The organism is Streptomyces sp. NPDC096311, from assembly GCF_044763085.1.
Classification (GTDB): domain Bacteria; phylum Actinomycetota; class Actinomycetes; order Streptomycetales; family Streptomycetaceae; genus Streptomyces.
The window spans coordinates 1-230,686 of sequence record NZ_JBIWFN010000015.1 but is presented as its reverse complement, the minus strand read 5'-3'; the positions used below and the strand labels follow the sequence as shown (position 1 = coordinate 230,686).

At 70.5% G+C, this 230,686-nt stretch carries 191 protein-coding genes and 6 pseudogenes (1 of these 197 cut by a window edge); 98 read left to right on the top strand and 99 right to left on the bottom strand.

Annotation, left to right across the window (positions count from 1 at the left end; genetic code table 11):
- The 3 genes from ACIRA5_RS34480 to ACIRA5_RS34470 form a co-directional block, all read right to left on the bottom strand.
- Window positions 1-531, bottom strand: the 5' portion of a protein-coding gene (locus ACIRA5_RS34480; protein WP_403697671.1) for an SDR family oxidoreductase. It extends 135 nt beyond the left edge of the window; the window shows 531 of its 666 coding nt (coding positions 1-531); the start codon lies at window positions 529-531; the stop codon falls past the left edge of the window.
- Window positions 532-894: 363 nt separating this feature from the next.
- Window positions 895-1,836, bottom strand: a complete 942-nt coding sequence (locus ACIRA5_RS34475) for an SDR family NAD(P)-dependent oxidoreductase (RefSeq protein ID WP_403697669.1) — start codon at window positions 1,834-1,836, stop codon at window positions 895-897.
- Window positions 1,837-2,178: 342 nt separating this feature from the next.
- The gene (locus ACIRA5_RS34470) at window positions 2,179-2,601 is read right to left on the bottom strand and encodes a DUF6069 family protein (RefSeq protein WP_403697667.1); all 423 of its coding nucleotides are present in this window, start codon (window positions 2,599-2,601) and stop codon (window positions 2,179-2,181) included.
- A 192-nt stretch (window positions 2,602-2,793) separates the two neighbouring features.
- Here ACIRA5_RS34470 and ACIRA5_RS34465 point away from each other — a divergent pair, with 192 nt between their 5' ends.
- Window positions 2,794-3,309 carry a MarR family winged helix-turn-helix transcriptional regulator gene (locus ACIRA5_RS34465; protein WP_403697665.1) on the top strand — a complete coding sequence of 172 codons (516 nt, stop codon included), beginning with the start codon at window positions 2,794-2,796 and terminating at the stop codon, window positions 3,307-3,309.
- 38 nt (window positions 3,310-3,347) lie between these two features.
- On the opposite strand, the gene ACIRA5_RS34460 is transcribed toward ACIRA5_RS34465, so the two are convergent.
- The 7 genes from ACIRA5_RS34460 to ACIRA5_RS34430 form a co-directional block, all read right to left on the bottom strand.
- Complete coding sequence (locus ACIRA5_RS34460) at window positions 3,348-4,016, bottom strand: response regulator (protein WP_403697664.1); 669 nt, start codon at window positions 4,014-4,016, stop codon at window positions 3,348-3,350.
- On the bottom strand, window positions 4,013-5,203 hold the full coding sequence (locus tag ACIRA5_RS34455) for a sensor histidine kinase (RefSeq protein ID WP_403697661.1): 1,191 nt from the start codon (window positions 5,201-5,203) through the stop codon (window positions 4,013-4,015). The genes ACIRA5_RS34460 and ACIRA5_RS34455 overlap by 4 nt, the downstream gene beginning before the upstream one ends.
- On the bottom strand, window positions 5,203-6,003 hold the full coding sequence (locus tag ACIRA5_RS34450; RefSeq protein ID WP_403697660.1) for an ABC transporter permease subunit: 801 nt from the start codon (window positions 6,001-6,003) through the stop codon (window positions 5,203-5,205). Before ACIRA5_RS34450 ends, ACIRA5_RS34455 begins: the two co-directional genes overlap by 1 nt.
- Entirely contained in the window at window positions 6,000-6,941 is a 942-nt protein-coding gene (locus ACIRA5_RS34445; protein WP_403697657.1) for an ABC transporter ATP-binding protein, read from the bottom strand. The genes ACIRA5_RS34450 and ACIRA5_RS34445 overlap by 4 nt, the downstream gene beginning before the upstream one ends.
- A gap of 383 nt (window positions 6,942-7,324) precedes the next feature.
- Window positions 7,325-8,755 carry an MFS transporter gene (locus ACIRA5_RS34440; RefSeq protein ID WP_403697654.1) on the bottom strand — a complete coding sequence of 477 codons (1,431 nt, stop codon included), beginning with the start codon at window positions 8,753-8,755 and terminating at the stop codon, window positions 7,325-7,327.
- A 188-nt stretch (window positions 8,756-8,943) separates the two neighbouring features.
- A complete protein-coding gene (locus ACIRA5_RS34435; RefSeq protein WP_403697651.1) occupies window positions 8,944-9,831 on the bottom strand; it encodes a catechol 1,2-dioxygenase in 888 nt (295 codons plus the stop codon).
- 92 nt (window positions 9,832-9,923) lie between these two features.
- Window positions 9,924-11,132 carry a cytochrome P450 gene (locus ACIRA5_RS34430; RefSeq protein ID WP_403697649.1) on the bottom strand — a complete coding sequence of 403 codons (1,209 nt, stop codon included), beginning with the start codon at window positions 11,130-11,132 and terminating at the stop codon, window positions 9,924-9,926.
- A 443-nt stretch (window positions 11,133-11,575) separates the two neighbouring features.
- Between ACIRA5_RS34430 and ACIRA5_RS34425 the strand changes: the two genes are divergently transcribed.
- Window positions 11,576-12,211: a TetR/AcrR family transcriptional regulator gene (locus ACIRA5_RS34425; protein WP_403697645.1), complete on the top strand. Its 636-nt coding sequence runs from the start codon at window positions 11,576-11,578 to the stop codon at window positions 12,209-12,211.
- Between the two features lie 453 nt (window positions 12,212-12,664).
- Here the strand turns inward: ACIRA5_RS34425 and ACIRA5_RS34420 are convergent, their stop codons facing one another.
- Together ACIRA5_RS34420 and ACIRA5_RS34415 are read right to left on the bottom strand one after the other, a co-directional pair.
- Complete coding sequence (locus tag ACIRA5_RS34420; protein WP_403697642.1) at window positions 12,665-13,378, bottom strand: SDR family NAD(P)-dependent oxidoreductase; 714 nt, start codon at window positions 13,376-13,378, stop codon at window positions 12,665-12,667.
- Between the two features lie 64 nt (window positions 13,379-13,442).
- Entirely contained in the window at window positions 13,443-14,273 is an 831-nt protein-coding gene (locus tag ACIRA5_RS34415) for an alpha/beta fold hydrolase (RefSeq protein WP_403697639.1), read from the bottom strand.
- Window positions 14,274-14,620: 347 nt separating this feature from the next.
- On the opposite strand from ACIRA5_RS34415, the gene ACIRA5_RS34410 reads away from it, so the two are divergent.
- The 4 genes from ACIRA5_RS34410 to ACIRA5_RS34395 all read left to right on the top strand — a co-directional run bounded on the left by ACIRA5_RS34410 (window position 14,621) and on the right by ACIRA5_RS34395 (window position 21,572).
- Window positions 14,621-17,458: a SpoIIE family protein phosphatase gene (locus tag ACIRA5_RS34410; protein WP_403697637.1), complete on the top strand. Its 2,838-nt coding sequence runs from the start codon at window positions 14,621-14,623 to the stop codon at window positions 17,456-17,458.
- Window positions 17,459-17,657: 199 nt separating this feature from the next.
- Entirely contained in the window at window positions 17,658-19,205 is a 1,548-nt protein-coding gene (locus ACIRA5_RS34405) for a sugar ABC transporter ATP-binding protein (RefSeq protein WP_403697635.1), read from the top strand.
- A complete protein-coding gene (locus ACIRA5_RS34400) occupies window positions 19,202-20,338 on the top strand; it encodes an ABC transporter permease (protein WP_403697633.1) in 1,137 nt (378 codons plus the stop codon). The genes ACIRA5_RS34405 and ACIRA5_RS34400 overlap by 4 nt, the downstream gene beginning before the upstream one ends.
- Before the next feature lie 103 nt (window positions 20,339-20,441).
- Window positions 20,442-21,572 carry a substrate-binding domain-containing protein gene (locus tag ACIRA5_RS34395; protein WP_403697771.1) on the top strand — a complete coding sequence of 377 codons (1,131 nt, stop codon included), beginning with the start codon at window positions 20,442-20,444 and terminating at the stop codon, window positions 21,570-21,572.
- A gap of 13 nt (window positions 21,573-21,585) precedes the next feature.
- Here ACIRA5_RS34395 and ACIRA5_RS34390 read toward each other — a convergent pair whose 3' ends face one another.
- Together ACIRA5_RS34390 and ACIRA5_RS34385 are read right to left on the bottom strand one after the other, a co-directional pair.
- Window positions 21,586-23,676, bottom strand: coding sequence for a SpoIIE family protein phosphatase (locus ACIRA5_RS34390; RefSeq protein ID WP_403697630.1), 2,091 nt, complete (start codon window positions 23,674-23,676; stop codon window positions 21,586-21,588).
- 177 nt (window positions 23,677-23,853) lie between these two features.
- Entirely contained in the window at window positions 23,854-24,900 is a 1,047-nt protein-coding gene (locus ACIRA5_RS34385; protein ID WP_403697627.1) for an NAD(P)-dependent alcohol dehydrogenase, read from the bottom strand.
- A gap of 96 nt (window positions 24,901-24,996) precedes the next feature.
- Between ACIRA5_RS34385 and ACIRA5_RS34380 the strand changes: the two genes are divergently transcribed.
- Together ACIRA5_RS34380 and ACIRA5_RS34375 are read left to right on the top strand one after the other, a co-directional pair.
- On the top strand, window positions 24,997-25,596 hold the full coding sequence (locus tag ACIRA5_RS34380; protein ID WP_403697624.1) for a TetR family transcriptional regulator: 600 nt from the start codon (window positions 24,997-24,999) through the stop codon (window positions 25,594-25,596).
- Between the two features lie 201 nt (window positions 25,597-25,797).
- Window positions 25,798-27,008, top strand: a pseudogene (locus tag ACIRA5_RS34375) (FAD-dependent oxidoreductase).
- Between the two features lie 109 nt (window positions 27,009-27,117).
- Here ACIRA5_RS34375 and pgm read toward each other — a convergent pair.
- Window positions 27,118-28,758: a phosphoglucomutase (alpha-D-glucose-1,6-bisphosphate-dependent) gene (pgm, locus tag ACIRA5_RS34370; RefSeq protein ID WP_403697621.1), complete on the bottom strand. Its 1,641-nt coding sequence runs from the start codon at window positions 28,756-28,758 to the stop codon at window positions 27,118-27,120.
- A gap of 232 nt (window positions 28,759-28,990) precedes the next feature.
- Between pgm and ACIRA5_RS34365 the strand changes: the two genes are divergently transcribed.
- Window positions 28,991-29,809: an SAM-dependent methyltransferase gene (locus tag ACIRA5_RS34365; RefSeq protein WP_403697619.1), complete on the top strand. Its 819-nt coding sequence runs from the start codon at window positions 28,991-28,993 to the stop codon at window positions 29,807-29,809.
- Window positions 29,810-29,875: 66 nt separating this feature from the next.
- Here the strand turns inward: ACIRA5_RS34365 and ACIRA5_RS34360 are convergent, their stop codons facing one another.
- Window positions 29,876-30,796 carry a helix-turn-helix domain-containing protein gene (locus ACIRA5_RS34360; RefSeq protein WP_403697616.1) on the bottom strand — a complete coding sequence of 307 codons (921 nt, stop codon included), beginning with the start codon at window positions 30,794-30,796 and terminating at the stop codon, window positions 29,876-29,878.
- A 98-nt stretch (window positions 30,797-30,894) separates the two neighbouring features.
- Entirely contained in the window at window positions 30,895-31,104 is a 210-nt protein-coding gene (locus ACIRA5_RS34355) for a DUF397 domain-containing protein (protein WP_054233872.1), read from the bottom strand.
- Window positions 31,105-31,470: 366 nt separating this feature from the next.
- Here ACIRA5_RS34355 and ACIRA5_RS34350 point away from each other — a divergent pair, with 366 nt between their 5' ends.
- The 5 genes from ACIRA5_RS34350 to ACIRA5_RS34330 all read left to right on the top strand — a co-directional run bounded on the left by ACIRA5_RS34350 (window position 31,471) and on the right by ACIRA5_RS34330 (window position 33,963).
- On the top strand, window positions 31,471-31,917 hold the full coding sequence (locus ACIRA5_RS34350) for an ATP-binding protein (protein ID WP_403697613.1): 447 nt from the start codon (window positions 31,471-31,473) through the stop codon (window positions 31,915-31,917).
- Window positions 31,914-32,456, top strand: a complete 543-nt coding sequence (locus ACIRA5_RS34345) for a hypothetical protein (RefSeq protein ID WP_403697610.1) — start codon at window positions 31,914-31,916, stop codon at window positions 32,454-32,456. Before ACIRA5_RS34350 ends, ACIRA5_RS34345 begins: the two co-directional genes overlap by 4 nt.
- A 121-nt stretch (window positions 32,457-32,577) precedes the next feature.
- Window positions 32,578-33,213 (top strand): ParA family protein, encoded by a 636-nt coding sequence (locus ACIRA5_RS34340; protein ID WP_352048860.1) that lies wholly within the window; start codon window positions 32,578-32,580, stop codon window positions 33,211-33,213.
- On the top strand, window positions 33,210-33,434 hold the full coding sequence (locus ACIRA5_RS34335) for a hypothetical protein (RefSeq protein ID WP_403697607.1): 225 nt from the start codon (window positions 33,210-33,212) through the stop codon (window positions 33,432-33,434). The genes ACIRA5_RS34340 and ACIRA5_RS34335 overlap by 4 nt, the downstream gene beginning before the upstream one ends.
- 88 nt (window positions 33,435-33,522) lie before the next feature.
- A complete protein-coding gene (locus tag ACIRA5_RS34330) occupies window positions 33,523-33,963 on the top strand; it encodes an OsmC family protein (RefSeq protein WP_352048858.1) in 441 nt (146 codons plus the stop codon).
- Here ACIRA5_RS34330 and ACIRA5_RS34325 read toward each other — a convergent pair.
- The 6 genes from ACIRA5_RS34325 to ACIRA5_RS34300 all read right to left on the bottom strand — a co-directional run bounded on the left by ACIRA5_RS34325 (window position 33,938) and on the right by ACIRA5_RS34300 (window position 40,032).
- Window positions 33,938-34,411, bottom strand: a complete 474-nt coding sequence (locus ACIRA5_RS34325; RefSeq protein ID WP_403697604.1) for a (2Fe-2S)-binding protein — start codon at window positions 34,409-34,411, stop codon at window positions 33,938-33,940. The two genes, ACIRA5_RS34330 and ACIRA5_RS34325, sit on opposite strands and share 26 nt — an antisense overlap.
- Before the next feature lie 21 nt (window positions 34,412-34,432).
- Window positions 34,433-36,538 carry a molybdopterin cofactor-binding domain-containing protein gene (locus tag ACIRA5_RS34320; RefSeq protein ID WP_403697769.1) on the bottom strand — a complete coding sequence of 702 codons (2,106 nt, stop codon included), beginning with the start codon at window positions 36,536-36,538 and terminating at the stop codon, window positions 34,433-34,435.
- 115 nt (window positions 36,539-36,653) lie between these two features.
- Window positions 36,654-37,634, bottom strand: coding sequence for a LysR family transcriptional regulator (locus tag ACIRA5_RS34315; protein WP_403697601.1), 981 nt, complete (start codon window positions 37,632-37,634; stop codon window positions 36,654-36,656).
- Window positions 37,627-38,556 (bottom strand): DMT family transporter, encoded by a 930-nt coding sequence (locus tag ACIRA5_RS34310; RefSeq protein ID WP_403697599.1) that lies wholly within the window; start codon window positions 38,554-38,556, stop codon window positions 37,627-37,629. Before ACIRA5_RS34310 ends, ACIRA5_RS34315 begins: the two co-directional genes overlap by 8 nt.
- A gap of 118 nt (window positions 38,557-38,674) precedes the next feature.
- On the bottom strand, window positions 38,675-39,160 hold the full coding sequence (locus tag ACIRA5_RS34305) for a hypothetical protein (RefSeq protein ID WP_403697597.1): 486 nt from the start codon (window positions 39,158-39,160) through the stop codon (window positions 38,675-38,677).
- Window positions 39,161-39,243: 83 nt separating this feature from the next.
- On the bottom strand, window positions 39,244-40,032 hold the full coding sequence (locus ACIRA5_RS34300) for an ArsR/SmtB family transcription factor (RefSeq protein WP_403697767.1): 789 nt from the start codon (window positions 40,030-40,032) through the stop codon (window positions 39,244-39,246).
- Window positions 40,033-40,293: 261 nt separating this feature from the next.
- Here ACIRA5_RS34300 and ACIRA5_RS34295 point away from each other — a divergent pair, with 261 nt between their 5' ends.
- The gene (locus tag ACIRA5_RS34295) at window positions 40,294-40,779 is read left to right on the top strand and encodes a VOC family protein (RefSeq protein WP_403697595.1); all 486 of its coding nucleotides are present in this window, start codon (window positions 40,294-40,296) and stop codon (window positions 40,777-40,779) included.
- Between the two features lie 60 nt (window positions 40,780-40,839).
- Window positions 40,840-41,187 (top strand): VOC family protein, encoded by a 348-nt coding sequence (locus tag ACIRA5_RS34290; RefSeq protein ID WP_403697592.1) that lies wholly within the window; start codon window positions 40,840-40,842, stop codon window positions 41,185-41,187.
- A 47-nt stretch (window positions 41,188-41,234) separates the two neighbouring features.
- On the opposite strand, the gene ACIRA5_RS34285 is transcribed toward ACIRA5_RS34290, so the two are convergent.
- The 3 genes from ACIRA5_RS34285 to ACIRA5_RS34275 are packed head-to-tail and all read right to left on the bottom strand — an operon-like array spanning window position 41,235 to window position 44,007.
- Complete coding sequence (locus tag ACIRA5_RS34285; protein ID WP_403697589.1) at window positions 41,235-41,759, bottom strand: hypothetical protein; 525 nt, start codon at window positions 41,757-41,759, stop codon at window positions 41,235-41,237.
- Entirely contained in the window at window positions 41,756-43,312 is a 1,557-nt protein-coding gene (locus tag ACIRA5_RS34280; protein WP_403697586.1) for a sensor histidine kinase, read from the bottom strand. Before ACIRA5_RS34280 ends, ACIRA5_RS34285 begins: the two co-directional genes overlap by 4 nt.
- Entirely contained in the window at window positions 43,309-44,007 is a 699-nt protein-coding gene (locus ACIRA5_RS34275) for a response regulator (protein WP_403697584.1), read from the bottom strand. Before ACIRA5_RS34275 ends, ACIRA5_RS34280 begins: the two co-directional genes overlap by 4 nt.
- Window positions 44,008-44,167: 160 nt before the next feature.
- Between ACIRA5_RS34275 and ACIRA5_RS34270 the strand changes: the two genes are divergently transcribed.
- From ACIRA5_RS34270 to ACIRA5_RS34255, 4 genes are all read left to right on the top strand, one after another.
- A complete protein-coding gene (locus tag ACIRA5_RS34270; protein ID WP_403697582.1) occupies window positions 44,168-45,121 on the top strand; it encodes a DUF3152 domain-containing protein in 954 nt (317 codons plus the stop codon).
- 195 nt (window positions 45,122-45,316) lie between these two features.
- Window positions 45,317-45,838, top strand: coding sequence for an SMI1/KNR4 family protein (locus ACIRA5_RS34265; protein ID WP_403697580.1), 522 nt, complete (start codon window positions 45,317-45,319; stop codon window positions 45,836-45,838).
- Window positions 45,839-46,050: 212 nt separating this feature from the next.
- Window positions 46,051-47,034 carry a Dyp-type peroxidase gene (locus ACIRA5_RS34260; RefSeq protein ID WP_403697578.1) on the top strand — a complete coding sequence of 328 codons (984 nt, stop codon included), beginning with the start codon at window positions 46,051-46,053 and terminating at the stop codon, window positions 47,032-47,034.
- A gap of 22 nt (window positions 47,035-47,056) precedes the next feature.
- Window positions 47,057-47,854, top strand: coding sequence for a family 1 encapsulin nanocompartment shell protein (locus tag ACIRA5_RS34255; protein WP_403697765.1), 798 nt, complete (start codon window positions 47,057-47,059; stop codon window positions 47,852-47,854).
- Window positions 47,855-47,907: 53 nt separating this feature from the next.
- On the opposite strand, the gene ACIRA5_RS34250 is transcribed toward ACIRA5_RS34255, so the two are convergent.
- On the bottom strand, window positions 47,908-48,372 hold the full coding sequence (locus ACIRA5_RS34250; protein ID WP_403697575.1) for a GreA/GreB family elongation factor: 465 nt from the start codon (window positions 48,370-48,372) through the stop codon (window positions 47,908-47,910).
- Between the two features lie 173 nt (window positions 48,373-48,545).
- On the opposite strand from ACIRA5_RS34250, the gene ACIRA5_RS34245 reads away from it, so the two are divergent.
- The 6 genes from ACIRA5_RS34245 (at window position 48,546) to ACIRA5_RS34220 (ending at window position 54,792) form a co-directional block, all read left to right on the top strand.
- A complete protein-coding gene (locus ACIRA5_RS34245) occupies window positions 48,546-48,926 on the top strand; it encodes an NUDIX domain-containing protein (RefSeq protein ID WP_403697572.1) in 381 nt (126 codons plus the stop codon).
- A gap of 123 nt (window positions 48,927-49,049) precedes the next feature.
- Window positions 49,050-49,355: a hypothetical protein gene (locus tag ACIRA5_RS34240; RefSeq protein WP_403697569.1), complete on the top strand. Its 306-nt coding sequence runs from the start codon at window positions 49,050-49,052 to the stop codon at window positions 49,353-49,355.
- A gap of 30 nt (window positions 49,356-49,385) precedes the next feature.
- On the top strand, window positions 49,386-49,859 hold the full coding sequence (locus tag ACIRA5_RS34235; protein WP_403697567.1) for a hypothetical protein: 474 nt from the start codon (window positions 49,386-49,388) through the stop codon (window positions 49,857-49,859).
- A 127-nt stretch (window positions 49,860-49,986) separates the two neighbouring features.
- Complete coding sequence (locus tag ACIRA5_RS34230) at window positions 49,987-50,613, top strand: DUF1345 domain-containing protein (protein ID WP_403697565.1); 627 nt, start codon at window positions 49,987-49,989, stop codon at window positions 50,611-50,613.
- 16 nt (window positions 50,614-50,629) lie between these two features.
- Entirely contained in the window at window positions 50,630-52,363 is a 1,734-nt protein-coding gene (locus tag ACIRA5_RS34225; protein ID WP_403697562.1) for an FUSC family protein, read from the top strand.
- A gap of 80 nt (window positions 52,364-52,443) precedes the next feature.
- Window positions 52,444-54,792, top strand: coding sequence for an FdhF/YdeP family oxidoreductase (locus tag ACIRA5_RS34220; protein WP_403697559.1), 2,349 nt, complete (start codon window positions 52,444-52,446; stop codon window positions 54,790-54,792).
- A gap of 19 nt (window positions 54,793-54,811) precedes the next feature.
- Here the strand turns inward: ACIRA5_RS34220 and ACIRA5_RS34215 are convergent, their stop codons facing one another.
- Window positions 54,812-55,744: a LysR family transcriptional regulator gene (locus ACIRA5_RS34215; protein WP_403697556.1), complete on the bottom strand. Its 933-nt coding sequence runs from the start codon at window positions 55,742-55,744 to the stop codon at window positions 54,812-54,814.
- Between the two features lie 109 nt (window positions 55,745-55,853).
- Here ACIRA5_RS34215 and ACIRA5_RS34210 point away from each other — a divergent pair, with 109 nt between their 5' ends.
- The 3 genes and pseudogenes from ACIRA5_RS34210 (at window position 55,854) to ACIRA5_RS34200 (ending at window position 58,570) form a co-directional block, all read left to right on the top strand.
- Window positions 55,854-56,741 (top strand): SDR family NAD(P)-dependent oxidoreductase, encoded by an 888-nt coding sequence (locus ACIRA5_RS34210; RefSeq protein ID WP_403697553.1) that lies wholly within the window; start codon window positions 55,854-55,856, stop codon window positions 56,739-56,741.
- 126 nt (window positions 56,742-56,867) lie between these two features.
- Window positions 56,868-57,379, top strand: a pseudogene (locus ACIRA5_RS34205) (aldo/keto reductase); the annotation flags it as partial.
- Between the two features lie 78 nt (window positions 57,380-57,457).
- The gene (locus ACIRA5_RS34200; RefSeq protein ID WP_403697551.1) at window positions 57,458-58,570 is read left to right on the top strand and encodes a serine hydrolase domain-containing protein; all 1,113 of its coding nucleotides are present in this window, start codon (window positions 57,458-57,460) and stop codon (window positions 58,568-58,570) included.
- Here ACIRA5_RS34200 and ACIRA5_RS34195 read toward each other — a convergent pair.
- The gene (locus ACIRA5_RS34195; RefSeq protein ID WP_403697548.1) at window positions 58,551-58,781 is read right to left on the bottom strand and encodes a hypothetical protein; all 231 of its coding nucleotides are present in this window, start codon (window positions 58,779-58,781) and stop codon (window positions 58,551-58,553) included. The genes ACIRA5_RS34200 and ACIRA5_RS34195 overlap by 20 nt on opposite strands.
- Before the next feature lie 338 nt (window positions 58,782-59,119).
- Between ACIRA5_RS34195 and ACIRA5_RS34190 the strand changes: the two are divergent.
- Together ACIRA5_RS34190 and ACIRA5_RS34185 are read left to right on the top strand one after the other, a co-directional pair.
- Window positions 59,120-59,400, top strand: a pseudogene (locus ACIRA5_RS34190) (tetratricopeptide repeat protein); the annotation flags it as partial.
- Between the two features lie 261 nt (window positions 59,401-59,661).
- Window positions 59,662-61,662, top strand: a complete 2,001-nt coding sequence (locus tag ACIRA5_RS34185) for a protein kinase (protein ID WP_403697763.1) — start codon at window positions 59,662-59,664, stop codon at window positions 61,660-61,662.
- Window positions 61,663-61,689: 27 nt separating this feature from the next.
- Here the strand turns inward: ACIRA5_RS34185 and ACIRA5_RS34180 are convergent, their stop codons facing one another.
- Both ACIRA5_RS34180 and ACIRA5_RS34175 read right to left on the bottom strand, forming a co-directional pair.
- On the bottom strand, window positions 61,690-66,381 hold the full coding sequence (locus ACIRA5_RS34180; protein ID WP_403697545.1) for an NB-ARC domain-containing protein: 4,692 nt from the start codon (window positions 66,379-66,381) through the stop codon (window positions 61,690-61,692).
- Complete coding sequence (locus ACIRA5_RS34175) at window positions 66,371-72,190, bottom strand: hypothetical protein (protein WP_403697542.1); 5,820 nt, start codon at window positions 72,188-72,190, stop codon at window positions 66,371-66,373. The genes ACIRA5_RS34180 and ACIRA5_RS34175 overlap by 11 nt, the downstream gene beginning before the upstream one ends.
- A 178-nt stretch (window positions 72,191-72,368) precedes the next feature.
- Here ACIRA5_RS34175 and ACIRA5_RS34170 point away from each other — a divergent pair, with 178 nt between their 5' ends.
- On the top strand, window positions 72,369-73,298 hold the full coding sequence (locus ACIRA5_RS34170) for an S-4TM family putative pore-forming effector (RefSeq protein WP_403697539.1): 930 nt from the start codon (window positions 72,369-72,371) through the stop codon (window positions 73,296-73,298).
- A 42-nt stretch (window positions 73,299-73,340) separates the two neighbouring features.
- On the opposite strand, the gene ACIRA5_RS34165 is transcribed toward ACIRA5_RS34170, so the two are convergent.
- Together ACIRA5_RS34165 and ACIRA5_RS34160 are read right to left on the bottom strand one after the other, a co-directional pair.
- Window positions 73,341-74,768: an alkaline phosphatase family protein gene (locus ACIRA5_RS34165; protein WP_403697536.1), complete on the bottom strand. Its 1,428-nt coding sequence runs from the start codon at window positions 74,766-74,768 to the stop codon at window positions 73,341-73,343.
- A gap of 215 nt (window positions 74,769-74,983) precedes the next feature.
- Window positions 74,984-75,721, bottom strand: a complete 738-nt coding sequence (locus ACIRA5_RS34160) for an SAM-dependent methyltransferase (RefSeq protein WP_403697533.1) — start codon at window positions 75,719-75,721, stop codon at window positions 74,984-74,986.
- A gap of 271 nt (window positions 75,722-75,992) precedes the next feature.
- Between ACIRA5_RS34160 and ACIRA5_RS34155 the strand changes: the two genes are divergently transcribed.
- The 3 genes from ACIRA5_RS34155 (at window position 75,993) to ACIRA5_RS34145 (ending at window position 79,686) form a co-directional block, all read left to right on the top strand.
- Window positions 75,993-77,918: a glycoside hydrolase family 5 protein gene (locus ACIRA5_RS34155; RefSeq protein WP_403697530.1), complete on the top strand. Its 1,926-nt coding sequence runs from the start codon at window positions 75,993-75,995 to the stop codon at window positions 77,916-77,918.
- 107 nt (window positions 77,919-78,025) lie between these two features.
- Complete coding sequence (locus ACIRA5_RS34150) at window positions 78,026-79,216, top strand: MFS transporter (RefSeq protein WP_403697527.1); 1,191 nt, start codon at window positions 78,026-78,028, stop codon at window positions 79,214-79,216.
- A 161-nt stretch (window positions 79,217-79,377) separates the two neighbouring features.
- Window positions 79,378-79,686: an aldehyde dehydrogenase family protein gene (locus ACIRA5_RS34145; RefSeq protein ID WP_403697524.1), complete on the top strand. Its 309-nt coding sequence runs from the start codon at window positions 79,378-79,380 to the stop codon at window positions 79,684-79,686.
- A 112-nt stretch (window positions 79,687-79,798) separates the two neighbouring features.
- Here the strand turns inward: ACIRA5_RS34145 and ACIRA5_RS34140 are convergent, their stop codons facing one another.
- Window positions 79,799-80,971, bottom strand: a complete 1,173-nt coding sequence (locus ACIRA5_RS34140; protein WP_403697522.1) for an acyltransferase family protein — start codon at window positions 80,969-80,971, stop codon at window positions 79,799-79,801.
- 170 nt (window positions 80,972-81,141) lie between these two features.
- On the opposite strand from ACIRA5_RS34140, the gene ACIRA5_RS34135 reads away from it, so the two are divergent.
- Window positions 81,142-82,167 (top strand): phosphotransferase enzyme family protein, encoded by a 1,026-nt coding sequence (locus ACIRA5_RS34135; protein ID WP_403697519.1) that lies wholly within the window; start codon window positions 81,142-81,144, stop codon window positions 82,165-82,167.
- A 13-nt stretch (window positions 82,168-82,180) separates the two neighbouring features.
- Here ACIRA5_RS34135 and ACIRA5_RS34130 read toward each other — a convergent pair whose 3' ends face one another.
- Window positions 82,181-83,281, bottom strand: a complete 1,101-nt coding sequence (locus ACIRA5_RS34130; protein ID WP_403697517.1) for a winged helix DNA-binding domain-containing protein — start codon at window positions 83,279-83,281, stop codon at window positions 82,181-82,183.
- Window positions 83,282-83,442: 161 nt separating this feature from the next.
- Complete coding sequence (locus tag ACIRA5_RS34125; RefSeq protein ID WP_403697761.1) at window positions 83,443-84,027, bottom strand: DinB family protein; 585 nt, start codon at window positions 84,025-84,027, stop codon at window positions 83,443-83,445.
- A gap of 122 nt (window positions 84,028-84,149) precedes the next feature.
- Here ACIRA5_RS34125 and ACIRA5_RS34120 point away from each other — a divergent pair, with 122 nt between their 5' ends.
- From ACIRA5_RS34120 to ACIRA5_RS34105, 4 genes are all read left to right on the top strand, one after another.
- A complete protein-coding gene (locus ACIRA5_RS34120) occupies window positions 84,150-85,181 on the top strand; it encodes a helix-turn-helix transcriptional regulator (RefSeq protein WP_403697514.1) in 1,032 nt (343 codons plus the stop codon).
- 89 nt (window positions 85,182-85,270) lie between these two features.
- Window positions 85,271-85,444, top strand: a complete 174-nt coding sequence (locus tag ACIRA5_RS34115) for a hypothetical protein (protein WP_403697511.1) — start codon at window positions 85,271-85,273, stop codon at window positions 85,442-85,444.
- Window positions 85,445-85,566: 122 nt separating this feature from the next.
- Complete coding sequence (locus ACIRA5_RS34110; protein ID WP_403697508.1) at window positions 85,567-87,429, top strand: ABC transporter ATP-binding protein; 1,863 nt, start codon at window positions 85,567-85,569, stop codon at window positions 87,427-87,429.
- A complete protein-coding gene (locus ACIRA5_RS34105; RefSeq protein WP_403697505.1) occupies window positions 87,426-88,373 on the top strand; it encodes a protein kinase in 948 nt (315 codons plus the stop codon). Before ACIRA5_RS34110 ends, ACIRA5_RS34105 begins: the two co-directional genes overlap by 4 nt.
- Here ACIRA5_RS34105 and ACIRA5_RS34100 read toward each other — a convergent pair.
- Together ACIRA5_RS34100 and ACIRA5_RS34095 are read right to left on the bottom strand one after the other, a co-directional pair.
- A complete protein-coding gene (locus tag ACIRA5_RS34100; protein WP_403697503.1) occupies window positions 88,351-89,106 on the bottom strand; it encodes a hypothetical protein in 756 nt (251 codons plus the stop codon). The genes ACIRA5_RS34105 and ACIRA5_RS34100 overlap by 23 nt on opposite strands.
- A complete protein-coding gene (locus ACIRA5_RS34095; RefSeq protein ID WP_403697500.1) occupies window positions 89,096-89,683 on the bottom strand; it encodes an RNA polymerase sigma factor in 588 nt (195 codons plus the stop codon). The genes ACIRA5_RS34100 and ACIRA5_RS34095 overlap by 11 nt, the downstream gene beginning before the upstream one ends.
- Window positions 89,684-90,053: 370 nt before the next feature.
- Between ACIRA5_RS34095 and ACIRA5_RS34090 the strand changes: the two genes are divergently transcribed.
- Window positions 90,054-90,851 (top strand): SAM-dependent methyltransferase, encoded by a 798-nt coding sequence (locus ACIRA5_RS34090; protein WP_403697497.1) that lies wholly within the window; start codon window positions 90,054-90,056, stop codon window positions 90,849-90,851.
- 58 nt (window positions 90,852-90,909) lie between these two features.
- Window positions 90,910-91,440, top strand: coding sequence for a GNAT family N-acetyltransferase (locus ACIRA5_RS34085; protein ID WP_403697759.1), 531 nt, complete (start codon window positions 90,910-90,912; stop codon window positions 91,438-91,440).
- Window positions 91,441-91,707: 267 nt separating this feature from the next.
- Here the strand turns inward: ACIRA5_RS34085 and ACIRA5_RS34080 are convergent, their stop codons facing one another.
- From ACIRA5_RS34080 to ACIRA5_RS34070, 3 genes are all read right to left on the bottom strand, one after another.
- Entirely contained in the window at window positions 91,708-92,688 is a 981-nt protein-coding gene (locus tag ACIRA5_RS34080) for a CU044_5270 family protein (protein ID WP_403697495.1), read from the bottom strand.
- Window positions 92,685-93,437: an RNA polymerase sigma factor gene (locus ACIRA5_RS34075; protein WP_403697493.1), complete on the bottom strand. Its 753-nt coding sequence runs from the start codon at window positions 93,435-93,437 to the stop codon at window positions 92,685-92,687. Before ACIRA5_RS34075 ends, ACIRA5_RS34080 begins: the two co-directional genes overlap by 4 nt.
- Before the next feature lie 127 nt (window positions 93,438-93,564).
- Window positions 93,565-94,875 carry an MFS transporter gene (locus ACIRA5_RS34070; protein WP_403697757.1) on the bottom strand — a complete coding sequence of 437 codons (1,311 nt, stop codon included), beginning with the start codon at window positions 94,873-94,875 and terminating at the stop codon, window positions 93,565-93,567.
- Between the two features lie 211 nt (window positions 94,876-95,086).
- Here ACIRA5_RS34070 and ACIRA5_RS34065 point away from each other — a divergent pair, with 211 nt between their 5' ends.
- Window positions 95,087-95,758: a beta-glucanase gene (locus ACIRA5_RS34065; RefSeq protein WP_403697491.1), complete on the top strand. Its 672-nt coding sequence runs from the start codon at window positions 95,087-95,089 to the stop codon at window positions 95,756-95,758.
- A 174-nt stretch (window positions 95,759-95,932) separates the two neighbouring features.
- On the opposite strand, the gene ACIRA5_RS34060 is transcribed toward ACIRA5_RS34065, so the two are convergent.
- Window positions 95,933-99,307, bottom strand: coding sequence for a pyruvate carboxylase (locus ACIRA5_RS34060; RefSeq protein ID WP_403697489.1), 3,375 nt, complete (start codon window positions 99,305-99,307; stop codon window positions 95,933-95,935).
- A gap of 378 nt (window positions 99,308-99,685) precedes the next feature.
- On the opposite strand from ACIRA5_RS34060, the gene ACIRA5_RS34055 reads away from it, so the two are divergent.
- The 4 genes from ACIRA5_RS34055 (at window position 99,686) to ACIRA5_RS34040 (ending at window position 104,182) form a co-directional block, all read left to right on the top strand.
- Complete coding sequence (locus tag ACIRA5_RS34055; protein WP_403697487.1) at window positions 99,686-100,159, top strand: hypothetical protein; 474 nt, start codon at window positions 99,686-99,688, stop codon at window positions 100,157-100,159.
- Between the two features lie 224 nt (window positions 100,160-100,383).
- Window positions 100,384-101,067 (top strand): carbonic anhydrase, encoded by a 684-nt coding sequence (locus tag ACIRA5_RS34050; RefSeq protein ID WP_403697484.1) that lies wholly within the window; start codon window positions 100,384-100,386, stop codon window positions 101,065-101,067.
- 83 nt (window positions 101,068-101,150) lie between these two features.
- Window positions 101,151-101,723: a hypothetical protein gene (locus ACIRA5_RS34045; RefSeq protein WP_403697481.1), complete on the top strand. Its 573-nt coding sequence runs from the start codon at window positions 101,151-101,153 to the stop codon at window positions 101,721-101,723.
- A 161-nt stretch (window positions 101,724-101,884) separates the two neighbouring features.
- On the top strand, window positions 101,885-104,182 hold the full coding sequence (locus tag ACIRA5_RS34040) for an FUSC family protein (RefSeq protein WP_403697478.1): 2,298 nt from the start codon (window positions 101,885-101,887) through the stop codon (window positions 104,180-104,182).
- A 19-nt stretch (window positions 104,183-104,201) separates the two neighbouring features.
- Here the strand turns inward: ACIRA5_RS34040 and ACIRA5_RS34035 are convergent, their stop codons facing one another.
- Together ACIRA5_RS34035 and ACIRA5_RS34030 are read right to left on the bottom strand one after the other, a co-directional pair.
- Entirely contained in the window at window positions 104,202-104,741 is a 540-nt protein-coding gene (locus ACIRA5_RS34035) for a hypothetical protein (protein ID WP_403697476.1), read from the bottom strand.
- 215 nt (window positions 104,742-104,956) lie between these two features.
- On the bottom strand, window positions 104,957-105,517 hold the full coding sequence (locus ACIRA5_RS34030; protein WP_403697473.1) for a MauE/DoxX family redox-associated membrane protein: 561 nt from the start codon (window positions 105,515-105,517) through the stop codon (window positions 104,957-104,959).
- 217 nt (window positions 105,518-105,734) lie between these two features.
- On the opposite strand from ACIRA5_RS34030, the gene ACIRA5_RS34025 reads away from it, so the two are divergent.
- The 5 genes and pseudogenes from ACIRA5_RS34025 to ACIRA5_RS34005 form a co-directional block, all read left to right on the top strand.
- Entirely contained in the window at window positions 105,735-105,902 is a 168-nt protein-coding gene (locus tag ACIRA5_RS34025) for a hypothetical protein (protein ID WP_165853921.1), read from the top strand.
- A 51-nt stretch (window positions 105,903-105,953) separates the two neighbouring features.
- Entirely contained in the window at window positions 105,954-106,124 is a 171-nt protein-coding gene (locus ACIRA5_RS34020) for a hypothetical protein (protein ID WP_403697471.1), read from the top strand.
- Window positions 106,124-108,010, top strand: coding sequence for an ABC transporter ATP-binding protein (locus ACIRA5_RS34015; protein WP_403697468.1), 1,887 nt, complete (start codon window positions 106,124-106,126; stop codon window positions 108,008-108,010). Before ACIRA5_RS34020 ends, ACIRA5_RS34015 begins: the two co-directional genes overlap by 1 nt.
- A gap of 25 nt (window positions 108,011-108,035) precedes the next feature.
- Window positions 108,036-108,491, top strand: coding sequence for a S26 family signal peptidase (locus ACIRA5_RS34010; protein ID WP_403697466.1), 456 nt, complete (start codon window positions 108,036-108,038; stop codon window positions 108,489-108,491).
- A 36-nt stretch (window positions 108,492-108,527) separates the two neighbouring features.
- Window positions 108,528-108,809 (top strand): annotated as a pseudogene (locus ACIRA5_RS34005) (FAD-dependent monooxygenase); the annotation flags it as partial.
- Window positions 108,810-108,967: 158 nt separating this feature from the next.
- Here the strand turns inward: ACIRA5_RS34005 and ACIRA5_RS34000 are convergent.
- Entirely contained in the window at window positions 108,968-109,312 is a 345-nt protein-coding gene (locus ACIRA5_RS34000; RefSeq protein WP_054235794.1) for a MerR family transcriptional regulator, read from the bottom strand.
- Between the two features lie 542 nt (window positions 109,313-109,854).
- Between ACIRA5_RS34000 and ACIRA5_RS33995 the strand changes: the two genes are divergently transcribed.
- Window positions 109,855-110,229, top strand: a complete 375-nt coding sequence (locus ACIRA5_RS33995) for a hypothetical protein (RefSeq protein ID WP_054235795.1) — start codon at window positions 109,855-109,857, stop codon at window positions 110,227-110,229.
- A 125-nt stretch (window positions 110,230-110,354) separates the two neighbouring features.
- Here ACIRA5_RS33995 and ACIRA5_RS33990 read toward each other — a convergent pair whose 3' ends face one another.
- From ACIRA5_RS33990 to ACIRA5_RS33970, 5 genes are all read right to left on the bottom strand, one after another.
- A complete protein-coding gene (locus ACIRA5_RS33990; protein ID WP_403697462.1) occupies window positions 110,355-110,684 on the bottom strand; it encodes an SCO5918 family protein in 330 nt (109 codons plus the stop codon).
- A gap of 65 nt (window positions 110,685-110,749) precedes the next feature.
- Window positions 110,750-111,070, bottom strand: coding sequence for a CBS domain-containing protein (locus ACIRA5_RS33985; protein WP_403697461.1), 321 nt, complete (start codon window positions 111,068-111,070; stop codon window positions 110,750-110,752).
- 45 nt (window positions 111,071-111,115) lie between these two features.
- Window positions 111,116-112,660 (bottom strand): DEAD/DEAH box helicase, encoded by a 1,545-nt coding sequence (locus ACIRA5_RS33980; RefSeq protein WP_403697458.1) that lies wholly within the window; start codon window positions 112,658-112,660, stop codon window positions 111,116-111,118.
- Between the two features lie 434 nt (window positions 112,661-113,094).
- Window positions 113,095-113,298, bottom strand: a complete 204-nt coding sequence (locus ACIRA5_RS33975) for a cold-shock protein (RefSeq protein WP_030872951.1) — start codon at window positions 113,296-113,298, stop codon at window positions 113,095-113,097.
- A 303-nt stretch (window positions 113,299-113,601) separates the two neighbouring features.
- On the bottom strand, window positions 113,602-115,038 hold the full coding sequence (locus tag ACIRA5_RS33970; RefSeq protein WP_403697455.1) for an MFS transporter: 1,437 nt from the start codon (window positions 115,036-115,038) through the stop codon (window positions 113,602-113,604).
- A gap of 97 nt (window positions 115,039-115,135) precedes the next feature.
- Here ACIRA5_RS33970 and ACIRA5_RS33965 point away from each other — a divergent pair, with 97 nt between their 5' ends.
- A complete protein-coding gene (locus tag ACIRA5_RS33965; protein WP_403697452.1) occupies window positions 115,136-115,756 on the top strand; it encodes a helix-turn-helix domain-containing protein in 621 nt (206 codons plus the stop codon).
- A gap of 61 nt (window positions 115,757-115,817) precedes the next feature.
- Here ACIRA5_RS33965 and ACIRA5_RS33960 read toward each other — a convergent pair whose 3' ends face one another.
- From ACIRA5_RS33960 to ACIRA5_RS33940, 5 genes are all read right to left on the bottom strand, one after another.
- A complete protein-coding gene (locus tag ACIRA5_RS33960; RefSeq protein WP_403697450.1) occupies window positions 115,818-116,744 on the bottom strand; it encodes a GlxA family transcriptional regulator in 927 nt (308 codons plus the stop codon).
- Complete coding sequence (locus ACIRA5_RS33955; protein WP_403697448.1) at window positions 116,741-117,292, bottom strand: cysteine hydrolase family protein; 552 nt, start codon at window positions 117,290-117,292, stop codon at window positions 116,741-116,743. Before ACIRA5_RS33955 ends, ACIRA5_RS33960 begins: the two co-directional genes overlap by 4 nt.
- Window positions 117,293-117,551: 259 nt before the next feature.
- Complete coding sequence (locus ACIRA5_RS33950) at window positions 117,552-117,974, bottom strand: pyridoxamine 5'-phosphate oxidase family protein (protein WP_403697445.1); 423 nt, start codon at window positions 117,972-117,974, stop codon at window positions 117,552-117,554.
- 121 nt (window positions 117,975-118,095) lie between these two features.
- Complete coding sequence (locus ACIRA5_RS33945) at window positions 118,096-118,791, bottom strand: helix-turn-helix domain-containing protein (RefSeq protein ID WP_403697442.1); 696 nt, start codon at window positions 118,789-118,791, stop codon at window positions 118,096-118,098.
- A gap of 18 nt (window positions 118,792-118,809) precedes the next feature.
- Window positions 118,810-119,880, bottom strand: coding sequence for a zinc-dependent alcohol dehydrogenase family protein (locus tag ACIRA5_RS33940; protein ID WP_403697440.1), 1,071 nt, complete (start codon window positions 119,878-119,880; stop codon window positions 118,810-118,812).
- A gap of 309 nt (window positions 119,881-120,189) precedes the next feature.
- Between ACIRA5_RS33940 and ACIRA5_RS33935 the strand changes: the two genes are divergently transcribed.
- The gene (locus ACIRA5_RS33935; protein WP_403697437.1) at window positions 120,190-120,774 is read left to right on the top strand and encodes a hypothetical protein; all 585 of its coding nucleotides are present in this window, start codon (window positions 120,190-120,192) and stop codon (window positions 120,772-120,774) included.
- 44 nt (window positions 120,775-120,818) lie between these two features.
- On the opposite strand, the gene ACIRA5_RS33930 is transcribed toward ACIRA5_RS33935, so the two are convergent.
- Entirely contained in the window at window positions 120,819-121,727 is a 909-nt protein-coding gene (locus ACIRA5_RS33930; protein WP_403697435.1) for a universal stress protein, read from the bottom strand.
- Window positions 121,728-121,925: 198 nt separating this feature from the next.
- On the opposite strand from ACIRA5_RS33930, the gene ACIRA5_RS33925 reads away from it, so the two are divergent.
- From ACIRA5_RS33925 to ACIRA5_RS33915, 3 genes are all read left to right on the top strand, one after another.
- The gene (locus ACIRA5_RS33925; protein ID WP_403697432.1) at window positions 121,926-122,390 is read left to right on the top strand and encodes a Crp/Fnr family transcriptional regulator; all 465 of its coding nucleotides are present in this window, start codon (window positions 121,926-121,928) and stop codon (window positions 122,388-122,390) included.
- Window positions 122,391-122,418: 28 nt separating this feature from the next.
- The gene (locus ACIRA5_RS33920) at window positions 122,419-123,081 is read left to right on the top strand and encodes a CBS domain-containing protein (RefSeq protein WP_403697755.1); all 663 of its coding nucleotides are present in this window, start codon (window positions 122,419-122,421) and stop codon (window positions 123,079-123,081) included.
- A 134-nt stretch (window positions 123,082-123,215) separates the two neighbouring features.
- Window positions 123,216-123,917, top strand: a complete 702-nt coding sequence (locus tag ACIRA5_RS33915; RefSeq protein WP_403697429.1) for a response regulator — start codon at window positions 123,216-123,218, stop codon at window positions 123,915-123,917.
- A 114-nt stretch (window positions 123,918-124,031) separates the two neighbouring features.
- Here the strand turns inward: ACIRA5_RS33915 and ACIRA5_RS33910 are convergent, their stop codons facing one another.
- The 4 genes from ACIRA5_RS33910 to ACIRA5_RS33895 all read right to left on the bottom strand — a co-directional run bounded on the left by ACIRA5_RS33910 (window position 124,032) and on the right by ACIRA5_RS33895 (window position 131,530).
- A complete protein-coding gene (locus tag ACIRA5_RS33910; protein ID WP_403697427.1) occupies window positions 124,032-125,792 on the bottom strand; it encodes a GAF domain-containing protein in 1,761 nt (586 codons plus the stop codon).
- Between the two features lie 90 nt (window positions 125,793-125,882).
- Window positions 125,883-128,270 (bottom strand): glycoside hydrolase family 65 protein, encoded by a 2,388-nt coding sequence (locus tag ACIRA5_RS33905; protein ID WP_403697425.1) that lies wholly within the window; start codon window positions 128,268-128,270, stop codon window positions 125,883-125,885.
- Window positions 128,271-128,272: 2 nt separating this feature from the next.
- Window positions 128,273-128,995, bottom strand: coding sequence for an HAD family hydrolase (locus tag ACIRA5_RS33900; protein ID WP_403697422.1), 723 nt, complete (start codon window positions 128,993-128,995; stop codon window positions 128,273-128,275).
- Window positions 128,996-129,130: 135 nt separating this feature from the next.
- Entirely contained in the window at window positions 129,131-131,530 is a 2,400-nt protein-coding gene (locus tag ACIRA5_RS33895) for a phosphoketolase (RefSeq protein ID WP_403697419.1), read from the bottom strand.
- Between the two features lie 97 nt (window positions 131,531-131,627).
- On the opposite strand from ACIRA5_RS33895, the gene ppk2 reads away from it, so the two are divergent.
- Window positions 131,628-132,431 (top strand): polyphosphate kinase 2, encoded by an 804-nt coding sequence (ppk2, locus tag ACIRA5_RS33890; RefSeq protein ID WP_403697416.1) that lies wholly within the window; start codon window positions 131,628-131,630, stop codon window positions 132,429-132,431.
- Window positions 132,432-132,436: 5 nt separating this feature from the next.
- Here the strand turns inward: ppk2 and ACIRA5_RS33885 are convergent, their stop codons facing one another.
- The 3 genes from ACIRA5_RS33885 to ACIRA5_RS33875 form a co-directional block, all read right to left on the bottom strand.
- Window positions 132,437-133,318 (bottom strand): universal stress protein, encoded by an 882-nt coding sequence (locus tag ACIRA5_RS33885; RefSeq protein WP_403697413.1) that lies wholly within the window; start codon window positions 133,316-133,318, stop codon window positions 132,437-132,439.
- 213 nt (window positions 133,319-133,531) lie between these two features.
- On the bottom strand, window positions 133,532-134,413 hold the full coding sequence (locus ACIRA5_RS33880; RefSeq protein ID WP_403697410.1) for a universal stress protein: 882 nt from the start codon (window positions 134,411-134,413) through the stop codon (window positions 133,532-133,534).
- 223 nt (window positions 134,414-134,636) lie between these two features.
- Window positions 134,637-136,376: a SulP family inorganic anion transporter gene (locus ACIRA5_RS33875; protein ID WP_403697407.1), complete on the bottom strand. Its 1,740-nt coding sequence runs from the start codon at window positions 136,374-136,376 to the stop codon at window positions 134,637-134,639.
- 349 nt (window positions 136,377-136,725) lie between these two features.
- Here ACIRA5_RS33875 and ACIRA5_RS33870 point away from each other — a divergent pair, with 349 nt between their 5' ends.
- Window positions 136,726-138,978 (top strand): PAS domain S-box protein, encoded by a 2,253-nt coding sequence (locus tag ACIRA5_RS33870; protein ID WP_403697753.1) that lies wholly within the window; start codon window positions 136,726-136,728, stop codon window positions 138,976-138,978.
- A gap of 64 nt (window positions 138,979-139,042) precedes the next feature.
- On the opposite strand, the gene ACIRA5_RS33865 is transcribed toward ACIRA5_RS33870, so the two are convergent.
- From ACIRA5_RS33865 to ACIRA5_RS33845, 5 genes are all read right to left on the bottom strand, one after another.
- Window positions 139,043-139,498, bottom strand: coding sequence for an SHOCT domain-containing protein (locus ACIRA5_RS33865; protein ID WP_403697405.1), 456 nt, complete (start codon window positions 139,496-139,498; stop codon window positions 139,043-139,045).
- 111 nt (window positions 139,499-139,609) lie between these two features.
- Window positions 139,610-140,272, bottom strand: coding sequence for an HdeD family acid-resistance protein (locus tag ACIRA5_RS33860; protein ID WP_403697402.1), 663 nt, complete (start codon window positions 140,270-140,272; stop codon window positions 139,610-139,612).
- A gap of 167 nt (window positions 140,273-140,439) precedes the next feature.
- The gene (locus tag ACIRA5_RS33855) at window positions 140,440-140,637 is read right to left on the bottom strand and encodes a hypothetical protein (RefSeq protein ID WP_403697399.1); all 198 of its coding nucleotides are present in this window, start codon (window positions 140,635-140,637) and stop codon (window positions 140,440-140,442) included.
- A gap of 17 nt (window positions 140,638-140,654) precedes the next feature.
- Window positions 140,655-141,173, bottom strand: a complete 519-nt coding sequence (locus ACIRA5_RS33850; RefSeq protein ID WP_403697397.1) for a hypothetical protein — start codon at window positions 141,171-141,173, stop codon at window positions 140,655-140,657.
- Window positions 141,174-141,352: 179 nt separating this feature from the next.
- The gene (locus ACIRA5_RS33845; RefSeq protein WP_403697394.1) at window positions 141,353-144,025 is read right to left on the bottom strand and encodes a LuxR C-terminal-related transcriptional regulator; all 2,673 of its coding nucleotides are present in this window, start codon (window positions 144,023-144,025) and stop codon (window positions 141,353-141,355) included.
- A 297-nt stretch (window positions 144,026-144,322) separates the two neighbouring features.
- On the opposite strand from ACIRA5_RS33845, the gene ACIRA5_RS33840 reads away from it, so the two are divergent.
- Both ACIRA5_RS33840 and ACIRA5_RS33835 read left to right on the top strand, forming a co-directional pair.
- Window positions 144,323-144,670, top strand: a complete 348-nt coding sequence (locus tag ACIRA5_RS33840; protein WP_403697391.1) for a hypothetical protein — start codon at window positions 144,323-144,325, stop codon at window positions 144,668-144,670.
- 96 nt (window positions 144,671-144,766) lie between these two features.
- A complete protein-coding gene (locus tag ACIRA5_RS33835) occupies window positions 144,767-145,165 on the top strand; it encodes a molybdopterin-binding protein (protein WP_403697388.1) in 399 nt (132 codons plus the stop codon).
- Here the strand turns inward: ACIRA5_RS33835 and ACIRA5_RS33830 are convergent.
- Entirely contained in the window at window positions 145,119-146,678 is a 1,560-nt protein-coding gene (locus ACIRA5_RS33830) for a PucR family transcriptional regulator (protein WP_403697385.1), read from the bottom strand. The genes ACIRA5_RS33835 and ACIRA5_RS33830 overlap by 47 nt on opposite strands.
- A 213-nt stretch (window positions 146,679-146,891) precedes the next feature.
- Here ACIRA5_RS33830 and ACIRA5_RS33825 point away from each other — a divergent pair, with 213 nt between their 5' ends.
- The 3 genes from ACIRA5_RS33825 to ACIRA5_RS33815 all read left to right on the top strand — a co-directional run bounded on the left by ACIRA5_RS33825 (window position 146,892) and on the right by ACIRA5_RS33815 (window position 150,945).
- Window positions 146,892-147,719: an FAD binding domain-containing protein gene (locus ACIRA5_RS33825; protein ID WP_403697383.1), complete on the top strand. Its 828-nt coding sequence runs from the start codon at window positions 146,892-146,894 to the stop codon at window positions 147,717-147,719.
- A complete protein-coding gene (locus ACIRA5_RS33820) occupies window positions 147,716-150,436 on the top strand; it encodes a molybdopterin-dependent oxidoreductase (RefSeq protein WP_403697381.1) in 2,721 nt (906 codons plus the stop codon). The genes ACIRA5_RS33825 and ACIRA5_RS33820 overlap by 4 nt, the downstream gene beginning before the upstream one ends.
- 257 nt (window positions 150,437-150,693) lie before the next feature.
- On the top strand, window positions 150,694-150,945 hold the full coding sequence (locus ACIRA5_RS33815; protein ID WP_403697379.1) for a hypothetical protein: 252 nt from the start codon (window positions 150,694-150,696) through the stop codon (window positions 150,943-150,945).
- A gap of 59 nt (window positions 150,946-151,004) precedes the next feature.
- Here ACIRA5_RS33815 and ACIRA5_RS33810 read toward each other — a convergent pair whose 3' ends face one another.
- Window positions 151,005-152,261, bottom strand: coding sequence for a serine hydrolase domain-containing protein (locus ACIRA5_RS33810; RefSeq protein ID WP_403697377.1), 1,257 nt, complete (start codon window positions 152,259-152,261; stop codon window positions 151,005-151,007).
- 231 nt (window positions 152,262-152,492) lie between these two features.
- Between ACIRA5_RS33810 and ACIRA5_RS33805 the strand changes: the two genes are divergently transcribed.
- From ACIRA5_RS33805 to ACIRA5_RS33790, 4 genes are all read left to right on the top strand, one after another.
- The gene (locus ACIRA5_RS33805; protein WP_403697375.1) at window positions 152,493-153,071 is read left to right on the top strand and encodes a carboxymuconolactone decarboxylase family protein; all 579 of its coding nucleotides are present in this window, start codon (window positions 152,493-152,495) and stop codon (window positions 153,069-153,071) included.
- The gene (sigJ, locus tag ACIRA5_RS33800) at window positions 153,068-153,919 is read left to right on the top strand and encodes an RNA polymerase sigma factor SigJ (protein WP_403697373.1); all 852 of its coding nucleotides are present in this window, start codon (window positions 153,068-153,070) and stop codon (window positions 153,917-153,919) included. Before ACIRA5_RS33805 ends, sigJ begins: the two co-directional genes overlap by 4 nt.
- Window positions 153,920-154,179: 260 nt before the next feature.
- Window positions 154,180-155,157 (top strand): cytochrome c oxidase assembly protein, encoded by a 978-nt coding sequence (locus tag ACIRA5_RS33795; RefSeq protein ID WP_352050087.1) that lies wholly within the window; start codon window positions 154,180-154,182, stop codon window positions 155,155-155,157.
- A 51-nt stretch (window positions 155,158-155,208) separates the two neighbouring features.
- Complete coding sequence (locus ACIRA5_RS33790; RefSeq protein WP_060895250.1) at window positions 155,209-155,538, top strand: antibiotic biosynthesis monooxygenase; 330 nt, start codon at window positions 155,209-155,211, stop codon at window positions 155,536-155,538.
- Between the two features lie 226 nt (window positions 155,539-155,764).
- Here the strand turns inward: ACIRA5_RS33790 and ACIRA5_RS33785 are convergent.
- Window positions 155,765-155,902: pseudogene (locus ACIRA5_RS33785) on the bottom strand (CGNR zinc finger domain-containing protein); the annotation flags it as partial.
- Between the two features lie 77 nt (window positions 155,903-155,979).
- Window positions 155,980-156,156: a hypothetical protein gene (locus ACIRA5_RS33780; protein ID WP_159064543.1), complete on the bottom strand. Its 177-nt coding sequence runs from the start codon at window positions 156,154-156,156 to the stop codon at window positions 155,980-155,982.
- A gap of 156 nt (window positions 156,157-156,312) precedes the next feature.
- On the opposite strand from ACIRA5_RS33780, the gene ACIRA5_RS33775 reads away from it, so the two are divergent.
- The 3 genes from ACIRA5_RS33775 to ACIRA5_RS33765 all read left to right on the top strand — a co-directional run bounded on the left by ACIRA5_RS33775 (window position 156,313) and on the right by ACIRA5_RS33765 (window position 160,562).
- The gene (locus ACIRA5_RS33775) at window positions 156,313-158,037 is read left to right on the top strand and encodes an MOSC domain-containing protein (RefSeq protein WP_403697370.1); all 1,725 of its coding nucleotides are present in this window, start codon (window positions 156,313-156,315) and stop codon (window positions 158,035-158,037) included.
- Between the two features lie 130 nt (window positions 158,038-158,167).
- On the top strand, window positions 158,168-159,037 hold the full coding sequence (locus ACIRA5_RS33770; RefSeq protein ID WP_403697367.1) for an alpha/beta fold hydrolase: 870 nt from the start codon (window positions 158,168-158,170) through the stop codon (window positions 159,035-159,037).
- A 343-nt stretch (window positions 159,038-159,380) separates the two neighbouring features.
- Window positions 159,381-160,562, top strand: a complete 1,182-nt coding sequence (locus tag ACIRA5_RS33765) for an amidase domain-containing protein (RefSeq protein WP_352050082.1) — start codon at window positions 159,381-159,383, stop codon at window positions 160,560-160,562.
- Between the two features lie 96 nt (window positions 160,563-160,658).
- Here the strand turns inward: ACIRA5_RS33765 and ACIRA5_RS33760 are convergent, their stop codons facing one another.
- From ACIRA5_RS33760 to ACIRA5_RS33740, 5 genes are all read right to left on the bottom strand, one after another.
- Complete coding sequence (locus ACIRA5_RS33760) at window positions 160,659-160,892, bottom strand: hypothetical protein (protein ID WP_403697365.1); 234 nt, start codon at window positions 160,890-160,892, stop codon at window positions 160,659-160,661.
- 392 nt (window positions 160,893-161,284) lie between these two features.
- Window positions 161,285-161,596, bottom strand: coding sequence for a hypothetical protein (locus tag ACIRA5_RS33755; RefSeq protein ID WP_351697709.1), 312 nt, complete (start codon window positions 161,594-161,596; stop codon window positions 161,285-161,287).
- Entirely contained in the window at window positions 161,593-161,778 is a 186-nt protein-coding gene (locus ACIRA5_RS33750; RefSeq protein ID WP_060896809.1) for a hypothetical protein, read from the bottom strand. Before ACIRA5_RS33750 ends, ACIRA5_RS33755 begins: the two co-directional genes overlap by 4 nt.
- Before the next feature lie 411 nt (window positions 161,779-162,189).
- Window positions 162,190-162,579: a VOC family protein gene (locus tag ACIRA5_RS33745; protein WP_403697360.1), complete on the bottom strand. Its 390-nt coding sequence runs from the start codon at window positions 162,577-162,579 to the stop codon at window positions 162,190-162,192.
- A gap of 303 nt (window positions 162,580-162,882) precedes the next feature.
- Window positions 162,883-163,941, bottom strand: a complete 1,059-nt coding sequence (locus ACIRA5_RS33740) for a hypothetical protein (protein WP_403697751.1) — start codon at window positions 163,939-163,941, stop codon at window positions 162,883-162,885.
- 205 nt (window positions 163,942-164,146) lie between these two features.
- Here ACIRA5_RS33740 and ACIRA5_RS33735 point away from each other — a divergent pair, with 205 nt between their 5' ends.
- The gene (locus tag ACIRA5_RS33735) at window positions 164,147-165,004 is read left to right on the top strand and encodes an endonuclease/exonuclease/phosphatase family protein (RefSeq protein ID WP_403697357.1); all 858 of its coding nucleotides are present in this window, start codon (window positions 164,147-164,149) and stop codon (window positions 165,002-165,004) included.
- A 286-nt stretch (window positions 165,005-165,290) separates the two neighbouring features.
- Here ACIRA5_RS33735 and ACIRA5_RS33730 read toward each other — a convergent pair whose 3' ends face one another.
- Entirely contained in the window at window positions 165,291-165,842 is a 552-nt protein-coding gene (locus tag ACIRA5_RS33730; RefSeq protein WP_403697749.1) for an NUDIX hydrolase, read from the bottom strand.
- Window positions 165,843-165,933: 91 nt separating this feature from the next.
- A complete protein-coding gene (locus tag ACIRA5_RS33725; protein ID WP_403697354.1) occupies window positions 165,934-166,491 on the bottom strand; it encodes a DinB family protein in 558 nt (185 codons plus the stop codon).
- A 213-nt stretch (window positions 166,492-166,704) separates the two neighbouring features.
- Between ACIRA5_RS33725 and ACIRA5_RS33720 the strand changes: the two genes are divergently transcribed.
- A complete protein-coding gene (locus tag ACIRA5_RS33720; RefSeq protein ID WP_403697352.1) occupies window positions 166,705-167,127 on the top strand; it encodes a hypothetical protein in 423 nt (140 codons plus the stop codon).
- A 40-nt stretch (window positions 167,128-167,167) separates the two neighbouring features.
- On the opposite strand, the gene ACIRA5_RS33715 is transcribed toward ACIRA5_RS33720, so the two are convergent.
- From ACIRA5_RS33715 to kstD, 4 genes are all read right to left on the bottom strand, one after another.
- Window positions 167,168-167,761: a DinB family protein gene (locus ACIRA5_RS33715; RefSeq protein WP_403697351.1), complete on the bottom strand. Its 594-nt coding sequence runs from the start codon at window positions 167,759-167,761 to the stop codon at window positions 167,168-167,170.
- Between the two features lie 104 nt (window positions 167,762-167,865).
- On the bottom strand, window positions 167,866-169,536 hold the full coding sequence (locus tag ACIRA5_RS33710) for an alkaline phosphatase family protein (RefSeq protein WP_403697349.1): 1,671 nt from the start codon (window positions 169,534-169,536) through the stop codon (window positions 167,866-167,868).
- A 181-nt stretch (window positions 169,537-169,717) separates the two neighbouring features.
- Window positions 169,718-170,236, bottom strand: coding sequence for a GNAT family N-acetyltransferase (locus ACIRA5_RS33705; RefSeq protein WP_403697346.1), 519 nt, complete (start codon window positions 170,234-170,236; stop codon window positions 169,718-169,720).
- A gap of 62 nt (window positions 170,237-170,298) precedes the next feature.
- Window positions 170,299-172,122: a 3-oxosteroid 1-dehydrogenase gene (kstD, locus tag ACIRA5_RS33700; protein ID WP_403697747.1), complete on the bottom strand. Its 1,824-nt coding sequence runs from the start codon at window positions 172,120-172,122 to the stop codon at window positions 170,299-170,301.
- A gap of 1,144 nt (window positions 172,123-173,266) precedes the next feature.
- Here kstD and ACIRA5_RS33695 point away from each other — a divergent pair.
- The 5 genes from ACIRA5_RS33695 (at window position 173,267) to ACIRA5_RS33675 (ending at window position 179,284) form a co-directional block, all read left to right on the top strand.
- Window positions 173,267-174,976 carry a choice-of-anchor P family protein gene (locus ACIRA5_RS33695; RefSeq protein WP_403697344.1) on the top strand — a complete coding sequence of 570 codons (1,710 nt, stop codon included), beginning with the start codon at window positions 173,267-173,269 and terminating at the stop codon, window positions 174,974-174,976.
- The gene (locus ACIRA5_RS33690) at window positions 174,969-175,304 is read left to right on the top strand and encodes a hypothetical protein (RefSeq protein ID WP_403697342.1); all 336 of its coding nucleotides are present in this window, start codon (window positions 174,969-174,971) and stop codon (window positions 175,302-175,304) included. The genes ACIRA5_RS33695 and ACIRA5_RS33690 overlap by 8 nt, the downstream gene beginning before the upstream one ends.
- A gap of 462 nt (window positions 175,305-175,766) precedes the next feature.
- Complete coding sequence (locus tag ACIRA5_RS33685) at window positions 175,767-176,642, top strand: carbohydrate kinase family protein (protein WP_403697746.1); 876 nt, start codon at window positions 175,767-175,769, stop codon at window positions 176,640-176,642.
- 450 nt (window positions 176,643-177,092) lie between these two features.
- Complete coding sequence (locus ACIRA5_RS33680) at window positions 177,093-178,994, top strand: AMP-dependent synthetase/ligase (RefSeq protein ID WP_403697339.1); 1,902 nt, start codon at window positions 177,093-177,095, stop codon at window positions 178,992-178,994.
- A gap of 113 nt (window positions 178,995-179,107) precedes the next feature.
- Window positions 179,108-179,284: a hypothetical protein gene (locus ACIRA5_RS33675; protein ID WP_403697336.1), complete on the top strand. Its 177-nt coding sequence runs from the start codon at window positions 179,108-179,110 to the stop codon at window positions 179,282-179,284.
- 204 nt (window positions 179,285-179,488) lie between these two features.
- Here the strand turns inward: ACIRA5_RS33675 and ACIRA5_RS33670 are convergent, their stop codons facing one another.
- Window positions 179,489-181,357 (bottom strand): sensor histidine kinase, encoded by a 1,869-nt coding sequence (locus ACIRA5_RS33670; RefSeq protein ID WP_403697334.1) that lies wholly within the window; start codon window positions 181,355-181,357, stop codon window positions 179,489-179,491.
- A complete protein-coding gene (locus ACIRA5_RS33665; RefSeq protein ID WP_403697331.1) occupies window positions 181,354-182,046 on the bottom strand; it encodes a response regulator transcription factor in 693 nt (230 codons plus the stop codon). The genes ACIRA5_RS33670 and ACIRA5_RS33665 overlap by 4 nt, the downstream gene beginning before the upstream one ends.
- Before the next feature lie 250 nt (window positions 182,047-182,296).
- Between ACIRA5_RS33665 and ACIRA5_RS33660 the strand changes: the two genes are divergently transcribed.
- A complete protein-coding gene (locus tag ACIRA5_RS33660; protein WP_403697328.1) occupies window positions 182,297-185,290 on the top strand; it encodes a glycosyl hydrolase in 2,994 nt (997 codons plus the stop codon).
- Window positions 185,291-185,306: 16 nt separating this feature from the next.
- Here ACIRA5_RS33660 and ACIRA5_RS33655 read toward each other — a convergent pair whose 3' ends face one another.
- A complete protein-coding gene (locus ACIRA5_RS33655; protein ID WP_403697326.1) occupies window positions 185,307-186,110 on the bottom strand; it encodes a leucine-rich repeat domain-containing protein in 804 nt (267 codons plus the stop codon).
- A gap of 158 nt (window positions 186,111-186,268) precedes the next feature.
- Between ACIRA5_RS33655 and ACIRA5_RS33650 the strand changes: the two genes are divergently transcribed.
- The 5 genes from ACIRA5_RS33650 to ACIRA5_RS33630 all read left to right on the top strand — a co-directional run bounded on the left by ACIRA5_RS33650 (window position 186,269) and on the right by ACIRA5_RS33630 (window position 190,628).
- A complete protein-coding gene (locus ACIRA5_RS33650; protein ID WP_403697324.1) occupies window positions 186,269-186,805 on the top strand; it encodes a CbrC family protein in 537 nt (178 codons plus the stop codon).
- A gap of 163 nt (window positions 186,806-186,968) precedes the next feature.
- Window positions 186,969-187,625, top strand: coding sequence for an RNA polymerase sigma factor (locus tag ACIRA5_RS33645; RefSeq protein ID WP_403697321.1), 657 nt, complete (start codon window positions 186,969-186,971; stop codon window positions 187,623-187,625).
- Window positions 187,618-188,559 (top strand): CU044_5270 family protein, encoded by a 942-nt coding sequence (locus tag ACIRA5_RS33640; RefSeq protein WP_403697318.1) that lies wholly within the window; start codon window positions 187,618-187,620, stop codon window positions 188,557-188,559. The genes ACIRA5_RS33645 and ACIRA5_RS33640 overlap by 8 nt, the downstream gene beginning before the upstream one ends.
- 263 nt (window positions 188,560-188,822) lie before the next feature.
- A complete protein-coding gene (locus ACIRA5_RS33635; protein WP_403697744.1) occupies window positions 188,823-189,671 on the top strand; it encodes a class I SAM-dependent methyltransferase in 849 nt (282 codons plus the stop codon).
- Window positions 189,672-190,064: 393 nt separating this feature from the next.
- On the top strand, window positions 190,065-190,628 hold the full coding sequence (locus ACIRA5_RS33630; RefSeq protein ID WP_403697315.1) for a cysteine hydrolase family protein: 564 nt from the start codon (window positions 190,065-190,067) through the stop codon (window positions 190,626-190,628).
- Between the two features lie 75 nt (window positions 190,629-190,703).
- Here ACIRA5_RS33630 and ACIRA5_RS33625 read toward each other — a convergent pair whose 3' ends face one another.
- Window positions 190,704-191,696 carry a LacI family DNA-binding transcriptional regulator gene (locus tag ACIRA5_RS33625; protein ID WP_403697742.1) on the bottom strand — a complete coding sequence of 331 codons (993 nt, stop codon included), beginning with the start codon at window positions 191,694-191,696 and terminating at the stop codon, window positions 190,704-190,706.
- Between the two features lie 283 nt (window positions 191,697-191,979).
- On the opposite strand from ACIRA5_RS33625, the gene ACIRA5_RS33620 reads away from it, so the two are divergent.
- The 5 genes from ACIRA5_RS33620 (at window position 191,980) to ACIRA5_RS33600 (ending at window position 199,646) form a co-directional block, all read left to right on the top strand.
- Complete coding sequence (locus ACIRA5_RS33620; RefSeq protein ID WP_067381317.1) at window positions 191,980-192,903, top strand: carbohydrate ABC transporter permease; 924 nt, start codon at window positions 191,980-191,982, stop codon at window positions 192,901-192,903.
- A gap of 4 nt (window positions 192,904-192,907) precedes the next feature.
- The gene (locus ACIRA5_RS33615) at window positions 192,908-193,861 is read left to right on the top strand and encodes a carbohydrate ABC transporter permease (protein WP_403697312.1); all 954 of its coding nucleotides are present in this window, start codon (window positions 192,908-192,910) and stop codon (window positions 193,859-193,861) included.
- A gap of 100 nt (window positions 193,862-193,961) precedes the next feature.
- On the top strand, window positions 193,962-195,302 hold the full coding sequence (locus tag ACIRA5_RS33610; RefSeq protein WP_403697310.1) for an ABC transporter substrate-binding protein: 1,341 nt from the start codon (window positions 193,962-193,964) through the stop codon (window positions 195,300-195,302).
- Between the two features lie 108 nt (window positions 195,303-195,410).
- Window positions 195,411-197,471, top strand: a complete 2,061-nt coding sequence (locus ACIRA5_RS33605; protein ID WP_403697307.1) for a beta-galactosidase — start codon at window positions 195,411-195,413, stop codon at window positions 197,469-197,471.
- Window positions 197,472-197,579: 108 nt separating this feature from the next.
- On the top strand, window positions 197,580-199,646 hold the full coding sequence (locus ACIRA5_RS33600) for an RICIN domain-containing protein (protein ID WP_403697304.1): 2,067 nt from the start codon (window positions 197,580-197,582) through the stop codon (window positions 199,644-199,646).
- Between the two features lie 89 nt (window positions 199,647-199,735).
- Here ACIRA5_RS33600 and ACIRA5_RS33595 read toward each other — a convergent pair whose 3' ends face one another.
- The 6 genes from ACIRA5_RS33595 to ACIRA5_RS33570 form a co-directional block, all read right to left on the bottom strand.
- Window positions 199,736-200,383: a response regulator gene (locus ACIRA5_RS33595; protein WP_403697302.1), complete on the bottom strand. Its 648-nt coding sequence runs from the start codon at window positions 200,381-200,383 to the stop codon at window positions 199,736-199,738.
- Window positions 200,380-201,645, bottom strand: a complete 1,266-nt coding sequence (locus tag ACIRA5_RS33590) for a sensor histidine kinase (RefSeq protein WP_403697300.1) — start codon at window positions 201,643-201,645, stop codon at window positions 200,380-200,382. Before ACIRA5_RS33590 ends, ACIRA5_RS33595 begins: the two co-directional genes overlap by 4 nt.
- Window positions 201,646-201,783: 138 nt before the next feature.
- Window positions 201,784-202,935 (bottom strand): ABC transporter substrate-binding protein, encoded by a 1,152-nt coding sequence (locus ACIRA5_RS33585; protein ID WP_403697297.1) that lies wholly within the window; start codon window positions 202,933-202,935, stop codon window positions 201,784-201,786.
- 196 nt (window positions 202,936-203,131) lie between these two features.
- A complete protein-coding gene (locus ACIRA5_RS33580) occupies window positions 203,132-203,761 on the bottom strand; it encodes a DUF6629 family protein (protein ID WP_403697294.1) in 630 nt (209 codons plus the stop codon).
- 352 nt (window positions 203,762-204,113) lie between these two features.
- The gene (locus tag ACIRA5_RS33575; RefSeq protein WP_403697740.1) at window positions 204,114-206,504 is read right to left on the bottom strand and encodes an ATP-binding cassette domain-containing protein; all 2,391 of its coding nucleotides are present in this window, start codon (window positions 206,502-206,504) and stop codon (window positions 204,114-204,116) included.
- 207 nt (window positions 206,505-206,711) lie between these two features.
- On the bottom strand, window positions 206,712-207,632 hold the full coding sequence (locus ACIRA5_RS33570) for a LysR family transcriptional regulator (protein WP_403697291.1): 921 nt from the start codon (window positions 207,630-207,632) through the stop codon (window positions 206,712-206,714).
- 80 nt (window positions 207,633-207,712) lie between these two features.
- On the opposite strand from ACIRA5_RS33570, the gene ACIRA5_RS33565 reads away from it, so the two are divergent.
- The 4 genes from ACIRA5_RS33565 to ACIRA5_RS33550 all read left to right on the top strand — a co-directional run bounded on the left by ACIRA5_RS33565 (window position 207,713) and on the right by ACIRA5_RS33550 (window position 218,457).
- Window positions 207,713-208,639, top strand: coding sequence for a DMT family transporter (locus ACIRA5_RS33565; RefSeq protein WP_403697288.1), 927 nt, complete (start codon window positions 207,713-207,715; stop codon window positions 208,637-208,639).
- Window positions 208,609-209,106, top strand: coding sequence for a YbaK/EbsC family protein (locus tag ACIRA5_RS33560; RefSeq protein WP_403697285.1), 498 nt, complete (start codon window positions 208,609-208,611; stop codon window positions 209,104-209,106). Before ACIRA5_RS33565 ends, ACIRA5_RS33560 begins: the two co-directional genes overlap by 31 nt.
- A gap of 148 nt (window positions 209,107-209,254) precedes the next feature.
- On the top strand, window positions 209,255-217,246 hold the full coding sequence (locus ACIRA5_RS33555) for an SDR family NAD(P)-dependent oxidoreductase (RefSeq protein WP_403697282.1): 7,992 nt from the start codon (window positions 209,255-209,257) through the stop codon (window positions 217,244-217,246).
- A 110-nt stretch (window positions 217,247-217,356) separates the two neighbouring features.
- On the top strand, window positions 217,357-218,457 hold the full coding sequence (locus ACIRA5_RS33550; protein WP_403697738.1) for a M23 family metallopeptidase: 1,101 nt from the start codon (window positions 217,357-217,359) through the stop codon (window positions 218,455-218,457).
- Between the two features lie 60 nt (window positions 218,458-218,517).
- Here the strand turns inward: ACIRA5_RS33550 and ACIRA5_RS33545 are convergent, their stop codons facing one another.
- The 5 genes from ACIRA5_RS33545 to ACIRA5_RS33525 form a co-directional block, all read right to left on the bottom strand.
- Window positions 218,518-219,915 carry an FAD-dependent oxidoreductase gene (locus ACIRA5_RS33545; protein WP_403697279.1) on the bottom strand — a complete coding sequence of 466 codons (1,398 nt, stop codon included), beginning with the start codon at window positions 219,913-219,915 and terminating at the stop codon, window positions 218,518-218,520.
- A 36-nt stretch (window positions 219,916-219,951) separates the two neighbouring features.
- Window positions 219,952-221,157, bottom strand: coding sequence for a DUF6545 domain-containing protein (locus ACIRA5_RS33540; protein ID WP_403697276.1), 1,206 nt, complete (start codon window positions 221,155-221,157; stop codon window positions 219,952-219,954).
- Window positions 221,158-221,281: 124 nt separating this feature from the next.
- Complete coding sequence (locus tag ACIRA5_RS33535; RefSeq protein ID WP_403697275.1) at window positions 221,282-222,466, bottom strand: MAB_1171c family putative transporter; 1,185 nt, start codon at window positions 222,464-222,466, stop codon at window positions 221,282-221,284.
- A 3-nt stretch (window positions 222,467-222,469) separates the two neighbouring features.
- Window positions 222,470-223,024 (bottom strand): toxin-antitoxin system, toxin component, encoded by a 555-nt coding sequence (locus ACIRA5_RS33530; protein WP_352050045.1) that lies wholly within the window; start codon window positions 223,022-223,024, stop codon window positions 222,470-222,472.
- A gap of 349 nt (window positions 223,025-223,373) precedes the next feature.
- Window positions 223,374-224,117, bottom strand: coding sequence for a hypothetical protein (locus ACIRA5_RS33525; RefSeq protein ID WP_403697273.1), 744 nt, complete (start codon window positions 224,115-224,117; stop codon window positions 223,374-223,376).
- A gap of 438 nt (window positions 224,118-224,555) precedes the next feature.
- Here ACIRA5_RS33525 and ACIRA5_RS33520 point away from each other — a divergent pair, with 438 nt between their 5' ends.
- Both ACIRA5_RS33520 and ACIRA5_RS33515 read left to right on the top strand, forming a co-directional pair.
- On the top strand, window positions 224,556-226,334 hold the full coding sequence (locus ACIRA5_RS33520; protein WP_403697271.1) for an acyltransferase: 1,779 nt from the start codon (window positions 224,556-224,558) through the stop codon (window positions 226,332-226,334).
- A gap of 81 nt (window positions 226,335-226,415) precedes the next feature.
- A complete protein-coding gene (locus tag ACIRA5_RS33515) occupies window positions 226,416-228,122 on the top strand; it encodes an ATP-binding cassette domain-containing protein (RefSeq protein ID WP_403697268.1) in 1,707 nt (568 codons plus the stop codon).
- A gap of 98 nt (window positions 228,123-228,220) precedes the next feature.
- Here the strand turns inward: ACIRA5_RS33515 and ACIRA5_RS33510 are convergent, their stop codons facing one another.
- The gene (locus ACIRA5_RS33510) at window positions 228,221-229,744 is read right to left on the bottom strand and encodes an aminotransferase class V-fold PLP-dependent enzyme (protein ID WP_403697265.1); all 1,524 of its coding nucleotides are present in this window, start codon (window positions 229,742-229,744) and stop codon (window positions 228,221-228,223) included.
- Window positions 229,745-229,908: 164 nt separating this feature from the next.
- Here ACIRA5_RS33510 and ACIRA5_RS33505 point away from each other — a divergent pair, with 164 nt between their 5' ends.
- Both ACIRA5_RS33505 and ACIRA5_RS33500 read left to right on the top strand, forming a co-directional pair.
- On the top strand, window positions 229,909-230,124 hold the full coding sequence (locus tag ACIRA5_RS33505) for a DUF4177 domain-containing protein (protein ID WP_060898994.1): 216 nt from the start codon (window positions 229,909-229,911) through the stop codon (window positions 230,122-230,124).
- A gap of 229 nt (window positions 230,125-230,353) precedes the next feature.
- Window positions 230,354-230,686: pseudogene (locus ACIRA5_RS33500) on the top strand (VOC family protein); the annotation flags it as partial.

Here is a 230,686-nt window from a genome sequence, read left to right as displayed (position 1 = left end):
GGCGGCGTGGACGCCCTTCTCGCTGAGTGTGTTGTGGAGGTTGTGGACCCAGTTGCGCAGGCCGGCCTGGGCGGTGTTCATGGTGGCCAGCTGGGGATACGGGGTGATCGCGCCGCCGCCCGTGGTGAACAGCAGGGTGCCCGCACCGGCTTCCAGCATCGCCGGAAGCACCGCACGTACGGCCGTGACGGCGCCGTAGAGGACGCCTTCGACCTGCGGCGCGAGGTTCTCGACCGTGACCTCCTCCGGGGCCACCATGGCGAGGCCTCCGTGGGGAGAGAACTCCAGCACGTCGATGCGTCCGAAGCGCGCGGATGCGGCTTCCAGCGCCTCGGTGAGCTGGGCGTGGTCGCTGGTGTCGGCCGCGAAGCCGGCTGCGTCGACACCGGCCGCGGACAGCTCCTTCGCGAGGCCGTCGAGCTTGTGCTGGTTGCGCGAGATCAAGGCGACGTCGAAGCCATGGCCGCCGAAGACCTTGGCGATCGACAGACCCAGGCCGGGTCCCGCTCCGACGATGGCGATGGTAGGCACGTTCTCTGCTCCTTGTTGTTTCTGTTCGGTACCCGGCGTGCGGCCAGGCGGGTGTGGGGGCGAGTGGTCACTTCCGACAGGACGGGAAGGAGCCGTCGGGGAGCGTCCAGCCGGAGGGACAGGGCACTCCAAGCTTGAAGTCTCTAGCGAAAGCGACCGAACACCGATGAACGTCTTCCTGTAAATCCTGGCGGGACTGCTGCTGGCCGCGTCCGGACTGGAACGGGCCAAGGACGTCCAGTCCGACCCGGTCAAGATGATCGGCACACTGGAGGTGCTCGCCGCGACGAGGCCTCGTCGATCGGGGCCGTGGCCGGCGATGCCGCCACGCACACCGGTGTCCCGCCCCTGCTGACCGGCTCCCTATCGTCCTGCCACGGCCTCGACGGAGACGTCCCACAGACGGGCGGCGGTGTCCGGGTCGAGTGCGTAGTCGGCGACACCGCCGTGGGGGTTGTCCGGGCTCAGCGGCTCAGCCTCGTTGCAGTCCTCGAAGTAGCGGCCGCCGACGCCGTCGAGCAGGGGGGAGGCCGCGACCAGGACCGAAGTGGCCGCCCCCTGCTCCGTCGTCTTCCACGGCAGCTCCGGGGCACCGCTCTCCGCATAGCGGGCCAGCAGCTCGGGGTCGACGTGCCGCATCAGGTTGGTGCGGACCACCCCGGGCATGACGGCGTTGACGGTGATGCCGTTCTCGGCCCACCGCCGGGTGGCCTCGACCGCGAACAGCGCGTTGGCCGTCTTCGACTGGCCGTAGGCGGACTGCGGGTCGTAGGGGCGGCTCTCGTGGTGAATGTCCTCGAAGACGACCGGTGAGAGCCGGTGCTGTGACGAGCTCACCGAGACGACGCGGGCTGCACCCGCCGCGGCGAGCGCCGGGTGCAGCCCGGTGGCCAGCGCGAAGTGACCGTAGTGGTTGGTGGCGAAGTGCAGTTCCCAGCCCTGCGGAGTGCGCGTGAGCGGGGGTCCCATGATGCCCGCGTTGTTGATGAGCACGTGCAGGGGGCCGCGCCAGCCGGTGACGAACGCGGCGACCGAGTCCTGATCGGCGAGGTCCAGCGATGCGACGAGGACGTCCTTGTTGCCGGTGGCGGCGGTGATCTCCTGTGCCGCGCTCTCACCGGCGGCAGGGTCGCGAACCGCGAGGGTCACCTCGGCGCCTGCGCCGGCCAGCGCGCGGGCGGTCTCCAGGCCGATGCCCGACGTCGCGCCCGTGACAACGACTCGGCGGCCGGACAGGTCGACGCCGGACACCACTTCGGCGGCGGTGGACTGGTCCGTGAAGGGGGTGGTGATGCGGGTGGTCACTGTCGTGATCCTTTCCGTGGGTTGCGCGGTGGGACCGCGCCGGAGTGTGCGCCTGAGGCCCCGGCGCGCGACGCCAAGCACCGACACACCGGGGCACGGTCGTCTACTGCGAGGAGAAGGAGCCCGGCACGGGGCGAATCAATGTTTTCGGCGACGAACGACGCCACGAGTCGGCCGTCCGCGGCGAACGGCGTCGGCGTATCCGTAGCTGCGGCCGCGGCCGGCACAGGGGCTGCGGTGCGCCATCAGCAGGCGGTCGTCCACGGAGAACGGCTCGTGCCGGGCGCCGGCCGTGGGGGCAGTGCGGCCCCGGAAGGCCGAACCGATGCCGGGAGCCCGCGCCTACGGGCTGGTCAGCGGCATGACCCGGCGGTACACGGGCACGGCGACCACCGCGACGGCCACGTGTATGACCAACAGGGCCAGCACGCCGACCACTCCGCCGTCCTCGAAGAGGAAGAAGTCGGGGATGAAGGACAGCACGACCACGGCCGGGACGAGCCACCGGAACAACGCGGCGGGATCCTTCGCCCTCTTGCGCACCACGGCCCAGCCGACGGCGCCGACGATCACGCCCACAGCGGTCAGGAATATGTACGAGCCCGGGTCGAGGGGCCCGAAGTCGTCGGGCTTGTCCGCCACCGCCCGGGCGAGGAGGGCCAGGAGGGAGTCGACCGCGCTGGCGGCCACGATGGCGGCGAGGACACCGACCACGGCGGTCAGCGGGCCGCGTCGTGCGGGGGAGGTACGGGCGAGAGAAGACATGAGCTCCTCGGCTCCTGTTCAGGGGGATGCAGGGATCGCTTGAGGACGGGGTGGCCGACTCGGCCGCACAGGGCCCGCAAGGTGGGCAACCACTCGCCCAGCGACTTCAACCTTGTAGTAACCGTAACATCGGATCACTTCACCAAACAAGTGATCGCAGTGTGTCGATCACTTCATCGATATACTTGCCGGATGGATGAAGCAGCGGAGCCGCAGTGGCTTGACGCCGAGGAACAATGGAATTGGTTCCAGTTCGCCTACGCGCTGGTCCGGGTGCCGGCCGCTCTCGAAGCGCAGGCGCAGCGCGACGCGGGCATCGGTCACTTCGAGTACCTCGTGCTCTCCGCGCTGTCCATGGCACCCGAACACACCCTGCGCATGAGTGACCTGGCGGAGTTCACCGCCAGCGCGCTCTCCCGGCTGTCCAACGCCGTCAGCCGACTGGAGAAGCGTGACTGGGTGCACCGCGAGCCGGATCCGGCCGACGGCCGCTACACACTCGCCACCCTGACCGAGGACGGCCTGGCCAAGGTGGAGATCAGCGCGCCCGGCCACGTGGCGGAGGTCCGCCGCATCGTCTTCGACCCGCTGACCAAGGCGCAGCAGCGCCAGCTCGGGGTCATCGCGCAGCGCATGCTGCGGGCCATCGAACCGGACCACACGTCGGTCGAGGAGCGTGCCCGACGCGCCTTCGGCGTGAACGGCTGAGGGAACACGGCGGCCCGCGCGGTCTGAACGGCATCGCCTCACCCGTCGCTTGCCCTGACGAGCCCCGCCTCGTAGGCGAAGACGACGGCCTGTGCCCGGTCCCGTAGGTCCAGTTTGTCGAGGATCCGGCCCAGATGTTTCTTCGCGGTCGCCTCGGCGAGGTCGAGGGTGGCGGCGATCTCCGTGTTGGACAGCCCCTTGGCCACTTCGACGAGCACCTCTCGTTCCCGCGCCGTCAGCCGCTCCAGTCGGCGGTCCGCCGTCCGCGGGCCGCCGGGCAGCTGGCGGGCGAAGGTGTCCAGCAGCCTGCGGGTGATCCGGGGCGAGACGACCGCGTCGCCGGCCGCGACGCTACGGATCGCCGCCAACAGCTCTTCCGGCAGGGCGTTCTTCAGCAGAAAGCCCGACGCTCCCGCCCTGAGCCCGGAGAAGGCGTACTCGTCCAGGTCGAAGGTGGTCAGGATGAGCACCCGGGTCTCCGGGCGGTGCGACACGATGGACGCCGTCGCCTCGATGCCGTCCGTGCCGGGCATCCGTACGTCCATCAGCACCACGTCCGGCTTCAGCTCACGCGCCAGCCGGGCCGCGGTGGCACCGTCGCCCGCCTCGCCGACCGCCACCATGTCGGCCTGTGCGTCGAGCACCATCCGGAAGGCCATGCGCAGCAGCGGTTCGTCGTCCACCAGCAGCACGTTGATCGGCGTCATCCCCGCGCCCCCGTCAGATCGAGGCGGGCCACGACCCGCCAGCCGCCGTGCGGGCCCGCCGGGCCGGCCTCCAGCTCACCGCCGTACGCCGCCGCGCGCTCCCGCATGCCGTGGATGCCGTGCCCGAAGGACGCCCCGGGTTGCGAACCCGGCGCCGACGGCCCGTCGTCCGTGACCGTGACTCCCACTTCCTGCGCCGCGCACCGCACGCGTACCTCGGCCGACGTACCGTCCGGCGTGTGCTTGAGAGTGTTGGTCAGCGCCTCCTGGACGAGGCGGTAGACCGTGAGCTGGGCGGCGGCGGGCAGCGGTGTCGCATCCCCGGCCACCTCCAGTCGGACCGGAAGCCCCGCCGCGCGGACCTGCTCGGCCAGTGACTCCAGTTCGGCGATGTCCGGCACGGGGTGACGCAGGGCGTCCGTCTCGTCGTCGCGCAGAACGCCGAGGAATCGCCGCATGTCCGTCAGGGCCTGCCGGCCCGTGCCGGAAATCTGCCGCATCGCGACGGTGGCCTGGCCCGGGTCATGACGCTGGGCGAAGACGGCACCGTCGGCCAGGGCCACCATGACCGAGAGATTGTGCGTGACGATGTCGTGCATCTCGCGCGCGATCCGCGCCCGCTCGCCCGCGACGGCGAGCCGGGCCTGCTGATCGCGCTCATGCTCCAGCCGTACGGCCCGGTCCTCCAGGGAAGCCAGGTGGGCGCGCCGGATGCGGATGTTGGCACCCAGCACGGCGGCTGCCAGCGTCATCGCGCTCAGCGAGACGAAGCTCCACAGCTGCGGCTGTCGTGACGCCCAACGCAGGCAGGTGAGCAGGTTGCCCAGCTCCAGGACGGAGAGGGCCACCAGGGCCGGCCTCCAAGGGCGGTGAGCGGCGACCGTGTACAGGGCGACCAGCAGCGCGGCGTCCTCGGGCATCGGGCGGACACCGAACCCCCACTGCACGAAGGCGGCCGCCGCCATCACGCCGAACACCGCCAGCGGGGCCCGCCGTCGCCACACCAGGGGTACGACGAGGGCGAGTTGGAGCGGGAGCAGCACGGGTCGCTCGCCGAGTACGTCCGACAGCGAACGCACGGCGGGCGTCAGCATCAGTGCAGTCAGGGCGCTGTCCACCAGCAGCGTGCGGCAGGCGGTGAACGTCCTCACCGACGCCCGCACGTCGTGCCGTTCCCGCGGACTCATCAGGCGTCCCGGCGCTTCAGGACCACCGCTGCCGCCACGAGCGCGGCGACCGCGTACAGGCCGAACACGGCGAATCCGGTCCACGGCTGAAGCTGGTGCGCCTCGGGCGTCGTCTCCAGCAGGGACATGGCCGCGTTGCTCGGCAGGTACTGGTTGACATGGTCCGCCACGGACGACGGCAGCAGTTCGGCCAGCGACGGCAGTACCAGCATCAGCCCGAAGAAGGACGCGAGGCCGCCCGCCGTGCTGCGCACGATGGTGCCGATGCCCACGCTCAGGACGGCCAGCACGGTGAGGTTGAGGCCGACGCCCATGACGACCCGCAACACCCCCGGGTCGCCGATCGACACGCCGTGGTCACCGAGGATCGCCTGCCCGGAGAAGAACGCCACCACCGCGGCGGCCGTCATCAGCACCCATGTCATCGCGCCGAACATCGCGGCCTTCGCCCAGAGCACGGGCAGCCGTTTGGGTACCGCGGCCAGCGACGCACGGATCATGCCCGTGGAGTACTCGCCGCTGATCACGAGCACGCCCAGGACCCCGATGACGAACAGGGCCAGGTAGTAGCCGCCGATGCTGAGCTGGGTCGGGTTGAGCCTCGCCTGGTCGGCCGTCGACATGTGCGGCCAGCGGTTCGCCGTCACGGCCGTCAGGATCAGCCCCAGCCCGATCACCGACACGACGGCGGCGACCAGGGTGAAGCCGGTGGAGCGCAAGGTGCGCAGTTTGACCCACTCGGAGTGGAGGACCCGGGCCGGTGTGACCTGGCCTGCTGCGTCGATGGTCATGGTGCTCATGCCGCGCTCCCCACGGTTCCCGTCACGTGCGATACGCCGTATTCCACGGCGTCCTTGGTCAGCTCCATGAACGCGTCCTCCAGCGAGGCCTGGACCGGCCGCAGTTCGGCCAGGGCGATCGAGTGGTCGGCGGCGATCCGGCCGATGCGCTCGCTCGCCAGCCCCGCCACCTCCAGGGACCCGCCCTCGTCGGACGCCAGCGACACCTCCGGCCCGGACAGCAGGGTGCGCAGTCGCATGGCGTCCTGCTCGTCCGCGGTCCGGACGAACACCCGGTCCAGGCCCGCCTGCCGGGTGAACTCCTCGACCGACGTGTCCGCGATCATCCGGCCCTTGCCGATCACGATCAGGTGTTCGGCGGTCAGCGCCATCTCGCTCATCAGATGCGAGGAGACCAGCACCGTACGGCCCTCGGCGGCAAGGGACTTGAGGAGGTTGCGGATCCAGAGAATGCCCTCCGGGTCCAGGCCGTTGACCGGCTCGTCCAGGATGAGGGTGGCCGGATCACCGAGCAGGGCGCTGGCGATGCCGAGCCGCTGTCCCATGCCGAGCGAGAAGGCGCCCGCTCGCTTGCGGGCCACGGACCGCAGACCGACGATGTCGATCACCTCGTCGATACGGCGGCGCGGTATCCCCGTGGTGACGGCCAGTGCGAGCAGGTGGTTGTAGGCCGAGCGCCCGGTGTGGACGGCCCGGGCCTCCAGCATCGCGCCCACCTCGCGCAGGGGTGCCGGGTGGTCGGCGTAGGGCTTTCCGTTGACGGTCACCGAGCCGGACGTCGGCGCGTCCAGGCCGAGGATCATCCGCATCGTGGTGGACTTCCCGGCGCCGTTCGGGCCCAGGAATCCGGTCACGATGCCGGGGCGGACGGTGAAGCTGAGATCGTCCACGGCGGTCTTCTCGCCGTAACGCTTGGTGAGGGATTTCGCTGCGATCATGGTGTTTCCAGGGTGCTGGTCGGGATGTGTGGTGGGGCGTCCCTCACGCTAGAAAGCCTCGGTGCCCACCACGAGGGACCACGGGGCGAATCCCCCGGCGCCGGGCTACCACCGAGGAGGCATCGCCGTACCACTGGGGAGGTACGTATCGTCACGGCGCCGGTCACCGCGCCCGTCGCGCGGGAGCGCACTACCGCTCCACCGTCAGGCGGTGTGCGCTGCCCGGCCACGGTCGCGCCGTCCGGCCCGGAGGCTCCTCCCGTCACGAGCGCGGCGGTGTCTTCGAGGTACATCGCCGCTCCTTTCCTTCGAACGTTCAACCTGCGCCCGAGCAGTGCAGAACCCGCCTCTTCGGGCCCCGTGAGCGGGCGGTCCGTGGCTGGTCATGGGGTGCGCTGCCGCATGCTCTCGGCAGCTCCGAGGACCGAGGCCAACAAGGCCGCGCCCGCGGCGAAGAACAGGCAGATCACGTAGCCGTCCACGCTGGGGACACCGGTGTCCTTGATGACCTGCCCCGCGAGCACGGCGGCGGTGGCCGCACTGGCGATGCTGCCGCCGCCGGTGCGGACCAGGGCGTTGACGCCGCTGGCGATGCCGCTCTGGTCCATCGGGACGTGCTGCACGGCCATGGTCCCCAGGGCGGCGTACGCCACGCCGACGCCGATACCCTGCACTCCACTGAAGATCAGCAGGTCGGCACCGCTGTCGTGGTTGACCGCCAGCCAGACAAAGGCGAGCGCGGCGACGAAGGAGCCGAGGGCCATGGTCCGGGCCGCGCCCAGCCGGGCCTCCAACGGTCCGGCCAGCGCGGAGAAGACCAGCATGGTGATCGTGCTGGGCAGCATGTACAGGCCGACGTCGAGCACCGAGCCCGACAGCCCGTAGCCGACCTCTTCGGGGGTCTGGATGAACTGGGAGACGAGGCTGAAGGATCCGAACAACGCGAAGCCGAGCATCAGTGAGGCGATGTTGGCCGACAGTGATTGCGGCCCCGCCAGCAGGCGCAGCTGCACCAGTGGTTCGGCGACGCGCCGCTCCACCATGATCCACACGACGGCCAGTACCGCCGCGACGCCGAACAGGGTGACGGTCCGTCCGTCGCTCCATCCCCAGTCGTTCCCCTGGCTGATGCCCAGCAACAGCGCCACGAGGAAACCGGCCAGGAGGAGGGCGCCCACGATGTCGGGACGGCCACCGGCCCGTACTCCGGCTTCCTGGGTGAAGAGGATCACGAGAATCAGTCCGACCAGCGCCATCGCGGCGGAGATCCAGAACACCGGACGGTGCGTGTCGGTGTGCTCCGCCACCACACCGGTGACGAGCATGCCCAGCGCGCCACCCACACCCAGGGTGGCGCTGACCACGCCGATGGCGGCGGTGACCCTCTCCCTCGGGAAGGTGTCGCGGATGGTGCCGATGGCCAGCGGGATCACCGCCGACGACGCACCCTGCAACGCCCGTCCCGCGACCAGCAGTCCGAGCGAGGTGGACAGGGCGCAGATCACGGAGCCGACGAGGAGCACCACCATCGTCAGCATGATCATCTTCTTCTTGCCGTACATGTCACCGAAGCGGGACAGCAGCGGCGTGGCCACCGCTCCGGCCAGCAGGGTGGCCGTGAACACCCAGGCGACCGAGGAGACCGAGGTGTGGAACTCCCTCTGCATCCGCGGGAGCAGCGGAAGGACCAGGGTCTGCTGGAGGGAGACGACCAGGCCGGCCGAGCCGAGCGCGGCCAGGGTGAGGCCGGGCCTGCCGCCCGTCGGCCGTCCGATTCGGTCATCGACGGCCGCGGTGCTGGCGATGTCAGACACGGGATGTGTTCCTCCGATGGGGGAAGCGGGGTCCGGCGCCTCCCGTACACGACGGACAGCGCGGTGTTTCGGCGGCGGGAGGGTGTGAGTCCGGGAAGGTGCGGACCACCTGTTCCCCGGGTGGTTCGCAGTCCGAGGGCGGAGAACCTGCGACAGACCTCCGCGCTCTGCTGTGTCGGCGGTGCGTGTCAGACCGACGCGGGGACCGGGGCGGGCGCCGGCCGCAGGACGTGGTCGTAGGTGATGGCGCGGTAGGGCACACTCAGGCCGCGAGCCTCGTAGTCGGCCGGATCGTCGTGAAGTTCGCTCGTCTTGATCGCCGACAGCGGCATCGGGCCTTCGATGGTCGCGTTGACCAGGGGGTCACCGTCGAAGTACAGCTGGGTGATGAGCGTCTGCTGCCCCTCGGCCGAGATGATGTAGTGGATGTGCAGAGGGCGTACGCCCTCCAACCCCAGCGCATGGGCCAGATCGGTCACCGGGTTGCCCTCCTCGAGGCCGAGAGGCTCGATCCCCGGAGCGACGGTACGGAACTCGTAGTGCCCCTCTTCGTCCGCGATGACGCGCCCGCGCAGGTTGAACTTGGGGATGGCGGTGGAGTCGTTGGGGATGTTCAGGGGCAGGAAGTCCGCCGCCGACATTCCCGAGTAGACACAGTTGGCGTCCGGCTGCCAGACGTCCAGGATCGCGCCCGGAACGGGCTCGCCGGACGTGGACCGGACCGTGCCGGATACGACCACGGGGTCGCCCGGCTCGTCCGGCCGCATGGGCAGCACGCAGGGGCTCTGCAGCAACGGGGCGCCCGGGACGTGGGCCGGACCCTGCATCTCCCACTCGCTGGCACCGTCCTTCTCGGGGTGCGCGTAGGAGGCCCCCTCCGTGCCCTCCAGCACGGGCTTGATGAAGAGTGTGAGACCTGCTGTCATCAACTCCCCCGCATCGGCCGTCCTCTGGACCCAGCCCACCGTCTGCATGAGCTCCTCGGGGGTCACCTGGTGCTTGATGATCACGTCGCTGATGGCACGGCGGAGGTCACCGACAACGACCTGCAGCCTGGTCTGCTTGAGATGACTCATATTTATCCCGCTTTCCCCCAGCCGGGGGTATGGGTGGTTCGTGCGCGGTTGCGCCGAAAGGACTCTCGGTGGTGCGTCCACTCGGACTCCGGTCACCAGGTGACGGGCAGTTCGTGGACGCCGTACGCGGCCATCTCGTGCCGGAACCTCACCTCCTCCAGAGGAACGGCAAGAGCCAGGTCGGGCAGCCTGCGCAGCAATATGGGCAGGGCCACCTCGAGTTCGACGCGGGCGAGGTGCTGCCCGAGGCACAGATGGACGCCGTGTCCGAACGCGAGGTGCCCGCGCGTGTCGCGCTGGACGTCGAACGTGTCGGCGTCGACGCGGAAGGCCGTGTCACGGTTGGCGGCAGGCAGGTTGAGGGTCAGGATGTCCCCGGCCCGTACCTGCTGGCCACCGATGGTGAGGTCCTCGGTCGCCACCCGCGAGATCATGTCCTGGGCGATCGACAGGTAACGCAGCAGTTCCTCAACGGCGTTCGCGACGACTTCGGGATCGTCGGCGTCCCGGATCCGGGCGGCCTGATCGGGGTGCTCCAGCAAGGTCAGCGTGCCCAGACCGATCATGTTGGCCGTGGTCTCGTGCCCGGCGAACAGAATCGTGTGGCCGTTGATCGCCGCCTCTTCGCGGGTGAGTTCCCCGGTGGCGACATGCTCGGTCATCATGCGGCTGAGCAGATCGTCCGCCGGCTCGCGCCGCTTGCGGTCCAGCAGGTCGAGGAGATAGGCCATGAGCGCCCCTTGGGCTTTCTGCCTGTCCTCGACCGAGGCCTGCGTCAGGTTCAGCGTGCGCGCGTGCTTCTGGAAGAACTCGTGGTCCTCGTACGGCACTCCGAGCAGCAGCGAGATCACCAGGGAGGGGATGGGCAGGGCGAACTCCTGCACCAGATCCGCGGGTTGACCATTGCTGATCATCCGCTCGAGGAAATCAGCCGCGATCTCCTGGATCCGCGGGCGCATGGCCTCCGCCCGCCTGACCGTGAAGTCCCGGGTGAGCATGCGGCGACGCCGAGCATGCTCGGGGTTGTCCGTGCGCGGGAAGGATGCAGGCTGGTTCTCGGAGTGGGGGATGAGGTGGTCGAACCGCTTGGAGTCCGCGCTGATCCGCGGATCCGCCAAGACCGCCTTGACGTCCTCGTACCGGCTCACCACCCAGGCGGTGTTGCCGTTTCCCAGCATCACCCGCCGGAGCCCCTCGGCCGCACGCCAGTCGGCGTACTCGGCGGGCGGGTCGAAGGGGCAACGCTGGGAGCGTACGCCCGGGTAGTGGGGAAGATCCGTCCTGTCGGTCGTGATGCTCATGATGCTCCAGTGGGGGGATGTTGGAGGTTGTGCATCGGTCGGTTCCGTTGTCCGGGCCGGTCGGCGGCGTCAGGCCGCGGCCGTCCCGGTGAGTACCTCGGGCCAGGAGACGCCGGTCACCATCGGGGATCGATCATCACGGTGACCGGGAAACCCGCCAGCGGCTCGGACACCGAGCCGACTCCCAGGTCTCGCCTGCCACCTGCCCGATTCACTGGGCTCTCTCCTCTCGGACTGCGCCGACGTCGCCCTGAGGTGTCTTCCGCGTCGGCAGACATGACCGAGCCATTGATCGCCACCGTTCTCGCTCCAGTGCGTCGACACCTACAGCTTCGCACAACCAGTAGTCGACTTCCATTTGTACCGGGAGTCAACCCCCGCTTATCGGGTAGGCGGGGGTCTGCATGAATCGGGGGTTAACTACCGCTTGCTAGGCTTTCGCCATGTCCACCGAAGTTCCCGGGGCCACCCGACCTCTCCGTGCCGACGCCGTACGCAACTCGGAGAAGCTCCTGCGAGCCGCGCGGGAGATCTTCGCCGAGCAGGGGCCCGACGCACCCCTGGAGGACATCGCCCGCCGGGCCGCGGTGGGTATTTCCACGCTCTACCGGCACTTTCCCGACAAGGCGGTCCTGGTCCGGGCCGCTCTCACCCAGCACTACGCCGAAGAGGTGGCGCCGGTCATCGAGCAGTCCCTCAGCGACGAGGACCCCCGGCGTGGCCTGACCACAGCGGTGGAGGCCGCGGTGTCATCGGCGGCCCACCAGTACAACCTGCTGGCCGCGGCCAGGGTCTCGGGCGCCTTGAGCATGGAGACGACGACGCTCTTCTTCGACTCCCTGGCACCGCTCATCGAGCGGGGGCAGCGCGCGGGAGCCATCCGAGGCGACCTGACACTCGACGACGTACGACGCATCATGGTGATGCTCGTCGGCATCCTGTGGACCGTGGACCCCGTGACCGAGGACTGGCGACGTTACGTCCTCCTCGTCCTCGACGCCCTGTCGCCCGAGGGGGCCAGTCCCCTGCCACCTGCGAGTCCCATGGCGCTGGAACTGTTCGGCGAGCAACGCGTCTGACGCCTTCCGGTTTCCTGGAAGCAGCACCAGGCTGTTCGTGTCGGCCGGCGAGCGCCTGCCTTCCGCCGACCGGTGTTCTCGGCCCCGTCAACAGCCAAGAGCCGGACGGGACTTGTGAGCCGTCACGGCTCAGACGCGCCCACTGGCCACGTCATGGGCCACCCGGCCCAAGTCCGTCAGGGAGTAGTCGACGTGAGGCGGGATGCGCCCACCAGCCGGATCACAACGGGGCGCACATGGCGCACGGCGCCGAGCCTCTACCGGGGCATCGGAAACTTCACAGTCCGTACGCGTCCGACGATCACGATCCATGCTCCGCATACGCACGGTGAGCGGCCCGCGTACCCGGTCCGCGCCGCCCGTGGGGCGGGGACGGGGACGGCAAACGACCCAGCCCTCGTCCGGCTCGACTGAGGGATTCCGGTTGACCGCAGAGGCCCGGCACATCGCCGCTCAGCGCCCCGCGCTCTGGCCCCCGTCGACGTGCAGGATCTCTCCGGTGACGAACGAGGCGCTCTCGAGGTACAGGATCGCGTCGACCACGTCGTGGATCTCGCCCACCCGGCCGATCGGCTGCAACCCGTCGAGAGCCTCGTACTCCGCGGCCAGGTGCATCGGGGTGCGGACGGTGCCGAGCGCGACGGTGTTGACCCGGATGCCGCGTGTCGCGTACTCGATCGCCAGCGCCTTGGTGACCGCGTTCAGCCCACCTTTGGTCAGCGAAGCGAGCGCTGCGGACACCCGCGAGTCGGCGCGGTCGACCAGGGTGGTCGAGATGTTCACCAGGTGGCCTCCGCCGGCCCGCGAGAGCATGGCGGCGACGGCACTGCGGGAGACCTCGAAGAAGCCGCGCAGGTTCACCCCGGCCACGGCGTCGTAGTCCTCGTCGGTGTATTCGGTGAACGGCTTGGCGATGAAGATTCCGGCGTTGTTGATCAGCGTGTCGATCCGGCCGAACCGCCCGAGAGCCGCGTCGACGATGCGGGCGCCGACGCCCGGCTCGGTCACATCGGCCCGCACGGCCAGTGTCTCGGGGTCGCTGAAGTCGCCGATGGACCGGGAGATCGCCACGACCCCGTAGCCGAGCTCGCGGTAGGCGGTGACAAGGGCGGCGCCGATGCCCTGCGAAGCGCCGGTGACGAGGGCGACCTTCTGCACGGTGTTCACGATGCGAGGAGCACCTCCTTCTGTCTCGGCGGCGAGTCCTGCCGCTGCCAGGCCGGCCGGTGCATCAGTACGCGCGGTTCGGCCGTTTGCGGCCGAGGGTGACGAGTCCCGCACCCGCGATGAGCATCGCACCGGCGGCACCGGCGAGGCCGAGCGTGGGGAAGCCCGTTCTGGCCATGGACGGCCTGGTGTGGGATGACGTGGGAAGCGGCTCGGCGGCTTCGAAGCGCTCCGTATCGGGCGCTGTCGCCTTGTCGTGGGTGGCGGCGGCCGCCCAGGACGGGATGGTCCTCCACGCGGCGGAAGTCGCCTTGTCGTTGAAGGCCGAGGCGGCGATCGGACGTGGGGTCGCGGCCATCACCGAGGTCGTCGTCCGGGGGACGTCCGCGGCGAAGACCGCGTGGAACTTGTCAGGAGCGAGAAAGAGATCCGTGCCGGTGGTGCCGTCCATGTTCCGGAAGGGCACCTGCTTGAGAGCGGGGTTGAGCGCGCCGCCGGGGAACCTGGCGGCCAGTTGGCCGAGGGCTTCTCCCTTGCCGGGCATGAAGGCGCAGACGTGGACGAGCGCTTTGACGCCGGGGTTGCCCATCGTGGCCTGGCTGATCACCGCGCCGCCGTAGGAATGGCCGACGAGGACGAGGAGGCCCCGGACCCTCCGCAGGACCGCAGGCGCTCGACGACCGTGTTCCAACGGGAGGCGTCGGCGAACGCCCCGTGCGCCGGCACCACGGTCGGTCTGCCGTCGGCAGAGCGGACGTCGCTGCCGGGGGCCTGCAGGCCGGCCGGCCGCGACAGTGGGCGGTGAGGCGGCCAACGCCGCCGCGCTCAGCAGCACGGCGACGGTTCCGCGTATGCGACGTCGTGGAGGCCGGGACGCAGAGATGCACGACGTCATAGCTGCTCTCCTTCCGAGGACGGCGGGATGTACGTCAGCCTGCCCTGGCTGCGCCGCACGCGCGCTCAAGGAGAAGCAGACGAGTGATGGCCTGGCCCGGTCGGGTGCCGTCGGCGTGTAGGACGCGGCGTCCAGGTCCCCGGTGTCCTGGTCCACGACGGACAGCATCCCGTCCACGCCTCCGATACAACCCCTGCGGTCACAGCGCGGACGAGCTGTCATAAATCATGGCAAATATCCCCAATAACAGCATTCTCGGTATTCTTGTGTATAGCAGGTGATTTTCGGCGAATGGACTGTCGAAGGCGCGAGTGAGGCGAAGCGTGGTTCTGGCCGGCAGGGAACCCATGCCGACGGGGCGCGCGACAGGCGGCACAGGGCCTGCCCGTTCCCGTGAGCGGTTTCTTCAGGGTGAGCCCGTCGAGGCGGGCGTGCGCACATCGATCCTGAGTTCGTGGCAGCGCAGCCGCTCCCTCGGCCTCTCGCCGGACCAGGCCGACCTGCCCTTCCACGATGATTTCGACCGGGACGCCCGGATCGTCCGCGCGGCCGTCCCCGTGCTCGACCGGCTGCAGGCCAGGTTCGCCGGCAGCAAGATGAACATCTCCGTGGCCGATGCGAGCGGCACGGTCCTTCTGCGCCGTTTCGGAGAGGTGTCGCTGGCCAGGAGCCTTCCGGCGTTTCAGCGCGTTCCGGGATTCGTGTTCGCCGAGCGGGTCGCGGGTACCAACGGCATCGGTCTCGCACTGGCGGAGCGGCAACTCATCCGGGTTCACGGTGCCGAGCACTTCGCCGAGCGCTCCCAGCGAAGCGCCTGCCGCGCGCTTCCCGTCCGCGATCCGCTCAGCGGCCGTATCGAGGGCGTCCTGTGCTTCGGCTATCCGAGCAGCTCCGAAGACCCCACGCTGGCGATCACGATACGCAGGGCGGCCCAGGCCATCGAACGGCGACTGCTGGGGCAGAGTTCCGCGCGTGAGCGCGCTCTGTTGCGGGCGTACCTGGACACCGGAGCCGCGGCCTCCGCCGGCCTTCACCACACCATCGGCGTGGACGAACTGGCCCTCGAACTGCATCCCCGCGACCGGGCGGTCCTCACGGAGAAGGCCGCCGAGCTGATCTCTCGCGGGCAGCGAGCCGCCGCCGTCGTGTCCCTGTCCGACGGTCGGCGGGTCACTCTCGTGAGCCGTCCGATGAGAAGCGGCTCAGGGGTGGAAGGCGTTGCCATCGAGGCCGTCCTGCCCGGCCTCGCACTGCGCGAGCCCCTCGCCGTCCCGGCCCAGGTCGCCGTACCGCCGGACTTCTCCGGCGGGCTCGCCGTGGTCACCGCCGTCCGGCCGCCCCGGCTCGTTCCGGCCGCGGCGGCCCCGGGGCGTCTGCCCGTCGCCGCGCTGTCCAGGCACCTTCCCGACATCGCCTACGGCCCGTTCGGCACCGTCGGCATGGGTGACACGGCGGACGATCACCTTGGCGCCCCGCCGCGGACACGAGGGCTCGTGATGGTGGGGGAACCGCGCGTCGGGACGTACGCCCTGGCCGCGCGCCGCCGTCTGGAGCTGCTGTCCGAGGCCAGCGCCCGCATAGGTACCACCCTGGACGTGCGTCGCACCGCGCAGGAACTCGCCGAGACGGCGGTGCCACGACTGGCCGACTTCGTCACCATCGACCTGCCCGAGGCCGTACTGCGTGGCGAGGAGTCCGCCGACCCCCGCACCGACCTGCACCGCACGGTGGTGCACGGGATCCGCGACGACCTTCCCTTCAGCCCGGTCGGCAAGCAGGTCGACTTCGGCCCGACCACACCGCAGATACGCTGTCTGACCAGCGGGGAGGCAGTGCTGGAACCGGACCTGAAGGCCGCTGCGGGCTGGCTCGCCCAGGACCCCGAGCACACCGAACGGCTGCTCACCGAGGTCCACTCCCTCATCGCGGTCCCCCTGGTGGCCCGCGGCGTGATCCTGGGCATCGCCAGCTTCTACCGTGCGCGGGACCCCGCCCCCTTCGGTGACGACGACCGCTCGCTGGGCCTGGAACTCGCCAGCCGTGCCGCCCTGTCCATCGACAACGCCCGGCGCTACACGCGCGAACGCACCATGGTCCTGACCCTCCAGCGCAGCCTGCTGCCGCACGATCTGCCCGACCAGGACGCCGTGGAGATCGCTCATCGCTATCTGCCCGCCGAATCCGACGTGGGCGGAGACTGGTACGACGTCATCCCTCTCTCCGGCACCCGTATCGGCCTCTTCGTCGGGGACGTCGTCGGACACGGCATGCTCTCCGCCGCCACCATGGGCCAGCTGCGCACCGCCGCGCGCAGCTTCGCCGAACTCGACTTCCCCCCGGACGAAGTCCTCACCCACCTCGACAACCTCGTGGGACGCCTGGACCGTGAGGAACCCGCGGCCGGTGCCGGTGTCATCGGCGCGACCTGCCTGTACGCCATCTACGACCCGACCTCGCAGCAGTGCACCATGGCCCGGGCCGGCCACCCCCCGCCCGCGCTGGTGCGGCCCGACGGCACGGTGTCGTTCCCCGACCTGCCCGCCGGGCCCCCTCTCGGCCTGGGCGGCCTGCCCTTCGAATCCGCCGAGATCCACCTCCCCGTGGGCAGTCGGCTGCTCCTCTACACGGACGGACTCATCGAGGACCGGCACCGCGACGTCGACGTGATCCTCGATCAGCTGCGCGGCGCCCTGGCCCACCCCGGGCACACTCCGGAGCAGACCTGCCAGGCGGTCCTGGAAACCGTCGCGCCCGCCCACCCCTGCGACGACATCGCCCTGCTCGTCGCCCGTACCCACGCGCTGGACCCGGGCCGGATCGCCGCCTGGGACCTGCCCGCCGATCCGGCCCGGGTCAGTGACGTCCGCGCCGCCGCCCTGCGGCAACTGGCCGCCTGGGGACTCGACGAGGCCGCGTTCGCCGCCGAGCTGATGCTCAGCGAGCTGGTGACCAACGCCATCCGCCACGGTGCCGGGCCCATTCGGGTACGGCTGCTCCACGGCCGCACCCTGATCTGCGAGGTTTCCGACGCCAGCAACACCGCCCCGCACCTGCGCCGGGCGGCCAGCACCGACGAGGGCGGCCGCGGCCTGTTCCTCGTGGCGCAGCTGTCACAGAGCTGGGGAACGCGCTATCTGCCCGAGGGCAAGGTCATCTGGGCCGAATGCGGGCTCGACGGCGCCTGAAGAACCGCGTGCGCGGTCCAGCGGACGCGACCGTCGGACAGAGGAGAGGCGAGCGCGGGACACGCGGATCGCCCGGGCGGCCCACTGACCCGCTGGAGTCACAGCAGCGCGCAGGATGTCTGAAATACTCAGATTCGCCCCACTGATGACGACGATGAAGGTCGGGAAGAACTCGCCAGACGACCCCTCGGAGATGTCCGTGCATGACGCTCCCGACACTTCCCCGAAGGACGTCCCGCCCTTGGGGGCGACGCCTCTGGTCCGCATCCGCGGGCTCGGCAAGCGGTTCGGCGGGACCCTCGCACTGGCCGGGGTCGACCTCGATGTCCACGCCGGTAGCGTCCTCGCCCTTCTGGGGCCCAACGGTGCGGGAAAGTCCACGCTCATCAAGGTGCTCGCCGGCGTCCACCAGGCCGATGCGGGACAGATCACGGTGGACGGGCACCCCCTCGGAAGTCATGGCGCCTCCCGCAGCATGTCCTTCATCCACCAGGACCTCGGACTCGTGGAGTGGATGACGGTCGCCGAGAGCATCGCTCTGGGCATCGGGTATCCCCGACGCGGCGGCCTGATTTCCTGGCGGCGGACCCGGGAGCGCTGCGCCGACGCCCTGAAAATCGTCGCCGGACATCTCGACCCCGACGCGCCGATCGCCCGGCTCTCCCCCGCCGAGCGCTCGCTGGTCGCCATCGCCCGTGCCCTGGCGGCACACGCGAAGCTCATCGTCCTGGACGAGCCCACCGCCCGACTCCCCGCCACGGACTGCGCCCGGCTCTTCCGCCTGCTCCACGCCCTGCGCGATCAGGGGCACGGCATTCTCTACGTCAGCCACCGGCTGGACGAGGTGTACAAGGTCGCGGACACCTTCGCCGTGCTGCGCGACGGCCGCCTCGTCAGCCACGGCCCGCTGGCGGGCCGGGGCCCCGCCCGTCTGGTGCACGACATCGTCGGCGAGGAACCGGCCGGCTACCGGCCCGCCACGGTTCCGGCCGACGGCCCGGCCGTCCTGACCCTCGACGGCGTACGGACCGCCGGCGCGGGACCCGTCAGCCTGGGCCTCGGGCCCGGAGAAGTCCTGGGCCTGGTCGGACTCTCGGGCGCGGGGCACATGGACCTGGGCCGAGCCCTCGCCGGTTCCCGGGCCGTCCTCGACGGGCGCGTCCTGCTCGGCGGTCAGCCGTACAGCCCGCGCACGATCGCCGACGCCGTCCGCCTCGGGGTGGGCTTCGTGAGCGGCGACAGACAGCGGGAGGGCTGCGCCGCCGAGCTGACGGTACGCGAGAACCTCCTGGCCAACCCCGCCGCGGGCGGCCTGTCGGCGCTGAGCTGGATCAGCCCCCGCCGCGAACGTGCCGAGGCAGCCGACCTGGTCGAACGGCTCTCGGTGCGACCCCAGGACAGCGAGGCCCCCCTCGCCACCCTGTCCGGCGGAAACCAGCAAAAGGTCGTGATCGGCCGGTGGCTCCGGGTCGGCCTGCGCCTGCTGATCCTCGAGGAGCCGACCGCGAGCGTGGACATCGGCGCCAAGGCCGCGGTCTACCGCCTGCTCGGCGACGGGCTGACCGCCGGCCTCGCGGTCCTGCTGATCTCCACCGACTTCGAGGAGGTCGCGGGCGTGTGCCGACGCGCCCTGGTCTTCGTCCGCGGGTCCGTGACGGCCGAGCTGAGCGGTCCGGACCTCACCGTCGCCGGGCTCACCCGGGCGGCGTCGGCCATGCCCCTCTCCGGAACCGCGACCCACCCATGACGGACTCCTCCCCATCCCGACCCCGGCCGCAGCGACCGAGGCCGCCGCGCCACCTCGGCCGACCGGGCGGGCCCCGGCGACCGCGCGGACCGGGCGGGCACCTCATCGGCAGGTACGGGCTCCTGGCGCTCACCGCCTTGCTCTTCCTGGTCTTCTCCCTCGCCCTGCCGCGTACGTTCCCCACGCTGGGCACCGTCGACTCGATCCTGTCCACCCAGTCGATCCCGGCCGTCCTCGCCCTCGCCGCCATGGTCCCCATCGTGACGGGCAGCTTCGACCTCTCCCTCGGCTACGGCCTCGGCCTGGCGCACGTCATGGTGATGCAGCTCGTCGTCAACAACGGCTGGCCCTGGCCACTCGCCTGCCTCGCGGTGATCTTGGGTGGAGCGGTCGTGGGCGTCCTCAACGGTGTCATCGTCGAGTTCGGCCGGATCAGCTCCTTCATCGCCACGCTCGGGACCGGCAGCATGCTGTACGCCGTGACCGGCTGGGTCACCGACGGTGGTCGGATCGTCCCAGGCCCGCAGGGCCTCCCCCTCGCCTTCACCGACCTCTACGACTCGATGTTCCTCGGCCTTCCCGTCCCCGCCTTCTACGTGCTCGCTCTCGCCGTCGCGCTCTGGCTGGTGCTGGAACGGCTGCCGCTCGGCCGCTACCTGTACGTCATCGGTGCGAACCGGCGCGCCGCGGACCTCATCGGCATCCCGACGCGCAGGTACTCCGTCTACGCGTTCACTGCGTCGGGACTGATCGTCGGCCTCGCCGGCGTCCTGCTCGCGGCCCAGCAGCAGATCGGCAACCCCAGCGTCGGCCTCGACTACCTGCTGCCCGCCTTCGCCGCCGCCCTCCTCGGCTCCACCGCGATCAGACCCGGCCGTCCCAACGCCATGGGCACCGTCGTCGCTGTCGCCGTCCTGGCCGTCGGCCTCACGGGCATCGGTCAGATGGGCGCGGGCTTCTGGACGATTCCGCTGTTCTACGGCGGCACCCTGCTCGTGGCTGTCGGTCTGTCCGGCTACTCCGCCCGCCGCCTTCGCACCGGCGCGGCGGCGGCCCGCGACTCGCCCGACGCGCCGCCTCCCCCACCCTCCTCCCCGACGCGCAACGGTGGTGCGGCGGGCACCGCTCCATGACCAGCGCCACGGGGACCACCTGTGTGTTCTCGGCCGCATCGTCCCGCCCCATCCTCCGCGAGGAGCTCCCGTGCACGGCACCCGCAAGGCCACTCCCGCCGTCATGAGGGTGCGGTCCGTCGCCACCACAGTGGTCGTCGCGGCCATGGCCCTCGCGGGCTGCGAACGCGGCTCGTCGCACGACCGGGGAGCCTCCCCCACGGGCCCTGGCGGCTGCCCCGCGATCCAGGACCGTGCCGAGACCGCCGTCAGACAGGCGGAAAAGACCGACATCCCCTGGAGCGGGCCGACCAGCGGCCCCACGGCAGTCCCCGGCAAGACCATCGTCTACGTCGCCCAGAGCATGACCAATCCCGGCGTCGCGGGCGCCGCGAACGGGGTGCGGGACGCCGCACGGATCATCGGCTGGAACGTCAGGGTGATCGACGGCGGGGGCACACCCGTAGGCGTCCAGGCGGCGATGAGCGCGGCCTTGGCACTCAGACCCTCGGGCATCGTCATCGGCGGCTTCGACCCCAACTCGACGTCACGGCAGGTCTCCCAGGCCGACAAGGCAGGCATCCCGCTCATCGGCTGGCACGCGGTCGCCGCCCCCGGACCCAGCCGAAGGCCCCGGCTCTTCACCAACGTCACCACCCGGGTCGAGGACGTGGCCGCAATCAGCGCCCAGTGGATCATCGCGCACTCCGACGGCCACGCCGGGGTCGTGCTCATCACCGATGCCTCGATCCCCTTCGCCAGGAACAAGTCCGAGCTGATCAGGAGAGACCTCTCCACCTGCTCGGGCGTGCGGCTCCTGTCGTACGAGAACATCCCGATCTCGGACGCGAGCAGCCGCATCCCCCGGGAGATCTCCTCTCTCCTCTCCCGCTTCGGGAGCACGTGGACCCACTCCGTCGCCATCAACGATCTGTACTTCGCCGACGCCGCCCCGGCCTTCCGTGCCGCCGGCAAGAACGGCGCCGGCCCGCCCTTCAACATCGGCGCAGGTGACGGCGACCCCTCCGCCTTCCAGCGCATCAACAGCGAGCAGTACCAGGCCGCCACCGTCCCCGAGCCGCTGTCCCTGCAGGGCTGGCAGATCGTCGACGAGTTCAACCGCGCCTTCTCCGGTCGGCCCGCCGGCGGATACGTGGCCCCCGTCCACATCACCACGGCCGACAACAGCCACGGAGCCACGACCTGGGATCCGTCGGGCTATCGGGAGGCGTTCCGGAAGATCTGGGGCAAGTAACCCCGCGTCCTCGTCACGGGGAACGTACTGCGCGGGCGATCAGCAGAGCGACGTCGTCGCGGTCGCGCGGATGTCGAAGCCCCTCGAGAAGGCGGTCGCACGTCTCCTCCAACGGGCAGTCGGCCACCTCCAGAGCGTGGACCAGGACGGCGAGGCGTTCGTCGATGGAGTCGTGGCGGGTCTCGACCAGACCGTCCGTGTACAGGACCAGCTTGTCGCCCGGACCGAATTCGACGGCGGTCGCTTCGAACGGGACACCGCCGACTCCGAGCGGGATACCTGCGGGCAGGTCGAGCAGCCGGGGGCGCTCGCCACTGCGCACGAGGACAGGAGGCAGGTGGCCGGCGTTGGCGATGCGGCACTCGCCGCGGTGCGGATCGTAGGCCGCGTAGAGGCAGGTGGCGATGTACTGCTCCAGCCCGGATGTGATCGAGTCGAGCTGCTCGAGAACCCGGGCCGGCTCCAGGTCGAGGCTGGCGAAGGCGGCCGTGGCGGTGCGCAGGCGCCCCATGGCCGCGGCGGCGTCGATGCCGCTGCCCATGACGTCGCCCACGACGAGGGCCGTCTTGTCGCCGCCGAGCGGGAGCACGTCGTACCAGTCGCCGCCGATCTCGTAGGCAGCCTGTGCCGGGACATAGCGGGAAGAGACCTCAAGGCCGGGAAGGCGGGACGGGTGGTCGGGGAGCAGGCTGCGCTGGAGGGTCTCGGCGGCGGTGCGCACGCTTTGGTGCGTGCGGGCGTTGTCGATGCACACCGCGGCGCGGAATGCGAGCTCCGTGGCGATGGCGAGGTCGTCCTCGTCGAAGGGCCGCGGATCCCGGGCGCGGGAAAGCCCCAGGAAGCCGAGGATGGCACCCCGTGCGGTCAACGGGATGGCCATGTAGGAGTGCACCCCGGCCCGGGCCAGCAACGTGGCGGCGCGGTCGTCGCGGGCGATGCAACTCAGGTCGTTCCCGTCGGCGTGTGCGATCAGGATGGGCCGGCCGGTGCGCACACATCGAGTGGCCACACGATCGGCCTCGTAGGTGGTGAGGTGGCCCGGCGGATCGGCGGCCAGGACGGCTTCGGTGGGGTAGGCGGCCTTCACGGCGAGGGCGCGGAACAGCGCGGGGCCGTTGTCGGAGGCGGAACGATGCTCGTCGAGGACGGAGTCGAGCACGTCGACGGCGACCATGTCGGCGAAATCGGGAACGGTCACCTCGGCCAGCTCCCGCGCTGTCTCCTCGACCTCCAGAGTGGTGCCGATGCGAGCGGAGCCATCCGCGATCAGGGCCAGGCGCCGCCGGGTCTCGGTGGCCTCCATGGCCGACCGGTACCGCTCGCTGACGTCCACCACGAGTTCGGCCACCCCGAGAACACGGCCCTGGGTGTCCTCCAGCCGGTACACCGAGATCGACCACGCGTGCCGTTGTTCCGGGTCCGCCGGGGTGAAGCCGACGACAGTGGACTCGTCGACCAGGGGGACTCCGCTCTCGAGCACCCTCCTCATCGCGACCTCGATCACCTCGAACTTGTCGGGGCTCATGATCTCGCGGTAGCGACGGCCGAGGTGCTCTTGCGCGGGGAGGCCGTGCATCCGCTCCAGCGCGGGGTTGACGGCCAGGTATCTGAGGTCGGTGTCGAGGATCGCCAGCCCGAAGGGGGACTGGGAGATCAACCGGGTGGACAGGGCGACATCCCGCTCCACCTCGCGAAGCGTGGGTGAGTCGGTGCCGAGCCCGAGGGCGTAGAAGTCGCCGTGGTCGTCCAGAAGCCGGGTGTTGCGCAGCTCCACCAGCCGGGTGCTCCCGTCCTTGCACCGGATGGGAAACGTGCCGCCCCAGCCCTGCCCGGTCTCCATGACCTCGGCGAACTTCTTGATCACCCAGTCCCAGTCCTCTTCACGGACGAGCAGCAGCGCGGCGTACTGCCCGAGCGCCTCCTCCGCGGTGTACCCGTACAGCTCCTCTGCCTGGGGACTCCACAGGACGATCCTTCCTTCCGCGTCCAGCAGGGTCGCCGCGACGCCGAGGAGGTCCATCAGCCCGCTCGGCTGCGCCGGCTCGCTGTCCCGGCGGGGGCGAGCCCAGTCGATGCCCGACGGACGCCATTCGGCTTCGCTCATCACAGGCACTCCTTCCGCGGTCGGCGGCACGCGAGGCCATCCGCCGGCCTGGAGCGCGGCCTGCCTGTCTCCACAGGCGCGTCGCCTTCCATGGTCCCCCACGACCCCCGAACTACACACCCCGACGGCACGACACGGCCCGCCAGGGATGACCGGGACAGCGGGTCGGCACCTGCTTCAGGCTGCCAGGTCGGACATGTCGAGGACGAAGCGGTAGCGCACGTCGTTGCGGCCGAGGCGTTCGAGAGCCTCGTTCACGCGCGCCGAGGGGAGGAGCTCGATGTCGGCGGCAATGCCGTGCTCGGCGCAGAAATCGAGCATGGCGGTGGTCGCGGGCCTCCCACCGCTGCCTGCGGAGCTGAGCTTCTTGCGTCCCACGAGGAGGTCGATGGTCTCCACGGTGACGGGTCCGAGGTGCCCGAGGTGGCTGAGCGTCCCGTCCATGGCGACCAGGCGCAGGTAGGGGCCCAGGTCGTGCGGGGCGGAGATGGTGTCGATGACGACGTCGAACCGGTCACGGGCGTCGGCCATCTGTTCCTGGTCCGTCGAGACGATGAGAGCGTGGGCGCCGAGACGACGAGCGTCGTCGGCCTTGTCGGGTGAGCGGCTGATGACCGAGGTGTCGGCCCCGAGCGCCACGGCGATCTTGACCGCGAGATGGCCCAGGCCACCCAATCCCGCCACGGCGACGCGACTGTGCGGCCCCCCGCCCAAGGTGTGCAGCGGTTCCCAGACGGTGATCCCGGCGCAGAGCAGAGGAGCGGCAGCGGCCGGATCCAGACCGGCGGGAAGAGGGTGGGCGAACCGGTCGCGGACGATGTACTCGCGGGAGTAGCCCCCCAGGGTGGTCGATCCGTCGTGACGGTCGACGCCCCCGTAGGTCAGGGTCGGGAACGCGTGGCAGAAGTTCTCCTGGCCGGCCCGGCACATCGCGCACTCCCCGCAGGAATCGACGATATTGCCGACCGCGACAGGGTCGCCGACGGAGAAGCGGGTGACGGCGGGTCCGGTTTCGGCCACCACGCCCGTGAACTCGTGTCCCGGTACCAGGGGGCGGCCCCCTGCGCCGTCGTGGCTGCGGACGGCGTGCAGATCGGTGTGGCAGACACCGCAGTAGTCCACTCGGATCGCGAGGTCGTCCGGGCGCAGGTCGCGCCGCTTCAGCGACGTCCGTCGCAGCGTCGCCGTCGGCCCGTCCGCCTGCCAGTCAGTTGTTGTGCGCATCGCGCATCTCCTTAAACAGACTGTTCGGTCTATCTCAACGTACACGCGCCTGCCGCCCCAGGCAAACCAACTGTTCTGTTTGGTACCCTGACGGGCATGACGGACCGGCCCCTGACCTCGCGCGGAGCGGCGACTTACCAGCGCATCCTCGATGTGGCGACCCAGGAGTTCGCCGAGCACGGGATCGCCGGCGCACGCATCGAGCGGATCGTGGCCGCCGCGCACACGAACAAGGCACAGCTCTATGCCTACTTCGGCAACAAGGAGGGGCTCTTCGACGCCATCTTCTTCGGCTCGCTGGAGCGGATCGTGAATGTCGTCCCGATCGACGCCACCGACCTCGCGGACTGGGCCGTACGGCTCTACGACGAGTACCTCCGCCGTCCCGACCTGATCCGGCTGGCCACCTGGGCTCGCCTGGAGCGCCGCCCGACCGGGCACCTGGTGGACGACCCCGACCGCCTCGACGACCGCAAGGTGCGGGCCATCGCCGAAGCCCAGGCCGCCGGATCGGTGCGCCAGGGAGACCCGTTCGACGTGATGGCGATGGTCATCGCGATGTCCATGGCCTGGTCACCGGTCAGCAACGTCTACGCGGCAACCGCCCAGGAGCCCCCCGAAGTTCACGAGCAGCGTCGCTCCCTGCTCCGCGAGAGCGTCCACCGCGCCGTGGCAGCCGACCACAAGGAGGGCTAGAACACCGGCGCGGCCATGCGACCGCAGCCCGTCGACAACTGCTCGGCCAGGAACGGCAGCAGCACCGCATCGGCCACCTGTCCAGCTTCTTCTGATACCGGAAGTTCGAGCGACCGGTCGGGAACCCCTCGCGCTCACCCGCGCGTTGGGCACTGCGCAGGTACATCGCGCGAGAGCCCTACGGGTGCCAGGGGATACGACATGACGGAGATCATTGTCATCGGAGGCGGTATCGCCGGTACGGCGACGGCCCTGGCCCTGCACAAGGCAGGGTTCGACGTCACCGTGTACGAGGCGCACCCCGAGTCGGCCGAGGACATCGGTACCTTCCTCACCCTCGCGAGCAACGGCATGCGTGCCCTCGCCCAGATCGACGCCTCCGCCGCGGTCACCGAGGTCGGCTTCCCGCTCCGCGCCATGAGCGTGCTCGACGCAGCGGGCACCGAGGTGGCACAGATGCCGCTCGGAGAGGCCCACGACCCGCTTCTCGCTTACCGCTGCCTCCGCCGTGGCGAGTTCAACGCCGCCTTGCAGGCGGAGACGGCACGCCGGGGCATCGGCCTGCGGCGCGGCACCCGGCTCACCTCCGTCGAGAACGGTCGGGACGGCGTCACCGCACGTTTCGCCGACGGCTCCACCGCGACCGGTGACCTGCTGATCGGCGCCGACGGGCTGAGCTCGACCGTCCGGGAGTCGATCGCCCCTCGGACGCGGCCCTGCTTCGCGGGTGAGAGCGTCTTCTACGGCTATGCCGGTGAGGCGCCCCTGGTCGCGGAGACCGGGCGTATCACCATGGTGAGGGGCGGCGCGGCCGCCTTCGGCTGTGCGGTCTCGCCCGGCGAAGAGACGTACTGGTTCGCGCGTGTGGCCGGTGAGCCGCTGTCCGCCGACGACATCGCGCACGGCACGCCCGGCCACTGGCGTGAGCTGCTCCTGCCGTTGCTGCGCGGGGACGCCACTCCCGCCGCGGACGTGGTCGCGGCCACCACCGACCGCATCATGGTCACCAACGCGACCGAGATCCCGACCGGCACACCATGGCGCCACGGACGGACCCTGATCATTGGCGACGCCGCCCACGCTCCTCCCCCGCGACCGGGCAAGGAGCGTCGATGGCGCTCGAGGACGCTGTCGTCCTCGCGAAGTCACTGCGGGACGCGCCCGATACCGAGTCCGCGCTCATCCTTTACGAGGCCCTCCGCCGCCCGCGCGTGGAGCACAACATCACGACCAGCGGCAAGATCTCCCGCGGCCTCCACACACCGTCACGCACCGGTCGAGGAGCGCCCGCTCCCCGCCCCGGAGACAGCGACCTCCTCCAGCACCTGGAGTGGGACATCGACCTCTCGACCGTGACTGAAAGCAGCAGTTCGGGGGCAGCGGCAGGTGATGGCGGCAGGGACGCCGGCTGACGGGCTGAAGGACCCTCGCGAACAAGAGTCCTCGCAGGCAAGAGGGTGCGGGCAAGGGCCGTTGCGGCAACAGCCCTTGTCCGGATCCGCTCGGATCACACGCGTGGCGTCAGGCGCTCAATGCCGCCGAGACCACGCCCTTCGCCTCCTCCTGCACCTGGCGCAGGTGATCGGCTCCGAGGAACGACTCGGCGTAGATCTTGTAGACGTCCTCGGTGCCCGAGGGACGGGCCGCGAACCAGGCGTTGGCGGTGGTCACCTTGATGCCGCCGATGGGCGCGTCGTTGCCCGGAGCATGGGTGAGCACCGCGGTGACCGCTTCCCCGGCGAGGGTGTCCGTGCTGACCTGTGCGGGCGAGAGCTTCGCGAGGAGGGCCTTCTCCTCACGGGAAGCCGGGGCGTCGATGCGCTCGTACGCGGGGGCGCCGAAGCGTGCGGTCAGCGCGGTGTAGTGCTCCGAGGGGGTCTTCCCGGTCACCGCCGTGATCTCGGAGGCGAGAAGGGCCAGGATGATGCCGTCCTTGTCGGTGGTCCACACCGAACCGTCGCGGCGCAGGAAGGACGCGCCGGCCGACTCCTCCCCGCCGAAGCCGAGCGAGCCGCCGACCAGCCCGTCCACGAACCACTTGAATCCCACGGGCACTTCGACGAGTTGACGGCCCAGGTCGGCGGCGACCCGGTCGATCATGCCGGACGACACCAGCGTCTTGCCGATCCCCGTGTCCGCGGGCCACTGGTCCCGGTGGGAGTACAGGTAGGAGATGGCGGCGCTGAGGTAGTGGTTGGGGTTCATGAGCCCGGCGTCCGGTGTGACGATCCCGTGGCGGTCGGCGTCGGCGTCGTTGCCCGTGGCGATCCGGAAACGGTCGCGCTGCTCGATGAGCGAGGCCATGGCGTACGGCGACGAACAGTCCATCCGAATCTTGCCGTCCCAGTCCAGCGTCATGAATCGCCAGGTCGGATCGGTGAGCGGGTTGACCACCGTCAGGTCGAGCGCGTGCTGTTCGGCGATGCGTCCCCAGTAGGCGACCGATGCCCCGCCCAGAGGGTCCGCGCCGATGTGCACGCCGGCGGTGCGGATCGCGTCCAGGTCCAGCACGTGCGGCAGGTCGGCCACGTAGGTGCCGAGGAAGTCGTAGCGGCCCGTGCCGGGGGCGGCCAGCGCCCTCGTGCAGGGGATGCGCCGTACGCCCTTGAGCCCGCCCTCGATGAGTTCGTTGGCCCGGTCCTGGATCCAGGATGTCGCCTCGGAGCCGGCCGGGCCGCCGTTCGGCGGGTTGTACTTGAAGCCACCGTCTGCGGGCGGGTTGTGGGAGGGGGTGACGACGACCCCGTCCGCGAGACCCGAGGACCGTCCGCGGTTGTGGGTCACAATGGCGTGCGAGACCGCCGGAGTGGGCGTGTAGCCGTCCGCACTGTCAAGGAGCACCGACACTCCGTTGGCCGCGAACACCTCCAGCGCGGTGACCTTCGCGGGCTCCGACAGGGCGTGCGTGTCGGCGCCCAGGAAGAGTGGACCGTCGATGCCCTGGCCCTCGCGGTACTCGCAGATGGCCTGGCTCGTCGCGGCGATGTGGTCCTCGTTGAACGCGGTCGCCAGTGACGACCCGCGGTGGCCGGACGTACCGAAGGCCACGCGCTGGCCGGGTTCCGCCGGGTCGGGGTGCAGCGCGAAATACGCCGTGACCAGCCGGGCTACGTCGACGAGGTCCTCGGGACCGGCCGGATTGCCCGCTCGTTCGTGCTGCATGTACCCGCACCTCCACCTCGGTTTTTCATCGCTTGCGGTCCCATGTTTCCTCACCGGGCGGCACGGCCGCACGATGCCACGGCGAGGACTGGACACGCGCCGGGCCGGAGGGTCTCACGGGTGGTGTCCCGGAGATCCTCGGTCAACGGGCTGGTGTCCCCAATTGCCCACTGCCTAGGATGTATTGTCTGTCAAGCCAAGCCACTAGAAGCAGCTTGGAGCTGGGGGAACGATGCAGGCTGGAAAGCAGTTGTCCACGAAGATCGACGCCACCGTACCCACGGCCGCTCGCATGTACGACCACTACCTGGGCGGCAAGGACAACTACGCAGCCGATCGGGCAGCCTGCGCCGAGCTGGACAAGGTCGTACCCAGCACGCGCGCCTTGGCGCTGAACAACCGGCGCTTCCTGCAGCGGGTCGTCGGGACGCTCGCAGCCGAGTACGGCATCAGGCAGTTCCTGGACCACGGGTCAGGCCTGCCCACCCAGGAGAACGTCCACCAGGTCGCGCAACGCGTCGACCCCTCGTCGCGCGTGGTGTACGTCGACAACGATCCGATGGTGCTGGTGCACGGACGGGCGCTGTTGGACCAGAATGACCGCACCACGGTCATCCACGCCGATCTGCGTGACACGGAGAAGATCTTCTCCCACCCGGACACCCAGCGCCTGCTCGACTTCTCGCAGCCGGTGGCCGTGCTGTTCAACTCGGTCTTCCACTGCATTCCGGACGGGGAGACCGACGGTCCGCTCGCCGTGGCCCACCGGGTGGCCGAGCGGCTCGTGCCCGGCAGCTTCATGGTGATGTGCCAGCTGGTCAGCGAGGACGAGAAGGTCCGGGAGTTCGTCACCGACTTCATGGATCAGGCGACCCAGGGGCATTGGGGCAGGGTCCGCCAGGAGAAGGACGTGGCGGAGTGGTTCGAGGGCCTCGACGTCCTGGAGCCCGGTCTGGTGGAGGTGTCCACCTGGCGGCCCGACAGCGAGGTCGCACCCCGTCAGCTCACCCAGGAATGGGTCGAGTTCGGCGGCGTAGGCCGAATCCGGTAAGGCCGTAAGACCACGGGACTGCTCCCGTCGGCTCCACCGGGATACGGCCGGTGGAGCCGGAGGCAGTCACGACGCCGGATAGCGCCCCGCATTCGTGTCCCGCAACAGCGTCAGGGAATCGCGCGGGGTGAGGGCTTCGTCTCCCAGACGGTCCAGGGCCAGTCGGTACTCTTCGGTCTCGTCCCGGTCCTCCAGGAAGTTCGCGCTCCTGATGTGCTCCAGGTAGACGATGTCGGGTAGATCGAGGCCGCCGAAGCGCAGGTAGGTGATGGGGATGGCGGGCGCGGACGCGTGCGTCACGTCCAGAGGCACGATCTGCAACGTCACCTGGGGACGCTGGGCCATTTCCACGAGGTACTCGAGCTGCTCGCGCATCACCTCGCGGCTGCCGAGTACGCGCAACAGGACCGACTCGTCGATGATCGCCCACAGTTGAGGGCCGTCCTCACGGCGCAGCAGTTCCCGTCGGCGCGTGCGCAGTTCGACACGGCGCTGCACCTCACCGGCCGGTGCCGTGGGCAAGCCGCGCTCCACGACCGCCCTGGTGTAGGCCGGAGTCTGCAGCAGACCGGGGACGTACTGGATCTCGAAGGTGCGGATGGCGGCAGCGGCCTCCTGGAGCCCTACCAGCCGATCGAACCACTCGGGCATCAGCCGCTTGTCGTAGCGCTGCCACCATCCCGGCTCACCGGCACGCCCCAGCAACTGGAGCAGAACCGACGACTCATGGTCATCGGTTTTGTAGAGCTCCAACAGCGCGCGGACGTCGCCTTCCGTGGGCGGCCGACGACCCTTGCCGGCTTCGATGCGCGACAGCTTCGCCGGACTGAACCCGATGGCGCGAGCGGCCTGTTCCTGCGCGAGGCCGGCGTCTTCGCGGATGCCCGCGAGCTGGACACCGACCAGCATCTTCAGCAAGGTCGGAGCGGGCTCGGTCCGCGTCAGATACGGTTCGAGACGGGAGACACGAGGTGACTCGGCGGACATCCTGACTCCCTGGAGAACGGCAGACGACGGACTCCATCCTCGCATCCCGCGGCCTTCTGTCGCACGCGTCGGCAGAAGTGGAATCGCGCGACTCCGCTTCACACCAGGTGGTCGAACTCCCCATCCTTCGCTCCGGCCAGGAAAGCGGCCACTTCAGCCGCTGTGTAGATGAGGGCCGGCCCGTCGGGGTCGCGCGAGTTGCGCAGCGCCACGCCCCCCTCGGCCAGGGAGGCCACCTCGACGCAGTTGCCCTCGGCGTTGCTGTGCCGACTCTTCACCCAGCGAACACCCAGTGAACTGGCCCGCATTCCGTTTCGCACTGACGGCACCGCACTCTCCTTGTTCACGTTCCACCACGGTGTACAGGTCGGCCGCCCACTGGAGCGGACCGAACCCGTGCGGCCTGCCCAGCCACCCACTCGTGCAATTTCCCGTGAAATTGCACGACGGGCGCTGACAGGATGGATAATAGCCCGGGAGTCAACCGCACCGTTGCCGCACCGCACCTGACGTCGCATCAGGGAGATGTCGTGTCCTTACCTGCACGCGAAGCACCGAGCCTTGCAAGCGGCAGGGCTGCGCCATCGTCGGGTCGAGCCGCTCCGGCCGGCTCACTCATGGAAGAAGCGCGCTTCTCCGTCGCGGGGCGAGAACGGCCCGGGGGAAGCGATCCCGTGTGCACCTCACCCAGATTCGCCAGCCTGTGCATCACCGACACCCGCCAGGGGCTCGCCCAGGCACGCGCCTTCACCCGCCGCACCCTTGGCCACTGGGAGTTGGACCACCGCAGTGACGACGCCGTCCTCATCGTCAACGAACTGGCCACGAACGCGGTACTTCACGCGGCACCGCACTCCGCCGGCGGGCACAGCGGCGTGCGACTGAATCTGACGCTTCGACGCACCCATCTCGTGTGCGCCGTCACCGATCAGTTCGAGAGCCCGCCCGTCTACCCAGGCACGGACGCCCCGCTGGAAGTCCACGGCCGCGGCCTGCGCATCGTCGAAGAGCTGTCCGAGCACTGGGGCTGGACTCGCTCGCGTGCAGGCAAGACCGTCTGGGCGATGCTGCCCACTCCTCCGTCTCAGCCGGCATCACCGCCCTGGCAGGGTCCGACATGACAGCCGCCGCATCGGCAGAGCCGCCCGGCGCACGGCATCACTCAACGCCTCTCGTGGGAGCGGACATGGAGACAACCCTGAAGAACCTGAGAGACGTCCCGTGGCGCGAGCTCCAGGATTCCACCGGGTCCGCCACGGGCATCCCCCTCCTGCTCGCGGCCATCACCACGGGTGACGAAGCCACCGCCGTTGCCGCGCTCGCGCGTCTACGGCAACGCATCTGCCAGTACGGCTTCGTCGTGGACCAGGCCACCGCCGCCACGGTCCCCTTCCTGTGGGAACTCGCCCAGCTCCCTCAAGTCCCCTGCCGTGTGCAGGTCCTTCAGCTGCTGAAGAGCATCGCCGACGCCCGGCAGTGGGAGAGTACGGCCGTCGCCTACCCCAAGCTGCTCCATCGCCGTGAGAACTACGTGGGCTGGGAACGCGAGGCACGCCGAGCCGTGCGCGCCCACCGCGAGACGATCCAGCGCCTGCTCGACGAACCGGACAAGGAACTCGTGCAAGCCGCGCGGGAACTGGCCTCCGCGCTGGCCGACTGATCCACCGTCGGTCCTTCCGCGTTAGCCCCTACGAATGATTCACGGCGCCGCAGGGTGAAAAGGGAGAGCGTGTGCCGCGCCAACGACAGTCGGCCGCTCGCGACCGTTAGCGTTGCGTCTCGTGCCGCTGAGCTATGCCTTTGTGAATCTGAAACCCGGAGTGGGAAAGACGACCAGTGCAGTGTGGTTGGCCCACGCCCTGCACGAGTCGGGCCTCTCCCCCCTGCTGGTGGACAGTGACCCCGCCTCCTCCGCCTTGCGCTGGAGCGAATTGGCAGGAGGCTTCCCGTTTCCTGTGATCGCCTTTCCGGTGGGTGACGTGCACCGGCGTGTGAACGACTTTCTCGGCAGCCGACAGGCCGTGGTGTTCGACGCCCCGCAGCTGGAGGACCATGCCCACATCGCCCGGAGCATCATGAGATACGCGAGCGAGTGGATCGTGCCGCTGACCCCGGCCCCCATCGAGCTGGATCGCATGGCACCCATCGGCAGCGAGATGAGCGACGTGCAGTCGCTGCGGGCGCAGCCGGCCCGTGCCGCTGTCCTGCTGAACCGCACCAATCGTCCCGATGCCACGCGCACCGGCCCCGATGCCGACGCTCGCGAAGCCCTCACCGAGCGGGGCTTCGACGTGTTGGCCACCCACATTCCCCGACTCGACCTGTACGCCCAGTCGTTCGGCAGCCCGGTCGAGGCCAAGGGCTCGGCGTACATGGACCTCGCAGACGAACTCATCAAACGTCAGGACAAGGCGTGAACCAGCGCAAGGACACCTACCGAGCGGCATTGCAGCGCGAACCGGACGTCGCCGCACCCCGTCCCGTCAAGGTCACTCACCTGCACACCCGATACATCCGGGTGACCATCGAGCTCGACCCCGCCCTGCAGCGCGAACTGACCCGATGGGTCGAGCCACCCCTGTCCGCGCTCCTGCGGGTCGGCGCCGCTGTACTGCACCCCCTGAGAAGCACCGCGTAGGCCGGGACGGGGACGCGCGGGCGCAGTTTCTTCGCGTCGCACCGTCGACAGGACCAGGTCTCGCGACCTGCGGGTTAGTGTCGTCGACATGACCGAAAACATCCTGCGTTCCGTCACCGTCGAGCGGACCGGCACCGGCCACTTCACCGCTACGAACCCTCGCGGCGGCACGATCAGCTTCGGCACCAGCTCCGATCCCCACGGCGGCACCGACTTCACCCCGGTCGAGCTGTTGCTCGCCGCGATCGGGGGCTGCACCGCGGCCGACGTCGATGTCGCCACCGCCCGCCACGCAGAGCCCACCGGGTTCGCCGTCTCCGTCACGGGCGACAAGATCAATGACGAGTTCGGAAACCGGATGACCGACCTCGTGGTCACCTTCTCCGTCACCTTCCCGGACGGCGAACTCGGCGACCGCGCCCGCGCGATCCTCCCCCGGGCGGTCAAGACCTCCCACGACCGGCTCTGCACGGTCAGCCGCACGGTCGAGATCGGCACGCCCATCACGGCGACGGTCGCGGACGCCTGACCTCGGAGGCTTTCTTGATCGCCTCGCGGATCCGGGAGTACGTGCCGCAGCGGCAGACGTTCTCGATACGGTCGATGTCGTCGTCGGTGGGTGGGGACGTCTTCTGGAGCAGGGCCGCGACGGCCATGATCTGGCCCGGCTGACAGAAGCCGCACTGAGCGACATCGCAGTCGAGCCACGCCTGTTGTACGGGGTGCAGGGTGTCACCGTCGGCCAGGCCCTCGATCGTGGTGACCCCGCGGTCCGCGCAGTCGGCGACCGGGACGACGCAGGGCTGGATCTCCGCCCCGTCCAGGTGGCTGGTGCAGGCACGGCAAACCCCCACGCCACAGCCGTACTTGGGCCCGGTGACGTGCAGCAGGTCGCGCAGTACCCACAGGAGCGGCATGTCGGCGGGGGCCTCGACGGTGACCGGCTTTCCGTTGAGAACGAAGGAATAGGAGGGCATCAGCACCTTCTCGGACAGCGATCAGAAGTTGATCGGGAAGCGGCGGGGCTTGGTACGGGTCGCACGGGCGTAGGCGTTCGCCACAGCACCGGCCGCCGCCGGCACGCCGAGTTCGCCGGCCCCGCCGGGCTCGCGCCGTGACGGCATGATGTGCGCCTCGAAGCGCAACGGGGAATGCTGCTGGCGAGCGTAGCGGAAGTCGGCGAAGCTGCCCTCGCGCACCGCACCCTGGTCGATGTGCAGTCCGGCCCGCAGCACGGTGGAGATGCCGTCGATGGCGGTGCCCATGAGCTGGGCCTGGAGTCCACGCGGGTTGACGGCCGTTCCGACATCGGCCGCCATCACCATCTTGGTCACCCGGGGGTTCTTCGGGTCGGTGGCGTCGATCTCGACCAGGCAGGCCACGCAGGAGCCGTATTCCTCGTGGACGGCCACACCCTGCGCCTGGCCGGACGGCAGGGGCCGACCCCAGTTTCCGGCCGCAGCGACCTTGTCGAGTACGGCTTTGACGGCCTTGTTCCTGAGCGTGCCGCGCCGGAAGGCCAACGGGTCCTTCCCCAGCTCGGCGGCGACCTCGTCGACGACGATCTCCTCCGCGGTGCGCATGGTCCCGGAGTCCACCGACCGCCAGGCTCCGAGCGGCATCGCCAGCTCGACCGAGCCCGAACTCCCCGAGACGCGCCCGAAGTTGTAGAGGCCGCTGTCACTGGGCAGCGGGCCCGCGGCCACCGTGCTCACACCGCCCCGAACGGCCAAGCCGCCCTGAGCGGCCAGGCCCTGCCGCTCGTACGACTCGCTCACCGAGGCCATCGCATGGCTGAAGGCCACCACCCTGCCCCGCGCATGGCTGGCCCGGATCCGGTGATGCGAGGCCCCGCGCATCCGGCCGTGCCGGATGTCGTCCCCGCGGCTCCACATCAGCTTGACCGGTCGCCGTGCCGCCTTCGAGATCAGGGCGGCCTCGATCGCGGCGTCGTAGTTCAGCCGCCGTCCGAAGGAGCCGCCGCCACGCACGACATGGACGCGGACCTTCGACTTCGGCAGTCCGATCGCCGAGGCGATGCTCTCGCGCGCGTCCATCGGTGTCTGGGAGGAGAACCAGATCTCGGCCCGGTCGGCGCGTACGTCCGCCACCGCGGTCAGCACTTCCATCGGGGCATGGCTGACGAAGGCGAACTCGAACTCGCCCTCGACCTGCGCCGATCCGCGCGGCGGCGCCCCGACCGAGGGAACGGCGGCCCGTAGCCGGGACCGGATGCCGGCGTCGGACAACGACGCCAGTGGCCCCGGCCTCCAGGTGATGCGCAAGGCGTCGCGGGCTTGGAAAGCGTGGTGGAAGGACTCCGCCACCACGGCGACACCGCCGGCGACCTTGACCACCGCGTGGACGCCGGGCATCGCGCGGGCCGCGCGGTCGTCGACCGAGACGAGTCGCCCACCGAGTGTCGGCGGCCGGGCCACCACGGTCGGCTTCGCCCCGGCCACCTCCAGGTCCCCGGTGTACTTCGCCTTGCCCGTGACGATGTCCCGCGCGTCGATCCGGCCCGTCGGCCGTCCGATCACCTTGTGCTCGGACGCGGGCTTGGGATTGTCCGACACGTCGGGCCGGTGGATCCGGGCGGCGGCCGCCGTCAGCGATCCGAAGGTGGCCGTACGGCCGTCGGGGGCGACCACCATCGTGTCCCGCGTACGCAGGCTTCGGGCGGGCAGGTGCCAGCGCCGGGCGGCCGCGGTCACCAGCCGGGCCCGGGCGATGGCGGCGAGCGCGCGGGCGGGACCGTACAGGGAACGGACGGAACTCGAGCCGCCGGTGTACTGGTTCCCCTTGGTGCGGGCCTCGGCGAGCGGGATGTCGACGTCGACGAGCCGGGCGTCGAGTTCCTCGGCGATCATCATGGCGACCGCGGTCGTGATGCCCTGCCCGACCTCGACGCGCGGCAGTCGTACGACCACCTTGTTGGCCGCGGTGACCTCCAGCACCAGCATCTCCTCGTCCGAGCCGGTCACCAGGACACGAGAGGGCCCGTGTGCCTCCGCCGCGGTGGGCTCGACACCCTCCGCCGACGACGTGTCGCAGCCGATGGGCGCCGCGAGGGTCAGTGTGGATGCCGCGAGCGAGTAGACCATGAACTTCCGGCGGGACAACTGACGGGCCAACAGGTGCTCCTCTCCGAGTACCCGGGTGGGTTCCCCTGGTAGGAGGGGACAGCGCTCTTCGAGGTTGCGTGGGCGGTCGTCGCGGTCACCGGGGCCGGTCGGCGACCCTGTCGTCGAGCGCCGTGGCCGTCTCGTGCAGGAGGTCGCGTACGGCCCTCAGGTCGGGGTGTGTGCCGGTGCCCGCGCGGCTGACCGTGAAGACGGTCCGGGATACGGGACGGACCAGGGGGTGGAGGCTGAGGGGCGCGGTGTGGTCCGGCAGAGCCATGCGGGGCACCAGGACGGCACCGGCGCCGGCGGCGGCCAGAGCCGTCAGCACGGAGAAGTCACTGCTGGAGGCCCGGATGTCCGGGACGAAGCCGGCCGCGCCGCAGGCACGCTGGATCATCTCGTAGCAGGAGGTCTCCGGGCCGGGGGTCAGCCACGCCAGATGCGCCAGGCGGGACAGGTCCGCGGGCTGTCCGGCGGTGAGGCCCTCCCGACCGGCCCGGTCGGGGTGCAGGGCGAGGAGGACTGGCTCTTCCATCAGGACTGTCTGCTCCCACGCCGCGGGGACACTGCGCGGCAGCACGGTGTAGCTGTGCACCAGGGCGAGGTCGGTCGAGCGTTTGTGGAGTGCGTCGAGGGCTTCGTCGGGCTCCTGGACGGAGAGTCGCAGCGAGAGATCCCGATTGGCACCGGTGCCGTTGTCGGGATCGGTGCCGGTGCCGGTGCCGGTGCCGGTGAGACGTTCGAACAAGGGCGGAACGAGGGTGCGGGCGGCGGAGGCGAAGGCGCTGATCCGTACCGTGCCGTGGCGACCGCCTTTCATCGCGGCCAGGCCGGACTCGGCTGCCGCGAGCTCTGCCAGGATGACCTCGGTGTGGGCCACCAGCAGTTCCCCGGCGGCGGTCAGACGCAGCGTGCGGCCGTGTTTCTCGACGACGGGCGTGCCGGCCTCCTTCTGCAGGGCGGCGAGGTGCTGGGAGACGGCCGGTGCGGTCAGGTGCAGCGCGTCCGCCGTGGCCGCGACGGTTCCGTAGGCGGCCAGGTGCTGGAGGATGCGCAGGCGGCGTACGTCAAGCACAAGTGGCTCCTTGCGGCTCGGACGCGTCCACGGCGGGGACGGTGGTGGGGTGGTGGTTCCGCTTGTGCCGGCTGATCAGGATCACTCCCGCGACGCTGATCGCTCCACCGGCCGGCGCGACGGGGCGGGGCACCTCCGCCAGCCAGACGAAGGAGACGATCAGGGCCACCGGCGGCACCAGGTACAGGGCCGCGGTGGAGACGGCGAGCGGCAGCCGGGCAACGGCGTAGGCCCAGATGACGAAGCCGAGGGCGGAGGGCAGGAGGCCCAGGTAGGCGGCGGAGGCGAGTGCGGCGGCCGGGGCGTGGACGGTCGCGTGCCAGGTGGCGGGGATCAGGGGCAGCGCGAAGACCGTACCCGCGACCATCGCGTAGGTGGCGACCTCCAGACCGGTGTAGTGGCGCAGCAGGGGCTTGCTCGCGAAGTGGTAGACCCCTTGGACCACGGCCGCCGCCAGGATGACGAGGGCCGAGACGGAGAACCCGCTGGTGCCCTGGGCCAGGCTGACGACGGCCGCGCCCGCGAGCGCGACGACGCTGCCGACGACGATGTCGCGGGTGAGCCGCTCTCCGAGGAACAGGCTTCCCAGCAGCACACTGAAGACGGGGGCGATCGCGATGAGCAGGCTCGCGGTCCCGGCCTCCACGTGCACTTCACCCCAGTTGAGCAGGACCTGGTACGCGGTCATGCCGGTGGCCCCGCACAGGGTGATCAGCGGCAGGTCGCCGCGTCGCGGCAGCCGTACCTTCGCGAAGGGCGCCACGGCCAGCAGCGCGACGGCGGCGATCAGGAGCCGCAGGAACGACAGCGCCGCCACTCCCAGGCCGTCGATGCCGACCCTGATGGCGGGAAAGGCCGATGCCCACAGCACAACGGTGCCGACCAGGGCGAGGAAGCGGGGAGAGGCGATGCGTGCGGACATGACTCCACCATCGCCGACCAGAATAAGAAGTTCCAGTTAGCTTTTGTTTCAGAAAGCTTCAGTTCTACTTACTGGTCACCACCGGGCGGAACACGGCTGCGGGAGAACTCGGGGGCGCTCAGCCCAGGAGGGCCAGGAGCTGTTTGGCGTGGCCGGGCAGCTCCACTTCCGCGAGGCCGGTGATGAGGTCTCTCAGCGGCATGGGCTGATCGACCAGGACGATGTCCTTGGACAGGAGACGGGTCGGCACCGGTGTGTCGAGTTCGGCGTCGCTCAGCATCGGTCCGCCGAGTGCGCAGAGGGCGTCCCCTTGAAGGCGGATGCGGTCCCGGAGCCCCGTGTTGCCGCCGGCGACCGCGATGAGGCGTTCGATGGTCCAGGTGTCGAGCGCCATGCGGTTGTCGTACGTCGTGTTCGATCCCGCGGCGACACAGGAGACCGCGGCGAGGGTGGCGGCGCTGACGAGGGCGACGTGCGCCAGAATCTGCTCGGCGTTCCATTCGCCGGGCGGCGGGGCGGGGCGCGTGTCGCCGGAGTCAGCCACGGCGGCAGCGGCGTCCAGCAGCGCGCGGTAGGCGTCCCGCAGCGGGGTGGTGTCCAACATGTCGACTTCTTCCTGCGGTCGTGCGTGGGTTTCTGCGGACGTGCGCGAGGGCGAGTACGGAAAGGGTGGTGGCGGGCACCGTCTCAGGCGTGCCCGGGAGACATCTCCCATGGCGCCTGCGGGAGAACATCGCCGGTCTCGAGCAGCGACTTGAGGTTCGCCAACACGGCCGGCCATCCGCGCGAGATGCCGTTGAGCATCTCCTGGTTGGGGAGATTCTCGTGGGTCACGGTGAGGCGGACGATGTCCTCGTGTGGTTCGACGAGGAAGGTGACGACCGACGGTTCCCTCGGCGTTTCGGAGTCGGGAGTGTCCTCGAAGGTGATGACCAAGCACGTCGGGGGCTCGGTCTTGATCACTTGACCGACGACATCGACGGCACCTGAGCCGTCGACGCGTCGATGCTCCCAGGGCGAACCGGGTTGCCAGTCCGAGATGTTGGCGTGCCCCCAGTAGCGCGCTGTCAGGTCCGCGTCCGTCAGGGCTTGCCACACCTGCTCCGCGCTCGCACGGATGTAGGTGACATAGACGTAGGTCGGCACGGACGTGGGTCCGTCGGTCATGGCGTACTCCTCTGCCTGGTTCTTGATGGCACTGATCGCTTGCAGACGGGGCTTGTCGAACCCCGATATCCAGCGCTCCTCCATCTCATGGATCGGTGTCGGGTTGAGGTAGTGAAGCCGCTCCCGTCCCCGTCGCACGACGGTCACGAGGTTGGCCTGCCCAAGGATGTCGAGATGCTGTGTCGCCGACTGGCGCGTCATGTCCAACCGCTCGCACAGCTCGCTCAGCGTCTGGCCGTTGTGCTCGCGCAGACGGTCGAGCAGGAGTCGCCGGGTGGGGTCGGCCAGCGCTTTGAAGACCAGGTCCATCGCTCTACCTTCGAGGCTCACACCGACATTATGCAGGTACTTACCTGCATAATGTCAATGGCGGATCTTCGCCGGCCCTGATTCACCCGGGGGAACCATGAGCTCGGCGCGCCGTCGGACGTGATCGCCAATATCATCGGTCGTACGACAACTACCGCGTAGTCGGTCCATGGGTGACCCGGAGCCGGTGCTCGGGTTCCCGCCGGTGGGGGGCCCATCAGGGGCCAGAGCCGAACCGGGCGGCCGTCATGGGAGATCGCCATGAGCACCCAGCAGAGAGAGCAGGACGGCGCAACGGACGTCGTCAAGGAGCCGACCATGAGCATGAGGCTCGAGGTCGCCGTCATCGCGGTCACCGACGTCAGTCGCGCCCTGGACTTCTATCAAAGCCTCGGGTGGCGGCTCGACGCGGACTTCGAGGCCAGTCCGAGATTCCGGCTCGTACAGCTCACGCCACCAGGGTCGGAATGCTCGATTCACTTCGGCCGCGGGATCACGCCCGCGGCGCCGGGCTCCGCCCACAACTACCTTGTGGTCGCCGACTTGGAGCAGGCCTGTGCCGACCTGGTCAGCAGAGGCGTCGAGGTGAGCGAGATCTACCACAACGTCTACGACGCGGGCGTGCAGGATCAGGCGGACGGCCCCGATCCAGAGGGCCGCAGCTACGCCTCATTTGCCTCGTTCAGCGATCCGGACGGCAACGGGTGGGTGCTGCAAGAGGTCCAGGTGCGACTACCGGGGCGGTGACAAGCGACGTCATCGTACGGTGAGGCGTAGGGACAGATTCGCTCTTACTCGGAGTCGTCGATGGCCGTTCGCCGTGTCGTGCCCAATGTCCAGTCGGAAGTCGTGCGGGAGAGCCGGGAGTTCTACGGCCTGCTGGGCTTTGAGGAGGTCATGAACCACGGCTGGATCGTCACCCTCGCCTCGCCGTCCCACCCGGCGGCACAGGTCAGCCTGATGACCAGTGACAAGACAGCACCGGTCACGCCCGACATGAGCGTGGAAGTGGATGACGTGGACGCGGCTTACGAGATCATGCGCGTGAGCGGCGCGGAGATCGTGCACCCCTTGCAGGACGAGGAGTGGGGAGTGCGCCGGTTCTTCGTTCGTGATCCCAACGGGCAGGTGGTCAACGTACTGGGCCACCGATAACCCGCTCCGGCAGCCGCGTCGGCTGCGTGCCCGCGGGCCTCGCGGAATCAGCCGGCCCCCGTCGTGGAGGGGCACGTCGCGCTGGAGCCTTCGGCGCGCCAACCGCCGGGGCCCGTCACGGTCACGGTCACGTGCGTCGATGCGGCGCCGACGTCCTGTGTCTCGACGAGGCGGGCGTCGGCGGCTGTGCAGATCAGCTGGGCGAGTGCCGTCCCGGTCAGTGGCGCGGTCCGGTCCGGCAGTTCGATCGACAGCCGTCCGCCGTCCGTCCGGACCGCCCGGGCGCCCCTCATCGGTGGAAGCTCGGTGGTCATGCCCTCACGGCGTTCCTGGACTTCGGGGCCCTGGAAAAGCATCGCCACGGCCGTCTCGATGCCGCCCGGGCCGAAGACATGGCGGCGGACGCCCAGCAGGGTGCCCTCACCGACGAAGTAGAGGACGTAGCCCGGCCGGATGCCAGTGGCGGGCTCTCCGACCTCCACGACGCCGGTCTCGGGGATGCCGCACGAGGAGAGCAGGAAGGCGGTCGTGAAGAGCAGCGCGGTCCGCGACGGCCGGCGCGTGCGGCTCATGAACCCTCCCGTTCCAGAGGCCGTCCAAGAGGCCTCGGGAACGGAGACCGTTCCGAAGTCCCTTCCGCAGGCTGTTCCAGAAGCTGGTTCCCGGGCCCTTGCGGGGGTCGTGTCAGGGGGATCCCGACCGTGAACACGGCGCCGCCCTCCGCGCGGTTCGCCGCCCGGACCGTGCCACCGTGCAGATGGACGTTCTCGGCCGTGATCGAGAGCCCGAGTCCACTGCCCTCCGTTCTGGTCCGGGCGGTGTCCGACTTGTAGAAGCGGTCGAAGACGTGCGGCAGGACGTCGGCGGGGATGCCGGGCCCGCTGTCCCGCACCTCGATGACCGCCCACCCCGTGTCGTCCGCATCCGGCGACTCCCGTGCGTACAGGAGCAGTTGTACGGGGCGTGCGCCGTGGCGGAGCGCGTTGCCGACCAGGTTCGCGACGATCACGTCGAGGCGGCGCGGGTCGACCCGGCCGCGCAGTTCGCCGGGCTCGGGGAGCAGGGTGTCCACCGTGTCCAGCCAGGCGCGGGCGGCGAGGGTACGGCGGAGGGACTCGGCGAGGTCGATGTCGTCCAGTTGCAGGGCCGCCGCGCCCGCGTCGAAGCGGGAGATCTCCATCAGGTCGTCCACCAGGCGGGCCAGCTTCACGGTTTCCTCGCTGATGAGCCGTACGGCCGTGGCGGTGTCCGGGGTCAGCCCGGCCGCGTCCTCGTCGAGGACGTCGGTGACCGCCGACATCGCGGCCAGCGGGGTGCGCAGCTCGTGCGACACATCCGCGACGAAACGGCGGGCTCGGGCTTCCATGCGGCGCAGTTCGGCCACGGACCCCTCCAACGCGGCCGCGGTCTCGTTGAAGGTGTGGGAAAGGTCGGCGAGTTCGTCGGAGCCGTTGATGGCGAGCCGGGTGTCCAGGTGCCCCTCGGCGATCCTGCGCGTGGCGCGGCGCAATTCCCGTACCGGACGCAGCACACCCCGGGCGGCCAGCAGGGCGAGCAGGACGGCCAGGCCCAGGGCGGGCAGGACGGCGCGACCGATGGCGGCGACCAGGGCGTCGACGTATCCCTGTTCACCGGTCTGCGGCACTGTCAGGAAGACCGCTACCCCGGAGGCCGGGTGTTCGCTGGGGGTTTCGAAGGTGACCGGCAGGCCGACAACGAGCGAGGAGCCGCCGTGCGTCGACACCCGCTGGAAGACGGCGGCCCGGCGGGAGCTCACGGCCGACCGCATGGCAGGTGTCAGCTCGGTGAACCTGTCCTGTGGTGTGGAAGTGGCCCGCAGTTCGCGGTAGGTGGCCAGTACGCGCCAGTTCTGCGCGGGTTCCGCACGGGCCACCTCGGCGGCGATCCACTCCAGGTCGGGCCGGGTCGGAGGGTAACTGACGCCTGCCGCCAGGGCGTTGACGTGATACCGCAGGCGTTTGATCACGTTGTCCTGGCTCTGCTGGAGCACCCCGGTGCGGGCCTCCCGGAAGGTCAGGGTGCCTGCGGTCAGGGTGGCGACGGCGGCGACGAGCACGAACGCCACGAGCAGTCGGCCGCGCAGGCCACGCAGCGGTGGTTTCACCGGGACTGGAACCGGTAGCCGAAACCGCGCACGGTCTGGATGTAGCGCGGTTGCCCCGCCGGCTCGCCCATCTTGGTGCGCAGCCGCTTGACGCAGGCGTCCACCAGCCGCGAGTCGCCGTGGTAGCTGTGCTCCCAGACCGCCTCAAGCAACTGCTGCCGGGAGAACACCTGGCCGGGCGAGGCCGAGAGCGTGAGCAGGAGCCGCAGTTCGGACGGGGCGAGGGAGACCGGCACACCCTGCCGGGTGACGGCCAACCCGGAGCGGTCGATGGCCAGTTCGCCGTTCTCCCCGTGGGTCTCGATCTTCGGTATGCCACCGTCGGTGGGCGCTGGGCCGACCCGGCGCAGGACGGCACGTATACGGGCCTCCAGGACGCGTGCCTGCACCGGCTTCACGACGTAGTCGTCCGCTCCGGCTTCGAGACCGACCACGATGTCCGTGTCGTCGCCCCGCGCGGTCGCCATGATGATCGGCACCTGGTCCTCGGTACGGATCCGGCGGCACACCTCGAGACCGCTCAGGCCGGGCAGCATGAGATCGAGCACGACGACGTCCGGTCGGAAGGACCGCAGTCGGGCCAGCCCGTCCTCGCCGGTCCCCACGGCGGCGACGTCGTGCCCTTGGCGGTTCAGCGCGAGCAGGACGCCCTCCCGTACGGCGCGGTCGTCTTCGATGAGCAGGACACGTGGCATGCACTCAGTATCCGTACAGATCAAGGGACTTGGCGCGGAGACCGCGTCCGCCCAGGGAACTGTTACGGGACGATCACATAGCCCCACCCACGATCGGGCGTTGCGGTCTCGTTATCTTCCGGTCCAGGTCCCATCACATCGTGTGCACAGCCTGACGGCCATGAACACGACCGCCCACCGTGCGACGCCCCCGGCCCCGCGATCCCATCGTCGTCGCGGCGGCCCCGCGCACGCCGACGGGCGCGGCCGGACGGGGAAGGGGCCTCTGCTGGGGGGCGTCGCCGCGCTCGCCGTCCTCGTCTCCGTCGCCGCCCTCGCCATCAACCGGACGACGCCCACGACCTCCGGAAGCGACGACCGGCCCGCTGCCGCCGCACGGCCCTCCCGGTCGGCGCCGGACGAGCCCTCGAAGACACCGGACCGGTCGACGAGGCCGAGCGGTCCGGCGACCGGCGCCGAGCACAGCAGGGAACCGGGCTCCAGGACCAGCGGGATGGGCGCCCCGTCCGCGGGCTCCTCCTCCCCGTCCGCCTCCTCGGGCTCCGTCCCGTCCTCGGGCCCCGGTACGTTCACCACCGCGGGCGGCGGCAGCGGGACCGCGGGGCGGGGCAGTCGGCTGCTGCGCTACGAGGTCGTCGTCGAGGACGGCCTCAAGCAGTCGGCCGCCGATGTCGCCAAGCAGGTGGAGGGCATACTCGCCGACCCGCGGGGCTGGACGGCCGACGGCGAGAGCGCGTTCCGTCGTGTCACCGGCGGCACGCCCGACTTCGTCGTACGGCTCGCCACGCCGGGAACGGTGGACAAGATCTGTGGCCGGTACGGGCTCGACACCGGCGGTGAGGTCAACTGCAACGGGGGCAAGGACGTCGTGGTCAACCTCAGGCGATGGCTGCTGGCCACTCCGGTGTACGCGCACGACGTGGCGGCCTACCGGGCGCTGATCATCAACCACGAGGTCGGCCACTTCCTCGGCCACCCTCACGTGACCTGCCCCGGCGTGGGCGGGCCGGCCCCCGTGATGATGCAGCAGATCAAGGGCATGCACGGCTGCGTCCCCAATGTCTGGCCGTACGACAGGGAGGGCCGACTCATCACGGGACCTGTCGTGTCCTGACCGGCCACTCTCACCGTCGGCGGGGTCACCAACTGGGCTTGCTGGAGGGGGCGAAGAGACTTCGCGTGCCGCGACTGCATCGGCAGAATCCTCGGCAACCCGCCACCGCATTCCCCACCTGTGCGACGACGAGGACCTGCTGCAGGCCAGAACCTGCGACACCGGGCCCACGCGGACAACGCGGGACAGATCATCATGCTCGACCATGAGCAGGACGTCGGCGGAGACCTGCTCGCCGACTCCCTCACCGACCTGGTGTCGAACGGACTCGGCGAAGGGCGCCGGGGCCCTCGCGGGGACCAGACACCGGCCGTTGCCTGGGTCAGCATCGGGAGCCTGAGCAGTGTCGAGGCCACCGTCCATCCCGAGCTGGAGGTCCTGTCCATCGGCGTCTGGGAGGGTGAGCCACTCAGCCTCGCCCCCGTCACCGGGCTCCCCCGCCTGCGGACTCTCACGGCCTACCCCGGTACGCTCGCCGACCCGCTGGAGATCGCCGAGCTGACCGGGCTCGAGTTCCTGGGACCCGGGCCGGAGGATTGGCGTGTCCTGCTCTCTGCCGGGGCCGTACCGCGAAGCCTATCGGCCGCCTCCATCGAGATCCGCGACACCTGCCACCCGCTCCCGATCGTGGCCCTCGCCAACGAACTCCTCGCCCTCTGGGACCGCCCGCTGATCACTCGGACGACCCTCGAAGGCAACCTCGGCCCCCTGGCGTAGACCGGGTCGCTCCGGCGGGCCTTCGCCTCGAAATCCTGTCCGCCACAACCCTTTCACGACTCTTTTTGCGAATCGCCAGGATTCCCTCGTGAAGCGCCTGCGGACCCACACCGGTCGACATCGCCGTGACGCAATCCTAGTATTTATTCTGTTTCCTCACGTTATCCTGCCGTGCGTAGCGCCATAGCCACGACAAGTTGGAGGCAGGCTCCGTGGTTGAGTCGCAGTTCGTGATCGCCCCGCCCGCCAAAGCCGCCCTGTTCCTCGTGTGCACCATGGCACCTGGCGGCGAGCCCGCTGTTCGCGACCTGCTCCAGGATGTGGCCGGGTTGCGACGATCGGTCAGTTTCCGTGCTCCGGACGCGGAGCTGAGTTGCGTCGTCGGCATCGGCTCCGCCGCCTGGGACCGGCTCTTCGCAGGACCCCGCCCACGCGATCTGCATCCGTTCGTCGCGTTGACAGGCTCCCGGCACCGAGCCCCGTCCACCCCTGGTGACCTGCTCTTCCATCTGCGAGCCCACCACATGGACCTCTGTTTCGAACTGGCCCAGTTGATCGGCGAACGCCTCTACGGAGCGGTCGCCGTGGTGGACGAGGTGCACGGTTTCAAGTACTTCGACGAGCGCGACCTCCTCGGCTTCGTCGACGGCAGCGAGAACCCCGAGGGCCGGGTCGCCGTCGACGCGGTGTTCATCGGTGACGAGGACCCCGATTTCGCGGGCGGCAGCTATGTGATCGTGCAGAAATACGTGCACGACCTTGCCGCCTGGAACGCGTTGCCCACGCAGGAACAGGAAAAGGTCATCGGCCGCACAAAACTGGCGAACGTCGAAATGCCGGACGACATCAAGCCCGCGGACTCGCATGTCGCACTGAACACCATCACCGACGCGGACGGAAACGAACGGAAGATCGTCCGTGACAACATGCCGTTCGGCAGCATCGGGCAAAGGGAGTTCGGTACCTACTTCATCGGCTATGCGCGCACTCCCGAGGTGACCGAACAGATGCTGAGGAACATGTTCCTCGGTGACCGCCCCCAGACCCACGACCGGATCCTCGACTTCTCCACGGCGGTCACCGGCTGTCTGTTCCACGTACCGAGCGCCGATTTCCTCGACGACCCACCCGCCGCGCCCACCGGTGCGTCGGCGACCGAGGGTTCCCTGGGCATCGGCAGTCTCAAAGGAGCCTGATCACGTGTCCACGCCCAACGGTATGAACAACCTGCACCGCGAACTCGCGCCGATCACGCCCGCGGCATGGGCACAGATCGAGGAGGAGGCCCGCCGTACCTTCCGGCGCAACGTGGGGGGCCGCCGTGTCGTGGATGTCACCGGACCCGACGGTCCCGCGCTTGCCTCGGTCGGCACCGGCCATCTCACCCGCATCGAAGGGCCTGGACCGGGCGTCACCGCTCTCCTGCGCCAAGTACGGCCCCTGGTCGAACTGCGCGTCCCCTTCAAGGTCGGTCGCGATGCGGTGGACGACGTAGAGCGCGGCTCGAACGACTCCGACTGGCAACCGGTGAAGGACGCGGCGCGCGCCATGGCGTTCACCGAAGACCGGGCCGTCTTCGAGGGGTACGAGGCAGCGGGCATCGACGGGCTGCGCAGGCGTACCTCCCATCCGGTGCACGGCCTGCCGGCGGAGACACGTGAGTATCCGGATGCCGTCAGCCGCGCGCTGACGACCCTGCGCCTGGCCGGAGTCGCCGGCCCGTATGCGCTGCTGCTGGGCGCCGACGCGTACACCCTGGTGAGCGAGACGTCCGACCACGGCTATCCGATCACGGAGCATCTCAGCCGGATGCTGGACGCCCCGCCCATCTGGGCGCCCGCGGTCGACGGCGCTTTTCTGCTGTCCACCCGCGGTGGGGACTTCGAACTGCGGCTCGGTGAGGACCTCGCGATCGGCTACACCGCACATGACACGAACGAGATCGAGTTGTACTTCCGCCAGAGCCTGACCTTCCTGGTGAACACCGACGAGGCCGTGGTGGCACTCGGCTCGTGACCGCACGGCGCCCGAGCACACGTGGATGGCCCTGGGAGACGGCGCTACGGGTCCTACGCGGCGCCCAGCGACTGCACTGTCACGGTCGTCCGTCCGTCGGGCGCCTCGTAGCTGACGGAGTCACCGGCACGGCGGCCGAGCAGTGCGCGGCCGAGAGGACTGTCGGTGGTGACCAACATCTGGTCCAACGGCTCGGCGACATCGCCGATCTGGACCGTCTCTTCGCCGCCGTCCGGGAACCGTACGGTGACGGTGCTTCCCAGGCCGACCACGTCGGTACGCGGCGGACCGGCCTCTGCCGCCCCGTCCAGCCGCACGGTGATCTGGGTGATACGGGCGTCGAGGCGGTCCAACTGAGTGGCACGCTGCAACTCGTCGGCCTGGTCTGCCGTGTCTCCCGCTGAATCCGTGTCGCCCAGGGTTGCCGCCACCGCGTTGCGTGCGGCGTGCAGATCCGCAAGCTCCCGTTCGAGCGCCCGACGGGCTTCGGCGCTGATCGGCCCGGCTTCACTGGTCATTCCTGCTCCCGTTGTGCAGGTGGAACAGCTGGGTGACGATGGGCGATTCCGCTGTTCGCCATCATAGTCGCGAGCTCGCCGCGCCGCGTGAACCGATGTGCCCCGGGTAGGAAACGGGGGTTCGGACGGGGCCGGTCGGCCGGTCGCGCGAGGAGGAAAGGGACGGTTGGGCCATGACGCTGGAGCAGGCTGCCTGGGGCGCGGTGGACGCGGTCGTCGTGTACGACGGGCGTCTGCTGATGGTGGCCGCGCAGGACGGCTGGGGGTTGCCGTCGGGCGCCCCGCAGGCCGCCGAGTCGGCGGAGGCCAGTGCGGCGCGAGTGGTGTACGAGCTCACCGGGTACCTGGTCGACGGCACATCGGTGCTGCGGCCGCCGGGAACGGCTGGAGAGGACGCACGGCCCGCTGTGGTGTGCCAGCTGTTGAGCCAGGCCCCCTCGGCGGAAGCGCGACTCGGCCCGGAGCAGATCCGCTGGGTTCCGTTCGCCGAAGCCATCGACGCGGCGCTGCCCGAAGCCGTGCGGGACTACCTGGTGGGCCATACACCCGTGTAGGGATGCGGGCGCGGCATTTATCAAGATCGGTTCCTGATTTCAAGTCACGCTGTTCCGTGGCATGACGCGAAGCCTCTCGGTGAAGTTTTCTGGATGCAGAATTTCTCAGATTAGGAGATTCTCATGCAGGTCATCGCCATCACTGCCGCCGTCATCGTCGGGGCATTGTCCAGCATCACTTATGTGCAGTACACCGCGTCACGCAGCCCAGGGCGGCCGATCCCGCTGTTCTCGACCCGGCTCGCGCTTTTTCCCCTATGGGCCGACGTGACGTTCACTACGGGCTGGATCGTCAGCTCATTCATGCTCATTTTCGTGCTGCCGATCTGGGCGGGAATGGCCGTCTACTGCGGGGCGACGCTGCTCCCCTTCGAGGCGATGCGCCGCCGTCACAACCGCCAGGTCAGAGGTCACGTGCTCACTCCGTGAGCGCGCGACGGACACCCAGTGGGAGGATCCATGTTCAACAGGCTCAGCAAGTTCGGCGTCGCCGTCACCGTCGCTTCCAGCGCGCTGGTGCTGGTCACCGGGACCGAATCGAGCGCGATGCCGGATACCGCCGACACCGCGGTCGTGGCCCCGCCACCGGTGACGGTCCCCAGCCCGCCCCCTTACAAACAGCTCGCTCTCAAAACCCTCGACCAGGTCGTGAAGGGAAACTTCGTCGCCGTCTCAGCGCGCTTCGACGAGTCGATTCGGCAAGAAGGAAATCCCGTGGTTCTCGCGAACGCCTGGAAGGAATACCAGGATCAGCTCGGTTTCGGCCGCTACCAGTCGCACGGAGCGCCCCGGCAGGTCGTATCCGGCGATCGGACGGTGGTCGACATACCACTGCGCATGGCCAAGCAGCCCGGATATTTCCGCGTCGCCTTCGACGGAAAAGGGAACATCGAAGGTCTGTGGTTTCTCAAGAAAGGAGTTCCCGTCCCGTAGGAGCTCGTGACACGATCACGACGCGTGGACGTCCCGTACGCCCGGCCGTGGGCGGGACTCCGTCACCCCTGGTCCCGCTCTCGCCGTGCCGAGCAGCCACGAAGCACTACCGTGGTGGCTTGTGAGCGTGAACATCCGTTTGTCGCTTTCCGCAGTCCCACGGCTTGCCATCTCGGTCGTCGTCGGAGCGGCGGTCGGCGTGGCCGTCGCATTGGCCGGCGACACACCGCTGGCCATTCTCGCGGGTATCGCCGCGACCCAGACATTCTTCGTGGTGGTCGGCTGGATCGTGCTGTGGCCCATGGACGCCGCCTCGACCCGCGGCAACGCCCGACGCGAGGACCTGCGCCCCGTCCTCGAGGAAATCGTCGTCGTCACCGTCGCTCTGTGCGGTCTGGTCGGCATCGTGGTGTTCCTGCTCGGCAACTCCGACACCGGCCATGCCGCGACGGCGCTGCTGGGTGTGTTCATGGCCTGGGCGGCACTGCATCTGATGTACGCCACCCGCTACGCGTACCTCTACTACGTGGATTCCGGGGGCGGAATCGATTTCAACTCCGACCAGCCCCCGGCGTACCGGGACTTCTTCTACTTCAGCTACAACCTCGGCATGACCTACCAGGTCTCCGACACCGACGTCTCCAGTGGGACGATCCGCTCGATGGTGCTCCGGCACACATTGCTGTCGTACGTCTTCGGCACCAGCATTCTGGCTACCGCCATCAACCTCTTCGCAGGAATCCTCGTTCACTGATCTCGAAGAAGTGGGCATGTCCCACCCTCACCGCATCGAATTGACGCGCGTACTCTCGCCGCGCGGCGTGCTCACTCTGCACGCAGTGGACGGAGCGCTTCTCTTCGCTCTGCGCGCGGCGCTGGCCATGGCACTGCCCGCGGTGCCGTTGGTGCTCTCCGGACGAACCGCGCTCGCCGTCTTTCCCATGCTGGGCGCGTTCACCACCACGTTCGGGCGCAACCTGCCCTACCGCCGTCGTGCCCGCGTCCTCGCCGTCGCCGCGGTGGCCATGACGATGTGCGTCGGCCTTGGTGCGACGCTCGCCGCACTGACCGATCCGCGGGCGGGAGGTCTCGGCGCTGCCGTGGTGATTGCCGCGATGGCGGTCACGGCCGGCCTGGCGAAGTTCCTCTGCGACGTGACACGGCTCAGTGGCCTCGGTGCCGTGCTGATGCTCTTCTCGTTCGCCGTGGCGGCCAACGGCCCTGCCGACCGGTTCACCGACGTACTCACCCAGACAGGGCTCGCCGCGACAGGCGCGGCCACCGCCTGGGCACTGGCACTGGTGGGCTGGGTCGTGCACCCGGACCGCCCGCAGCGGCTGGCGGTGGCCGTGGCCCTCCGTGAACTCGCCGACCTGCTGGAACAAGGCGGAGGAGCCGATGGCGCCGGGCGCACACGGCACCGGGCAACCGCCGCCGTCCTACGGGCGTATCAGTCGCTCGGCCTGAGCCCCCTGACCATCGTTCAGCGGCACGGCGAGCGGAGCGGGACATGTGTGTTCCTGACCGACCTCGCCTGGTCGCTCCTGATCACCTCCGCGCGCCGACAGACTCCCGACGCCCCGACAGCGCGGTACCTGCGGGTGCAGGCTCGGTACCTGATCGTCAGGTACCGCCGACCCCCATCCCCACTGCCACACCCGATGTTCCAGTCCGGCTCGTCCGCCCGAGACGCCCCGTCCGGAGATACGGCACCCGGCCATCCTGACGAGGCCGGTCCCGCGGCCCGGCGCGCCGCCGAACTGACCGTGGGCATCGGTGCCGGCAGCCCGGGCCATGTCGCGGTACTTGTCGTCCCCGCGTTCCGGATGGCTCTCGGCACCGGCCTGGCAGGTGGCCTGGCCGCGTTCCTGAGCTTTGGACACGGTTACTGGGCCGCACTCTCCGCGGCCGCCGTCCTGCATTCCGTCAACGTCCGCTCCACCCTGGAGCGTGCCCTGCAACGCACCCTGGGCACGGCGGCCGGACTCCTGATCGCGTTCGGCGTGCTGGCCACCCACCCGGCGCCGACAGCTCTCGTCGCCCTGATCGTGGTCTTCGAATTCCTGCTGGAATACACCGTGGCACGGAACTACGGCCTCGGCGTCGTCTTCCTCACGCCGCTCGCACTGCTGATGAGCGACCTGGCATCCCCGGCCCCGGTGGGAACGCTCGTCCACGACCGGACGCTGGGCAGTGTCCTCGGCATCCTCATCGGTCTGGCATGTGCCCTGCTGGTCGTCCACGGGCGTCCGGCAGCACGTGTGGAACGAGCGCTGACCGCGTGCGGCGAGGCATCCACACGCGCCGAACAGGCACTGGGCGACTGGACCGCCGTACCGCACCCTGCCGTTCAGACACAGCTGGCCGTGGCCGTGGTGGAACTGCGTGAGGCGGACGACGCCGCCGCCGGGGAGCTGTACGCGGCGGATGTCGACCCCGCCCAGCCGGCGGCCGCGGAGCAGCGCGCCTATGTGCTGCTCGAGCACCTTCATCGGACCACCTGAATCCCCGATTGAGAGAGCCACAGGATGGTTGTAGCGTTTCCACATACTCCTTCGGCGGCAGACACGAAGGGTCGATGAGCATGACAACCTACGATGCCGACAAGGCTGTCGCGGAAAACGGATCGCCGCACGGCGCGCAGACACCGGCCGGGGGCGAGGGGCCCACCACCGAGAAGCAGCCGTCGCAGCGGGCCTACCATCATCCGGCCGCCGGCTGGGGTGCCGCCAAGAGCGTCACGCACGTCCTCCTGCGGGAACACACGCTGATCGACGGGCCACGCGCCATCTTCAAGATGAACCACGAAAGCGGGGGGTTCGACTGCCCGGGCTGCGCGTGGCCCGACGACACCAAGGGTCTCAAGCTCGACATCTGTGAGAACGGCATCAAGCACGTCACCTGGGAGATGACGCCCAAGCGTGCGGGACGTGAGCTGTTCGCCGCGCACTCCGTCTCGGAGCTTGCGACATGGACCGACTTCGCGCTGGAGGACACGGGCAGGCTGACGGAGCCGATGGTCTACAACGAGGAGACGGACCACTACGAGCCCATCACCTGGAAGGCCGCGTTCGAGCTCGTCGGAAGCGAGCTGCGGGCCCTCGACGACCCGAACGAAGCCGCCTTCTACACCTCGGGACGCCTCAGCAACGAGGCGACGTTCCTGTATCAGTTGATGGCCCGTGAGTACGGCACCAACAATCTGCCCGACTGCTCCAACATGTGTCACGAGGCGTCCGGACGCGCCCTGCAGGCGTCGCTCGGCACCGGAAAGGGCACGGCCGACCTCGCCGACTGGGAGAGTGCCGACGCCCTGTTCATCATGGGCGTCAACGCGGCCTCCAACGCTCCGCGCATGCTGACCGCGCTCGCCGAGGCATATCGGCGGGGTGCGCAGATCGTGCATGTCAATCCACTCATCGAGGCGGCCGCCACCCGGACCATCGTCCCGCACGAGTTCGTCGACATGGCCCTGTTCAAGTCGACGCGCACGAGCACGCTCAACCTGCAGGTCCGTTCGGGCGGCGACATGGCGCTCCTGCGCGGCATGGCCAAGGCGGTGATCGAGGAGTCGGCCTCGAACCCGAGGGCACTCGACCGCGAGTTCATCGACCGCCACACCCAGGGATTCGAGGAGTACCGGGCCCTGTGCGAGGCGACACCGTGGCAGGAGCTGGAGCGCCAGTCCGGGCTGACGCGCGCGGACATCCTGAAGGCCGCCGACGTGTATTCGCGGTCCGACCGGACCCTGATCAGCTGGTGTCTGGGGGTGTCCCAGCACGAACACGGTGTGGACACCGTTCGGGAGATCGTCAATCTCCTGCTGCTGCGCGGGAACCTGGGGCGCGAGGGCGCCGGGCCGTCACCCGTGCGCGGGCACAGCAACGTGCAGGGGAACCGTACCTGTGGCATCGACCACCGGCCCACACCCGAGTTCCTCGACCGGCTCGCCGACGTCTGCGGGATCGACCCGGCCCGTGCGCACGGGCTGGACACAGTCGGCGTCGTCGAGGGAATGCACCGGGGCACGGTCAAGGTGTTCGTCGGAATGGGCGGCAACTTCGCGATGGCCGCACCCGACACCACGTACACCGCCGAAGGACTTCAACGCTGCGGACTGACGGTCCACGTCAGCACGAAGCTCAACCGCAGCCACGTGATCCACGGCAAGAAGGCACTCATCCTGCCGTGTCTCGGCCGGACGGAGAAGGACCACCAGCGCCGTGGGCCGCAGGCCACGTCCGTCGAGGACTCCATGAGCATGGTGCACCTGTCGCTCGGCATGAAGCGCCCGGCGTCGCCACATCTGCTGTCCGAACCCGCCATCATCGCCTGCATGGCGCGGGCGACTCTTCCCGACAGCGCCGTCCCATGGGAGCAGTACATCGAGGACTACGACCGTATCCGAGACACCATGGCCCAAGTCCTGGACGGCTTCGAGGACTTCAACCGCCGCGTCCGGCTGCCGCTGGGGTTCCGGATCAGGCAGCCGGCCCGCGAACTCGTCTTCCTCACCCCGTCCGGCCGCGCCGAGTTCTCGGCCGCCGTACTGCCGGATGTCGTGCCCAAGGACGACATGTTGGTGCTGCAGACGATGCGCTCCCACGACCAGTGGAACACGACCATCTACTCCGACGACGACCGCTACCGGGGTATCAAGAACCTGCGCACACTCGTCCTCATGAACCGCGCCGACATGCGCTCCCGTGGCATCACCCCCGGCAGCCTGGTAGACATCACGGCCACCTCCAAGGACGGCACCAAGCGCTCCCTCACCGGGTACCGGGCGTTGAGCTACGACATGCCCCGAGGCTGCGCGGCGGGGTACATGCCCGAGATGAACGCCCTCATCGGCGCTGCCGACTACAGCACGCAAAGCGATCAGCCACTGATGAAGAACGTCAATGTCCGTGTCGCGCCGAGCCGGCTGTGACATGGGGGAAGCGAGATCGTCACGGGTCTGAGCCCGGTGGGTCGCCGTCGAGAGCCGCGGCACGGAGGGCGGCTGCCACACGTGTGACCGGTTCGCTCGGCGGGTGGGGAAGACGGGCCAGGAACAGACGCCGCTGCTCCTGGGGCCCACCGCGCACGGGAAGGACGCGAACCCCCGGTGGTGCCGCCTGGATGAGTGCGGGCGGCACGGTGGTCAGCCCGCACCCGGCGGCGACGAGGTGAAGCTTGGCCAGCCAGTCGCGGGCGGTGTGGGCGATCTCGGGGCGTTCGTCCAGACCGGGCCACACCCCCATCAGCCGGTCCTCACCGGAGGAGGAGCCGGCGATCCAGCGCTGACCGCGCAGATCGGCCACGTCGACGAAGTCGCCGCGGGCGAGCGGGTGGCTGGCGGGCAGCGCCAGACACAGCGCACGTTCGGTGAGCGTGTGCAGAGCCAGTGGAGGCGACTCGGCGTCCGGCGGCCGGAAGGGCGGCGCCGACGCCAGAAGGGCGAGGTCCAGGCTGCCGGCCCGCAGGGCGCGCACGAGCGCCGGAGTGCTGCCTTCGCGGCTGACGATGCGCAGGCCGGGGTCCGTGCGGCGCAGCGCGACCAGGGCCCGGGGCAGCAGGACGGCCCCCGCACTGGGGAACCATCCCAGCCGGACCGTCCCGGTCTGCCCGGGCAGGCCGGACAGTTCGCGCGCGGTCGCGTCGATCTCGTCGAGCACGGTCGTCGCACGGCGCATGACGACGAGGCCGGCCGCGGTCAGCCGTACTCCGTCGCGCCGCCGCTCCAACAGCTCCGCGCCCGCCACGCGTTCGATCGCGGCGATCTGCCGGGACACCGCCGACTGGGTGTAGCCCAGCGACGCCGCGGCCGCGGTGAAGGTCCCCTGTTCGACCACCGCGCGGAAGACGCGCAGCGCGGTCAGCGACACATCCGTGAAGTCCATGACGCTTCCACATCCATGATCATTGATCACGTACCCATGCCGATTGCGCATACTAGCTGTGCCTGAATCTCGTTGGACTCATGGGCGCGGCGTTTCTAGCGTGGCATGCATGAACGCTTCGCGAATCGCCCTCGTCACGGGCGCCAACCAGGGACTCGGTCGTGCGCTCGCCGAAGGGCTGGCGGCCCGTATGGACTCCGACGACCTCGTACTACTCACCGGCCGCAGCCACCAGCGCGTCTCGGACGCCGCTCGCGATGTGGCACAACTGCCGGGCACACGCAGCCAGGTCCAGGCCCAGGTCCTGGACGTCACCGACACCGACGACATCGCCCGACTCGCCGACGAACTCCGGGCACGGCACGGCGGCGTCGATGTCGTGCTCTCCAACGCCGTCACCCGGCTGCTGCCCGAGGAGTCCCAGGCCGAGCGCGCCGACGAGTTCATCGACGTCTCCAACACCGCCACCCACGCGATCCTGCGCTCCTTCGGCCCCGTCCTGCGTCCGGGCGGCCGACTGATCGTGGTGGCCAGCAGCCTGGGCACCCTCGGTCACCTCGATCCACGACTGCACCACCTGTTCGACGGGGCGAGCCTCGACCAGGTCGAGTACGCCGTCGAGTCCTGGCGCAGCGCCATCCACAACAGGACCGCCGAGGAGGCGGGCTGGCCCCGCTGGCTGAACGTGCCCTCGAAGGTGGCCCAGGTCGCCGCCGTCCGCGCGGTCGCGACCGAACGCCACGAGCGCGACCTCGCCGACGGCACCCTGATCGCCTCCGTGTGCCCCGGCATGGTCGACACCGCCACCTCCCGGCCCTGGTTCAGCGACTTCAGCCAGGCCCAGTCGCCTTCCGAGGCCGCCCGTGCGGTGCTCGACCTGGTCTTCACCGAGCACGTCGACCCCGCCCTCTACGGCGAGCTGATCCGCTTCGGCAAGGCCCTGCCCTGGCACGGCGGCACCCCGCCGGTGGAGCAGGACCGACTGCTCAGGCCCTGACCGCGGACGATCGCGCGCGGATCAGCACCCGGCAACGGCGCCTCCTGCGGCCTCGGGGCAGCAACGGCCCACGCTCTCGCCGGCACCGGTGCGGAAGTGACCCTCGCCGTCCGGGACATGACGGCGGGCGAACGTGCCGCCATGGAGAACCTGCACCGCGAAGGCCGCATCAGGGCGATCGGCGTCGCCGACTTCCACCCCGACCGGCTCGTCGACCTCATCGTCAACAGCGACGTCACGCCCGCGGTCAACCAGATCGAGATCCACCCGTTCTTCCAGCGTGCCATCGACCACGAGGTCATGCGCGAGCACGGGGTCCAGTTCCAGAGTCGTGGGGCGGGTTCGCCGAAGGCCGCAACTACCTCGTCACTCACCCGGTCCTGAGCGAGATCGCCGAGAAGCACGGCAAGTCCGTGGCACAGGTCGTGCTCCGCCGGCTTTCCCAGCACGGCATCGTCGCGATCCCCAGGTCGGTACGCGCCGACCGTATGGCGGAGAACATCGGCGTCTTCGACTTCGAGCTCACGGACGACCAGATGGCGTCCATGGCCGGTCTGGACACCGGCAGGTCTCTGTTCTTCGACCACCGTGACCCGGCCATGGTCAGCCGCCTCACCGGCCTCCGCATCCACGCCTGACCCGGCGGACGGCCCGGCCACCTCACCCAGCGGATATTCGGTTGACCGCGGGGGTGCGGTGCGGGCTAAGTTCCGCGCATGGCCGAGATTCAGGGTTCGTACGACGATCTCTTCTCCGCGGTAACCCGCGCACTCGCCGAGTTGCTCGACTCCGGAGACGTGGGCGCCTCGGTGGCGGTCTTCGTGGACGGTGAGCCGGTGGTGGACGTCTGGGGTGGATGCACCGACACGGACCGCACGGTCCCGTGGCAGCGCGACACGATCGCGGGCGTCTGGTCGGTCACCAAGACGATGACGGCGCTGTGTGCCCTCGTCCTCGCCGACCGCGGCGAGCTCGACCTGACCGCGCCGGTCGCCAGGTACTGGCCGGAGTTCGCCGCGGCGGGCAAGGACGGGGTGCTGGTGCGGCACCTGCTCGCGCACACCGCGGGCCTGCCCGACTGGGACGGACCGACGACGGCCGAGGATCTCTACGACTGGCCGTCCGCCACGGCGCGGCTCGCCGCGCAGGCTCCGCGGTGGGAGCCGGGCACCGCGGCCGGATACCACTCGCTCACCCAGGGGTTCCTCGTCGGCGAGGTCGTACGCCGGATCACCGGCCGCACCCTGGGCGAGTTCTTCGCCGACGAGGTGGCCGGGCCGCTGGGCGCGGACTTCCACATCGGGCTGTCCGCCGAGCACGACCACCGGGTCGCGCTCACGATCCCGCCGCTGTCGCGCGACGAGGACTACGTCTCGAGCGCGCCCGGCAAGACCGCAACCCCTACCGCCGGAGGTGGGATACGGGTCCGTGACGGGAACAGCGTCGCCTGGCGGCGCGCGGAGATCCCCGCGGCGAGCGGATTCGGCAACGCTCGCTCGGTCGCTCTCGTGCAGTCGGTGATGGCGTGCGGCGGAACAGTGCGCGGGGTGCGGCTGCTGTCGCGGGCCGGCTGTGCTCGAGCGTGGGAGGAACAGTTCCGCGGCGAGGACCGCCTCCTGGGCATGCCGATGCGCTACGGCATGGGATACGGCCTGTTCGGCAATACGTACGGCTGGAGCGGTTGGGGCGGCGCGACGGTCATGATCGAACCCGACGCGCGCATGGCGGTGTCGTACGTGCCGAACCAGATGCGCGAGCCCGGGGACGACTACCGGGGACTCGAGGTCGTGATGGCGGCCTACGACGGGCTCAAGGGGCTGCGCGCCTGACGTGCCGTCGGGCGCACAGCAGGATCCGGCGGGGCCGAACTGTTCGCAGGAGGACCTGGATGCCAGTGTCCGCGGCGTCGCACGCCACGAGGGTGAGGACGCGCGCCGGGCTGCCCACGAGTTCGATCGAGTCCGGGATCTCACCGCGGCCGGAAGCGTCGAGGGCGGCGTCGACGCCCTGGGGAGCGATGGTCCGTACGCGGTCGTACAACCACGCAGGATCTTCCCATCGATCGGAGTGACACCCGCGGCCCGCACCGCGAGCCGTACCTGGCCGGGGCCCGGGGTGGGCGGCGGCGCATCCACAACCCTCAGCGCGTCGGTGCTGCCGTATGCGCAGAACCGCACTGTAAGAGACATGCGCTTCGGCTCCAAGGGACGGCATCACACACCGCACCGCCCCGAGTGATCGCAGCACGGCTGCCGGCCGCTTCGCCCGCTGGTGCACAGGATCGCCCTGGTCTCGGCGCGCGGGCCTTCTACGGTGTCCGTGATGGTGTCGGTGTCCCCCACGAGGGGACCACCGTCGAGCGTTGGGAGCGGGCCCAAGTGCGCTTCGAGGCCAAGGACTACGCCGGGGCCGCCAAGCTGCTCGCCGCCGTCGTCGATGAAGTCCCCGAGCAGACCGGCCCCCGACTGCTGCTGGCCCGCGCGTACTACCACTCCGCGCAACTACGGTGAGCGAGGAGCAGTTGCGCGCGATCATCGACCGTGACCCGGTCGAGCACTACGCCCACCTGATGCTCGGACGCACTCTGGAACGCTGGCCACGCCACGACGAGGCCACCCCCTGGCTCCGCATGGCCGCCGCCTTCACGGGCAAACTCCCGACCGACACCATCGGACCGAAGTACGTGTCCAACGCTGGGCGGTCGGCGCCGGCCCATCCACACATGCCCTCGGCGCCGACCGGGCCGGGCGGCGGCCCGCGACCACGGAGACTGCGAGCACGTGAGTCAACCGTCACCTGGAACAAGGACGTCCAGTGGCCAGCCTCGGACGCCGGGCCGAATCCGGCCAACTCGCCTGTCGTACAAGTGTGCTGCGCTAATCTCGCGCTCACACGCGTCACGCGAGAGACCAGGAACCCCATGCCAGTGCAGCACCGCAGCCGGTCCGAATTGTTGGCCTACGCGGCGGTCGGTATGGAACCGCCGCCCGTGATCCCGCTGCGGAAGAGCGATCCGAGGCAGGCGGGTCCGTACCGGTTGGAGGCGGTGCTCGGCAGCGGTGGCATGGGCCGGGTCTATCTCGGCCGGGACACCACCGGCGGGGCAGGTCTGGCCGCGGTCAAGGTGATCCGGCCCGAATACGCGGAAGACCCGCTGTTCCGGAAGCGTTTCGAGCGGGAGGTCGGCGCGCTGGACCGCGTCAAGGGGGCGCACATCGTGCGGCTGATGGGCAGTGGCTGCGATGAGGACCTGGTCTGGGTCGCCACCGAGTACATACCGGGGCCCACGCTCTCGGACGTCGTCACCGAGCGCGGCCCGATCGACGCGGCGGCGGCCTGGCGGCTGCTGGCGGACGTGGGGCGTGCGATCGAGGCCATATGGCGTGCGGGGCTCGTTCACCGGGACCTCAAGCCGTCCAATGTGATCCTGGGAGCCGACGGTGCCCGCGTCATCGACTTCGGTGTCGTCCAAGGCGGCGACGGCACCTCCCTCACCGCCACGGGCCAGAACGTGGGGACTCCCGCCTACATGTCCCCGGAACAGACCAGAGGCCTGGAGGTGACCGCCGCCTCCGACGTCTTCTCCCTGGCCTCCACCCTCACCTACGCCGTCGCGGGGCAGGCGCCGTTCGGCGAGGGCACGGGTGTCGACGTCCTGCACCGGGTGGCCTTCGACTCGCCACGGGAAGAAGTCCTCGACAAGGTGGCGGACGTCGATGCGGAACTGGCCGCGTTCATCCGCACCTGCCTGGACAAAGATCCCGAGCAACGGCCATTACCTGAGACGGTGTTCAGGACCGCCATCGGACACCAGTTGTCGGCGCCGACCGGCGGCCCCTCGCAAGCCGCAAGCAAACGTCCATCCAAGCGTGCGCCCCTCCACGGCGAGCGGTCCGAGGCACTTCCCGCCGCCGCGGCTTCCGTCCCGCCCGCCGAATCCCCCGCACCCAGCGCGACAGCCGCCCCTGCCGCATCCAGGAAGCGCGGACGGTTGATCGTGGGGGCCGCGACAGCGGCCGTCCTGGTCGCCGCGGGCGTCACCGTGGCGCTGCTGCAACAAGGTGACAGCCGGACGCCGACGGCCCTCCGGCCGGAGACATCCCCGGCCGTGCCCGGAAACCCGAACCCGACGGCCAGCATCTCCAAGAGCGCGCCCACCTCCACACCGCCGACGACGGACCGGGCGGCGGGCAAGCCGTCGACTCCGGCCGACACACGGAATCCCACGTCCCTGGACCTTCGGTCCGCCGCGTGCGCCGCCGAGATCGCCTCGGGAGCCCACGGCGACTGCGTCAAGGCCCTGCAACTGCTGCTCGCCGGCTACGGACTGCACGTCACGGTCGACGGGCAGTTCGGGGAGGCGACGGTCACCGCGCTCAAGGCCTTCCAGACCGAGGCCGGGATCGCCGTGAACGGGAAGGCCGACGCGGAGACCAAGAAGCTGCTGTACGGCATGGCGCGCGGGCCGGTGCAGGTCGGTTCGCTGACCGTGACCGAGAGCGTCGACGGCGCCTCGGTCGCGAGGTGTCTCGACGCCCACACCGGGGCCACGGGCGGGGACGGTCGGGACGTCCAGGTGTGGACGTGCAACGGCACAGCTGTCCAGAAGTGGGCTCTGCATCGCGTGCCCGGTCGGAGCTCCCAGTACATCGTCGTCGATCAGGGCAACCACCTCTGCCTGGACGCCGACCTCGGCACCGTCGGCCAGAACGGCCAGAAGATCCGCGCAAGGATCTGCAACGGGCTGAGCGCCCAGCGGTGGCGCCTCGGCGCCTCCGGTCCGTCCGGCGGCCGGACACTGGTCAGCGTCCCGGACAGCTTCTGCCTGGACGCGGAGGCCACCTCGTCCGGGAAGGACGGTCAGCCGGTCCAGGGCTTCGGATGCGCGGGCAGCACCAACCAGGTGTGGAGCTGGTCCTGATACTCCGTCAGGAAGGGTGGCCGGTGCTCACCGGTCGTCCACCGCGTCGGAGGAGACCTCACACGCGTACAGGCCCGCGGAGCCTCCGAGGACGACGCGATGCTCGTACGGGTGGAAGGAACAGGAGGACAGATGGCCGTCCACCCTCAGTCGGCACACCTCGACCGCCGTCCCGATGTCCCACAGGAGCGCCGTTCCGTCCATGGTGACGGCCGCGAGACTGGTTCCGTCCTGTGACACGGCCACGGACCACATCGCGGCTCCGTCGCCCTCCAGGACATGGCGTGGCCGTCCTGTGGCGGGATCCCACAGGAGCACCTGGCCGTCGTAACCGGCGGTGGCCAGGTGCCGTCCGTCGTGCGACCAGCACACCGCACTGACCGAACTCCTGTGCCCCGGCCAGAGGTCGATCCTGCCCGTGGGACGTCCTGCGGGGTCCAGGTGGATGACACGCACCTCCATCGACGAGGTGGCCGCGATCAGCCGAGAGCCGTCGGGGGCGAACGACAGCGCGTTGACACTGGTCCCGAGCGGGGTGGTGTGGACTCGTTCCCAGGTCTCGGTCTCCCACAGCACCACGTCGGTGTCGGCGGCCGCGGCCCTTCGCCCGTCAGGGCTCCAGGCGACCGCCGCCGCGTACGTCAGCTTCCTCGCGAGGGTACGGATCACCTCGCGCCGGCCTGCGTCCCACAGCAGGACCCTGCCGTCGTCACCGACGCTGAGCAGCCGCCTCCCGTCCGGCTCCCAGGCCATGGCCCTGAGGTCGCCGTCATGGGCCCGCACGGCGTACCGCGACCATGCCGGAAGTTCCCCGATCCCCCTGTCGGTCACCATCAGTTGGCCTCCGGCGTTCCCCGCGGCCAGCGCGCCGGTGGGTGACCAGAGCACGGTGTTCACCCGCTCGGCCAGTCCGGCGTCCGGGGCGGAGTGCCGGTCGAGGATCCAGAGCCGTACCGCCGGTTGACGGCTGCCCACGGCGATCCGGTCTTCGTTCGGTTGCGGAGCGATCGCCCGTACCTGGACGCCCCGGGCGGAGAAGGTGTCCTCGAGTTCCAGACACGGTCCGTCCGGCTGCCGGGTGAACTTCCAGACGAAGACAGTCCCGTCGTTGTCGCCCGCGAGCAGCGCCTCCCCCGACGACGTCCAGCACAGCGACTGGAACCACGCCGCTCCGGGACGCGCCTGTCCGGAGATCCGGGCCACGACCGTGGCGCTGCGGCGGTCGATGACGGTCACGGTCGCCGAGTGGCCGATCACGGCCAACAGGTCGCCGTCGGGATGCCAGTCCAGTGCCTGTACCGAGGGTCCGCCCGTGTCGACCGTGGTGGGATCGGCCTCCGTCGCCGCCCGCTCCCACAGGTGGACCCGGCCGTCGGCGAGACCGACGGCGAGCCCTCCGCGCTCGTGCCACCGCACAGCCGTGCAGGAGGTGTCGCGCGGGCCGGGGAGCGGCGGTCCCAGGCCGGTCTCGTCGTAGGGCTCGGGCCACAGCCGTACCTCTTTGCCGAAGGCGACGGTGACGGCCCGGGAGTCGGGAGTAAAGGCGACCATCACGCGCTGCTGATCCTCGTCGGAGAGGACGAGCCGCCGTGTGATCCGGTGCTCGGAGGGATCCACCAGGACCACCTCGCCGCGGTCCGTGCCCACGGCCAGGGTCGAGACGTCGGGACTCCAGGACAGGCTGACCACGGAGCCGTCGCCTTCGCCGGCCACGTCCACCACCGCGTCCGGTCGTTCGTCGTCGACGCGCCGGATCCTCAGCGTGCCGTCCCCGCTGCCGCTGACCAGCACCCGGCCGTCCGCCCGCCAGCACAGCGCGTGCACGGGCCCCGTATGACCGGTCAGTACCCGCCACAGCCGGCCGTCCGGATCGTCGGGGAAAGGCTCCGTCGCGACGAGCCCGCCGCGCAGGACCTCGCGCGTGTGGTGCAGTCGTCGCCGGACCTCCTTCCATGCCAGACAACGGCTGTACAGGGTGACGGCGAGATCGAGGCGCCGCACATGACCGGCCAGGAGATGAGCCTCTCCGTAGACCAGCGCGCCGAGTTCCATGGCGAAGCGGTCCATTCCCAGGACCGGGAACATCGAGTGGTAGCGCGCCGCTTCCGCCTCCAGGGCGGCCGGACCGCTGCGCCAGACCCGTTCGACGAGAAACCGGAAGTCGGTGGTGGTGTGGTGGAGGTCGGTGGAGGCGAGGGCTCCCGCGAGGTGGTAGGTGACGTTGTCCAGGAACGCGGGATCGGCGCCGGGTGCGGCCAGGGCGTGCCAGCCCGCCCCGCCGCACAGCGCGGCATGCCCCTCCAGCAAGGTCTGATGTGCCTGCCGGACCGCTTCCGGGTCGCGGCGGCGCAGGACGTCACGGATGACGTCGTGCAGCCGTACGCCGTCTCGGTCGTGCTGGGCCAGCAGGGAGTGCTCGTCCAGCCGCACGCACTCGCGGCGCGCGGTCAGTTCGGTCACTCCCCAGAGCCTGGCGAGCCAGCGGTAGGGGATGTGCTGGTCCTCCGGGAAGCAGGCCATGGCCGCCAGCCGTCCCAGTGAACCGCGGCCGGTGTGCGGGATCCGGGCCAGTTCGTGGAGGCTGAGGTCGACCGTGGCTTCCACGGTGCGGGTGCCGGGGGCCGGATAGGCGTCGAGGGGGCCGGCCAGACCGTACTGGTCCAGTTCCTCGGCCATCTCGGCCACGACGTCCGGCAGGGCCATCCCGCTGCGGTGAACCATGCTGCGCAGTACGCCGTTCAGGAGTCTCAACGCCAGCGGCCAGTTGCCGGAGCGCTCGAACAGCGGGAGCAGCGTGGTGTTGTCCGCTCCCTCGACTCCCGCTGCCAGCAGATTCAGGGACTGCGCGGAGGACATGCGGTCGATGCGGATCAGCGGCGCCGCGGCGTCCAGCACTCCCGGTCTGCGGGTGGTCACCAGCCGGACGCAGCCGCTGCCGCCCCGGAGGAAGGGTTCCACGTCCTCCCGACGCCACACGTCATCGACCACGAGCAGTACGCGGCGGCCCTCCAGCGTCGCGCCCAGATGTTCGCCGGCCGCCTCCACCGTGGCGTAGACCGGGGGTTCGGTGCCCGTGAGGAGCGTGACGAGGTCGCGCGCCCAGGCGATGATCTGCTGGCGCGGCGGGTCCTGGCCGAGCTGCGCCCACAGCACACCGTCCGGGAAGGCGGCTCGTACCTCCGGGTGGTGACAGACCCAGGCGGCGAGCGTGGTCTTGCCGAAGCCTCCGGTGCCGTGGACACCGGTGACGGAGGAGGTCAGGCCGACGGCACTGTGTCCTTCCGCGGGTACCCGCTCACCCGCCGGGGCGGCCGTCAGGAGGGAACGCAGCAGGTCGGTGCCTTCCGCGGGCCGGTCGACGAAGTCGGTCGGCACGGCGGGGGCCATGTGCGGGACGGGGAGCCGGTTCACCGGTGGCGCGGCGACGGTCGTGGCAGGGGTGGTCGTGGACACGTGCCCTGCCGTACCTGACTGCGACGGGGGCGCGACCGCGGGCGCGGACGAGGGCGGGGTCACCCCGTGCCGCGACAGCAACTCGCCGCCCGCGTGGGCCGCCAGACGGAAGAACCTCCACCTGCGGGCGTCGCCCAGGTCCTCGTAGGTCGTGAAGCGCAACGCCGTCGCAAGGACGGACAGCAGCAGCTGGTCCGACCACAGAGCCTGCCAGCCGCCCGGTGCCACGTCGGTACAGGCGGCGTGCAAGTCATCGACGAGGAGCGCCAGTTCGGGCACGATGCGCGCCACGTACGCATCCATCGGATCGACCACGTGGCGCAGCAGTGCCAGCTCGTGCTCGTCGATCAGGCCGGTCGGCGCTCTCTCGGCCAGGACCGAGAGCATCAGTGTCGCCACGTCCCGGGTGAGCGGGGCGTCTTCGGCGAAGGTGGACAGGTCGATGAGCCGAAAGGCTTCCGGACACAACGTGCCCCTACGCAGGGGCACCAGGGCGTTGTGCAGATGCAGATCACCGTGGGCCAGCCCGTGCACGACCGGGAGCCGGGGGTCGGGCAGCTCGTCATCGCCGACGGTCATGGCCAGCGGATTCGGCAGGACGATGCCGCCGACCTCGATCCAAGCCGTGCCGGGGCGCAGGTGCGCGATCCCGGCGCCGTAAGCCCGTGCCGAACCGGCCTCGGCGACCGACGTGTCGAGTTCGCGCCGCAGGAACTCGGAGATGCTCACGAGTTCGGTGTCCTTGGACTCAAGTCCCTGGTTCCAGTCGGCGACGAGGCCGGTGACGACGGTGCGAAAGGTCGATCGCAGGTCCTCGTCGTTCAGCTGCGCCATCGTGACGACGTTGCGCAGGTCGTCACCGGCGGGGCTCTGGAACGTCAGCAGCCGTCCGTCGCCCACCGGGTGCGGCGGGTAGAGCTGCTGGGTGAGGTGCCGACGGGCGAAGTCGCCCCGGAGTTCGGAGGCACGTCGCGCCCGCGTGTGGGCGGCGTGTTCCGCGCGCTGATCGGCGGGACACAGTTTGACCACGACGATTCCGGGGCCCGGTGTGACCGTCACGGCTGCCAGCACCGCTCCGGTGTACCCCTTGCCGGACGGGGCCCACCTGGGGTGCGTGGGCCGCACGGTCACCGGCATGGTCTCGGCCCATTCGACCAGTGCCCGCGCCGAGCGCTCGTCGCCCAGGCACTCGCTGAGCTCCTCCACACCGCTCGGCGCGTCATCTGCCGAAGTGCGTGCCCGCCCCGGGGCCGGTTCAGGAATCATGGTCACCCCGAGAAGACACCGGCAGGTCCGCCTCGGCCGGCGGACGAACGACGGTGAGCATCAGATAGCCTCCCCCGCCCGCGAGGTACACCCTGTCGCCCTGGACGGTGACGTCGTTGACGGTGAAGGGCAGCAACAGGCGTACCGGTGCGGTGTCGTGGCTCGGTCGGTCCAGCCGGAGCAGCTCCACGCCGTCCTCGACCGCGTAGACCACGAACGGCCGGCCGTCCGCCGTCCGGCCGGCCCTGGGCGGACCGACAAAGGCGTCGTGTGTCCGCGACCGGTGGACCACGGCGCCCGACTGGCCGCCGGTCTCCGGGTTCCAGATCTTCAGCCCGCGGGCGTCGTCGGCGCTGTGGCCGGTGACCACGACCGGAGGCGACGCCGCCACGACGGTGGCTCCGATGACGCGTGCCTCGTCCCTCGTCAGGTCGTGCACGAGCGAGCCGTCGACGGCGTCGTACACCGCCAGGCCACCCTGGCTGTCACCCGCCAGTACCCGCATGCCGTCGCCGCCGGGCACGGGCATGACGACCGTGACCATGCCCAACTCCTCGGCGAAAGGCGGCAGTTCACGGGCGGGCCCGTCGTCGCTCCATGACCAGCGGACCAGCAGGCCGCCCTGGGTGCCCGCGACCAGGACCGGGTCGGAGTCGGGCGTGGACACCCACGCGAGGCTGATCACGTTGCGGGCGGCCTCCGACAACGGCCGGCCCGAGGGCGTCGCCGCGGGCACGTCGAGGTCACGCATGTCGCCGGTGACCGGATCCAGGACACGGACCTGCCGACGGTCGGCCGCGGCCAGCAGTACCCGCCCGGGACGTTCGAGCACCGCGAGCCGGCCGGGTGCCGTCAGCTCGCGTTCCAGCAGCACGCCCGTGCCGGGTTCGAGAGCGAAGACCTGCAGCAGCGTGGACGAGGTCACGGCGATCCGGCCGCCGTCGGGCCCGCTCCACCCGACGACCGCGAAGGGGTGGCCCGTGGGAATGGGCAGGGCGCCCACGGAACGTCCGCTGCGCGCCGACCAGAGGTGGATGCGGCCGTCGTCGCCGAGCGTGGCGAAGTCGGCCGACACCGCGTCGACGGCGATCAGATGGGCGTCGGCGTCGTGCAGGTCGTACGCCTCCGGGTCCTGACTGACCTCGTCGAGCCGCCACAGGTCCGCACCGCTGTTGTGCCCGACCGCCACATAACGTCCGCCTTGACGCAGCGCGCCCATGGCGAGGGCGTGGGCGGTCGAGCCGACCAGCGTGGTCGAGTCCCGGCCCGGGCCCCATTCCCACACCCGGATACGTCCGACGGTGTCCACGGCCACGATCGCCGGCCGCGGCACACCGGTGGGGCCGATGTGCACGGCGTGGACGGACATGCCCGCGTCCTGCAAGCGGCGCGGCGGGGTGTGCTCGTCGCCGTTCCACAGGTCGACCGCGCCGCTGACGTAACCGAGCGCGATGCCGGATCCGCCCTCGCCCTCCCAGCTCGCGGTGCAGACCGGGATCTCCGGGAAGGGCCATGGGCGCGTGCCGGTCGACGACCGCCACAACAGTGCCTCCTTCGAGTGCAGGCCTGTCGTGATCAGCAACATGCCGTCGGCGCGGTCCGGTTGCAGTGCCGCAAGCTGGATGTTGAAGGCCACGTCGAGGTCGATCGTGTGGCGCAGGCGACCGGTGTCGGGCTCCCAGACGGTGACTCTGCCACCTGCGGCCACCGCCAGCAGGTCGGTGCCGTCGCGGTCCCGCACCACTGTCGCCGTGGTGATGGGTTGACGTCCCGGCTCCCATTCCAGGGGCAGCACGAGCACCTCGTCGGTCCGGCCCGGGCGCCAGATGCCGACGTGTTCGTCCGTCCACCCGGCGAGGAACGCCTCGCCGTCGGCACCGACGCCGTGGACGAGGCCGCGGCGGAAGTCCACCGGGTGTTCGGCCCGCAGGGCGCGCGTCGTCGCGTCCCAGACCCGGACACCGCCGTCCCGGCCGGCCGTCGCGACGACGGGGAAGCCGTCGTCGTCGAGGTAGGCGGTCATGGCCCACACCTCGTCCGCCCCGGACAGTATCGTCTCGACGAGCGCGCCCGAGTCCGGGTCGCGCACGTCGAGGAAGCGGCCGCCCGCGATGAAGAGCAACGGGTCGCCGTGGCGGCTGTCCGCACATGCCAGGGCCGACACCGGCGCGCCCTCGGCCACCGACTGCCGCAGCGCCTCGTGACGGACCCGGACATGGGTGACGGACACCGGCATGCCGGCCGCCGCGGCGAGCGCGTCGGAGAGTCCAGGCCGGTTCATCACGGTCGCGGCGACCGACAGCAGAAAGCCCCGTCCCGGCGGAGAGGCTGTCCGCAGCCGGTGCAGGTAGGGGCGCAGCAGGCGGCTCAGGGAGACGAGTCGTTGTGTTCCCGAGGAGACCAGCGCCTCGTGCAGCCGGTCCGGGTCGCAGTGCGTCAGCAGCCCCGGGTCGTCGGCCAGGGACGTGAGCTCGCCGCCCTGGCGCGCGTGTTCGGGCAGCGCACGCCGCAGATAGGCCGACGCGCGCTGCCACTCCCGTGTGCCACCCGCGACCAGTGTGTCGAGCAGCGCCCCGGTGATGGCCCGGTGGGCCGCCGTGCGGTCGCCGCGTCCGGTCAGGAACGACTCGGCGAGCGCCTCGTGGTGGAAGCGGTAGGCGCTGGGGCCGCCCGCGTCGACCTCCATGACCAGGTGGGTCGCCACGCGCTGCTCCAGCAGCGCGGTCACGTCCGCGTCGCCGAACGTGCGCCCGTCCGGATCCAGTCGGGTGGCCAGCAGCGCCCACAGGTCTGTCGCACGGGCCGTTTCGCGGGTGAGTCCGATGCCTTCGGCGAACGCGAGCGGGCGCAGCAGAGCCAGTTGTCGGTCGGCCTCCTCCACACCGTAGAAGGCCTCGATCTCCTGGCGCATCGCGTCCCCGATGCGCTGCGGGAACTGCCGACGCCACGCGGGGCTCTGCGCATCGGCCGGTGCGCTGTCCAGCGTGTGCCGGCGGGCGACATGCGCGGCCAGCAGGAAGGAGTGGCGGGCCTGGGTCTCGATGGAGCGGGCGAGCACGCGGCGCGCCCGCGGGCTTGCGACGTAGATGTTGGGGTTTCCTCGGTCGTTGGCCTCGACCGAGAGCAACCGCTCGCAGTACTCGGCGATGTCACCGGTCTCCAACCACGGTGCTTCGCCCACGTCCACGACCGTGCCACCGTCCCCGGCGAGGGGCCCGATCAGGTCTCCACGGGGTGCCATTACGTCCGTGGGGTCGTGCCCGACCGGCCGGCTCCTGGTGGCGATCAGCAGGCGGGGGCCGCCGGACCGGGCCTGTTGGACCAGGGGACGCAGCACCTCGGCGACGATCCGGTGCGGGTCGTACGCCTCGTCCAGGCCGTCGAGGGCGATGACCGGTGGCGACGCGCCCGCACCGGAGCTCTCCGTCACCTGTTCCAGGCGGGCCTTCACCTCCTCCAGGGTGAGTTTCGTCAGTCGCATGGTGAGGGCGAAACGGAAGGCCTCCGGCGCGGTCTCCGTGGGCCGGAAGGCGCCTGGATGCCCACGTAGCCGTTCCCGCAGGTCCGGTACGGTGGCCACCACCGTGCGCGCCATGACGGTGCTCTTGCCCGACCCCGGGGCTCCGGTGAGGACGAGCACCGGTTCGGCCGGGTCGGCGAGCCACTCGGTCACCCGCTTGTTCAGCTTGCGGCGTCCGCTGAAGAACCAGGCCGACTCGCCGGCCCCCGTCGAGGCCCGTGCCGTGGGCTCCCACCAGGACGACATCTCGCCCGGGTCGACGCCTGCGAGATGGTGCCGGGGGTTGGGCAGGCAGCGGGTGGGACCGGCCGGGGTCGGCGAGGCGACCCGGATCGCGTACCCGGGCGGGGCGGTCGCGCGCAGCCGGTCGGCGAGCTCGTCCAACGCGAGGTAGGGCTGATCGCGGGGCGTGTCGTCGCCGACGGTCAGGGCGTGCGCCCACGCGGTGGCGAATCCCGCGCCGGGCTCGCCCGCCGAGCGGACCGCGACCACCAGCTGCAGGCCTCCGGTACGGCCCTCGCTCGTGCCGAGGTCCGCCATCATCGCGGCGGCCTCCCGCGTCACGTCGTCCGGGTCGGCGCCACAGACGTCGAGCACGAGCAGCAGGGATCCGGCCCCGTCCCCCGGGGGCCGTTCCCGCAGGCCTTCCAGCAGCGAGGTCAGCGGCAGGGTGCCGCGGTCGTGCCCGGACCGGGAGCGCGGAGTGTGCAGGACCAACTGGCGCGGCCTGCTCGTCGTCGCCTCAAGACGCTCGACCACTCCGGTGACGTAGACCGCGACGGCGTCCTGCGGTCCGGTCCGCGCCAGCCGTTGCGCGATCAGGTCCCTCGGGACCTGCGGGCCGGTGAGGGGCACGACGACGTCGCCCGCGCTCCCGTATCCGATCGCGCGGAACGAGCGGACCGCCGTCGCGACCGTTTCCCGCACCGCTTCGGATTCTTCGTCCTGGCCGTCGCCGGGTACGACGACCAGCAGGGATCGGTGGAACCCGTCCTCGACACGCAGCGGTTCGGCGGCCCCCTCCGACGGGCGGCTCGCGCTCGTCCTCGTTCGAGGTACCGCCATGACGGCCACGCGGTCGAACAGCCGCCGGACCTCGGGTGCGTGTACACCCCGGGACTCCAGGAACGCGGTGCCGGCGTGGGCGGCGAGGCGCAGCAGCCACCAGCGGGCCTCGGCGTCGACGTTCTCGAAGGACAGGTGGAGGAGGGCGGTGGCGACCAAGGAGAGCAGGAGTTGCTCGGACCAGTTCTCCTCGAACTCGGCCTGGAGGAAGGAGGGCCTGGCCGCGTAGCGCACGGCGTCGACGAGTGCGGTCGCGTCGGAGGGCGGGTTGTCTGCCGCCGCCGCGGTGCGGTCGACGAGGTAGTGCAGCAGTGCCTCGTTCTGCGCGGGCGTCTGGGCGGACAGCAGGCGGACGACGGCGGAGACCGCCAGCATGGCGAGGTCGGCGCTGAGCGGGGCGGCCTCGTCGAACGTCGACAGGTCGACCAGACGGAAGGACTCGTGCTCCACTCTCCCGTCGACACGCGGCACGAGCACGTTGTCCTCGTGCAGGTCCCGATGGGTCAGCCCGGCGATGAACTGCACACGGTCGTCACGGCCGACCACCGAGCCGTCGAGGAGGGCCAGCGGATTGACCAGTGGTCTGTGCGGGCCGTCCTCGGCCGTCTCGATCCAGCAGGCGCCGGGGTCGAGCAGCGTGGCGTCGACACCGAGAGCGTCCGCCAGGTCGGTTCCCGCCGCGGCGGACGTCACGTCGAGTCCGTCCCGCAGGAAGCCCGACACCGTCAGCTCGTCCAGGTGCCAGGTGGTCTCCTCGGTCCAGTCCTGCGTCAGCGCCCGGGCGACCGCCGCGGCCGTCAGGGCCCGGTCGGCCGGGGCGAACTCCGACATCGGACGGCAGCGGGCCAGGCTCGCGCCTGCGATGTTCTGCAGCAACAGCTCGCCCCCGCCCGGCAGTGCGATCGGGTCGCCTTCCATGGAGACCAGATGGCGGGCTGCGAAGTCGGCCGGAGACATCTCCAGGGCGGCGTGGTGGCGTGCGCCTTCGCGGCGTCGGCCGTCCGCGGGGCAGACCTTGACGACGTATTTGCGCGGCCGCTGCGGTGCCGGCGGCCGCGAACGCTCCACCACCGCGGCGAGCCGCGCCCCGGTGTAGCCCGCCGCCGTCCAGCGGGGTTCGGCCAGGTCGACCTCCCGGTTCCGGGAGCTCGCCGCGGCGCGCAGCGCCTCGGACGCCTCGGTTCCGAGCACCGCCGTCAGGCGGAGCGTCGCTTCATCCCCCATCCGGCCGACTGTATTGCAAGCGGTGCTCGCCTGCGGGGTCGTCGGGATCTCTCCCGCGGCGCCGGTGCGATCCCTGCCACCGGTTGCCCGAAGGCATACGCCGGACGGCTCCTGGGCATGTCCCCGGAGTCCGGCCGCATCGAACATTACGGATCTTCTGACTGTCAGGGGGGACAGCATGAGTCCACGGACGCTGCCGCCGATCGTCGAGCACCAGAACGATCCGGAGATGCTGCGGCTCCTGCGCGCCGCATCCGCCTCCCACGCACGCGCCCAGCGGCTCGCCTCCGGCCATGTCGTGGTGTCCACGGCGCTTGCGGTCGCAGCGGTGATCGGCGTCTTCGTGCCCGTGACGCTGACCCCGCTCAGCCTCGTCGGTCTGGTGTGGGCGGTCGTCTACGCCGTGGGGGCGAGCGCCTGGACGAAGAGCGAGTTCCGCAGGGCGGCCCTGCTCCAGGAGACCTTCGACACCAGGTTGTTCGGGCTTCCCTGGAACCACGTGCTCGTCGGCCGTGGGCCGTCCGCCGACGAGATCAGCCGGTTGGCGCGTCACTACCGTGGATCGCCCGCGAGGTTGCGCGACTACTACGAGATCCAGGACCTGCCCCGCCCCTTCGACGTCGTCGCCTGCCAGTTGCAGAACCTCGGCTGGGGCTCACGCATCCGCCGCCGCTACGCCGGCTTCGTACGAACGGGTCTCGCCTTGTGGTGTGCAGCGGGAGTGCTGGTCGGCGTTCTGAACCGGATGCCGCTGACCGACGTTCTCATGGACTGGTACGTCCCCTCCCTGGGGCTCCTGCTGCTGGGCGTCGACACCTACCAGGCGCAGCAGGACACGGTGGCCGCGCGGGAGCACGCGCGCAAGGCACTGCTGTCGCGGACCGAGCAGTACGCGCGGGCCGGAGCTCTCGAGGCGCAGGCCGCCGGAATGCTGTCGCTGGCGCGGCAGGTGCAGGACGTACTGCTGCAGACCCGGCTGACACAGGCGCGGGTGCCCAACTGGTTCTTCAACCGCTTCCTGGACACCGACCGCGCGGACTTCGCAGCCGCCATGGACGAACTCGGCCGCCTGGTCACCACGCCGACCACCGCCTCCGGACAGGGCTGACCCCGGAGCCGCTGCCCCCGAAGCCCGCACACTGCACGGCCGTCATACGTGTGGCCGGTCTCCCGTCTCCTGGTGAGGGAACGACTGCTCGGCGCCCGGAAGGGTGGGTGCGGGCAGTGTCGCCACTTGCGCCTTCGCCTTCTCCAGCTGCTGCGCCGTGTCGGCGGACAGGAGCGGCGGCAGCGGCTGTGGCTGCGTGAAGCGGAAGGCCGAGGTGAAGTCGCCGAACGCCGTGCGGCGCCAGGCGCTGATGTTCGGTTCCTGGACGCCGGTGAACTGTTCCAGGAACCGCAGGGCCGAGGTGTGGTCGAAGGCCTCCGAGGCCACCCAGCCGCCGACCGTCCAGGGCGAGACGATGATCGCGGGGACCCGGAAACCGCCCCCGATGGGCAGCCCCTGGACGAACTCGTCCGGTGTACCCGCCGCGGGGGTCGGCGGCGGCACATGGTCGAACAGGCCGTCGTTCTCGTCGTAGTTGAGGATGAAGACGGTCTTGCTCCAGACCTTCGGGTTGGAGGCGATCGCCTCGATCTTCGACGCGACGAAATCGGCGCCCGCGGCGGGCAGGTAGTGCGGGTGCTCGGACTGGAAGCTCGTCGGCATGATCCAGGAGACGGTGGGCAGCCGGTCGTTCCGCGCGTCGTCCTCGAACGTGCCCTCCGGCTGGGGACGTACACCGCGCTCGTACAGGTCGGATCCCGGCGCCGCCGCGCGGAAGTTCGCGAACTGCTCCAGCATGTTGCAGTCGTAGTCGTCGTCCTGCTGGTACACCTTCCAGCTGATCCCGGCCGTCTGAAGCCGTTCCGCGTACGTCGTCCACCGGTACGGCGTCGAGGCCGTGTTCCCGATGATCGGCCCGCCCTGTGTGCCGCCGGGGTCGATCGTGCCGGTCATCCAGTACAGCCGGTTGGGCCAGGTCGGTCCGAACACGGAGCAGAAGTAGTGGTCGCAGATGGTGAACGTCTCGGCGAGGGCGAACTGGAAGGGGATGTCCTCGCGGGTGTAGTAGCCCATCACGTACGGGCCGTTGACGCCGTCCGCCTTGCGGTGGGCCGGGAGCCAGCGGTCCATCTTCCCGCCGTTCCACGCGTCGTGCTGCACCGACCACGCATGGCTGGTGGAGGGGATCGCCTGGGCGCTGGAGGCGTGGGTGTCGAGGTGGAAGGGGAGCAGATAGCCCTTCGGGTTCACGGCGTCGGGCTGATAGAACACCGACCGGCCGTTGTCGAGAGCCGGCGCGGCGGGGTCGGCGAAGCCGCGGACGCCGGGCAGGGTGCCGAAGTAGTGGTCGAAGGAGCGGTTCTCCTGCATCAGCAGGACGACGTGCTCGATGTCGCGGAGCGAGCCGTGTTCCCGCGGCCCGGCCGCGACGGCCTTCTGGACGCTCGGCGGGAGGAGGGAGAGTGCCGCGGCGCCGCCCAGTACACCGGCGGCCGAACCCAGGAGTCTGCGGCGGGTCAACCCTGTCATGAACACCCCTTCTTGAGATTGCGTCAGCTCTTCGGCGTGCAGGTCGGTCCGCAGGGGGACCGACCTGCTGGATCACTCTGCTCGGAGGCACCGGCGCTGGGGTGGAGGCGCACGGTGATCATGACGACATTGTGCGGCGAAGGGCCGGCCGGGCGATGACCGGCATGGACGCTGTCGCAGGGAGACAGGGGGTTGCCGGACCGGCGCGGGCGGCTTCAGTCGGACGTCGGGCGCAGGATCAGGCAGACGAAGCCGAAGGCGTCCCGGTAGACACTCAGCCATTCGGTGCGGTGGGTGGTGGCTGCCGCCAGCGCCTGCGAACTGTCCGGATCGTCGGGGTGGTCCAAGGCCCATGAGGCCAGTGACCCCGTCCACGCCCATTCGTAGTCGTCGAGCTCCCGGCGCGTGCTGATGTGCCCGTCGACGGGTGTCCATCCGTCAGAGATGACGCGGTCCACGGTGGTCGGCAGGTCGGCGAGGTCGCCGAGCATCTCCACGGCGTCGGGGGAAGGCTCGTGTGACCAGAATCCGTCGCCGACCAGGACGCGGCCGCCGGGGGCCAGGTGCTTGCGTGCCGCCTCGAGGGTGGCGCTCAGGCCGCCGAAGGCATGCGTGGCGCCGACGCTGATCACCAGGTCGAACATGTGGGGGGCTACGAAGTCCGCGGCATCTTCCGGGTGGAGGACGAGGCGCTCTTGCAGGCCGAGGGTGTGCGCGGCACTCCGCGCATGCGCCAGCGCGCCCTCGGAGATGTCGACGCCTTCGGCCCGCAGGTGCGGGTGCGTGGCCAGGGCGCGCAGGAGCCACTCCCCGCCACCGCAGCCGAGGTCGAGTACACGCGCGCCGCCTCGCGGGATGCCGCGTTCCAGCAGTCGGCGCACCGAGTCGTCGTCGAGCGGGGCCGCGATCGGATGATCCGCATGGGCCAGGGTGGAGATCTGTTCACGGTTCACCGGCGGAGCCTGGCACGGACCCAGGCCGCACGCACCTGATTTTTCTCCGGGCCGCACCGGACGGATCGGGACGGCCGCGACAACCGAGGCCGACCCGGCTGCCGTCCGCCCATAGGCCGACGGCCGCTGACAATTGTAGGCTGGCGGCCGCCACCAAGACCGGTGACCAGGGCCGGACTTGATGTCACTCTGGAAGGGCGCCACGCACAGGCGCTCGTCCGTCGCGACGCCGACTCGTCAGCTTCACCCCAGCGCTCCCACAGAGGACCGGATGCCGACCATACGTAGACTTGTCAAGTACCTGACATCAGCGACGGCGGCTCTCGCGCTGCTGACCGCGGCGCCGACGGCGCTGGCCACCGTCCCGGAGCCCGTCGCCGCCAAGGCCCTCCCCCAGGCCACCGCCGCGGCGGCCGACACCTGGCAGCCTCCGCTGTCGACCCAGGGCCGGTACATCGGCGACGCCCGGGGCAACCGGTTCCGGCTGAAGTCGGCCAACTGGGACGGCGCACAGGGCTCATGGACCGGAAGCGGCAGCATCACCGACCCCGCCAACCACCACGCCGGCCAGGACTCCTACGGCATCCCCCTCGGCCTCGACCGTGCCCCGCTGCCCGAACTGCTCGCCGACTTCCACGAACTCGGTATCAACAGCATCCGGCTGCCGTTCTCCAACGAGATGATCCACGCGACAGCGCCCGTGCCGGACGTGGCCGTCGCCGCCAATCCGCAACTGCGCGGCAGGACGCCCCTGCAGATCTACGACGCCGTCGTGGCCGCCCTCACCCAGGACGGGTTCGCGGTCATCCTCAACAACCATACGAACACCTCCCGTTGGTGCTGCGGCATCGACGGCAACGAACGGTGGAACAGCAGCCAGTCCACCCAGCAGTGGACGGACGACTGGGTCTTCATGGCCCGCCGATACGCCACCGACTCCCGTGTCGTGGGCGCCGACCTCTACAACGAGGTACGGCGCGACGTAATGGACGACCCCAACTGGGGCGCGGGCGACAGCCACGACTGGTACGCCGCCGCCCAACAAGCCGCGGACCGCATCCTCACCGAGGCCAACCCCAACCTCCTCATCATCATCGAGGGCATCAACTGGACCGGCGTCCCCGTCGACGGGCTGCCGCACGACCGCCCCACCCTCACACCCGTGCGCACGCTCTCCCACACCCTCGTGGACGCCCACAAGCTGGTCTACTCCGCCCACTTCTACGGCTACACCGGCCCCCGTCACAGCGGCGCCACCGGAATCGGCGAGACCCACGACGCCCGCTACCAGGACCTGACCCGCGACCAGCTGTACCAGGTCCTCGCCGACCAGGCCTTCTACGTCACCACGGAGGGGCAGCACTACACCGCGCCCGTGTGGATCAGCGAATTCGGCATCGGCGCCAACGAGACGGGCACCGCGCCCCGCACCTGGTTCGGCAACATCACCGACTACTTCGCCGACCATGACGCCGACTTCGCCTACTGGCCCCTGGTCGGCTGGGAGGGCCACGACGACTGGGCCCTGCTGCGCTACGACACCGCGGGACGACGGTACGGCATCCTCGACCAGGGCGACTGGCGCGCCACCGCCTGGAGCCACCTCATGACCTCTCCCACACGTACCGGAACCATCACGCCGGTCCCTGTCTGGCGCATGCTCACCACCGACCACGGCGACCACGTGCAGTCCCTGCGCGTACGGGCCGGCGGCGACTGGGATCCGGGGGCCTACAAGGCCGCCTGCCCCGACGGCTTGCGGCTGATCGGCCTCAGCCACACGTCCGGGCGTGGCCTGTGCACCGACACCACCGCCGGCGACCTGCGCGCCGCAGGCAACGCCCAGACGGTCGTCACCGACGAACGGTACGTCCCCGCAGGCGGCGACTGGGCCGGTGGCTACACCAAACTCCAGTGCCCCACCGGGCAGTTCCTCATCGGCTACAGCCGCCGCGGTGACCGCGTGTCGGCTGCCTTGTGCGCGCCCGGCCGCACCCCGCTGGGGGCCACCGGACGGACTGTCTGGTTCGACCGCTCCGACACCCGGCCCGCCGACATGGCGGGCGGCGACTTCGCCTACGGCGCTTACAAGGGCCAGTGTTCCGCCGACGAGTACGCCGCCGGTATCGCCTTCACCACCCGCGTGGGCAGCACCGCGGGACCCGCCGCCCTGCTGTGCACTCCGCTGAAGCCCTGAGCCCCTTACCGCCCCTCATCTCCGCATCACCGCAGGTGGGTGTTTCGGACGCGCCACGGCTGCGGCCCGACCGGGCCGGGGCCGTGTGCGGGGTTACCGTCGGCGGCATGGACGGTGATCGCCGAGGGTGGCGCCAGTGTTTGCTCAGCGGGGCGGTGTTCGTCGTGTGCATGGCCGGCACCACGCTGCCGACTCCCCTCTACGGCCTCTATCAGGAGAAGTTCGGATTCTCCGAGCTGACGGTCACCGTCGTGTACGCCGTGTACGCCTTCGGGGTCATCGGCGTGCTGCTGCTGACGGGGAACGCCTCGGACGCCGTGGGCAGACGTCCGGTCCTGCTGTGGGGCCTGGGATTCTCCGCGGCGAGCGCCGTCTGTTTCCTGTGCGCCACGGGGCTGGGCTGGCTGTACGCGGGGCGGCTGCTGTCGGGGCTGTCCGCCGGTCTGTTCACCGGGGCTGCGACGGCGTACGTGATGGAGTTGGCGCCGCACGGCGGCGCCTCCCGGGCCACGTTCGTGGCGACGGCCGCCAACATGGGCGGCCTCGGCTGCGGCCCGCTGCTCTCCGGAGTGCTCGCGCAGTACGCCGCCTGGCCGCTGTACCTCCCGTTCGCCGTGCATCTCGCCCTGGTGGCCTGCTCGGCCGTCGTCCTGCTGTGGCTTCCGGAGACCGTGCGGGAGCGGCGGCCGCTGAGCACCGTACGGCCGCAACGGCCCGGCCTGCCCGCGCAGGTGCGGGCGGTGTTCGGGCCCGCGGCGATCGCTTCGTTCGTGGGGTTCGCGCTGTTCGGGGTGTTCACGTCGGTCAGCCCGGCGTTCCTCGCGCAGTCGCTGAACGTGCACAGCCACGCCGTCAGCGGGCTGGTCGTCGCGCTGGCCTTCTTCGCCTCGACCGCCGGGCAGCTCACCGTCGGCCGGGTCGGGATGGGGCGATCGCTCCCCCTGGGCTGCGCGGCACTCCTCGCCGGGCTGGCGCTGCTCGCGGGCGCGCTGCGGTGGGACCTGCTGGCGCTGGTGGTGCTGAGCGCGCTCGTCGGCGGGGGCGGGCAGGGGCTGGCGTTTCGCGGGGCGCTGTCCGCGGTGGCCGAGGCGTCTCCCGCGGACCGGCGCGCGGCGGTGATCTCGACGCTGTTCGTGGTGGCCTACGCGGGTATCTCGGTGCCGGTGATCGGTGTGGGGCTCCTGACGGGTCCCCTCAGCCTGGAGGGCGCGGGCCTGGTGTTCATCACGTGTATGGCCGTCCTGGTCTCGACCGCGGCCGTGTACCTGCTGCGGCGGCCGGTACCGGTGAGGACATGAGCGCGTACGGAGGGGTGAAGTACGTGACGTGTTCCTCTGTCCGCAGTGTCAGCCCGTCTCCACCGGAGCGTGCGCACTCGCGGGGGCCAGGTCGGCTTCGACACAGGCGGCGCACGCGCGCAGGGCGTACAGCATGGTGTCTCGGGTGACTCCGGGCCGGCGTGCGTCGCGACGTTCAGCGGGCGAAGGCCGCGGTGAGCGCCTCGGGCAACTACGACGAGATCTTCGGCCAGGCGACCGTGATCCACGTGGTCGACAGCGCCGACGAGGCCGTGACGCCGGCCAACGACACACCGTACGGCCAGACCGCCGGCGTGATCACCGAGAACCTGGCGACCGGTCTGGAGGTCGCCCGCCGCCTGCGTACCGGCATCGTTCACGCCTTCGGCGGGCCGGCGGGCGCCGAGGCCTTCACCGACACCCGCTGGATCACCGCTCAGACCAGCGGCCACGGCCACTACCCGATCTGACATCCGCCGGACGAACCGATGTCCGGGCTCACTTCGGCCCCTTCGACACCCACATGTCGAAGGGGCCAGAAGTAGTTCCCGATGTGTGGACAGCCGTCCTGGCGACGAGAGCTCAGGCGCGGCGGCGTGATCGGCCGAATCGGCGTACGAGTGGGGCCTCGACCAGGGCGTAGAGCGCCCAGGACAGCAGGACCGTGACGGCGGCCGTGCCGACCAGCATCGCCACGCCTGTCGCGGTGGAGTACATCTGGTGGGTGCCGAGGGCCTTTCGGAGCGTGGACAGCGCTGTGTAGTGCAGGAGGTAGAAGGCGAAGGAGATCTCGCCCAGCCAGACCATCGTGCGGTTCCTGAACAAGGTGAAGCGGCCCTCGATGTCCGCGGTGGCCGCGGCCGCGATCAGCAGCGCGATCGGCAGGATCATCGCGGCGCGCTGACCGTAGAGATAGGGCACGTGGAAGGTCAGCACGTACCCACCGACCAGCAGCAGGCTCGACCAGAACATGCCGATGTTCCGCCAGCGCCCGTGCTTCACCGCGAGCGCCACCAGGATGCCGAGGGCGAAGTCGACCATGCGGACCGGGGGCAGTACATAGCTGAACCAGTACTGGGAGACCGAGAGGTCCTGGCCGCTGGGCACCCGTGGGGTCTTCGGGAACAGGGCGTACGCCAGCGCGGGGGTGGCCCACACCGCGGCGATGGCTCCGGTGATCCAGTACTTGAGATGACGGGCGTCGATACGCCTGAGGACACTCAGCAGCAGGGGGAAACTCAGGTAGAAGACGGCTTCCACGGCCAGCGACCAACTCGGCGAGTCCACGCTGAAGTTGGTGAAGTAGCTGGGCACCCACACCTGAACCATGAACAGGTTGGCGAGGGAGACATGGGTGGAGGTGTAGGAACTGGCGAACAGCAGCATGGCGAGCGCCCAGGCGACCACGTAGTTCGGGTAGATCTTGACGAACCTGCGCCGCCAGAACCCCGTCGTGGTGTCGCCGCGCCGCGCCGACCAGGTCAGGACGAAACCGCTGAGCACGAAGAAGAACGACACGCCGAGGCCGCCGGCCTGCGAGGTCCAGTCGGCCAGGCGGTACTCGGTTCGGTCGTCGGACAGCAGCCGCAGCGGGGGTATCGGGAGGAAGGCGTGGTGGGCGAAGACCGCCAGCGCGGCGGGGAACCGCAGGCCGGTGAGGGAGGGCAGCCGGGAGACGCGGGGACGCTTGGGCTCGGCGGCTTCGCCGCTCTCGTCGGCCGGCGCGGAGCCGGTCAGTACTTGCTCAGTGGCCACGGGATTTCCTTTCTCGAGTGTCGTCCTGCAGCGGCCCGCTCTTTGTACAGTCGCGTGCTCGTGGCTCACTCAAGAGTTGTTGTTGGATTGAGCTCGTTCGGGCTGTGGTGAGATCGACTCAACCGGCCCGGCCACGAAGCCTGGCCGTCAGCGTCCGGAGAGGTTCCTGAATGCATTTCACAGCCGACTTCATAGCGGAGACCTACCAACTCGGCTCCGGGCTATGGGCGTTGGCGCCCGTCACGCGTGGCGCGTTGGGCCAGATCTGGAGGTTCTCCGGGAACGGCTCCTCATGGGCGGTGAAGGAGCTCCTCTTCGGCTGCGACGAGGAACAGGTCCGCCGGGAGGCCGCATTACGGCAGGCCGCGGAGGACCTGGGCATTGCGTCACCGCGGCTCTATCCCAATCGCCACGGTGCATACGTCTCACACATCACCGCTTCTTCGGGTTCTTCGGATTCTTCCGGTTCCTCGGGTTCCTCGGGTTCTTCAGGCGGGTCCTACGTGAAGCTGTACGACTGGATCGACGGCGCCGAGGCGGACGCGTCCGATCCGGGCATCCTGGACTGGTTCGGCCGGACCATGGCACTTCTCCACACGGCGGGACAGGACGCGAGCGAGACGCCAAATGCCTGGTACGAGCGGTCCCCTCAGGACGTCGAATGGAAGGCCCTGTACAAACAGGTGCGTCAGGCCGGCCTGCCGTGGGCGGAGGCGTTGGGGCGGTTCATCGACACGTCCGCAGCAGAGTTGGCGCACTGGGTGACACCGGCCGACGCCGACGATCTGGTGACATCGCATCTTGACCTGCAGCCCCAGAACGTTCTGGTCGGCCGGGACGGGCCGGTCCTCATCGACTGGGACAACGCCGGAGTCACCTCGGCGGAACGCGAGTTCGCACGCGCCGTGTACGTATGGTCGGGCGGCAACCACGCGGACATCGATTCCGCCCGGCGGCTGGCGCAGGCCTATCGGAGTGCCGGAGGCCGCGCCGCCATCACGGATCCTCAGTCGTTCTCGATGCTTTTCGCGACGGCCCTGAACTTCGTCTACGTACAGGCCGAGTGCGCCATCGACCAGACCGTGACCGCCGCGCAGCGCGAGTTCGCAAGCAGACAGGTCGTCGACTCCTTGCGCGGCATGCCGGAGCTGGAGGTCGTGTCCCGGCTGGCCGCCGAGCTCGATGCCGTGCGGTAACGGGGCGTGCCCCTCAGCCAGGAGCCGCCGCGACCCGTACGCGGCGGCTCTCGCTGTCGGAGAGGAATGACGTCAGTTCCTCTCCCTGTTCGGCGACGGCGGTGCGCTCGGCCGCGGAGAAGCGGCGCAGTGGCGTGACGTTCACCGTGCCTGCCTCGACGTTCCAGGTCGCGGCGACCCGGCCGTCGACAAGGACGACGCGGGCGCCCGCGACCGACAGCCCGCGGTGGGCGTCGTCGACGATCCGGCCGCGGTCGTGGTAGCCGAGGAGCGCGTTGTCGAACGCCGGCAGGAACCGGACCGGGGCGGGTGTGTCGGGGTCGGGGCGCGGCATGCCGGGGAGGTCCAGCAGTTCCCGGCCTCGCTCGTCGCGGAGGGTGACCAGTTCCTCGCGTATCGCGGCCACCGCGGCCGGCAGTCCGGCGAGGCCGCACCAGGCGCGCAGGTCGGCCGAGGCCGCGGGGCCGAACGCGGCCAGATAGCGCCGTACCAGCACCTGGCCCACGGGATCGGAGCGGTCCTCGGTCGGCGGGTCGATCTCCCGGCCCAGCCAGGACGAGAGCGGCACGTTGCGCACTCCCGCCTTCGTGCGCCACAGCCCGCGCGGCGGCAGCTGTGCCATCGGGACGAGGGCGGCGATCAGCATCTCCCCCAGGGCCCGCGGTCCCGGTGCCGGCCAGCGCTCGGCGAGCGCCCGCGCGAGCTCGGTCATCGAGCGGGGCTCGTCGTCGGACATCACCGCCCGGCCCGCCGCCGCGAGTTCGTCCAGGTCGATCCCGTCCAGCTCGCGGCGGTAGGTGGCGAGCACCCGTTGGCGCAGCATGGCGTCGTGGCGGGACCGCCAGGCCAGGGCGTCGTCGGCGGTGAGGAGGTGGACGGTACGGCGCATGAGATGGGTCCGCACCACACTGCGCCCCGTCAGCAGGTCCGAGAGCGCTGCCGGATCGAACGCCCGCAGCCGGGACCAGAGTCCCACATACGGTTCCTGCGGTTCCTGTGCCTGGAGACCGCACAGGTGCGCGACGGCGTCGAGGACCGGTCGGTCGGCGTGCTCGAGCAGCAGTTGTCGGGCGAGTGTCGCGCGGTTGAGGGCCCGGGTGCCGAGAACGGTCATCGGGTCACGCCGATGCCGGTCCGCCCCGGTGCGCACATCTTCACGGTGACGCCGTTCCCTTCGGTTCCGTGCAGGTCTTGATCGATTCCGTGCGGGTCACGCGGGTCGGGACCGGATGGCGGCCGGCGGGCAGCCGCCACCCGGTCGAGGTCCGCCACCGGTCAGGTCGACGTCTGCCCGTCGAGCGTCTCGCGCAGGATGTCCGCGTGCCCGGCGTGCTGGGCGGTTTCGGCGATGACGTGCATCAGCACCCGGCGCACACTGCGCACCGCTCCGGGCTCGTGCCAGGGCGCCTCCGGCAGCGGGTACGTCGTGGACAGGTCGGGCAGGGAGGCGATGACCTTCTCGCTTCGGGCGGCGACCTGCTCGTAGCGCTCGACGATCCCCGCCAGCGTCTCGCCGGGCAGCATCCGGAAGTCGTTCTGGTGGTCGATCGCCCACTGCGGGAACTCGTGTGCGGTACCGGCCGTGAGGTCGGCCCAGGTGACACCGTCGGGCAGGTCGTAGCGCAGCGCCGAGGGGCCGTCGACCGCGAAGCGCATCCATCCCTCCTCGATGGACGCGACGTGCTTGATCAGCCCACCCAGGCACAGCGCGCTGACCGTCGGGTGCTCGCCGGCCTGTTCGTCGCTGAGCCCGCGCGTCGTGTGGGTCAGGGCCGCTCGCGCGGTCGCGAGCTGGGCGAGCAGGTCGGCCCGCTCGTCGTCGAGCGCGCGGGGCGTGGAGGGCGTGGAGGTGGCGGTCATGGTGATCCGGTCCTTCTCTTCGTTGCCGTTGGCCGGCTGTTCGTTGCTGTGGTCGGGCACGGAGGAACAGTCGCAGGAGAAGCGGTCAGGATGTGTCCGCTTCTCGGGGCACCATGGAAGTCATGCAGAAGACCTCCGCGCGGCTGCTGTCGCTGCTCTCGCTGCTCCAGGCGCGCCGGGACTGGCCGGGGGCGCTGCTGGCCGGCCGGTTGGACGTCAGCCCGCGCACCGTGCGACGCGACGTCGACCGCCTGCGCGAACTCGGCTACCCGATCGTGGCCACCAAGGGCCCGGACGGCGGGTACCGACTCGACGCAGGCGCACAACTGCCCCCGTTGCTGTTCGACGACGACCAGGCTGTCGCCCTCGCCGTCGCGCTCCAGACCGCCACCACCAGCGGTGCGGGCATCGAGGAGGCCGCGGCGCGCGCACTGAACACCGTCCGACAGGTCATGCCGGCGCGGCTGCGCCGCCGCGTCGAAACCCTCCAGGTCACCGCCGTCGAGCGGCCCGCGGCCCGGCCTCACCCACAGGTCGACAGCAGCATGCTCATGACGCTCGGCGACGCCGTCCACGCCCGCGAAGTGCTGCGCTTCGACTACACCCCCGCGTCCCCTGCGGGAACCGGCGACCGCGACCCCGCCGGGGCTCCGCCGCGCCGGGTGCAGCCCCACCACCTCGTCACCTGGGGCGGACGCTGGTACCTCGTCGCCTGGGACCTCGACCGCGACGACTGGCGCACCTTCCGTGCCGACCGGATCAGCCCGCGCACCCCCACAGGCCCCCGTTTCACTCCGCGTGAACTGCCCGGCGGGAACGTGGCCGCCTTTGTGACCAGCAGGTTCCAGGGCTCGGACGGCTCCGGCGGCGCGGACGGCTCCGACGGCTGGCCCTGCCGAGGCGAGGTGATCCTCGACCTCCCCGCCGCCGTCGTCCTGCGCCACACCCGCGAGGGGATCGTCGAGGAGCTCGGCCCGGACCGCTGCCGCCTCGTCCTCGGCTCGTGGTCGTGGCCAGGCCTGGCGGCCACCCTCGGCAGGTTCGACGCCGACATCGAGGTCGTCGGGCCGACCGAACTCAAGGACGCCTTCGCGCACTTGGCCCGCCGCTACGCCACCGCCGCGGCCGACGTACTGACACAGAAGACCCAATAGGACAAAACCAACTATTTACTTCAAAACGACATCTCAACGACACCCGGGACCGTATCTGATACAAGGCACACCCCAGCGGGAGGAATGCCATGGCCATCTTCAGTGATCTCTTTCCTGCCAGACACGGTGACCACGACCACGGGCACGACCACGGCCACGACCACGGGAGGAACGACCGCTCGGGTCACGACGAGCACTCGATGAACAGGCACCACGGCCGTCACTCCGACTTCGAGGACCACCGGTCCGGTCACGACGAGTGAAAGCGGGAGCGGACCGGCGTCCGGAGGACCGACCGGAGCCGGTCCGCTCCGTCGTCCGAGCGACGGTCGACGAACGGATGACGGACGACAGACGGACGACGAACGACTGACGGACGCATGCGATGAAGCGTGTCCCGAGCCATGTTCTGGAGCGGCTGCTGTGGGTGGGCGAGGAGTCCGCGCCCCTGGTGACGGCCGCGCCGCCCGTGCCACCGCGCGAGGTGTTCCGCCGTTTTTGGCCCTACACCCGCGGCCGACGGCAGTGGCTCGTGCCGCTCGTGCTGTTCAGTCTCGCCGGTCCCCTGGTCGACGCGGCCGAACTGTGGCTCTTCAAGGTCGTGGTCGACGACGTGCTCGTCCCGCGGGACCTACGACCGTTCCTCTGGATCGCACCGACCTACCTGGGGCTGGTCGTCGCCTCCGGCGTCCTGGGGTTCGCCGACGACATGACGGCCACGTGGGTCGGCGAACGCTTCCTGCTGGCCCTGCGCGCCGACGTGTTCCGGCATGTCCAGCAGCTCTCGCTCGGGTTCTTCGAGCGGCGGCGGCTCGGGGACGTACTGTCGCGCGTCACGGGTGACGTCGACGCCGTCGAGACGTTCCTGCTCTCCGGCGTGGCGGACGTTCTCTACAACGTGATCCGACTGGGCGTCTTCCTCGGGCTGCTGTTCTACCTGCGCTGGGACCTGACGCTCCTCTCACTCGTCATCGTGCCGCTGTTCTGGCGCGCCGCCCGGCACTTCTCCCGGCTGGTCAGAGAGGCGTCCCGGGAGCGCAGGCGCCGCAGTGGCTCGCTCAGCGCCGTCGCCGAGGAGTCACTGGGGAACGTTGCCCTGGTCCAGGCGTACAACCGGCAAGGCTGGGAGGAACGCCGCTTCGAGCGCGAGAACGTCGGCAAGTTCCAGGCCTCGATGACCACGGCACGCATCCGTGCCGTCTACCGGCCGGTGGTCGAGCTCATCGAGGTGTCCGGTGGTCTCGCCGTCATGGGCCTGGGCACCTGGAAGCTGGCGCAGGGCCAGCTCACGCTGGGCGGGCTGCTGGTCTTCCTGGCCCTGATCGGCAAGCTCTACAGCCCGATCCGCGACCTGTCCCGCCTCGGCAACACCTTTTACGCCGCGTCGGCCTCCGCGGAGCGGATCATCGAGTTGCTCGACCAGCGCCCCCAGGTCGTCGAGTCCGCCGACGCCCGCCGGATCGGCCGGGCCCGCGGTGAGGTCGAGTTCGAGAGCGTGTCCTTCCGCTACCCCGGTACGCCGGCCCTGGCGCTGTCCGAGGTGTCGTTCCACGTCTCCCCCGGCGAGACCCTGGCGCTGGTCGGGGCCAGCGGGGCCGGCAAGTCCACCGCCGCCAAGCTGCTGTTGCGGTTCTACGACCCCGACCGGGGCGCCGTCCGGCTGGACGGGACCGACCTGCCGGAACTGGCCCTGTCCGACGTGCGGGAGAGCCTCGCGGTGGTCCTGCAGGAGACGCTGGTCTTCCACGGCACGGTGCGGGAGAACATCGCCTACGGCCGGCCCGGCGCGACGGACGCGGAGATCGTCGCGGCGGCCCGCGCGGCCGACGCCCACGACTTCATCCGGCTGCTGCCCGACGGCTACGACACGATGGTCGGCCAGCGCGGCCGGACGCTGTCCGGCGGACAGCGCCAGCGCCTCGCGATCGCCCGGGCGATGATCAGGGACGCGCCCGTGCTGCTGCTGGACGAACCGACCACCGGCCTCGACGCCCGATCGGGCCTGCGCGTCATGGACCCGCTGCGCCGCCTGATGGCCGGGCGGACCACCGTCGTCATCTCGCACAACCTCCTCACCGTCCGCGACGCCACGCGGATCGTCGTACTCGACCACGGGCGGGTCCTGGAGACCGGGACCCACGACGACCTGCTCGCTCGCGGCGGTGCGTACGCCGGTCTCCACCGGTTGCACGCCGTGCCCGGCCCCGTCCGGGCGGGCGGCCCCCTGCCGGGGACGGTGCCGTCGTGACCGGGACGCGCACGCGAGTACGGGCGCCCGCGGCGGGGGAACCTGCTCCCCCACCCCTGGCCCCGGGCACCCGTCCCGCACCGGGCTACGAGATCCTGCGGCACCTCATGCGCACGGGATGGCTGGACCTGTACGACACGTGGAGCGAGCAGCGGGCCTGCCGGTGTGTCGTCAAGGTCGTACGCCCGGACCGTCGCGACGAGGCTGTGCCGCGGGCCCGGCTGCTGCGGGAGGGCCGGTGGCTGTGCGCCTTCAGCCATCCGCACCTGGTCCGCGGGTACGAGACCCAGGAGTGGCCGGAGCCGCTCGTCGTCCTGGAGACGCTGACCGGGGAGACGCTGTCCCACCTCGTCCACCGCCTGCGACGGCGAGCGGCGGCCGGCGACGTGGCCCTCCTCGGCGTGCAGTTGTGCTCCGCGGTCCACTACCTGCATGGCCAGGGCCTGCTGCACCTGGACCTCAAACCGTCCAACGTGGTGGTGGAGTGCGCCGTGCCTTTGCCCCCCCCCCTGGGGGGGCCCCGGCGGGGGGGGCCCCCCGCGGCGGGGGGGGCCTCGGCCCCCCCCCGCGCCCCCCCGCGGGCGCGCGGCGGCCCGCTGACGGCCGCCGCCGACATCTGGGGCATCGGCGTCACGTTGTACGAGGTGGCGAGCGGCGACGCGCCTTTCGACCCCCGCGGGACCGCGGAGGGCACGGCCGACGGCGATCACCACCGGTGTCCGCGACTGGAGGTGAGCGCACCGCCGGTCGGCTCGCGGCGCCGGCTGCCCCGCGCGCTCGCGGCGGCCATCGACGGCTGCCTGGCCATGGACCCGTCGGCCCGGCCGACGGTCACCGAACTGGCCGCGTCGCTCGGCGCGGTCCTCCCGGCGTACGGCCCTCGTACGCCCTCCTGCGGACACCCGGGAGCCGGGGACGTCGCTACGTTTCCCCGCCCGACGTGAGATGGGCGGTGGCGAGCACGGTGCCGTCGGGCGACGTCAAACGGGCGCCGGACACGGCGGCGGGGTCGACGCGGGTCGGGCCGCCCCAGAACCCGCGGCCCTCGTGCAGGCTGAAGGTGCCCGTCCGGACCGTGCCGCCGTCGCGCCGCTCCAGCAGGCAGGAGACCGAGCCGCTGTACGGGTCGCGCGCGCCGGGGAGATCGACGGTCATGTAGATCCAGCCGGGGGAGCCGGTGTGGGCGTACACCTCGCCGGCCGACTGCCTGGGGGCCGCGGCCGAGGTCAGATCGCCATGCAGCAGGTCGGCCTCGTCGCCGACGGACCGGGAGGCGCCGGCCACCGCGTTCTCGATCGCCGTTCCGGCCGCCCAGCCACCGAAGCCGACGGCGAGGACGAGTGCGGCCACCGCGGAGGCGAGCCGGAGCCGAAGCCGGCCACCGAAGCCCCTGCGCCAGGCGCCCGGAACGCGGGCGCGCGCTCGCCCGTCCTGGGCCGGTGTCCCCTGGGTCAGCGCCTGCGCTACCCGGGTCTCGAATCCGACCGGCGGCTCGCAGCCCGGCAGCAGTCCGATCAGCCCGTCGCCGACGAGGGTCAGCTGCTCGACGTACTCGCGGCAGTCCGCGCATCGGTCGAGGTGGGCGACCGATGCGGCCCGCTCGCGTCCCGGCAGTATGCCGAGAGCGAGTTCGGCGCCGATCTCCCGCAGCTTCTCGCAGGTCATGTCATTGGACATGGTCGCCTCGCTTCGGGGACACGAGCGTGGTGCGCAGCTTCGCCATGGCGGTCCTGATGCGCGTCTTCGCGGTGCCCAGGGGGATGTTCTCCCAGTCGGCAACCTGCTGGGCTGTCATGCCGTAGATGCTCGCCATCACCAGCGCGCGGCCCTGTTCGCGGGGCAGTTCCGCCACCGCCGCCCGCAGCCGCGAGGACGCCTCGTCGGCCAGGACGTGCTGTTCGGGGGTGTCACTGACGACTCCCAGGATCACGTCGAGGTCCTCGGGCGCCACCGGTTCCGGCCGCCGCGCGCGGACGGCGTCGATGGCGAGGTTGTGTGCGATGGTCGTCAGCCAGGTCTTCACCGAGCCGCGCCGCGAGTCGTAGATCTGGGCATGCCGCCAGGCACGTTCGAAGGTCTGCTGGGCGATGTCCTCGGCGAGTTGTGGGTCCCCGGTGACGGCGACGGCGACACCGAAGACCGTGTGCTGGAACCTCCGCACGAAGGTGACGGCCAGCTCCGGGTCGCCGGTGGCCAGCCCGGACAGCAGAGCTTCGTCCGGGAGACGGCCCACGGGGAACCGGAATCTCGACATACCCATATATACGGTCCGCCCTCGCCAGGAGATTGCCCGGCTGTCACGGAACCCCACCTTCCGATTGTCCCGCGCTTCCGCCTACGCAGCACGGGCAGCGGCCCGACCTGCCGTTTTCCGGGCGTGTGGCGTTCCGGATGACCAGTCGGTGCCGTCCGGCGAGGGCGGGAGGTGGAGGGGAGGTTCCTCCTTTGGCCCTGCGTCGAGATGTCGCCCGGCGTTGTGGACCTCAGGTAATCCCGTGCGCACCGAACGTGACGGTACCGCTCGCGCCAGTAACTGCGGTCATGGGCACGGCAGTTGATATGCGAAGCTGTCGTCAGCCGCTCGCGGGCAAGGTGGCCGGGGCAGTCGTCGAGAGGAGCACAGCGTGAGTCAGGACGGCTTCCGCACCGGGGAGATAGACACCAGCAGGCCACACCCTGCGCGGATCTACGACTACCTGCTGGGCGGCAAGGACAACTACGAGGTCGACCAACAGGCCGGCGACCAACTCGCCTCCGCCGCTCCCGAGGTGCGGATCGGCGTGCAGGCCAACCGCGCCTTCCTGCAACGCGCCGTCCGTTACGTCGTCAACAGCGGCGTCCGTCAGATCCTCGACATCGGCACCGGGCTGCCCACCGCCCCGAACGTGCACGAGACCGCCCACGAGGTGGCCCCGGACGTGCGCGTCGCGTACGTCGACAACGATCCGATCGTGAAGGCGCACGCCGACGCGCTGCTCAGCCGCTCCGGTGCGACCAGCATCGTGCTCGCCGACCTGCGCGATCCGCGGGCCGTGATCGACCACCCCGACGTCCGCCGAGTCATCGACTTCGACGAGCCGGTCGCCCTGCTCCTCGTCGCCATCCTCCACTTCATCACCGACGCGGAGAAGCCCGATCAGGCCGTCGCCGCCCTTCGTGACGCGCTGCCCGTCGGCAGCTTCCTCGTGCTCTCGCACGCCACGGGCGACTTCGCCGACCGCAGCGAGGCGCAGGCCGTCTACAACAACGCCACCGCCACGCTGAACCTGCGGACCCGCGCCGAGGTGGAGCGGTTCTTCGACGGCTTCGAACTGGTCGAGCCCGGCCTGGCCCAGGTCCCGTTCTGGCGCCCGGACGCCCCGCCGCCGGCACGTTCCGGCGAGATCGGCTTCTACGGGGGCGTGGCTCGCAAGATCGGCTGAACCGACCTCTCCGGCCGATGCGGTGGCCAGGCGCCGGTACGAACAGGATCATGGCGAAATGACTGATCGCCTGCCCGCCGCATCGCCCACCGTGGTGCGGCTCACGGCGTACACGAAGACCGACCAGACCGAAATCCTGGGTGCCGGCGCCGACCCCTTCGGCGTCGCGGACGCCGGCTTGACATGGCTACCCAAGAAGGATCATTTCGGCATCAGGCAGAAGGACCGCCTCGTCGCGCACGCCGGGCTGTTGCAACTGCCCATGATGATCGGCGGGGTGAGCACACAGGTGGTGGGCGTCGGCGGAGTCGCTGTCGCTCCTGATCTGAGGGGGCAGGGACTGGCACGGTCAGTCGTCTCGGCGGCCCTGGACCACGCACGGACGCTGGGGCCCGAGTTCGGGCTCCTGTTCTGCCGACCGCCCCTCGTCACGCTCTACCGGCGACTCGGCTGGCGCACGCTTGAAGGTGACGTCCAAGTGGATCAACCCGAAGGGCCCGTGATCATGCCGCTGCAGACCATGTGGACGCCACTGCGCGATTCGACTTGGCCCACCGGTCAGGTTCGCCTGCTCTCGCTCCCCATGTGACCGAGGGCGCCGGTGAGCGAGCGGTTTTCCACCTTGCTGAGCATGTGGTGCGGAGATCACGAGGACACGGCGGCCCGCCCGGATTCGACTTCGGCACGGGTGACGCGCTCGACTCGCTGGTGTGGTGGCGCTTCGACCGTGCCCTCCGGTCCACGGCCCACACGCATGAACTCGCGAAGGGGGCGCGCGTACCGGCAGGACGGTCGGCAACCTGGCCGTCAGCAGACGGGGCATGGGCCGCACGACCGCCCTTCGGGCTGACCGGTGTCAGTTACTGGGCTCCTTGCCCCGCTTGTCGGTGACTCCGGTGTCGAGCAGGGCCTCCTTGTCCGAGCCCAGGTACGTGAGGGACTTCTTGTCGAAGACCCACACCTCGCGGTCGTCACGGTTCTTGAAGCTCAGGCCGATGCCGGAGCGGCCCGCGAGGTCCTTGGCGTTCTCGACGACCGAGACGCCCGGGATCTTCGCCGCCGCGCGGTAGAGCGCGGCGTCCAGCTCGGGGAGAAGCGTCGCGCCGTCGAGCATGTCGCCGATCGTCTCCAGCGCCGCGCTCTGCCTCGTCTGCCCCTCCCCCTTCGAGTCGGCGTAGATCTTCTTGAGCAACGCGTCGGGATCGTTGGGCAGCGCCTCCATCTCACGGAATGTGGTGACGTTCGGGTCGGCGTACAGCGTCATGTCCCTCGTGCCCTTGGCGTACGAGGAAAACGGGTCCCGCGGGCGGGGCGGTGGCCCCTGCAGCACCGTGATCCGGCTGAGTCCCGGGCGCTTGCCGTCGACGGCGGTCCAGCGCGAGTCGCGGAAGATCCGGATGTCCTTGTCCGTGATCTTCAGGGAGCCCTGGGTGCGGATGTAGACGTACTGGTCGTCGCGGACGGGCACGGCCTTCTTCGCGGCGGCGACCGTGGCGATGCGGTTCAGGAGGTCGACGGCCTCCGGATCGGTGGTGCGCGTATCGGTGGTGCCGGTGGCGATGACAACTGCGGCCGTGACGGCGGCGGCAAGGGGTACGGCGATCACGGCGAACCGGCGTCCGGGACGCGCGGCGGTCCTCCGCGGCGTGGCGACCGTCGCGGCGAGCCGGGCGTCCTGAACACCTTGGACATCCCGGACATCAAAGGTGTTCTGGACTTGCGGAGTGATCTCTCGCATCAAGTGGTCCTTCAGCAGGTCGTAGCGGTCGCTCGTCAGAACCGGGGCGCCCGGGCTCGGCACCAGCCGGGCCAGTTCCTGTCGCTCTTCGGGGTTCATCGGTACTTCTCCTGTGTCGACCGTGCCGCTTCTGGGCGGCCACCCGGTTCCTGTCCGATGGGGGGATGGCGTCTCGGTTCTTCTCCTGACCCGGGTGGTCCCGGCCGGCGTCGGGACAACTCCTCCTCCGCCAGGCGACGCAGGCGCACGCGGGCCCGGGAGAGACGCGACCGTACGGTGCTGGCCGGTACGCCGAGGGCCTCGCCCGCGGCGGCGTAACTCAGGCCCGACCAGACACACAACGCGAACACCTCGCGCTCGGGTCTGCGAAGCCCGCCGAGCGCGGCGCGGGCGGCGGCGAGCCGTTCGGTGTCTTCGATGCGGCCGACGAGTTCCTCGGCGAAGTCGGGCACGGTGCCGTGGTCCGACGGGCGGTCGGGAAGCCGGGCGAGCGCGGCGCGGTGCCGGCGGGCGGCGCGGCGCGTGTTGCGCAGGACGTTGGTGGCGATGCCGTAGAGCCAGGGCCGCAGGCCGTCCCCCTCCGACGACTCGGAGGGCTCGTACGGCGGGAATGGCTCGTACGACTCGGCGTCCGGGTCACCCTCTTCAGGAGCCGCGGCGTCGGGTCTCAGCCTCTCCCGCAACCGCCACGCCTCCAGAAAGGTCAGGGACACCACGTCCTCCGCGGCGCCCCGGTCTCCGGTCAACCGGGCGGTATGGGTGTACACAGCCCGGGCGTGCACGCCGAACAGCTCGGCGAAGGCCTCCGGGTCACCGGCCCGTATCCGGGCACGTAGGGAAAGTTCCACGACCAGCCCTGTCCGCTCAGCACTCCGCGTCTCTATGGCGTCCGTCACACATGCGCCCCCGCACCCACGCGGCGAGGCCCTGGTGGACCCAGGTGCCGTGCCCGGAGATTCGCAGGATGAGCCCCCGTCAGCCCGTGCCCGTGGCTTGCGCCTGTTCGAGCTCGTAGGTCTGCGGAAGGTCACGCTCGCGGCGCATCGGGCTCATGACGAGGATGAGCCAGCAGGGCGCGACGAGGCCCGTCATGATCCACATGGCGAGCCGGTACCCGACCAGGTCGCCCAGTACGCCGCCGAGCAAGGACCCGACGGGGATGGTGCTGTGATTGATCATCATGGTTGTCGCCACGACCCGGCCGAGCAGATGCGGTGGGCAGTAGGTCTGCCGGAAGCTGCCGACCACGATATTGGCCACGGAGATTCCGATTCCGACGAAGAAGCCGCCTGTCGCGAACAGCAGGAGCTCCGGCCCCGCCGTGGTCATCGGCATCAACAGCGCGAACGGCGCGGTGGCGGCCTGCAGGAGAAGCAGTCCGCGCGCGGTGCCGAACCGCCGGGTGAACCCGGTGGCCAGCAGCGCGCCCACGATGCCGCCGGCACTGCCGCTGGTCAGCAACAGCCCGACCATGGCCGGATTCAGTCCGACGGTGCGAACCAGGAACACGACCTGCACCGCCTGGTAGCCCATCAGCGCCATGTTGATCACGGCACCCCAGGTGACCATCGGCCGCAGGTACGGGTCCCGGCCCACGAAACGGAGCCCTTCGACGATCTGCCGTCGGAGAGGGGCGCGTTCCTCGCCGGGAGCGCGGTCCGGCTCGACCACCCTCATCCGCTTCAGGCAGACCACGGAGATCAGGAACGTCACGGCGTCGGCCAGGAGCCCGGCCACCGCGCCGAACGCCTGAGCGAGCAGCCCCGCCACCCCCGGCCCGGCGACCCGGACGGCGGCCTCGCTGCCCTGCAGTTTGGCGTTGCCCTCCAAGAGGTTTCGGCCGTCGAGCACGATCGGGATGTACGAGTGGTAGGCGGTGTTGAAGCACACCGCCGCGGTGCCGCATGTCAGCGCGACGACGACCAGGTGCTGAAGGGTGAGCGCGTCGAGCCACGCCGCCGACGGAACGCTCAACAGCGCGGCGGCGGCGACCAGATCGCACGCGATCATCAGTGGGCGTTTGCGTATCCGGTCCACCCAGGCGCCCACGGGCAGACCCACCAGCAGCCAGGGCAGCCACACCGCCGCGGCGAGCAGACCCACGGCGGTGGAGTCGGCGTCCAACACCTCGACCGCGATCAGCGGCAGGGCCACGCCGGTGACGCTGCTGCCCAACCCGCTCACGGATTCGCCTACCCAGAGCAGGCGAAAATCCCGTTGGGTGAGTACTCCCCAGCCCGTTCGGGGCCGGTCCTGCGTGTCATTCGTCGGGTTCACCCGAGGCATCATGCCGTGAGCCCCTCAACCGGGCGTACCGGGTTGACAGTTGGCCTCACAGCGGGCGACGGCTCGGTGCCGAGTGCGCCCGGGGCCTCGTTCACTCCGAGTTCACTCCGAAGAGTTGTTTCCCCGCCGGTCGAGGGGAGCGGAGCATGCGTCGCGCTCCTCGGGGGAGAACCAGTGGCGTACGCGAAAGCCGACATCAAGGAGGCCGCGCGTGTCCGATGTCGTCTTCACCGCGGACTTCGCCTCGACGCGGCAGTGGGTCGCGGGGCATTCCTGGGCGTATCCCGACGGCGGCCCCGTCAACCCGGACGACGACAAGCTCGACTACCTGGTCACCGACCCCGACCACTGCCGCACCGGCACCTTCCGCGCCACCCGGCGCCCGGACGGCAGATGGAACACCGGCCTCCTGACGACCGAGGACAGCGACGACGGTTTTCTCCTGTGCGCGGGAGACGTGCTGGAGACCCGGGTGAGACTCCCCGCGCAGATCGGCGCCTGGCCGGCCATCTGGACATGGCGGGACGGAAACCAGGAGGTCGACGTCTTCGAGTACCACCCCGACCATCCCGATCTCCTGGAACTCTCCAACCATGTGCGCGGTGGGCACCGCTACTACCGCGACGAGGCCGTCCAGCCGGGCGCCTGGGTGGACCTGCGCGTCGAGTTCGGCGCCCGTTCCGTCGTCTGGTGGGTCAACGGGGATCGCGCCTACGCCGACCGGCGGGGCGTAGGCAGGAGCTGGCAGGCCTACCTCATCGTCAACCTGTCCGTCTGCGCCGGGCGTTACCACCCACCACCGGCCGACGGGGTCTCCGAGATGGCGTTCGAGGTGGCACAGCTACTCGTCCACAGACCGAGCATGGTCGGCGACGGCCTCTAGCGTCGGCACACGACCGGCCGCGACGCCATAGCACCCCGCGCCGCGACGCCGTGGCACCCCGCACGCCGCCGGCCGCCCGCCTGTCGAAGTTCAGGCGGGCGGCCGGGTCGGTCCTGACGGTGCACGCGTGCTCTGCGCACGCGTGCCCTGCGCACGCGTGCCCTGCGACAAGCCTCAGCCGACCTCGATGAGCAGGTCGCCGCCTTCCACCTGCTGGATCCGGTTGATGGCCAGCCTGGCCACCCGGCCGGCCTTCGGGGCGGTGATGGAGGCTTCCATCTTCATCGCCTCGATGGTGGCTACGGTCGCACCGGCCTCCACCTCATCGCCCTCGGCGACCGCGAGCGTCACCACACCGGCGAACGGCGCCGCCACGTGCCCGGGGTTGGCCCGGTCGGCCTTCTCGGTCACCGGTACGTCGGAAGCCGCCGCGTTGTCACGGACCTGGATCGGCCGCAGTTGGCCGTTCAGGGAGGACATCACGGTGCGCATACCGCGTTCGTCCGCCTCGCCGATGGCCTGGAGCTCGATGAGGAGCCGCACGCCGGGCTCGAGGTCGACGGCGTATTCCTTGGCGGGGCGCAGACCGTAGAAGAAGTCCTTGCTGTCCAGCACGCTGGTGTCACCGTAGGCCTGGCGGCGGGTGTCGAAGTCGCGCGTCGGCCCGGGGAACAGCAGTCGGTTGAGGGTCGAACGCCGGGACTTCTCCAGGCCCGTACGGTCCTCGGCGCTCAGCTCCGGTACGGGCTTGCCCTCTGCGCGTCCTTGCAGCGCCTTGGTGCGGAAGGGCTCGGGCCAGCCGCCGGGCGGGGTGCCCAGTTCGCCGCGCAGGAAGCCGATCACGGAGTCGGGGATGTCGAACCTGTCCGGTGTCGCCTCGAAGTCCTCCGGCGCCACCCCGGCACCCACCAGGTGCAGGGCGAGGTCACCGACGACCTTGGAGGAGGGGGTGACCTTGACCAGGCGGCCCAGGATACGGTCCGCCGCCTCGTACATCGCCTCGATGTCCTCGAAGCGGTCGCCGAGGCCGAGGGCGACCGCCTGGGTGCGCAGGTTGGACAGCTGGCCGCCGGGGATCTCGTGGTGGTAGACGCGTCCGGTCGGCGAGGCCAGGCCCGCCTCGAAGGGCGCGTAGATCCTGCGGACGCTCTCCCAGTACGGCTCCAGGTCACCGACGGCCCCCAGGTCCAGGCCGGTGGGCCGGTCGGAGTGGTCGGTGGCGGCGACGATCGCCGACAGCGAAGGCTGGGAGGTGGTGCCCGCCATGGAGGCGACCGCGCCGTCCACCGCGTCGGCGCCGGCCTGGATCGCGGCGAGGTAGGTCGCGAGCTGACCGCCCGCGGTGTCGTGGGTGTGCAGGTGCACCGGCAGGTCGAACTCGCGGCGCAGCGCCGACACGAGCGTGGCCGCGGCGGGCGCCCGCAGCAGACCGGCCATGTCCTTGACGGCCAGGACGTGTGCGCCCGCCGCCACGATCTGCTCCGCGAGGCGGAGGTAGTAGTCCAGGGTGTACAGCCGCTCCGACGGGTCGGACAGGTCGGAGGTGTAGCAGAGGGCGACCTCGGCGATCGCCGTCCCGGTCTCCCGTACGGCGTCGATGGCCGGGCGCATCTGGCCGACGTCGTTGAGCGCGTCGAAGATACGGAAGATGTCGATGCCGGTGGCCGCGGCCTCCTGGACGAAGGCGTCGGTCACCTCGGTCGGGTAGGGCGTGTAGCCGACGGTGTTGCGGCCACGCAGCAGCATCTGGAGGCAGATGTTGGGCACGGCCTCGCGCAGGGCCGCCAGGCGTTCCCAGGGGTCCTCGGCGAGGAAGCGCAGGGCGACGTCGTAGGTGGCGCCGCCCCAGCATTCCAGGGACAGCAGCTCGGGCAGGGTCCGGGCCACGGCCGGGGCGACGGCGAGGAGGTCCTTGGTGCGTACCCGGGTGGCGAGCAGGGACTGGTGGGCGTCGCGGAAGGTGGTGTCGGTGACGCCGATGGTCGGCGACTCGCGCAGCTGCCGGGCGAAGCCTTCCGGACCGAGTTCGACGAGGCGCTGCCGGGAACCCGCGGGCGGCTCACCGGCGGGCAGCGGGGGCAGTTTGGTGACCGGGTCGATCAGCTCGGGCCGTTCGCCGTGCGGCTTGTTCACCGTGACGTCGGCGAGGTAGGTGAGCAGTTTGGTGCCGCGGTCGGCGGAGTGGCGGGCGGTGAGCAGGTGCGGCCGCTGTTCGATGAACGACGTCGTGACCCGCCCGGCCTGGAAGTCGGGGTCGTCCAGTACGGCTTGGAGGAACGGGATGTTCGTGGCGACGCCCCGGATGCGGAACTCGGCCACGGCACGCCGGGCGCGGCCGATCGCGGACTTGAAGTCCCGGCCCCGGCAGGTGAGCTTGACGAGCATCGAGTCGAAGTGCGCGCTGATCTCCGTACCCGCGTGGGTGGTGCCGCCGTCCAGGCGGATGCCCGAGCCGCCCGGCGAACGGTAGGCGCTGATCCGGCCGGTGTCCGGGCGGAAGCCGTTCGCCGGGTCCTCGGTGGTGATACGGCACTGGAGCGCGGCGCCGCGCAGGGTGACCGTCTCCTGGGAAAGCCCGAGATCCGCCAGCGACTCGCCCGAGGCGATGCGCAGCTGGGCCTGGACGAGGTCGACGTCGGTGACCTCCTCCGTCACCGTGTGCTCCACCTGGATGCGCGGGTTCATCTCGATGAAGACGTGGTTGCCGTCCCGGTCGAGGAGGAACTCCACGGTGCCCGCGTTGCGGTAGCCGATCTCGCGGGCGAACCGCACCGCGTCGGCGCAGATCCGGTCCCGCAGCGCCGGATCGAGGTTCGGCGCGGGCGCCAGCTCGATCACCTTCTGGTGGCGGCGCTGCAGCGAGCAGTCACGCTCGAACAGGTGGATGACGTTGCCCTGCCCGTCGGCGAGGATCTGCACCTCGATGTGGCGCGGATCGACGACGGCCTTCTCCAGGAAGACGGTCGGGTCCCCGAACGCCGACGTCGCCTCGCGGGAGGCCGCCTCGATGGACTCACGCAGTGTGGCCGGGTCCTCGACCCGCCGCATGCCGCGCCCTCCGCCGCCCGCGACGGCCTTGACGAACACGGGAAAGCCGACGTCCTCGGCGGCGCGGACCAGTTCGTCGACGTCGGTGGAGGGCGCCGAGGAGCCGAGGACCGGCACGCCGGCCGCCCGGGCGGCCGCCACGGCGCGGGCCTTGTTTCCCGTCAGCTCGAGAGTGGCGGCGTCCGGGCCGACGAACGTGATGCCCGCCTCCTCGCAGGCGCGTGCCAGTTCCGGGTTCTCGGACAGGAACCCGTAGCCCGGGTAGACGGCGTCCGCACCCGCCTTGCGTGCGGCACGGACGACCTCCTCCACGGAGAGATAGGCCCGCACCGGGTGCCCCGGCTCGCCGATCTCGTAGGCCTCGTCGGCCTTCAGCCGGTGCAGCGAGTTGCGGTCCTCGTGGGGGAAGACGGCCACGGTTCGCGCGCCCAGTTCATAGCCAGCGCGGAACGCGCGAATCGCAATCTCGCCGCGGTTGGCGACCAGCACCTTGCGGAACATCCTGGATCCCTTCGGCCTGCCGGTGACGAGGACCATGCTGTCGGTGACGCCCGCGTTATGCCATGTGAACCGGGCCACTCCCGTCCATGCCCCTCTCGGAACACCGTGCGGTCGGGGTGGGCCGTCCAGGGCGGACGTACGTCGTCGCCCGCACGGGTGGTTCCCGCCACCATCATGGTGCCCCGCGTGCCCCGACGGATGCGTACCTGCCGGCGTACGACGGGGGCTCGGGCGGCGTCCTGGTGCGCCATCGTCAAGAACCAACCGTCGGCCACGGTTGGCAGATTGTCGCCGTTGACCCGTATGTACGGCACATGACAGCGTCGGCCCTGCCCGGGCGGCAGGCCCCGGGCGCATCCGCGGAGGGGACCGATCAGCATGGGCGGCAGACGGGCCACGTACATGGTGGCGGCGGCCACAACAGCCGCGCTGCTTCTCGGAGTCTCGGGCACGGCGGCCTCGGCCGCCGCCGGGCCTGCCCCAGCCGCGACATCCCTGGCGGCCGTGCACGCCTTCGGCCAGAGCGACTTCTCCCCTGAGGAGGAGGCGCACCTGCGGGAGGTGGCCGCCTCCATCTGGAACGCCGACCTGGCCGCCGGCTGGAACATGAACCCCGACGTCGCCGACGTCCTCTCCCAGGCGACCGGCGAGATCCTCCGGTGCTCCGAGGCCTTCGCACTGGTACCCCGGCCGCCCGGCTTCCTCCCGGGCATCGGCTACCTGTTCAGCTACTGGAAGAACCTCAAGGACTACTTCCTCGTCGTGAAGGACAACCGGACCTATCGGGCCTGCGTGGTGACCGCGGCAGCGAACTACCGGTCGGCGATCGAGATGGCGTCGATGGGCATCTGACCGGCCGGCTGTGACGCTCCACCCCAGACCGTTCCGGGTCTCCGGGTGGTGGGCCATAGGTGGCGGAGTGGCCCGCGCCCGCGTGTGCCTCCCGTCCCGTTCCCCCGCCGCACCGCACAATCGCCCCTGGTCAAGACGTACGGAGACGTCTCGGTGGACTGAGGGCAGGGCTGATGGACAGAGCGGGACATCCCGATCGCAGAGTTCTTCTCGTCGGCGGTCTCATGGCCGCCACGGCCACGCTTGCGGGGTGTTCACCGACGAGCGCCGCCTCGTCGGCGACCAGCGCTCCGCCGGAACCGCCGCCGACCACGCCCGCCGCGGCGTTCACCAGACTGATGGAGGGCAACGAGCGCTGGGTGAGCGGCGATCTTCGACATCCCGACCGCGATCCGGACCGACGCCAGTTCGTGGCCGAGAAGCAGGAGCCCTTCGGGGCGATCCTGTCCTGCATCGACTCCCGCGTACCGCCCGAACTCCTCTTCGACACCGGGCTGGGTGACCTGTACGTGATGCGCACGGGCGGGGAGGCCATCGGTCCGGTGGTCACGGGTTCCGTGGAGTACGGACCCATGACGAGCGGCACTCCGCTCATCGTGGTGCTCGGGCATCAACGCTGCGGCGCCATCGAGGCGGCGTACAAGTCCATCCGTGACGGCAAACCACTGCCGGGCAATCTGGAGGCGATCGCCAAGGCCCTGCGTCCGGCGTACGAGCAGGCGGCCCGTGAGGGCCGTGCCGACCCGGTGGACTCCATGGCCCGTGCGCAGGTCACGCTGACCGCCGCCGACCTGCGCTCCAATCAGGACCTGGCCCCCCTCGTGAAGAAGGGTGCCCTCGCCGTGGTCGGCGCCTACTACTCGCTCGACACCGGCAAGGTGGAAGTCCTGGCCGGAGCGCCCGCCTGACCGGTCCGAGCCGCTGGCGGAGGGCACGGCCCGCATGACAGGGTCAGCCTGATCGGACACAGGCGGGCGACGAGGATGAGTTCATGGATGCACAGACGTGGGACGCGCTGGTGGAGTCGATGAAGAGCGCGTACGCCGCGGGGCTCGCCGAGGGTGCCGTGCCACGGCCGGTCATCATGCCGCTGGTGCGCGGCGAGTTGGTCGGCCTGATCTGGGTGCGGCCGACCGAGCCCGGCAAGGACGCGCTCACCGGCATCGCCGAGCTCGCGAACATCGCCGCGGCGGCCGGCGCCGACGAGGTCGTTCTCGCGTGGGAGACCCACGACGTGGCCACCGCCTGCCAGTTGCCGGTCACCGGCCCGGTGCCGTGTCTGAACATGGTGCACGCCACGAAGGACGGCCATGTGCTGCACCAGTTCCCCTACACCGAACAGCCCGCGGCCCACACCCCCGAGGGCCGAGGCTCGGCCGAGCCCGCATGGCAGCCCGCCGTCGAGCCACAGCCGGGCGGCGAGTTGGTCCTTCCCGTCCAGGCCGCGGTCAACTACTCCTTCATCCCGCTCGAACTGGACCATCCCTCTCCGTTCGGCGTCACCGTCGTCCTCATGGAAGAAGACGGCTACCACGTCCGCCTCAACGAGGCGTTCGCCGGCTGACCGCGACCTCGGCAGGACGGTGACCTCCGCACCATCGGCCCGGTGCGGGCACGCCCTGCCTGGGTGGATCATGAGCAGAGATCGTGTACGGGTGACATCGCTTCGGAAGTGACGTCACACTCGGTGGGGCGTAGACCTGTCGACAGGAGGTGGCCGGACACGTGCGGACATCCAGTCGAATCCGTCCCGGGTCGGTCGCGTCGTGGCTGCGCGACCGCGATCCCGAGCTGGCGGCGACCCGGCGTGCCGGGCGGACGGCGCTCGTCATGCCCACGCTGTTCGCCCTGTGCAGCCAGGTCATCGGGTCACCGACGATGGCGACGTTCGCCGCGTTCGGTGCGTTCTCGATGCTGCTGTTCGTGGATTTCACCGGTCCGATGGTGCAGCGGCTACGCGCCCATCTCGGCCTCGCGGTGGCCTGGGCCGTCCTGATCTGTCTGGGTACGCTCGTGGCCGACAAGACCTGGCTCGCGGTCACCGCCATGGTCGTCATCGGTTTCCTGGTGCTGTTCTCCGGAGTGGTCAGCTCCGTCCTCGCGGGCGCCTCGACGGCACTGTTGCTGGCCTTCATCCTCCCGGTGACCTCGCCCGTCCCGTTCGCGGAGCTTCCCGCCCGGCTCGCGGGAGCGGGCCTCGCGGCAGCCGCCGCCATGCTCGCGGTCACCCTGCTGTGGCCCCGTCCCAGCGGGGACCCCCTCAGCGCACCCGCCGCCCGGGTCTGCCGTGCGGCCGCCGAGCAACTGCGTACCGACGCGTCCCTCCTCGCGGGCGGGCCCGCCGCGCCGAGCAGTGGTCAGTGCCGTACCAGAGCCGTCGAGGCCGCCGCGGCGGCGGCCGAACTGCGCACCGTCTTCGACGCCACCCCGTACCGCCCCACCGGCCTGTCCACCAGCTCGCGCGCCCTCGTCCGGCTGGTCGACGAACTGACCTGGCTCAGCAGCATCCTCGCCGACAGCGCGCCCCCGCTCGACGGTCGACCGGCCTGCGACATCGACGCCCGGTCCGTACGCCGGGCCGCCGCGGCCGTACTCGACGAGGTGGCCGCGCTGCTCGACGCCCCGCGCCACTCACCGGACGAGCTGCACGCAGCCTCGGAGACGCTGCGCAAGGCCATGGCCGACATGGAGCGCAACGCCACCACCCGGCTGCCCGTGCGCCAGGGCGGCGCGGGCACACCCTCGCAGGTGCACCCCGTCATCGGAGCGCTGGACCTTTCGTTCCGCGCGCAGGAGCTGGGTTTCGCGACACTGCAGATCGCGGACAACGTGGCCCTGGCGGCCGCCGCCGAACGCCGCAGCTGGTTCGAAAGCCTGCTGGGCCGCGAGCCCGACGCCGTTACCCGACCGCTGGCGGCGGCGCGTGAGCGAGCCGCCGCCCACCTTCAGCCGGGGTCCGTCTGGCTGCACAACAGCCTGCGCGGAGCGCTCGGCCTCGGCATCGCGGTCGGCCTCGCCAACGTGACCAGCGTCCAGCACTCGTTCTGGGTGCTCCTGGGAACCCTGTCCGTGCTGCGCTCGAACGCCCTCAACACCGGGCAGAACGCGGTCCGCGCCCTGGGCGGCACCCTCGCGGGTTCGATCATCGGCACCGGGCTGCTGCAACTGATCGGCCACCACGGCACGGCGCTCTGGTTCCTGCTGCCCCTCGCCGTGTTCCTCGCCGGCATCGCCCCCGCCGCCATCTCCTTCGCCGCCGGTCAGGCGTCCTTCACCATCACCCTCGTCATCCTGTTCAACATCGGCCAGGACCCCGACTGGCACATCGTGCTGCTGCGGATCCAGGACATCGCCATCGGCTGCGCGGTGAGCGTACTGGTGGGCCTGTTCTTCTGGCCTCGGGGCGCCGCGGCGGCCGTCGACCGGGCGCTCGCCGAGGCGTACACGGACAGCGCCCGGTATCTGGCGGGCGCCGTGCGGTACGCCATCGGCCACTGCGGCACCGCCCCCGCGCCCGCGTCTGCCGAGGTCGCGCTGCGGGAGGGCGTCGAAGCAGCCGCGGCCGCGCGCAGGCTCGACGACGCGTTCCGCAGCTATCTGGCCGAGCGCGGTGCCAAACAGGTACCCCTGGCCGACATGACCACCCTGGTGACCGGCATCGTGGGGCTGCGCCTCGCGGCGGACGCGGTCCTGGGTCTGTGGCGGCGCCACGGCGAACCGGGCAGCGAGCCGAACCGGGCGGAAGCGGGCCTCGTCCTGCTGAGCGCCGCCGGCCAGATCTCCGGCTGGTACCGGGATCTGGCCGCCGGTCTCGGGCACCACGCCTCCGTCCGGGATCCGTTGCCGCGCAACCCCGCGGCCGAGGAACAGCTGGTCGAATCCCTCCGCCGCGACCTCAGCGACGAGCACGGGCAGGCGACGGACACGGCCGTCCGCATCATCTGGACCGCCGACCACCTCGACGCCGCCCGCCGGCTCCAGCCGAGCCTGGTCACCGCGGCGAGGCCCGTCGGTCCGTCCTGACCCGGGGCGGTCCCCGGGGTCAGACCGCAGCTTTCGAGGGCGACGGCAGGCGGCCGGGGTCGAAGGCGGTGGCGCTGAGGGTGCCGTCGACGGTGATCAGGCCGAAGACCGGGTACCCGGTGATGTCGAAGGCCTCGCCGAGCGGCCCGTCGCCCGGCTCGACCACGACGTGGGCGACCTCGGACAACGCCGCCACCTGCTCGCGGGCTTCGTCGTCGGTGCCGTGCACGACGGCGAGGACGCTGCGACCGGTCGCGCGGGCCGTGGTGCGCGCCTGCTCCGCGAAGAGCGGCAGCCGCTCCTTACAGGCCCGGCAGTCGGGCGAGAAGAAGCCCAGCATGGTCTCGCCGAGGCCCTCGCGGGTGATCCGCTCACCGGCGGTGGTGACGGCGGAGAAGCCGGGCACGGCGGAACCGGCCGGGATGATCAGGCCGTCCGCCACCCGGTCGGCCTTCTCGTCGGCCTGAGCGCGGAGTTTACGTATGACGCCGAAGGTGAGCAGCAGGTTCAGCAGACAGAGCACGGCGATGAGGACGACGGCGGTGACCAGAAAGGGCATGGGTGACTCCGGGGTCTCGTGTCATCGTGGGGCGGGGTGTCCGCCCATCGGATCGCGGGATGCGGCGGCGCGACGCCGCACGGGGTGCCGCGCGCCGTGGTGCGGCGGCGGCTGCGACGGGTGCGTCGCGGTGGCCGCCACGGTGGTGCGTGAACATCAACCACCCGAAGGACATCGGGAGGGTTGTCGCCTACCGGGCCGCCTGCCCGGGTCGCCTACGGGGCTGATCCGCGGACGCGTCCCGAGGTGCGTGGGGCGCCGTCGTCGAACAGCGTGCCCAGCTCGTCCGTGAAGATCACGAGCAGGGCGCCCACCAGCGCGCCGAACGCCGCGATCAGCACGCCCGCCGCCTGGGTCGGCGCCGGTGTCCCCGCGAGGGCGGCGGCCAGGCCGAACGCGGCCAGGGCGAGCAGCACGGTGTTCCGCACCAGGTGGCGGCGGCCGATCGGCGCGGTGGAAGCGCCGAAGCAGGCGCAGGACGCCTTGGTTCCGCTGCGGAGCGTACGGACGATTCCGGTGGTGAACGCGGCGAGCAACAGCAGGGTCAGGACGAAGCCGGGCGCGCCGCCGGGCCCCAGGGCGAGCAGCACCACCGCGGCGCACTCCCCCACGACCACGGCCACCGCCGCGAGGCGGCTCAGGCGGGCCGGAACGCCCATGGAACGGGCGGATGCCTCGAAGCCGCGGAAGGCCGCGGCGCCTCGTAGTTTTCCGGTCGCGGATGCCGCGAACACGATGCCGACGAGGAGTCTGACGGCAAGCAGGGCATAGGCCACGAGCAGCTCTCACCTCCCGGGACGACTGGACCAGAGGCAATGTAGCCCCAAGTCGACATGAGCAACAGTGGCCACTTTCACCCAGATCTTCCCAGGCGAAACTGGAAGCAATCAGTCAACTTCCGCACTCTTGCGCTCAATTGGCATCGCAACATAACTTCTGCTCCGGCCGGACCTTACCCCTGGTCCGGTCTTCACCCTACGAGGGAGGTCCGTGATGACCCGTGTGATCGGCACGATGGGCGACAAGTTGCTGGGCATGCTGCTGAAGGAGGACCGGGCCGGCGCCTGTGTCCCGGAGCACGGCACTTTCTGCAAGTGCACGAACCACGTCCGGTACGTCTTCAGCTGCAACGGCCCCTGTGTGAAGTCCGGCACCTGCTGACCCAGCCCCATCCCATCCCGTCACATCACGTCGCACGACCAGGAGGTAGTCATGAGGCGAATGAGCGGCACGATGGGCGACCGGCTGCTGCGGCTCGTACTCGACGAGCAGCGCGCGGGGGCGTGCGTCCCCGAGGTGGGTCAGCTCTGTTACTGCAAGGGCGGTCACCAGTACCGATTCGCCTGTAACGGCGTGTGCACCAAGCGCAGCAACACCTGCTGATGACGCACTCCGACCCACCTGCCGGTTCCCCGGAGGCCGCTTCGCCTCCGGGGAACCGGCTGCGGGCCCGCGCCGCGTGGGCGGCGGTCGCCCTCCAGTTCCGCGCCACACCCGTCGGCGCCTCCCTGCTGTTCGGGGTGACCGTGGGAGTCGGCGTGACGCCGGCCGCCGCCGCCTGGCTCGCCAAGCTGCTCTTCGACGAACTCGGCCGCGGTGCGCACGCCGACGCGCGGCACGCCGTCAGCCTCGGCGTCGCCACGGCCGCGCTGGGCGCCCTTTCCGCCGTCCTTCTTCAACTTGCCGCATATCTGGATGAGTTGGTGCGCAGACGGCTTGTCGTCGAAGTCGAACGGACCCTGTTCGCCAAGGTCGACGAGTTCCGGGGACTGCGGCGGTTCGAGGATCCCGCGTTCCACGACCGGCTGCGGCTCGCCCAGCAGGCCTCGGAGGACGCGCCGCACAACGTCACCATGTTCACCCAGGAGGCCGTGCGATCGGTGGCCGCGCTCAGCGGCTTCACAGGCGCCCTGCTCGCCGTCTGGCCCCCGATGGTGGGCCTTTTGTTCCTGGTCGGCGCCGCCGCACTGCTGGCCCGGCTGTCGCTCGCCCGCCGCCAGGTGGTGGTCTGGGAGCTGACCTCCGCCCGGCTGCGCCGCCATCTCTTCTACCGCTCGCTCCTGACCGACCCCCGCGCCGCCAAGGAGATCAGGCTGTTCGGCCTCGGCGGCTTCCTGCACGGCCGGCTGATCCGCGCACTGAACGACGCCACCGAGGCCGAACTCGCGGTGGCGCGGCGTGGCGCACTCGTGCAGTCGGCTTTCGCCGCGCTCAACGCCCTGGTCGCCGGGCTCGGTACGGTCGTGGTGGTCGCGGGCGCGGCCCACGGCAGATTCACGATCGGTGATGTGACGCTGTTCATCGCCGCCGCCGCGGGAGTGCAGGGGGCGTTCACCGGGATCGTGCTCCAGGCCGGATCGGCCGCGGAGGGCGTACGGCTCTTCGGCCACTATCTCGACCTGCTCGACACCCCCGACGACCTGCCCCGGGGCGAGGCCCCCGCACCGGCCCTCACCGGACGAATCGAACTGCGCGACGTCTGGTTCCGCTACGACACCTCCGGCCCCTGGGTGCTGTGCGGGGTGAACCTGACCGTCCCGGCGGGCACCGCGATGGGCCTGGTGGGCCGCAACGGCGCCGGCAAGAGCACCCTCATCAAGCTGCTCTGCCGGTTCTACGACCCCGAACGCGGCGCGATCCTCTGGAACGGCACCGACATCCGGACCATGGACGTGGCCGAGCTCCGCCGCCGGATCGGCGTCACGTTCCAGGACTACATGACGTACGACCTCTCGGCGGCCGAGAACATCGGCATCGGCGACCTGCCGTACCGCGAGGACCTGGAGCGCATCCGCGACAGCGCGCGGCTCGCCGGCATCGACGCGACCCTGCGCGGCCTTCCCGACGGGTACGAGACCCAGCTCAGCCGGGTCCACCTCGACGAGGAGGACGGCACCCCCGGGGTCACCCTTTCCGGCGGCCAGTGGCAACGGGTGGCGCTGGCCCGCTCGTTGATGCGCGGCGACGCCGATCTGCTGATCCTGGACGAACCCAGCTCGGGCCTGGACCCGGAGGCCGAGCACGAGGTGCACCGCACGCTCAGTCGCCACCGCAGGGGACGGACCGCGCTGTTGGTCTCACACCGGCTCGGCGCGCTGCGCGAGGCGGACGCGATCGCCGTGCTGGTGGACGGCCGGATCGCCGAACTCGGCTCCCACGACGAGCTGATGGCCCTGGGCGGCGGGCACTACGCCCGGCTGTTCGGCCTCCAAGCCGCTGGCTACGCCGAGCGCGGCGACCGGGGCAGGACCACGGAGGCGGCCACATGAGCCGCCCGGAACGGAAGGCTGCCACATGACGGGTGCGGGGCGGACGACGGTGGCGTGGGCAGCGGGCGCGGGCATGCTGCTCCTGTCCGTACGCGTACTGCGTTCACGCCTCACCCTCATCAGGGTCACCGGGTCGAGCATGACCCCGGCCTTCGCGGACGGCGACCGGCTGCTGGTCCGCCGCACCACGCGCGTGCGGCGCGGCGACGCGGTGGTCTTCCGCAACCCCGTCCCGTTCGGCGACGGCAGCGACGCGCTCACCTGGCTGGTCAAGCGGGTCTCCGCCCTGCCCGGCGATGCCGTGCCGCCCGACGTACGCGAGACCGTCGGGGCCCCGGACGGCGGACTGGTGCCGCCCGGTTCCCTGATCGTCCGGGGCGACGCCGCCCGCACGCAGGACTCCCGCCACTTCGGTTACGTCCCCCAGGCGTCCCTGCTGGGCGTGGTACTCACCCGCCCGACTCCCCTCGACCGCTCCTGAACCCACTGCTCACGGCGGCGTCCGCTCGGCACGACCGGCGGACAGGGCCTGAACACGAGCGTCCAAGATGCCTGGAACCTCGGCTGGAAACCTGCCGCCGTGCTCGACGGCGCCCCGAAATCGTTGCTGGCGACTTACGAACTTGTTCAGCTCTCGCGCCAGGTCCAGCGCGACCTGCGCAGCGTCCGCCTGCAAGGGGAGACCACCGCGATCGTCGCCCGCTCGAACTGCACCGAGCTCGCGGTCCAGAGCATCACCCGGTTGGCGGCCAACCTCCACTCCGACCCCAGCGACCGAAACGGCCGGAGCGACCAGTAGCTCCTTGGCCGCCCCGGCGCGGACGAGGCAAATGCCCCATACGGGTGATCCTCCACACGCCGCGTCAACTCCATTGCGCTGTGCCGCCCACCACGGAGCACGACCGTGACCCCGTAGAGGCGCTCACGGTGGGGCGTGCGTGGTGGGGCCGTACGCGCTCAGCCCGAACTGGAAGTGTCGGACACCTCGTTCGCGGCGCGACGGTACTCGGCGTTGATGCGCTGCGCTTCCTCGAGCTGGTCCTCAAGGATGACGATGCGGCAAGCGGCCTCGACCGGGGTCCCCCTGTCGACGAGCTCGCGGGCGCGGGCGGCGATCCGGAGTTGGTAGCGGGAGTACCTCCGGTGCCCACCCTCCGAGCGCAGCGGAGTGATCAGGCGGGCTTCCCCGATGGCCCGGAGGAAGCCCGGAGTCGTCCCGAGCATCTCGGCGGCCCGGCCCATCGTGTACGCGGGGTAGTCGTCGTCGTCCAGGCGACCACTCAGTGGAGTATCTGCTGTCATTTCACCTCTTTGTGCAACGCGTCGAGGGGCCCCGATGCCGTACGGCACCAGGGCCCCGAAGGAAATTGAACACCATCTGTCGGCACTACTGCTCTGCCGACCTCTTGTTTCCGCTACCTGGCCCCTGTGAGGGGGCGGGAATGCGGGGTTCGCGGATGCTTGACCGGGGACCACCTTCCATTCCGGGGTCTTGCGGCACCCGACCTCGTGGATGTCGGCCGGGTGATCCCGATGGCGTCGGCTCCTTCCGTACCTCCGCTGAAATCAACTCACTTGCCAGGTGGCGCGGCCGCGGTCTCGTCACCGCCCTACGGACAGCTCGGCTTCGAGACTCCTCAGCCACCCCGACCTGCGAACTTCTGCACTACGAGAGAAACACTAATCACGCAACAGCCCAATGTCTACTCTGTCAAACATAGATTTTAGGTTGCCCAGGACATCGACATTCTCCGCCGAGCGGGCCATATGGGCAGGTGGCAGTGGGGGCGCGGCCGTCGGCCGACTCCAGCGCCCGGATCGCGCACCGAATAGAATCGGCTTTCATGTCGAACCCTGACGAGCTGCTCGTGGATCTCTGCGCCCTGGTGGAGTCCGAGCAGAGCAATCAGATGTCATTGACCGTGGTGGTCGGCGGTGCCGTCATCACCGGGCGGCTGGCTCCCGAAGGCGTATGGAGGGAGCGCGTGTCGGAGGTCCTGAAGGACTCGGACCGTCTGGGCCCCTTCTCCGACGTCTTCTCCGCCGACCGGACAGTGGGCCGGCCCGAACCCGGCGGGGCCCCCACACATCTGCACTTCCACCTCGCCCGCATCCTGCAGGGCAGCGTCGGAATTCCCGAGACGGGCGGAATGTACCGCGTCGCGATCAAGGATGTCAGCGCCTGGACGGTGGGCGACTTCAGCTACTCCGACCAGTGAGGCACCGCACCCGGACCGCGCCGGTCGGCCGGGAGCCGTCGGCCGGACAGTGACACGCGAGGGGGCCCTGCCGACGCGCGTCGGCAGGGCCCCCTCGCTGTCCTGGTGTCAGCTTCCGCCGGTTCTCACCGTCCCAGCGGCGCGGGGCTGCCGAGCAGCGCCGACGCGGTCTGCAACGGCGTAAGGGCCTGGACGGCGGTCGCGGACTCACGGGTGGGCTCATGGGTGCCGCGGCGGGTGAAGCCGAGGCGCGTCATGGCCCGGGTGACTTCCCCGCTGGTGAAGTCACGGGGGTCCTGCCGGGTGATGACCACGCCCACTTGCTTGGCGGGGTAGTGGCGGCGACCGATGAGCACGGACTCCCCCGTGATGGGCTCCGGCTTGACGCCCTTCATGGAGGCAAGTACCCCGCTCTTGGTGAGGTCGAAGGGGAACCGGGCGATGACGCAGCGCATGATGCCTCGCAGGGAAGGGAGAAGGGAGAGGGATGAACGGGGTTGATGCCGAACGGTGAGCCGGATCAGAGGGAGACGGTGAGGGCGAGGGCACCCGGGCCGCGGCCGTGCGGTCCGCCGGCGGCGAGGACGTCCCGTACGCGGATCCGGTCCGTATAGGCGGGGCTGTCACGGACCGCGGCGAGTTGGGCCCGCGTGACCGAGCCGGTGCAGTGTTCGTCCTGGTCGCAAAGGAGCAGGTACTCGACCCGGGCACTGGCCATGAGGAAGAGGGCCACCTCGACGGTCATGTCGTCACCGACCCTCGGTCCGGATGTGTCCAGGGCGTCGCACACGGTCGTGGGAACGGAACCGACCAGGCGTTGCTGCGTCTGAGCCAGCGTCAAAGGGGTCCTCCTGGATGGGGGGTGGGATTTCCGATCACGAAGGTTCTAGGCCGCCGCTGTGACCGCGGACGACCGCCGCGGCGTACGGCGTGCCGCCTCGCCGGTGGATCGGCCCTCGCCGGTGGATCGTCCCTGGCCGGTACGGCCGCGCCGGCCCCGGGACGGGGAAGAGGAGCCGCGCCGAGGACGCTCCACGACCGGCGCGGTGATGGTGACCGCGATCCCCGAGGGGGCCTGGGCACCGGTGATGCGGCTCAACTCGGCTTCACCCGAGCGCACTTGGGTGGTCTGGGGAGTGATGCCGGCGGCAGTCATCAGTCGGCTCATGTCGCGTCGCTGCTGAGGCGTCACCAGGGTGACGACGCTGCCGGACTCGCCGGCGCGGGCCGTGCGGCCGCCCCGGTGCAGATAGTCCTTGGGGTCGCTGGGCGGGTCCACGTTCACGACCAGGTCGAGGTTGTCGACGTGGATCCCGCGCGCCGCGACATTGGTCGCCACCAGCACCGTCACATGCCCGGTCTTGAACTGGGCCAGGGTCCGTGTGCGCTGCGGCTGGGACTTGCCTCCGTGCAGGGCCGCGGCACGGACGCCGCTGTTCAGCAGGTGCTCGGTCAGCCGGTCCACCGCGTGCTTGGTGTCCAGGAACATGATCACCCGGCCCTCGCGTGCCGCGATCTCGGTGGTCGTCCGCTGCTTGTCCGCGCCGTGCACGTGCAGTACGTGGTGCTCCATGGTGGTGACCGCGCCCGCGGACGGGTCGACGGAGTGGACCACCGGGTCGGTCAGGTAGCGGCGGACCAGGAGGTCGACGTTGCGGTCCAAGGTGGCCGAGAACAGCATCCGCTGCCCCTCGGGACGCACCTGGTCGAGCAGCGCGGTGACCTGGGGCATGAAGCCCATGTCGGCCATCTGGTCGGCCTCGTCGAGGACGGTGATGGCGACCTGGTCCAGACTGCATTCGCCGCGGTCGATGAGGTCCTTGAGCCGGCCCGGCGTCGCCACGACGACCTCGGCCCCGCCGCGCAGCGCACTGGCCTGCCTGCCGATCGGCATCCCACCGACCACCGTGGCCAGACGCAGTCGCACGGAACGGGCGTACGGAATGAGAGCGTCGGTGACCTGCTGGGCCAGCTCTCGGGTGGGTACGAGGACCAGGGCCAGCGGCAGCCGCGGCTCGGCGCGCCGACCGGCCGTACGGGCCAGCAGGGCGAGACCGAAGGCGAGGGTCTTGCCGGAGCCGGTGCGGCCACGGCCGAGTACGTCACGGCCCGCGACGGAGTTCGGCAGGGTCGCCGCCTGGATCGGGAACGGTACGGTCACGCCTGCGCGGCCGAGCTCGGCCAGCAACGGCGTCGGCAGGGCGAGATCGGCGAACGCCTCGACGGCGGGCAGCGCGGGGGTGATCGTCGTCGGCAGCGCGAACTCACCTTGCGGCATGGCCTGTTGACGTCCGTAACCCTTCGCACGGCTGGGAGCACCGGAGCGGCTGGAGGACCCGGATCCGAAGCGGCTGCCGCCCCTTTGGGAACCTGAATTTCCGGCGCGGGTTCGGGTACGGGCAAAACGATCATTTGTACGCGTGCGGTTCATGTGGAACCTTCCTTGATGTGGCGCGTATCAAGGAATTCCCGCAGCGAATGAACAGCGCAGAGAATCGCAAGAACGAGCCGAAAATGATGCGGAGCCGAATCGGTCGGTCAGATCGGATCGGTCAGATCGTTCGGATCAGTCGGATCGGCAGGTAATGCTCTCGGAATACGCCGACGAAGAGAGCGGCGCGGTCTCGACAGTGAGATCGGGCATTCCGCGAGTGAGGTCTTGGCGGATTCACACCCGGAGCGTCGGGGTCGAGCATCCCCGGGGGATTCGGTGGAGCCTACCCCCAGGGGCGGGGCCGCGGCGCCCCTGCATCATGCCGTGGGTGACATCACCACGGTCCTGGCTGAGCGGCTGCGCCCCGGAAAGCGGCGAGCTGGGGTCCGCACCCCAAGGTGCGGGCCCCAGCTGCGAAGTACGTGTCAGCGTCAGGCGGGAACGATGTTCTCAGCCGTCGGGCCCTTCTGACCCTGCGCGATGTCGAAGGTCACCTTCTGGCCCTCCGACAGCTCACGGAAGCCCTGGGCGGCGATGTTCGAGTAGTGGGCGAAGACGTCCGCGCCACCGCCGTCCTGCTCGATGAAGCCGAAGCCCTTTTCCGCGTTGAACCACTTCACGGTACCGGCAGCCATGTCAAATCTCCTTCGGGACGGTGTTCGGAGTCTCGCACTATGCGCACCCCGCGTCGCCGCGATGATTATCCCGCCGGAAAATTCGCCGGAGCCGAAAAAGGGCGCCACCAGCAGATGAAGCCGGTGAGGGCACTTGCAAGATTTCGGGAACCACAACTGCAACTGAGATCTACAGTAGCACGTTGCGATCGATCGTGTGCGATAAATACCCCACGCCACCTGCCGATACGGTCGATGCAGGAAAACTCGCTGCACCTTCCGTCATTTTCTCACTTCACGGGCACAGATATTGGTTCAGTCGGCTCACCGTGATTGCGGGGAGGTGGGGCGACTCGTGCCGCTCTTCGGCCGTGCCGCGTGGGCCACGAGGAGCAGGAACAGTCCGCAGGCGGCGACCAGGATCCAGCCCGGACGGGACGCGTGGGCGAGTCCCGCCGGGGCGGTGCCCGCGACCAGGCCGCCGGCGATGGCTATGCCGAGCGCGGAGCCGAGCTGGCGTGCGGTGGATGTGATCGCTCCGGCCACGCCGGCACGGGCGGAAGGCAGTCCGCTCACCGCGGTGTTGGTGATCGGCGCGTTGGCGAAGCCGAACCCGACGCCGATGAGCAAGTAGGCCGCCAAGAGCAGGAGCACGCTCGTGTGCTGGTCGAGCCCGACCAGGCAGAGTCCGCCCACCGTGATGAAACCGCCGGCCAGGACAAGCGGCAACCGCGGTCCGGTACGACCGACCAGGCGGCCGGACAGCGGTGCGCAGACGGTCGCTCCGACAGCCATGGGCAAGGTCGCCACCCCGGCGGCCAGTGGTGTCCATCCTCGGGCGTGTTGCAGGTAGAGGGTGTTGAGCAGGAGCGTCACGTTCAGGGCGACGAAGACCGCCACCGCGCCCAGCACGGCACTGCTGAAGACCGGATGCCGGTAGAGCCGTAGATCCATGAGCGGTTCGCTCCTTCGGGATTCGACCGACACGAATCCGACTGCCGCCACGACGGCGATCGCGTACGCGGCCAGCGCGGGAACCGACGCCCAACCGATGCGCGGTCCTTCGATGAGGACGCCGACCGAGACGCCGATGACGACGGTCAGCAGGCCCTGCCCCGGGAGGTCGAGCCGCTGTGCTCGCGGTGCCCGGGACTCCGGCACGAACAGCGCGCTGAGCACGAGGGCGGCCACGATGACCGGCGCGTTGATCCAGAACACCGACCGCCATCCGAAACCCGCGATGAGGGCGCCGCCCGTGACAGGGCCGGCGGCCATGCTGAGTCCGAAGACCGACGCCCAGACGCCGATCGCCTGTGCACGCTCCCTCGGGTCGGGCATCGCGTTGACCACGATCGCGAGAGCCACGGGGCTGAGCATCGAGGCGCCGATTCCCTGGACGGCTCGGGCCGCGATCAGCACGCCCACCGAAGGGGCGATCGCGCAGACCAGCGACGCCGCGCCGAACACGACCAGGCCGATCTGGAACACCCGTCGGCGTCCGAACCGGTCCGCCAGCGCGCCGGAGGAGATCAGGAGACTGGCCAGGACCAGCGTGTACGCGTCCACGGTCCATTCGAGGCTGCGGGTCCCGATGCCCAGGCCGTGCCCGATCGCCGGCAGTCCGACATTGACGATGGTGGTGTCCAGGCCCACCAGGAACATGCTCAGGCAGCAGACGGCCAGCACCGTCCAGCGCCTGCGTGCGCTCAGAACGGGCTGAACGGGGTCAAGTGGCTGAAGGGGATGGGTGGTCGCGGTCACCTGGTACCTCTCACGTCCGGAAGGGGCTGTCCGGCAAGGCTCAGGCCGGACCGCACCCGCCGCCCATCAAATTTGCGAAGGCTGCAAACTGGACCCCATGGACGCGGAGCTGGAACAGATCATCGACGGCATAGGCCCCCGGCTGCGCACGCTGCGCCGGGACCGCGGGCTCACGCTGGAGGCGCTCGCGGCGACGACCGGAATGTCGGTGAGCACGCTGTCGCGTCTCGAGTCGGGCAAGCGGCGCCCGACTCTGGACTTGCTCATCCCGCTCGCGCGTACGCACCGCGTCGCACTCGACCAGCTGGTGGCCGCGCCGGCCACCGGTGATCCTCGGGTGCATCTCAAGCCCTTGCGCAAGGGTCACGGCAGCGTCCTTGTGCCTCTGACGCAGTACCCGGGTCGGGTGCAGGTGTTCAAGCAGGTACTGGCTCCCCGCGAGCCGGTGTTGGTGACCCATGACGGTTATGAGTGGCTCTACGTCCTCGCGGGCGAACTGCGCCTCATCCTCGGAGAGCGGGACTGCACACTCCACCCGGGCGAAGTGGCCGAGTTCGACACCAGAGAACCGCACTGGTTCGGTCCGGCGAACACCAGCGCCGTCGAAATCCTGCACCTGTTCGGACCGCGAGGCGATCAAGCCGTGGTCCGCACGCAACCCTCCCCATCCGACTCCGACCGGGCGACCGCCACCACCCCGCCGTCGACAACGTCATGAGTCAACAACCCTGCGGGTCAATACACCTAGGTCATGCGAGGCCGTGCCAAGCCGGAACGGCTCACCTCGTCGCCTCGGAAGGCGCGCGGGAACGCAGCCGGCGGAGCATCCGAACGTCCTGGAAGCCCACCTCGCGGGCCGCGGCATCCACCGTCGTGCCGTGGCCGATCAGGTGCTCCGCGCGTTCCACTCTCAGGGTCTGCTGGTAGCGCAGCGGCGTCAGGCCGCCCGTGGCACGGTGAAACATCCGGGTCAGCGTGCGTTCGCTGACGCCGACGCTGGCGGCCACGTAGGCGAGCGGCAGTGGTTCGGCGAATCGCGCGTCGATGAGGTCCTGAGCGCGATGGACGGCGTCGTCGAGGTGGGACCGGTGCCGGAGCATGGCGCTGGCCTGCGGCTCGTGGCCGTTGCGGCGGGCGTAGACGACCATGTCCCGCGCCACCTGGGCGGCGAGTGCGGGACCGTGGCGGACGGCCAGCAGATGCAGCGCCAGGTCGATGCCGCTGGCGATGCCGGCCGACGTCACCACGCGGTCGTCGGTGGTGAACAGCACATCCCGCACCACGATCGCCCGGGGGTGGCGGGCCGCCAGCTCGTCCTGGAGGTGGTGGTGCGTGGTGCACCTGCGCCCGTCCAGCAGCCCAGCGCGGCCGAGGGCCTCGGCCCCGGCACACACGCTGGCGACAGCGCCCCCGGCGGTGTGGTGGGCGCGCAGCCGCTCCAGCACGGACGGGCCCAGCTCGGGGCCGCCGCGCAGTGTGGACGCCCTCCACCCCGGCACCACCACCAGGTCGTCGGCGCTCAGCTCCGGCCACTGGGTGTGGGCGGCCAACGGCAGTCCCTGGGCGCTGCACACCTGTTCCTGGTCGGCGACGTAGCTCAGCCGGTAGGGCTGTCCGAAGTCCCCCGCCATGCTGAAGACCTGGGCCGGTCCGGCGAGGTCGAGCAGGTGGACGCCGGGTACGAGGACGAAGACGACATGGCTCACGCCTGGGATGCTCCCAGCTCCGCCTCCCGTTCGGCCACCGTGGAGATCCGGGCGAACCGGTCGCGCAGGACGGCCTCCGTGCGCTCGATGATCGCGTCGGCGCTCAGGTCACCGATCGGATTGGTGGTCGTGGCGTCGGTGACGAAGACCATCCGGTATCCGAGGTCGCTTCCCACCCGGGTGGTGGTTTCCACGCACTGCTCGGTACGGATGCCGCAGACCGTCAGCTCGCGCACGCCCGCCTCGGTGAGCAGTTGTTGCAGATGGGTGGTGGTGAAGGCGTTGTGGGAGGTCTTGTACAGGACTGGCTCACCGGACTGCGGCTGCTCCAGTTCGTCCAGCAGGCGGACGTGCCCCTCAGCCGGGTCGAAGACGCCGCCGCTGCCGGGCTCCGTGTGGAGGACCCAGACGACCAGGTCGCCGTTGGCGCGGGCGAGTCGCACCAGACGGTTGACCGGTTCCGCGATCTTCGGATTGGCGATCTGCTCCCACAGCGCGCGGGCTCGGAAGGATTCCTGGACATCGATCACGATCAGCGCTCGGTTCATGCCTCCCATTCTGACCTGGCCGGATACCGGATCCGCAGGCCTGATCCAGGCCGGCACCGGAACGATCCGGTCAGTGGCGTGAGGGCTCGGTGCGCGAGCTCGCGGAAATGAGACGCGGCGTTGTGCCGTCTCCGACAGGAGCCACCCGAGCGAAATGCTGACCCTGCGCACCGACTGGGCGAGGCGTCCGGGGCCGAACTCGTCGTCGGCGGCGAGCCACACCGAGCTCGCGGTGCCGGAACACACGCCGGCCGGCCTCTCAGTACGCGGCGAGCCCTGCGACGAGTTGACGGCCGGTCACCAACTCGGGCTCGATGCGGATGAAGACCTCCTTGGGTGAGGCCACCCATGAGCGCGGACCGGTCCGGGCCAGCCGGCCCTGCTCCACGGGATCGGTCACCACCGTCGCACGGCCGGTGACCACGACACTCCAGCCGGAGGGCGCCGTCGCATCCACCTCGTCCGCTTCGAAGGCGATCACCACGCCGTCGACCGCGGCGGCCAGTTCCGAGTCGGCGGACGTACGCATCAGTACCGCGGAGTCGACGTCCAGGCAGAAGTTGACCGGCAGCACCGCGGGCAGCGCGTGGCGCGTGTGCACGACCCGACCGATCGGTGCCCGCTCCAGCAGACGCAGGCATTCCTCGCGGTCGAGTTCACGGAAGCCGTCGTTGGCGTTCATCGCCGGGTCCAACCTTCACGGGGTACAGCGGTACGCGTCTCAGCGTGTGGGGCGACGGGCGCCGGGAAGAGGGCCCACCGGCACGGGACGGCTCAAGAGCGACGCCCCTCGACTCCGGCGGTCAGGGCACATCGATCCGGCGCCCGGTGATGTCGACCGGATCGACGCTCACCCACAGGGACCGCTCGCCGCCCGCCCACGGATCGCTGTACGCGCGTTCCTCCAGCCGGCGCGCCGCGTCGGCGTCCGTCACGGCCCTCGCGCGGCCCCGCACGAGAACGCTCCAGCCCTGGCTGAGCGCTTCGTCGATGTGGTCCACCTCGAAGGCCACGTCGGTCCCGACGGCCTGGGCGGAAGTCGTACCCGGTGCCGTCCGGAAAGCGATCGCACCGTCGACGACGCTGTAGTTCAGGGGGACGATCTGCGGCCCTTCGGCGGTCTCTGTCGCCAGTCTTCCCACGCCGTGTGTCGACAGCCGCGCCCAGCACTCCTCCGCGCTCAATTCGATCAGCCGCGCGTGGTGGGCGGCTCGGCCGGTCCCGGGTGGCAGGTCCGCCTCACCACCGCGCAGGGCCGCGACGCTCGTCTCGAGGACGTCGGCGAGCCTGATGAGAACTCCTGGGCCCGGAGTGGCGGTGGACTGTTCCTCCAGGTACCGGACGTAGCCGGGAGCCGTGCCCGCCCTGTAGGCGGTCTCCTCCCGGGTCAGGCCGAGTTCTTCACGCCGTCGGGCGATACGGCGACCGATGTCGCCCCGCGCGCTGTCCGCGCTGTCCGCGGTGGCCGACACGGCGTTCGGGGATGTCTGTTCACTCATGGCCGTCACTTCCTCCTGTCAGGGCGTCCTGACCGTCAGGGCGTCGTGCTGCGGTGCGCCGAGGACGACCTTGAGCGCGCCTGTGTCGGCGGCCCGCGAGAAGACGTCGTACGCCTCCTCCATCGCGTCCAACGGGAAGGCGTGGGTGACCAGTGACGACGTGGGCAGTTGCCCGGCGGCCGTCATGCGCAGCAGGGTGGGCGTGGAGTACGTGTCGACCAGGCCGGTGGTGATCGTCACGTTCTTGCTCCACAGGTCTTCGAGGTGGAGTGTCACGGGCTTGCCGTGCACGCCGACGTTGGCCACGTGCCCGCCGGGCCGCACCATGCGCGTACACGCCTCGAAGCTCGCGGGCACCCCCACCGCCTCGATGACCACATCGGCACCCAGGCCCTCGGTGAGGTCGGCGACCAACTGCTCCGCCTCCTCCCCCGCCGCGGCCACCGCGTCGGCGCCGAGGCGCTTGGCGGCGTCCAGCCGGGCCGGGACCAGGTCCACGGCGATGATCTTCCCCGGGCTGTACAGCCGGGCCGTGGCGATCGCGGCGAGCCCGATCGGCCCCGCTCCGACCACGACGAGCGTGTCCGCGGGCCGTACCCGCCCGTTCAGCACGCCCACCTCGTAGGCGGTGGGGAAGATGTCGGCCAGCAGCACGGCGTCCTTGCTGTCCACCGCGCCCGGCAGCAGATACGTCGACAGGTCCGCATGCGGTACGCGGACGTACTCGGCCTGTGTGCCGTCGATCAAGTGGCCGAGGATCCATCCCCCGCCACCGCGGCACTGCCCGTACATGCCTTCCCGGCAGTAGCGGCAGCGGCCGCACGCCGTGATGCACGAGACCAGGACACGGTCACCTGGGCGGACCGTACGGACGTCGCCGCCCGCGTCGACGATCTCCCCGACGGCTTCGTGTCCGAGTACCGTGCCGGGGCGCACCTCCGGTACGTCACCCTTGAGGATGTGCAGGTCGGTCCCGCAGATCGTGACGGCGTCGACGCGGACGATCGCGTCGGTGGCATCCTGGATTCCGGGGTCCGTGACCTTCTCCCACGCGGACTCTCCGGAACCGTGGAACACGAGTGCTTTCATGACGATCCCTTCCTGGCTCTTGCGGATGCCGGTCGCGGGGCACTACGGCGAGCGGGCGCCCCTTGCCGCGCCACCAGCGCTTGCCGTCGAAGTCGTCGACTCCGACGATGGTGGTACGCCGCTCGACGGCCTGTTCGCGCATGGATCGACCTCGTATGTCCAGCCTGAACGTGACCGTCGCTGTCCGCTTGGGCCGGTCGGTCCCCATCGCGGGACCGGGCGGGGCCGCGACGGCGCCCGCTCGGCCTCTGCCGCCGCGCATTCCCCGACGCGACCGTCCAGTCCATGACGACGAGGAGGTGCGGTCGGATGCGCAGAACCGAGCGTATGAGGCAGCTGCTGTGGCGCTGGCGGAACAACCCCCTGCGCCGGCACGACGACGTCGTCGAGGCCTGGCTCGTGCTGGCCGTGTGGCTGGTCATCGCGATCGGCGGCACCCTGACCGGGCTGCTGACGGCTCATGCCGCCGACGCGTCCTTCGCGCGGCTTCGGCACGAGCGGCACGCGGTGCAGGCCGTCCTCGTCTCGAGCACGGCCCGGACGGTGGGGATCGGGGCGGATACGCCCTACGACCGCGTCCGGGCGACGGTCCGCTGGACGGCGGCGGACGGCTCGACCCATACCGGCAAGGCCCTGGTGGACTACGGCCACCGGGTCGGATCGAAGGTCGTCGTCTGGCTGAACAGCAAGGAGCAGCCCACCACGCAGCCGCCGACCGCCTCGGCAGCTGACGTCGAGGCAGCCTCGCTCGGCGCCGCGGCCGGGGTCGCCTTCGGCGGCCTGGCCTTCGCCGCCGGGCGCGTCGCACGGTGGCGGCTCGACCAGCGGCGCTACGACCAGTGGGGTCGTGAATGGGACCAGGCCGGACCGCAGTGGCGACGCAAGACCACGTGAGACACAGCTCGCCCGGTCATCTCTCACTCGTCCTCCGGGGCTGTTCAGGCGTGCGGGACCACGGCGACGGGGCAGGGAACGTGATGCAGTACGGCGTGCGCGACGGGGCCGAGGTGGGTGCCGAGCCGGGTCTCGCGCACCCGGCGTCCCACCACGAGGAGGGCCGCGCCGGCCGAGGCGTGGATCAGCTCGCCGGCCGCGCGCCCCTCGGTGACGGTCTCGGTCACGGCGACCGCGGGGAACTTCTCGCGCCAGGGGCGAAGCGTCACGACCACGGCACGCTCGTGCTCGGCGCGCAGCCCGGGGTCGTTCTCGGGGGCGAGCCTGTCGATCGCCGCGTAGGGGGACGGACCACTGAAGACATGGACCACGCGGAGCGGGGCGGCACGGCGTCGGGCGGCGTCGAAGGCGAACCCGATCAGTTCGTCGCAGGGCCGGTCCGTGTCGAGGCCGAGCACGACATCGCGGTACGGGGTCTCGGGTATCTCGTCGGGGGAGATTCCGTCCACCGCCGAGAAGTGCTCGTCGGCGGTGCACTCCCCCGCCCGCACCAGCACCACGGGACGCGGTGACCTTGCGACCACCCGCTGGGACACCGACCCGGTCAGGAAGCCCGCGACGCCGCTGATCCCGTGGGAGCCGAGGACCAGCAGATCTGCCTCCGCGGCCGCCGCGAGCAGGGCTTCGACCGGTGCGTCGGCGACCGAGTGGGTGATGATCTGCAGGCCGCCGTGCGCGGCACGCATGCTGTCCGACGCCTGCGCCAGCATGTCCTCGGCCCAGGACCGCTGCGACACGTCCGCGGGCACGGTCGGGGCCGGCCGCGGCTGCCACTCCCAGGCGTGCACCAGGCGCAGCGCCGTTCCTCGGCGCAGGGCTTCTCTGGCCGCCCAGTGCGCGGCGGCCAGGCCTTCGGGAGAACCGTCGATCCCCGCGGCGACGTGTCGAAGCATGGTCCGCACCTTCCTGCGCGCATGCCGGTGGATTCCCCTTCTCCCCTCAAGTCTGGTACCGGGCCGACCCGGGCGCAGGGGCCGGGCAGGCCCTGCCGAGGGGCCCTTCGGCCCATGGTGGAAGCGGGGCCCGGGAAAGAGATTGGAGGTGGCCTGGTCGCGCTCCTGGAAGAGGAGCTCGAGGAAGAGGAAACGATCATGAACGCTTCCACCGCTTCCAGCATGCTGCGGGCGTTGCCCGCCGAGCACGGCGAACGACTGATGCACAGCGCCCGGGAGGTGTCGTTCCCGCTGGGAACCCGCCTCTTCGAGGAGGGACGGCGAGCGGACCGGTTCTGGATCGTCCGGACCGGCACGGTGGCCCTCGACATGCGCGTGCCGGGCCGCCGCGCGGTCGTGATCGAGACCGTCGGGCACAACGAACTCGTCGGCTGGTCCTGGCTGTTCGGACCGCACACCTGGCATCTGGGTGCCGAGGCGACGAGTCCGGTGCGCGCGTACGAGTTCGACGCCGAAGTCGTACGCGCCATGTGCCTGGCCGATCCGGCGCTGGGCATGGCCGTGAGCCAGTGGGTGGGAGACACGGTCGCCCGCCGGCTGCGGTCGGCCAGGACCCGGCTGTTGGACATGTACGCGCCCTACGGCAGCGGAAGTGTTCGCTGACCACGTCGCCAACCACCGAGGAGTCACCGTGCACGGCAGCCCGCACGTCGTCAGCGACGTGATGACCCACACCGTCGCCGCCGTCGGCCGTAAGGCGAACTTCAAGGAGATCGTGCGGTTGATGGAACAGTGGAAGGTCAGTGCCCTGCCCGTCCTGGAGGGCGAGGGCCGGGTGATCGGAGTGGTCTCCGAGGCCGATCTGCTCCCCAAGGAGGAGTTCCGCGACAGCGATCCGGACCGGTACACGCAGCTGCGGCGGCTCTCCGATCTCGCCAAGGCCGGCGCCGTGACCGCCGAGGACCTGATGACGGCCCCGGCATTCACCGTCCGGGCGAACGCGACTCTCGCGCAGGCCGCACGGACGATGGCGCACGCCAAGGTCAAGCGGTTGCCCGTCGTCGACGACAGGGGCCTGCTCGAAGGAGTCGTCAGCCGCGGCGACCTTCTGAAGGTGTTCCTGCGGGACGACGAGGACATCGCCGAGGAAGTGCGCCGCGAGGTGGTGTCGTATCTGTTCCGTGCGCCGTCGTCACCGGTGCGGGTACAGGTGCACGACGGGGTCGTCACTCTCGCCGGGCGTGTCCGGGACACCTCGTTGGTGCCCGTGGCGGCGCGCCTGGTGCGGGCCGTCGAAGGGGTGGTGGACGTGGAGTTCGAGGTCACGGGACCGGCCCGCGGACCTGCGCGGTGACCCGGGGCCGATGCGACGGCCGCGGTCGAGTTGGGCCGGTCGGCCCTAGTGACTTCGGCCCCGGAGGGTGATGATCGTCGTCACAGCGGGCTCGTGGTCCACAGTCCGGTACTGAAACCGAACAAGGGGTCGTCATGGCCGAGGCGCGCACCTTCACGGAACAGAACCCGATCCGGGTCTTCCTGCTGGACGACCACGAGGTGGTGCGCCGCGGTCTGACCGATCTCCTGGACGCCGAGCCGGACATCTCGGTGGTCGGCGACGCGGGCAGCGTCGAGCACGCGCTGGTGCGCGGCCCGGCGCTGCGACCGCACGTGGCCGTCCTGGACGTACGCCTGCCGGACGGGGACGGGATCAGCGTCTGCCGGGAGCTGCGCAGCCAGATGCCGGAGCTGGCCTGTCTGATGCTGACGTCGTTCGACGACGAGGAGGCCCTGCTCGACGCGATCATGGCCGGAGCGTCGGGCTATGTGCTCAAGCAGATCAAGGGCTCGGATCTGGTCTCGGCGGTACGCACCGTGGCTTCCGGTCAGTCGATGCTGGACCCCACGACGACCGCCCGGCTGATGCGGTCGTTGCGCGCGGACCCCACCGAGGCCCCGGCCCTCGCTCCCGAACTCGCCGGCCTCTCGCCCCGCGAGCGCGACATCCTCGCGCTGATCGGGGACGGGCTCACCAACCGTGAGATCGGCCAGAAGCTGTACTTGTCCGAGAAGACGGTGAAGAACCACATCTCCCGGCTGCTGGCCAAACTCGGCGTCCAGCGCAGGGTGCAGGCGGCGGTCCTGGCCAGCCAGCTGGAGCACCCCGGCACCGCCAGCCACCAGAGCCGCTGACCCCAGGGAACACCTCTTCAGCGCCGCAGGGAACGGCGCGGCCGGCCCCCAGCACCCTCACCCGCAGCCGCAGCCGCAGCCGCAGAACACCGGACGCACAGGTCGCCGGCAGTCTCAGCCATGCGCGGGACCGCCCCGCGGGTCCGCGCCGGGTGCGCTCACCGGTACCCGCCACACCAGCCGTGTACCACCGCCCCCGGGCCGTTCGCCGAGCGTCAGTACGCCCCCGAGGGCGGTGGCCCGGTCCTCCATGTTCTTCAGGCCGCTGCGCCGCACGTCGGCCGGCACTCCACAGCCGTCGTCCGTCACGGTGAGCGTCAACTCGCCACCGGCGCACTGGAGCCGGACGTCCACGGCGTGCGCCCCGGAGTGCCGGGCCGCGTTGCTCAGCGCCTCGCCGAGCACCGCGACAGCGTGGTCGGCGATGTCGCCGGGGACTTCGGTCTCGACGAGCCCCTCGATCCGCAGCGCGGGCGCGAACCCGAACGACGTGGCCGAGGCCGTGACCGCCTCGGAGACCCGGCCGCGCAGACGGTTGCCGTCCCGGCCGGCCCCGCCGTGCGTCCGCAGGCCGAAGATCGTGGACCGGATGATCTTGATGGTGTCGTCGAGGTCGTCGACAGTCCGTGTCAGCCTCTCCATGCCCTCGGCATGCTCCATGAAGCGCTGGGCGCTCTGCAGTGTCATGCCTGCCGCGAAGAGCCGCTGGATGGCGAGGTCGTGCAGGTCCCGGGCGATGCGGTCGCGGTCCTGGAGCAACGCGATCTGCTCCGCGTCCCGCCGTCGCTCGGCCAGCTCCAGCGCCAGTGCCGCCTGGTCGGCGAACCCGAGCAGCGGTCCGGTGTCCGCGTCGCCGAACGGTGTGCCGCCCCGCAACCGCCCCAGCAGCAGCACGCCCCGCGCCTTGCCACTGGTACCGAGCGGCACCGCGACGACGGGTCCGAGCCCGGCCCACTGGGCTTCGCCCTCGCCCACACGGGGATCGTGTTCGATGTCGGCGCTGACCACCGGCTCCGCGGAGCTGAGCGCGGCTCCGACGAAACCGCCCCTGGCCGACATCACCAGACCACCGCGCTCCGCCGCGCCGAGCCCCACGGCCAGCGCCGGCCGTAGCTCCTCTTCGCCCGCCACGCGCTCCGCGATCAGCCCCATGTCCGCGGAGACGATCTTCCGCGCCTCGTCGACGATCAGCTCCAGCACCTCCGCGCCCGGCGCGCCGGTCAGCAGGACGCTGGTGACCTTCCCGCTGGCCCGCTGCCATCGTTCGCGGAGCCTGGTCTCCTCGTACAGCCGCGCGTTCTCGATGGCGACGCCGGCGGCCACGGCCAGCGTCGCCAGGACGGACTCGTCCTCCGCGTCGAACTCCCGCCCGTCGCGCTTCTCGGTGAGGTACAGGTTCCCGAACACCTCGTCCCGCACCCGGATCGGTACGCCGAGGAAGGTGTGCATCGGCGGATGGTGGGCGGGGAGGCCGTACGACTCGGGGTGCTCGGAGAGCTCCGGCAGCCTCAGGGGCACCGGGTGCCGGATCAGCTCGCCGAGGAGTCCGTGCCCGCTGGGCAGCGCCCCGATCTCGGACCGCCGCTCGTCGTCGATGCCGACGGTGATGAACGCGGACAGCTTCCGGTCGCCACCGATCACGCCCAGCGCCCCGTACTCGGCGTCCACCAGGACGACGGCGGCCTCGACGATGCCGCGCAGTACCTGGGGCAGGTCCAGCTCCCGTCCGACCGACAGGACGGCCTCCAACAGGCTGTGCAGGCGGTCCCGAGTGCCGCGGACGGCGTCGATGCGCACCTGCAGCTCGCCCAGCAGCTCGTCGAGCCGAAGCTTGGGCAGATGCTGCTCGGATCCCCCGCGTGTGTCCGCGCCCATCGCTTCCTCCGGCCCATTCGGCGGACAAGAGGCCGCACACCAGTCCGCCTGCCCTCACCGTACTGCCTGGCGACCCGCAGGACCGTCCGGTCACTGGTCCGGCAGGGTGAGAGTGCAGGACTCCCCGGGCGCTACGGACACGGTGCGGCCCGCGAGGGCGACGTCGATCGGGTCCTGGTCGGAGGCGGGCACTGCCAGCATCAACTGGTCTGCGGTCAGGTGCAGTTGTACGCCACGATGGCCCCGGTAGCGGATGGCGAAGCCGTACTCGGAGAACTCCGGCAGCGGCACCGGATCGAACCGCAGCGCGCCGCCCCGGGTCTCCAGACCGGTCAGGCAGCGCTGGACGAGATCGAGGGTGCCGGCCATGGCACCAAGGTGGATGCCCTCCCCCGTGGTGCCGCCCTGCAGATCGGCGACGTCCCCGGCCAGGGCCTCGTGTACGAACGTCCACGCCTCCGCGCGCCGTGCGCGGGCCAGCACCCACCCGTGCACCAGGCTGCTCAACGTCGAGCCGTGACTCGTGCGGCGCAGGTAGTGGTCGACGGTGCGCCGCCAGACGGTGTCGTCCACCTCGTGCCCCAGCCTGCGGAAGAGCCCGCCGAGCTCGGCGGGCGAGAAGAGGTAGCCCAGCATCAGGACGTCCGCCTGCTTGGACGCCTGGTAGCGGTTGACGCTGTCGCCCTCGGCCTCCAGGATCCGGTCGAGCCGCCGGATGTCGCCGTAGCGGGTCCGGTAGCCGTCCCAGTCCAGCTCCTCCAGCGCGCCGAAGCCCTCGAACTGGCTGATCACCCCGGCGTGGAAGGGCACGTACAGCTTCCGGGAGACCTCCTGCCAGCCGTCGAGTTCGGCCGCGTCGAGGCCGGTGCGCTCGCAGAGGTCCCGGCGCGGCAGTTCGGGCAGGTCGTAGAGGACATCGAGGGTGCGGGCGATCACCCAGGCCGCGGTGACGTTGGTGTACGCGTTGTCGTCGAGTCCCGGCCGCTCGGCGCCGGGGTAGGCGTCGTGGTACTCGTCGGGCCCGACGACGCCACGGATCCGGTACCGGCCGAGCGTCCCGTCGTACGCCGCGAGGCCGGCCCAGAAGCGGGCGATCTGCACGAGCATCTCGATGCCCTTGGTGTGCAGGAACTCGGTGTCGCCGCTCGCCTCGCAGTACTGCCACACGTTGTACGCGATCGCCGAGCCGACGTGGTGCTGGAGCCGCGAGTGGTCGGGCAGCCAGCGCCCCGAGCGCGGGTTGAGGTGCAGTTGCTGGGTCTCCTCCCGGCCGTCGCTGCCGCTCTGCCACGGGTACATCGCGCCGGTGTGCCCGGCGTCGACGGCGGCCCGGCAGGCCTGCTCGAGGCGGCGGTGGCGGTAGGTGAGCAGGGCGCGCGAGACCTCGGGGAAGTGCAGGTTGAGGTACGGCAGGACGAACAGCTCGTCCCAGAAGACGTGTCCGCGGTAGGCCTCGCCGTGCAGACCGCGCGCCGGCACGCCGACGTCCAGCTCCGCGGTGTGCGGGGAGAGCGTCTGGAGCAGGTGGAAGAGGTGCAGTCGCAGCACCGGGCCCGCACTGTTCGGCACGTCCAACTCGGCGTTGCGCCACAGCTGTTGCCAGGCCGTGCGATGGGAGTCCAGCAGGGCCGCGAAGTCCGGGGCGCGGCCGACCCGGTCGAGGGCGGCGTGCGCCGGCTCCTCGATGGCCGGGTCGTGGGAGGTGTGCAGGGCGACGGTCTTGTCGACCGTGACCGTCCGGCCGTCGGCCAGGGTGAGCCGCAGCAGCCGAGCCGCCCGCGCGTCCTCGTGTGCGTCCACGGTCCGGGCGGGTACGTCGGTGACCGTGCGGGCCGCCAGGCCGATCCTGATGTCGGAGGTGCTGGTCCGGCACTCCAGCCAGATCGTGTCCGGCGCCGCGGTGCCGGTCCGGACGTCCGTGAGGTGCCGGGAGGCGAGGGAGCGGTAGCGCTCCACTCCGGTGTTGGCGACCCTCCCGTCGAGCGCCGTCTCGACCTCGATCTGCCCGGACCAGCCCTGAGCCGTCAACTCCGTGCGCAGCAGGGCCAGATGAGGGTCGGCCATGTGGACAAGGCGCACCTGCCGCACGGTGAGGTGCCGGCTCACACCGTCCTCGACGTACTCGTAGCGCAGTGAGCGTTCCAGCGTGCCCGCGTGCAGATCCAGGGTCTGGCGGTGGTCGAGGAGCTGGTGGGTGTCCGGCGTGAGCCAGTTCCCGGAGGGGGTGCGCACGCGAAGTGGCAGCCAGTTGGGGAGGTTGACCATGTCCTCGTTCTCGACCCGGTGTCCGGCCACGTCCGAGGTGAGGCGGTTGTAGCAGCCCGCCGCGTACGTGCCCGGGTAGTGGACGGGGTCCGCCGCGCACTCGGGAGCCGCGCCCCGGGTGGCGAAGTAGCCGTTGCCGAGGGTGCACAGCGCCTCGCGCAGCCGCTCCTGCGCGGGCTCGTAGCCTTCGTACGCCCAGGTCCAGTCGGACACCCTCAGTCCTCCTTCTGTGTGAGCAGCTCCGCGAGGTCCTCGACCACCAGGTCCGCGCCGTGTTCCAACAGGGCGGTCCGGGTGGCCGGGGTGCGGGCGCGGTCGACGCCCACGACGAGTCCGAATCCGCCGCGTCGCCCGGCCTCGACTCCGGCGAGGGCGTCCTCGACGACGGCGGCCTGTTCGGCGGGGACCCCGAGGCGGCGGGCCGCTTCCAGGAAGAGAGCGGGGTCGGGCTTGCCGGGCAGACCGAGCCGGGCCGCCTCCCCTCCGTCCACGAGAACGTCGAAGAGACCGCGTACTCCCGCCCGTTCGAGGAGTTCGCCCGCGTGCCGGGAGGCGGAGGCCGCGGCCAGCGGGATCCCGGTGGACCGCAACGCCCGCAGCAGGCGGACCGTGCCCGGGTAGGCATCGACGCGCCCGGCGCGCAGTTGCTCGGTGAACAGCCGTTCCTTGTGGGCGGCGACGGCCCGGATCTCCGCGTCGGAGGGCCGCAGCCCCCGGGCTTCGAGGAAGGCCGCGGTTCCGTCCAGGCGTGACTTGCCGTCGACGTGGCGCAGATAGTCCTCGTGCGGGTCGAAGGGGCGCTCGCCGCGTGGACGCAGGAAGGCGTCGAAGGCCGTCTTCCACGCGGCGGCGTGCAGCCGCGCGGAGTCCGTGACGACGCCGTCGGTGTCGAGGACCACGGCCCGCGTCCCGCGCAGCGCGCGAGGTACGCGGGCCATGCCGTTCGGCTCCGCGCTCATCGGTCGTCGGCCGTCATCGTGTCGATGCCGATGCGTACGGTCATGGTGTTGAACTCCCTTACGGGGTGCGGGATAACGGCCGGTGCGGAATGCCGGCCGGTGCGGGGTGGGGGCTCAGCCGCTCCAGGTCCAGTCGGCGACTTCGGGCAGGTCGGTGCCGTGCTCGCGGATCCAGGTGCGGTGGCGGCTGCGGACGTCGGCCATCTGCTGACGGACGGCGGCGGCGCGGACGCCGAGGCCGGGGACGCGGTCGATCACGTCCATGACGAGCCGGTAGCGGTCCATGTCGTTGCGGACGACCATGTCGAACGGGGTCGTGGTGGTGCCCATCTCCTTGTAGCCGCGTACGTGCAGGTGGGCGTGGCCGGCGCGGCGGTAGGCGAGCCGGTGGATCAGCCAGGGGTAGCCGTGGTAGGCGAAGATCACCGGTGTGCCGGTGGTGAACAGCCCGTCGTACTCGAAGTCGCGCATCCCGTGCGGGTGTTCATCGCGCGGCAGCAGCCGGGTCATGTCGACGACGTTGACGACACGGACGGCCAGCTCGGGCAGATGGCGTCGGAGCAGGTCGGAGGCGGCCAGGATCTCCTGGGTGGGGACGTCACCCGCGCAGGCGAGGACGACGTCCGGTTCACGGTCCCCGTTCGCCGAGCCCGCCCACTCCCAGATCCCGGCGCCGCGGGCGCAGTGGTCGCGGGCCTGGTCCATGGAGAGCCAGTCGAAGCAGGGCTGCTTGCCCGCGACGACGACGTTGACGTAGTCGCGGCTGCGCAGCACGTGGTCCGCCACCGACAGCAGGGTGTTGGCGTCCGGCGGCAGATAGACCCGTACGACCTCGGGGCTCTTGTTGAGGACGTGGTCGACGAAGCCGGGGTCCTGGTGCGAGAAGCCGTTGTGGTCCTGGCGCCAGACGTGCGAGGTGAGCAGGTAGTTGAGGGAAGCGATCGGGGCGCGCCACGCCAGCTCCCTCGACGTCTTCAGCCACTTGATGTGCTGGTTGACCATCGAGTCGACGATGTGCACGAACGCCTCGTAGCAGGAGAACAACCCGTGTCGGCCGGTCAGCGTGTAGCCCTCCAGCCAGCCCTGGCAGAGGTGTTCGGAGAGGATCTCCATCACCCGGCCGTGCCGGTCCAGGTGCTCGTCCACCTGGAGGGTCTGGGCCTGCCAGGCCTTGCCGGTGGCGCCGAAGACGGCTCCCAGCCGGTTGGAGGCGGTCTCGTCGGGGCCCACCAGCCGGAAGTCCCGGCGTCGGGAGGTGTCCTTCATGACCTGTTCGAGGAGGTCGCCGAGAACCCGGGTGGGCTCGTGCAGGGTGGCGCCCGGCTTGTCGACGGGAACGGCGTAGCGGTCGAGGGACGGGAGGGGCAGATCACGGACGAGCAGGCCGCCGTTGGCGTGCGGGGTGGCGCCGAGCCGCTTCGAGCCGTCGGGTACGCCGGCGAGGACGTCGGCGACGGGGCGCCCCTCGGCGTCGAAGAGTTCCTCGGGACGGTACGAGCGCAGCCAGGTCTCCAACTGCCGCAGGTGTTCCGGGTTCTCGCGGACCGCGGCCAGTGGTACCTGGTGGGCGCGCCAGGTGCCCTCGACGGGGACGCCGTCGACCGCCGCCGGTCCCGTCCAGCCCTTCGGGGTGCGCAGCACGATCATGGGCCAGCGCACCCGCTCGGGCACGCCGTCCGCGCGGGCGGTGCGTTGCATCAGCGCGATGCTGTCCAGAGCCCGGTCGAAGGCGTCCGCCATCGCACGGTGGACCTCGTGCGGGTCGTCGCCGGCGACGTGGATCGGGTCGTGGCCGTAGCCGCGCAGCAGCTCGTCGAGTTCGGCCTCCGGGATCCGGGACAGGACGGTCGGGTTGGCGATCTTGTAGCCGTTGAGGTGCAGGATCGGCAGCACGGCGCCGTCGTGGACCGGGTCGAGGAACTTGTTGGAGTGCCAGGACGCGGCCAGCGGCCCCGTCTCCGCCTCGCCGTCACCGATGACGCAGGCGACCAGCAGGTCCGGGTTGTCGAAGGCGGCCCCGTAGGCGTGCGCCAGCGAGTAGCCGAGTTCACCGCCCTCGTGGATCGAGCCCGGGGTCTCGGGCGCGACATGGCTGGGCACCCCGCCGGGGAACGAGAACTGCCGGAACAGCCGCTCCATGCCGGCCGCGTCCCGCGAGACGCTCGGATACGTCTCGCTGTAGGTCCCCTCAAGCCAGGAGTTGGCGAGGACCGCGGGCCCGCCGTGTCCGGGCCCCCACACGCACAGCGATTCCAGACCACGGGCCTTGATCACCCGGTTGAGGTGCGTGTGCACCAGGTTGAGGCCGGGCGAGGTGCCCCAGTGGCCGAGCAGCCGCGGCTTGATGTGCGCGGGGGTCAGGGGTTCGGTCAGCAACGGGTTGGCGAGCAGGTAGATCTGGCCCACGGCAAGGTAGTTGGCGGCTCGCCAGTGGGCGTCCAGGGTGCGCAGTTCCTCGTCGGTCAGTACGGTGCTGTCCTGGTGTTCGACCTTGGGTGGTTCGGCCTTGGGCATGGTGACTCCGTAAGTCATCGAGGTGCGTCACGAGGCGTGTCGCAGGGCGTGTCGCGGTGCGTGGCATCGGTGTGCGTGATCGAGCGGAGGAGGCGGCATGGCTGGTGAGAAGGCGGCGAAGGTGCCTGTCGCGGCGTACGAGCGGGAGCTGCTGCGCCTGCAGACGGAGCTGGTGAAGCTTCAGGAGTGGGTGCGCACCGAGGGCGCCCGGCTCGTGGTGGTCTTCGAGGGCCGGGACGCGGCGGGCAAGGGCGGCACGATCAAGCGGGTGTCGGAGCTTCTCAACCCGCGCATCGCACGGACCGTGGCGCTGCCCAAGCCGACCGAGCGCCAGCGCACCCAGTGGTACTTCCAGCGGTATGTCGAGCATCTGCCCGCCGCCGGGGAGATCGTGCTGTTCGACCGGAGCTGGTACAACCGCGCCGGCGTCGAGCAGGTGATGGGCTTCTGCACGAAGGAGGAGCACCAGCTCTTTCTTCGCCAGTGCCCGATCTTCGAGCGGATGCTCGTCGAGGAGGGGATCCTGCTGCGCAAGTACTGGTTCTCGGTGAGCGACGCGGAGCAGCAGAAGCGGTTCCGGCGCCGCCTGAAGGATCCCACGCGGCGCTGGAAGCTGTCCCCGATGGACCTGGAGTCGATCACCCGCTGGGAGGCGTACTCCCGGGCCAAGGACGAGATGCTGGTGCACACGGACGTCTCGGAGGCGCCGTGGTACATCGTGGAGAGCGACGACAAGCGCCGGGCCCGCCTGAACATGATCGCCCACCTGCTCGGCTCCGTTCCGTACCACGAGGTGAAGCCACCGGTTCTCGAACTGCCGCCCCGGCCGCCGTCGACGGGCTATGTGCGCCCGCCGCGCGATCTGCAGACGTATGTCCCCGACCACGCGGCGACCCTCTGAGTCGCTCATCCCCGTTGCGGTACGACGGCGACCGGGCAGGTGGAATGGTGCAGGAGCCTGTGGGCGACCCGGCCGAGCTGGAGTCCGGGGAGTCCGTGGTGGCGCCGGACTCCGACGACCAGCAGGTCGGCGTCGTCCGAGGCGTCCAGCAGGATCCGGCGAGCGCTGCCCTCGGCGGTCCTGCGGTGCTGATCCACCGCGGGATGCTCATCCGCGGCCTTGCTCAGCGCCGACTCCATGATCTCCGCGGCCCGCTGCTCGTGCAAACGGGCCGGTTCACCCTCGAGCAGAGGTTCGTCGGCGCTCTCGTACGCCGGGCAGCGCCAGGCCCGTACGGCGTCCAGGGTGGCCTTGCGGACCTCGGCCTCCTCGAAGGCGAACCGGGTGGCCGCCGTGCCGTGTGGTCCCTCGCCGACTCCGAGGACCACACGCCGGTGCGTCTTGGCCCCTGCCTGGTAGTCCTGGTCGCCGCGCAGCACGATCACCGGGCAGGAGGCGCGGCCGGCGACCGTGAGGCTGACCGAGCCGAGCAGCAGCTCGGCGAGGCCGCTGCGCCCGCGCGACCCGAGGACCAGCGCCGCGGCGGTGTGCGCCTCGTTCAGCAGCACGCTCGCCGCGTCGTCGGGCAGGACGTCGGTGGTGACCGTCACCTCGGGGGCCCGGAGGTGGGCCCGGCGCGCGGCGGCCTCGACGATGTTGTCGGCCATCACCTGCTCCGGGGACCTGTCGAGGCCCTCGGCGAGCGCGGCGCCCTCGTAGCGCTCCCACAGCGACGCGTACACCAGGCGCAGCGGTGCGCCGCGCAGCGCGGCGTCGTCCGTCGCCCAGTCCACGGCGCGCAGGCTGGGCTCCGAGCCGTCGACTCCCACGACCAGGGGCAGCTCCACCGTCCTCACCGTCCTTCGCCGGAGACGAGGGGCCGGGACTCGCGGATGACCCGGATGGCCCCGTGCGCGGGCACCGCCACCACGACAAGTCTCCCTCCACGCTCGTACGACTGCCGCGTTCACGGGCGTCTCTCCTCGGATGGTGAGGCGCGCCTGATGGTGAGTCGTGTCGGTTGATCGGCTGTGTCGTCGGGTGATCGGTCATGCCGGGCCTCAGTCGTGCGGGACCACGGCGACGGGGGCGCGGGCGTGGTGCAGTACGGCATGGGTGACCGGCCCGATGTGGGCGCCGAGCGCCGAACGGCGGATACGGCGGCCGACGACGACCAGGGAGGCCTCCGCGGAGGCATCCACGAGGTGGTTGGCCGCCTTCCCGGACAGGGAGTCCTCGACGACGTCCACCGTCGGGAACTTCTGCCGCCACGGCCGCAGCACCTCGCTCACGGCGACGGCCTCCTCCGCTCCGATCTGGGCGTTCAGTTCCAGGTCCGGGGGCATGCCGTACGCGATGTAGGGCGGCTCGTTCCAGCCGTGGACGACACGCAGGGAGGCACCGCGCAGGACGGCCGCCTCGAAGGCGAAGCCGATCAGGGTGCCGTCGGGGGCCGTGGTGTCGAGCCCGAGCACGACGGGTCGCGGGGCCGGTACGCCGGAGTCGGTGTCCGAGGTGTCTCCTTCGGCCCGGACGAGGACGACCGGACCCTCGGCGTGGGCCACGACGGCCAGGCCTACGGAGCCGACCACGAAACCGCCCATCCCGCTCAGGCCACGGGATCCGAGGACCAGCGGTTCGGCGTCCTTCGCGGCGTCGGTCAGCACCTCGGCCGGCCGCCCGGTGACCTGCTCGACGAGCACCTCGAGCTCCGGGTGGGCCGCCCGCAGTTCCCCGGCCGCTTCACGCGGTATCCGTTCGCTCCACTGCTGGTGGGTCTCGGGGCCGAGCAGGGGGGCCTGGGCGATGGGGGTCGGAGCGGGCTCCCAGACGCTGACCAGCTTCAACGGCAGCCCGCGCAGCTTCGCCTCCCTGGCCGCCCAGTCGGCGGCGACACGGCTCTCGGGCGAGCCGTCGAGGCCTACGGTGACGGTGCGGGGCATGATCTCCACCTCCTGGACCGGGATCGCTCGATCCCTCTTCCAGCGTCGTGTCGTGGGGGTTCGCGGTGCAGGGGCCGCAGGTCCCCGGAAGGGGCCGATCGGCCCTATGGACCCGCGGGGCGAGCGTGGGAGGGCGGCCCTGTCCGCAGGGGCTGTTGGGCTCGTCCCGCACGACCACGCCGAAGGGCACCGGCGCTACCCGACGCCTCTTCGAGGAAGCCGACTACGTCTCTCTCTCCAGGTTGCGGCCGCCGCGCCGGAGCCACTCCCGGTAGGCGGCCAGGGCCGTGGGCAGGGTCGGGAAGATCCGGTCGGTGCCGATGGCCTCGGTCAGCCCGAAGGCGTCGAGGTCGTCGCGCAGGTCCTGTTTGACGCGGGCGAGCGCGAAGACGATGTGACGCTGCTGGAGTTCCTGACGCAGGGCGTCGACCGCGTCGAGCGCGGTGATGTCCACCTCGACGTTGGCCTCGGTGTTGAGGACGAACCAGTCGACAGGACCTGCGTGTCGGTCGACCGCCGCCAGCGCCCGTCTCTTGAAGTCCTCGGCGTTGGCGAAGAACAGGGGCGAGTCGTAGCGGTAGACAAGCAGGCCGGGGACCGTGCGGGCCTGTGGATAGTCGTCGACGTCGTGCATGCCTGCCAGTCCCGGCACCAGACCCTCGATCGCGTCGTGCGGGCGGGCCACCCGGGTGAGCAGCTCCGCGACGGAGAGCCCGACCGCCACGATCACGCCGTAGAGGATGTCCAGGGCCAGCACTCCGGCCAGACAGCCCAGGGCCAGGAGCAACTCCCGGCGTCGGAAGGCGGCCAGCCGCCGGAACCCGGCCAGATCCATCATGCGGACCCCGGCATAGACGACCAGGGCGCCCAGCACGGTCGACGGCGTGTGCGCGAGGAGCGGGCTGAGGAACAGCAACACGGCGAGGACCACCGCGCCGGCGACGAGCGAGTACGCCTGGCTGCGGCCCCCGGCCGAGTGCGCAAGCGCGGTACGGCTGGCGCTGCTGCTCACTGGGAAGCCGTGCAGCACGCCCGCGCCCAGGTTCGCGGCTCCCAGGGCCAACAGTTCCTGGTTGGGGTCGAGTTCGTCGCCGCGATCCGAGAAGGCGCGCGCGGTCAGGATGACGTCGGTATAGCCGACCAGGAGCATGCCGAGTGCCGGCAGTACCAGTTGCGGCAGGTCTCCCGGCGTCGGCAGGCCGGGGCTCGGCAGCCCGGCCGGTACCGCGCCGATGACGGCGATGCCGTGGTCCTCGAGTCCGAAGACCGCGACGGCCGCCGTGCCGAGCACCAGGGCCAGCAGGGGGCCCGGGACACCGGGGAGGAACCGCGCGACCGCGAAAAGGAACGCGATCGCCGCGACGGAGAAGATCACCGTGGCGGGATGGGCTTCTCCCAGGTTCCTCACGAAGGAGAGCAGTTGGGGAAAGAACTCGGATCCCGAGGTGCGGACACCGGTCAGCTTGGGGAGCTGGTCGACGATGATGATGAGCGCCACGCCGGTCAGGTAGCCGACCAGGATCGGCCGTGACAGGAGGTCGGCGAGGAAGCCCAGTCGCGCCACCCACGCCACCAGGAACATCGCCCCGACCACGACCGCGAGCCCGGCGGCGAGTACGGCGTACCGGTCCGGGGCGCCCGCGGCGAGGGGCCCCACCACGGTGGCGGTCATCAGCGCGGTGGTCGACTCGGGCCCCACGGACAGCAGCCGGGACGAGCCCAGCGGGGTGTACAGCAGCAGGGCGGGCAGGATCGCCCACAGCCCCGCGACCGGCGGCAGTCCCGCGAGGCCCGCATAGGCCATGACCTGCGGAACGAGATAGGCCGCGACGGTCACTCCGGCCAGCAGGTCGCCGCGCAGCCACGAACGGTGGTAGCCGGCCAGTACGGCGACGCCGGGAGCCGCCCGCCGCACGAGATCGCGTCGGCCCGCCCCGGCGGCCGCATCCGAGCGCTCGGACATGGGGCTCCCTTCGTCACCCCCTTCAGCATCGCCCGACGGTCGTCCCGGCGCACGGCCGATCCACCGTCGCCCGGCCGGACCCGGGGGTCGCTGGTCCGACAGGGCCCACTCACGACCGAACATGTCGGCAGACGGACGTAGCCCGCGCTCACCGCAGACACGATCGACCGCGGTATGGCCAGAATGAGACATACCCCAGTGATCGTGATCCAAGTGCGCTGAGATGGCCCGAACGACCGCATGCGGTGGGTCCGTGAGGGGCGAAGGGTCCGTGGGGGCGAACGTGGGAGAAACGATCAGTTCGGCTTCGGCCGCACCGGACTCGGCGTCCGGCTGCACGGCGTCAACCTTGTGTGGCGGGGAGTGCGGTGCCCGTTCGGGAGGCGCCGAGGACAGGTTTCGGGGGCTCCTGGAAGCGGCGCCCGACGCCATGATCATCGTGGACGACACCGGAACGATCACACTCGTCAACGCCCAGACCGAAGCGCTCTTCGGCTACCGCCGCGAGGAACTCCTCGGCCGATCAGTGGACTTGCTCGTACCCGACCGCTTCCGAACCCACCACTCACTGCACCGCTCCAGCTACGCCGAAAATCGTCAGGTGCGGCCCATGGGCGCCGGGCTCGAACTGCACGGCCTGCGCAAGGACGGCACCGAGTTCCCCGTCGAGATCAGCCTCAGCCCCCTGGAGACCACCGACGGCCTGCTCGTCTCCGCCGCCGTCCGCGACGTCAGCGACCGCAAGGCGGCCGAGGACCGGTTCCGGGGCTTGCTGGAGGCGGCGCCGGACGCCATGGTGATCGTGGACGACACCGGAACGATCAGACTCGTCAACGCCCAAACGGAAGCGCTCTTCGGCTACGGCCGCGAGGAACTCCTCGGCCGAACAGTGGACTTGCTCGTACCCGACCGCTTCCGAACCCACCACACCGCGCACCGGACCGGCTACACCGACAACCGTCAGGTGCGGCCCATGGGCGCCGGGCTCGAACTGCACGGCCTGCGCAAGGACGGCACCGAGTTCCCTGTCGAGATCAGCCTCAGCCCCCTGGAGACCACCGACGGCCTCCTCGTCTCCGCCGCCGTCCGCGACGTCAGCGACCGCAAGGCAGCCGAGGAACGCATCAACGAGCTGGCCGCGCTCGTCGAGTCCTCCCAGGACGCGATCCTCGCCAAGACCCTCGACGGACACATCACCTACTGGAACGCCGCCGCCCAGCGCCTCTACGGGTACACACGCGCCCAGGTCATGGGCCGGCACGTGTCCCTGCTGGCCCCGCCCGACCACGGCCACGAGATCGACCTCCTCATGGACCGGTTGCGCAACGGGGAAAGGATCGAGCACTTCGAAACACTGCGGGTCACCCGTCACGGCGATCTCCTCGACGTCGACATCACCCTGTGGCCGACCCGTTCCCCCGACGGCGAGGTCATCGGCGCCTGTGCCATCGTCCGCGACATCAGTGATCGCAAGCGGGCCGAAGCCGAGCTGACCGTGCTCTACGAACAACAGCGGCACATCGCGCTGACCCTCCAGCGCAGTCTGATGGGCACTCCGCCCGCCATCCCCGGTCTCACGACCGCCAGCCGCTACCGTCCCGCCACCCAGGGGGCCGGGGTGGGCGGCGACTGGTTCGACCTGGTCCCGCTGGGCGCCGGCCGCGTCGGCGTCCTGATCGGCGACGTGATGGGACGCGGACTGGAAGCCGCCGCCGTCATGGGCCAGTTGCGTTCCGCCGCGCACGCCCTGGCCAAGACCGGTATGCAGCCCCGCCAGCTCATGCAGGCCCTCGACGCCGCCGTCGCCGACCTCGACGTCCCGGACCAACTGGTCACCTGCTGCTACCTGGTGATCGCGGCCGACGCGGGCGCGGTGACGATCTGCTCCGCCGGACATCTGCCCACCCTGGTGGCCACCCCGGGCGAGGGCGCCCGTGCGCTGCCCGCGCCCGTCAACGCGCCCCTCGGCGTGGGTGACGTCCTCTACCAGCAGTGCAGTGCGGTCATCCCGCCCGGCGCCACCCTCGTGCTCTACACCGACGGACTGATCGAAACCCCCGGCAGCGACATCGAGGACCAGCTCTCCCAGCTCACCGGCACGCTGAGCGACCTGTTCGCCACCGCCCCCGACCTTGAGGTGGCCGCCGACCACGTCCTGACCACCTTGCTGCCCGACGCCGAGGGCCACAACGACGATGTCACCCTGCTGCTGACCCGGCTGCCCGACGCACCGCTCGACGCCGTCTCCCTCGACCTCCCGGCGGTCCCCGACTCCGTCCCCGAGGGCCGAGCCTTCCTCAGCAAGGCCCTCACCTCGTGGGGCTGCGCCACAAAGGCCGACGACGCGCGGCTGCTGCTCTCAGAAGTCCTCACCAACGCCGTTCAGCACGCCCAGGGCCCCATCGGACTGCACCTGTGCCGGACCGCCCTGGACCTGACGGTCGAAGTCGGCGACCACAGCCCGCGGTTGCCCCAGCCCCGCTTCGCGGCCGAGGACGACGAATCCGGGCGCGGACTGGTCCTCGTCCGCGCGCTCGCCGACGACTGGGGCGTACGACCCACCGACGACGGCAAGACCACCTGGTTCACCCTCCACCTGTGAGCGGTCCCGCCGTCATCGTGCTACCTGGTGACATCGTGCTGCCTGGCGTCGCCTCGTCCGGCGCTCACTGGCCGGAGGCGGCGGTGCCCGAGCCGCCGGCCGGGCCCTGACCGCTCAGGACGAGTTCCTTCGCCCTGCGGAACTCCTCGTCCGTGATGTCGCCACGGGCACGGATCTCGGACAGCTTGGCGAGTTCGTCGACGCTGCTGGTGCCGCCGCCCGCCGCCTGCCGGATGTAGGAGTCGAAGGCCTCCTGCTGCGCGCGGGCCTGATGCACCTCTCGGCGCCCCATGTTCTTGCCGCGGGCGATCACGTAGACGAGGACGCCCAGGAAGGGCAGGAGGATGACGAACAGGAGCCAGCCGGCCTTGGCCCAACCACCCAGTTCGTCGTCGCGGAAGATGTCGATGATGATCCGGAAGAGCAGGATGAACCACATGATCCACAGGAAGAACCAGAGCATGCTCCAGAAGACGCTCAGCAGCGGGTAGTCGTACGCGAGGTACATCTGTGTGCTCATGTCGCTCCTCCATCCCGGGCGTTCGCCCGGCAGTCGTCCCACCTGATTCAGCATGCGCACGGCAAGGTTCGTCCGGCCTCACCCGGGACGGGTGAACGTCCCCGCGGAGTCTCAGGGCGACTGAGGGGAGCCGTACGGGTCCGCGGCGCGTGCGCGGCGCAGTGCGGCCCGCCAGGCGAAGGCGAGGACGAGTTCGATCAGGCCGAGCAGTACGAGCCACAGGCCGAGCAGCCGGGTCAGGGCGCGGGCGGACTCGGTCGGCAGGGCGAGCACCACGACTCCCGCGACGATGCCGAGCGCCGCGGCGCAGAAGACGACGCCACGGTGCGGGAGGGCCTTCATGGCGATGGCCGTGTAGGCGGTCAGCATGCCGGAGGCGAGCCAGACGACGCCGACGATCAGCGAGAGCGCGGCGATGGTCTGCAGCGGGTTCCTCAGGCACAGCACCCCGGCCAGGACGAACAGCACCGAGAGCAGGAGTCCGGGGAGCCGCTCGCCGTGCTCCTCGCGGCCGAAGACCGCCACGAAGCGGAACACCCCGGTCACGACCAGATAGAGACCGATGAGTACCGCCAGGATGTGCAGGGTCTCGTCCGGCCACACCAGCACCAGGATGCCCGGCACCAGCGTCGAGATCGCCGAACCCAGAATCCAGGTCCAGGAGCGGCCGAGTCCCGCCAGCAGTTCCTCGGGGTCGGCGGACGGTGGCGAGGCCGTCTCTTCGGGCCTGGGCCCGGGCTCTGTACGCGGCGCCTGACCACGCGATTCGGTCATGGCTCCTCCTCACGCGGTCGAGTCCTGACGCAGCCGAACGGGTTGTCGCCGGACCGCCGACGGGACGGTGTGCGCGGATTTCACCGGGTCAGCGTCCCGCGCGCCGCCCGCTGCCGGGTCACCCCCGGCGGGTGATCGTCCCTGCCCCCGGGACGGCTCACGCCCAGTCACTCCGGTAGCCGGCGCATCTCTATGACGTGCAGTCCCAGCGACTGGCAGCGGGCCAGCAGCCCGTACAGGTGCGCCTCGTCGACGACGGGGCCGAACAGGACGGTCTGACCGGACATCACCACGTGATCCATCTCCGGAAACGCCTTGGTCAGCGTCTCCGTCATGTGCCCCTCGATACGGATCTCGTAGCGCATGGGCTCTGAACGACCTTTCAATGCGTCAGGACGAGCTTGAACGAGATGATCAGCAGGCCGAGCAGCAGATTGATCGAGGCAGTGAGGGCCGTGAGGCGCCAGGAAGCGCCCGCGCGGCGTGCCGCTGCCGCCGACCAGCCCACCTGCCCGGCCACGGCGACGGCGAGCGCCAGCCAGAAGGTGCCTTGGAGGCCGAGGCCCAGGAGCGGGCTGACGGCCACGGCCACGGTCGGCGGGACGGCGGCCTTGACGATCGGCCACTCCGCGCGGCACACCTCGACGACGGTCCTCCGGTCCAGGGCCTGCCGGGCCAGACGCGCCCCGAACAGCTGGGCGTGCACGTGCGCGATCCAGAACGCCACGCCGGTGCCCAGGAGCAACACCGCCAGCTCCACGTGCGGGAAGGAGCCCAGCGTGCCGGTGCCGATCACCACCGATGCGGCGAGCATGGACCCGTAGACACCACCGGTGTAGTCGGCTTGCTCCCGGTGGTCGGCGTCGGCCGCTGAGGGTACGGCGGGTTCGGTCCGGGACATCAAGGCCTTCTCTCCGATTCGGCGCACCGGAACGAGGGGCATCGGCCGCATCGCCGGATTCGGGATGCTCCGGGCGCCCCGCCCGGTCGGGAGGTGCGTGGTGCCGCTCCTCCCATCGCATCCGAACGGCTCGTCCCGCGCCTCACCCGTGGCGGGCGAGGGTGGTCACCGGTACGGGTTCACAGCAGTCGCAGCTCGCGCGCCCGGCGGACCGCTTCGTTGCGCCGGTTCACCGCCAGTTTCCGGTAGACGCTCTTGAGGTGGGTCTTGACCGTGTTCACCGACACGCAGAGGTCGGCCGCGATCTCTTCCGTCGACATCATCTGGGCCAGTCGCCGGAGAACGTCGCGTTCGCGTTCGCTCAGCTCCTGCACGACGAGTGGTGCGGGCGTTTCGAGCCGGGGCGCGTCGCCTGTCGTCAACCAGCCCGCGGCCAGTGGCTGCAGTGGCGCCGTGCCCAGGAGACGTCGGATCCACGGTCCGGCCTCCAGGAAAGGTCGCCGCAGCCGCTCGCGCCGGGCCTCCAGGAGCGCCTGGCCCACGAGCTTGCGCGCGGCGGCGGAGTCACCCGCCTCGAGTGCGGCCTGCGCCCGGGTCAGCGTGGCCCGCACGGTCACGGCCGGACCGGCCGGACCCTCGGCGCGCAGTCGGTCGAGCAGGTCGAGCGCGGCGGCGGGGCGGCCCGCCGCCAGCTGGGCCCGCGCGGCCTCCACCACACAGGCCGGCTGGTCGTCCGGCACCTGTCGCAGTACCTCGGCGGCCACGTCCGGCCGGCCCTCGGCCAGGTGGGCGGCGGAGGCGACCAGGGCGGCATGAGCCTGCGCCCAGGGCGATGCCACGTCCGTGGAGACCGCCGGGTCCACCGCCGCCAGGGCGGCTCGGAACTTGCCTCGGGCCAGCAGCAGACGTGCCGTCACGAGGGACCGGCCCGTGGCGGGCACCGGGTCCCGTGTCGCCGGACGCGAGCCGACCGCCTCGTCGAGGAGGGCTTGGGCGTGATCCAGTTCGTGCCGGTCGACGGCCACGGCGGCCAGGACCATCCGCCCGATGTCCGAGCCGGACGACCCGCACAGACCGAAGCGCTCCGAGTCGGTCGTCGCCGCCAGTGCCTTGCGCTCCGCCCGGCCGAGCCAGCCGTTCAGGTAGTCGATCAGCGCCAGGTGCCCCAGGGACTCCTCTCGCGGAAGCGCCGTCGAGGCCCCGCCAGGACAGCCCGCCGCTGCGGACAGCGCGGTGCGGGCGTCCTCGAAACGCCCGGCCCACAGGCGCGTCGAGCCCAAGTGGGTCAGCAGCAGAGCGAGGAGTTCGGGATGCTGCCCCAAGAGGTGGGCGGGAACCGCCTGTCTCAGTTCCTCGGCCGCCTCCGCGGCCCTCTCCGCCTGGAGCGGGGACCCGGCCAGACGGGCCGCCAGCGCCTCCAGCAGCGCGCAGCTCAGCCGTGCCGCCGCCGGGCCGGGCACGTCGGTGGCCGCGTCGGGCACGTCCGCGGCCAGGCTCGCCTCGGCGTGGTGCAGACGGGCCAGACCGCGGTCGAGGTCGCACTGGGAGAGGTCCCGGGCCGCTCGGACGACGTCCGTCGCGGGACTCGTGGCCTCGGGTCCCATCCGGGAGAACAGCTCGGCCAGCTCGTCACGGCGCAGACCGGTGAAGAGCTGTCCGATCGCCAGGCCGTCGACGAAGGCGCCGGCGGTGAACTCCCAGTCGCCCGCGGCGGCGCCATGGGCGATCGTCTCGGGGAGGAATCCGGAGCGCAGCAGCCACCGGGCGGCCCGCCGGTGGAGTTCGGGCTCCAGTCCAGGGCAGCGCTCCCGCAGATGCGCCCGGAGGATCTCCCCGAACAGCGGGTGGAGCCGGTACCACGAGTGTCCGAGGTCCTCGACGAACGCGTTCTCGCGGTGCAGCTCGGCCAGAAGGGGCTCGGCGTCGGTGCGCTGCGTCAGCGCGTTGGCCAGATCGGGGCAGAGGCGCTCCAGGATGCTGACCCGCAGCAGGAGGTCCTGGGTCTCGGCGGTGCGCCGCTTGAGCACCTCGGCCAGGAGGTAGTCGGCGACGGTACTGCGCCCGGCCTCGAATTCCTTCAGGTATCTCTCCGGATCCTGGCTCTCCCGCGCGGCCAGGGCGCACAGCCGCAGGCCGGCCGCCCATCCGCCGGTGCGGTCCACGAGCGCCCCCACCGCGTGCGCGGGCAGGCGCAGGCCGTGCCGTTCCAGGAGCACGGCCGCCTCCTCGGGTGTGAAGGCCAGCTCCGCGTTCCGGATCTCCGTCAGGTCACCGGCCGCCCGGTAACGGTGCACCGGCAGCAGCGGCTCGGTGCGGGTGACGAGGACGAGGCGCATCCCCGGTCCGGCATGGTGCAGGACGAATTCCAGCTGCTCCGCGATCTCCGGCGCACTCACGCGGTCGTATTCGTCGAGCACGACGATCGCCGGCCGGTCGCGTCCGCTCAGCTCGGCGGCGAGCCGTGCCAGCAGTGTGCGGTCCACCCGGCTCCCGTCGGCGGGACAGCGGATGTCGCCGGGGATCGGCACGCCCGAGGACCGCAGGGCCTGGAGCACGTACGCCCAGAACATCCCGGGCTGCTGATCCGCAGTGTCGGCGGTGAACCAGGCGACGGGCTGCGCCAGCCCGGTGACCCACTCGGCGACCAGCAGGGTCTTCCCCGCCCCGGCCGCTCCGTTGACGACCGTCAGCGGGGTCAGCAGCGCCTGGTCCAGGTGTTCGACCAGCCGCTCCCGCCGCAGGAAGGTGACGGGCCTCGCCGGCGGGGCGAACCGCGTGCGCAGAAACGGGTCGCCCATGGGATCGACCCAGTCGACGGTCGACCCCTGGCCGCTCTCCTCGATCCCAGCCATGGTGCTCGCCATTATCCCGTCAGATCACGGGCGGCGCTCTTCTCACTCCCGTCCCGGGCGGCGCGACCGCACTCGGGGCCGCGGGCCGCGTCTTGTGAACGACCGCGGTCACGGCTGGGCCGCCCCGGTTTCCTCCTCCCCCTCGACCGCTGCCCAGCCGCCGGAACTCGCCCCTGTGGACATCACGTTGACACCGCCGGTTGCCCGGCGTTGACTGACAGCACGGTGCGGAGCGCGGCCCCGCCCAGGGCGACGAAACCGACGCGGCCGGTACGACGTACAGGAAAGTGGCACTCGATGATGTACGACCAGTCACGCGCCCAGCAGCCCCCGGACAAACAGCCCGGTACGGCCGGGCGTCGCACGCCGGGCCCCGAGCCGCTGATCCCGTCGGACGAACGGGACAAGCTCACCCATCGCCTCCAACACGCCCTCAACACCTTCGCCGACAGCCCACGTGAGGCGTTGGAGGAGGCCGAGACCGCGTTCGACGCGGTCACCGCCCAGCTCATGAGCACCCTCGCGGAACGGCGGCGCGTTCTCCACGCGACCTGGCAGGACCAGGACCCCGGGACACAGCCGGAAGAACTCCGGCACGCGCTGAGGCAGTACCGGGAGATCACACAGCGGATGCTGCGCATGTAGACACTCACCGCGCCCTCGGGCCGACGTTCGGCCCGGCCGTCGGCGAGGATCCGAGGAGCGCGGGGGCTCGGGCCGTGACACGGTTAGGGTGCCGGTGTGCCGTCGTACAGCATCGGCCAGGCCGCGCGCCTGCTGAGGGTGAGTCCGGAGACCGTGCGCCGTTGGGCGGACGGGGGCCGGCTTCCCATGGGGCGGGACGGTTCGGGGAACCGGGTGATCGACGGCGTCGGGCTGGCCCGGTTCGCGCGGGAGCGTGCGGTCGAGGACGAACGCGGCACCGGCGGCGGCCCGCCCACGTCGGTGCGCAACGCGTTCACGGGCATCGTCACGGCGCTGACGGCCGACGACGTCGTGGCGCAGGTGGAGATCCAGTCAGGGCCGCACCGGGTGGTGTCGCTCGTGACCCGGGAGGCGGTCGACGAGCTGGACCTCGCGGTCGGTGTCACGGTCACCGCGCGGGTGAAGTCGACGAGCGTGCACGTGGATCGCTCGTAGCCGATGGCGTACGGCACAGCAGAGCGGCCCAGAGATCGAGACGGTCGTAGAGACGGGACAGGTCGCGGCCGGTGAAGTGCTCGATGCGCTGGATCCGGTAGTGCACGGTGTTGACGTGCAGATGCAGGACCTCCGCCGTGCGGGCCCATGAGCCGTCGTGGGCAAGGAAGGTCTCCAGGGTCTTCAGCAGTGCGGCGGCTGAGGCGTTCCGGGTGTCCAGGAGGGGGCCCAGGACGGTGCGGCTGTAGGCGGTGCGGACCTCGGCGGGTATCCCGGTCAGCAGGGTGTCGAGTCCGGTGAGGGACGAGGAGTCGACGATTGACGAGGAGTCGGGGGCGGTGGTGCGGGCCGAGGCCAGGGCGTAACGGGCCTCGGCCAGCGCCTCGTTGAGTTCCTGCGGCCCGGCGGCGGGCGAGCCGATACCGCCGTGCAGCGGTAGGGACGGCTCACAGGCGGCGACAAGCGGCCAGAACTCCGCGCATCCCCCTGCGGCGTCTTCCGTCTCCGGTACGACCGCGAACGCCGTGCCGTCCGGCAGCCGCCCCACGGACGCGCGCCCCGGCCCCGCATGGGCGACCGCCTCCGTCAGCGCCCCCTCCGCCGGTCCCGCCCGTTGCGATCCCGTCTCGGCGACGATCACCCGGTAGGGGCCCTGGGCCGGGAGCCCGCAGGTCCGCAGCGCTCCTTCCACGGCGGCGGCCTCGGCGCCGGGTACGGAGAGCAGGGTGCCGAGCTCGTCCGCCGCCTGGTGTTCGGCGGCCCGGCGCCGGGCTCGCGACTCCTGGCAGCGGGCCAGGATCGCGGCGATCTCGTGCAGCATGCGCGGCGGGATACCACCGGGCTCGAGCAGATACAGGTGCCAGCGCTCGTACGGCGAGACGGCGTCGGAGTCGACGGACACCGTGATCCCCGCGCCGTTGGCCAGCAGCGCGACGGCCTCCCGCGCCGGAACCGGCCGCGCGCTCTCGGTGGCCGCGACGGTCCGCCCGGCGGGTGTGAAGACATACGCGGTCGCCCGGTCGACGTGGGCGAAGGCGGACGCGACGACCACGTCGGGGCCCGCGTCCTGGGCGACGAGTCGGCTCAGCCGGACGCGTACGTTCTCGGGCAGCGCGTGGAGGCGGTTCAGCTCGCCCCACTGCTGGAAGTACACGGTGTCGGTGATCGCGCGGAACATGATGTGGGCCGGGACCGCCGCCAGCGGGACGCCGTGCCGCGCGCACGCCTCGATGAGATCGTCGGGCACGGAGCCGTGGGTCTCCTCGCCCGCCAGCAGTACAGCGGCGCCCGCCGTGCGCAGCGCGGCCACGAACCGCTCCGCCTTGTCCCGCCCGCCCTCGGCCGTCCACCACACCAGTCCGCTGAGCACGACCTCGCCGGGTCGCACGAAACGGGCGGGGTCCTCCAGGTCGGTGGCGGTCACCCCACTGATCTCCCGCGTCAGCTGTGGTTCCTCGGCCCACAGCAGGCGCAGGCCCAGGGACTCGTCCTTGAGGAGGTGGTCGACGTGCATGTGCTCTGGCTCCTTGTGCGGCAGCCGGGCACGAGGGCGCGTGCCCGGCATCTCACATTCACCAGGTGCATGCGAGTGATCGCATCGTAAGTGCAAGGCGGGACGAACGGTATGCCTCTTGGTTGATCCTCCAGGACACCCGCCGGAAAACTCGGCGTTTCCGTGTCGTGAACCAGTCGTCCGGAGCCCGCTCGCGTTGCTTCACTGGCGCTCATGGACCTGAACACCGTGGTGGAGATACGGGACGCACGGCATCCCGCGCCCTGGCGGCCGGGCGACGCCTGGCTCGGCGGCGGGACGTACCTGTTCTCCGAGCCGCAGCCGCATCTGCGGCGGCTGGTGGACCTCAGCCGGACCGGTTGGACACCGGTGCAACCGCACCCGGACGGCTCGCTGGAGATCGCCGCTACCTGCACGATCGCCCAGCTGTCCCGGTTCGCGAGGGAGACTCGGGGCGAGGCGGCACCCCTGTTCGAGCAGTGCTGCCGCGCGTTCCTCGCCTCCTTCAAGATCTGGAACATGGCCACGGTCGGCGGGAACCTCTGCAACTCCCTCCCGGCCGGCCCGATGATCTCCCTCACCGCCGCCCTCGACGGAGAGTGCCTGCTGCACGCCCAGGACGGTGTACGCCGCCGGGTCCGCGTCGTGGACTTCGTGACCGGCGCGGGCCGCAAGGTCCTGGCCGAGGGCGAGCTGCTGCGGTCCGTCACCCTGCCCGCCCGCGCCCTCGCCTGCCGTACGGCGTTCCGGCAGGCGTCCCTGTACGGGCTCGGCCGCTCCGGCGCACTGGTCATCGGCACCCTGGACCCGGTCGACCACTCCCTCGCGATCACGATCACCGCCTCGACCGTCCGCCCGGTCCGGCTGTGGTTCCCGCTGCCGCCGACGGCGGACGGACTGCGTGCGGCGATCGACGCGGCCGTCGCCGACGACGAGTGGTTCGACGACATCCATGGGCTTCCCGCATGGCGGCGGCACATGACGTTCCGGTACGCGGAGGACATCCGCCGCGAGCTGTCCCACGGTGAGGAGCCGCAGTGACGTTCGGGATCGAGGTGAACGGCCGGCCGTTCACACAGGAGCCACGCCCCGGCCAGTGCCTACGGACCTATCTGCGTGAGCGCGGCTGGTTCGGCGTGAAGAAGGGCTGCGACGCGGGCGACTGCGGCGCGTGCACGGTCCACGTGGACGGCGAGCCCGTACACAGCTGCCTCTTCCCCGCCTTCCGGGCCGACGGCCGCGAGGTCACCACGGTCGAGGGCCTGGCCTCCGAGGACGGCGAACTCCACCCCGTACAGCGGAAGTTCCTGGACGCGCAGGGATTCCAGTGCGGCTTCTGCACGGCCGGGTTCCTGATGACGACCGCGGCGCTCGACGCCGATCAACTGGCCGATCTTCCCCGGGCGTTCAAGGGCAATCTGTGCCGCTGCACCGGCTACCGGGCCATCGAGGACGCCGTACGAGGGGTGTGTCACGCCGAGGCTCCCTCGGCCGGCGAGGCCGTGGGCCGCAACCTTCCGGCCCCCGCCGGACCGCAGGTCGTCACGGGCACCGCCCGCTACACCTTCGACGTCGACATCCCCGGCATGCTCCACATGAAACTGCTGCGCTCCCCGCACGCCCACGCCCGCATCCTCGCCATCGACACCTCCGCCGCCCTGCGCGTACCAGGCGTGCACGCCGTCCTCACCCACTACGACGCGCCGGAACGGCACTTCTCCACCGCCCGTCACGAGCACCCGGAAGAAGATCCGGACGACACCCGCGTCCTCGACGACACCGTCCGCTACATCGGCCAGCGCGTCGCGGCCGTCGTCGCGGACAGCGAGCGGGCGGCGGAGGAGGGCTGCCGCCTCGTCGAGGTGACGTACGACGTGCTGCCCGCGGTCGTCGACCCGGAGGAGGCGATGCGGCCGGGCGCACCGGTCGTGCACGACAAGGACGCGGCGACGGCTCGGATCTCCCGTCCCCAGGAGAACGTCGTCGGTGAGGCGCACGGCGAGATCGGTGACGTCGAGGCGGGGTTCGCCGAGGCCGACACCGTCTACGAGGACACCTACCGCACCCAGCGTGTCCAGCACGCGAGCCTGGAGACACACGGAGCCGTCGCCTGGTTCGACGAGGACGGCCGGCTGACCGTACGCACCAGTTCGCAGACCCCGTTCCTGACGCGGCGCGCCCTGTGCGCGTTGTACGACCTCCCCGCGGAGCAGGTGCGGGTGGTCGCGGGCCGGGTCGGCGGTGGTTTCGGCGGCAAGCAGGAGATGCTCGTCGAGGACATCGTGGCCCTCGCGGTGCTGCGGCTGCGCCGCCCGGTGAAGCTGGAGTACACGCGGGCCGAGCAGTTCTACGGGGCGACCACCCGGCACCCGTTCACGATCCATGTGAAGGCGGGAGCCCGCCGCGACGGCACCCTGACCGCGCTGCAACTACGGGTCGTCTCCAACACGGGCGCGTACGGCAATCACGGTCCCGCGGTGATGTTCCACAGCGTCGGCGAGTCGATGGCGGTCTATCGCGCCCCGCACAAGAAGGTCGACGCCTTCTCGGTCTACACCCACACCGTCCCGGCCGGTGCCTTCCGCGGCTACGGACTCGGGCAGGTCATGTTCGCGGTCGAGTCGGCCCTCGACGAACTCGCCCGCCGGGTGGGCCTGGACCCGCTGGAGTTCAAGGCGAGGAACATCATCGGACCCGGGGAGCCGATGATCACCGCCGACGGCGAGGAGGAGGACCTGCACATCGCCAGTTACGGTCTCGACCAGTGCATCGGCATCGTCCGCCGTGCCCAGGAAGAGCCTGTGTCCGAGCCCGTCCCGGACGGCTGGCTGCTCGGCGAGGGCGCCGCGCTCGCGATGATCGCGACGGGTCCGCCGGGTGGCCACATCGCCGATGCCAGGGCCGCGCTGCTGCCCGACGGCACCTTCGACCTGGCCGTCGGCACGGCCGAGTTCGGCAATGGCACGACCACGGTGCACCGCCAGATCGCGGCCGGTGAACTCGCCACCACCGTCGAGCGCATCACCGTCCGCCAGTCCGACACGGACGTCGTGAAGCACGACACCGGTGCCTTCGCCTCCACCGGCGTGGTGGTCGCGGGCAAGGCCACCCTGCGCGCCTCCCGTGCCCTCGCGGACATGCTGCTGGACTTCGCCGCCGCCACCCTGCGCGTCCCGCGCGCGGACTGCCGGCTCGTGGAGGAGGCGGTGGCGTATCCGGGCGGCCGCCTGGCCTTGAAGGAGCTGTACGAGGCGGCCAGGGCGGTCGGTGTCACCTGTGCCGCCGACGGGCACTTCGGTGGCACCCCGCGCTCGGTCGCCTTCAACGCGCAGTGGTTCCGGCTCGCGGTCGATCCCGGCACCGGCGAGATCCGCATCCTGCGCAGTGTGCATGCCGCCGACGCGGGCAAGGTGATGAATCCCATGCAGTGCCGCGGCCAGGTGGAGGGCGGTGTGGCCCAGGCGCTGGGCGCCACGCTCTTCGAGAACGTGCGCGTCGACGCCCGCGGCGAGGTCGAGACGGCCGCCTTCCGCCGCTACCGCCTCCCTCAGTACGCCGACATCCCGCGCACGGAGGTCCACTTCATGGAGACCGCCGACGCCATCGGCCCCCTCGGCGCCAAGTCGATGAGCGAGAGCCCCTTCAACCCGGTCGCCCCGGCCTTCGCCAACGCCCTGCGCGACGCGACGGGCCTGCGCTTCACCGAACTCCCGCTCACTCGCGACCGGGTGTGGCTGGCCCTCGACGCGGCGGGGTGACCAGCCCATGAGCCTGCGGACCTGGTCCGTACGGTCGGCCCAGTGCGGCGAGAACCTCGGCGCGGACGGCCAAGGCCGTCTCCGCCGGGGTGCGGGCGCCGCGCCTCGAGTCGGGCGGCGGTGAACGGCTTCACGACGAGCGGCAACTCGCCGCGGCGACGGCTTCACCATCCGCCGGCCCGAGCACGGCGTCGCACGCACCGACTCCGACGCCCTCACCGTCCACGGGAGGTCCCTCCGCCACCACGCTCAAGGACGTGGTCTCCACTCCGGGCGGGACGGTCATCGCCGAGTGCGACGGCGCGGTGGTGCGGCTGGGGTCGTGGGCCCCCGCCCAGGGTTTCGGCGTCGAACGCGCCGACGCGGGGCCCGACGAACACGCCGAAGTGAGGTTCGAGGGCACCGCGGGCAGGGTCGAACTCCGCGTGCGCCGCGTGAGCGGCCGACCCGGCGGGTCATGGAAACAGGACGACGGATCTGACGACCAGCGCCGACGGCCGTCGAGCTGACGGCGCATCACTTCGATGGGGCCGGTCGGCGTGGTGCCGTCGCGCGGCGCCCGCCGTGCCTACCGTCCGGCGGCGCACAGCGCGTGGTCGATCAGGGTGCCGGTGGCCCGGTTGAGCGTAGGCAGGTCCGGCATCCCGGAGGTGGTGGTGACGGAGATGGTGACCGCACGCCGCCCGTCCGAGCTGACTGCGGGGCGGGTGTAGGTGCCGAACCCGTCGCCCTCATGCATGTAGTAGTGGCCGCCGCAGGACAGCGGAATCTCGCGCAGGCCCAGGCCGTAGGTACCCTGGGGCAGCTCCGCGACATCGTCCGGGTCGTCGGTGCGCTGTACGGTCTGCCGCATCTCCCGCCACTGTTCGGCCGGCAGCAGGCGGCCGTCGGCCAGCGAACGGAAGAAGGTGTTGAGGTCCGCGGTGGTACTCACCACTCCGGAGTCGGCGGTGTGCAGGTAGCTGTTCGTGGTGACGTCGAGCCTTTTGCCGTCGGTGCCGGTCAGATAGGTGCTCACGTACGGCGTGGGCAGGAACGGGTCGAGACCGGGCACCGAGGTCTGGCGCAGGCCCAGTCCGGCGATGATGCGGTGCTCGACCAACTCCCTCCAGCCGGTGCCGCTTGCCTTTTCGGCGATCATCCCGGCCAGCAGGTAGTTGGTGTTGGAGTATGCCCAGCGGGTGCGGCCGGCCTCCGGCACGAACAGCGGCTTGTGGGCCAAGGCCGACACCACCAGGTCGTGAGCGGAGGTGTCGTTGTAACGGTTCTCGTCGAAGTGCTCGCGGAGCTTCTGCTGCATGGCCGGGTCGTCCATGTAGTCGAACAGCCCGCTGGTCTGGCGGAGCACGTCGCGCACGGTGATCCGGGAGCCGTCGTTGCCGTTGCCGGAGACCACGCCGGGCAGCCAGTGCTCGACGGTGTCGTCCAGCGAGAGCTGCTTCTCGGCGGCGAGTTGCAGCACCACGGTGGCCACGAACGCCTTGGTGGTGGAGGCCGTCCGGAAGTGCGAGTCCCACGGCACGGGGGCACGGGAACCGGCCGACACAGTGCCGAGGCGGGCCTGTACCCGTCCTCCGGGCAGGCCGTCGACCCTGGCCAGCACATTCACGTCCCCGCCACCCGCTTTCCGTACGGCGGCCACGTCGCGGCCGAGCTCGGCCCGGGTGTATTCGGCGCGTGCGGCGCGGTGCCCGGAGGCCGCGGAGGCCGCCTCCGGCAGCAGCACGGCGGCGACCAGCGCGGCTGCCGCGAGGGCGGCGGCTGACGTCTTTTTCTTACCGGCCTTGGTTGTTGTGCGCTTCGTACCGGCCTCAAGAGAACGCATGGTTCGAACCTCCGGTTCGGGCTGCTGGACCACCGCCTGCTGACGCTGACCAGCCAATCGGATCCCGAACCCAGGCCCCATGGCCCTACCACCCGGCCCAAGGGTGGTGCCCAGCCCCGCCCGTGGTGGGGAAAACCCGAAGCCGGGCCTTCAGCCCCGTTGTCACATGCCTGGGTCCGGCGGTGTCTTCATGGCGAACGGTCCAACAGGCACACGTACAAGGAGAACACCATGACGTTGCGCATCCCGAAGGCCGAGCTCCCCGCCGAGCTCCGCGAAATCATGATCAAGCAACTCGGTACCGTGCCCGAGCCCGTCGAGGTGCTGTGGAACAACCCCGAACTCGCCCGAGACAACCAGGAGTTCTCGGCCAAGGTGGCCACGTGGGACGCGGCCGACGCGAGCCTCAAGACGTTCGCGCACATGGCCGTCGCGGCACAGGTCGGCTGCAGTTGGTGCCTCGACATCAACTACTTCCACGCGCTGAACCAGCACCTGGATCTGACCAAGGCGAGCCAGGTGCCGCGCTGGCGGCAGTCGGAGGTGTTCACGCCGCTGGAGCGGGACGTGATGGAGTACGCCGAGGCCATGACGAACACACCGACGACCGTCACCGACGAGTTGTCCGCGCGGCTGCTCGACCGGCTCGGCCCGGCGGCGATGGTCGAACTCACCGTGTTCATCGGCTTCGCCAACCTGGCCACCAGGTGCAACACGGCGCACGGGATCACGTCGCAGGGCTACTCCGACGCCTGCGAGATTCCGCTGGCCGCGCGTCCGCAGAACCTCGGCGTAGCGTCGACGGCATGACCGAAGACCCGTTCGTCGTCCATCGCAGCCTCCTGTTCACGGTCGCCTACGAGATGCTCGGCTCGTCGGCCGACGCCGAGGACGTGCTCCAGGAGTCCTGGCTCCGGTGGGCCGACGTCGACCGCACACAGGTGCGTGACCCGCGTGCCTACCTCGTACGAACCGTCACACGGCAGGCGCTCAACCGTCTGCGGACCTTGTCGCGCAGCCGCGAGGAGTACGTCGGCGAGTGGCTGCCCGAGCCGCTGCTGACCAGCCCCGACGTCGCCGAGGACATCGAGCTCGCGGAGAACGTGTCGATCGCGATGCTGACTGTGCTCGAAACGCTCGGGCCGACGGAGCGCGCGGTGTTCGTGCTCCGCGAGGTCTTCGAGGTGCCGTACGGCGAGATCGCCGAGGCCGTCGGGAAGTCCGCGGCAGCGGTGCGCCAGATCGCGCGGCGAGCACGCGAGCACGTGGCGGCCCGGCGGCCGCGGGTACCGGTGAGCCGGTCGGAGCAGCAGGCCGTGGTGGAGCGGTTCCTCGCCGCGCTGCGCACCGGCCGGTTGCAGGAACTGCTGGACGTCATGGCACCGGACGTGGTTCTGATCGCCGACGGCGGCGGGCTTGCGGGCGCCGCTCCGGCTCCGATCCACGGGGCCGCAGTGGTGGCGAGCATGCTCGCTCTCCCGGGCCGGGTGGTGTCGGCCGTGTGGCTCAACGGCGCGCCTGCGGGCCGGATCGAGATCGACGGCCGAGTGGCCGCGGTGAGCCTCGTGGTGGAAGACGGGAAAGTCACCCGGATCCACGCGATCGCGAACCCGCGGAAACTGACACGACTCGATGAACCGGCCGAACTCGCCAGGTAGGCCCGCCCGCCGCTGCCTCTGGCGACGTGTGTGTTCCGGACGGTCCGGACCGTCCGGACCACACACGAGCGCACAGTGGTCGGACGTCGAGGCACGTCGACGTGCATCGGCGCAGGTCGAAAGATGTCCGTCGTGCTTGGTATGAGCCGGGTATGAGCTCGGTGTGACCGCGGGCGAGTCCGGTGCGTGCGCGACCGGGGCCGGTCGTGCGCGGCATAGAGTGCCTCGGCAGATCTGGCATGCCGTGGAGGTAGAACGCGATGGGGAATCCACCACAGCTCACCGTGGGGCGACTCCTCACCTCATGGCAACTGGACGTGCCCGCGCTGCTGGTGGTCGTCATCCTGGGCGCGCTGTACGGCTGGGGCGTCCTGCGTCTGAAGCGCCGGGGCGAGCACTGGCCCCTGCCGCGCGTCGGCGCCTTCGCGCTGCTCGGCCTGGGCACCCTCATCGTGGCCACGATGTCCGCCCTGGCGGTGTACGACCACGTGCTGTTCTGGCCGGCCGCCGTCCAGAACGTCCTCCTCGACCTGATCGCACCGCTCGGGCTGGCCCTGGGCGATCCGCTGCGGCTGGCCCTCCGTTCCCTGCCCGAGCGTGCCGCCGGGCGTCTGCAGCGGGCGCTGACCGGACGGCTGGTACGCCTGCTCACCTTCCCGCTGGTCAGCACGGCTCTGGTGCTCGCGACGGAACTGACGGTGTACTTCACGCCGTACTTCGAGACAGCCCTGCGCGACGACTGGCTGCACGAGGTGATGTATCTGCACCTGCTGCTCGCCGGCAGCCTGTTCGTCATGCCGATGCTCACCCGCGAGGCAGCGCTGCCGAGGTGGTGTACCCATCCGGTCCGGGCGGCACTGGTGTTCCTCGACGGGATCATCGACGCCGTACCGGGCATCGTCGTGATGACCCACGGCACGCTCATCGCCGGGGCCTGGTACCTGCGTCACGCGCCGTCCTGGGCGCCGGATGTGCTCCATGACCAGCAGCTGGGCGGTGGCGCGATGATCAGCATCGCCGAGTTGGTGGCGCTGCCCTTCCTCCTCGCGATCCTGGTGCAGTGGGCCCGTACCGAACGCGCCGAGACCGTCGTACTGGACCGCCGTCTGGAGGCGGAGTTGGTCCCGGCGACGCCCGCGCCGGGAGCGGCACAGACATCGGAACTCGTCCGTCCCTGGTGGGAGACCGAGAACAGCGAGGTCGCCCAGCGCATCCGCCACCAACGGCCGGGACGTTGACACACGCGAAGCCGGTCGGCTCCCAGGAGCGCCGTGCGGCAGGATGGGGCCATGAGCGTAGTCAAGATCAACGTACTGACCGTCCCGGCCGAGCAGCGGGAGACGCTGGAGAAGCGCTTCGCCTCGCGTGCCCATGCCGTGGAGAACTCCGACGGATTCGAATGGTTCGAACTCCTCCGGCCCGTCGAAGGCACCGACAGCTACCTCGTGTACACGCGGTGGCGTGACGAGGAGTCCTTCCAGGCCTGGATGGAGGGCCCCATGAAGGCGGCCCACCAGGGCGGTGACGCGGCGAGCGGGGAGCGGCCCAAGCCGGCGGCCAGCGGGTCCACGCTGTGGTCCTTCGAGGTCGTGCAGCAGGCGGCACCGACCGGCGCATAAGCCGACCAGCGCACAACTGGGCGCCGGGCCGGTCGTGGCCGGAAGGCCGTGGCCTGGCGTCGCCCCCGCCGTGCGGCGAGTTCGGGGTTACGGGGCGAGAAGTTCACGGCGTGGGCACGCGGCGGCATCCGGCCGGTGCGTGTCCGCTGGGGCTCGTCGTCCCTCCTGTCGGGTCGCGTACGTCCGTGTCGGCCGTGCCCGCCCCTCGCGGCGGCCGCTCCGCGTGTCAGATGCCGCCGACTCCGTCCGTGTGGGTCCGTTCGTAGTGGCGGGCGACCCGTGCGCGGTTGCCGCAGATGTTGCTGATACACCACTTGCGCCGCTTGTTCTCGGCGAGGAGGAGCATCGAGCAGGCCGGGTTGGCGCAGGCCCCGAGCGTCGCCTCACGGCGAAGGTCGCCCCCTCACCGTGAGGCGTGATGTGCCGACGGGACGGACAGGCTCATTCCTCGCGTTCGTACTCCGCCCGGGCACGTTCGGCGTCGAGATCTTCCTGTGCGGCACGGTAGATGTCACCGGCCAGCTTGCGGGCGGCCTGAGGATCGGAAGTCGAGGAGACCGTCCGGATCCGGTCAGCCCATTTATCCATGTCTTGCGGGGTTTCAGGATTCTTGCTCACACTACTTTTGTACCTTTTTATAGGCTTCTTCGCCTCCCGCGCAGGAGGAAAACGTGCCCATGACCCACGAAGCCGGGTTCCGATCGGCCGAATCACTGAGCGGCATGCTGAGGCGACCGGCTTCGCCGTGCGGCGGCGCCGCACCGGGAGGACGAGATGGCGACTCTGCTCTCCGTCAACGTGGGACGGCCGAAGGACGTGCGCTGGCGCGACAGGACGGTACACACGGGAGCGTGGAAGCATCCCGTCGACGGCCCCCGGATGGTGCGCCGCCTCAATATCGACGGTGACGGCCAGGGTGACCTCCAGGGCCACGGCGGGGAGCAGCGGGCCGTCCTCGTCTATCAGACGCAGTCCTACGCGTACTGGCGCAAGGTCCTCGAGCGCGACGATCTGGAGTTCGGCCAGTTCGGGGAGAACTTCACCGTCGATGGTCTGGCGGACGACGAGGTATGCATCGGCGACCGGTACCGCATCGGCGAAGCCGAGTTCGAGGTCACCCAGCCACGCGTGACCTGCTATCGCGTCGGTATGCGCCTGAACGAACCGCGCATGGCCTCCCTGCTCGTCGCCCACCACCGCCCCGGCTTCTACCTCCGCGTCATCGCCGAGGGCCGGGTCCGGGCCGGAGACCCGATCACCCGGACCCGCACCGGCCCGGGCGCCCTCACCGTCGCCGACACCGACGCCCTGCTCTATCTTCGGGACCCCGACCCGGCCAAATTGCATGCCGCCTTGACCATCGAGGCGCTCAGCCCCGGATGGCAGCAGTCCTTCCAGGAGATGAGCGACCGACCCGACCAGCCGCCCGCACCCGCCGCGCCGGGCTGGAGGGGCTTCAAGCGGCTGCGCGTGACCCAGGTCGTACCGGAGACCCCCACGGTGTCCTCTTTCGTCCTGCGCCCCACCGACTCGCAGACGCTGCCCCCGGCCGCGCCCGGCCAGTACCTGACCGTGCGGATCCCCGAAGAGGGCCGGCCCGGCCTGGTGCGTTCCTATTCACTGTCCTCCGCCCCCGGTGCCGCCGAGTACCGGATCAGCGTCAAACGCGAAGACCGCGGCAAGGTCAGCACCTACCTTCACACCCACGTGAACGCGGGCGACGTCATCGAAGCGGCAGCCCCTCGCGGGACGTTCGTGCTGGCCGATGACCACACGCCCGTGGCACTGTTCTCGGCGGGCATCGGCGTCACGCCTGTTCTGGCGATGCTGCACCAACTGGCCCTCGAACACAGCTCCCGCGCCGTGTGGTGGGTGCACACCGCGCGCGATCCGGGACAGCAACCCTTCGCGGAAGAGGCCCGGCGACTCCTGGCCCGCCTGCCGCACGCCCGCGCCTTCATCTACTACACCGCTCCGGATCTCGAGATCGCCGTGGGGCCGGGCATCACTCACGGGCGCATGACCAGCGACGGAATCCGGGAGCTCGGCATCCCTGCGGATGCGCACGCCTATCTGTGCGGCCCCGAGGGCTTCATGTCGACGGTGACATCCGCGCTCCAGCGGGCGGGGCTGAGCAGTTCGAACATCCACACCGAAGTCTTCGGGGCACTCGCGGCCATCAACCCCGGCATCACCCAGACGGGTTCCGGACCTCCTCACCAGCCACCCGGCCCCCGGGGCACAGGGCCCTTGGTGACCTTCGCCCGCAGCGGTCTGTCCACCGGCTGGTCGGAACGGTACGCGACGCTGCTGGAGCTGGCGGAGGCATGCGAGGTCCCCACGCGCTGGTCCTGCCGTACAGGGGTGTGCCATACCTGCGCCACTCCCCTGCTCACCGGTCAGGTCGAGTACACGACGCAGCCTCTGGAGGATCCCGCCTCGGGTGAAGTGCTGCCGTGTTGCAGCATCCCGACCACTGACGTCCTGCTGGATCTGTGAGCCCCACGGCGGGGGCTCCAGGATTTCGGGGCTGCCGCCTCAGCGAATCTAACCATCAAAGATGACTTGACAGGTTAGGACCTCCATGCTGGACTGCGGCTAACCGTTCAAAGCAACCTTGGAGGTTGACATGAGCAGCGTCGTGCATCACCGCACCGCCACCGTCAACGGCATGGATGTCTTCTACCGAGAGGCCGGAGACCCGCGGTCACCGGCGCTCGTGCTGCTGCACGGCTTCCCGACGAGCTCGCACATGTTCCGGAACCTCATCCCGGCACTCGCCGACACCTACCGCGTCATCGCGCCCGACATGATCGGATTCGGACAGTCGGCCATGCCGACGGTCGACGAGTTCGACTACACCTTCGCCACTCTGACCGATGTGACCGCCGGTCTGCTGGAACAGCTCGGCGTCGACCGGTTCGCGGTCTACGCGCAGGACTACGGGGCGCCCCTCGCCTGGCGGCTCGCCACGCGGTCTCCGCAGCGCATCACCGCGATCATCACGCAGAACGGCAACGGCTACACCGACGGATTCGTCAAGGCGTTCTGGGACGGGCTGTTCGCCTACGCCGAGAACCCGACGCCCGAGAACGAAGCCCCCCTCCGCGGGGCCCTGACCCTCGAACTGACCCGATGGCAATACCTGAACGGGGTCGCGGATCCGAGCCTCGTCAGCCCGGACGGCTGGACCATCGACCAGGCGCTGCTCGACCGCCCCGGCAACGACGCCATCCAGCTCGCACTGTTCCGGAACTATCCGACCAACGTCGCGCTCTACCCCCAGTTGCAGCAGTACTTCCGCGACAGCCAGGTGCCGCTCCTGGCCGTATGGGGGGCCAACGACGAAATCTTCGGCCCGGACGGAGCCCGCGCCTTCCAACGCGACCTGCCCGACGCCGAGATCCATCTCCTTGAATCCGGGCACTTCGCCCTGGAGAGTCACCTGGAGGAAATCGCCGGGTACATCCGCGACTTCCTCGCACGCGTCACCTCCTGAGACGCACGGCCCGCGTGTCCCCGCCGTCGCTAACAGCCCTTCGCCGTACGGCACATTGCGGAGGTCGGCGAACGGAACGCGGAGCCGGAGACCACCGGGTCGAAGTGGCGGCGGGGCGCCGCCCTCGCGGGGCAGCGATTTAGCCGACTTCGCCCCGGTGTGGGTGAGCGGCATGAGGACGAAAACGCGCGGCGCCACGTCGGGGCAGACAGGGGGGCGACGGCCCCCTCGACGGATCGCGTGTTGCGGTTGGGCCACTTCGGCAACCCCCTTCACAGGAGCCACACATGCCGTGCGAGGATGCGGCTCCCGGTATCGAGTACCGGCGTAGAGGGGAACATCATTGAGATCAAGGAAACTGAGCCGTAAGCGGCGACGGGCGACCATAGTCACGGCAGCGGCCGCCTCGGTCGTCGCCGGCGCCGCGCTGCTGCCCAACTGGACCGCGGGCGCGTCGACTGTCGCCGACCCTGCCGTGGATCCGTCGACCAAAGCCACCTTCCAACGGCTGGCGGACGCGGTCTTCACCGACCGTACGGACGCCCTGGTGGACAGCGGCAAGACCAGTCGGAACACGTCACTGTCGTCGCGGTTCTCCGGCGACGTGCGGGTGTCCTCCACGCTTTCGAGCGAGGAGAAGTCCGCGCTGTCGCAACTGCGGGGCCGCAAATCGCGTCTGGAGTCGCTCGGCGAGAAGTACAGCTCGGCCAACACGAGCGTCTCGCTGGACCGTACGCGGCTGAAGGGCCGTCACGCCACGGTCAACGTCACCGAGACGACGACGCTGACCTACGAGAAGGTCAAGGGCAACGAGCCCAAGACCACCGGCTTCCAGGCGCACCACGAGCTGACGTTCAAGGCCGATCGCAAGGGCGACTGGCAGTTGACCGGCATCCGTGACACCGACGACGGCGTCGCGGTCAACCAGGTCGCCGCCACCACGTTCGTCGCCGCGCCGAAGACGGCTGCCGACGACGCTCCGCCCACGGCGACCCGCTCCGTCACCACGTTGCCCGCGCCGGCCAAGCCGAAGAACTTCTCGGCCTCCGGCTACGACTACAAGGCGATGGCGGCGTACGCGGCCAAGTACTGGAACAACTACAACTCGGCCTACCCGAACTTCAACGGGCAGGGTGCCGGCGGCGACTGCACCAACTTCGTCAGCCAGTCCCTGAAAGCAGGCGGCTGGAAGCACGTCCCCGGCTACACGGACGACTTCCACAAGTGGTTCGGCAACTCCGACATCCAGTCGGACTCGTTCGTCGGCGTCAACGAGTTCTCGTGGTTCGCCCTGTCCTCCAAGCGGGTCACCAGCCTCGCCAACGTCTACCAGTTGGACGTGGGTGACGTCCTGCAGATGGACTTCAACAAGGACGGGTCCAAGGACCACAGCATGATCGTCACCTACCGCAGCCCGCAGGGCGTGCCGTACGTGACGTACCACTCCACCAACACCTACAACAGGTCGGTGGCGAGCATCATCGCGTCGTACCCGAACGCGGCGTACTACGCCTACCGCACCTGAGCGGTCCCTTTCCGGGGCGGGAGCCGGTCCGAGTGTCCGGCTCCCGCCCCTTCCGGGACTACCTTGTGACGGTGACTTTCGGCCACTCCCGATCACTCACGGGAACAGTGCGATCCCGACGAGGATCAGCAGGATGATGCCGGCGACGAGCGCAACGGTCGCCCACGTCCCCCGCCGCTTCAGCGGCGTCGAGGGCGCTCCTCCACGGGGCCGGTCCTCCGGCAGTGCGGCGTCGGCCGGGCGCCCGCTCCTGTAGAACTCTTCGTCGGTCGGATAGACGTTGCGCGGATCATCGAGAGCGCGCGGATCGATCTCGTGTGGACTGGTCATGAGCACTCCTTGCGCGGCGCTCATCAGGGCCGGGGTTCCCGGCGGACGCCAGGGCCTGCGCCAGAGGCGATGGCTCCCATTTCCCAGGCGCGCAGCCCTTCAGGAAGACGCCGCACAGGCAATCCGCCCTGCTCACCGCGCACCATCTGATCGTATACCCGAGCAGGGCCGTCCATGAGGTCCAGCGGAAGCACGGGGGGCTGGGGCCGCCGGGCCGCGGTCGTCAGCGAGCACGCTACCGACCATGGTCGGGTCCCCGGCGTGTTCCAGGAGATGGGTGAGGTAGGTGCCGGTGCCGTTGATCGCTGGCGAGCGGACATGGAGGCCTGGGCCCCGCACCTGGACGCGCAGGGCGTGGCCGGCCAGGTCCGCTACCCCCGGAAGGGTTTCGGTCACAGGTCGAGGACCGCCCGGAGTGCGTTGTCGATGAGCGCTTGCTGCTCGGGCCCGATGGTGCCGAGCAGGGTGGCCGTCTCGAAACGCGCCGCGGAAAGCTGGAGGAGATTGACGGCGACGACCGAGGCGTCGACCGGGGTGGTCAGGCGCACGCTCATCGCCGTGTCGGGGTGCACTGCCGGGGCGTGCAGCACGAGGGCGACCACGGCGCCGTACGCATCGGCCAGCCCGTCAAGGCTGACGACGAGGACCGTGCGGTTTCCCTTGCCGGTGTCGACGTCCCAGACATCGCCCTTCTGGATCGTCACAGGGCGTCGCCCTCGCCGCCCAGATCGAGGGGCTCGATCCGGGCGAGCCGACGGGCGGCGTCCAGCGTCATCTGCCGACGCACGGCTCGCAGGATGTAGTCGTTCAGGGAGGGGGCGCCGGCTGCGGCGTCGCGCAGCGCCTTGTCCATGGCGTCGGGAATCCGCAGAGTGATGGCAGTCATGACACCAAATGTAGTGGCATCACTGCCGTCATGCGACGGCGGGTCGGGATTGCGGGCTTTCGCGCTGGAGGTCGCGTCCGTACCGCAGGTCCGTGCGGGCCCACGGAATCCGATGGTGCGAAGCGGCTGGCACAACGGCGGTCGCAGCACACGCGAAGGCGTCGCGGCGTACATCCGCCACTGCCGGGAACAGTGGGACACCGCCGGACCACTCCGCGCCTTCGGTATCCGGTCGGGCGCCGGCGAGGCATTCGCGGGGACGATCGACCTGCGTTTCGAGGGGGAGGATGTGGCTCCCGGCCAGGGTTCATCCCCGACCAGCAGATACGCACGAAGGACGACACACGGTACGCCCGATACACCCGGGACCTGCGGGTCGGTACCCGGTGACGAGTCGCTGACCGGTTGGGCTCACGGAGCAGCGGCGACCACTTCCATGGCGTTGCCATCGGGATCCTGGAGGCCGGCGATGCGCACTCCGGGACCCACGTCCATGGGACCGTGCTGCACATGTCCGCCGTGGGCCACACTGCGTTCGATGATCCCGTCGAGATCCTCGGCGTACATGGTCAGATAGCGCACGCCGGTCAAGTGAAAGAAAGCCTCGGCCGGTTCGGCGGAGGCAGGCCGCCGCGAAGGAACCATCACCTTGATCCGTGTGCCGGGTGCCTCGAGCCGGTGTACGACTCCAGAGCCAGATCTGACCGCCGGGAGCCGTTCCAGTTCGAAAACGGCGGCAAAGAACTCCACCAAGGCTTCGTCGGCGCTGACCAGCCCGACTTCGACCCGCTGCAAGGTCACGGCACCCCCGGGTAGCTGCCCACATCGGTCGTTCTGCATCTGACCGTACAGGTGAGAGAATTGCGCTCCACTATACGAGAATTAGATTATCGGCGCGAGTGCGGTGACGTGGCCTCGTCCCGTCACTGAAGACCGCCCCGGCCTTGTCTTGACTGCCGTTGCTCGACGTACTCGAGGTACTGCCGCGCGACCTTGTCAGGAGTGGGTCGGTCGGTCTGTCGATGCCGCCCGCGGTCTCCTGACTCCACTGGCCGACCAGCCCCACCCGTCCTGAACCCGCTGCGTGCGAGGATCAGGTCCTGGCTAGAACGGGCGAGCGTAGGGGCGGTTGCTCACGCGGTCGTGGATCCCGCGCAGCCACGGCTGACGGACGGCGGGCAGTCGCGCCAGCGTGTGGAGGAATACTCTCGTGTCAGGCCGGAACGGCCCCCATGGATGCATCGGCAGCGGATCATCACGGAAGACACCCTCGGGCATTCCGCCTGTCGCGGGTACGGGCAACCGGTCGTGCGGGTAGGCCAGATGCATCCACACGTCGGCAGTCAATGGCACGGTGTCCACGATGGCTGACGGTTGCCACGACGCCCCCGTCTGCGGGTGTCGAGGCACAAGGGCGATGTCGGAGACGGGTTCAGGATCAGGCAGCCCTGGGCCGGCCAGGACCACGTTCCTCACCGGCGGTCCCGGCGGCAGCAGCGCGTCGAGCGCGCGGCCGAAAGTGTCGGCGAGGAGGCCGTGCGGGACGGCCACGGGCCTGCCCGTCGAGGCCGCCAACAGGTGGGCCAGCGCAGCCCCGACCGCCGCCTCCCACCGTGGGCTCCACACTCCGGGCGGTTCGACCGGCGGCGTGCCTTGGCCATCCTCGACCAGCGTCTCCCAGTCGACCGTCCGGTGCACGGGACGTTCGTCGGGGAGTCGATCCACGGCCCGCGGGTCGAGCCACAACGCCTGCCAATAGGAACAGTCGTCGATGCGGGTGGCCACGGCCCGCCCGCATTGCGCGCAGGCCAGGTTGGGGCCGTCCCTCCCGTCCAGCCCCATGCAGTAGCCGTCGCATCGCCCGGGGATCAGGACGGTGCCGCGGGTGTCACCCGGCGCGACGACGATCGCTCCCGGCGCACCGAAGGACAGGGCGGGAACCGGCGCGAACACGCCCCGGGCTTCCGCTTCGTCCGCCCCGATCTCACTCCACTGCCGCCATGGCGGTCCGGAGGGTTCCGGGTCCACGGCATATGTGCCTGGTTCCATGAGCGCGGGCAGCAGTTCGTGCCCGTACTTGTGGTGGGTGTGGACGGGAAGCGCCACCTGCGACAAGTGGGCGGTCAGCGCGGCGCGGCACGACGCACACACGAACACGGCCATGCGTCCTCCCCCGCCCTTCACCCCGGATTGTCCCTGCTCGGCGATCGAGATCCAACACCTTTTGTTCACGGCCACGATCATCGGTAGCGGCTCACCGCCGTTCACCGCGGTTCACCGTTGGAGTCATGTCCCTCTCGGGAATGGCCCGTGCAGTACGGTCGGCCCCCGACACTCTCGGGAGCGGGCTTGATCGGGGAGGTGCAGCATGGACGGCGGACCGGCCACGATCGGACTGACGTCGATGAACGTCTGCTGCGGGTTTTCGTCGACGTTGCCTCCGCCGAAGGAACGTGCGGTCGAGTTCTGCCGGAGAATCGAGGACTCAGGTGTCGACGTGGTCAACTTCCAGGAGGTCTGGACGGCCGCGCTGTTCAGAACCATCCGCATGCAGCTGCCGTCCTATCCCTTCGTCGCCCGCGCCACCGGAATGGCCGGTCAGCCGGCCGGGGGCCTGGCCTCCTTTTCGCGGCTGCCGTTGCGGTCGGTGTCGTACGAGTCGTTCCGTGGTTCCCAGCCCGAGAAATCCGGCCCGCTGTTCCGCGGATCCAGCGCCCTGTGGGGGCGTCTACAGGGCGTGCTGACCTTCGAGTTGGCGGGACGCCGCACGCTGGTGGGCAACGTCCACCTCACCGCGAACAAGGACGGCGACTGGTCGGTGGACAACCGCCACCACCGCTTCCAGCGGAGGCAGTTGGCCATGTTCCATCAGGCCCTGCAGAAAGCTCGCCGGGGCGATACGGAACTGGTGATCGTCGGCGGTGATCTGAACATCCCGGACAGCAGCCCCCTTTACGCACGGGTGGTGGACGGAGGAGCGTGGCGGGACCCGTTCCGCGCGGTCGGTCGCCCCACGTTCCATACCGAGCTGCTGCCGCCGGGCGCCTCGGCGCACCGCGTCGACTATCTACTGGTCGCGGGCGATGCCGAACAGTACCCGGTGACCGAACCCCGCGTGCTGTTCACGGACCCGGTACAGCTCGGCGGTGGGACAAGGTCGTTCCTCTCCGACCATGCGGCGCTGTCCGCGCGCATCACCCTCCCGACCGCACCGACGGCGTCGTAGTGCCGCGTACGGGGATCCGTGCGGTCGAGCTGCGGCCCCGCATAAGTGACGGCTGGTGAGCGACAGCGACTACTGCACCGCATACGCGCCACGACATCCGCTCGCGGTGCCCGTACTGCCCGTGTGCCTCGCGGTAGTGCTGTACCCGGTGTGGCTCGCGACGGTCGCCGTAGCCGTCATGGCAACCCTGGCACCACAACCGCACGCCGCTCAGACCTGCGGTCCCTGCCGCGGGCTGATGGCGGATCAGAGGAGCCGACGCCGGCACAGGCCGAGTGGGGAGCGGTCAGCGTGAACGTTCCATGCGCCGTGGGAGCGCCGCGCGCCGTGGCGAGGAGCCGCGTGGACCCGCCTCTTCCGCCAGGTACCGATCGAACGCCTCGCGGGCGTCGGGGACGAACGTCGTGTCGTACATCGCAGCGCGCAGCTCTACCGGGGTGAGCCAGTCGTGCCAGGCGACTTCCGAGGCATCCGGTACAACCGGCTGGTTGAGGACCGCCTCGTGCAGGCCGAGCCAGTACGGACTGATGACACCCCGGCACAGGTACTTGAAGAGGAACCGCGTCGGGGTGTGGACCCCGAGTTCTTCGGCGAGTTCGCGAGAGGCTGCTGCCGGGTAGGTCTCGCCCACGCCCACGGCACCACCGACCAGCCAGTTGTACTGGCCTGGGAAGCGGGAAACGTGATCGGGGCGCCGGTGGACGAGGATCCGACCGTCAGGGTCGCGGCAGACCGTGGTGGCAACCCGGTGCAGCCACCTTCGACGGATGGCCTCGCCTCGATCCACCACTCCCACGGTGTGGTCCTGCTCGTCCACGCGCTCCACCATCTCCCCCACGGCGGACACGCTGCCACACGACCACTGGGCTGACGACACGCTCAGCGCAACGGCCGGCCTGGTGGGTGGATCAAGCCCCGAAATCACCTCCTCAGACGCCGATCGCCCCATCGATGCGTTCACGGAGGAGATCGGCGTGTCCGTTGTGACGGGCGTATTCCTCGATCATGTGGATGAGCACCCAGCGCAGCGACACCGTCCCACGCCATGCATCCTCGCCCGCGATGTCGAGGTGGGGCGCTTCCCCGGTGAAGGCGTCGGCGAACGCGACCTCGGCGCGCCATGCCTGCCACGCTTCGGTCACAAGGTCGGGATCGGGAACCGCGCCGTCGAAGTCACCGTCTGGTTCCACCGGCGACGAGAAGCGTGGTGGCTCGTCCTGACCGGCGAGAACCTGACGGAACCATCGGCGCTCCACGTCGGCGAGATGGCGTACGAGTCCGAGCAGCGAGAGCGTGGAGGGCTCGACGGAGCGTCGGGCCAACTCCCTCTCCAGACCAGCGCACTTCAGCTCCAGTGTCGTCCGCTGGGCCCGGAGGAATCCGATGAGCATGGCTCGCTCTTCGCCGGTCGAGGGAGCATCGAGCCGGGGATCGTCGTCGTCTCCGACGAACATGGCGGCCCGCCTGCGTGGATTGGTCGTCCTCATGCTGTCTCTCCTTCAGGGTCCGTCGCTGGGAGGGAGCACGCGTTACTCCGTGCGAGTGGTGCATCCTCCGACAGCGTCGTAGCGTCGATAGAGGAGCCGACCGCCGCAAAAAGGGGCGGACCGGGCGCCGGGCCTGCTGGTCGAAAGAGATTGCGACTGGGAGCGAACATGCCAAGACGCACAGTGAGGGCAGCGGTGACGTTCTGTGCCGCTGTGTCGCTCGCAGCAATCACGGGAACAGCCTCCTCCGACCCGTCTCCGTCACCGGCGTCCACGCCCACCGTGCAGTCGGCGGCGGGACGGCCCGTGATGGTCGACTGCTTCTGGCACGCGCAGGTGCGCCCCACCGATTTCATTCTCGCGTGCGGTGACGGCAACAGCCGCCTCACCTCGCTCCGCTGGTCTCAGTGGCACCAGGACTCCGCGGTGGCCGAGGGCTTCAACGTGGTGAACGACTGCAGGCCGAACTGCGCCGGGGGCACATTCCATTCGTACCCGGTGATCGTGCGGCTCAACGCCCCGCAGCCTTGGAAGAAGCACCCTGATCTGTCGCACTACACCCAGCTGAGCCTCGTCTACACCAAGGGGAAGCCGGACGGATTCGGGCAATGGCTCGACCTTCCCCTGTGGAACTGACTTCCGAGATCAAGGCGCGTTCCGGCTCAGTGGGGCGGCGTCAGTCGCGGCCGGCTTCCCGCGCCACACGCTCCAGTCGGCTTCGATGGCTCTCCCACCATGACCGATCGCCCGAGGGCATGGCGTCGTTCCCTTCCCACATCCCGGCAGCCCCGTCGATGGACTCCCGGAGAATGTCGGCGTGGCCCGCGTGCCGGTGGGTGTCGGCGATCACGCGCACCAGGACCTGGTGCAGCGTCACCTCTCTTCGGTCCTCGGGCCACCACGCCACACGACCGATCGCGTCGAGCGCGAAGGTCTCGATCGTGGTGTCCGAGTGCTTCCAGGCCTGGCGGTAGAGTCCGACGATCTGTTCGCCCGACTCATCGGCGTCGGCCCACATGTCCGCGTTGAGCTCGGCGTCGGCCGTGAACCAGAGCGGCGGCTCTTCGAAGAACGGCCGCTCGAAGGTGTCGCCGAAGTACCCCAGCTCCACTCCGGTGACGTGCTTGACCAGCCCCAACAGATTCGTTCCGGTCGGCGTCAGCGGACGGCGGACGTCGTACTCCGACAGCCCGTCGAGCTTCCAGAGCAGGGCGTCGCGGGCGGCTTGCAGGGAGCGGAGAAGATCCGCCTTCGCATTCGACTCGATCATGTCCCACAGTCTCGCAGCCACCACTGACAGTCCCATGGGCCCGGAACCCGGTGACGGGACCGTCGTCATGGCGGCGGTCCCGTCGGTGGAGCGTCGGGGTGGCGTCAGCGCACCGGCAGGATCGCGGTGTGCTCGACGCGTACGGCGTCCAGGGACCGGGGGTCGAGGCCGAGCAGTCGCAGGATCGTCGGGGCGATCTGCGTGGTCTCGACCGGGCCGCTGACGCGCACGCCGTGCGGGGTGGCGGCGCCCGAGACGACGAGCGGGACGTCGAGGTCGTCGGCGTGGGCTCCGCCGTGCTCGGCGATCTTGCTCTTGCCGCCGGTGTAGACGACGCCGTACTGGGCGATGCCGAACAGGTCCGGCACGCGCGAGTCGCCCGCGTCGACGTGGAAGTACCGCGCGGCCTCCGCACCGGCGTACAAGTTCTTCAGGCCGCTCGCGGTGAAGGGTTTGGCCTGGCCGGCGATGTCGTTGCCGGTGCCGGACTGGGCGAGCAGGTACGCCTTGGCGAAGGCGGTGGCGGCCTGCGAGCGGTCGTTGAGCCAGATGAGCATGGCGTCGTCGTCCACGAAGTGGGCGACCAGGTCACCGGCGCCCGGGTGGGCCTTCTTCCATGCGGCGTTGAGGCCGTCGAGCAGGGGGCCGTCGTCGATACGGGTCAGGGCCTTGGGGTCGGTCGGTGACTGGCCGTGCTTGGAGGAGAGGATGACAGTCGTGTTGCCGTCCAGGTGCTGCTTGCGCAGTTCGGTGAGGAACGCTCCGACCTCCTGGTCCACGAAGGCCAGGTTCTTGGCCAGCAGCGGACCGGGGACACCCTTCGCCGCGTAGCCGCCCGTCAGCCCCTCGGAGGCGGGCAGCTTCTGGGCGGTCGAGACGGACTGGAAGTTCATGCCGAAGACCGCCGGGGTGCCGGTCCTGTGGGTGCGGCCGTGGTCGTAGCCGTCGATCTCGTTGAGGACGGCCTTCACCTTGTATCCGTCGTACTGCTCCGTCGCCGCGTTGTCCTTCGTCCAGTCCGTGCCTGCCGGGTAGCCGATCGCCTGGCTGTTGATCTCGGGGGCGAAAAGGTCTTGGACGCCGTTGCCGGAGGGGCCGTTGAGGATCTCGTAGGCGACATGCTTGTCGGACCAGGCGGTCCGCAGCCCGGCCTTTCTGACCACGTTGAAGACCGTGTTCACCTTCAGATACGCGTGCGGGTACACCGGCTTGCAGGTCTTGGGGTCGACCGGCAGCTTCGACGGGTCGATGAGGCCGCGGGCGGCACCCGTCATCTTGAGGATGCTGTCGGGCAGGCCTGCGAGCCCCTGGCCGGCGTCGATGGAGTCCTTGTTGCGGTCGAGGTCCTCGGTGAAGTCGACCTCGGCGCCGGGCTTGGCACCCGCGCAGTGGGTCGTTCCGGCCGGGAGGAGTGCGGAGCTGTAGCCGTCGTCGTAGTAGATGCCCGTGGTGCCAGGGTTCCCGCCGGTGAGCTGGCCGACCAGGCCGGGGAACGAGTCGGAGGGGTCGGTGGTCCTCGCGTGCGTGTACTCGACCCCACCGGTGGCGAGCCGCGCGAGCGCGGACCTCGGGTGACGTGCGACGTACCAGGCCAGGTCGGCCTGGTGCAGGCCGTCGATCGACAACAGCAGGACATGGCGCGCGACATGCGCGGGCGAGTGCGCGGAGGTGGATGTGGCGTCGGGTGTGGCGGCGGTCGCGGTGGCGGTGAGGCCGCCGACGGCTGCGAGCGCGGCGACGGCCGCGGTGACGGGACGGGCGGGACGTCGGAACACGGGTCGTTCTCCTCTGATCTGACAGTGCGGAGCATGTGAAACCTGCGAACCATGCACCGACATAGGAGCCGCGCAACATGTACGGAAGCGGACTCGCGTGTCCCGTCATGCCCAAGAAACGCCACTGCGCGCGCAAAGGCTGCCTGGCACCCGAGTTCCCGTGGGATCCCGCGAGTTCCGCTCAGGCGGCGGCGTCGGCTCCCAGGGCGCGCTCCATGCAGACCAACTGCTCCCGCTCGTCCCATGACTCGGCCACGGTGAAACCGAGCCTTTCGTAGAGGGCGATGGCTCCCGACCGCCACTTCCACACCGACAGCCGCACCGTGCTGACTCCGCTTTCCCTGGCGTGCGCCAGAGCCGCTCCGACCAGATCGGACGCGATGCCGCGGCCCCGGAAGGCCGGGTCCGTCCAGAGCCTCTTGACCTCCGACCGCCCGGCGACAGGGGCGGTCACCACCAGGCAGCCCACCGCGGTCTCCCCGCTCACCGCCACCAGCACGACATCGTCGACGAACGCGGCCCGCGGGCCCAGGACTTCCGCGCGGTAGCGGTCCGGCAGCCCGTTGACATCGGTAACGGCCTCGCCCTTCTCGGCCTGGGTCTGCAGATGGTAGTCCGCCAACAATGCGGCCAACCCCTCGTCGACGGGACCGTCCTGACCTGGCCTACGGACGACGACCGTCTCGCTTTGATCAGTCATGACCCCAGCATCACACGACCACGGTCGGGCACCCCGCGGTCTGTGGGAGCCCCGCACATCCGTCAGGCGCCCGCGCCGGCCGCGATGTCCAACGCCGCGACGTAGCCGAAGGTCATCGCCGGGCCGATCGTCGAACCCGCTCCCGCGTAGCTGTGGCCCATAACGGCCGCGCTGGCGTTTCCGGCGGCGTACAGGCCCGGGATGACGGATCCGTCCGGCCGCAGTACCCGCGCCCGGGCGTCCGTTCGCAGGCCGCCCTTCGTGCCCAGATCACCCGGAACGATCTTGAAGGCGTAGAAGGGGGCGAGCCACAGAGGCGCCAGGCAGGAGTTGGGGAGGATCGCGGGGTCGGTGTAGTAGTGGTCGTAGGCGCTGTCGCCGCGGTGGAAGTCGGTGTCGTTGCCGTTCAGGGCAAGGCTGTTGAAGCGGTTGACGCTGCTGCGGAGCGCGGCGGCGGGCATGCCGATCTGTGCCGCAAGGGCGTCGAGGGTCCACGCCTTGTGGGCGGCGCCGGACGTGTACCACGTGTCGGGGAACGTGAAGGTGGGCAGCACGTCCTTGAAGAGGTAGCGGTTGCGGTAGTTCTGGTCGACGATCAGCCACGCCGGGATGTCGGGCGCGCCGCTGTCACGGTCGTACATGATGTGCACGACGTCGCTGTAGGGGGCCGCTTCGTTGACGAAGCGCGCGCCGGCCGCGTTGACGAGGAGCCCGCCGGGCAGGGTGCGTTCGGCGAGGCAGAAATACGGCTGGTCGGGCAGCGGGATCGCCGGGCCCCACCATGCGTCGTCCATCAGGTCGAGCGCCGCGCCGGCCCGCTGCCCCGCCTGGATGCCGTCGCCGGTGTTCTCCTTGGCGCCGACCGTCCACTCGGTGCCGATGGGCTGTCGCTGGTACTGGTCGCGCATGGCCGCGTTGTGCTCGAAGCCGCCGGATCCGACGATCACCCCGTGCCGGGCTCTGATGAGGCCCGGGGTGCCGTTCCTGGTGACCACGGCTCCCGTGGCGGTTCCGTTCTCCAGGTACAGGTCGGAGAGCGGGGTGTTCAGCCACACCGGAACCTGGGCCGCGAGCAGTCCGGCACGCAGACCTGCCGCCAGCGACTGGCCCATGGTGAGGGGCTTCTGGCCGAGGAGGGCCGCCTGAGTGCCGCGGGCCAGGCAGGTGGCGGCGACGGCGGCACCCTTCGCGCTGACCGCGGCGAGCGTGAGCCACTTGTAGTCGGAGCTGAAGACGACCATGCCGGTCGGTACGGTCATGTACGACGGGTTCAGATGGGCGAGTTCGGCACCGAGGATGTTGCCGTCGAGCTGGTCGGGTTCGATGGAGCGGCCACCGGGCAGTCCGCCGGGGAGTTCGGGGTAGTAGTCGCTGTACCCCTCCATCCAGCGGAAACGGAGCGGGCTGTTCGCCATGACGAAGGAGATCATGGCGGGGCCGCTGCCGAGGAAGGCCTGCCGGCGTGCGGCGGAGACGTCGGGACCGACCACCGCCGCGAGGTAGGTGGCGGCCTTCGCCGGGGTGTCCGGTACCCCCGCGGCGAGGATCACCGGGTTGTTCGGGATCCAGACGCCCGCGCCGGAACGCGCCGCCGAACCCCCGAACGTGGGCGCCTTCTCGACGACGACGCAGCTCAGCCCCTGTTTCGCAGCCGTCAGCGCGGCGGTCATCCCCGCCGCTCCGGAGCCGATCACCACCACGTCGTACGTGCCGAGGAGAGGCAGGTCGGCCGCGTCCGCGGCACCTGGCAGACCGGCCGCGAGCGCGAGCCCGGCTCCCGTCGCCGCACCGAGCACCCGGCGACGCGACGGGCCTGGACCGGAGGATGCGGTGGAGTCCGCAGAGGAGGCTTCGGTACGTCTCACGGGGTCCGCGTTCGTGGACATGGCAGGGCGCTCCAGCCGGGCGAAGGAATGGGCGAGCGTGCTGTGCCCCGGGAAGCAACGGGTCTTCTGCATCCCGGTTCTGATGCGGAGTCAGGAATGTCGCGCGGTGGTCTTGTGAAGTCAAGGGCTGCGCAGGGCGGTCGGCGGCCACTGCGTCGGTCACGGCACGTAGGCGAGCGCAACCCTGTCCGCCGTCTGGCCAATACGTGGGGGGCGGCACATTTGATGCCGCCCCCCACCATCCGCTGCCGCAGTCACCTTGTTCACCCACCCCCTTCCACAGGACGAAGGGGTCGTACCAGGTCAGGTGCCTGATCCTCAGTGAGGATCAGGCCCTCAATCTGGGAGAAGATCTTGGTCGGCCTCTCCCAGGGGTACTCGCGGGGGCTGCCCACCGCGAGGCAGCCAATCGTTCTTGGACCTGCACGTTCGCGAATCTGGCCCACGGATCGCCGTGAACACCATGCGAGGTCTCCTTGGGGCTGCGCCTGAGGCGGGGACGGTGCCGTCGGTGGTGCGGACGATCCCTCGTACTCAGGGAAGACCCGCTCCAGGCGATCGGCGATGGCACGTACGGATTCGGCGCGAAATCGACTGCGCTCCGACAGCAGAACTGGCTCATGCTCCCCCAGTAGCCGGATCCTGCCGAACCCAGCATCGACGCGGTGCCCCGCGAAAACCATGAGGGGTTGGAGGAGGACCGGGGACATCCCCAAGGAAGCAACCGCCGACTCGGCCACCTTCGTCACGGCCAGGAGCTTGGCCGCATGCTCATCGCGGGTCTCGCCGCCGGCGATGGGCAGGGCAGGTGCACGGCCGACAAGATCATCCCCGCCGATCAACTTCAGGCATACCCGCGGTCATCGGACACACGGCGTTGAAACTGGTGCACCGTCGATGGACCACCCGCCACGGGGGAGGCTGCCCCGCTGCGGCCGATCAGGGATTCCGTGGTGAAAGCGGAGCCTGACCGCTGGCCTCCACACACATGTAACGGCTACCCCGCACGGACGGGACTCGCCGTCGCGCGACAACCATTTGTCATGTCCCTTACTTGGCGGCAAGGTAGTGCCCCCGTGGCGCTCAGGATGTCGCGGGGACGCCGGACCGTCATGGGGCGGCCCGGTCACAAGGAGGGGATTCCGTGCCGGTTCTTCATGACCCCCGGCGCACACTCATGCGTGCCCCAGCACGCGGCCGGGCACGCCGACGTCTGTCATCCGCCGTACTCGTCCTGTTGCTGGGGCTGTTAGGCGCACTGGTGGTGCCCGCCACCGCGTCCGCCGATCCTGGTGACCCGAATCCGAACATGATCGACTGGACCGTCGTCGACTCCTTCCGGGGGACGGCGGGCAACGACATCCCGTTGCGTGAGGGACAGAGCGACTGCAAGACGCCTCAGTGCAACCCACCCGTGGACGGCTTCGGCAGGCGGCACATCCTGGAACACGGGGTGGTGCCTGACCACGACGACATCCAGGAGACCGTCGGCACCGAGGGCTTTTGCGTGCCCGCCCCGGACAACCGGGTGATCTGTACGAACACGGACGCCAGCCTCGTCGTCGTGTACGTCACCCACAACGATCCGCGCTCGGGCGACGGCAGGCCGTTCGGGATCATCACCGCCTACTACTTCCTGCCCTGCTTCCAGGCCGCCGACTGCACGGGTCCCGAACAGCCCCACAAGGTGGACACGGCCCTCACCTACACCGGTGGCGGCACAGCGGTGAACGGATCCCCGGTCAGCCTCTCGGCCAAGCTCACCAATGACTTCGGGACGCCGGTCGAGGGGCGGGCCGTGCGGTTGTCCCTGGGTACGGGAGCCACGCAGCAGACGTGCACCAACACCACCACAGCGTCGGGCACGGCCACTTGCACCATCGCCTCGGTCGACCAGCCGCAGGGGGCGTCGAACGCGGTGCCCGTGACCGCCACCTTCGGCGGCGACGACGACTACAACCCGTCCAGCACATCCGCCGAACTGGGCCTGACCTCACCGACCACACTCGACTACACCGGCGTGACGCACCTCGCCAACGGCACTCCGGCCCAGCTGGCCGCCAAGCTCACCGACTTCCAGGGAGACGCGGTGCCTGGGCGCAGCGTGCGCTTCGTCCTCGGTACCGGTGGAGACCAACAGACGTGCAGTGGAACGACGAGCGCCACGGGGACCGCCACCTGCACGGTCGCGTCGGTGGACCAGCCGCTGAACGACTCCGCCATCGTCCCGCTGCGAGCGGCCTTCGCAGGTGACGCCGGCTACCTGGCCTCCGAGACCTCCGCACAGCTGAAGCTCCAGTACGCGACGGGCCGCGCCTACAGCCTCTCGGCGCACGTCGCTCTCATCGGCGTACCGCTCCTGGAGATCGAGCCGCAGCCCGACACCGGAACCGTCCGTACGGCGAACGCGAGCGCAACCGACACCCCATGCTCGGCCGAGTACAGTTCGCTCCTGCTGTCGGTGCAGAAGCTGTGCCCCAAGGTCACCACGACGCTCGCCCCCGGCAAGGTCACGGCGACCTCGACGGTGACGCAGGCCCGCATCGGACTACCCGGTGTGCCGGTCATCGAGGTGTCCGGGCTCACCGCGACCTCCCACAGCGAATGCGGCAAGGCCACGGGCAGCACCACGCTCACCCTGAAGATCGCGGGAGTTCCGGTTACGCTGTCGGGTGATCCGAACACGGAGATCCCGCTCGTCGGAGGTGGCCGGCTCATCGTGAACGAACAACTGCTCTCGACCGGCGCCGACTCCGGCCTCAAGGTCAACGGCGTCCACCTCGTCCTTCCCGCCGGCGGCGGTGAGGTCGTCCTGGCCTCCACCGACAGCGCGATGCACAACTGCGGTGACTGACCACCACGCCGACTGGGGCGGGCCGCAGGAATACACGGACATGTTCCTGCGGTCCGCCCGCCAGGCTGTACTGGATCTCTGCGACCGACGGGGCGGCGAGTTCGAGTCACTCACCGGCGAAGCCGTGTCCGATGCCGCAGACAACGTGGTCGTCGCCACCGCGGTAGTGCTCTTCCGTGGCCGTCGCTGCGTCTTCCGCCGCGGGATCTGGCCGCCGAACCACCCCGCCACCACGCAAGCCGCCATCTACGCGACCGTCCTGGAGGAGCGGCTGCTGACCCGGGTCCAACCCCGCCTCGGCGACGACGCGTCGCCGGTCGACCTCTGAGAGCACGCACTGACGCGTGTCGGCTCAGGCCGGCCCTGAGCCGCTCACGCATGCCTGGGGTCATGACCGATCTCCTCTGCGCGAGCAATGCGGAGGCGGCGGTGCACCACGCCCCATGCGGCCGCTGACAGCGCACCGCATCGTGCACATGCGCCAACCCCCCGCTGTACCAGCCGAGACCAGCGCTCCGACCTGTACAGATGCCACCCACGGCAGGTACGCAACTTGACCGACCCTCATTCAGGGAAACCCCACCCGTCGGGCCGGCCTCCTGCCGGTTCCCGCCGCGGCATGAACCGACCGGCCGTCCACCACGTTGTGGGATGGCCCGCCATACTGGGGGCGGCGGGGAAGGAGAGGGCAGATGGATCTGTGATCCCACAGCACGCGGAAAACAACCAGACCGGCGACCACGACCTCGACCCGTACAGCGCATACGACCAGTACGGGAAATACGACGTCCTGGTGATCGGCGGCACCGGCGTGGACACCATCGTCCGCGTCGACTCCCTGCCGGTCCCGCTCGCCGACTCCGTCCATGTCGGCCCGATCGAGGAGTGGCCCGGTCACACCGGAGGGAACGTCGCCCTCGGCACACGGGCGCTGGGCCTCAAGGTCGGGTTGCTCGACTGCATCGGTGACGACTGGATCGGCGCACAGGTGCGCGAGCGGATGTCCCAGGGTGGTGTCGAGTTCCTCCCGCTGATCTCCCCCGCCGGAACGCGGCGGGCGGTCAACCTGGTGGACGCCTCCGGCCGTCGGATGTCCTTCTACGACGGCCGTGACCCGGCGGATCTGCGGATGCCCCGGGACTTCTACCTGCCGCGGCTGCGGCGCACCCGCCACGTCCACCTCTCCATCATGAACTTCGGGCGCTTCCTCTACGACGACATCGAGGACCTCGGCGTCCCCGTCTCCACCGATCTGCACGACTGGGACGGACTCGCGGACCACCATCGGGAGTTCGCCCTCCGCTCCGATCTCGTCTTCTTCAGCGCGGCGGGCGTGGGCGCCGAAGCCCCCGCGCTGATGCGGGAGATCCTCCGCGCCGGGCGGGCACACACGGTGGTCGCCACGGCGGGCGCGGACGGCTCCTACGTCCTCACCAGAGACGGCGGCCCCGATCCACGGCACATTCCGGCAACCGTCCCGTCCGCTCCGGTGGTGGACTCCAACGGCGCGGGCGACGCGTACGTGTGCGGCTTCCTGTACGGCAGGCTCGCCGGCCGGGACGTACGGGAGTGCGCCCGGCTCGGGGCGATCGCGGGTGCCCACGCGTGTACGGCACCGGGCTCGACGGCCCTCATCTCCCGGGAGACACTCCTGAGTCGCGCATGACCGGAAGCCGTCCCTGCTCGGTGGCTCGCGGACCAGTGGTGGGCGCGGAGGTGAAGGCGGCGGATCCGTTCGGGTGGCACCGGGTGATCCGGTGCAAGCACCGTCGCCACGGGGAGCGCTCGGCTGCTCGTCTCCTGGGCGGCCGGATCGCAGCCGCTGTCGGGGCTGTTGCGGGCGTTGCCGCCGCCGCGAGCGACTCGTCCGCGCCGTCCTGACCTTCCCGACCGGGGGGCGCGCGCCACCGCACGACCACCCCCTGCCCGACCGCGCACCGAGTTCGTCCATGACCGACTCCCGAGCGTGGGAGGTCCCTGCTGCGACCGTAACCTCATCGGTAGACGAACTGCTGCCTGAATCCGACACAGTCGTGGCCGGTCTGGGCTAGATTCGTGAATCCTCGGCACCGGAGCCTCTCGGTGGGGTCGCGCCGGGGAGAATTCTGGAGCGGCGATGCACGCGTTCGAAAATCCTTCACCGGCTGCGACAGTGATGCAGGGTGGACTCGCCGACAGTCTCTTCGAAACGGCTCGCCGCGAGCCGGATCTGCCGCAGATCGCACGCCGTCTCGACGACGATCCCGGCATCTGGACGACGGTGACCGCGGCCGAGCTGTGGGACGAAGTGGTCGATCTGGCCCGGGGGTTGGTCGTGTCCGGCCTGCGTCCGGGGAACCGGGTCGCCGTCATGGCACGTACACGCTACGAGTGGACCGTCCTCAGTTACGCGCTGTGGGCGGTCGGCGCCGAGGTCGTGCCGATCTACCCGACCTCGTCGCACGAGCAGGTCGCGTGGATCCTCCAGGACGCGGGCTGTGTCGCCGTGGTCGTCGAGGACGAGCAGGGGATCATGACGGTCGGCTCGGCATGCGCGTCGCTCCCGTCGCTGCGCCACGTCTGGCAGTTGGACACCGGGGCCCTGGCACAGCTGGTCGAGCGGGGCCGGGCGATCCCGACGACCACGGTGGACTCGCTGCGCCGCATCGTGCTGCCCGACTCGACCGCGGTCATCGCCTACACCTCCGGTACGACGGGGCACCCCAAGGGCTGTGCCCTCACCCACCGTAACCTCGCCAGCCCCTGCGACACCCTCCTCGCGGGCTGGAGACACACGGCTGCTCCCCCTGGTGAGCAGCCCGCCATCCTCGCTTTCCTGCCCTTCTCGCACGTGTACGGCCTCATGGTCCAAGGGCTCTGTCTGCGGGGCGGCATCCTGTTGGGGCATGAGCCCGACCTCAGTGCGGAGACACTCTCCGCGGCGCTTCTCTCCTTCCGCCCGACCTATCTCTACGCCGTCCCGTTCGTCTTCGAGAAGATCTACAAGAACTTCCTGCGTACCGCACAACAGACGGGCCGCGGAGCCCTGTTCGAGCGTGCCGTCCAGACGGCGAAGGACTTCGCCGCGGCCACCGAACGCCAACGACTGGGCACGGGCTCGGGCCCCGGCTTCGATCTGCGCCTGCAGCACACCCTCTACGAGAAGACCGTCTACCGGAAGCTGCGGGCCTCCCTGGGGGGACGCGTGTGCGGTGCGGTGTCGGGCGGCTCCCCGCTCAACCGTGAACTCGCCCTCTTCTACGCGGGCATCGGGATCTTCGTCCACGACGGGTACGGGCTCACCGAGACGAGCGGCGGCATCACGGCCAACCCTGTGGGGCGCGAGAAGTTCGGAACGGTCGGCCGCGCCCTGCCCGGTACGGACATCCGGGTGGCCGAGGACGGGGAGATTCTGGTGTGGGGGCCCTCGGTGTTCCAGGGCTACGTCAACGATCCCCCGTCCACGTACGCCGCGTTCCAGGACGGCTGGCTGGCGACGGGCGACCTCGGGCACCTCGACGCCGAGGGGTACCTGGCCATCACCGGCCGCAAGAAGGACATCATCATCACGAGCGGCGGCAAGAGCGTGGCTCCCACGGCCCTCGAAGAGCGGCTGCGCGTGCACCCGTTGATCCATCAGGCGGTCGTCGTGGGCGACAACCGGCCGTGTGTGGGTGCCCTCATCACCCTTGATCCCGACTTCCTCGCGCACTGGCGCGGAGCCTGGTCCAAGGGAGGCGCGTCGGCACGGGACGCACGGGAGGAGAACGAGCTGCGGGAGGAGGTCAGACGCGCCGTGGCCGCGGCCAACAGCACCGTGTCCCGCTCCGAGTCGATCCGGGTGTTCCGTGTTCTCCCCGAACCCTTCGACCAGACCAACGGCCTGCTGACCCCGTCGATGAAGCTGCGCCGGGACGCCATCTCACGGCGTTTCGCCGCCGAGATCGACGCGATGTACCAGACCTCGTCGAGGGTCCCGCGGGAGTACACGCCGAGCGAGCCCTCGATCTGGGACGATTCCGACAACGTATTCCGGTGAGGAACTCCGCACGGGCCACTTCCCACGGTCGGAAAGTGGCCCATTGCGCGTCGCCCTCGTCCACGACTTCTTCGGCGCCCAGGTCATCAGCCTGATCCGCCGGAGGGGCCCTGGTGAAGGACTCCGCCTGGGAGATCGGCGCGGAGCCGCGCGCGACCTGCACCATCGACGCCTCGGCACCCCCCGCCGACGGCTCTTGGAGGCCCTGCGTCATGGACAACGCCCCCGGCATCCTCACCGTCGACCCCGGCCACCTGGACGGCTGGAACCTGACTTTCCGACCCTCGTGACCTCTCTGCGCCTCTGCCACTTCCTCCGCGGCGCGGGACATAGGTGCGTCCCGCGAGCGACCGCAGGGGCGTGACACGAATTCTGGCCCCCGGCATCCTGGTGGTGTTCATGTGACCACAGTGCTCCCAGGACGCCGGGGCAACCAGATCCCTCCTGTACGGGGGAACGCGGATCCTGGTACCGCCAGCACCACCCTGCGCAGGTCAGCGGACCTCGTCCGCGTCAACCGGCGGGTCAGTGGCGGGCAGCCTCAGGGTGAAGACCGAACCGGCGCCGAGTTCACTCGCCACCGCGACGCCACCCCCGTGGGCGGCAACAAGCTGGCGGACGATGGACAGGCCGAGCCCACTGCCGCCGGTGCGCCGGCTGCGGGACTTCTCGGCCCGCCAGAACCGGTCGAAGACGCTGGGCAGATCCTCCGCGGCGATACCACTGCCGGTGTCGGCCACCTCGAGGACGACCTGGTCGTCCTCCTCCCGGGCGGAGAGAGTGATCGTGCCGCCGTCCGGTGTGTGCCGGATCGCGTTGGACACCAGATTGCCGAGTGCCTGCCGCATCCGGACCGGATCCGCGTCGATCCACGCAGACCCGCTCCCCGTCGGCGCGGACGTCCCGTCCGTCCCCGTCCGCAGCCCGATGCCCGCGGCCTCCGCTCCCACCCGGTGCGCCGCGGCGACCTGTGCGAGCAGCTCGTCGGCACGGACGGCCTCGCGGTGCAGCCCGAGTGTGCCCGCGTCGGCCGCCGCGAGGTCCTGGAGATCGTCGATGACCCGCTGGAGCAGTACCGCCTCCTCGTGCAGGGAGGCAAGCAGTTCCCGGTCGGGGTCGACGATGCCGTCGCGGGTCACCTCCAGCCAGCCGCGGATGTTGGTGAGCGGGGAACGCAGTTCATGCGCGATGTCGCTGACCATCGCCTTGCGCTGGGCCTCCATCCGCTCCCGGCGCTCGGTCAGCTCATTGAAGGCGACCGCCAGGATGCCCGTCTCGTCGCGGGTGGTGACGGGCACCCGTACATGCTGCTCCAACGGCTGCTGGGCGGCCTGCGTGAGCGCGCGCAGCGGGCGGACGAGACGGGTGGCGACCAGCGCGGTCACGGCCACGGTGAGGGCCAGGACGAGACCGGTGACTCCGACGATCTTGGCCTTGTTGGCGTTCGACATGTCGAAGTGCGGGAGGGCGCTGTCCCCCGTGCCCAGGAACAGCTCGGCGACGGGCGCGACATCGGGGTCGAGCTGCTCGCGACGCGCTTCGGCGACGCACTCGCTCCCCTTCGCCCCGATCGCCGTGGGATGCCCTACCGGGTTCCCCCTGTCCAGGGCGAACTGCGGCTGCGGGGCCTGGCTGGAGAACTCCAGCGAGAGGAACCCCTTCGCGGGCACAGCGACGTCCTGGCGCCGCAGGCACGCCTCGGCGAGGGTCGTCAGCCTGGCCAGCGCCGTCTCCTCGGTTTGGGTCAGGGTATTGAGCTGTCCGTCCGCGCACACGTCGGGCACGGTCGAGTTCGGGAGGATCCCGTTCTCGTCCGAGAGGACGGGCCTACCGCTCGGCGTCCAGGTGATCGTGGTGTCGACGCCGTTGCGCGCGGCGCACTTCTGCCGCACAGTCGCCAGCTTGCCCAGCCGTGCGCGTTCCAGGGGCGTCAGCCGGTAGGGCCCCACGGCGCGCGGGTCGACACCGCTGAGCTGGGCCCCTGGCTCCGAGTAGGTGTCGGTGTGCAGGGGGTCGACGGTGGCGGCGGCCCCGGGCGGCAGGGCGGTGCGGGACTTGGCGGAGTCGGCGATCGGCGTACGGTCCGCCGTCGTCAGCGCGATCCGTCGCCCCTTGGCGGCCGACAGCCGGAGCAGGGTGTCCTGGACGCCCGCCCAGCTCGGGTGGGTGGCGGCGTATCCGCTGAGCTGCCGGAGGATGTCCGTGTCGTCGGCGAGGACCTGTCCCTGCTCCTCCTGGATGGCGCGGGTCGTCGTCTGCACCGCCAGCCACGCCGTCGCCGCCACCGAGCAGAGGGCGATGAGCACCGAGGTGATCATCAGCCGTACGAGCAGCCTCTTGCGCAGCGGTATGCCGGAGCTCACCCGCGCTCACCGCTGAGCTTGTAGCCGACGCCGAACACGGTCAGCAGCCGCACCGGCCGGCGGGGATCGGGCTCGATCTTCTTGCGCAGGTTCATGATGTGCACGTCGATGGCCCGTTCGGTGGAGGCCCGGTCGATACCGCGGGTGCACTGGAGCAACTGCCGCCGGGAGAAGACCCGTTCGGGTTCCGCGGTCATGGCGCGCAGGATCTCGTACTCGCCGGGGGTGCACTCCACGCGCGCGCCGTCGCAGTGCACCTCGTGCCGGACCGGGTCGACGGTGATTCCGGCGGCCCGTACGGCCCGGTCCTGCTCATCGGCCGGGCGCCCGCTGCGCCGCAGGACCGTGCGGATACGGGCCATCAGCTCGCGCGGGCTGTACGGCTTGGTCATGTAGTCGTCGGCGCCGAGTTCCAGGCCGAGCAGGATGTCTTCCTCGGCGGAGCGGGCGGTGAGCATGAGGACGGGGATGTCGTCGTCCCGGCGCAGTACCCGGCATACGCCGAAGCCGTCGATCACGGGCAGCATCAGGTCGAGGACGACGAGGTCGGGCTTGTGCCTCCGTACTTCGTCGAGCGCGGCCCCGCCGTCGTGGACCACGGTCGCGGTGTGTCCCTCCTGAAGCAGTGAGCGGCGTATCAACTCCGCCTGTTTCTCGTCGTCCTCCGCGACCAGCACATGTGCGCACACGTGGCCGATGGTAAGCGCCTGCGCCCGGGAAAAAGGGAGGAGAGAGGGTCTTCCCACACCCTGACAACTTCCTGATCTCCGCCTGCGAAGCTCACGCACGCCACCTGACACGACTGAGGTCGAAGGTGTGCACGGATCTTGACGCTCTCCGATCCGGGGCCGTAGCTTCCCGGAGGATTTAAACGATTCAAAAGCGTGGGCCCCGAAGGGGTCCTGTTCGTGCTGCCCTCCGAGAGAGTGGACGAGATCCATGAGCAACGTCACCCCGGCCCACCGCTCGGGGCTTCCCCGCCGCGCTCTCCTCGGAGCCGCCGTCGCCACGGCCGCGGCCGGTGCGTTCGACTGGAGCCTGCCCGCGGTGGCGGGGGCCTCGACCGCCGTCGGGCCGCCCTTCGCGACGCCCGGGCGCGCCGTGCGGCCGAAGTTCCGCTGGTGGTGGCCCGACGGCCTCGTGCAGCCCGACGAGATCCGACGCGAGATCGACCAGATCGCCGACGCCGGTTTCGGCGGGGCCGAGATAGCCGCGGTCCATCACAGCGTCACGGACTCCTCGGTCCTGGACACCGCGCGGCACGGCTGGGGCAGCGCCGCGTGGGTGGCGGGAGTGGAGGCGGCACTCGGCCAGGCGGCCCGGCGCGGCCTCACCGTCGATCTGACCATCGGCCCCAGCTGGCCGGCAGCGGTCCCCGGCATCACACCGGACAGCGAGGCGGCGGTCAAGGAACTCTCCTACGGAACGGCCACGTTGACGGCGGGATCCGCCTACTCCGGTCCGGTGCCGCCCCCGGTCTACGCCGCCGCCTCGGGCGTGACCCGGCAGCAGTTGCTCGTGGTCCAGGCGGCCCGGGTGAACACGGCGAACTCCACCCGCAAGGAGACGGGGCTCGACCTGGACTCGGTCCGGGACCTCACCGGCGCCGTCACCGACGGCACGCTCACCTGGACCGCGCCCGACGACGGCAGCTGGGTGATCGTGTCCTACTGGGTCCGCGGTTCCGGGCAGACACCGGAAGGCGGCCCGCACACCGCCCCGGCCGCGTACGTGGTCGACCACTTCAGCGCGGCCGGCACACGCGCGGTGACCGACTTCTGGGAGGCCCATCTCCTCTCCCCCACCGTCCGGCGCCTGCTCGAAGTCTCCGGCGGGGCGCTCTTCGAGGACTCCATCGAGCTGGAGACCGACGGCCTCCAGTGGACGCCCGGCCTCCCGGACGCGTTCCTCGCCCACACCGGCCGCTCCCTGCTACCGCTGCTGCCCGCCGTGATCCTCAACCACGGCAGCCAGGTCTTCGCGTTCGAGGCCGCCGTCACCCGGCAGATCCGGCACGACTTCTGGGAAACGGTGTCCGTCCTCTTCAACCGGCACCATGTGACGGCCCTGCGCACCTGGGCCCATTCCCTCGGCCTCGAACTGCGTTCCCAGCCCTATGGGCTGCAGACCGACGCGATCGCCTCGGCCGCGCTCCTGGACATCGCCGAGGGCGAGTCCCTCGGTTTCAAGAACCTCGACGACTACCGCTGCCTGGCGGGCGGCCGGGACATGGCGGGGCACACCGTGCTGTCCTGCGAGGCGGGCGCCTACGCCGGCGGGGCCTACAACACCACCTGGCAGAAGTTCCTGCGCACCATGGGCGGCGCCTATGCGGCAGGGGTCAACCAGACGGTCGTCCACGGCTTCTCCTACGCCGAGCTGCCGGGCGTGAACTGGCCCGGATACGCCGCCTTCACCCCGTACAAGGGGACGGTCGGCTATGGAGAGTCCTGGGGCCCGCGGCATCCGACCTGGCGGCACGTCGCGGACGTGTCGGGGTACCTGGGCCGGGTTCACCAGGTGTTGCAGACCGGCCGCCCGCGCGTCGACGTCGCGGTGTTCCGGCAGACCGGGTACACCGCCACCGGCATCGGCGCCTCCTGGTTCACCGCGACGGGCATCCCCCTGGGCTGGACTCACCAGTTCCTCAGCGGGCCGCTGCTCGACCTGCCCGCCGCCACCGTGCGCCACGGGCGCCTCGCACCCGAAGGCCCGGCGTACAAGGCCCTGTTCGTCGAGGGCGACTTCTTCTACGGCTCCACGGTCACCCTCGCGCTGTCCGACGCCCGCGCCCTGCTGCGCCTCGCCCGCGCCGGACTGCCGGTCGTGCTGCTCGGCGCCTGGGACACCGTGGTGCCATCCGGCGTCCCGGACAGCGGCGAGAGCGACGAACTGCGTTCCGTGGTAGCCGAGTTGCTGGCCCAGCCGCTGGTCCGCCAGGTCACCGACAAGTCGGCCGTGCCGACCGCTCTCGCCGACCTCGGGGTGGCACCCGACGTCCGGTACGCGACCTCCTCCACCCTGCTCAACGCCCACCGCGTGGCCGACGGCGTCGACTACTACTACCTCTGCAACGGCAAGCACGCCGAGACCGTCAAACCGCCGGTGGCCGCGATCGACCACGAGGTCACCCTGCGCCGCACGACCGCGGGCGCCGTGCCCTACCTCCTCGACCCGTGGACCGGAAAGGCCGAGCGCCTCGCCCGCTACACCGAGGACGGCGACACCGTCACCGCTCGCGTCACCCTCCAGCCCGCCGAGACCCTGATCCTGGCCCTCGGCCGCCCCGGGCTCTTCGGCGACCGTGCCGGCGGCCGGACGCACGCGGTCGACAGCGAGGCGGACGAGGTGCGCCTCACCGACGCCGGACTCACCGTCCGGGCGACCACGGCAGGCACGTACAGCACCGTCCTGTCGTCAGGCCGCACCGTGCGGACGACACTCAAGACTGTCCCCGCGCCGATCGACCTCGGCTCCTGGCAGCTGCACGTCCAGGACTGGCGGCCCGGCGACACGCCCTACCGCACCACCGTCGTCGAGCACGACCTCACCCTCGACGCACTGCTGCCCTGGTCGCAGATCACCGAGCTCGCGGACGTCGCCGGAATCGGCCGCTACCGCACCACGGTCACCCTCGACGACGGGTGGACCGGCGGCCACGGTGCCCGCCTGGAACTGGGCACCGTGACCGACACCTGCCGGGTCACCGTGAACGGCCACCGCCTCGACCCCGTGGACCAGATCCATCCGGTGGTGGACCTGGGCGACGTGCTCAGACGGGGGGTCAATGTCATCGAGGTCGAGGTCGCCACCCCGCTCTCCAACCGGCTGCGGGTCAGCGACCCCGCGGTCTACGGCGGGACGGCGCGTCAGGCGTACGGGCTGCTCGGGCCGGTGCGACTGGTGCCGTACGGCGAGGCACGGATCGGCTGACCGGGCCCTGTGCCGGTCAGTCCCCGTCAGCCGAGGGTTGGCCGACCGGACCGCCTGCGTGCGCGGACCGGCCGTAACCCTCGGGTGGCGGGGGAAGTGCGGCCACGCACTGCGCCGAACACGCGTTGACCAGCAGGGGCAGAACGTCCGTGGCCACCCGCAGGGAGATCCAGACCGGGTGGAGCCCGCCGAGTTCGACGGCTCGGTCGCAGACGCTGCATGAGGAGATCGCTGTCGTGCCCCATCGGCGTGGGTCCAGGTCGCCGGTATCGAGTCCGGCGACCGAACTCTCGGCAGGCTGAAGCCGCGGAAAGGGGGGCCGCAGCTTGTAGTTGCCGAACAGAGTGCGCGTACTCACCGTACTCTCGGTGAGCCTCGTGCATCTGGTGATCTCGTACGGGAACCAGTGCAGTCGGTAGGAGGTGTACGGGGTGAACTCCTCCAGGCTGGTCATCGCCCCGATCTCGGGTGGGATGCGGACGAGGTTGCTGCCGTAGAGCATGAGGTGCTTGACCGCCGTCAGCTTGGCGATGGTCGGCGGCAGAGTGACGATCTGCCGCCGTTCCTGGGGGGTGAGCTCGATGAGCGGACGGAACTCCTCCCGGCCGTCGGCGGCCGCCTCGTCGATGAGCGCGAGCAGATGCCGCCAGCCGGGCGCCGAGGTGTCCTGCCGTTCGGTGTGGAAGCCGACGCGAGCGCGCGGGTGGGAGCGGATTTGGTCGAAGCAGCGGCAGATGTCCCGGTAGGACTCACGTCCAGCCGGGTTCGGATTCGGCTCCCTGTTCGGCTCCGGGCTCGATGCATCGCTCCGACGGTTCACGAAGTCCTCCCGCTCTGCCTCATTCGTGATGGCGCCAACATACGGGCGCGTCCCTGGACTTACCCAGCGAATTCGGCGGTCGACCGCTCAAACCCCCGGCTGAGCTTGGGCTTTGCCTTCTGCCCGGGTGGCCGCGGCAGCTGTTACCGTCCCCGGTTGTGACAGAGCCGCTGCCGGAATTCCCCTACCATCCCGATCCCATCACCACGGGCGCGGTCGTATCGTCCGACAGGACGTGCGTGTGTTGCGGGCAGGCACGCGGATACATCTACGCGGGCCCCGCCTACTCCGTCGACGACCTCGCCGATCGGCTCTGCCCATGGTGCATCGCCGACGGAACGGCTGCCGGCCGCTACGAGGCCACCTTTACGGGAGGCGCTGTCGGCGACGACGTACCGATCGAGGTCTTCGTGGCGGTGACCGGCCGTACGCCGGGCTTTCCCGGATGGCAGGAACCTCGGTGGTATGTCCACTGCGGTGACGGCGCGGCGTTCCTCGGCGCGGTCGGAGCCGCCGAACTCGCCGCCCGTCCCGACGCGATCGAGACGCTCCGACAGGAGGCCGGCGGCTGGGGATGGCCTCCGGACGAAGTGGAGCAACACCTCAGCGCTCTGGACAAGGACGGCCGGCCCACGGCCTACCTCTTCCGATGCCGCGTCTGCGCAACTCACCTCGCGTACTCGGACTTTACGTAGGCCCGTGGACGACGGTCAGAGCGAGGACGAACCAGGCGGACGGCGCCAGTCGCATGTGGCTCACATCACATCGCGGATGTGGAACTCGTACGACGTCATCGGCGAACCACTGTTGTCCACGCGAACGACTTCAAGGGAAGCACATGAACCGAAGAGACAACCGGTGACGCTCTCGCCGGGCATCGGTGTCCGGCACGGCGCCCGGGATGACAACGAGCCCGCCTCCGACGCCTCGGTCGTCGAGGAGTCCTGGGAGACGCCGGACGTCTTCGCCGTACTGTTCGACCGCCACGCCGGCGACATCCACCGCTACGTGGCCAGACGGCTGGGTGTCGATGCGGCCGATGACCTGATGGCCGAGACGTTTGTGATCGCGTTCCAGCAGCGCCGTCGCTACGACCTCTCTCAGGCCCAAGCCCGTCCATGGCTGTACGGCATAGCGACCAACCTCGTCGGACGTCACCGGCGAGCCGAGGCCCGGCGCTTGCGTGCGATGTCACGTGCGGCCTCCCTGGCATCCAGCGGGCAGAGCGACGAAGGCGAGCCCATGGAGGACCGAGTCGCCGAGAGAGTCAGCGCCGAGCGCTTCTCGGGAGTGCTGGCGGGCGCGCTCGCCAAGTTGCCCGCCCGTCACCGTGACGTGCTGCTCCTCGTCGCCTGGGGTGACCTCGACTACGCGGAGACCGCGGAGTCCTTGGGCGTTCCCATCGGCACCGTGCGCTCACGCCTGCACCGGGTACGTGCCCAACTACGCAGAACGATGGGCGCCCAGGATGTCCCCTCCGCGGCTGCACTCCAAAAGGAGCACGATCATGGATGACCTGACTGAGCTGCGGGAATGGGAAGCCGACGACCTCCAGCTCACCCCACAGGCCCGCACTGCGGCTCGGGCCCGCCTTTTCCGCGCCATCGACCATGAAACGCGCCAGAGCACGAGAGGCCGACTGTCCCGGCGCCTCGTTCTGCGCGGCGCCTTCGTCGGCACCGCCACCGCAGCCGCGGCAGGTATCGCCGTCGCGGTCACGCGAGACGGCGACAACGCGAGCACGCCGAACCTCACCACGCTCAGCGCGGCCCAGATCCTCCAGAAGGCTGCGGACGCCTCGAGAGCCGACCACAGCCGGCTGCCCATCCCGCGCGACGACCAGTACTTCTACACCAGGACCTACATCGAACGGACACCCCAGAAGGGCGGCAGGACGCGTACCTGGACGGACGAGAGCTGGATGTCGGTCGACGGCTCCAAGCCCTCTCTCCGGCATGAGTACGGGAAAGTCCACCACGACCCGCCGCTCGGTCAGCATGAAGTGCAGTGGCCGCCCACCATCTACGCCAAGCTCAAGAAGCTGCCCACAGAACCTGCCGCACTCCTCGAAATGCTCCGCCACGGGCAGAAGAGCAGTCCGCAGACGGACCAATCCGCGTTTCTCGACGCGTGTCTGCTCATGCAGGGACCGCGGGTGATGCCGCCAGGGCTTCAGACTGCTGCGTTCGAGGCACTCGCCGACATCCCGCGGGTGCGCGTCGACCGAGATGAGGTGGACATCCTCGGCCGACCCGGAGTCGGGGTGTCCTACCCGGGCATCGACTTCACTTTCCTCTTCGACCGCAACACCTATGTCTATCTGGGCATGCGGTTGAAAGGCTGCACAACCAAACTGGTGCACGGTCAGTGGCGGGACACCAACCCATATTTCGAAACGAAGGGCCTCCAGCAGATCGCTGTGGTCGACAGCATTGGCCGACGCCCCTAGAGGGGGTCCGCGGCCGAGCAGGTCAGGGCGTGTTGCGTGTCCACGGGGTCGAGTACGCCCAGGAGTTGGACATCCCCGGCGACGTCCCCCTTCGCCGCCGATCCGACGCCGTACGCCTGCCCTGGTGTGCGAGGAGCGCCCGACCGGTGACGACGACGTGGTCCTGCGCACGAGATTCGCGATCCGGCAATCCGTGCGTTCGCTATCTTGACCAGTGCGGCGACCGCCGTCGGGCAACCTTGTGTGAAGGGTGGCGGGTGGCGGTGGTCGTCGGCTGGGAGTGGGACGACACGTTGTTCTCGGGGACGGCCCCCTACTACCAGCGCGGAAGGCTCCCGTACGCACCCGGTCTCGCGGATGTGCTCGCCGAGGTGCTGCGACTTGACGGTCGGGGGCGCCTGATCGACGTGGGATGCGGGCCGGGCACCCTGGCACTGAGTCTGGCGCACCTGTTCGGTGACATCGTCGGTGTGGACCCGGACAGCGGGATGCTCTCCGAAGCGGCGCGCGGAGCCGTCGAGGCGGGGGTGAGCGGCAAGTCGCGGTGGGTGCGGGTCCGGGCCGAGGACCTGCCCGCAGATCTCGGGACGTTCACCGTGGCGGCCTTCGCCCAGTCCTTCCACTGGATGGATCGGGATCTGGTGGCGGCGACCATCAGGGACATGCTCGTGCCCGGCGGGGCGTTCGTGCACATCTCGGATCTGAAGACCGAGCGTCGGTCCGTCGACGGCCTTCCGTATCCGGCGGTGCCCTACGCGGCGATGGACGAGTTGGTCAGGCACTACCTCGGACCGGTACGACGCGCCGGGCGCGGGGTGCTGCCCCAGGGCACGCCCGGCGGCGAGGCCACGGTGCTCGCGCGCGCGGGATTCTCCGGTCCGCGGCGTCATGTCGTCCCCGGTGGGCAGGCGCTTGAGCGCACGCGCGATGACGTCGTCGCGGGGGTGTTCTCGATGTCGTTCTCGGCTCCGCACCTGTTCGGCGCGCGCCGTGACGCCTTCGAGGCGGACGTGCGCCTCCTGCTGCGGGAGGTGTCCCCGTCGGGCCGATTCTCCGAACGCCTTCCGAGCACCGAGGTCTTCGTCTGGGGAAAGAACCCCGCCGAGCCGTGATCCGGCCGGTCTGGACGCAGGCCGTGCGGCCAGGGATCAGGTGACTGTGCGGGTGGGAAGCAGCAACGCGTGCCGATCCCACTCGACCCGTTCAGCCGGCGTCAGCAGGTAGGCACAGCCCATTCGACGGCGGCCTCCACTACTGCTTCGGTGCCCCGTTGGCCCGTCCCGAGACACAGATCGCTCTCACCCAGCTGGCGCACCGGCTGCAGAACCCCCGACTCGTCGCCGACCCACCGCCCTACCGCGCGAGCCCCGGTCTGCGCGGCCCCCGTCACCTTCTGGTCGAGTCGACGGCGTCAGCCCCGCGTGAGGATGTCCGCGTTTTCCCCACGCGACTCGGTCGATCCTCCAGACTTGCTCTTGTTTCCCCGTGACGAAGGGACGGCAAGTATGGCGAACAGCGCGCTCCTCGTGATGGACGTCCAACGGGACATCGTGGGCATCGCCGACGACGGCTCCGGATATCTGCCGCGCCTGCGCCATGCGATCGACGGTGCCCGCGCGGCGGGCATCCCCGTGATCTACGTGGTCATCGAGTTACGGCCGGGCCATCCGGAAGTCAGCCCCCGCAACAGGGTGCTCACCGCCGCCGTACGGGCCGGCCTGTTCACCGAGGATGACCCCGGCACCGAGATCCACCACGACGTCGCGCCCCAGCAGGGCGACATCGTGGTCACCAAGAGGCGAGGGAGCGCGTTCTCGGGCAGCGACTTCGACCTGGTGCTCAGGGCTCGTGACATCGACAGCCTGGTTCTCACCGGCATCGCCACCAGCGGTGTGGTGCTGTCCACCCTGTGCCGCGCCATCGACCTGGACTTCGATCTCACCGTCCTGGCGGATGCCTGCCTCGACACCGACCCCGAGGTGCACCGGATCCTCACCGAGAAGCTGTTCCCGCAATGGGCGGATGTCGTCACCGTCGAAGACTGGGTCAAAGCCCTCACACCGCGCTAGCGCAACGCTGAAGCGGCCGCGGCATTCCTGCCGCTCAGTGCCGCTCCTTCCCGCTCGGCTCTCGGCACGGGAACCTCACGCATCCCCGGCCGGCGGAGCCGTGCTCCCCCGCACCACCAGCTTCGTGGGAACGAGTGTGGTGCCGTGTTCCGGCCCGCCGTGGCGCATCCGCCGCAGGACACCCTCGACGCACAGGCGTCCCACCTCGGCGAAGTCCTGGTGGACCGTGGTCAGCGGCGGCAGGAAGGAGCCCGCCTCGGGGATGTCGTCGAAGCCGATGACGCTGACGTCGTCGGGGATCTTCCGGCCGCGCTCGTGCAGGGCCCGCAGGAGGCCCAGTGCCATCTGGTCGTTGGCGGCGAACACCGCCGTACAGTCGCGCTCGTCGGCGAGCCGCAGGCCCGCGCGGTAGCCGGACTCCGCCGACCAGTCGCCACGTACGAGGGGCGGCGGGACGCGGCCCGCCTCGCTCAGGGCGGCGTGCCAGGCATCGGTGCGGCGCTGTGCCGCGAAGGACTCCTCGGGGCCGGCCAGATGCCAGACCGTGCTGTGGCCGAGGTCCAGAAGGTGGCGTACGGCGGCCCGCGCTCCCCCGGCCTGGTCGGTGTCGACCACCGCGTAACGGTCGCCCGCGTCCGAGTCGGCGACGACGACCTGCACATGCGGGGGCAGGGAGATGGTCGCCGCGTCAAGCAGATGCACCTCCATGATGGCGATGACAGCGTCGACGGCGAGTTCCCCGAGCCGGGAGAAGGCGCCGCGCACCTCGTCCTGGGTGGGCACGGCGACCGGGAGCAGGGTGACGGCGTAGCCCTCCTGCGCCGCGGAGGTGGCGATCGCCTCCAGGGTGCGCATGTTGCCCGTGGTGGAGAGGTTGAAGGTGATGACGCCGATGGTGCGGAACTCACCGCGCTTGAGGGCCCGGGCGGCGCTGTTGGGCCGGTAGCCCAGTTCCTTCATTGCCGCCAGCACCTGTTCACGGGTCTCCTCGTTCACACCCGCGTAACCGTTGGACACGCGGGAAACCGTCTGCGAGGAGACCCCGGCCAGGCGTGCGACATCCGCCATGGACGCGGTCTGCGTGCGACCCACCGCCCGTTTTCCCTTGCGCCCGCGGGACCGTTCCGTCCCCGTCGAGGCACTGTCCGCAGTGTCCACCCGTCTCCTTTGTTACCCGGGTCGCCGTTTCGTCAGACGACCCTTGACCACCGACATTGGCGCAGTGTAGACATGCCGCCATCAGATGTTTACGTAAACATAACAGCCCTCGACGCGAAGGGGGACGGCATGTTTACGTAAACATCGCGACGGCGTGAGACGCCGGTTCCGAGAAGGACGAGCGAGGAACGACATGACGACGCTTCAACCCCCTGCGGGCGTGGCACGGCGCCCGGACCGGCCTCCGAAAAGGGACCGCCGCTCCTGGACAGGATGGGGGTTCATCGGCCCCTTCGCGGTGGTCTTCGCCTTCGTCTTCCTGGCTCCGATCGCCTATTCGATCTACCTCAGCCTCTTCCGTGACAAGCTCATCGGGGGCACGTCCTTCGTCGGCCTGGACAACTACAAGCAGGCTCTCCAGGACGACCAGTTCTGGTCCTCCTTGGAGCGGGTCTCGCTGTTCCTGCTGATCCAGGTGCCGATCATGCTGGGGATCGCCCTGCTCGTCGCACTCGCGCTGGACAGCGGCCGTCTGTACGGCAGGAACTTCTTCCGGATCTCGATCTTCCTGCCGTACGCGGTGCCCGCCGTGGTCGCCACTCTGATGTGGGGCTTCATGTACGGCACCCGGTTCGGTCTGGTGGGTGACATCAACAGCGCCTTCGACGTCACCCTGCCCGACCCGCTCTCCGCGGACCTGGTCCTGGCGTCGATCGGCAACATCGTCACCTGGGAGTTCGTGGGCTACAACATGCTGATCTTCTACTCCGCGCTGCGGGTCATCCCGAACTCGCTGTACGAGGCCGCGGAGATCGACGGCGCCGGGCAGATCCGCATCATCTCGGCCATCAAGCTCCCCGCCATCCGCGGTGCCCTGGTCATCGCGACGATCTTCTCGATCATCGGCAGCTTCCAGCTCTTCAACGAGCCGAGCATCCTGCGGCCGCTGGCGCGCAACGCCATCACGACGGACTACACCCCGAACTACTACACGTACTCACTGTCCTTCAACGGACAGCAGCACAACTACTCCGCGGCGGTCGCCATCATCATGGGGCTGATCACCATGGTCATCGCCTATGTCGTGCAGCTCCGCGGCATGCGCAAGGGAGCGTGACCCGATGAGCAGCACGAGCAGCCCCGTCACCACCGCCTCCCCGCCCCCGTCCGCCGAGTCCGGCGGTTCCAAGAACACGCCCCGACTGCGCACACGGCGCAAGCACTCTTCCGGACGCCCCAAGCGCAGCGTCCTGCTGACCGTGCTCACCGGCCTGATCATGCTCTACACCGTGGTGCCCCTGGTGTGGCTGGTCATCAGCGCCACCAAGACCCAGGACGGGCTCGCCACCTCGTCCGGCCTGTGGTTCAGCCACAAGTTCGCCCTCTGGGAAAACATCCACGACACGTTCACGTACCACGACGGCATCTTCGTCCGCTGGCTGCTGAACACCCTGCTGTACGTCGTGCTCGGCGCCGGTGGCGCGACCCTCCTGGCGATCCTGGGCGGCTACGCGCTGGCGAAGTTCAACTTCCCCGGGAAGCGCGCCGTCTTCGCCGTGGTCATCGGTGCCGTCGCCGTACCGGGCACCGCCCTGGCGGTACCCACCTTCCTGATGTTCAGCAAGATGGGGCTGACGGACACACCGTGGGCGGTGATCATCCCCTCACTCGTCTCGCCCTTCGGCCTGTATCTGATGTGGGTCTTCGCCAGCGAGGCCATCCCCACAGAGCTGATGGAGGCCGCCCGGATCGACGGAGCGGGCGAGATCCGCACCTTCTTCCAGGTCGCCATGCCGCTGCTCGCGCCTGGCACCGTGACTGTCCTGCTGTTCACCACGGTCGCGACCTGGAACAACTACTTCCTGCCGCTGATCATGCTCAAGGACCCGAACTGGTACCCGCTGACCCTGGGTCTGGACGCCTGGAACTCCCAGGCCCAGACGATCGGTGGCGACGTGATCTTCAACCTGGTGATCACCGGTTCGCTGCTCACCATCGTGCCGCTGATCGCCGCGTTCCTGCTGCTGCAGAAGTACTGGCAGTCCGGGCTCGCCGCCGGAAGCGTCAAGGAATAGCCCGCCCTCAGGCCCCCACCCCCCGCAGCCTCACCTCTTTCACCCTCACCCTGTCCCACCCATGAAGAAGTCCCACCCACGAAGAAGTGGAAGCACCTCCATGCGCAGAACCACCGGCCGCCTGCTGCGCGGCTTCGCTCTCCTCTCCGTCCTCGCCCTGGGGGCTACCGCCTGCGGCGGCTCCGACGACAGCAGCTCGGGCACGAAGGCGGTCTCCGACGCGGACATCCAGGCTGCCCTCAAGAAGGGCGGCTCGGTCACGGTCTGGGCCTGGGAGCCCACGCTGAAGACGGTCGCCGCCGACTTCCAGAAGAAGTACCCCAAGGTCAAGATCAACCTCGTCAGCGACCGGTCCGGTGACAAGCACTACACCGCTCTGTCGAACGCCATCGCGGCCGGCAAGGGCGTCCCCGACGTCGCACAGGTCGAATACTTCGCGCTGAGCCAGTACGCCCTCACCAAGGGCCTCAGTGACCTGGCCCCCTACGGCGCCGACAAGCTCGCCGCCAAGTACACCCCGGGTCCGTGGAACGCCGTGAGCGAGGGTGACAAGGTCTACGGCCTGCCGATGGACTCCGGCCCCATGGCGATGTTCTACAACAAGAAGGTCTTCGACAAGTACAAGATCGCCGTCCCGACCACCTGGGACGAGTACGTCGACGCGGCCCGCAAGCTGCACAAGGCCGACCCCAAGGTCTACATCGCCAACGACGCCGGTGACGCGGGCTTCACCACCAGCATGCTGTGGCAGGCCGGTTCGCGCCCCTACAAGGTCGACGGCACCAAGGTGACGGTCAACTTCGAGGACGCGGGCGCCAAGAAGTACACCGACACCTGGCAGAAGCTCATCGACGAGAAGCTCGTCGCGCCCATCAACGGCTGGACCGACGACTGGTACAAGGGCCTCGGTGACGGCACCATCGCCACCCTGACCACCGGCGCCTGGATGCCCGCCAACTTCGTCTCCGGCGTGCCGAACGCCTCCGGTGACTGGCGCGCGGCCCCGATGCCGCAGTGGACCAAGGGCGACAAGGCCAGCGCGGAGAACGGCGGCAGCTCCCTCGCCCTGCCCGCGCTGGGCAAGAACAAGGAACTCGCCTACGCGTTCGTCCAGTACGCCAACTCCGGCGACGGCGTGCAGACCCGCATCAAGCAGGGCGCCTTCCCGGCGACCAAGGCTGAGCTCCAGTCCACCGAGTTCCAGAACACCAAGTTCGACTACTTCGGCGGCCAGGAAGCCAACAAGATCTTCGCCGACTCCGCCGCCAACGTCGCCAGCGACTGGTCCTACCTGCCCTTCCAGCAGTACGCCAACTCGATCTTCAACGACACCGTCGGCAAGGCCTACATCTCCGGCACCAAGCTGGCCGACGGCCTGAAGAGCTGGCAGGACGCCTCCATCAAGTACGGCAACGAGCAGGGCTTCACCGTCTCGAAGTAGCCGGCATTCCCCTCGGGAGCCGCCGCTGAGCAGCAGGCGCTCAGCGGCGGCCGCCGGGAAGCAACCACGCACCTCGCGCCACCTCGTGCAGTAACCGGAAGGACCACCATGATCTCCACCCTCCTGTCCCAGTTGCGGCACGGGCCGGACGGTGATCCCACCCCCCGCCTCGCCTACGGCGCCGACTACAACCCGGAGCAGTGGCCTCGCGAGGTGTGGGAGGAGGACATCCGGCTCATGCAGGAGGCGGGCGTCAACATCGTCTCCGTGGCGATCTTCTCCTGGGCCCGCATCCAGCCCGCCGAGAACGAGTGGGACTTCGGCTGGCTCGACGAGGTCATGGACCTGCTGCACGCGGGAGGCATCGGGGTCGACCTGGCCACCGCCACCGCCTCCCCGCCGCCCTGGCTCAGCACGGCGCACCCGGAGATCCTTCCGGTCACCGCCTCCGGCGAGACACTGTGGCCCGGGGCGCGCCAGCACTGGCGTCCCACCTCTCCCGTCTTCCGCGAGCACGCGCTGCGCCTGGTGCGCAAGATGGCCGAGCGGTACGCGAACCATCCCGCGCTGGTCGCCTGGCACGTCTCCAACGAGCTGGGCTGCCACAACGTCTACGACTACTCCGACGACGCCGCCCGCGCATTCCGCGACTGGCTCCGCGCCCGCTACACGACGCTCGACGCCCTCAACCACGCCTGGGGCACGGCGTTCTGGTCCCAGCGCTACAGCGACTGGGAGCAGATCCTGCCGCCCCGGCTGGCCGCCTCCCACCCGAACCCCACCCAGCAGCTGGACTTCAAGCGTTTCTCCTCCGACGTGCTGAAGGACTATCTGCGCGCGGAGCGGGACGTCCTGCGCGAGCTCACGCCCGATGTTCCGGTGACCACCAACTTCATGGTGATGGGCAACACCAAGGGCATGAACTACGCGGACTGGGCCGCCGAGATCGACTTCGTCTCCAACGACCACTACGTGGTGCCCGGCCCGCAGGACCGCGACGAGCTGTCCTTCTCCGCCAACCTCGTCAGCGGCATCGCCGGCGGCCGTCCGTGGTTCCTCATGGAGCACTCCACCAGCGCCGTCAACTGGCAGCCGATCAACGTGGCCAAGCGGCCGGGCGACCTCGCCCGTGACTCGCTGGTGCACGTCGCCCACGGCGCCGACGCGGTGTGCTTCTTCCAGTGGCGCCAGTCGGCGGCCGGCGCCGAGAAGTACCACTCGGCGATGGTCCCGCACGCCGGAGCCGACAGCGAGCTGTTCCGTGCGGTGGCCGGCCTCGGACAGACCCTCAAGACCCTCGCTCCGGTCGCCGGGACCGAGCGTGAGCCGGCCCGGGTCGGCATCGTCTTCGACTGGGACTCGTGGTGGGCGAGCGAGCAGGACTCCCACCCCACCGCCCAGCTCAGCTACCGGCAAGAGGTGCTGGACTGGTACTCCGCGCTCCTCGCCCTCGGCGTCCGGGCCGACGTCGTCACCACGCAGACCGAACTCGACCGCTACCAGGTCCTGATCACGCCGGTGCTGCACGTCATGCCGGCCCCGCTCGCCAAGGAGCTCACCCGGTACGCCGAGAACGGCGGCCACCTGATCACCACGTACTTCTCCGGTGTCGTCGACGAGAACGACCACATCTGGCTCGGCGGCTACCCGGGCGCCCTGCGCGAGCTGCTCGGCATCCGCATCGAGGAGTTCGGCCCGCTGCTCGACGGCGAGACGGCCGACGTCGACCTGGACGGCGTGGACGGCACCGCCACGGGCACCTTGTGGACCGACCGGATCAGCGTCACCGACCCGGCGGTGGAGGTGCTGGCGCACTACCGCGGCGGCACCTACGCCGACCGCCCCGCCGTCACCCGGCGCCCGACGGGCCAGGGCTCGGCCGCGTACGTCTCCACCCGGCTCGGCACGGACGGTCTCACCACGCTGCTGCCGAAGCTGCTCGCCCCGGCCGGTGTGCACAGTGAACTGCCGGACGGCGCGCGGGGAAGCGTCGAACTGATCGTGCGCCGGAGCGCGGACAGCCGCTATCTCTTCCTGGTCAACCGGACCGACGAGACGGTGCCGCTGACCGGGGTCTCCGGAGACCTGCTGGTCGGCCGGACGGACGACGACGGCACCGTCGTCCTCGCCCCCCGGGACGTCGCCGTACTGCGGCAGCCCGCCCTCTGACAGCCCTCGAACAGCGAGCACGGCCCCCGTTCGAGGGTTAGCCGGCGTGCCCCCGCTCGGGGGCACGCCGGTCCATCGCAGCGACCACACACGAGTTGGGAGCACACGTTGGCACGCCGTACCCGCACAAGACGGCTTCTGGGAACCATCGCAGGCACCGCACTGGCCACCGGGGCAGCCCTGGTCACCGCCCCGCCCACGAGCGCGGAGACCGCGCCGGCGGCGACCGCGTCCGTGACCGTCCGGCCGGATCCCTCGTACAAGGAGCAGAGCTTCGAGGGCTGGGGCACCAGCCTGGTCTGGTTCGCCAACGCCACCGGCAACTACCCGGCACCGATCCGCGAGAAGCTCGCCAAGCTCCTGTTCGGCGACGACGGCCTCAACCTGAACATCGCCCGCTACAACATCGGCGGCGGCAACGCCCCCGACGTCAAGAACTACCTGCGGGCCGGCGGAGCGGTCGAGGGCTGGTGGAAGGCCCCGGACGGCACCACCCGTACGGACACCGACTGGTGGAGCGCCGACGACGCGGCCGACTGGAACCCGAACGCCGACGCCACCCAGCGCTGGTGGGTGGACAGGATCAAGAAGGACATCACCCACTGGGAGACGTTCAGCAACTCGCCGCCCTGGTTCATGACCAACAGCGGCTATGTCTCCGGCGGCTTCAACTCCTCCGCCGACCAGCTCAAGGCCGACTCCGTCGACGACTTCGCCGCCTATCTGGCGGGCGCGACCAAGCGGCTGGAGAAGGCACACGGCATCAAGGTCGACACCCTCGACCCGTTCAACGAGCCGAACACGAGCTACTGGGGTACGCGCCTGGGCGCGGACGGGCAGCCGGTCGGCGGCCGCCAGGAGGGGGCGCACATCGGCCCCGAGCTCCAGCAGCAGGTGATCCGCGCGCTGGCCCCCGCCCTCGAGAAGGCGAAGACCGGCACGAAGATCTCCGCGATGGACGAGACCAACCCCAGCATCTTCACGCAGAACTGGAACACCTACCCCCAGGACGTCCGGGACCTCGTCGGCCAGATGAACGTCCACACCTACGGCACCGGTGGCCGTACCAGCGTGCGCGACCTGGCCAAGGCGGCGGACAAGCCGCTGTGGATGAGCGAGGTCGAGGGCGACTGGGGCGACGGCCAGAGCTTCACGGACATGCGGCCGGGGCTGGGCCTGGCCCAGCAGATGGTCGACGACCTGCGCGAACTCGAGCCCAAGGCCTGGGTGTTCTGGCAGCCGGTCGAGGACTACGACAACATGAAGCCGGGCGGTGAGTCCGCCAAGGGCGGCAACTGGGGCAGCATCCAGCTCCCGTTCAGCTGCACCTCCGCGGACACCCTGGCGACCTGCCCCATCTACACGAACACGAAGTTCGACACCGCCCGCAACTTCACCCACTACATCAAGCCGGGCGACCGGCTGATCAAGACCGACGACACATCCAGCGCCGCCGCGGTCTCCAAGAGTGGCAACGGGGCGACCGTCGTCCACGTCAACAGCACCACCAGCGCGCGTATGGTCACCATCGACCTGTCCAAGTTCGGCCACATCGCGCGGGGCGCGACGGTGACTCCCGTGGTGACCAGCGCCGACGGCAAGCTGGCACGCCAGACCCCCGTCACGGTCACCGACCGCCGGGCCACCTTCACCGTGCCTGCCCAGTCCGTGACCTCCTTCGTCGTCAAGGGTGTGTCGGGCGTGGCCAAGGACGCCGCTCTGCTGAAGAAGGGCCACACCTACTCACTGACCGGCGTGCAGAGCGGCAAGGCGCTCACCGTCGCGGACGACGGCGGCAAGCTCGTCATCAAGACGGCGAGCACGGACGCGGCCACGATCACCGGCCAGCGGTGGCAGCTGCGACAGGTCAGCGGCCAGACCGGCAACCGGCAGCGGTACGTGTTCACCAACCCGGTGGAGGGCAAGCGACTGGCCGTGCGCGACGGCGCCCCGGTCCTGGAGGCGGACACAGGACCTCGTGACACGGCCACACAGTGGATCATGTCAACGACCGGTGACGGCACCTGGACCCTCGTCAACGCCGCCACCGGAAGGCTCCTGGAGGTGGGCGGCCAGGCCACCGCCGACGGATCCGCCGTCACGATCTGGACGCCGAACTCCGGCTCCAACCAACGGTGGACGGTGTCCGACGTGACCACCGGGACCGGCTCCTAGCCCTACCGCGCCATCCCTCTCCACGCCCGCCCATGACGGTCCGCGCGGGCGCGGAGAGGATGCCTCGGTCGCGTCGAACGCCTTGTGTGTCAGGTGAGTTCGAGCAGTCCCCTGCGCACGGCCTCCGAGACGGCCGCCGCCCGGTTGTCGACCCTGAGTTTGCGATAGACGCGCACGAGGTGGGTCTTGACCGTGGCCTCGCTGAGGTACAGCGCCTCGGCGATGGCCCGGTTGCTGCGCCCCTCGGCCAGCAGCCGGACGACCTCGATCTCGCGGTGGCTCAAGTCCTGGTCCGGATCGACCACTTGGCCGACGAGTTCGCCGACGATCGCCGCGGCGAGTCCCATGGAGCCCGCAGCCGCGGTCCGGACCGCCTGGAACAGTTCCTCCGGCGGCCCCGCCTTGAGTACGTAGCCGCGCGCACCCGCTTCCAACGCGCGGACGACATCGGCCCGTCCGGCGTAGCTGGTCAGCATCACCACCGCCACGCCGGGCGCCCGGGCGCCGAGCCGACGGGCCGCCTCGACGCCGTCGATCCCCTGGCCCGGTCCGGCGAACCGCAGATCCATCAGCACGACGTCCGGGGTCAACCCGGCTCCCAGACGAACTGCCTCCTCGCCACTGCCCGCCTCGGCGATCACGTCGAGGTCGGGTTCACCTTCCAGCAGGGCCCGCAGTCCGGCGCGTACGACCGTGTGGTCGTCGGCGATCAGCACGCGCAGCGGTGCGGCCGTCATCGGGCGGTCGCCGGTGTGAACGACGGCTCGACCGGCCGCGGCCGGGACCGCGCGGACACCGAGGCCCGGATCCTGGTACCCCGGCCGGGTGCGCTGCTGACGTCGAGGTCGCCCCCGCACTCACGCAAGCGTGCCCGAGCTGCCGGGAGGCCGAATCCGCGGTCCGTCCGGACGGCGCCCGGCGAGCGCTCGCCCGCGAACGTGGCGGCCGGGTCGAAACCGACTCCGTCGTCGCTCACTTCGAGTTCGACGCGATCGGGGTGCCGGTGGAAGGTGACCAGTACGTTCACCGCGTGGGCGTGTTCGCGTACGTTCGCCAGGGCGTTCTGGGCGATGCGGAACAGGGTGGTGGCGGCCTGGTCGTCGAGGGCGGGCTGATGCGTTCCGAGCGAGCGGAACCGTACCCGGGCGGCGGCACCTTCCTGACGGGAACGGGCGCACAGCAGCCGCAGCGCGCCTTCGAGGCCGGCCTCGGCGACGGTGGACGGGGTCAGGTCCCGGATCATCCGGCGGGTCTCGGCGAGGTTGCTGCCCAGGCCGTCGGCCACGGCACGGACACGGGTCCGTGTCACCTCCGGCCGCGCGTCCCAATCGCGCTCGGCCGCCTGGAGCAGCATCAGGCTGCCGGCGAGTTCCTGGGCCAGGGTGTCGTGCAGATCGCGGGCGATGCGGGTGCGTTCCGCCAGTACGCCCGCCTGGCGTTGCTGCCGCGCGAGCGTGTCGCGGGTGTCCCGCAGTTCCTCGACGAGGCGCTGGCGGATCGCGGCGTCCCGCTGCTGGCCGCGATAGAGGGCGACGGTTCCCCAGACGGCCGCCACCGGGACGAGGACGACCTCCGGGTCGAACCGGCCCGTGGACTGGACGAGTGCGTCGACGAGCACGAAGGTGATCACGCCGACCGTGGCCATCGCGGAGCGGCGGCCGAGCGCGCGCAGGGCCGCACAGGCGAGTGGGACGGCACACCAGACGTAGGCCGTCGTCAGCGGTGACGGCGCGAGGAAGACGAGGGCGGTCCACAGCAGGATCAGCAGGGGGATCCAGAGGTGCCGGCCGAGCGGGCCGAGCCGGTCCCAGTGAGCGAGCCCGCCCGCGTACGTCACGGCCAGCAGCCCGCTGACGGTCACGATGTACCAGCACAGGGGGATCTCGAGCTGGGCGAGGCGCACGAGTCCGGCGCCGACGACGAGGAAGAAGGCGAGGTGCGAAACGTGTTCCAGGGTGGGCCGGTTGCCGCGGGCGGTCGGTGGAGCGCGGTCGGGCACGGCAGATCCCCTTGGGGCGGACTGATCCAGTCGGACAGGGCGCCCGAGTCTATCCGCCGCCTGTAGGGCCCATGTGAAGAGCGGAGCCGCCGGTCTCCGTTCGGAGCGGCGTACGGAGACCAGCGACCCCACCAGCGGTTACGCCCCCGGGTGCAGGCCGGGCCAGCCCGGCGTGGGGTCGCCCTTCACCTCGCCGAAGTAGAGGGCGAAGGTCTGCTTCCAGCGCTCGACGGCCGTACGGTCGGCCATGAAGCGGGGGAAGCCGTCGATATGGGCGTCGGGGTACTCCCAGATCGGCTTCAGGCCGGCCGCGGGCGTGACGTCGGTCCGTACCGACCAGCCGTTGAAGGACGCCTGCTGCTGGGTGGTGGACAGCTGCCAGTTGAGGTACAGCTTGGCGGCCGTCGTGTTCCTGGCCTGCTTGAGGATGGCGGCGCGCTGACCCCAGGCCATGAAGGGGTGTCCGTCGGCGACGACCCACTTCGCGGGAGAGGTGGCCGGGGAGGTCAGCGTGCCCGCCGTGCCGATACCGATCGTCTTCTGCTTGCCGAAGACCGCGTCTCCCGGGGAGTTGCTGCCCCGGGCGAACCGCACGTCCTGCCGGGCGAGCGCGGCCACCCAGTCCCATCCGTACTTCTGCGCGTACAGGCTGTAGAGGTAGAGGACCGCGTCGTCGTCGTGCGGGTACGACGAGGCCATCTTCCCCTTCCACTTCGGATCGATCAGGTCGAGCGGGGTCTTCGGGGCATCCGCGCCGGCCTCGGCGACGTCGTACAGGAAGCTGAAGCCGATCGCGCCGATGGCGACCCAGGCGCCGTGCGGGTCCTTGAAGCCGTCGTACACCCGGGAGAATCCGGCCGGCTTGTACGACAGCAGGCGGCCCTGCTCCTTCCAGCGGGTGAAGTCCTGGAGCGTCTGCAGTTGTACGACGTCGGGGACCAGGGTGTCGGTGGCGAACTGGTTGTCGACGCGGACGTCGTGGTACTTGCTGTAGTCCACGATGAGCTTCAGGTCGATGTCCGGGAAGCGCTTGAGGAAGGCGGCCTTGGTGCCGTCCTGCTGTGTCGGGGTGTCTCCGCCGGCGTAGATGACGAGCTTGCCGCCGTCCGCCAGGGCGGCCCGGTACAGCTCGTCGAGCGTCCTGGTCTCCTCGGGCCCGCCGCCCCGCCGGGACCCGGTGGACGAGGCAGCGGCAGCGGGGCCGGCCGCGGCGCCGAACGCTCCGAGGCCGAGGGCCGCGGCACCGGCTCCGGTGGCAAGTACACGTCGTCTGCTGAGGAAACTGGACACTCTGTGGGGCCTCTCTGATGGGGGTGAGGACCTCGGCGGGTCGAACGCGGCGCCATGGTCAGTGGCGATTCTGGCGCCGTGGGGTGAGGCCGCGCGTCATCCGTACGCAGCGCAGGACGCGCGGGCGGTGGAACCCGCGTTCAACCGATCGGTTGAACGACGCCGACGGCCGTGCGGGCCGCGCACGACGTGCCCGTCAGCGCCCCGCGTCCGGCCCGACCGGGCGCCGACGCACCCAGGCGAACAGCGCCACCGAACCCACCGCCGCGAACGCGCACCAGGTCGACACGAACTCCAGCTCCCACAGCACCCAGCAGATCAGCGCCCCCGTGCCCATCAGCGCCCCGAGCAGCAGAAGTCCACGGTCACCTGAGAGCAGAAGGGAGCCGACGGTGGCCAGGAGATAGCCGGCGACGAGCAGTTCGGGCTGGTTCAGGTGCACGAAGTAGCCGAGGGTGTGGCCGCGGACCTCCGCTCGCACGGGACGGGTCACGAGGGCGTACGCGAGTGCGGCGCCCGTCACGAGGCCGATCGCCAGGGGGACCGTCAGCCTGAGCCGGGCATGCGGGGGCGCCGCGCACATGACACCGGCCGGGACCCACACCGCGAGCAGAGGCAGCGCGATGACGGCCCAGGCCACGGTCGCCGGGCCCGTACCCCCGCCGGAGTCCCAGACCACGGACTCCACGATCTGATGCGCCCCGAGGATCAACGGCAGCGCGGCCAGCGGCAGATCACGGACCCGCCGCACCCGCGCCACACAGGCCACCCCGACCGCGCCGATCCCGGCACCGGCGGCCAGGTCGGCCGTCGCACTCCAACACATCGCGCCACCCGGGGGTCGGCCGTCATGTGATGACACCCTTACGCCGCCCACGGTAGTCCCGCCGCCGCGCGGACTCACGCAGGCCACCCACTGGTGCGGGGCCCAGGCCCCACCAGCGGCACCGAAATGCCTTCTGTTGAAGAGGTGACCGAGGCGAGCCGTCAGGGGCGGCCCGTAGCGTCGCGGAGAGGGGAGTTGATCCCTACGGAGGCCCCGCTGTCGCAGTGGGGCGTGTCCAAGCCGGAGTACCAGCCGGGTGGGGACAGATGGCGGGTCTTCGCCGATCCAGCCGGGCATCCCTTCTGCGTGATCAGGGGCTGGTGTCGAAAGCACCGTCGAGCGAGGGCGTGTGTCAGGGGCCGACGTAGGTCGCCAGGTGTTCGCCGGTGAGGGTGGAGCGGGCTGCGACGAGGTCGGCGGGGGTGCCCTCGAAGACGAGGCGGCCGCCGTCGTGGCCGGCGCCGGGGCCGAGGTCGATGATCCAGTCGGCGTGCGCCATGACCGCCTGGTGGTGCTCGACGACGATGACCGACTTGCCGGCGTCGACGAGCCGGTCGAGCAGGCCGAGCAGCTGCTCGACGTCGGCGAGGTGGAGGCCGGCGGTGGGCTCGTCGAGGACGTAGACGCCACCCTTCTCCGCCATGTGCGTGGCCAGCTTGAGGCGCTGGCGCTCGCCGCCGGAGAGGGTGGTGAGGGGCTGGCCGAGGGTCAGGTAGCCGAGGCCGACGTCGGCGAGCCGGGTCAGGATCCTGTGCGCGGCCGGTGTCGCCGCCTCACCGGCGCCGAAGAACTCCTCGGCCTCGGTCACCGACATCGCGAGCACCTCGCTGATGTCGCGGCCGCCCAGGTGGTAGTCGAGCACCGACGCCTGGAACCGCTTCCCCTCGCACTCCTCACAGGTGGTCGCGACGCCGGCCATCATCGCCAGGTCGGTGTAGATGACGCCGGCGCCGTTGCAGGTGGGGCAGGCGCCCTCGGAGTTGGCGCTGAACAGGGCCGGCTTCACATCGTTGGTCTTGGCGAACGCCTTGCGGATCGGGTCGAGCAGACCGGTGTACGTCGCCGGGTTGCTGCGCCTGGAGCCGCGGATCGCGGCCTGGTCGACCGACACCACGCCCTCGCCGGCCGGGATCGAGCCGTGCACGAGCGAGCTTTTCCCGGATCCGGCGACGCCGGTGACGACGGCGAGCACCCCGAGCGGGATGTCGACGTCGACGCCCTGCAGGTTGTGCGTCCGCGCGCCGCGGATCTCCAGCGTGCCGGTGGGCTTGCGCACCGTCTCCTTGACGGCCGCCCGGTCGTCGAAGTGGCGGCCGGTGATGGTGCCACCGGTCCGCAGCCCCTCGACGGTGCCTTCGAAGCAGACGGTGCCGCCCGCCGTACCGGCGCCGGGGCCGAGGTCGACGACATGGTCGGCGATCGCGATCGTCTCCGGCTTGTGCTCCACGACGAGCACCGTGTTGCCCTTGTCCCGCAGCCGCAGCAGCAGGTCGTTCATCCGCTGGATGTCATGCGGGTGCAGGCCGATGGTGGGCTCGTCGAAGACGTAGGTGACGTCGGTGAGCGAGGAGCCGAGGTGGCGGATCATCTTGACGCGCTGCGCCTCGCCGCCGGACAGCGTGCCCGCCGGCCGGTCGAGCGAAAGATAGCCGAGCCCGATCTCCACGAACGAGTCGAGGGTCTGCTGCAGCGCGGTGAGCAGCGGCGCCACCGACGGCTCGTCGAGACCGCGGACCCACTCGGCCAGGTCGCTGATCTGCATCGCGCAGGCGTCGGCGATGCTGATCCGCTTGATCTTCGACGACCGGGCCCCTTCGTTGAGCCGGGTACCGTCGCACTCGGGGCAGGTGGTGAAGGTGACCGCCCGGTCCACGAACTCCCGGATGTGCGGCTGCATGCCCTCCCTGTCCTTGGCGAGCATCGACCTCTGGATCCGCGGGATCAGCCCCTCGTAGGTCATGTTGATGCCCGCGATCTTCATCCGGGTCGGCTCGCGGTACAGGAAGTCGTGCAGTTCCTTCTTGGTGAACTTGCGGATCGGCTTGTCCGGGTCGAAGAAGCCCGACTCGCTGTAGAGCCGTGAGTTCCAGCCGCCCCCCGTGTAGCCGGGGACGGTGATCGCGCCCTCGGAGAGCGTCTTGGAGTCGTCGTAGAGCTGGGTGAGGTCGAGGTCGGAGACCGAGCCACGGCCCTCGCAGCGCGGGCACATGCCGCCGGTGATGCTGAAGCTGCGGCGCTCCTTCACGGTCTGTCCGCCGCGCTCCATGGTGACCGCGCCGGCTCCGCTGATCGAGGCGACGTTGAAGGAGAACGCCTTGGGCGAGCCGATGTGCGGCTTGCCGAGTCGGCTGAAGAGGATGCGCAGCATCGCGTTGGCGTCGGTGGCGGTGCCGACCGTGGAGCGGGGGTCGGCGCCGAGCCGCTGCTGGTCGACGGTGATCACGGTGGTCAGTCCGTCGAGGACGTCGACCTCAGGCCGCGCCAGCGTCGGCATGAAGCCCTGCACGAAGGCGCTGTACGTCTCGTTGATCAGTCGCTGCGACTCCGCGGCGATCGTGTCGAACACCAGCGAGCTCTTGCCCGAGCCGGACACGCCGGTGAACACCGTCAGCCGGCGCTTGGGGATCTCGATGCTGACGTCCTTGAGATTGTTCTCGCGCGCGCCGTGCACGCGGATCAGATCGTGGCTGTCGGCAACGTGCGGCGCAGGCGACTGCGTGTCCGCCCTCGGGGCCATGCTCATCATGTCTCCATCTGTCGAGTGGGGCCGCCTTCGCGGACTCCGCCGGCGTCGCCTGGCTGGATCTGGCCAGCTCCGAGGGTAACGTCTGCACTTTCCCGCGTCGGAGCGTTCGCGGTGGCGGTCGCTGCCGACCTGGCCGTCACGCTAGCCGCGGCTCGCCCGTCGGCGCTTCTCGAATCCTGACCGGTCCGGTCGCGGGCGTCGCTTTCACGCCGGAACCGCGCTGCCGTCCCGCCGCTGGATCGTCGCCGCTGCCCGGTGGAGTTCGGTGAGCACCGTGCGTACGGCTCTTCGCGCCGCGCGTTCGGGGCGGTGGAGCACGTCGATGTGGCGCCGGGTGTGCACGCCGCTGAGAGGTCTGAGGACGAGTGCGGGGTGTGGGCGCGTGGTCCAGCGGGGCATGAGGGCCAGGCCACCTCCGGCGGCGACGACCTCGGCGACCACGGAGAATTCGTTGATGCGATGGACGATGTCGAGCCGTCGGTTCGCGGCGCTCGCTATGGCGTCGATGGTGGCCATGAGCGGGAACCCGTCGTGAACGGTGATCCAGGGTTGGTCCGCGACGTCGCGCGGGGTCAGACGTCGTTTGGTGGTCAGGGGGTGGCCGGCCGGCAGGGCGACGTCCAGTGGTTCACGCAACAGCGTGTCGGCGGTGACCGTGTCCGGCCACGGCGGCGCCTGGTCGAGACGGTGGGCGAGCACGAGGTCGTAGTCCCGGGTCAGTCCGGGGAAGTGGTCCTGCGCGACGTCCTCGTCGGCGAGCGAGAGCCGCGGGCGTCCAGGTCCTGCCTGGCCGAGCAGCAGGAGCGGGAAGAACGCGGAGGCCGCGCTGTGGAAGGCCGCCACCGATACGCCTGCGTCCGGCTGGTCGACGAACTCGTCGATCGCGTGCCGTGCCGTGGCCATCGCGGTCTCCACCTCGATCGCGGCACGGGCCAGGGCTTGCCCGGCATCGGTGAGCACCAGCCGTCGGCCGTCACGTTCGGTGAGAGGGACCCGGATCGAGCGTTGCAGCAGCCGCAACTGCTGGGAGACGGCCGAAGGGGTCATCAAGAGCGCCTCGGCGGTGGCGGTGACGCTTCCCGACTCGCCGAGCTCCCGCAAGATCTGCAACTGCCGCTCATTCACGTGCTCAGTGTAGTGATGCTTCAGGTTCGCTGAAGAACATCGCTCTTGGCTTCAGGGTGGGAACAGTGCAGCGTAGGGGCGTGTTCCACACCCGCCGCACTGACGCAGTGCTTCTCCTTGTCGCCATCGTCTGGGGCTCCAGCTACCTGGCCGCGAAGACCGCCACCCATGCCCTGCCGGTCCTGGTGGTGCTGTTCGCGCGGTACGCGATCTCCGCGATCGCCTGCCTCGCCCTCGTCGCCGCCCGCCGTCGGAAGGAGCGCTGCACGCGCGACGAAGTACGTGTCGGGACTGTGCTGGGGACCACTCAGGCCGCCGTCCTGGTTCTGGAGACGTACGGTGTCGCGCACACCAGCGCGGCCAACGCCGGACTGATCATCAGCCTCACCATCGTGCTCACCCCGCTGCTGGACCGCACGACGGACAACGGACGGCTGCCTCCGCGCTTCTTCGCCGCCACGGGTGTGTGCCTGATGGCCGTCACCCTGCTCATGTCCGGCAGCGGCTTCCACACTCCCGGGACCGGCGACCTGCTGATGCTCGCCGCCGCGGTGGTGCGCGCGGCGCATGTCGCGCTCGTGGGGCGGCTCACGAAGGGCCGCGTCGTGCGGCCGTTGCAGCTCACGGCCGTCCAGACGGGTGTCGGCTCAGCGCTGTTCGTCGTGCCCGCCGCGAGCGCCCTGCCGACGCTGACTCGGGTCGATGCCGCGGTCTGGGGCCAGCTCGTGTATCTCGCCCTGTTCTGCAGCGTGTTCGCCTTCCTCGCCCAGACCTGGGCGGTGCAGAAGAGCTCTGCCAGCCGGGCCAGTCTGCTGCTGGGCACCGAACCGGTCTGGGCGGTCGTGGTGGGCGTCTGCCTCGGCGGCGAGGGGTTCACCGTCCTCGCCGCCCTCGGCGCCGCGCTCATGGTCACCGGAACGTACTGGGGACAGCACATCGAACGTACCCACCGCACCACTCACATCGAGGAGTCCCCATGCCGGACAACGGCACCTACGAGCGTCTGATCAGCCTGCTCGACAGCACCGCGACCTCGTACGAACTCATGGACCACGAACCGGAAGGCACCACCGAGACAGTCAGCGCACTGCGCGGGCACCCGGTGTCCGAAGCCGCCAAGTGCCTCGTCCTGATGGTCAAGATCGACCGGCGGGTCACTCGCCACGTGCTCGCGGTCGTCCCCGGGGACCGGCGTGTGGACCTCGACGCCATCCGCACGCTGTTCGCGGCCCGCTACGTCGGATTCTGCGACGCCGCCACGGCGGAGCGACTGGCCCATGCCGTCCCCGGCACCGTTCTGCCCTTCAGCTTCGACCCCGCACTCGAACTCGTCGCGGATCCCGACGTCGTCGCGCTTCCGTGCCTCTACTTCAACGCCGCCCGCCTTGATCGTTCGCTGGCCATGTCCGGGGCGGACTACGCCAGGCTCGCCGAGCCGCGTGTCGAACGCATCGCCGGTCCGGGCTCGGACTGAACAAGAAGGCTCCGCCTCCAGAACGTCGGAGGCGGGATGGTGTGGAGCGGCGGCCGACGCGCCGCCAGATCGCAGCGCTGCTGAACGGGGGTTCGGCTGACGTACGGTTACGGCGAGTGGTCTGCGGTCGAAGTCCTGGGGGTGGGAAATGACCGAGTTCCAGGGCGAGTTGATGCGTGCGTTGGCCGGCACTCTGAGGGAGCACTCGGCTCGGCGGGGAGGCAGGACCGCCTACGAGGACGGCCGCCGCGCCGTCACCTACCGGGAGTTGGAGGAGCGCACCGGTCGGCTGGCAGGGCATCTGGCGCGGCTCGGGGTGCGGCGCGGGGAGCGGGTCGCGATCCATCTGGGCAATCGGGTGGAGCTCGTGGAGAGCTGTCTCGGGGTGCTGCGGGCCGGGGCCATCGGCGTGCTGCTGAACCCCGGTGCGTCGAGCGAGGAGCTGGGGTATTTCCTCGACGACAGCGGCGCGGTCCTGGTGATCACCGAGGAGTCGCTCACCCCCCGGGTCTCCCGACTGGCGGCCGGGCGGCCCGAGTTACGGGTGGCCGTCGTCGGCACGGGCGATCTGCCCGTCGACCCGTTCGCCATCGAGGACCTGCCCGCCGACGCGCTCGCCTTCGAGGACCTGGCCGGGACGGATCCGGGTGTGGCGCCCCGGGACGACCTCGGTCTCGACGATCCGGCGTGGATTCTCTACACCTCGGGCACGACCGGGGAGAGCAAGGGCGTGGTCTCCACCCAGCGGGCCGCCCTGTGGTCGGTGACGGCGGCCTACGTGCCGGCGCACGGGCTGCGGGAGGAGGACCGACTGCTGTGGCCCCTGCCCATGTTCCACGCCTTCGCGCACTCGCTGTGCCTGATGGGAGTGATCGCGGTCGGTGCGAGCGCGCGCCTCCTCGCCCCGGGTGCGAGCGTCGCCCAGGCGCTGGCCGCCGAGCCGTTCACCCTTCTGGCCGGGGTGCCCGCCACCTATCGCCTTCTGCTGGAGTCGCTGCGGGAGACGGCGGCCCCGGTGTCCTCGTCGCTGCGCCTGTGCGTCACCGGGGGCGCACCCTGTCCCCCTGAGCTGAAGGCGGAGGTCGGCCGTGTCCTGGCCGCTCCCCTGCTCGACGGTTACGGCTCCACGGAGACCTGCGGGAAGATCGCGGTCCAGCGGCTCGACGGACCCCGTGACGACGCCTCCAGCGGACCTCCGCTGCCGGGGCTTTCGGTGCGGCTGACCGATCCGTCCACCGGTGCCGAGGTCACCGACGGGACCGACGGGGAGATCTGGGTCCGCGGCCCCGGACTGATGACGGGCTATCACCATCGTCCGGACGCGACGGCGAAGGCGTTCTCCGACGGTTGGTACCGCACCGGGGACCTGGGCCGGCTCGGCGCCAACGGCCATCTCCATGTCACCGGCCGGGTCAAGGAACTCATCATCCGGGGCGGGGAGAACATCAACCCGTCCGAGGTCGAACATGTGCTGCTGGCCCGTCCCGACATCGCCGACGCCGCTGTCGTCGGCCGACGGCACGACGTGCTGGGCGAGGTGCCCGTCGCCTTCGTCGTCCCGGGACCGGACGGGTTCGACACGGCGCGGGCGCTCGCCGACTGCCGGGAGCGGCTGTCCGGATTCAAGGTGCCGGACGAGATCTACCCGACCCCCGTCATCCCCCGTACGCCCTCCGGCAAGATCCTCCGGCCGGCGCTCGCCGAGCAGTTGACGGAGCGGCTCGCCACCGAACGCGCGGCCGCGTCCTCGACGCTGCGTGAGCGGCTGACGGCCGCGTCCGACGCCGTACTGGACCTGGTACTCGACGAGACCGCCCGCGCCCTCGACGTCCCCGCGCAGTCGCTCGATCCCGCACTGCCCTTCACGGCACAGGGACTCACCTCGCTCGGCGGTGTGCTGTTGCGCGACCGGCTGGGCACGGCGACCGGTCTCGAGCTGCCGGCGACCCTGGTGTTCGACCATCCCACGCCGGCTGCCGCGGCGGCCTTGGTGCGCAACAAGCTGCACGGCGACCGCAGGTCCGCCGCCGCGCGCACATCCGGCGGCGGACCCCGCGTCCGGCCCGGGGAACCCAGGGAGCCCATCGCCGTCGTGGCCATGGCGTGCCGCTATCCGGGGGGCGTGGAGTCCCCGGAGGACCTGTGGCGGCTCGTCGCGGACGGCACCGACGCGACCTCGGACTTCCCCACCGACCGTGGCTGGAACACGGCCGACCTGTACGATCCCGACCCCGACCGGCCCGGCACCTCCCTCACCCGCAGGGGCGGCTTCCTGCACCGGGCGGCCGACTTCGACGCGGCCTTCTTCACCATGTCGCCGCGCGAGGCACTGGCCACCGACCCTCAGCAACGGCTGCTGCTGGAGACCGGCTGGGAGCTGCTGGAACGGGCGGGCCTCGACCCGTCCGGGCTGCGCGGCAGCGACACCGGTGTCTTCATCGGCGTGATGCACGCCGACTACGGCCGCCGCCTCCTGCAGCGCGGCGGACACGAACTGGAGGCCCATCTCGCCCTCGGTTCGGCGGGCAGCGTCGCCTCCGGCCGGATCGCCTACACGCTGGGGCTGCGCGGGCCCGCCGTGACGGTGGACACCGCGTGTTCGTCGTCGCTGGTGGCGATGCACACGGCCGTACGGTCCCTGCGCGACGGCGAGTGCTCACTGGCCGTCGCGGGCGGGGTCACGGTCATGGCCTCGCCCGGCCCGTTCATCGCGTTCAGCAGGCTGCGCGGGCTGGCACCGGACGGGCGCTGCAAACCCTTCTCCGCGGCGGCCGACGGCACCGCCTGGGGCGAGGGTGTGGGGCTGGTGCTGCTGGAACGGCTGTCCGACGCGCGACGCAACGGTCATCCGGTCCTGGCCGTGCTGCGCGGCTCGGCCGTCAACTCCGACGGTGCGTCCAACGGGCTGACCGCCCCCAACGGGCCCGCGCAGCAAAGGGTGATCCACGCGGCCCTCGCCGACGCGGGACTGTCTCCGGCGGACGTGGACACGGTGGAGGCGCACGGCACGGGCACCGCGCTCGGCGATCCGATCGAGGCGCAGGCGCTGCTGGCCACGTACGGGCAGCACCGGGCCGCCCAACGTCCGCTGTGGCTGGGCTCGTTGAAGTCGAACGTCGGACACACCCAGGCGGCGGCCGGGGTGGGCGGGGTCATCAAGACCGTACTGGCGATGCACCACGAGCGGCTCCCGCGCACGCTGCACGCCGACGAACCGTCGCCACGGGTGGACTGGTCGTCGGGCGCCGTACGGCTGCTGACCCGGGACGAGGAGTGGCGGCCCGAGCCCGGGCGGCCCCGACGGGCGGCGGTGTCGGCGTTCGGCATCGGCGGGACCAACGCGCACGTGATCCTGGAGGAGCCCGAGGCGGGCACGGTCGCCGCAGCACCCTCCCGGCGCGGCGCGGCGACACCGCCGCTGCTCCTGACCGGCGCGAATGCGGCCGCGCTGCGGGCGCAGGCCGCACGGACCGCGGCCGTACTGCGAGAGCGCCCCGAACTCGCCCTGGTCGACGTGGCGTTCACCCATGCCACCGCCCGGGCCGCACTCCCCCACCGAGCCGCCGTCGCCACCGACGACCGCGCGGGGACGCTGAGTGCCCTGGACGCCCTGGCGGCGACCGCCGCGTCCCGGCCGACGGACTCCGCCGGCCGGTCGGCCCTGCTGTTCACCGGTCAGGGAGCCCAACACCCAGGAATGGGCCGGGAGTTGTGTGAGGCCTTCCCGGTCTTCGCCGACAGCTTCAACGCCTTGTGCGGCCTCTTCGACGCGCATCTGGAACGCCCGTTGCGCTCGGTCCTCTGGGACACCGCCGAGAGCGCGCTGCTGGATCGTACGGACTTCGCCCAGGCGGCCCTGTTCACCTTCGAGGTGTCCGCCTTCCGACTGCTGGAGTCCTGGGGCGTACGGCCGGACTTCCTGGCCGGTCACTCGATCGGCGAGGTGGCGGCGGCACACGCCGCGGGCATCCTGTCGGAGCGGGACGCCGTCGAACTGGTCTCGGCCCGCGGTCGGTTGATGCGGGAGCTGCCTGAGGGCGGAGCCATGGTGGCGCTCGACGCCACCGAGGCGGAGGTGACCGGCGAGCTGACCGGCGGGACCGCCATCGCTGCGGTGAACGGCCCGCGGGCGGTCGTGGTCTCCGGCGTGGAGGAGCCCGTCCTCGCGCTCGCCCGGCGCTTCGCCGCGCTCGGGCGCCGCACGGTCCGGCTGCGGGTCAGCCATGCCTTCCACTCCCCGCTGATGGACCCGATGCTCGCCGAATTCGGCCGTGTCGTCGGCGGATTGACGTACGGTCAGGCCCGCATTCCGGTGGTGTCGGGGCTGACGGGACGCCCGGCCGCCGGAGAGGAGTTGCGGTCGGCCGAGTACTGGGTACGGCACGCCCGCGAGGCCGTGCGGTTCGGGGACGCCCTGCGCCGGCTGGCGTACGACGGGCGGGTGACCGCGTTCGCCGAGATCGGGCCGGACGCGCACCTCACGACCCAGGCCACCACGGCTCTGGCCGAGAGCGGCAAGGACCCGCTGTTCACGGCCGCCGCCCGGCGGGGCGCCCCGGAGCCGCGGACGCTGTTCGACGCGCTCGGTCGACTCCATGTCCACGGTGTGCCGGTGGACTGGCGACGGGTGTACGCGCACAGCGGCGCCCGGTGGGTGGACCTGCCGACCTACCCCTTCCAGCGGCAGCGCTACTGGCTGTCCGAGCCCACCACCGACGCGGCAGCCGGTGCGGGCCATCCGCTGCTCACCCAGCCGGTGACCGTGCCGGGCACGGAGCGTGTGCTGTGCGCTGGCCGGCTGTCCGGCGCGGCCCAGCCGTGGTTGCGCGACCATGTCGTGGGCGGCCACGCCCTGGTGCCCGGGGCCGCGTTCGCCGACCTGGTGCTCCACGCCGGTGACGCGTGCGGTGTCGCCGTACTGGAGGATCTCGCCCTTCTCACCCCGCTCTTCCTCCCCGTCGCCGACGACGAGGGGATCCAGGTCCAGGTGGCCCTGGGAGAGCCGGACGGTGCCGGGCGGCGCACGGCGGACGTGTACGCGCGGCCGGAGGAGTCCGGTGCGCTCGGCGCCTGGACGCACCATGCGACCGGTCGGCTCGGACCCGCGGTTCCGGGTGCGCTGGAGCGGCCGGCCCCGCTCGGCGTGTGGCCGCCGCCCGATGCCACGCCCGTGGATCTCACCGGCGCCTACGAACGGCTGGCCGCCACCGGTCTCGCGTACGGGTCGGCGTTCCGTGGAGTCACGGCCCTGTGGCGGCGAGGCGAGGAGCTGTTCGCCGAAGTCGGCCCGGTGTCGCTCCCGGAGGCCAGGCGTCACGCCCTCCACCCGGCGCTGCTGGACGCCGCCCTGCATGCGGGACTGCTTGCCGAGCCGCCCCGCGGACCGGCCCGGCTCCCGTTCGCCTGGCAGGGCCTGACGCTGCACGCGGCCGGGGCCACGGCGCTGCGCGTGCGCATCAGGACCACCGGCCCGGACACGGTCGGCCTCGACCTCGCCACGCCCTCGGGTGCACCCGTGGCCCGGCTGGAGTCGATGACGACCCGACCCGTGCCGAAGGCGGGTGTCGCCCCGGTCGGAAAGCTGTACAGGCTGCGGTGGACCGGCGTTCCGGCTGTCGGTGAGGGACCGGCCGTCGCGGTGGAGGAACCCGACGACCTGGGGCTGGCCGCGTTCCTGCCGCAGCGGGACACGACGTCCCGGTCTGCGGACCCTCCGGAGGTGGTCGTGATGTCCTTGTCCGCCCGCGCCGACGAGGGGACCGACCCCGCTGCCGCGGCCCACGCGCTGGCCGTACGGGCACTGGATCCGCTGCGTGCGCGGCTCGCCGGTTCCGGGCGGCTGGCCGTGGTCACGCGTGGCGCCGCCGATGCGGCGCCGGACCTGCCCGTCGCGACGGTCTGGGGGTTGCTGCGGGCCGCGCAGGCCGAGTACCCCGGTCGCCTCACGCTCGTGGATGTGGACGGCCGGCCCGAGTCGCTACGGTTGCTGCCTGCCGCCCTCGGCACGGGCGAACCCCAACTGGCCATCCGGGACGGCTTGCTGAGTGTCCCTCGGCTCGTGACCACTCCCGGGTCGGCGGCGGACGGCTCCCTCGGCCGGGGCACCGTCTTGATCACGGGCGGCACCGGCTCCCTGGGCGCGCTGCTGGCCCGGCATCTGGTCGATCGGCACGGCGTACGGCATCTCGTGCTCGTCAGCCGACAGGGAGAGCGGGCGCGGGGGGCGCAGGCGCTGCGCTCTGCGCTCGAAGGCGCCGGGGCGCGGGTGGACCTGGTGGCCTGTGACATCACCGAGCGGAATCAACTGACCTCCCTCATCAAGGGGTTCGGGCCCGACCTCAGCACCGTGGTGCATGCGGCCGGGGTCCTGGACGACGGCGTGCTGGAAGCGATGACCCCCGAGCGGCTGGCGGCCGTACTGCGGCCGAAGGCCGACGCGGCCTGGCAGCTGCACGAGCTCACGAAGGATCTGCCGCTGTCGCAGTTCGTCCTGTTCTCCTCGGCCGCCGGGCTGCTGGGCAATCCCGGCCAGGCCAACTACGCGGCGGCGAACTCCTTCCTGGACGCACTCGCCCGTCACCGCACCGCCCTCGGCCTGCCCGCGCAGTCCCTGGCCTGGGGCCCTTGGGCCGACGACGACGGGATGGCGGCGCGCGCGAGCCGGGTACACGGCGGGGCGGTGCGCGCGGTCTCCCCGGAACAGGCACTGGCACTGTTCGACGCAGCGCTCGGCGGCCCGGAGCCGGTCCTCGCACCGCTGCCGCTGGACCGCTCGCCGGCAGCGCTGCCCGCCGGGACACCGGTTCCGCCGCCGCTGCGGGGGCTGCTGCGCCCTGCCCGGCCGACGGCCTCGTCCGCGGCGGTTGACGGAGTGGTGAGCGGGAGGGAAGAGGGGGTGGTGGAGTCGGAGGGTGTCGCCGGGGCCTGGCGGGAGCGCCTCGCGGCACTGCCGTCGTCCGAGCGGGCGCCCGCCCTGGTGGAACTGGTCCGGGCCGAGGTCGCCACGGTGCTCGGGCATGCGCAGGTCGAGGCCGTCGACCGGGACTTCCCGGAGCTGGGTCTCGACTCGCTGATGAGCGTCCTGCTGCGCAACCGGCTGAGCCTGCTCGCCGGGATCCCGCTGGCGGCCACCGTCGCGTACGACTGGCCGAGCGCGGAGCGGCTCGCGGATCACGTGTACGCCGAACTGAGTGGCGCCCTGGCCGACGACGCCGCTGCCGCCGGGCCGCCGGAGGGCGATCGGCGTCATGAACCGACCCGCCCCGACGTCCCGACGGTTGAGCGCCGGCGCGCAACCGGCAGGTCGCTGCCGACCCTCTACCGGCGGGTCTGCGAGACGGGCGACGTCGTCTCCGCGATGCACCTCCTCGTGAGCGCGTCCCTCGCCGCACCCACCTTCGGCCACGACGAGAGTGCCCTGCACGCGATACCGCCGCTGCGACTGGCCTCGGGAGCGGACGGTCCGGCACTCGTCTGCGTTCCCGGCTTCGCCACCAACCTCGGTCGGCCCTGGTACGGGGGGCTCGCCGCCCCCTTCGACGGCGAGCGGGACGTCTTCGAACTGCGCCACCCCGGCGTCGACACCGGAGTCGCCGTGGCGCGGGACCTGGAGACGCTGGCCGCACTGCACGCCACGACCGTCCGACGGCACCTCGGCGATCGCCCCTACGTCGTCGTGGGCCACTCCATGGGCGGTTCGGCCGCCCACGCGCTCACCGCCCGGCTGGCAGCCGACGGCGCGCCCCCGGCCGGACTCGTGCTGGTGGACTCGTACCACGTCACCCCCGAACTGGAAGCCGAGCCCTGGCTGCTGGCGATGCCCGCCCGGATCCCCGCGGCCGTCGGCGAGCGGTTCGACAGCGCGGTGGACGATCTGACCTTGCTGGCGCTGGGCGCGTACACCCGTATGTTCCGCGGCTGGGACCCTCGACCCACGCAGGTTCCCACCCTCTTGGTGCGCGCCTTGGAGCCACTGCCGGACATGCCGGAACGGTGGCGGTCGTCCTGGCCGCTCCCCCACGACACGGTGGACGCCCCCGGCAGCCATCTCGGTGTGCTGGAGGAGAACGCCCCGACGACGGCCCGGGCCGTGCGCGCGTGGATCGACGCGCTCGCTCCGGGCCGAGGAAGGACCACATGAGCGCCGCGACGGGTTTCGTCGCCCGTCGCGGTCTGCCCGAACGGGCACGTGACCTTGCCTCTGCTCCTCCTGAAGTCCGGCGGACGAAACGCTAGCGTCCCCTGGTGAGTATCAGGACCCCCGAGTCGCCACCCGAGCCCGGGGCCGCGCGCACCCGGCGCAGACGCCGCCCCGGACCGTTCACGCTGCTGGTCCTGCCAGGGCTGACCGCCGTGTTGGGGGTCGCCGTGTTCATGACGGCGACGGGCCGGTTGACCACTCTTCTGTCGCCGGACCCGAGGACGAACAGCGCGGTGGTCGCGGACGGCGCGGTCGCCGAGCACGTCGAGGATGCCTACGTCCCTTGGCTGCGTGCGGCGGCCAGGACGTGCACGGTCCTGAAGCCGTCCGTCCTCGCGGCCCAGATCGAACAACGCTCCAGCTGGGACACGGACTTCGCCACGCTCTCGGGTGAGACGGGGATCGCCGGGTTCACCGACGCGCAGTGGCGGACCTGGGGCAAGGACGAGGACGGCAACAAACACTCCTCGCCCCGCGACCCGGTGGACGCCATCGTGGCGCTCGCCCGCGAGGACTGCGCTCTGGCCAAGAAGGTCACCCGTCTCAAAACCCATGGAACGGTCACCGGCGAGCCCCTCGATCTCACCCTCGCCGCCTACACGGTGGGCACGGACGAGGTGACCCGGGCGGGGCACGTCCCCACGAAGGCACGGACCTACGTCACCGAGGTCAAGGCGCTGTTCCCGCGCTACAAGACGTACGACCGGGTGGAGAGCGGGAGTTCCGGCAGCGGGACGGCGAGGGCGGTGCTGGCACCGCCGCTCACCTCTCTCGTGGTCACCTCACCCTTCGGCACACGCCAGCACCCGCTCACCGGTGTGACCAAGCTGCACACGGGCGTCGACTTCGCGGCGGCCCAGGGGGCTCCGATATCCGCCGCACGGCAGGGACAGGTCGTGTTCGCGGCGATGACCAAGGCCTACGGCAACCGCATCGTGATCGATCACGGCACCATCGGCGGGAAACGGCTGGAGACGACGTACAACCATCTGTCGGCCCTTCAGGTCACCTCGGGCCAGAGCGTCGACTCCGGAACGGTGATCGGTTTCGTCGGCTCGACCGGCCTGTCGACCGGCCCACACCTCCACTTCGAGGTACTCGTCGACGGAACGTACACCGACCCGATGCCATGGCTCGCCGTCGGCTCCTGACATCGCCTTGAGCCGGTCGTCGCCTGCGCGGGCCATCCCGCGCAGGAAGCGGCCGACACGTCACGAGGCGGCTTCGCGCTCGTACGGTGTCAGGGGCGGGCCTTCCAGGGGCGGCGTCTTCCGGCCGAGGTAGACCAGCGCGAGCATGTCGGGCATGAGCAGTCGAGCGGGTGACTTTTCCATGCTCATCACGTCCAGGAGGATGCGCAGGGCGTGGGGGTTGCGGGAGCCGGCGTCGACGGCCTTGTCGACGAAGGCGGCGAGGGTCCGTTCGAGCCGGGTGGGCGGCTGGTCGCTGGCGTCCGGGTAGAACACGTCCTGGCCCACGGCCAGACTCCAGGCATTCTCGACCGGCCGTGCCGCGGCCTTTTGGACGCGCCGGGCGGTACCGGGTGCGCCGAGGTCCTGTTGCCGCAGGACGCGGCGCAGGGCGATCACGCTCTGCGCGGCGGCGCTCAGCCCGTGGCCGTAGACGGGGTTGTAGCCGGCGACGGCGTCGCCGAGCACGGCGAATCCTTCGGGCCAGCGGGCGGCTCTCTCGTAGTACCGCCGCTTGTTGGCGGTACTACGCGTGGTGATCACGTCGGTCTCGGGTTTGGCGTTCGCGAGCAGTTCACCGATGACGGGGTGCGGCAGGCTCAGGGCGAAGGGCACGAACGCGTCGTTGTCGCTGCTGGGCTGCCCGCCGCGGGATCCACAGAGCGTCACGACCCATCGGCCGCCCTCTATGGGCACGATGACACCGCCCCGGCCGGGGATCCGCCGGGGATCGGCCTGGACGTTGACGATGGGAAAGCCGTCCGCGGCGCTGCCGGGTGCGCGGTAGATCCTGCTGGCGTAGCCGATACCGGCGTCGACCGTACGCTCCTGGACCTCGGGGAGTCCGAGTTCCCGCAGCCAGACGGCGGCACGGCTGGCGCGTCCGCTCGCGTCGATCACCAGGTCGGCCGGGAGGGATGTCTCGGACTGATCCGCACGTACACGGACGCCCGTCACCCGGTCCCCGTCGCCCAGCAGAGCGAGCAGTTCGGTCTCCTGGAGGAGGGTGATGCGGTGGTCCCGCAGAACCCTGGTGCGGATCACCGCGTCGAGGAGGTCACGGCTGCACAGGAGGTTGGTGTGGCGCGCGTGGGTGAATCTGCGGAACCACTGCCCCGAGGGGGCCTTGGACACCAGGTCGGCCATGATGCGCGGTGTGTGGGCGCCTTGGTCGACGAGTTGGTCGACGATGCCGGGCAGGAGGTCATCGAGGGCCTTCACGCCGCCGGACCAGAGCACGTGGGCATGGCGGGCCTGCGGCAGTCCCTTACGGGGGTGTGGCCCGTCGGGCAACACATCGCGTTCGATGATCCGCACGTCTGCGAAGTCGGCGAGCACGGCCGCGGCGAGCATGCCCGTCATGCCCCCTCCGACGACCACCGCGGTACGGCGGGAGGCAGTTCTGGCAGACGACGACATAGGATGCACTCTTTTCTGTTGCGGGGAGCGGGAGTCTCAGTCACGGCCGGCGGCCGTACGGGCGGCGGCCTGCCGTCGCGCTTGGGCGACGATCGGGGACGAGGACAGCGCGCGCGACAGCAGAACCATCCGCTGCGGTCTGGAAATGGACTCCAGGGTTCCCGCTCTCGCCGGTACCTCCGCGCGACCGTCTTGGAGGACCTGTACACGGGCCGCGGCCAGCATGGCCGCCTCGGCCACCACCGTGGCCTGGTGCGGTGATCGGACTCCGGAGGCGCCATCGGCGGCGATCGACGCCACGGCCTCGGTGTACGCGGTCGCGCGCACCTGGTCATCGAGACAGGGCGCGCAGGCCAGAACGCCGTCCCAGATGGCGATCTCCTGGCGCGCCAGGCGCACGACCGGCGGATCCCACCAGCGGATGATCCCCTCGGTCGGCGCGCGCAGCGTCTGCAGCTCCGCCCAGAGGGGCTTCAGGAGCCGGTAGCGCTTCCACGCGCGCAGGTTGTCGACCGCCGGCGGCCCGACCCGGGGGACGGCGAAGCCGGCGGCGGTGGTGACGCCGGCGAGCATGACGAGCGGTGGGGACACGTCGGTGGAGAGGAAATCCCAGTCCACGCCGTTCCAGCGGGCGGCCATCGCCATGTACTTGACGATCTGGTATCCCGCGTCGAACGTCAGGCCGACGATGAGCAGGATCAGACCGACGCGGGTCACGCCGCGCACCTCGCGCAGCCAGCTCACGCTCATGACGGCGAGAGCGATGGTGGCGGCCGTGTGCGCGACCATGTACAGCACGATCATTTCCCGCATGCAGGGCGTGTTGGCGTAGTACGTGTCCAGGTCCTGGGTCCGTTCCACGGGGACCTCGGCCAGGGCGAACAGGACCCAGATTCCCGCGATGACCAGTGCGTAGACGCCCCGTACGAGCCGGGCGGCGCGCTGTTGCGTCTCAGGGGGCCCGCCCTTCCACCGGATCATGAGGACGAGGTAGCCCGCACTGAGCGCCGTCATGCCGGCGTACACCAGCGGGGCGCTGAAGTTCGCGACGCCGGTCGCGTCGTTGACGTACCGGATCGTGGGCGGAGCGGACAGCACACACACGGCGGAGCCGACCAGCAGGATCGCGTTGCTCGGCGCGACCAGGGAATCCCGCCACAGGCCCGTGCCCGCCGACAGCTTCAGTCCCGCGGCGACCAGGAGAAGAACGCCGGGTATGTAGAAGACGATGCCGCTGTCCACTAGGCCTGCCTGCCTTCCGGTGATGTACGTGGAACCGGTCGATCGGACGGTGGAAAGGGCGCCGTGGCCCACCGTGACGTGTCCGGTGGCGGGACGGGCCTGCGCGGAGGCACGCCGTGCGGGCTCATGACGGGGTTCTTTCGTCAGCGGGGGCCGCGGCGGCCGCGCGGGCCGCCGCGACGATGGGGGACGTACGCAACGCATGCGCCACGCCCATCAAGGTGGCGCGCGCCATGAGGCCCGCGGAGTGGTCGAGTACGGCGGTTTCGGCGGACCCGCCGTCGGGGTGGACCCGAACGGCGGCGGCGATCATCGCGGCGAGGCCGATGCGGGAGGCTTCCTCGTCGCCGTGTCCCGCCGACCGAGCCGCTGACTGCGCCCGGGCCCGGATCCGGTCGTCGAGATGCGGGCGAAGGAGGTTCAGTCCGTCCTGAATGCCGGCCTCACGCCGGGTGAGCCGCACGGCGTACGACGAATACCAGGGGATCGGAGCGGCGAGCGGACTCCCGGGGGAGGCACCGCCGAGTTCGTGCCACAGCGGGCCGAGCCGCCGCCAGGTCACCACGGTGCGCCGGAGCAGGCCCAGCCGCGGCCCGAACAGCGGCACCGTGAAGCCGACGGTGGCGACGGTGGCGGCCAGGCTCGCCGTGCCGGGCGCCAGGCTGGTGCTCAGCACGTCCCAGTCCCCGCCGGCCCACCGCGCCGCCACCGCGGTCAGCTTCAGGGTGCTGAAGGACAGGTTCAGCAGCCATCCGGCCACGAGGAGCCGCAGTCCGGCCCGCAGCCATCCGCGCACCTCCAGCGCCCAGCGCCAGCACAGCGCCGTGGTGGCCACCGCCGCGGTGATGTGACCGAGCAGGTACAGCGCGATCATCTGCCCGATCCAGGGCGTGGTGGCGTAGTAGGTGTCGAGGTCCGTACGGCGCTCGACGGGGGCGTCCCCGGCCACGAAGAGGACGACGATCAAGGTGATCAGCACGCTGTAGCCGATCTGCCAGCGTCGGGCGAGGCGGCGTACGTGGTCGGCCGGCCCGCCGCGCCAGTGAAGGATCAGCAGCAGGCAGGCGGCGCTGTAGGCGCTGACGATGACGTAGTCCAGCGGGGCGGCGAGGTTCGGAATGCCGCTCGCCCTGTTCACGGCGGCGACGGTGGGCGGGGCCGCGAAGAGGAATCCGGCGCCGCCGAGGAAGATCACCCAGCAGACCGAACGGACCAGGGGGTCGCGCCAGGTCCGGATCAGATCCGGCAGTTTCACTCCGAGGCCGGCCCACAGGGCCAGCGCGGGTATGTAGTAGCGCGAGGCGTTCACGGCTCAGACCTGGGACCGGCGGTGTCCCAGTGAGGCGCCGATCCGGCCGGCGATCTGGGACCGGTCCGTGGCGAGGCTGTCCGGTTCCCCTTCCAGCCAGATCCGCAGCTGCGTCACCGCCCGCAGGGCGAAGGTCTCGGCTTCCTGCTCCGACCGTTCGTGGAACTCGGTCCGCGCGGCCACGGCCCTCACCGTCCGCTGCACATCGGCCCGGTCGCTCAGCACGCGTGCGGCGACGGGGATCCCGGCGGCGTGGTGGCCGCAATCGCCCTTGATCATGTGCCAGATCTCGTGGCAGAGGATGGCCAGTTGATGGACGGGCGCTGCCCGCTTGTCGACGAGGACGATGTCGTGGTCCGGCATGTCGAGCCACAGTCCCGTGGCGGTGCGGTGCGGGAACTCCTCTTTGAGCAGGACGACCTCACGCCCCCTGATGCCGGCGACCACGGCGATGAGCGCGTCGAACAGCGCGTCAGGAGCGGCGGGTACGGGCAGGCTCACTCCGTCGGCCAACTGGCCGATCAGGTTCCGCATCTCCTTGGCTCTGCCTGTGCGCACCGCTCTCCCCCGCGAACTACTTCAGCATGGGGCACCGTCGCACGACGCCCGCCGATCCCACCCTGCCTGCACCCCCCGGCCGAAGGTACGCCCAACTCGGCCTGTCAATATGCCAAACAAGGTGCCTTGTCGGCCACGCCAGGGTCTGCGGTGTGCAGCAAGCTGCGGGGGATCAAATACTGATCAAACGGGATACACGCGCATCCGGGACTGGCGCGTCCGATGCGTTCCGGACGCGCTCCGGCCCGCGCGCAGGACGCCTGCCGGTGGCCGCGCCCGGCGGACGGCGCGGCGTGGGCTTCCCGCCCCGGGCGGCGACGTGCCTGCGTACGACCGGGCGCCCCCACGATCAGTGCCCTTCGGTGTGCGCACTGTCCGATTCCGAACCCCGTATCCGCTGAGCGTTTCTGCGCTGCAGGATGGTGTCGATCCAGTCAGTCACCAACTGAAGTTCTTCTTCGGCCAATTGCGGGGCGCGCGCAGCCAACTCCCTCAGTCCGTGCGTACTGCGCAGCCGAGCCATCGGATCGGCCGCCTCTCCCTCCAGGCCGCGCAGGACGGACTGGAGAGCGTTGTCGAGCGAGGCCTGCGGTTCGGCGGAGAGCCAGCCGTTGGGCTGGCCGAAGAAGAACGTCTCGATGCCGGCCTGGGTGGACGCCAACGGGCCACCGGAGCGGGCCGGGCGCCGCTCCCCCGTCTGTTGCCAGGACACCTGTTCCGAGGGCAACTGCTGTGAGAGCGATTGCCGCGAAGGCATCCGCGACGAGGGTGTCTTCCGGCGGCTGTTGACGAGGTTCGACAGGGATGCCCGGGAGGCCCCGTAGGAGGCGGCGATCTCGTCGTAGGAGTGACGGGTCCCGTCGGGGCGCAGGCGTGTCTCGCGCAGGTGGACGATGCGGCGGACGATCCGGTCGGTGATGTCCTCGGCTGGTGGTTCCTCGCCGTCCAGGAGCATCCGGACGACGTCTCGCGGGACGCCGCTTTCGTTCGAGAGCTGTTCCACGTCGAGCACGTCGTCGCGGCTTTGCCCGTCCCCGATGAGGGAGCCGATCCGCCTGAGGGTCTCGGCGAGCGCTCGGCGCGTTTCTCTCACCGGCGGGTCTCCTGGTGTCGGACGGGGTGAACTGCACGTTGACTTCCGAGACTCTAGCCGCTGCCGGGCCCGGCCAGCCAGAGCGGAAGATACCCCAATAGCCGTACTCGGCTAGAGCAGTTGACATGAATGGCCGGGGATTGCAGGATCACGACACGACGTGCGGACCGGTCGTCACGCCGCGGGGACGGGGGAGCCCGCGTGTGCTCCGACGCGGGTCCCACGGAATGTTCCGGGCTGCGGCGGTACACCATCACGGGGTGTGCGGTCGCAGCCCGGGCCGATTCCCGCCGACGTCGGCCGCGTCGCGCGCAGGAGCCGCAACTCGCCCAAGAGCCGCAGCTCACGGAAGAGCCGCGTCGCGCGGAGTCGGCAGCGCGCTGAGGCGACATCGGCTGTCGTTGCCCGGACAGCAAGCGCTCTCTAGACTCCCGTGCGATGAACGCGGAAACCGCTCTCGATGACGCCTACTTCGACTACTGCCCCTGGGACTTCGTCGGCCGTGCCTCCGCCGGGCAGCGGGCCGCGCAGGACGCGCACCAGCGACGGCTGGCGGAAGCAGGCGCGCGCCTCGGGCCGCGTTGTTACGTCTCTCCGGCCGCCGGCGTCTTCACCGACACACTCCGCCTGGGCACCGACTCCTACATCGCCGGGCACGCCTACGTCACCGGTGAGGTGACCGCGGGCGACGACTGCACGGTCAACCCGTACGCCACGGTCCGGGGCCGGATCACCCTCGGCGACGGGGTCCGGATCGGCGCGCACAGTTCGCTGCTCGGCTTCAACCACGGCTTCGCCCCCGACCGGCCGGTGCACCGGCAGCCCCTCACCAGCAAGGGCATCACCGTCGGCGACGACGTGTGGATCGGCTCGCACGTCGTCGTACTGGACGGGGTGACGATCGGCGACCACTGCGTCGTGGGCGCGGGCGCGGTCGTCACCAAGGATCTCGCGCCGTGGACGGTCGCGGCGGGCAACCCGGCCCGCCCCCTGCGCGATCGCCGCGCCCAGGGCGGACCACGACGGGATCGACCGGCCTCGGGCGACCTACCGGGCGGACTCTCGGACGGCCTGTCAGGCAACCGCCCGGGGCGCCCGTCGGGCGACTTGGGGGACGCCGTCGTCCGGTTCGCGGACCGGGCCCGGGCGCAGGCCGCCGATCTCGTCGCCCGGTGCTGGAACCCCGACACCGGCCGCTACGCCGACCGGCCGGGCACTCACGCGACCGTTCGAGCACACTGCGACGCCGTCGAGATCGCCGACCTGCTGCTGGGCTCCCCTCCGGAGCAGTTCGCCGCCGACGAACACGCCGCGCGGCTGCGCGCCCTTCAGGATCCGGGCAGTGGGCTGGTGCCCGAGTTCGCTCCGGACGGCGGTGCGGGGGTGCTTCCCGACCCGGCCGCCGACGGCTGGATCGATGACGGCACCGCCGAGTACCACGTGCTGGCCGTGGGCTACGCCTTGGACCTGCTGGGCTCCCGCCTCGCCCAACCAGTGCACGTGGTACGGCGCATGACGGTCAGTCAGCTGCTCGCGCGGCTGAAGTCACTGCCGTGGCGGACGCGGACCTGGTCCGCCGGCGCGTGGGTGGACTGCTGGGCGACCGGCGCCCATCGCAATCTGGAGCTCGGCGTCGAGGACGGGGAGCCAGGGACGCTGGAAGCGCTGTTCGGCTGGCTCACCACACGGGTGGACCCGTGGACGGGGATGTGGGGTACCGCCGGGTCGCCCGCCGCGGGCCGGTTGCAGCTGGTCAACGGTTACTACCGGCTCACCCGGGGCTCCTACGCCCAGTTCGGGCTCGATGTGCCGTACGCGGAGCGGGTCGTGGACACCGTACTGGCTCATGGCCGCGATCAGCGCTGGTTCGCGGCCGGCCGCGAGAACGCCTGCAACGTGCTGGACGTGGCCCACCCCCTGTGGCTCGCGGGACGGCGCGGCGGGCATCGGACGGCCGAGGTGCGGGCGTGGGCCGAGGAACAGCTGACGCGTGCGCTGGGGCGGTGGCGGGACGGCGCCGGATTCGGTTTCGGTCCCGCGGGCGAGGGCGGAGGGGGTCCGGGCCGCGAGCCGGGGCTCCAGGGCACCGAGATGTGGCTCGCGATCGTATGGCTGCTCGCGGATCTGGTGGGTGTGGCGGACCGGCTCGCGTACCGGCCACGCGGCGTCCATCGCCCGGAGCCGGCCCGGTCGCCGGGGTTCGCGACGCCGGGGTAGGCCGCGCGCGACGCCGCGTCCTGCGGGGGCGTGCGCGTATGGTGGGGCCGCGCGGTGCGCCACCCCTGGCATGCTGCACCCATGCCGACGCCCATACAGCCGTCCAGTTCCACCGAAACCTCCGCCGCCTCGGTCAACGGCCTGCGCATACAGGCACGTTCGGTGGGACAGCGCATACACGGCACCGGGAACGTCCTGCACGACGTGTCCCTCGACGTCGCGCCCGGGCGGCTCACCGTGATCGCCGGGAGCAGCGGGGCGGGCAAGACGATCCTCTTGCAGACGCTCGCCGGGCTGCGCGCGCCGACGGAGGGGACGGTCCTGCACGACGGGACGCAACCCGGCTCGCCGGGGCCGGAGTTCGGGTTCGTGCCGCAGGAGGACATCATCCACCGCGAGCTGCCGCTGCGCCGGACGCTGGTGTACGCGGCGGGTCTGCGCATGCAGCCGGGCACGACGCCCGAGTCCGTCGCGGCGGGCGTGGACCGGGTCCTGGAGGCGCTCGGTCTCTCCTCCCGGGCGGCGACGCCCGTGCGCGCGCTGAGCGGCGGGGAGCGCAAACGGGCCAGTATCGCCGTCGAGTTGCTCACCCGCCCCCGTGTGCTCTTCCTCGACGAGCCCACCTCCGGGCTCGACCCGGTGACCGGTGCCGCCCTGCTGCGGACCCTGCGCGCGCTGGCCGAGGACGGCACCACCGTCATCCTCACCACTCACACGCTCGCGGATCTGCTCCGCGGCGACCAGGTGGTGTTCCTCTCCCCCGACGGCGAGGTCGCGTACGCCGGTGAACCGGGTTCGCTGTGCGGGGCGTTCGGGGTGGGCACGGTGGAGGAGGTGTACGAGGAGGTGGCCCAGGGCGTACGCGTCGAACGCGCCGCGCCGCCGGACGACGTACGCCGAGCCGACACACCGTCACCTCCGGTTCCCGTCCGGCGTGTCGGTGCCCTGCGCCAATGGGCGCTGCTCACCCGTCGCGGCACCGCGCTCCTCCTGCACAACCGGCTCTCCGTCGCCGTCCTTGCCGGTTCGCCGGTGATGATCGTGGCGATGTTCGCGGTGTTGTTCCGGGCGGGCGCTTTCGATCGCGCGGCACCCGACCCCGGATCGACCGCGATGATCATGTTCTGGATCGCGTTCGGCGCGTTCTTCTTCGGCCTGACGTACGGGCTGCTGCAGATCTGCACGGAGTTGCCCGTGCTGCGCCGGGAATGGCTGGCGGGGCTGCGGATCGGTCCCTACGTCGCGTCGAAGCTGACCACCATGCTGCCGGTGCTCGCGGTCGCCGACGTACTGCTGCTGGTGGTGCTGCGGGCGCTGGACCGACTGCCCGCGGCGGGATGGGGCACGTACGGTTCGCTGTTCGTGTCGAGCGTGCTGGCCTCGGCGGCGGCCCTCGCACTGGGCCTGCTGGCCTCGGCCGCGGTGACGGAGCCGGGCCAGGCGACGCTGATGCTGCCGCTGCTGTGCTTCCCGCAGGTGCTGTTCTCGGGGGCGTTCGTGCCGGTGCCGCGGATGACCGGTGCCGGGGAGGCGATCAGCTGGGCGATGACCAACCGGTGGGCGTTCGAGGCACTGGGCAGCGGGGTCGGCCTGGAGTCGCTGTGGCGCACGGGCGCGTCGCCCCTGGGACCGCCGCTGCTGGACTCGTACGGGGACTCGTTCGGTCATCCGGCGAGCCGCGGCTGGTTGATCCTCGCGGGGTTCGCGGTGCTGTTCCTCGCGGCGACGTGGGCGGTCCTGGTGCGCAAGTGCCGGGACGGCGCGGTACGGAGCCGGGCGGGCCGCTGAGCGCCGGGGCCCGGCGGCCACGGGCGGTTTCGGTGACCCGGCAGCGGCGTCCGCGGGGCGCGACCAGGTCCACGACGACTGTCACCCCAGCCAGACCCTCAGCACCCCACCCGAGCCGCCAGCCCCGTCACCCCCGGCACCCGGTCGCGGTAGGTCTGGGTCACGAACTTCAGGAACGTCTCGATGTCCCTGGGTTGGGACGACACACCCAGGGAGATGCGGACGGCACCCGCCGAAGGCAGCCGCAGCAGGTCCAAGTACTCCTCCATCGAACCGAGTTGCCTGCCCGCTGCCGAGCGCAGCCGGCGCAGCGGCAGTGCGAACGCCGCCTCGCCGGCACCCGGGTTGCAGAAGCAGCCGGTCCGCAGGGAGATGCCGCGCGCGGCGCTGTCCCGGGTGACGACGCGTTCGTCGACGATCCGGCCGTCCGCACCCAACAGGTTGAGCGCGACCGTGCCGCCACGGGCCGCCCCGGCGTCCGAAGGGCCGTACACGCGGGCCATCGGGGAACCGTCGCTGTGGCGCAACGCGCCCAGCCCGGCAAGGAGTTGGCCGGTGAGGGCGGTGACGTGGGCGTGCACCCGGTCCATGCCGACGCGGTCGATCCACTCCAGCCCGGCGGTGACGTCCGGGACGGACAGGAAGTTCACCGTGCCGTCCTCGAAGGCCGCCTCGTCGTCGGCGAGGACGTGCCACTGGGCCTGCGCGCTGACCGCGTAGATCGTGCCACCCGAGAACCAGGGCCGGCGCAGCTTGGCGAGGGCCTCCCGGCGGGCGATCAGACTGCCGATGCCGGTGGGGTGGCCGAAGACCTTGTACCAGCTGACCACGGTGAAGTCCGGGTGGAACCGGCCGAGGTCGAGCGGGTTCGTCGGCACGAAGGCGGCCGCGTCCAGCAGGACGTCGTAGCCCTGCTCCTGCGCCCGCGCGATCCACTCCAGCGGATGCTGGACGCCGGTGAAGTTGCTCTGGGCCGGGTAGGCCAGCAGCCCGCGCGGCCCCCCGCCACCGCGCCGCCCCAGACGGCTCAGGCGGCTCAGGCGGCTCAGTTGACGCCCGGGACCGCCTCTGCGCGCGGTGAGCGCGTCCCACAGCCGTTCCTCGTCGATCCGCAGCCCGGGCCCACTCACGGGGACGTACGCCGTCGCGGCGCCTCTGGCCCGCGCGTACTCGCGCAGACCGTTGACCGAGTTGTGGTTGTCCAGCGACATCACCAGCCTGCTGCCGCGCGCGAACGGATACGCCTCGCCGACCAGGCGCAGCGCGCCCGTGGCGTTGGGCGTGAAGATCACGGCGTACTCGGCGGGGTCCGCGCCGAAGTGCCGGAGCACCGCGCGGCGGGCCTCCGCGAGCAGCACTCCCGAGGCACGGGAGGCCGGGCTCTCGGAGTGCGGGTTGCCGAATAACCCGCTGGTGATGCGTTCGGCACTCCCCGCGACGAGCGAGCGTGGCGGAAGCCCGGCGCCCGTGTGGTCGAGGTAGGTGTGGCCGCCCTCGTCGAGGTAGCCGAAGTCGCGCACCCGCAGCCCGGCGAAGCCGTCCGCGTCCCCTTCGCCGGCGGCCGTGCCTCCGGAAGGCTTTTCGGTCGCGCGTATGTGGCCGTTGCCCGGTGCCTTGTCCATGAGTTCCCTCCGCCCGGCCGGTCCTACCCCATGCCCGGACCGACCCTTCATGAAGCTTCGCCAAAGGTATCCGTACGGACCGGCCCCTCCCCTGTGCCACGGCATCGAACAGTGATTGGGTGGGCGCGGCCATACCGTTCGAACCGCAGGAGAACCCCGCAGTCATGAGCAACGCTTACACGTACGAGTACAAGGTCGTCACCTTCCGGGAGTCGCTCATCGGCGACGCGCTGGACAGCGACAAGCTGGAGAAGGTTCTGAACAAGCACGCCGGGGACGGCTGGGCGCTCAAGGCGATCACGTCCGCCGACGTCAAGGGCCGCATAGGTCCCGGCGCGGTGGAGGGGCTGCTCCTGACCTTCGAGCGACCCCTGGGATAGATCCGTTTATGCCTGTTTATGTCGCTGTATGGTGCGTAGGAGGCCGAGGCGGGGGATGCTGGAGCTGATGAGACAGCGGATTCGCGGGTACTCCTGAGCCGTCGGAGGCCTTCCGGTGCGGAAGGCCTCCCCGGGCTGGGCGGGTGCCGGTCGCGTGCCGTACGCCACCGACATCCGGGAGTGCTCGTCTCCAGCCGCTGCCGGCCAGTGAGGTCAGGACGGTACAGCGATGAAGAGCGACGGAACACTCGACCGCGCGGTTGTCTCCAGCCACTCGGTGTTCGGAGCGCCCTGCTGGGTCAGCCTGGCCACACGCGATCTGCGGGCCGCGCAGGAGTTCTACCACGCCGTGCTGGGCTGGGAGTGGCACACGGGCAGGCTGGGCAGGGACTACCGGTTCGCCCGGGCCAACGGGGTGCCGGTCGCCGGCGTCTCGGCGATGTCCGGCATCGGGGCGAGGATGGCCACGTGGACGCCGTATTTCGCGGTGGCGAGTGCGGACGAGACGGTGTCCCGCAGTCAGGAGCGCGGGGGTACGACCGCGGTGGGGCCGCTGTCGTTC

Coding starts and splice junctions, on each gene's coding strand:
- ACIRA5_RS34470 (WP_403697667.1), bottom strand. CDS start 2,601: ATGTCTTCTCTCGCCCGTACCTCCCCCGCACGACGCGGCCCGCTGACC.
- ACIRA5_RS34465 (WP_403697665.1), top strand. CDS start 2,794: ATGGATGAAGCAGCGGAGCCGCAGTGGCTTGACGCCGAGGAACAATGG.
- ACIRA5_RS34460 (WP_403697664.1), bottom strand. CDS start 4,016: ATGACGCCGATCAACGTGCTGCTGGTGGACGACGAACCGCTGCTGCGC.
- ACIRA5_RS34455 (WP_403697661.1), bottom strand. CDS start 5,203: ATGAGTCCGCGGGAACGGCACGACGTGCGGGCGTCGGTGAGGACGTTC.
- ACIRA5_RS34450 (WP_403697660.1), bottom strand. CDS start 6,003: ATGAGCACCATGACCATCGACGCAGCAGGCCAGGTCACACCGGCCCGG.
- ACIRA5_RS34445 (WP_403697657.1), bottom strand. CDS start 6,941: ATGATCGCAGCGAAATCCCTCACCAAGCGTTACGGCGAGAAGACCGCC.
- ACIRA5_RS34435 (WP_403697651.1), bottom strand. CDS start 9,831: ATGAGTCATCTCAAGCAGACCAGGCTGCAGGTCGTTGTCGGTGACCTC.
- ACIRA5_RS34430 (WP_403697649.1), bottom strand. CDS start 11,132: ATGAGCATCACGACCGACAGGACGGATCTTCCCCACTACCCGGGCGTA.
- ACIRA5_RS34425 (WP_403697645.1), top strand. CDS start 11,576: ATGTCCACCGAAGTTCCCGGGGCCACCCGACCTCTCCGTGCCGACGCC.
- ACIRA5_RS34415 (WP_403697639.1), bottom strand. CDS start 14,273: ATGACGTCGTGCATCTCTGCGTCCCGGCCTCCACGACGTCGCATACGC.
- ACIRA5_RS34410 (WP_403697637.1), top strand. CDS start 14,621: ATGCCGACGGGGCGCGCGACAGGCGGCACAGGGCCTGCCCGTTCCCGT.
- ACIRA5_RS34400 (WP_403697633.1), top strand. CDS start 19,202: ATGACGGACTCCTCCCCATCCCGACCCCGGCCGCAGCGACCGAGGCCG.
- ACIRA5_RS34395 (WP_403697771.1), top strand. CDS start 20,442: ATGAGGGTGCGGTCCGTCGCCACCACAGTGGTCGTCGCGGCCATGGCC.
- ACIRA5_RS34390 (WP_403697630.1), bottom strand. CDS start 23,676: ATGAGCGAAGCCGAATGGCGTCCGTCGGGCATCGACTGGGCTCGCCCC.
- ACIRA5_RS34385 (WP_403697627.1), bottom strand. CDS start 24,900: ATGCGCACAACAACTGACTGGCAGGCGGACGGGCCGACGGCGACGCTG.
- ACIRA5_RS34380 (WP_403697624.1), top strand. CDS start 24,997: ATGACGGACCGGCCCCTGACCTCGCGCGGAGCGGCGACTTACCAGCGC.
- pgm (WP_403697621.1), bottom strand. CDS start 28,758: ATGCAGCACGAACGAGCGGGCAATCCGGCCGGTCCCGAGGACCTCGTC.
- ACIRA5_RS34365 (WP_403697619.1), top strand. CDS start 28,991: ATGCAGGCTGGAAAGCAGTTGTCCACGAAGATCGACGCCACCGTACCC.
- ACIRA5_RS34360 (WP_403697616.1), bottom strand. CDS start 30,796: ATGTCCGCCGAGTCACCTCGTGTCTCCCGTCTCGAACCGTATCTGACG.
- ACIRA5_RS34355 (WP_054233872.1), bottom strand. CDS start 31,104: ATGCGGGCCAGTTCACTGGGTGTTCGCTGGGTGAAGAGTCGGCACAGC.
- ACIRA5_RS34345 (WP_403697610.1), top strand. CDS start 31,914: ATGACAGCCGCCGCATCGGCAGAGCCGCCCGGCGCACGGCATCACTCA.
- ACIRA5_RS34330 (WP_352048858.1), top strand. CDS start 33,523: ATGACCGAAAACATCCTGCGTTCCGTCACCGTCGAGCGGACCGGCACC.
- ACIRA5_RS34325 (WP_403697604.1), bottom strand. CDS start 34,411: ATGCCCTCCTATTCCTTCGTTCTCAACGGAAAGCCGGTCACCGTCGAG.
- ACIRA5_RS34320 (WP_403697769.1), bottom strand. CDS start 36,538: ATGGTCTACTCGCTCGCGGCATCCACACTGACCCTCGCGGCGCCCATC.
- ACIRA5_RS34310 (WP_403697599.1), bottom strand. CDS start 38,556: ATGTCCGCACGCATCGCCTCTCCCCGCTTCCTCGCCCTGGTCGGCACC.
- ACIRA5_RS34305 (WP_403697597.1), bottom strand. CDS start 39,160: ATGTTGGACACCACCCCGCTGCGGGACGCCTACCGCGCGCTGCTGGAC.
- ACIRA5_RS34300 (WP_403697767.1), bottom strand. CDS start 40,032: ATGGACCTGGTCTTCAAAGCGCTGGCCGACCCCACCCGGCGACTCCTG.
- ACIRA5_RS34295 (WP_403697595.1), top strand. CDS start 40,294: ATGAGCACCCAGCAGAGAGAGCAGGACGGCGCAACGGACGTCGTCAAG.
- ACIRA5_RS34290 (WP_403697592.1), top strand. CDS start 40,840: ATGGCCGTTCGCCGTGTCGTGCCCAATGTCCAGTCGGAAGTCGTGCGG.
- ACIRA5_RS34285 (WP_403697589.1), bottom strand. CDS start 41,759: ATGAGCCGCACGCGCCGGCCGTCGCGGACCGCGCTGCTCTTCACGACC.
- ACIRA5_RS34275 (WP_403697584.1), bottom strand. CDS start 44,007: ATGCCACGTGTCCTGCTCATCGAAGACGACCGCGCCGTACGGGAGGGC.
- ACIRA5_RS34270 (WP_403697582.1), top strand. CDS start 44,168: ATGAACACGACCGCCCACCGTGCGACGCCCCCGGCCCCGCGATCCCAT.
- ACIRA5_RS34265 (WP_403697580.1), top strand. CDS start 45,317: ATGCTCGACCATGAGCAGGACGTCGGCGGAGACCTGCTCGCCGACTCC.
- ACIRA5_RS34255 (WP_403697765.1), top strand. CDS start 47,057: ATGAACAACCTGCACCGCGAACTCGCGCCGATCACGCCCGCGGCATGG.
- ACIRA5_RS34250 (WP_403697575.1), bottom strand. CDS start 48,372: ATGACCAGTGAAGCCGGGCCGATCAGCGCCGAAGCCCGTCGGGCGCTC.
- ACIRA5_RS34245 (WP_403697572.1), top strand. CDS start 48,546: ATGACGCTGGAGCAGGCTGCCTGGGGCGCGGTGGACGCGGTCGTCGTG.
- ACIRA5_RS34240 (WP_403697569.1), top strand. CDS start 49,050: ATGCAGGTCATCGCCATCACTGCCGCCGTCATCGTCGGGGCATTGTCC.
- ACIRA5_RS34235 (WP_403697567.1), top strand. CDS start 49,386: ATGTTCAACAGGCTCAGCAAGTTCGGCGTCGCCGTCACCGTCGCTTCC.
- ACIRA5_RS34225 (WP_403697562.1), top strand. CDS start 50,630: ATGTCCCACCCTCACCGCATCGAATTGACGCGCGTACTCTCGCCGCGC.
- ACIRA5_RS34220 (WP_403697559.1), top strand. CDS start 52,444: ATGACAACCTACGATGCCGACAAGGCTGTCGCGGAAAACGGATCGCCG.
- ACIRA5_RS34215 (WP_403697556.1), bottom strand. CDS start 55,744: ATGGACTTCACGGATGTGTCGCTGACCGCGCTGCGCGTCTTCCGCGCG.
- ACIRA5_RS34210 (WP_403697553.1), top strand. CDS start 55,854: ATGAACGCTTCGCGAATCGCCCTCGTCACGGGCGCCAACCAGGGACTC.
- ACIRA5_RS34200 (WP_403697551.1), top strand. CDS start 57,458: ATGGCCGAGATTCAGGGTTCGTACGACGATCTCTTCTCCGCGGTAACC.
- ACIRA5_RS34185 (WP_403697763.1), top strand. CDS start 59,662: ATGCCAGTGCAGCACCGCAGCCGGTCCGAATTGTTGGCCTACGCGGCG.
- ACIRA5_RS34180 (WP_403697545.1), bottom strand. CDS start 66,381: ATGATTCCTGAACCGGCCCCGGGGCGGGCACGCACTTCGGCAGATGAC.
- ACIRA5_RS34175 (WP_403697542.1), bottom strand. CDS start 72,190: ATGGGGGATGAAGCGACGCTCCGCCTGACGGCGGTGCTCGGAACCGAG.
- ACIRA5_RS34170 (WP_403697539.1), top strand. CDS start 72,369: ATGAGTCCACGGACGCTGCCGCCGATCGTCGAGCACCAGAACGATCCG.
- ACIRA5_RS34165 (WP_403697536.1), bottom strand. CDS start 74,768: ATGACAGGGTTGACCCGCCGCAGACTCCTGGGTTCGGCCGCCGGTGTA.
- ACIRA5_RS34155 (WP_403697530.1), top strand. CDS start 75,993: ATGCCGACCATACGTAGACTTGTCAAGTACCTGACATCAGCGACGGCG.
- ACIRA5_RS34150 (WP_403697527.1), top strand. CDS start 78,026: ATGGACGGTGATCGCCGAGGGTGGCGCCAGTGTTTGCTCAGCGGGGCG.
- ACIRA5_RS34135 (WP_403697519.1), top strand. CDS start 81,142: ATGCATTTCACAGCCGACTTCATAGCGGAGACCTACCAACTCGGCTCC.
- ACIRA5_RS34130 (WP_403697517.1), bottom strand. CDS start 83,281: ATGACCGTTCTCGGCACCCGGGCCCTCAACCGCGCGACACTCGCCCGA.
- ACIRA5_RS34125 (WP_403697761.1), bottom strand. CDS start 84,027: ATGACCGCCACCTCCACGCCCTCCACGCCCCGCGCGCTCGACGACGAG.
- ACIRA5_RS34120 (WP_403697514.1), top strand. CDS start 84,150: ATGCAGAAGACCTCCGCGCGGCTGCTGTCGCTGCTCTCGCTGCTCCAG.
- ACIRA5_RS34115 (WP_403697511.1), top strand. CDS start 85,271: ATGGCCATCTTCAGTGATCTCTTTCCTGCCAGACACGGTGACCACGAC.
- ACIRA5_RS34110 (WP_403697508.1), top strand. CDS start 85,567: ATGAAGCGTGTCCCGAGCCATGTTCTGGAGCGGCTGCTGTGGGTGGGC.
- ACIRA5_RS34100 (WP_403697503.1), bottom strand. CDS start 89,106: ATGTCCAATGACATGACCTGCGAGAAGCTGCGGGAGATCGGCGCCGAA.
- ACIRA5_RS34095 (WP_403697500.1), bottom strand. CDS start 89,683: ATGTCGAGATTCCGGTTCCCCGTGGGCCGTCTCCCGGACGAAGCTCTG.
- ACIRA5_RS34085 (WP_403697759.1), top strand. CDS start 90,910: ATGACTGATCGCCTGCCCGCCGCATCGCCCACCGTGGTGCGGCTCACG.
- ACIRA5_RS34080 (WP_403697495.1), bottom strand. CDS start 92,688: ATGAACCCCGAAGAGCGACAGGAACTGGCCCGGCTGGTGCCGAGCCCG.
- ACIRA5_RS34070 (WP_403697757.1), bottom strand. CDS start 94,875: ATGCCTCGGGTGAACCCGACGAATGACACGCAGGACCGGCCCCGAACG.
- ACIRA5_RS34060 (WP_403697489.1), bottom strand. CDS start 99,307: ATGTTCCGCAAGGTGCTGGTCGCCAACCGCGGCGAGATTGCGATTCGC.
- ACIRA5_RS34055 (WP_403697487.1), top strand. CDS start 99,686: ATGGGCGGCAGACGGGCCACGTACATGGTGGCGGCGGCCACAACAGCC.
- ACIRA5_RS34050 (WP_403697484.1), top strand. CDS start 100,384: ATGGCCGCCACGGCCACGCTTGCGGGGTGTTCACCGACGAGCGCCGCC.
- ACIRA5_RS34045 (WP_403697481.1), top strand. CDS start 101,151: ATGGATGCACAGACGTGGGACGCGCTGGTGGAGTCGATGAAGAGCGCG.
- ACIRA5_RS34035 (WP_403697476.1), bottom strand. CDS start 104,741: ATGCCCTTTCTGGTCACCGCCGTCGTCCTCATCGCCGTGCTCTGTCTG.
- ACIRA5_RS34025 (WP_165853921.1), top strand. CDS start 105,735: ATGACCCGTGTGATCGGCACGATGGGCGACAAGTTGCTGGGCATGCTG.
- ACIRA5_RS34020 (WP_403697471.1), top strand. CDS start 105,954: ATGAGGCGAATGAGCGGCACGATGGGCGACCGGCTGCTGCGGCTCGTA.
- ACIRA5_RS34015 (WP_403697468.1), top strand. CDS start 106,124: ATGACGCACTCCGACCCACCTGCCGGTTCCCCGGAGGCCGCTTCGCCT.
- ACIRA5_RS34010 (WP_403697466.1), top strand. CDS start 108,036: ATGACGGGTGCGGGGCGGACGACGGTGGCGTGGGCAGCGGGCGCGGGC.
- ACIRA5_RS34000 (WP_054235794.1), bottom strand. CDS start 109,312: ATGACAGCAGATACTCCACTGAGTGGTCGCCTGGACGACGACGACTAC.
- ACIRA5_RS33995 (WP_054235795.1), top strand. CDS start 109,855: ATGTCGAACCCTGACGAGCTGCTCGTGGATCTCTGCGCCCTGGTGGAG.
- ACIRA5_RS33990 (WP_403697462.1), bottom strand. CDS start 110,684: ATGCGCTGCGTCATCGCCCGGTTCCCCTTCGACCTCACCAAGAGCGGG.
- ACIRA5_RS33980 (WP_403697458.1), bottom strand. CDS start 112,660: ATGAACCGCACGCGTACAAATGATCGTTTTGCCCGTACCCGAACCCGC.
- ACIRA5_RS33975 (WP_030872951.1), bottom strand. CDS start 113,298: ATGGCTGCCGGTACCGTGAAGTGGTTCAACGCGGAAAAGGGCTTCGGC.
- ACIRA5_RS33965 (WP_403697452.1), top strand. CDS start 115,136: ATGGACGCGGAGCTGGAACAGATCATCGACGGCATAGGCCCCCGGCTG.
- ACIRA5_RS33955 (WP_403697448.1), bottom strand. CDS start 117,292: ATGAACCGAGCGCTGATCGTGATCGATGTCCAGGAATCCTTCCGAGCC.
- ACIRA5_RS33950 (WP_403697445.1), bottom strand. CDS start 117,974: ATGAACGCCAACGACGGCTTCCGTGAACTCGACCGCGAGGAATGCCTG.
- ACIRA5_RS33945 (WP_403697442.1), bottom strand. CDS start 118,791: ATGAGTGAACAGACATCCCCGAACGCCGTGTCGGCCACCGCGGACAGC.
- ACIRA5_RS33940 (WP_403697440.1), bottom strand. CDS start 119,880: ATGAAAGCACTCGTGTTCCACGGTTCCGGAGAGTCCGCGTGGGAGAAG.
- ACIRA5_RS33935 (WP_403697437.1), top strand. CDS start 120,190: ATGCGCAGAACCGAGCGTATGAGGCAGCTGCTGTGGCGCTGGCGGAAC.
- ACIRA5_RS33930 (WP_403697435.1), bottom strand. CDS start 121,727: ATGCTTCGACACGTCGCCGCGGGGATCGACGGTTCTCCCGAAGGCCTG.
- ACIRA5_RS33925 (WP_403697432.1), top strand. CDS start 121,926: ATGAACGCTTCCACCGCTTCCAGCATGCTGCGGGCGTTGCCCGCCGAG.
- ACIRA5_RS33915 (WP_403697429.1), top strand. CDS start 123,216: ATGGCCGAGGCGCGCACCTTCACGGAACAGAACCCGATCCGGGTCTTC.
- ACIRA5_RS33910 (WP_403697427.1), bottom strand. CDS start 125,792: ATGGGCGCGGACACACGCGGGGGATCCGAGCAGCATCTGCCCAAGCTT.
- ACIRA5_RS33900 (WP_403697422.1), bottom strand. CDS start 128,995: ATGGCCCGCGTACCTCGCGCGCTGCGCGGGACGCGGGCCGTGGTCCTC.
- ACIRA5_RS33895 (WP_403697419.1), bottom strand. CDS start 131,530: ATGCCCAAGGCCGAACCACCCAAGGTCGAACACCAGGACAGCACCGTA.
- ppk2 (WP_403697416.1), top strand. CDS start 131,628: ATGGCTGGTGAGAAGGCGGCGAAGGTGCCTGTCGCGGCGTACGAGCGG.
- ACIRA5_RS33880 (WP_403697410.1), bottom strand. CDS start 134,413: ATGCCCCGCACCGTCACCGTAGGCCTCGACGGCTCGCCCGAGAGCCGT.
- ACIRA5_RS33875 (WP_403697407.1), bottom strand. CDS start 136,376: ATGTCCGAGCGCTCGGATGCGGCCGCCGGGGCGGGCCGACGCGATCTC.
- ACIRA5_RS33865 (WP_403697405.1), bottom strand. CDS start 139,498: ATGAGCACACAGATGTACCTCGCGTACGACTACCCGCTGCTGAGCGTC.
- ACIRA5_RS33860 (WP_403697402.1), bottom strand. CDS start 140,272: ATGACCGAATCGCGTGGTCAGGCGCCGCGTACAGAGCCCGGGCCCAGG.
- ACIRA5_RS33855 (WP_403697399.1), bottom strand. CDS start 140,637: ATGCGCTACGAGATCCGTATCGAGGGGCACATGACGGAGACGCTGACC.
- ACIRA5_RS33850 (WP_403697397.1), bottom strand. CDS start 141,173: ATGTCCCGGACCGAACCCGCCGTACCCTCAGCGGCCGACGCCGACCAC.
- ACIRA5_RS33845 (WP_403697394.1), bottom strand. CDS start 144,025: ATGGCTGGGATCGAGGAGAGCGGCCAGGGGTCGACCGTCGACTGGGTC.
- ACIRA5_RS33840 (WP_403697391.1), top strand. CDS start 144,323: ATGATGTACGACCAGTCACGCGCCCAGCAGCCCCCGGACAAACAGCCC.
- ACIRA5_RS33830 (WP_403697385.1), bottom strand. CDS start 146,678: ATGCACGTCGACCACCTCCTCAAGGACGAGTCCCTGGGCCTGCGCCTG.
- ACIRA5_RS33825 (WP_403697383.1), top strand. CDS start 146,892: ATGGACCTGAACACCGTGGTGGAGATACGGGACGCACGGCATCCCGCG.
- ACIRA5_RS33810 (WP_403697377.1), bottom strand. CDS start 152,261: ATGCGTTCTCTTGAGGCCGGTACGAAGCGCACAACAACCAAGGCCGGT.
- ACIRA5_RS33805 (WP_403697375.1), top strand. CDS start 152,493: ATGACGTTGCGCATCCCGAAGGCCGAGCTCCCCGCCGAGCTCCGCGAA.
- sigJ (WP_403697373.1), top strand. CDS start 153,068: ATGACCGAAGACCCGTTCGTCGTCCATCGCAGCCTCCTGTTCACGGTC.
- ACIRA5_RS33795 (WP_352050087.1), top strand. CDS start 154,180: ATGGGGAATCCACCACAGCTCACCGTGGGGCGACTCCTCACCTCATGG.
- ACIRA5_RS33790 (WP_060895250.1), top strand. CDS start 155,209: ATGAGCGTAGTCAAGATCAACGTACTGACCGTCCCGGCCGAGCAGCGG.
- ACIRA5_RS33775 (WP_403697370.1), top strand. CDS start 156,313: ATGGCGACTCTGCTCTCCGTCAACGTGGGACGGCCGAAGGACGTGCGC.
- ACIRA5_RS33770 (WP_403697367.1), top strand. CDS start 158,168: ATGAGCAGCGTCGTGCATCACCGCACCGCCACCGTCAACGGCATGGAT.
- ACIRA5_RS33760 (WP_403697365.1), bottom strand. CDS start 160,892: ATGACCAGTCCACACGAGATCGATCCGCGCGCTCTCGATGATCCGCGC.
- ACIRA5_RS33750 (WP_060896809.1), bottom strand. CDS start 161,778: ATGACTGCCATCACTCTGCGGATTCCCGACGCCATGGACAAGGCGCTG.
- ACIRA5_RS33740 (WP_403697751.1), bottom strand. CDS start 163,941: ATGGCCGTGTTCGTGTGTGCGTCGTGCCGCGCCGCGCTGACCGCCCAC.
- ACIRA5_RS33735 (WP_403697357.1), top strand. CDS start 164,147: ATGGACGGCGGACCGGCCACGATCGGACTGACGTCGATGAACGTCTGC.
- ACIRA5_RS33725 (WP_403697354.1), bottom strand. CDS start 166,491: ATGAGGACGACCAATCCACGCAGGCGGGCCGCCATGTTCGTCGGAGAC.
- ACIRA5_RS33715 (WP_403697351.1), bottom strand. CDS start 167,761: ATGATCGAGTCGAATGCGAAGGCGGATCTTCTCCGCTCCCTGCAAGCC.
- ACIRA5_RS33705 (WP_403697346.1), bottom strand. CDS start 170,236: ATGACTGATCAAAGCGAGACGGTCGTCGTCCGTAGGCCAGGTCAGGAC.
- kstD (WP_403697747.1), bottom strand. CDS start 172,122: ATGTCCACGAACGCGGACCCCGTGAGACGTACCGAAGCCTCCTCTGCG.
- ACIRA5_RS33680 (WP_403697339.1), top strand. CDS start 177,093: ATGCACGCGTTCGAAAATCCTTCACCGGCTGCGACAGTGATGCAGGGT.
- ACIRA5_RS33660 (WP_403697328.1), top strand. CDS start 182,297: ATGAGCAACGTCACCCCGGCCCACCGCTCGGGGCTTCCCCGCCGCGCT.
- ACIRA5_RS33640 (WP_403697318.1), top strand. CDS start 187,618: ATGGATGACCTGACTGAGCTGCGGGAATGGGAAGCCGACGACCTCCAG.
- ACIRA5_RS33630 (WP_403697315.1), top strand. CDS start 190,065: ATGGCGAACAGCGCGCTCCTCGTGATGGACGTCCAACGGGACATCGTG.
- ACIRA5_RS33625 (WP_403697742.1), bottom strand. CDS start 191,696: ATGGCGGATGTCGCACGCCTGGCCGGGGTCTCCTCGCAGACGGTTTCC.
- ACIRA5_RS33620 (WP_067381317.1), top strand. CDS start 191,980: ATGACGACGCTTCAACCCCCTGCGGGCGTGGCACGGCGCCCGGACCGG.
- ACIRA5_RS33615 (WP_403697312.1), top strand. CDS start 192,908: ATGAGCAGCACGAGCAGCCCCGTCACCACCGCCTCCCCGCCCCCGTCC.
- ACIRA5_RS33610 (WP_403697310.1), top strand. CDS start 193,962: ATGCGCAGAACCACCGGCCGCCTGCTGCGCGGCTTCGCTCTCCTCTCC.
- ACIRA5_RS33605 (WP_403697307.1), top strand. CDS start 195,411: ATGATCTCCACCCTCCTGTCCCAGTTGCGGCACGGGCCGGACGGTGAT.
- ACIRA5_RS33595 (WP_403697302.1), bottom strand. CDS start 200,383: ATGACGGCCGCACCGCTGCGCGTGCTGATCGCCGACGACCACACGGTC.
- ACIRA5_RS33580 (WP_403697294.1), bottom strand. CDS start 203,761: ATGTGTTGGAGTGCGACGGCCGACCTGGCCGCCGGTGCCGGGATCGGC.
- ACIRA5_RS33575 (WP_403697740.1), bottom strand. CDS start 206,504: ATGAGCATGGCCCCGAGGGCGGACACGCAGTCGCCTGCGCCGCACGTT.
- ACIRA5_RS33560 (WP_403697285.1), top strand. CDS start 208,609: ATGCCGGACAACGGCACCTACGAGCGTCTGATCAGCCTGCTCGACAGC.
- ACIRA5_RS33555 (WP_403697282.1), top strand. CDS start 209,255: ATGACCGAGTTCCAGGGCGAGTTGATGCGTGCGTTGGCCGGCACTCTG.
- ACIRA5_RS33545 (WP_403697279.1), bottom strand. CDS start 219,915: ATGTCGTCGTCTGCCAGAACTGCCTCCCGCCGTACCGCGGTGGTCGTC.
- ACIRA5_RS33520 (WP_403697271.1), top strand. CDS start 224,556: ATGAACGCGGAAACCGCTCTCGATGACGCCTACTTCGACTACTGCCCC.
- ACIRA5_RS33515 (WP_403697268.1), top strand. CDS start 226,416: ATGCCGACGCCCATACAGCCGTCCAGTTCCACCGAAACCTCCGCCGCC.
- ACIRA5_RS33510 (WP_403697265.1), bottom strand. CDS start 229,744: ATGGACAAGGCACCGGGCAACGGCCACATACGCGCGACCGAAAAGCCT.
- ACIRA5_RS33505 (WP_060898994.1), top strand. CDS start 229,909: ATGAGCAACGCTTACACGTACGAGTACAAGGTCGTCACCTTCCGGGAG.